Here is a 221,993-nt window from a genome sequence, read left to right on the forward strand (position 1 = left end):
GCTGGACTTCATGGCCATCTCCTCGTACGGCCAGGGCACCACCTCCTCGGGCGTGGTCCGGATCCTCAAGGACCTGGACCGGGACATCGCCGGCCGGCACGTGGTGGTGGTCGAGGACATCGTCGACAGCGGCCTGACCCTCTCCTGGCTGCTGCGCTACCTGGAGTCCCGCTCTGCGGCCAGCGTCGAGGTGGTCGCCCTGTTCCGCAAGCCGGACGCGGTCAAGGTGCCCGTTCCGGTCAAGTACGTCGGCTTCGACATCCCGACCGAGTTCGTCGTCGGCTACGGCCTGGACTTCGGCGAGCGGTACCGGGAGCTGCCCTACGTCGGCGTCCTGAAGCCCGAGGTGTACGCCCGGGCCTGAGCCCCCCGCCGGCCGGACCCGGCCGGGGAGACTCTGGTTACGTCAAGCGGACGTTCAGCGGGCTTTCAGCCTTCCGGTCTACGGTAGATGCCGGTGACGTGGAGGCACCCTCCATGCCCGACCCCTCGAACCGCGTGACCGGGCGGTCGGGCGGGCCGGGTGGGGAGCTCCCCGCCACGCCGGCTCAAACCCGGGTTCGCCGTACGCGTAAGTGCCGGGCTCGCGAGCTCACATCTGGCACGAACGGTGTACCGTCGAATGACCGCGGCGCGGCAGTAGGCGCGCCTCGGGGTCGGGGCCGGCCCGCACGGCGGCTGCGGCCGCCGCCCGAGGCGGCGACACCATTCAGACGGTCAGGACGTCGATCAGGAGGATGCGGGCGTCTCGATGCCCGACGACAGTATGGAACGTACGCGTTTCTTCCGCCGACCGGTGGTCTGGATCATCCTGGTCATCCTCGGCGCCGTTGTACTCAGTCAGCTGTTCACCGCTGGCCCCAGCTACCACCGGGTGGACACGTCGGTCGCGCTCGAGCAGCTCAACAAGGGCGGCATCGAGAAGGTCGTCTTCCAGGACAAGGAGCAGACGCTCCAGCTCGACCTGAAGGACAAGGCCAAGTTCGACGACACCACCACCGACAAGATCCAGGCTCAGTTCCCGTACGAGGTGGGCAACCAGGTCTGGAACGAGGTCCTCAAGGCCAAGTCCGAAAACAAGATCACCGGTCCGGCCGACACCAAGGTGTCGTCGGACAGCATCTGGGTGAGCCTGCTGGTCAACCTGCTACCGATCGCCCTGCTGGTGCTCCTGCTGCTGTTCTTCATGTCGCAGATGCAGGGCGGCGGCTCGCGGGTGCTCAACTTCGGCAAGTCCAAGGCCAAGATGATCACCAAGGACACGCCGAAGACCACCTTCGCGGACGTGGCCGGGGCGGACGAGGCCGTCGAGGAACTGCACGAGATCAAGGACTTCCTGCAGAACCCGGCGAAGTACCAGGCCCTGGGCGCCAAGATCCCCAAGGGCGTGCTGCTCTTCGGCCCGCCCGGTACCGGTAAGACCCTGCTCGCCCGGGCGGTGGCCGGTGAGGCCGGGGTGCCCTTCTACTCCATCTCCGGCTCGGACTTCGTGGAGATGTTCGTCGGTGTCGGCGCCAGCCGGGTCCGCGACCTCTTCGAGCAGGCCAAGTCGAACGCGCCGGCGATCGTCTTCGTCGACGAGATCGACGCCGTCGGCCGGCACCGTGGCGCCGGCATGGGCGGTGGCCACGACGAGCGGGAGCAGACCCTCAACCAGCTCCTGGTCGAGATGGACGGCTTCGACACCAAGGGCGGCGTCATCCTGATCGCCGCCACCAACCGGCCGGACATCCTCGACCCGGCGCTGCTGCGCCCGGGCCGCTTCGACCGGCAGATTCCGGTCGACGCCCCCGACATGGAGGGCCGCAAGGCCATCCTGCGGGTGCACGCCAAGGGCAAGCCGTTCACGCCCGACGTCGACCTCGACTCGGTCGCCCGGCGTACCCCCGGCTTCAGCGGTGCCGACCTGGCCAACGTGATCAATGAGGCCGCCCTGCTCACCGCCCGCAAGAACCAGCGGGCGATCACCAACGACTCCCTGGAGGAGTCGATCGACCGGGTGATCGCCGGTCCGCAGCGCCGGACCCGGGTGATGAGCGACCAGGAGAAGAAGATCACCGCGTACCACGAGGGTGGGCACGCGCTGGTCGCCTGGGCGCTGCCGCACGCCGCGCCGGTGCACAAGGTGACGATCCTGTCCCGGGGTCGGTCGCTGGGCCACACCCTGGTCCTGCCGACCGAGGACAAGTACACCCAGACCCGGGCCGAGATGGTCGACACCCTGGCGTACGCGTTGGGCGGGCGGGCCGCCGAGGAGCTGGTCTTCCACGAGCCGACCACCGGTGCCGGCAACGACATCGAGAAGGCCACCCAACTGGCCCGCGCGATGATCACCCAGTACGGCATGAGCTCCAAGCTCGGTGCGATCAAGTACGGCACCAGCGGCGACGAGCCGTTCCTCGGCCGCAGCATGGGCCACGAGCGGGACTACTCGGACGCGGTGGCCGCGGAGATCGACGGCGAGATGCGGGCGCTGATCGAGCTGGCCCACGACGAGGCCTGGGAGATCCTGGTGGAATACCGGGACGTCCTGGACAACATCGTGCTCGAGCTGATGGAGAAGGAGACCCTCTCCACGGCCGACATGGCCCGGATCTGTGCCCGGGTGGCGAAGCGCCCGCCGATGGCCCCGTACCACGGCTTCGGCAAGCGCCAGCCCTCCACCGAGCCGCCCGTGCTCACCCCCGCCGAGAAGGAGGCCCTGAAGGCGCAGGCCCAGGCCGACGGCGCCTCGGTCGGCGGGTCCGCGAACAACTCGGACGGTACCCACTGAGCACCGACCCGACGGCCAGCTCCCCTAACCGGGAGCTGGCCGTCTCCGCGACCGAGCCCGATGGCGAGGACGGCCTCGACTACGTCGCCGCGCGCCTGATCAGCGGCAAGCTGACCGGGCGTCCGGTGGAGGAGACCATCGATCTCGCGCGGATCGAGAAGGCGGTCCGGGAGATCCTCATCGCTGTCGGTGAGGACCCGGACCGGGACGGCCTCCAGCAGACGCCCGCCCGGGTCGCCCGCGCGTACGCCGAGCTCTTCGCCGGCCTGCGGGTCGATCCGGCGCAGGTGCTCAGCACCACCTTCGAGGCCAACCACGAAGAGCTGGTGCTCGTCCGGGACATCGACGTGATGAGCCTCTGCGAGCACCACCTGCTCCCGTTCCGGGGCAGCGCGCACATCGGCTACATCCCCGGGCCGGACGGCCGGATCACCGGCCTGTCCAAGCTGGCCCGGCTGGTCGAGGTCTTCGCCCGCCGACCGCAGGTGCAGGAGCGGCTCACCTCGCAGATCGCCGACCTGCTGATGAGCCGGTTGGCCCCGCGCGGCGTCGTGGTGGTGCTCGAGTGCGAGCACATGTGCATGGCGATGCGCGGCATCCAGAAATCCGGCGCCAAAACGATCACCTCGGCGGTGCGGGGCACCCTCCAGCACGACGCCAAGTCCCGGGCCGAGGCGATGTCCCTGATCATCCCCCGCTGACCGCTCGACATCCCGACGGCCGCGTGCTCCCGCCCCGGAGCGCGCGGCCGCCGTCGTAGGGCGACTGCGCGGAGCATGCGCCGCCCTCCTGCGGCCGCCGGCGGAGCGCCCGTCGTCGTCCGGCAGCCGGCCGCGCTCAGGCGGCCAGCATGGCCAGGACGATCCCGGCGCTGGCCAGCACCGCCGGGACCAGGCACACCAGCGCGCCGAACCGGGGGGTGCGGTCCACCCGGTCCGTCGGGCGGGGCCGGAACAGCCGCCCGACCGTCAGCCAGCCCACCATGAACGCGACCGCCGGCATCGGCAGCCCGACCACCAGCGCCAGCACGCTCGCCGGGCTGGTGCCGGTGGCGAGGAAGAGCACCACCTGGATCAGCGGGACGATCAGCGCCAACGGCCCGTACACCAGCAGGTTGCGTGGGCGCGCCGGCCAGCGCGCCAGCCGGGGCAGGCCGCGCGCGGCAAGCGTGTCGTCGGCGGCGTCCGCCCACCCACGGGCGGTCCGCAGACCGGCCAGCACCGCCGCCGGACCGGCCGCCATCGACCGGGCCGCCTCGGTCACCTCCGGCGGCGTCGGCACCAGCGAGATCGCCGGTACGCCCAGCTCCCGCAGCCGCGACTGCTGCGGGGCCAGCCGCTCCCGGACGGCAGTCAGCTCCTCCCGGGCCGCCGCCACCGACCGGGCCTGCTCGCTGGCGGCGGTCGCCGCCGCCCGGCGTACCCCGTCGAGCTGCCGGGCGGCGGCGACGTAGTCCGCCCAGGCCGCCTCGGCCGGGTCGACGTCGGCCGTCGGCCCGCCGGACCGGGGCGTGGGCACGGGCGTGCCGGTCTCGCTCACGCCGTCGCCTCGCTTCGCTCCCCGGCGGCGCGCGGCGCCACGCTGCCGAGCCGGACGTCCGCGCTCACGGCAGCGGCCCCTCCCCGAACGGCACCAGCACCGTCCCCTGCTCGCCCGGGCCGTCCCAGAGCATCGCCCGCCCTGGCCGGGGCCGCCACAGCACAGGCCGGTCGAAGAGCTGCTCCAGCCGGCTGCCGGGCACGTCGGTCACCACCACGGCGGTGAGCTTGTCCACCTCGCCCTCCGGGCCGAGCACCCCGACCAGTGGCCCCACCGAGCGCCACCAGCCGAGCAGGTGCCGCCCGGCCGGCGGCCCCTCCAGCAGCAGCGACCGCAGCCGATCGGGCGGCAGCTCGGCCGCGTCCGGCACGTCCAACCCGAACACCACGAGGTAGCCGGGCTCGTCCGCCTCGATCGCCGCCCGCAGGCCGGCCACGTCGACAGTCTCGACCGCGTGTCGCTCCGCCAGCTCGGCGGCGAGCGCCGCAGCCGGCTCGACCGACCCGTGCGCCAGTGGTGCCAACACGAACCGGGCCGCGCCGTGGTGTGCCGCCACGCTCCTCGCGGCGGTCAGCAGCAGCCGTTCCGCCTCCTCGTCCCGACCCAGCACGGCGAGGTTCCTGCCGGCCGCCGGCCCGAGCGGTACGGCCACCGTCGAGCGGCGCACATCCACCGCCCGGCCCGGCAACGCGGCCGGTGTGTGCGCCCGACCGGCCAGCGCGGCCCGGTAGCGCGGGTCGTTGGCGAGCAGCGGGCGCGCGTACCCGGCGAAGACCACCGGCGGGGTGGCGTTCTCGGGTCGGGCCGACCAGAGGCGGTGCCGCAGCTCGGCGAGAACCTCAAGGTCCGCGTGCGGGTCCGGGAACCGGATCATCCGCTCGTGGCCCCGGGTCGCCCCGCGCGGCCCGCCCAGCCCGCCGGCCGTGTTCACCACCGCGCTGCCCACCGGCAGGCCGGCGGCCGCGTCGTTCGTCGGCTCCAGCACCGCCGAGCCGCCGGCCAGCGCCACCCGGACCGGGAACTGGCCGAGCAGCGGGTCGCGCGGGCCGCCGATGCCGAGGTCGCCCTCGCCGGCCAGGACCAGATGGATCCCGTACGCCCGGGCGGCGCGGGCCAGCGCGTCCAGCCGGGCCAGGGTGTCGATGGCCAACCGGTCCCGCTCGTGCAGCAGCAACGGGAAGTTGTCGATCACGCAGACGATCCGGGGCAGCTCCTGGTGCTGGCGCAGCTCCGGGTAGCGCTGCCCGCCGGCTCGCCGGCCGGCCTCCTCCCGGCGGCGCAGCTCCGCCGTCAGTTCGCCGAGCAGGTCCGCCACGTACTCCCGGTCGGCGGCCATCCCGGCGGCCCGGACCTGCGGCACCCAGGAGCGGTCCCGCTCGGTCTGGAGGAACTCCACGAAGGACTCGCCGTCGCCCAGGTCGGCCAGGTAGAGGGCCAGTTCGTCGGGGCCGTAGCGGGCGGACAAGCCGAACAGCACGTTGGTGAGGAACGCCGACCGCCCCGCCCCGGAACGGCCGCTGACCAGCCAGTGCGGGGTCAGCTCGGTGAAGCCGAGGCTGACCGGTCGCCCCGCGGCGTCACCGACCATGGTGGACAGCCCGTCGACCGCGCGGTCGGCCCACAGTTCGCCCGCTGGGAGCAGGTCGGTCAGGGCGAGCCGGCTGCCGTCCTCGATCTGCCGGGCCAGCCGTAGGCAGACCCCGACGACCAGTTCCTCCGGCGGGTCCTCCGCCACGAAGACCGGGCAGTTGAGCCCGCCGGGCGGCTCGGCGCCCGGGCTGCTGAAGCCCACGCCCGGCGGATCGCCGAGCAACGCGTACGCGGTGCGCACCGCCAGCGGGGTGGCCTGCGGCAGTGGGTTCCCCGCCGGCCAGCCGGCCACCACCAGGTGCAGCCCGGCCCGGTGCCCCTGGGCGGCCAGCCCCCCGATCCGGGCGAGGTCGGATGGGGCCGTGCCGTCGGGCAGCCCGGCCACCGCCAGCAGCAACGTACGGTCGTGCCCACGCTGCCGGGCCGTGCCCGCGGCCACCCACTGCTCGGCCTCGGTGAGGACCGCCCGGAGTCCCGCCACGTCGGTCGCCGGCGGGGGCAGCAGCCCGGCATCGGCGAGCGCCGCGAACCCGGCGAAGGTCGCCCCGGCACCGGTGCCGTCGACCGCGCGGGCCAGCAGGGCCCCGGCCGGCGTCGCGGCGAACAGCCGGAGCAGGAGGGCCCGGAGCAGGCCGGCCACCCGCGGATCGTCGGCGCCGGCGTCAATGCTCAGATGTCCACTGCCGAACAGCGGCACCAGCGCGGGGAACCGGGCGTCGTCCAGTGGCGCGGCGGTGCCGACCCGGACGACGGGCGGCGGGCCGTCCCCGGGCGGGGTGGCCACGGCCAGGGTCTCCAGCGGATCGCCGGCCCAGCCGGGTGCGGCGAGGGCCGCGGCCGCCCGGAGCCGCTCCGCCAACTCGTACTGCCGGTGGTGGTCCGCGGGCGCCGGACGGATCTCGTCGAGGATGCCGGCGGCGGCGGTCGCGGCGGCCTCGGCCCGCCGGTGCAGCGCGGCGGCCCGACCGGCTCGCGCCTTCGGACTCGCCACCGCGTCCACCTCTCTTCCCGAGGCCGACATCTCCTCCCCGAGGTGTGACGGTATCCCAGCCGAGGGCCGTGCTCCGGGATGTCGGTCGGCGCTGCGCCGGTCTTTGCCGTGGTGGTGAGCCGGCTCACCCGATCCCGCCGGCCGGGCCGCCGGGGGCGCCCACGCCGGCGGCGGCCGGCCCGGCGGTTCGCCACGATCGGGGGATCTGGGGCATTGGGTACGCGGCGCGCAGCCGATAGCCTCAGGAGGTGGAATCAGTGCAGCCCCCCGCCGGTTCCCAGGTCTCCCGCGTACCGGCGCAGCGGACCCCGCCCGAGCAGTTGGCGCCGCCCGCGCCGGCCCCGGCGCCGGAACGTCCGCGCCGGCCGCTGCGTGCTGTCCTCACGGTCGTCGCCGGGGTGCTGGCGCTGCTCTGTGCCGGCGGCGCCGTCGTCGGTTTCGTGCTGTACGACCGCGTCACCGCGCCCGACCGCAGCAGCCCCGACGTGGTGGTGGTCAACTATCTCCAAGCCATGCTGCTGGCGCGTGACGACAACAAGGCGAGGCTGTTCACCTGCGACGATGTCATCCCTTCCATTGACGGATTCCGAGACCAGATCGCAAGCCGGGAGCAGGAGTTGGGGGTCACATTCTCGATCAACATCGAAAATGTCGCGGTATCGAAGACCGACTCCTCCAACGCAACTGTCGTCGCCGTGATCAGACGAAGTGCGGTGGTGGACGGAGTGCAGCAGAGCATTACGGACACTTGGCGCTTCGGGCTCAGACATCAGAACGGTTGGCTTGTCTGCTCTGCCCAGCCGATCTAAGGGCTCATTCAAGCCATAGCAGGTGGACCGGGACCTCCAACGTGATCGGTGCCTGGCCGCGCCACGCCCACCGGTACCACTCCAGCTCCGGCGCCACTCGGACGCAGATGTCCCCGTCCGTGCCGGCGTAGGTCTCGGTCACCGCGCGGAGGTCGCGCTGCTCGGTCGCTCCCGTCACGTGCACCACGCGTCGGCCAGCCACCGAGTCCGCCTCGACGACCGGGGTGGGCGGGCGACGGGTGGGCGCGTCGAGGGAGACCAGCCGGAGACCCGACCCGGCCGGTCGGGCCGCCGACCCCCGTCCGCCCACCGTCTCCACCCAGACCCGTTCCACCGGCACCAGCGGCGCGAAGACCTCCACCTGCTCCGCCTCGGCGCGGTACCACTCGTGCTCCGGGATGACCGGCACGTACGTCCGGCTGCCCTGCACCACCTGCTCGTCGGCGCGCAGATCGCCGCGCCAGCCGAGGCCGGGCAGGCCGACCAGCACCCGCCGGCCCCGCAGGTCGACGCGGCCGGCGGCGGGGACGATCTCGACCGGTCGGGGCGGCCGCGGCGCCCAGTCGGGCTGGTCCGCGAAGGGGTCGGGCAGGGGATTGCTCATGTGCCAGCGAACCTCATGCGGTGCCGACCAGCGGTGCGCCGCGCTCCCGCATGAACGGCACAGGATTGATGGCGCCCCGGCTGGACCGGTCGCCGTCGGTGTGCACCTCGAAGTGCAGATGCGGGCCGGAGGAGTTTCCGCTGCTGCCGGAGTAGCCGATCACCTGGCCCGCCGCCACGGCCTGCCCGGGCGTCACCGTAGGCCGCTGGATCAGGTGGCAGTAGCGGGTGACGTAACCGCCGGCGTGCAGGATGTCCACGAACCAGCCGCAGCCGCCCTTGCCGGGCCAGCCGTCCCGGTCGCAGTCCCGCCGTCCCGAGTGGTCGGGGTCGCAGCGGGCCACCAGTACCCGGCCGGTGGCCGCGGCGTGGATCGGCGTCTTCTTGTCCGCATCCAGGTCGACCCCGTTGTGGCTGGGGCGTTCGGCGGTGCGGAAGCCGGAGACGATGCCGCCCGGGAGTGGAGCGGTCCAGCCGGAGGCGGCGATCCGGGCGCCGGCGGCGGCGTCGCAGACCGCCTTTCCGGCGATCTCCACCGTGCGGGCCGCGCCCCCGGCGAGCGCGTCGACGATCCGGCCGGCCAGGTCCTCGTGCTTGGCGTACGCGTCCGGGAAGGCGCTGACCTGCACCCGCTGCGCCACCACGGTCAATGGGCGCCGTTGCCAGTTCGGCACCTTCAGCAGCTTCTCATAGAACTTGCCGGCGGCGTAGGACGGCGTCATCCGCTGCTGCACGCTGCCCCAACCGGGCCGCTGCTGGAACAGGCCCAGCGAGTCGTGGTCGGAGCCGACGCCCTCGTGCGGCAGCGTGAGCGACGCCGGCACGGTGGTGTTGGCGAGGTTGCGCAGGGCGGACTCCTGCATAGCGGTGGCCAGCGCGATGACCCAGCCCCGGGCGGGCACCTTCATGTCCTGGCCGACCTTGATGATGACGGCGGCGTTGCGCAGCTGCCCCTCGCCGTACTCGGTGAAGCGTGGCATGTCCCCGGTGATGTCGACCTGGTAGGCGGCGTCGCAGCCCAGGCCGGCGGTCAGGCCGTCCTTCTCGTCGCCGCCAAGCTCGGTGAGGAAGAACGCGCCGGCGCCGCCGACGCAGCAGAGCAGGGCGAGCACCGTGGTCAGCGCGGTGACCAGCACGCCGAGCCGCAACCGCCGGCGGCGCGGGACCGTCTCGTCCGCCGCGGCGCTCATTGCCGCTCCCAGTCGACCACGTCCACCAGCCACCGCCCGTCCGAGACCACCAGTTCCAGCCGGAGCCGGCCGCTGTCGAGCGGGACCAGCGCTTCCACGAACGACTCCGTCCGGGGCCGGAGGGTCACCTGGCCGGCCACCTGCCGGGCCGGCACGCTCTCCGGGTCCGCGCCGGTCAGCTTTTCGGTCAGCGCGCTCGTGGACAGCGGCCGCAGGCGGCTCTGCCAGTCCTCCCCGCTGCTGCCTGGGCCGGTCAGCCATGCGGAGGTGAAGCGGCCGGCGGTCTGCTCGGGGGTCAACTCGCCCGGCCGGGTCTTCGGCGAGGGCGGCGGCGCCGAACTCGCCAGCACGCCGTCGTCACCGGCCTCCGGGTCGACGGTGCTGATCGGCTCACGTGGCCGGTTGCTCAGGCCGGCGGTCGGGTCGACCGGACCGGAGAACAGCCGGGCCGCGCCGATCACGCCGAAGACCAGGGCGGCGATCACGAGCGCGACGCCGAGCCGGGACCGCAGGACCCGGGTGACCAGGAATTCCAGCGCCCGACGCATCGGCCTCACCGCGCCTCGGAGCGCACCCGGGGGGCCGGGTCGGCCGGCGCGCGGTCGGTCGAGCCCGGCCGGTAGACGGCGAAGGAGGGAGCCTCCTCGGGCACGTCGGGCTCAGTCCAACTCGCCGGCTGCCGGCGGGGGCGTGGCGCGCTGCTGCGGCGTCCGCCCTGCGGCTCGGGCGCCGGCGTCTCCTCGGCTCGTTCCCGCCCGTCCGGCCGCTGGCGTTCGGCGGCCCCGGCGTGCGACGGGTCCTCGTGCCGGGCCTCCGGCCGGAGGCTGCTCTGCTCGAGCGCGACTCCGCGCCGCCGGCCGAACGCCGGCTCGGCGGTGCCCCCGGGCTCGGCCACGTCCAGCCGCGCCGCCACACGCATATCGCGGAAGAACCGGCGGTGCCAGGAGCCGGCCGAGCTGATCGCCTCGCTGCTGTCCTTGCCGCCGAGCTGGGTGATCCGCCGGTACGGGCGGAGCAGCAGCCAACCCACCACGCCGCAGAGCCAGACCAGGACCACCTGAAGCCAGCCGGGCAGTGCGGGCGTGTTCATGATGAGGTCGACCGCGAACAGGTAGATCGCTGCGCCGGTGCCGAAGATGGCGATGTTGAAGACCGCCGCGACCACCGCGTTCGCCAGCCGGCGGAGGCCCGCGCTCGCCGGACGCAGCAGACCGACCGTGCCGAGGATCGGCGCGGCGATCACCGCCCAGCGGAAGATCAGGAAGCCGAGCAGCACCAGCAGCGAGGCGGTCAGGTCAAACATTGCGAAGAGGAGCGCTGCCAGCACTGCGATGAAGCCAGCGCCGATCCGGTCCATGTCGCGTTTGCCCTGGAGATACTCGTAAGCCTCCGGGTCCTCCGTCTTGATCTGCTCGGCGACCGTCATCCACTGCTGCTGCTTGGCCTTAATGACAGCGTCACGCGTTGCCGGGTTGGCTCGGATCGACCGTGCCTCACCCCAGGTCAGCGACTTGGCATCATAGAGCGCTGGGCCGTACTTCTTGGCCGTCTCGCTGTCGGCCGAGCCGAGCACACCCCGCAACCAGTTCCGGTACAACATGGTTTCGGTGGCGGTATCGCTAGCCCGAACAGCAGGCGGACGCAGGTCCTTGCAGCGGTCGGGGTTGTCAGAGATGCAGCGGCCAGGGCCCGGATCCTGCTTCTGCGGCCCGACGGCGTCGTGCACCACGCCGAGCGTAGTGATCAGAGTGTTGTCGGCGAGATTCGCCGACTTCACCGGCCAGGCGGCCAGGGCGGTCACCGCCACCATCACCAGCAACGCCCAGCCGGCCGTGGTCATGGCGTTGCTCATGTCCGCCTGGCGTGACCGCCAGAGCAGGTAGAGGCCGACCACGCAGAGCGTGATGATGCCGAAGACGCTGAACACCTTCTGGTAGACGGCCTTCGTGGCCTGCTCCACCAGCGGGTCCGCCCAGGCCCACATCGAGCGCGGGTCCCAAGCCCGTTCGCGCAGGGCGTTCGAGGCCCCGATAATCGCTGTGGCGAACATGAATTCGCCGTTGGCAACCGTCGTGGTGAACTTGTAGTCAGGGTGAAGAACCGTTGACGCGCAGCCACCATCTACGTCGTAGGTGGTGTAGTTGTAGCCGGCGTATCCGTAAAGGCTGTATCGGCCGGTCGCTCCGCTGGCGGACTCCGGCGGAGCGCTGGCAAACCAGCCGGCCAGGCCCGAATCAGGGGCGCCGGGGGTAGGAGGTTCAAGACAGTCCGCCCGGTCCGACGCCACCTTCTCGAGCCGGGCGACGCAGGCGCGGAAGTCGGCCTGCCACTCCTTGGTGCTGCACAGCTCGGCCCGGGCCGCGGCTACCGGTGTGGCGGTGGCGTACGCGGGTGTCGCCCCGACCACCGGCCACGCGATGGTGGCCACGGCGAGTACGCCGACCGCGAGGAGGAGCGCCGCGATCCGTGCCCGGGCCCTCGCCATGTCACGCCTCCAGATCAGCCAGGACGGTCGGCAGCTGCCCGGCTGCCTGGGCGGCGGCGGGGGTCGTGTCCAGGTGGTCCAGCAGCCCGTCCACGTACGACACGTCGACCCGGACCTTCTGCACCCGCCCGTCGACGTCGCGCATCACGAATTCGCGGAAGCCGAGCCGGGCGGCCGATCCGGAGTCCGCCTGGGAGAGCGAGGCCAGGGTGGCTTCGTAGCCGTCGTTGACCGGCACCCGCAGCAGCCGCAGCGCCTCGGAGGCGATCTCGGTGTCCTCGGCGATCCGGCCGACGAAGACGGTGGAGACCAGGTTCTGCACGTCGAGGCCGAGGATGTCCTTCGGGTTCTGCGAGGCGACCAGGGCGGCGAGGTTCCACTTGCGGGAGTCGCGGGCGAGGCGGACCAGGAACGACCGCCCGGAACGCCACCCCTCCATGAAGTGCGCCTCGTCCAGGCCGACCAGCTTCCGGGAGGACATCGAGCCGCCGTAGCAGCGGCGGACGGCCAGCCGGTGCGCGGTGTGCAGCATGGGCAGGGCGAGGGCCTCCTCGGCCGACCAGTACTCCCGCTCGATCTTCAGGTCGGGCAGCCGCAGCCCGGCCATGGTGATCACGGTGAGCGCGGCGTCGGCGCCGAGCAGCCCCTCCGGCGGCCGGCCGAAGAAGAGCATGGCCAGCGGCATCTCGGCGGTGTCCAGCAGCAGGTTGGCCAGCTCCCGGCCGGCGTCGTCGTCGAGCCCCTGGAGGCAGGCGACCACGTCGTCCAGCGTGGCGGTCTCCTCGGCCGGCACCTGGCGTACGGCGTGCCGGAACAGGGTGGCGGTGGACGCCTCCCGGGCTACCTGCGGGGGCACCAGCATCATGCAGATGTCCTGCACCAGCATCCGGCGCTCGGCGCGGGCGTTGGAGACCGCGATCTCGAACTCCCGGTCACCCGCCGAGCCGGCAGCGAACTCGCTGCGCAGCGGCGTCGGGATCAGCGCGTACGGGGCGAGGGTCCCCTGGTCGGAGCCGGTCAGGTTGAGCACCCGCGCGTACGGCGCCAGCTCCGGCATCGCGCAGAGCCGGGCCAGCGGGCCGGACGGGTCGAGCAGGGTCACCTGGACGCCGCGTCGGGCGGCCAGATAGCCGAGCGCGCCGAGCAGGGTGGACTTGCCGCCGCCGGGTTCGGCGACGAAGACGGCGAGCCCGGACCGTTCCCGTACCTCCATGGGGAAGTGCAGATCGAGGAAGACCGGGCGGCGGCAGGTGCCGGCGGTGCGGCCGATCAGGTCGCCGCGCCGGTCGCCGACCGTGGACGCGGCCTGTGGCAGCGCCGCGGCGAGCAGGTTGACCGGCATCCGCCGGACGTAGCCGGTGTTGGCGATCGGCTCGCCGGGGATGAACTCGCGGGCCAGCCAGTCCTGGTTCTTCGGATGCTGGAGCGAGATCCGCAGCTCGCGCGAGTAGAGCTGGATGAGCCGCCGGGCCCGCTCCAGGCACTCCTCGCGGGTCCGACCGCCGACCGCGATCCGGTGCCAGCCGTGCGCGCGGGCCGAGTCGACCGGCAGGCCGGTGGTCATCTCGTCGCCGATCACCAGCGCCCGCTTGGCGAGCCGTTCCAGCTCCGGCGGGGCGTCGATGCCGTGCTCGGCGTAGTCGAGCTGCTGCGAGCGGATCATCCGGAGCCGGTGCTCGAGGTTCCGGAAGGAGTCGCCGGGGCCGAGAATGTCCACCCGGGTGGAGAGTTCCATCGGCCACGGCAGGCGCTCGTGGAAGTGCAGCCAGGGCTCGTGCCGCTCGGGGATCTCCAGCGGCTCCATCCGGCCGACCGCGAGCACGGCCACGTGCCGCTCCTCGCCGGTCATCCGGTTGACCAGCTTCACCGTCGAGCCGTACGGAGTGCGGTAGCGCTCGACCTGCTCGGTGAGGGCGAGCAGATCGCCGCGTTCCCACCGGCCGTTGGTCACCGGGGAGAGCGCGCCGGGTGGCGCCATGCAGAGCGCGACGGAGCGGTAGAGCAGCCACTCCAGCTCCTGCGCGGTGACCCGGCGGCCCCGCATGCCGAACGCCCCGAGCACCTCGTCGAACTGCTCGACCGTACGGCCCAGCCGGCGGCGTTCGCCGTCGGCGGTGCCCCGGCCGAAGGTGCGCAGCAGCCGCTCGGTGAGGGAGTCCCCCAGTGACCGGCGAGCGAAGGTGACCCCGAGGTAGGTCTGCCCCTCGGCGTGGTTGACCGCCATCAGGTGCCGCTGTGCGGCGACCAGGTGGTCGGCCCAGCCGGGCGTACCGGGCACGTCGGGCAGCGGCGCGGCGGTGTGCGCGTCGATGGTGCGGGCCCACTCGTCGGCCGGGAACGGCCGGGTGGTGCGGCGCAGGTGCAGCCGGAAGCCGGCCAGGCCGGCGTACTGCTCGGAGATCGCCGAGAGCAGCGCCTCGCGTTCGGCGTCGGGGCGGAACGCCCAGCGGACCTCGGGCAGCCAGTACCAGGCGGTGACCGTGTTCGGGGTGAAGGTGAGGTGACCGGCGATCTCGGTAACGGCCAGTTCCACCGACGGGTCCCGGTCGCCGAACTTGATCTTCGGGGGGCGGACCCGAACCGGCTTGACGGGCTTCCCGCTCAGCTCGGCGGACCGCTGCCGCGGCGGGGTCACCTCCCGGCCGGGCGCGGTGGCCACCTCGCGACCGTTCGACCGGGTGGCCGGTTCCACGCGCCGGTCGGTGCGGCGGGCCGGGCGGTCGACCGGGGGCGCCGGGTCGGCCAGGTCCGGCTCGGTGGTCGGCCGGAGCACGGGGAGCCGATCGCCGGCCTGGTGCGGTACCCGGGTACGGGCGGGTGCCGGGTCGAGGGCGGCCGGCCGTTCCACCGGCGAGGCGCCGTGCGACGGCGCGGCCTCGGCGGCCTCCCGGGGTCGGCCCACCGGCCGTACGCCGGGGGCGCTCTCCCGGCGCCGGGCGCTGGGCGGCTCGTCCTCCGGTGCGCCACCGTGCTCGCCCTGCGACGCCGGGAGTGGCTCGGTCGGGGCGGCGGGCTGGTGCGGGATGGGCAGCGCCTCCCGCCCGACGCCCCGGCGGGGCGGCGCCACGACCGGTGTCGGCTCCGTCGCGGGAGGTGGACCGGCCGGAGGGCTTTCGGGTCGGACCGGGCGCCGTGCGCCGGGCTGCGCGCCGCCGAACAGGTCGAGGAACGGCGAGTCGATGTCGCCCCTGTCGCCGGCCGCCGGCATCCGCTGCTCCGGACCGGGCGGGCGGGGCGACACCGGGCGGGGCGGTTGGAAGACCCCGACCCGACCGTGCCCGGGGCTGGTGACCAGGGCCGGGTCGAGCGCGACCTCGTCGAGCTCCTCGTCCTGCGGGTAATCGAACGATCGCGCTCGGTTACCGTGCGGCCCGGCCGGACGTCCGGCCGGGGAGCCCGGCGTGGAAGAGCGACTCATGCGACCGCCTCACCCGCGTCGTTCGTCCGCGCCGGTGGCGTACGCCCGGTCATGCCAGTTCCTCCCGGATCCTGATCCGGCTCGCCACCAGCCGCGGGTCGCGCAGCTCGGCGGCCGGCTCCCGGGTGCGTCGCCAGTCCGTCAGCGCGGTCCGGATGACCATGCGCGCCGGTCGGTCCGGGTCGACGTGCCGGAAGATGAACGAGGTGGTCACGATGGCCAGCGAGATCTCCCAGGCGGGGAAGAGCTCCACCTGCAACGTGAACAGCCAGTGGATGAACATGTAGAGGGGTACGAGCAGCATGAACAGGCCGTACTGGGCGTACGGCAGGTGGACGGGCAGGGTGTACCCGGGCGGCCCGAGGTAGACGAGACGAGCCCGGTAGATGTCGTCGTCGGTGCGCAGCCGCATGGTCGCCCGCGCCTATTCGAAGATCAGGTTGATCAGGTAGTCGCCGACGAAGAAGAGTGTGGCGGCGCCGGCGATGAAGGCCAGGCCGACGATGGCGATCGCGGAGCTGGTCAGCACCTTGGAGATCTCGCCCCGGCTGGCCCGCCCGATGAAGATGACGCCGAGCACCGCGAGCAGGATCGGCGCGATCTTGCTGGCGAAGAAGCTGACGATGTTCTCGGTGGCGATGCCCTTGGGTGCCGGCTCGGCGAGTGGAGTCGACGCCAGGGTGTGGAGCGCGTGGTCGACGGCTGCCGTCGCCGCCCCCATGAGCTCGGTGGCGATCACTGGAAACCTCCCCATGTCGCGGCCGGCGGCGCCGCGGCGGTGCAGTAGGCAAGCCTGGCGGGATGGTGCTCATTGGGCACAGCGTGCGCGACGCTGTGTTCGTCACCCACCACGGAGAGTGGCGAGCTTTGGGGGGATTCTTCCCGCTTCGGCCCTCCCTCCAGGCTTCGCCATCTCGATGCTGGGCAATTCCAAAGCGTACGGGCCGGCCCCCTTTGCGACAACCCGCGAAGAGTCGACCCGGAGCGACCCGGACGACCGATCGTACACCTGTTCCAATTCGCATGTCAGGGCCGTCGTGGCCGGTTGCCGCCCGGGCCGCCGGAAGCCCTGCTGGCGACCGGTACTGTCGGGTCGTGACCGAGCTGGTACGGGCGCAGGCCCCGGTGGTGATGGGCGTCCTCAACGTCACGCCCGACTCCTTCTCCGACGGCGGCAGGTACGCCGATCTCGACGCGGCCGTCGGACACGGAGTGCGACTGCGCGCGGCCGGCGCGGACCTGGTCGACGTGGGTGGCGAGTCCACCCGGCCGGGCGCCGACCGGGTCGACGCGGAGACCGAGACGGCCCGGGTGCTGCCGGTCATCCGCGAGTTGAGCGCCGCCGGCATCCCGGTCAGCATCGACACCAGCCGGGCCCGGGTGGCCGAGGCGGCCCTCGCCGCCGGCGCGGACGTGGTCAACGACGTCTCCGGCGGCCTCGCCGACCCGGACATGGCCCGGGTGGTCCGGGACGCCGGCTGCCCCTGGGTGCTCATGCACTGGCGGGGGCACTCACGCGAGATGCGCGACCTGGCCAGCTACGGCGACGTGGTGGCCGACGTCCGGACCGAGCTGAGCCAGCGGGTCGACGAGGCGCTCACCGCCGGGATCGCCGCCGAGAAGATCATCGTCGATCCCGGACTGGGCTTCGCGAAGACCGCCGCGCACAACTGGGAACTCAGCGCCCGCCTGCCCGAGCTGGTGGACCTCGGCTTCCCGCTGCTGTTCGGGTCGAGCCGGAAGTCGTACCTGGGCCGGCTGCTCGCCGACGCCGACGGCACCCCCCGGCCCACCTCCGGCCGCGAGGCGGCCACCATCGCCACCAGCGTGCTCGCCGTGGCGGCCGGGGCCTGGGGGGTACGGGTGCACGACGTCCGCGGCACCGCCGACGCGCTCGCCGTCTGGCGGGCCACCGGCCGCCCGTGCCTGGCGACCACCGTGCGGGAGGGGGACCGGTGAGCGCGAGGAGTGAGCCGGTTTTGCGAGCCCCGCAGTCGCGAACGAAGGGGGCACGGTGACCGACCGGATCGAGCTGACCGGCCTGCGGGCCCACGGCCGGCACGGGGTGTACGACTTCGAGCGTGCCCAGGGGCAGGAGTTCGTGGTCGACGCGGTGCTCGAACTCGACCTCGCCCCGGCCGCGCGCTCCGACGAGGTGACCGACACCGTGCACTACGGCGAGCTGGCCGAGCGGCTGGTCGCCGTGATCACCGGCGAGCCGGTCAACCTGATCGAGACACTCGCCGACCGGCTGCTCGCGGTCTGCCTGGCCGAACCGCTGGTCGTCGCCGCCACGGTCACCGTCCACAAGCCCGAGGCCCCGATCCCGCACACCTTCCGGGACGTGGCCGTGACGATGCGGCGTACCCGGTGACCCGGGCCGTGCTGTCGATCGGCAGCAACCTGGGTGACCGGCTGGCCCACCTCCGCGCGGCGGTGGCCGCGTTCGGCGACGCGGTGCTGGTCGTCTCCGGCGTCTACGAGACTCCACCGTGGGGGGACGCCGACCAGCCCGCGTACCTGAACGCGGCGGTGCTGGTCGGAGACCCGGCGGCGACCCCTGGCGACTGGCTGGCCCGGGCCCGGGCCGCGGAGCGGGCGGCCGGGCGGACCCGGGACCCGGAGCGCCGGTACGCGCCGCGCACCCTCGACGTCGACGTCATCGCGGTCTGGGACGACGCCGGTGCGCCCGTGCTGAGCGACGACCCGGAGCTGACCCTGCCGCACCCCCGCGCCCACCTGCGGGCCTTCGTGCTGCGGCCGTGGATCGACATCGAACCGCACGGCCGGCTGCCCGGGCACGGCTGGCTGACCGACCTGCTCAACGCCGAGCCGCTGGCCGGGGACGCCCTGGAACTCAGCCCTCGACCGGATCTGGCGTTACAGTCGGACCCATGACCCAGTGGAGCCGGGCGGCATGAGCGAGCGCCGCGAGCGAATCATCCGGCACTGTGCCGCGGAGCCTCAGGCGGGTGCCGAGCGGAGCGAGGCGACCGCATGAGTCAGGCGCAGTTCCCGCGCGACCCTGAACGATGGCGGATGGGTCCCACCCGGATCTCCACACTGGTGGTGGCCGGGCTGGCCGCCGCCGCGTTGGCCTGGCTGCTGATCAGCAGCTTCTACTACCCCAGCGCGCCGAACCTGCCCTGGCTGCCGGTGGTCACGCTGGCCGGCCTCGCCGTGCTCGAGGGGTACGCGGCGGTCAACACCCGCGGCCGGATCGAACGCCGACCCGGGCGGGACCCGGTGAATCCGCTGCTGGTCGCCCGGTTCGTGGTGCTGGCCAAGGCGTCATCGCTGGCCGGGGCGATCTTCGCCGGCTTCTACGCCGGGCTGACCGGGTGGCTCTTCGTCGAGCGGACCAACGCCGCCGTCGGCGACCGGCCGGCCGCCGTGGCCGGGCTGGTCGCCTCACTCGCCCTGGTCGCGGCGGCGCTCTGGCTGGAGCGGTCCTGCCGGGTGCCGGAGCAGGAGGACGACGAGGACCGCGATCCCGGCGACCGGGAGACTCCGCGCGGCCGCCTCTGATCAGGGGTTCCCACCATCCGCGCCCGCAGGTACCGTGCCTGGCGACCGGAGAGCAACGGCCGCCGCCGGTCCGCCCGAGCGTCGGACGGCACGGCCGGGCGACGTGGGAGGCGCGGGTCATGGGGTACGACGAAACGGGCCGGGCCGAGTCGTCCGGGGTGCCCGCCGCCGTGCTGGAGAACGTCTTCGACGACCCCGCGCACGGCGAACCCGGCCGCGACCGGATCGCCGTACACGTGGTCTGGGAGTTCCTGCTGCTGGCCGGGCTGGCTGGGCTGACCTGGCTGCTCTGGCGCGCGGACGCGGACGCGCTGCGTGGCAGCGGCCTGAAGACCCTCCTGGTCGCCGTGGCCGGGCTCGGGCTGCTCGCCCTCGCCGCCGGGCTGAGCCTGCGCGCCGCCGTGGTGAATCTGGCGGTCGGCCCGGTCGCGGTGGCCGCCGCCCTGCACTACGCCGAGCAGGGCGACCGGGGCGTCCGGGAGGCGTTGCTCCCCGCGCTGGCGGTGGCGGTGCTCGGCGGGCTGGCGCTGGCCCTGGCGGTGGTGGTGCTGCACGTGCCGGCCTGGGCGGCGAGCCTGGCCGGTGCGGCCGGTGTGATCGTCTACATCGAGCGGCGTACCGGCCCGGTCGTGGTCCAGGGCGGGTACGACCCCCGGCCCACCGCCCTGTACCTCGTCATCGGCTTCGCCGCAGTGGCCGTGCTCGGCGGGCTCTTCGGCGCGATACGGCCGATCCGGCGGCTGGTCGGGCGGTTCCGGCCGGTCGTCGACCCGGCCCGGCGCCGGGGCGCGGTCGCCGCCACGGTGGCGGCGTTCGCCATGATCGGCTCCACCGTGCTGGCGATGCTCGGCGGCATGCTGATCGCGGCGAACGGCAGTGGCCCGGTCGCGCCGGCCACCGGGCTGGACTGGTCGGTGCTGGCGGTCGGCACCGCGATGCTCGGCGGCACCAGCGCGTACGGCCGGCGCGGCGGGATCTTCGGCACGCTGTTCGCGGTGAGCCTGGTGGAGGTCTTCCTGGTCTGGGCGGCGGCGCAGGGCTGGACGATCAGCCGGTGGGCCGTCGGCGGGGCGACGCTCGGCGTCGGGCTGCTGGCCACCCGGCTGGTCGAGAAGTTCGGCCGGCCGCGGCCGGCCCTCGTCCCGGCGGAGTTGGGGCCGCCCGGCGATCCCACGATCAGCTCCGGCTGGGCGTTGGCCCGGCCGCCGGAGCCGGCCGACGACTGGCCCTCGGTGCTGCCGGTACGCACCGACCCGACCGTCGACAGGTGGGACGCCCCGCGCTGGGAGAGCGAGCCGCGCCGCTGGGACGCCGACGACCGCTGACGACACCGGACGGCGTCGATCGCGGCCGCCGCCGGCGATGACGGGCCGAACCTGATCTCGCCGGTTAGGCTCGGCGGCATGAGCGAGCGCCAGCGAGCGAATCATCAGCCCAGCCCGGTCGTGTCTCATGCCGTCGCCGAGCGAAGCGAGGCGGTGGCATGAGCGAGACTCCTGCCACCGGCGCCGGCGGCCGTACCTTCGACGAGCTCGACAGGCTCTCCACCGAGGAGCTGCGCGAGCAGGCGTTCGCCCTGGCCCGGGAGCGCCGCGACGTCGGGTTCTTCTGGTCGGTGCTGCGGCACCTGCCCAACTCGGACGAGGCCGCCGCCCTGGACGGCGCCCCCAACTCGGTCGGGCCGACCATCGACGAGGCCAACGCGCTGTGGCGGGAGCTGACCGGCCACGGCTACGAGGAGTCCGCCCCGTTGCTGCGGGCCGCGTTCATCGACTACCTGCTGAAGCACTGACGGATGGCCGTCCGCCGACCCAGGGCGGTGGCGCGCAGGTTTGCCCGGCGGGGTGCGTCGGGCACTGACCGTCCCATGGCGCTGCGCAACCGCCCCCGGACCGTCAGCAGGTACGGCACGGCCGCCGGCACCGGCGCCCTCGCCGCGCTCCTCCTCGTCGGCGTGTGCGGCAGCCCGATGTACGTGGGCTGGGTGCAGGATCACACCGACCCGAACGGAGCCGGCGGCTGGTTTCTGCGGCTGCTCGCCTGGCCGGCCTGGCGGCTGCACGCCGACGACCCGTCCCAGGGGGTGCTCGCCGCCGACCTGCGGGCGATCCTGCTGGTGATCCTGGCCGCCGCCCTCCTCTACCTGCTGCCCGCCGCACAGGTGGCCCGGGTGCAGGGCTCGGCCAGCCAGTTCCTCTCCGGCTGGGCGGCGTACGCCCTGGCCGGCGGGTTCACCGGGCTGCTGGCCAGCCTCCTCGGGCCGGGCGGATCGCTCCTCGCCGCCTTCCAGGCCGCCAGCGCCGGGGTCGGCTACGGCTTCTTCGCGGGCTGGATCATCGGTCTGGCCAGCCTCGGCGGCCGCGCCTGAGGCGACTCACGGCGTTCCGCCCCCGCCGCCGCTCAGTCCGCCACGGCGCCCAGTTCCAGCAGCCGGGACCGGCTGAGCAGCCCGACCGGCCGCCCCTCCTTGGTGACCACGGCGTGCTCGGCGGCCGAGCTGAGCAGCGCGGCCAGTGCGTCGTACGCCGAGCCGCCCAGCGGCACCGCCGGCAGGTCCGATCCGTCACCGGCCGGGAGCGGCTCCAGCACCTCGTGGGTGACCGGGGTGACCGCCAGCCGGCGGATGCCCCGGTCGGCGCCGACGAACTCGCGCACGAACGGCGAGGCGGGCGACCCGAGCAGGGCGGCCGGGGTGTCGTACTGCTCCAGCCGGCCGCCCTCGGAGAGCACGGCGATCCGGTCGCCCAGTCGCACCGCCTCGTCGAGGTCGTGGGTCACCAGCACGATGGTCTTGCGGACCTCGGCCTGGAGCCGCAGGAACTCCTCCTGCAGCCGGGTCCGGACGATCGGGTCGACCGCCGAGAAGGGCTCGTCCATCAGCAGCACCACCGGGTCGGCGGCGAGCGCGCGGGCCACCCCCACCCGCTGCCGCTGGCCGCCGGAGAGCTCGTGCGGGTAGCGGCGGCCGAACTGTGCCGGGTCGAGGCCGACCAGCTCCAGCAGCTCGTTCACCCGGTCCCGGGTCCGCCCGCGCGGCCAGCCGAGCAGCCCGGGCACGGTCGCCACGTTGGCGGCGACCGTCTGGTGCGGGAAGAGGCCGACGTTCTGGATGACATACCCGATGCGGCGGCGCAGCGCCACCGGGTCGACCCGGGTGACGTCGTCGTCGCCGAGCAGGATCCGGCCGTCGGTCGGCTCGATCAGCCGGTTGATCATGCGGAGCACGGTGGACTTGCCGCAGCCGGACGGGCCGATCAGCACCACCAGCTCGCCGGCCTTCACCTCCAGGCTCAGCTCCCGCACCGCCTCCGTGCCGTCGGGGTAGCGCTTGCGGATGCGCTCGAGAGTGATCGATGCCGCGCTGTGTCCGCCGGCGGATCCCGGGGTAACGTCCACGTGTGTCCCTCCACCTCAGCTACCGGGCCGCGCCGGGTAACCCGTGGTTCTCCTGGCAGTACGTGCGGGACAACTCTGACACGATCCTCGCGGCGCTGCGCGAGCACGCCTGGCTGACCGGCCGGGCGGTGCTGATCGCCGCGCTGGTGGCGCTGCCGCTGGCGGTGGCCGCGTACTGGTTCCGGTCGCTGTCCGGGCCGATCCTGGCGCTCGCCGGGGCGCTGTACACGATCCCGTCGCTGGCCCTGTTCGCCTTCCTCGCGCCGTACCTGGGCATCGGCGCGGTCACCGTGCTCAGCGTGGTGGCGCTGTACGCGCTGCTGGTCATCGTGCGCAACGCGTTGGCCGGGCTCAATCAGGTGCCGCCCGAGGTCCGGGAGGCCGCCGAGGGGATGGGGTACGGCCGCTGGGGCCGCCTGTTCCGGATCGAGTTGCCGCTGGCCCTGCCCGGCATCCTGACCGGCCTGCGGCTGGCCACCGTCTCCACGGTGGCGCTGGTCACGGTCGGGGTGGTGGTCGGCCGGGGCGGCCTCGGGCAGCTCATCTTCGCCGGCTTCCAGAACAACTTCTACAAGGCGGAGATCATGACCGGCACGGTGCTCTGCGTCCTGCTGGCGCTGGTGCTGGACCTGGTCCTCGCCGGCGTCGGCCGGCTGCTCACCCCCTGGCTCCGCCGGCGGGCCGCATGAACCCCGTCGAGCAGGCCGTGGTCTGGCTGAACGACCCGCTGAACTGGACGAACCCGGGCGGCGTCCTGGACCGGCTCGGCGAGCACCTGAGCATCTCCGCGCTGGCCGTCCTGCTGGGCTGCCTGGTGGCCTGGCCGGTCGGGCTCTGGCTCGGACACACCGGCCGGGGCGGTGGTGCCGTGCTGCTGGTGTCCAACGTCACGTTGGCCATACCCACCCTGGCGCTGCTGACCATCCTGCCGCTGACGTTTCTCGGCTTCGGCCGCCCGGCCGTGGTGGTCGCGCTCGCGGTGTTCGCGGTGCCGCCGCTGCTGGCCAACGCGTACACCGGGGTGCGGCAGGCCGACCCGGAGGCCCGGGACGCGGCGCGCGGCATGGGGCTGTCCGGCGGGCAGTTGCTGCGCCGGGTGGAGCTGCCGCTCGCGGTGCCGTACCTGGCCGCCGGGTTCCGTACCGCCGCGGTGCAGGTGGTCGCCACCGCGGCGCTGGCCTCCTTCGTCAACGGCGGCGGGCTGGGGCAGATCATCCGGGCCGGCTTCGGGCTGGACATCGCGGCCGGCGGTGGCCAGATCATCGCCGGCGGGGTGCTGGTCGCCGGGCTGGCGCTGCTGGTCGAGGGGGTGCTGGCGCTGGTGGAGCGGGCCGCGACGCCGCGCCCGCTGCGGCGGGCCCGAGGCGCGGCGAACCGGCGCGTGACCGACGCCACTGCGGGTGCCTGAACCGGGCCAAACCGCGTGCCGGGTGACGATCCGGTGACGAAATCGGCTCGGAGTTTGTCGGTCCGGCCCGGAGGATATTGGCTGGAATCGCGGGCGGCCGACCGGATCGCCCGTCGGACACGCGGCCGGCCCGAGACGGGTCGCGCCGGGACACGGAAGGCGGGCAATCGATGCGCGCACGTACACGCCTGGCCGTCGGGGCACTCGGCGCCCTCACCGCGGCGGGCCTGCTCACCGGCTGCGGTGACGCCGGTTCCTCGGGCACCGACGCCCCCCAGCAGGGCGCCTCCGGGGCCGGCTGCGCCCCGGTCGCGGGCGACCAGCTGGTCGTCCTCACCGACGACAAGAAGCTGCAGAACACCGACAACGTCCTCCCCGCGATCAACAAGAAGGCCGCCACCCCGCAGCTGGTCGCCGCGCTGGACAAGGTCTCCGCGAAGCTCGACACCACCAAGCTGATCGAGCTGAACCGGGCGGTCGACGTCGACCGGAAGACCCCGCAGGTCGCGGCGAAGGCGTTCGCCGACGCCAACGGCGTCACCCAGGGCGTGGAGCAGGGCCCGGGTGGCCAGGTCACGGTCGGCGCGGGCAACTTCAGCGAGAGCCAGACCATCGCCGAGCTTTACAAGATCGCGCTCACCGCGGCCGGCTACCAGGTCAAGGTGCAGACGATCGGCAACCGGGAGCTCTACGAGCCGGCCCTGGAAAAGGGCGAGATCCAGGTCGTCCCCGAGTACGCGGCCACCATGGCCGAGTTCCTCAACACCAAGGCCAACGGCAAGGACGCCGAGCCGATCTCCTCCCCGGAGCTGGACAAAACGGTCAGCGCGTTGACGGCGGCGGGCGACAAGGTCGGCATCACCTTCGGCCAGCCGTCCCAGGCCCAGGACCAGAACGCCTTCGCGGTCACCAAGGCCTTCGCCGACAAGTACCAGCTCGCCACGCTCTCCGACCTGGCGAGCAAGTGCTCCGGCCAGGCCACCGTGCTGGCCGGCCCGCCGGAGTGCCCGCAGCGGCCGAAGTGCCAGGCCGGCCTGGTCCAGGTCTACGACTTCAAGGCCGGCTCGTTCAGCTCGCTGGACGCGGGTGGCCCGCAGACCAAGAACGCGCTGAAGACCGGGGCGGCCAGCGTCGGCCTGGTCTTCTCCTCCGACGCCGCGCTCGCCGCGAGCTGACCTCCCGCGACCGGCTCGGCGCGTCTGACGCCGTGCCGCCGATCTGGAAAAGTCGCCGGTCGCCGACGGACCGAACCCGGTCCGTCGGCGACCGGATCCGGCCGGGACGCCCAGCAGCGAATGCCTGGTCGCCACCGTTACATCGGTGCTTTCGGCCCGTTCCCTACCGGGGCAACTCTCGGTAGTCTGCTCAGCCATGCCCGCCCCGGTCGCCCCCGCCGAAAAGCGCACGCCATCGCTACTGAACGTTCTGTTCTGGATCGGGGTGGCGCTCGCGCCCCTGGCGGCGCTTCTCCTGCTGGTCGCCGACGGCGACGGTCCGCTGCGGTTCGGTGCCGTGCTGGCGATCCTCGCCGTGGTGCTGATCGGTCTCTCCATCGCGCTGCGCGCCGAGGGCAGCGGCGGCGCGGCCGGCGTCGAGGAGGTGCGCGAGGAGATCGAGCAGCTTCGCCACGAGCTGCGCAGCGAGATCGTGGCGGCCGCGCAGCGTGGCAACCAGGCGCTCGACCAGGCGCACCGGACCCAGGAGACGGTCACCGCGTTGCGCCGCCGGCTGGACGCCGCGGCGGCCGCCGCCGCCGGCATCGGCACCCCCGCCGCTGCGGAACCCGCCGGTGGCCGTGCCCGGGTGCCGTCCACCGGGACGTACGACGACGGCCGGGCCAGCTACGCCGCCCCCGAGCAGCCCGGCTGGGGGCAGCCCGCCGGCCGGGACGAGGACGAGCCGGCCCGCCGCCCGGAGTCCGGCACCCGTTACGGCACGGAGCGGCCCGCCCCGCCCGCCGACCGTTCGCAGCCCGGCGTCTACGGCGCCCCGCGTACGCCGGAGCCGGACGGGCGGCCGGAACCCCGGCAGGTCGGGGTGGTGCATCGCACCGAGACCGTGCACGTCACCACCCGGCACACCATCGTGGACGGTGCCGCGGATCCGGCCACGGGTGGCCACTACGGCGGCTACGCCGGCCGCTGGTCCCCGGCGCCGGAGGAACGGCCGTGGAGCGGCGCGGAGCCGGAGGAACGCCCCTGGTCCGGGTACCGGGAGGCGGAGGACGACCACGCCTGGCCGTCCGGCGACCGCCGGACCGGCCACGGCGGCGGCACCTGGTCCGGCCAGAGTGAAACGCGGGACGGCGGTACCTGGTCCGGGCAGGGCGGGGCGCGGGACGGCGGCGCCTGGTCCGGCCAGGGCGGTGAGCGGGACCGGTCCACGGAACCGGCCGGACCGGCGGACCAGCGGTCCTGGTCGGCGGACCGCGACGGCGACCAGCAGTGGTCGACGAGCCGGGCCGGAGCCCGTGCCGAGCAGTCCTGGTCGGCGACGCAGGACGAGCGCTCCTGGGCCGGCCCGCGGGCGGGCTGGACGTCGCCGGACGGCGCCGAGGTTTCGCCCGCGCCGCCCGGCCGGGCCGTCTCCGACGATCCGGACGGCGAGTACTGGTCCGAGTTGCGCGCGGGGAACCGCTGGGCGTCGGTCCGCGACGACGAGCATGGCCGGCAGGTCCGGGTCGGGGAGCGGCACGCCGCGGTGCACGCCGACGGCGCCGGCACCGAGTACCGGGTGGAGGATCGCTGGGCGTCCGTCCGCGAGCCCCACCGGGGCCACGCGGCGCCCGCCGACGCGGGATCCGGCTGGGCGGGGGAGAACCGGCCGGCCCTGCCGGTCGGTGGGGTGCCGGTACCGGACGAGTGGCGTCCCCCGGCGCAGCGCAGCGGGCAGGCCGAGTGGCGCCAGGTGGAGCCCGAGTGGCACCAGGCCGAGCCGGAACCGGCGCGGTACGGCGACGACCGGCACGGCTACCCGCCGCGCGGCGAGGCGGCCCGGGCCGCCAGCCCCCGCTCCGCCGACCGCTGGCGCTGACCCCGCCGGAGCCGAGGGCTACTTGTCGATGTCGCCGACCACGAAGAACATCGAGCCGAGGATGGCGATCAGGTCCGGCACCAGGCAGCCGGGGAGCAGGGTCGCCAACGCCTGCACGTTCGCGTACGAGGCGGTGCGCAGCTTGAGCCGCCACGGCGTCTTCTCGCCTCGGGACACCAGGTAGTAGCCGTTGATGCCGAGCGGGTTCTCGGTCCACGCGTAGGTGTGCCCCTCGGGGGCCTTGACCACCTTGGGCAGCCGGGTGTTCACCGGTCCGGTGAGCCGGTCCACCCGGTCCAGGCACTGCTCGGCGAGGTCGAGCGAGGCGTACACCTGGTCGAGCAGCACCTCGAAGCGGGCGTGACAGTCCCCGGCGGTCTTCGTCACCACCGGCACGTCGAGCTGGTCGTACGCCAGGTAGGGGTCGTCCCGGCGGAGGTCCAGGTCCAGGCCGGAGGCCCGGGCGACCGGCCCGGACGCGCCGAACGCGGCGGCGTCCGCCGCCGACAGCACGCCCACCCCGACCGTCCGGGCCAGGAAGATCTCGTTCCGTCGGATCAGCTGGTCCAGGTCCGGCATCCGCCGGCGGACCTCGGCGATGGCCGCCCGGGCCCGGCCCGTCCAGCCGGCGGGCACCTCCTCTTTCAGGCCGCCGACCCGGTTGAACATGTAGTGGATCCGGCCACCGGAGACCTCCTCCATCACCGCCTGCAGGGTCTCCCGCTCGCGGAACGCGTAGAACATCGGGGTGATCGCGCCGATCTCCAGCGGGTACGAGCCGAGGAACATCAGGTGGTTGAGCACCCGGTTCAACTCGGCCAGCGCCATCCGCAGCCAGGTCGCGCGTTCGGGCACCTCCATGCCCATCAGCCGCTCCACGGCCAGCACCACGCCCAGTTCGTTCGCGAAGGCCGAGAGCCAGTCGTGCCGGTTGGCCAGCACGATGATCTGCCGGTAGTCGCGTACCTCGAAGAGCTTCTCGGCGCCCCGGTGCATGTAGCCGACGATCGGCTCGGCGGACACCACCCGCTCGCCGTCGAGCACCAGCCGCAGCCGCAGCACGCCGTGGGTGGAGGGGTGCTGCGGGCCGATGTTGAGCACCATGTCGGTGCCGAGCTGCTCCCCGCCGGCACCCGTGCCGACGGTCAGTTCGCGGAGGTCGCCGGCGTCCGTGGTCATGCCCGTCATCGTGCCACGAGCGCGGATCAAGCCGGCAGCCCAACCATGACGGTCATCCCGGGCAGGCGCAGGGATCCCAGCCGGGCATGACCTGGGCGACCGGGACGCCGACCGGTTGCAGCAGCCACCAGTGCCCGCCCAGGCCGGCCGGGTCGGTCAGCTCGGCCACCGCCGACGCGGCGGCGAGCGCCCGAACGTACCCGGCGGGATCCTGGGCGGCCAGGCTCCGCGGCGGTCGCCCGCCGTCGGCCCCGAGCGCCCGCAGCCCTTCCCACTGCGTGATCAAGGTGTACGCACACCCGGCGACCCGCTCACCGGCAGCGGCGACCGAGTCCATGGCGACGTGCGCGGTAACGTCGCACGACCCGTCCGGCACCGGCGGCACCTGCCGCCCACCCCGATACCCGGTCAACGTTCCCTCCACCGGCCGGCCGTCCCTCAGGTGCCCGTAGTCCACGGCCAGCGCGCAGCCCTTCTCGATTCGCTGGACGGCTTCGGCCCAGGCTTTGTCCCGGGTCCTGCCGATCTCGGCCCTTGATGCCGTGGGGGGTTCCGGGCAGCCCGACCGGCTCCGGGCGGTCAGGCTTGATCCCTCCGCCGGCCGGGCCGCCCGGAACCCCGAGCCGGTCAAGCTGATCCCGTCGCTTCCGGTCAACGGCCACCACCGGTCCAGCCAGTCGGCATCCGCCGCGTCGACCAGATCACCCACCGACTCTTCACTCGTCGGGTCCACCAGCAGATATCGCCAGCCCTCGGGAGTGTCCACGGCCAGGTCCAGCGGGACGTTGTCCAGCCACTCGGTGGCCAGCAATAGTCCGGTGATCCGGTCCGGGATCTCGTCGGCCCAGTGGATCTCCGCCGGGAGGTCGTCGGGGCGGGGTGCCTTCTCGACGGCGGTGAGGCGTACCCGGTCGGCGAGCGGGAGCGGCGCGGCGGGCGACGGCCCGGCGGAGAGCGACCCGAGCCCGGAGGGCAACGGGCGGGCGGCGGCCGGGGCGGTCCCCGCGAGCAGCGCCCGAAGCAGCTCACCCCGCCCAGCCCCCACGTCCACCACGTCAAGACGAGGGGGGTGACCCAGCGCACGATCAAGGGAGTTGAGGAGGCGCAGCAGGCAGGAGGAAAGCACCGGGGAGGCGTGCACGCTGGTGCGGAAGTGGGCGGCCGGCCCGGCACCGGAGACGAAGAATCCGCCCGGACCGTAGAGCGCCCGCTCCATCGCCGCTCGCCACGGCAGCGGCTGCTCGGGGAAGGTCACCCGCTGACGGTACGACCGGGCTGTGGCCGGTGCCGGCGGCGGCTCACCCGGTGCCCAGAATTCCGCGTTCCACACGCTCGGTGAAGGTTTTCACACATGCTTGTTCAGGGTCCGTGACCCCGGCGCATACTTGCGATCGACCGGTACCCCCATCGAGGACTGGATCGATTGTCATGAGCGCACCGCTGCGCCCGCGTCCGGCCGCCCCGCGCGGGCTCGCCGTACCGCCGGGTGGCGCCCCCTCCGGCGCCCCGCTCGTCTTTCCGCGCGCCCTCACCGTCGGCGTGCTCGGCGCCGGCCGGGTCGGCGCCGTGCTCGGCGCGGCCCTCGCCGCCGCCGGCCACCGGGTGGCCGCCGCCTCCGGCGCCTCCGGTGCCGCGCAGGCCCGGCTGGCGCTGCTGCTGCCGCGGACCCCGAACCGGTCCGTGACCGCGGTCGCCCGCGCCGCCACGGACCTGCTGATCGTGGCGGTCCCCGACGACGCCCTGGCCGGCGTGATCGCCGGCCTGGCCGAGGCCGGCGCGCTGCGCCCCGGCCAGGTGGTCGCGCACACGTCCGGCGCGCACGGGCTGGCCGTCCTCGCCCCGGCCGCCGCGGTCGGTGCCCGGCCGCTCGCGCTGCACCCGGCGATGACCTTCACCGGTACGCCGGACGACCTGACCCGCCTGCCCGGCATCTCGTACGGGGTGACCGCCCCGCCGGAGCTGCGTCCGCTCGCCGCCCGGCTGGTCGCCGACCTGGGTGGGGTGCCGGAGTGGGTGGCGGAGGCCGACCGCCCGCTCTACCACGCGGCGCTGGCGCACGGCGCCAACCACCTGGTGACCCTGGTCAACGAGGCGGCCGACCGGCTGCGCGACGCCGGGGTGGACCGGCCGGAGAAGGTGCTCGCCCCGCTGCTGCGGGCCGCCCTGGAGAACGCCCTGCGGCTCGGTGACGACGCGCTCACCGGCCCGGTCTCCCGGGGCGATGCCGGCACCGTACGCCGGCACCTGGAGCGGCTGGCGACGACCGCGCCGGAATCCGTGGCCCCCTACCTGGCGTTGGCCCGACGGACGGCAGACCGCGCCATCGCGGCCGGCCGACTGCGCCCGGCGGACGCGGAGTCGCTGCTGGACGTGCTGACCGGGATCTACGGGGAGGTGGCTGCGTGAGCGCGAGGAGTGAGCCGATCTTGCGAGCCCCGCAGTCGCGAACCGAGGTGACGCTATGACCGAGCTGGTGCACACGCGCAAGGAACTGACGGCGGCGCGGGACGGGCTGACCGGCACGGTCGGCGTGGTGATGACCATGGGCGCGCTGCACTCCGGGCACGAGACACTGCTCCGGGCCGCCCGGGAGCAGGCCGACCACGTGCTCGTCACGATCTTCGTGAACCCGCTCCAGTTCGGCCCGAACGAGGACTTCGACCGTTACCCGCGCACCCTCGAAGCCGACCTGGAGATCTGCCGGCGGGCCGGCGCGGACGTGGTCTTCGCCCCGGCGGTGGCCGACATGTACCCGAACGGCCAGCCGACGGTCCGGTTGAACCCGGGCCCGCTCGGCGAGGACCTGGAGGGGCTGAGCCGCCCCGGCTTCTTTCACGGCGTACTCACCGTGGTGCTGAAGCTGCTCCAGCTCACCCGCCCCGACCTGGCCTTCTTCGGCGAGAAGGACTACCAGCAGCTCACCCTGGTCCGGCGGATGGTCCGCGACCTGGACGTGCCGACCGAGATCGTCGGCGTGCCGACCGTACGGGAGCCGGACGGCCTGGCCCTGTCCAGCCGCAACCGCTACCTCTCGCCGCAGGAGCGGGCTTCGGCACTGAACCTGTCGGCCGCGCTGCGGGCCGGCGTCGAGGCCGCCGAGCAGGGCGCGGACGCGGGCGGGGTGCTGGCCGCCGCCCACCGCGCCTTCGACTCCGGTACACCCGGCGCCCGCCTCGACTATCTGGTGCTCACCGACGCCGACCTGGAGCCGGGGCCGGTGGCCGGTCCGGCGCGGCTGCTGATCGCCGCCTGGGTGGGCACCACCCGTCTGATCGACAACACGGCGATCCGGCTCGCGCCGCGCTCCTGAACGCACCACCACACCCCGGAAAGGGACCCGATGCTCCGGACCATGCTCAAGTCGAAGATCCACCGGGCCACCGTGACCCAGGCCGACCTGCACTACGTCGGCTCGGTGACTGTGGACGAGGAGCTGCTCGACGCCGCCGACCTGCTCCCCGGCGAGCAGGTGGCGATCGTCGACATCACCAACGGGGCCCGGCTGGAGACATATGTGATCCCGGGGCGGCGGGGCAGCGGCGTGATCGGCATCAACGGCGCCGCGGCGCACCTGGTGCACCCCGGTGACCTGGTGATCCTCATCTCGTACGGGCAGATGGACGACGCCGAGGCGCGGACGTACCAGCCGCGGGTGGTGCACGTCGACGCCGACAACAAGGTGGTCGACCTGACCGCCGATCCGACCACCGCCGCCGCCGGCACCGCCGGTGACCCGGTGCCCAACCCGCTCGCCGCCGCCCTGAACTGACCCGGACAGCACGGTCTGTCACCGGAAGGTCATTTCCGGCTACCCTGGGCGGACCGTCGGGTTGACGGTCGTCGCTGGGGGAGGCCGCGATGCGCCGTGCGATGACGATCCTGGTCGCCGCCCTGGTCGCGGGGGCCGCCCTGGCCGGCTGCGCCGGGGCCGGCGGGCTGGACGGGGACCTCACCGACGACTGGGCCGCGCTGCCGGCGGCCGGGGCGTTCACCCCGGCGGCCGGGGTCTGCCAGGTCGCCGACTTCACCGCCACGGTCGGCCTGGCCGGCTACGACCCGGTGGGCTGCGACCTGCCGCACCGGGTGGAGACGGTGCACGTGGGCGCCTTCCCGGCCGACCGCACCGCCCCACCGGCCCCCGCCTCGCCCGAGCTGCGCACGGCGTTCGCCGACTGCGACGCCCGGGCCAGCGGGTTTGTTGGCGACAACTGGCGGGCCGGGCGGCTGCGGCTGGCGGTGGCCCTGCCCACCGGGCCCGGCTGGACGGCCGGCTCCCGGTGGTACCGCTGCGACCTGACCGAGCTGACCACGGTCGAGGCGGCGGCGCAGGTGGTGACCCGGACGGGCAGCCTGCGGGACGCGCTGAAGGGGCCGTCCGCGCTGCGGCTGGGCTGCCAGCGCACCGGCAGCGATGCCCGGCGGGTGCAGACGCTGTCCCCGGTGGACTGCGGCACCGCGCACGACGCCGAGTTCGTCGGGGTGTGGCCGGCGCCGGACCGCCCCTACCCGACGAGGGACGCCGACTGGGTTCCGCTCTACGCCGGCTGCAACAGTGTCCTCGCCCGGTACGTCGGCGTGCCCGACGACGCGACCCTGCGCTTCCGCAGCGGTGTGGTGGTACGCCCGCCCGGCGCCGGCCGGTGGGCCGTCGGTGACCGTGGTGTCCGCTGCTACCTGTGGCTCAGCGACCGGACGGTCACCGCCTCCCTGAAGGGTGCCGGGCCGGCCGGCCTGCCGGTGCGGACGAGGTAGCCGAAACCACTCGTCCCGCCCCCGCCGCCCGGGGCGAGGGACGTTCGGGTTGACTGTGCTCATGGACGTTCCGACCGTCGACCTGCCGGCCCTGCCCAGGCTGCTGGCCGCGCCCGCACCCGGCTGGGTGGAGACCACGGACGTGATCGTGGTGGGCTCCGGGGTCGCCGGGCTGACCGCCGCGCTGCACCTGCGCGAGGCGGGGCTGCACGTCACGGTGGTCACCAAGGTCAACATGGACGAGGGCTCGACCCGCTGGGCGCAGGGCGGCATCGCCGCCGTGCTCGACCCGACCGACACCCCGGCCGCGCACGCGTACGACACCGAGGTGGCCGGGGTCGGCCTCTGCGACCCGGCGGCGGTCCGCGTGCTGGTGGAGGAGGGCCCGACCCGGCTGCGCGAGCTGATGCGGATCGGGGCCGAGTTCGACCGTAACCCGGACGGCTCGCTGATGCTCACCCGCGAGGGCGGCCACCGGGCGGACCGGATCGTGCACGCCGGCGGCGACGCCACCGGGGCCGAGGTGCAGCGGGCGCTGCACGCGGCGGTCCACCGCGACCCGTGGATCCGGCTGGTCGAGCACGCCCTCGTGCTGGACCTGCTGCGCGCCCCCGGGGACGGCCCGGACGGGCTCGGCCCGGCGTGTGGGATCACCCTGCACGTGCTGGGCGAGGGCAGTGAGGACGGCGTCGGGGCGCTCCTGGCCCGGGCGGTGGTGCTGGCCACCGGCGGCATGGGCCAGATCTTCGCGGCCACCACCAACCCGGCGGTCTCCACCGGCGACGGCGTGGCGCTCGCCATGCGGGCCGGCGCGGCGGTCACCGACGTGGAGTTCGTCCAGTTCCACCCGACCGCGCTGATCGTGCCGGCCGGCGCGCCCGGCGCCGCCCGGGCCCAGCAGCCGCTGGTCTCCGAGGCGCTGCGCGGCGAGGGCGCCCATCTGGTCGACGGTGACGGCAAGCGGTTCATGGTCGGCCAGCACGAGCTGGCCGAGCTGGCTCCGCGGGACGTGGTCGCCAAGGGCATCCACCGGGTGCTGCTGGCCACCGGCGCGGACCACGTCTTCCTGGACGCCCGGCACCTCGGCGGGGACTTCCTGGCCCGGCGTTTCCCGACCATCGTGGCGTCCTGCCTGGCGATCGGGGTGGACCCGGCGACCGACCTGATCCCGGTCGCGCCGGCCGCCCACTACGCCTCCGGCGGCGTCCGTACCGACCTGCACGGTCGCACCTCGATCCCCGGCCTGTACGCCTGCGGCGAGGTGGCCTGCACGGGGGTGCACGGTGCCAACCGGCTGGCCAGCAACTCGCTGCTGGAGGGGCTGGTCTTCTCCCGCCGGATCGCCGAGGACGTCGCCGCCGGGCTGCCCGAGCAGGCGAAGCCGGCCGAGACCGGCGCCTGGGTGGGTGGCCAGGGCTGGGTGGTGCCGGCCGCGACCACCGCCACCCTGCAGCGGGCGATGACCCGGGGGGCGGGGGTGCTCCGCTCGGCGCAGAGCCTGGCCGCGACGGCCGGCACGCTCACTGAGCTGGGTCAGGGCCGGGGGGTTCCGCGTACCGCCGACTGGGAGGCGACGAACCTGATCACCGTGGCGTCGGCGCTGGTCGTCGCCGCGTACACCCGTCGGGAGACCCGGGGCTGCCACTGGCGGGAGGACTTCCCGACGGCCGACGACCGGTGGCTGGGCCATCTCGTCGCCGGGGTCGGGACCGAGGGACGGTTGACCGAGCGCTGGGAGGAACGAGCCCCGCAGTCGCGAACAGAGGAGGCACGGTGAGCGCGAGGAGTGAGCCGGTTTTGCGAGCCCCGCAGTCGCGAACAGAGGAGGCACGGTGAGGGAGTCGACGGAGCGGGCCCTGCGGGCCGGCGGCTTGGACCCGGAGCGGGTACGGCGGGTGATCGTCGACGCGCTCGCCGAGGACCTGGGTCCCGACTTCCTCGACGTCACCAGCGTCGCCACCATCCCGGCCGCCCAGCACGACACTGGTGACCTGGTCGCCCGGGCCGACGGCGTGGTGGCCGGGCTGGCCGTGGCCGCGGCCGTGTTCGAGCTGGTGGGCGAGGTGACCGGCGCCGGCCGTACGGTGGAGGTGTCGCTGGTGGCCCAGGACGGGCAGCGGGTGGCCCGCGGCGACGTGCTGGCCACGGTGGCCGGCCCGACCCGGCTGCTGCTCACCGCCGAGCGGACGGCGCTCAACCTGCTGTGCCGGATGTCCGGGGTGGCCACCCACACCCGGGCCTGGGCCGACGCCCTGGCCGGCAGCAAGGCGATGGTGCTCGACACCCGCAAGACCACCCCCGGCCTGCGCGCCCTGGAGAAGTACGCGGTCCGCGCCGGCGGCGGCACCAACAAGCGGATGGGTCTGCACGACGTCGCCATGATCAAGGACAACCACAAGGTCGCCGCGGGCGGGATCGCCGCCGCCTACCGCCGGGTCCGGGAGGCGTTCCCGGACGTGCCGGTGCAGGTGGAGGTGGACACCCTGGCCGAGGCGGTGGAGGCGGTCGAGGCGGGCGCCGACTTCCTGCTGCTGGACAACATGACCCCGGCGCAGCTGCGCGAGGTGGTCGCGGCGGTGGGCGACCGGGCCGAGCTGGAGGCGACCGGTGGGCTGACCCTGCCGGTGGCGGCCGAGTACGGCGCGACCGGGGTGGACTTCCTCTCGGTGGGCGCGCTGACCCACTCCTCGCCGATCCTGGACATCGCCCTGGATCTGCGCACGGAATGAGCTGTGCTGGTCTTCGTTCGCGACTGCGGGGCTCGCAAACCCGGCTCACTCCTCGCGCTCACCCGCGGCGCGAGCGCCGTCTAGGCTGCCAGCGTGCTGCTCTGCATCGACATCGGAAACACCAACACCGTGCTGGCGACCTTCGACGGCGACAAGCTGGTGCACTCCTGGCGGATCAAGACCGACGCCCGCTCCACCGCCGACGAGCTGGGTCTGATGTTCCGGGGACTGCTCGCCGGTGACGCCGTGGAGATCACCGGGGTGGCCGCCTGCTCCACGGTGCCGGCCGCGCTGCGCTCACTGCGCACCATGCTGGCCCGCTACTACGCGGACCTGCCGAGTGTGATCGTCGAGCCCGGGGTACGCACCGGGGTGCAGCTCGCCATCGACAACCCCAAGGAGGTCGGCGCGGACCGGGTGGTCAACACCCTGGCCGCGTACACCCTCTACGGCGGGCCGTCGATCGTGGTGGACTTCGGCACGACCACCAACTTTGACGTGATCAGCGGCCGGGGCGAGTTCCTCGGCGGCGCCTTCGCGCCGGGCATCGAGATCTCCTTCGACGCGCTGGCCGCCCGCGCCGCCCAGCTGCGCAAGGTGGAGGCCACCATGCCCCGGTCGGTGATCGGCAAGAACACCGTCGAGTGCCTCCAGGCCGGCCTCTACTTCGGCTTCGCCGGCCAGGTGGACCGGATCGTCGAGCGGATGACCGAGGAGCTGGGCGAGGTGAAGGCGGTGATCGCCACCGGTGGCCTGGCTGCCCTGGTGCTCAACGAGTGCCGCACGATTACCCACCACGAGCCGATGATCACGCTCATCGGCCTGCGGATGGTTTATGAGCGGAACCTCTGACCCGGTGGGTTTCCGGGCAGCCCAACCGGCTCCGGGCGGTCAGGCTTGATCCCTCCGCCGGTCGGGCTGCCCGGAAACCCTTCGGTGGTTCAGCGCCGTCGGGAGCGGAAGACGAACGTGCGGTAGGGGAGTTCGACGGTCTCCCGCCCGGCCAGGTCCGGGTGGGTCGCGAAGAGCTCCCGGAGTTCCCGGTCGATCTTTTCCTGCTCCTCCGCCGGGGCGGTGAGCCAGTACGAGCGGGTGTGCAGCATGCCCACCACCTCGTCGGGCGTGAGTGTGGTGGTGTGGGCGAACTCGCCCAGCTCGACCGGCTCGAAGGCGGGGCCGAAGTCGCCGTACTTCTCGGTCACGTCGCCGGCGGTGTCGCCGAGGTGGGCGATCCGGGTCAGTTCCGCCACCCAGGTAACCCGCTCGTCGCGGACGTTCCAGATCGGGGCGAAGGTGCCGCCGGACCGCAGCACCCGGGCGATCTCGGCGTGCGCAGGCTCCTTGTCGAACCAGTGGTAGGCCTGGCCGACCAGGACGGCGTCCGCCGACCCGTCCGGCAGCGGCATCGCCTCGGCGCTGCCGGCCAGCGCCGTCGTGCCCGGGGTGGCGACTGCCAGTTGCGCCCGCATTCCCGGATCCGGTTCCACCGGTACGACGTCGTGGCCGAGCGCGAGCACGCCCCGGCTGAGGATGCCGGTCCCCGCGCCCAGGTCCACCACCTTGGCCGGCACGACGAGCCCGTCGAGCGCCCAGCGCAGCGCTGCCTCGGGATACCGGGGGCGGAACCGGTCGTACTCGGCGGCGGCGACGCCGAAGGAGAGCGCCTGAGTGGGGTCCGTCATGAGCGGCAGGTTATCCCGTAACGGCCAGCAGGCCGCTTGAGTACGCTCATGGGCTGACCCGCCGATTTTTCCCAAGGCTTGAGGAAGCGTGCCGTGACCGAGCAGAACGCCGTGCCAGTCGACCCCGCCGACGACCTTCCGGAGCAGATGAAGGTCCGCCGGGAGAAGCGGGACCGGATGCTCGCCGAGGGCGTCGAGCCGTACCCGGTCGGATACCCCCGGACCAGCACGCTGGCCCGGATCCGGGCGCAGTACGCCGACCTGCCCACCGACACCGCCACCGGCGACCGGGTCTCGGTCACCGGCCGGGTGATCTTCGTACGCAACACCGGCAAGCTCTGCTTCGCCACGCTGCGGGACGGTGACGGCACCGAACTGCAGGCGATGCTCTCGCTGGACCGGGTCGGCCCGGAGCGGCTGGAGGACTGGAAGCGCCTGGTCGACCTCGGCGACCACGTCGGGGTCACCGGTGAGGTGATCACCAGCCGGCGCGGCGAGCTGTCGGTGCTGGTCGAGGAGTGGGCGGTCACCGCCAAGGCGCTCCGCCCCCTGCCGGTGGCGCACAAGCCGCTGAGCGAGGAGGCCCGGGTCCGCCAGCGCTACGTGGACCTGGTCGTTCGGCCGCAGGCGCGGCAGATGGTACGCACCCGCGCCGCCGCCGTGCGCAGCCTCCGCGACACCCTGCACGCGCAGGGCTTTGTCGAGGTGGAGACCCCGATGCTCCAGTTGCTGCACGGTGGCGCGGCGGCCCGCCCATTCGTGACCCACAGCAATGCGCTCAGCACCGATCTGTATCTGCGAATCGCGCCGGAACTGTTTCTCAAGCGTGCCGTGGTCGGCGGTGTGGACCAGGTCTTCGAGATCAACCGCAACTTCCGTAATGAGGGCATCGACTCCTCGCACTCGCCCGAGTTCGCGATGCTCGAGGCCTACCAGGCGTACGGCGACTACAACACGATGGCCGAGCTGACCCGTAATCTCGTGCAGCAGGCCGCGATCGCGGTGGGTGGCTCGACGGTGGTCACCCACGCCGACGGCCGCGAGTTCGATCTCGGCGGCGAGTGGCGGTCGGTGACGCTGTTCGGTGTTCTTTCCGAAGCGCTCGGTGAGGAGGTCACCGTGCGCACGGAAAGATCCCGCCTGGTCGAGTACGCGGACAAGGTCGGGCTCGGTGTCGACCCCAAGTGGGGTCCGGGCAAGCTGGCCGAGGAGCTGTTCGAGGAACTGGTCGTCCCGTCGCTGCAGGCGCCCACCTTCGTGCGCGACTATCCGGAGGAGACCAGCCCGCTGACCCGGGCGCACCGCACGGAGCCGGGCCTGGCCGAGAAGTGGGACCTCTACGTGCTCGGCTTCGAGCTGGGCACCGCGTATTCCGAGCTGGTCGACCCGGTGGTGCAGCGGGAGCGGCTGGTGGCCCAGGCGCAGCTCGCCGCCCGCGGCGACGACGAGGCCATGCGACTGGACGAGGACTTTCTCCGGGCGATGGAGTACGGAATGCCGCCGGCCGGCGGTATGGGAATGGGAATCGACCGGCTCTTGATGGCGCTGACCGGCCTGGGAATTCGGGAAACCATCCTGTTCCCGTTGGTCCGCCCCGAGTAGCCGCGAAGCACTACCGGGTCGTTACCGGGTCCTATTGACGCGGCAAGTGTCGGGCGGGTTATCGTGCTCCTGTAATAACGGGAGCACCACCCTGCTCGAAAGGAATGTGGGGCTGTGGCCAAGCAGATCATTCACAAGCTGGTCGATGACCTGGACGGCGGGGACGCTGACGAGACCGTCAAGTTCGCGCTCGACGGCGTGCAGTACGAGATCGACCTGTCGGCTCCCAATGCCGAGAAATTGCGCGACGTATTCGCTCAGTACATCGCCCACGGCACCAAGGTCGGGCGCGGCGGGGTGGTCGTCGGTGGCCGGGCCGCGCGTGGCCGGGGCGGCGCGACCGCCGACCGCGAGCAGAACAAGGCCATCCGGGCCTGGGCCAAGAAGGCCGGCAAGGACATCTCGGACCGAGGCCGCATCCCGCAGGAGATCGTCGACGAGTACCACGCGAAGGCGGGCCACTGAGCCGACGCGCCCTACCAGGCGACTACGACGCCGGACCGGAGTGCCACTCCGGGCCGGCGTCGCCGTTTCAGCCCTCTCGCGCCGTCTGTCCGGTACGTCCCGCGGCCGTCGGGAGCGGCGGTCGAGTGCCGGGAAACCTGGGCCGGGACCGGGAAGAAAACCGCCGTGGGGGAAGTTGTCCACAGGCAGTGGAGAACTTGTCCACAGGTTGTGGATGACCGGCGGCCGGCACTGACGCCGCCCGCCCCGGCCCGGAGACGTCCGGGGAGCCCCCGACCGGGCTTTTCCACCCACGGTCGAATTTCGCTCTGCGCGTACAGGCAGGGGTACCGGAACACCTCCTGAGCGTGGACGGTTGTCAGAAACGACGCGTGAACGGCCATTCGCGGGGTCGCACGACCTCAGCGGAGTCGGTCCGCGGCGATAGAGTAAGGAGGCACGGACGCCCGTCCCGGACGTCCGCGCACCGGCCCCGCCAAGATCTAGACCATCAAGGCGCACGGCACGTGAGGAGCACGAGGGCATGTTCGAGCGGTTCACCGACCGAGCGCGACGGGTTGTCGTCCTGGCCCAGGAAGAGGCCCGGATGCTCAACCACAACTACATCGGTACGGAGCACATCCTGCTGGGCCTGATCCACGAGGGTGAGGGTGTCGCGGCAAAGGCCCTGGAGAGCCTCGGCATCTCCCTCGAGGGCGTCCGCCAGCAGGTCGAGGAGATCATCGGCCAGGGCCAGCAGGCGCCGAGCGGGCACATCCCGTTCACGCCGCGGGCCAAGAAGGTGCTGGAGCTGTCGCTGCGTGAGGCGCTGCAGCTCGGCCACAACTACATCGGCACGGAGCACATCCTGCTCGGCCTGATCCGCGAGGGTGAGGGCGTCGCCGCCCAGGTGCTGGTCAAGCTCGGCGCGGACCTCAACCGAGTCCGCCAGCAGGTGATCCAGCTGCTCTCCGGCTACCAGGGCAAGGAGCCGGCCGCGGCAGGTGCCGCGCCGGGTGAGGCCGCGCCGTCGACCAGCCTCGTGCTGGACCAGTTCGGCCGCAACCTGACCCAGGCCGCCCGCGAGGGCAAGCTCGACCCGGTCATCGGGCGCGAGAAGGAAATCGAGCGGGTCATGCAGGTGCTCTCCCGCCGTACCAAGAACAACCCGGTCCTGATCGGTGAGCCCGGCGTCGGCAAGACCGCCGTGGTGGAGGGGCTGTCCCAGAAGATCATCAAGGGCGAGGTGCCCGAGACGCTGAAGGACAAGCAGCTCTACACGCTGGACCTCGGTGCCCTGGTGGCCGGCTCGCGCTACCGCGGCGACTTCGAGGAGCGCCTGAAGAAGGTGCTCAAGGAGATTCGCACCCGCGGCGACATCATCCTGTTCATCGACGAGATCCACACCCTGGTGGGTGCGGGTGCCGCCGAGGGCGCGATCGACGCCGCCAGCATCCTCAAGCCGATGCTGGCCCGTGGCGAGCTGCAGACCATCGGCGCCACCACCCTCGACGAATACCGCAAGCACCTGGAGAAGGACGCCGCTCTCGAGCGCCGCTTCCAGCCGATCCAGGTGGGTGAGCCCTCGCTGGCGCACACCATCGAGATCCTCAAGGGCCTGCGGGACCGCTACGAGGCGCACCACCGGGTGAGCATCACCGACGCCGCCCTGGTGGCCGCCGCCACCCTGGCCGACCGGTACATCTCCGACCGCTTCCTGCCGGACAAGGCGATCGACCTGATCGACGAGGCCGGTGCCCGGATGCGCATCCGCCGGATGACCGCGCCGCCAGACCTGCGTGACTTCGACGAGCGCATCGCCCAGGTGCGCCGCGACAAGGAGTCCGCGATCGACGCGCAGGACTTCGAGCGGGCCGCTCAGCTCCGCGACAAGGAGAAGCAGCTGCTCGGCCAGAAGGCCCAGCGGGAGAAGGAGTGGAAGGCCGGTGACCTGGACGTCGTCAGCGAGGTCGACGACGAGCAGATCGCCGAGGTGCTCGGCAACTGGACCGGCATCCCGGTCTACAAGCTGACCGAGGAGGAGACCTCGCGCCTGCTGCGCATGGAGGACGAGCTGCACAAGCGCGTCATCGGCCAGGAGGACGCGGTCAAGGCGGTCTCGAAGGCGATCCGGCGTACCCGGGCCGGCCTGAAGGACCCGAAGCGCCCGTCCGGCTCGTTCATCTTCGCCGGCCCGTCCGGTGTGGGTAAGACCGAGCTGTCCAAGGCGCTCGCCGAATTCCTGTTCGGCAGCGAGGACGCCCTCATCCAGCTGGACATGTCCGAGTTCCACGACCGGTACACGGTGTCCCGGCTGGTGGGTGCCCCTCCCGGCTACGTCGGCTACGACGAGGGCGGGCAGCTGACCGAGAAGGTGCGCCGTCGGCCGTTCTCGGTGGTCCTGTTCGACGAGATCGAGAAGGCCCACCCGGACGTGTTCAACACGCTCCTCCAGATCCTGGAGGACGGGCGGCTCACGGACGGCCAGGGTCGGATCGTGGACTTCAAGAACACGGTCATCATCCTGACCACCAACCTCGGTACGCGGGACGTCGCCAAGGCGGTCTCGCTGGGCTTCCAGGCCTCTGAGGACTCCGAGTCGAACTACGACCGGATGAAGCAGAAGGTCAACGACGAGCTCAAGCAGCACTTCCGGCCCGAGTTCCTGAACCGGATCGACGACACCATCGTCTTCCACCAGCTGCGGGAGAACGAGATCCTGTCGATCGTGGACATCATGATCCAGCGGATCGAGACCCAGCTGAAGAACAAGGACATGGGCCTGGAGCTGACCGACAACGCCAAGAAGTACCTGGCGAAGAAGGGCTTCGACCCGGTGCTGGGCGCGCGGCCGCTGCGTCGCACGATCCAGCGCGACATCGAGGACAACCTCTCCGAGCGGATCCTCTTCAACGAGCTGACCCCGGGTCAGATCGTGGTGGTGGACTGCGAGGGCGACCCGAGCAACATCGACAAGTCCAAGCTCGTCTTCCGGGGCGCCGACCGGCCGGTGGCCGTGCCGGACGCCGTCCCGGCGGACCTCGGTGGCGCCGCCACCGCAGGTGCGGACGAGTAAGGCACATCAAACAGGGCGACGGCCCCGGTCGGCGAAAGCCACCGGGGCCGTCGCCTTTTCCTGCTCCTGCCCTGCTCCTGCCCCGCCCTGCCCCACACCGTCTCGCCGGACCGCCTTGCCGGCTCGGCGCAAATCCGGCCGCGTCGCCGTCGCGCTTGATCGACGCGAGGTCGGCGATGTGGTGGTGTCCGCGTCGGCGTAATGCCGCCAGTTCGGCGATTCGGCGTCCTCGCGGGGGCGAGATACCGCCAGGTCCGCCGGCGGCCCGGGGTGGGATCAGGGGCGGGGGAGCGGGATCGGGGGGCCGTCGCCGAGCAGGCGGAAGGACTCCTCGCCGACGGGTTCGACCAGTCCGTCGGTGACCAGCCCGGCCAGGGCCCGGGCCCGCTGCACGTCGTCGTGCCACACCTGGTCCAGCCGTTGGTGCGGCACCGGGTCGGTCGCCTCGCGGAGCACCGCGAGCAGCAGGCCGCGTACCTGGCGGTCGGTGCCGGCGTAGCGCTGGGGGCGGCGGGTCGGGCCGGCCGGGGCCTCCTGCCCGGACGCCCGCCAGGCGCAGACGGACTCGACCGGGCAGATCGTGCAGCGCGGTGCGCGGGCGGTGCAGATCATGGCGCCGAGTTCCATGAACGCGGCGCTGGCCAGGGCCGCCGCGGCGGGCTCCGCCGGCAGCAGTTCCTCGGTGGCCACCAGGTCGGCGGGGCAGGTGGCCGGTCCGGCGTCCGGCTCCCCGGCGACCGCCCGGCAGACCACCCGGCGCACGTTGGTGTCGACCACCGGGTGCCGCTGCCCGTACGCGAACGCCGCCACCGCCCGGGCCGTGTACGTCCCGACGCCTGGCAGGGCCAGCAACTGGTCCAGCCGGTCCGGCACCGTACCGCCGTGCCGCTCCACGATCGCCACCGCGCAGTCCCGCAGCCGGACGGCCCGGCGGGGGTAGCCGAGCCGGCCCCACATCCGGATCGCCTCGGCTGGAGTGTCCTCGGCGAGCGCGGCCGGGACGGGCCAGCGGGCCAGCCACGCCTCCCAGGCGGGCAGCACCCGGACCACCGGCGTCTGCTGGAGCATGACCTCGCTGACCAGGATGGCCCAGGCGCCGGCGCCCGGCTCGCGCCACGGCAGGTCGCGGGCGTTCCGCTCGTACCACCGGCTGACCAGGGTGGCGAAGGTGGGCTCAGACATCGCGCTGCCGATCATGTCACGGACGGCTTTCTCGCAGGATGGGCGGGCGGGCCGGGCCCCCGCGGCCGACCAGGGCCGACGGGGCAGAATGTCCGGATGAACGAGCTCGCGATCACCGTCATCGGCCGGGACCGGCCGGGCATCGTGGCCGACGTCGCCGAGGCCCTCGCGCGGCTCGGCGCGAACCTCACCGACTCCACGATGACCCGGCTGCGGGGACACTTCGCGATGACCCTGATCTGCGTGGGCCCGGCCGCCGCCGAGGTCGAGGCCGCGCTGGCCCCGCTCGCCGCGGACGGCCAACTGCTGGCCACCGTACGCGCGGTCACCCCCGACGGGCGGACCGCGCCGGCCGGCGAGCCGTACGTGATGGCGGTGCACGGCGCGGACCGGATGGGCATCGTCGCGGCGATGACCCGGGTGCTGGCCGACGCGGGCGGCAATGTCACCGATCTGAGCACCCGGCTGACCGGGTCCCTCTACGTGGTGGTCGCCGAGGTGGAACTGCCGGCGGGCAGCTCCGACGAGGTGGCCGGCCGGCTGGCCCGTACCGCTGCCGAGCTGGGCGTGGGCGTCAGCCTCCGGCCGGCGGACCCGGACCTGCTGTGACCGCCGAGTACGTCGGCCTGGGTGGCTGGACCCCCGAGGCGCTCGGCGTGCCGGGCGAGGTGCGTCCGGTGGTCGCCGCGCCCGACCCGGTGCTCAGCCGGCCCGGGCCGGAGGTCGACCCGACCTCAACCGAGGTGATCCGTCTCGCCGCCGACCTGGTCGCCACCATGCGGGTCTCGCCGGGCTGTGTCGGCCTCGCCGCGCCGCAGGTCGGGGTGGGCGCGCAGGTGTTCGCGGTGGACGTCACCGGCCACCCGAAGGCGGTCACGGTGCACGGCACCTTCGTGCTCTGCAACGCCAAGGTGGTGGAGGCGAGCCGCTGGAAGGCCGGCCGGGAGGGCTGCATGTCGGTGCCCGACCTGACCGGCGATGTGAAGCGGGCCGGCCGCCTCGTGGTCGAGGGGGTGCTGCCGGGCAGCGGCGCGCCGGTGCGGCTGGTGACGGACGGGTTCGAGGCGAGGGCGCTCCAGCACGAGATCGACCACTGCGCCGGACTGCTCTTTCTCGACCGGGTCGCCGGGGCGCACGCCGTCTACCAGCGCAAGGTCTATCTCTGAGCCGTCTTGGTCATGGCGCTGCGCGCCCGTCCGGAGCCGCTCGGTGACGACCTGCCGTCGAGTGTGGAGGGCCGGCTCGGCCGGGTTCGTCCGTACCGGCGCGTCGTGCCCCGCGTCGTGCGGTACGCCGCTACGGTGAACGCATCATGCGTCTGACGGTCGGCCCCCTGCCACCCGCCGTGTACTGGCGGCGTCGCGCCGTCGTGCTCGGAGCGGGGCTTCTCTTCCTGATTGTCCTGCTCTATTCCTGCACCGGCACGGAGCGCAACAACACCGGCGCGACGGGTGCCGATCCCTCGGCGAAGGCGTCCGGGCCGGCGCCGCAGCCGACCGGGTCGGTGCTGACACCGACCTCCGGCAGCCCGTCCCCGACGCCCGGCGACGCCGGCGGCGACTCGGGCGGCTCGGACAGCGGGCAGAGCGGCGGCGGGTCCAACGACGTGCCGGCCGCCCCGGTGGTCGACGACGGCACCTGCGCCGACTCCGAGATCCGGGTGACCCCGGTGGCCCTGCCGGCCACCGCCCGGCAGGGCACGGTGGTCACCCTCCGGCTCAAGGTCAAGAACGTGTCGAACCGTACCTGCAGCCGGGATGTGGGCGCCGACCTCCAGGAACTGTTCGTCAAGGTCGGCGCGGAGAAGGTCTGGTCCTCGGACACCTGCGGCACCGGCAAGGGCTCGGACGTGCAGTCGTTCACGCCGAACTTCGAGCGCTCCTACGAGCTGGGCTGGAACGGCCGGTACAGCACGAAGTGCGCGAACGGTCTGGCCGACGGCCCGTACGCGCAGCCCGGCGCGTACCAGGTCTTCGCCCGGGTGGGCACCAAGCTCAGCGAGCCGGTGAAGCTGACCATCACCGGCTGATCGGAGGCCGGCTGACCGGCGGCCGGGGCGGACGCGGGCTCAGACGTAACGCTCCAGGATGGACGCCTCGGCGAGCCGGGACAGGCCCTCGCGGACCCCCCGGGCGCGGGCGTCGCCCACTCCCTCGACCGTCTGCAGGTCCTCCACGGTGGCGCCGAGCAGCCGTTGGAGGCTGCCGAAGTGCACCACCAGCCGGTCGACCACGGCCGTGGGGAGCCGGGGCACCTTGGCCAGCAGGCGGAAGCCGCGCGGGCTCACCGCCGCGTCGAGGGCGTCGGAGGCGGACGGGTAGCCGATGGCCTTGGCCACCGCCACCAGGTCGATCAGCTCGGTGGCGCTGAGCAGGTCCAGCTCGACCAGCGCCTCGTCGAGGGTGCGGGACTTGCGGCCGACCGGGAGGTAGTCCCGGATGACCAGGGTGCGGTCGGCGTCCACGCCGGCCATCAGCTCGTCGAGCTGGAGGGCGAGCAGCCGGCCGTCGGTGCCCAACTCCACCACGTACCCGGCAATCTCGTCGGCGATCCGGCGGACCATCTCCAGCCGCTGCACCACGGCCACCGCGTCGCGTACGGTCACCAGATCCTCGATCTCCAGGGCGGAGAGGGTGCCGGAGACCTCGTCCAGGCGGAGCTTGTAGCGCTCCAGGGTGGCCAGGGCCTGGTTGGCGCGGGACAGGATGGCCGCCGAGTCGTCCAGCACGTGCCGCTGGCCGTTGACGTAGAGGCTGATGATCCGCATGGACTGGCTCACCGAGATGACCGGGTAGCCGGTCTGCCGGGCCACCCGCTCGGCCGTGCGGTGCCGGGTGCCGGACTCCTCGGTGGGGATGGACGGGTCGGGCATCAGGTGCACCGCGGCCCGGACGATCCGCGTGCCGTCGCTGGAGAGCACCACGGCGCCGTCCATCTTGCACAGCTCGCGGACCCGGGTGGCGGAGAACTCCACGTCCAGCGGGAAGCCGCCGGTGCAGAGCTGCTCGACCACCTTGTCGTAGCCGAGCACGATGAGCGCGCCGGTGCGGCCGCGCAGGATGCGCTCGAGCCCGTCGCGCAGCGCGGTGCCCGGCGCCATCAGGGCGAGGTTGGCGCGCAGCGGATCTCCGCCGGCGCCGACGCCTCCGGTGACGGTCACGTTGATCGGACGGGCGGGGGAGCCCACCGCGCCGGTGCGGGCGTGCGGCGTCGCCGCGGCGGGCTTGGTGGCATCGCGGTCGATCGGCACGGGCACAGTCTACGGACTGCCGTGCGGTGGGTGCTCTCGTGGTTACTGTGATGTGTCACGATGTCCTACTTCGGTGATCAACAACCGGGTGCGCCCGGTGCCCGAAATGGCCCAGCCGGTCCGCCCCTGCCGCCCCACGCGTCACTCCGCGGACGCGCGGGCGGCCGCCTGAAGTGCCGCACGGACGTCGGTGACCTCGATCACCCGCATGTTGTCCTGCGTCACCCCGCTGCTGGTCGGACCACAGCCCGGCGGCACCAGGGCCAACCGGAAACCGAGCCGGGCCGCCTCGGCCAGCCGGCGGGGGACCGCACCGACCCGGCGCACCTCGCCGGTGAGCCCGACCTCGCCGATCGCCACCAGATGCGGGGCGATGGCCAGGTTGAGGCCGCCGGACGCGACCGCGAGCGCCACGGCCAGGTCGGCCGCCGGCTCCACCACCCGGATGCCGCCCACGGTGGCGGCGAACACCTCGCGGTCGTGCAGGGTCAGCCGCTCGGTCCGCCGCTGGAGCACCGCCAGGACCATCGCCAGCCGGGCCCCGTCCAGCCCCGAGACCGTACGCCGCGGCGAGCCGGCCACGGTGGCCCCGATCAGCGCCTGCACCTCGGTCACCAGGGCCCGCCGGCCCTCCATCGCCACCGTGACGCAGGTGCCCGGCACCGGCTCGGCGTAGCGGGTCAGGAAGAGCCCGGACGGGTCGGCCAGGCTGCTGATGCCACCCTCGTGCATCTCGAAGCAGCCCACCTCGTCCGCCGCGCCGAACCGGTTCTTCACCCCCCGGACCATCCGCAGCGACGAGTGCTTGTCGCCCTCGAAGTGCAGCACCACGTCGACCAGGTGCTCCAGCACCCGGGGGCCGGCGACCTGACCGTCCTTCGTCACGTGGCCGACCAGCACGGTGGCGATGCCCCGCTCCTTCGCGACCGTCACCAGGGCCGCGGTGACCGCCCGGACCTGGGTCACCCCGCCCGGCACGCCCTCCGTACCGGTGGTCGAGATCGTCTGCACCGAGTCGAGCACCAGCAGTCCCGGCTTGACCGCGTCGAGGTGGCCGAGCACCGCCGACAGGTCGCTCTCGGCGGCCAGATAGAGCTGCTCGTGCAGGGTGCCCATCCGCTCGGCGCGCAGCCGCACCTGGCTGACCGACTCCTCGCCGCTCACCACCAGGGACGGGCTGCCGGCGTTGGCCGCCCACTGCTGGGCGACGTCGAGCAGCAGCGTCGACTTGCCGACCCCCGGCTCGCCGGCGAGCAGCACCACCGCACCGGGCACGAGGCCACCGCCGAGCACCCGGTCGAGCTCGCTGACCCCGGTCGGCCGGGCCCGGGCCGGCGCGGCGCTGATGGTGGCGATCGGACGGGCCGGCTCGGCGGGCATCCGGGAGCTGACCACCCGGCCGGAGACCAGCGGCCCGGTGACGGTGCACTCGACCACCGAGCCCCACTCGCCGCACTCCGGGCAGCGCCCGACCCACTTGGGTGGCTGGTGGCCGCAGGCGTCGCACTCGTACGCCGGGCGCGGCTCGCGGGCGGCGCCCCGGCTCCGGCCGGTGGCGGCGGTGGTGCGGGGGGACGTCGATCGGGAGGTGCTCACCCCAGGACGCTAACCGGGCGGTACGACGAAAGCCCACCCGGAAACGTCGACACCGCCGGCGTGGCGCTGGCCACACCGGCGGTGTCGTCGACGAACGGGTCGGTCAGCTGTGGCCGCCACCCTCCACCAGGCCACCGGGGTGGCCGGCGCCACCCTCCTCCTCGCGGGGCTGCACGACCGGCGAAGGGCGCGCGGCCGGGGTCAGCGGGACGCCGACCGGGGCCGCGGTCTTGATGGTCTTGCCGTTGCCGAAGTCGAAGATCAGGTCGACCTGCTGGCCGGAGAGCAGCTTGTCGTTCAGGCCGACGAGCTGGAGGAACCGGCCGCTGTTGGCGTTGAGCTGGGCGTAGCCGAGCGCCGGGATCTCGATCCGGGCCGGCTGGGTCGGCGCCGACTCGCTCGGCGAGGCCGACGGGCTGGCCGAGGCGCTGGCGGACTCGGCGGCGCTGGCGGAGGCCGACGGCTCGGTCGGGCTGGGCGACGCGGACGCCGGCTCGGTGGCCGACTCGCTCGGGCTCGCCTGGGCGCCGCTCGGCGTGGCACCGGCCAGCACCACGTCCCGGGCGCTGTCGGTGGTGACCGTCACGGTGACCGGGGACGCGCTGTCGTTGTAGATCACCATGTTGAGCGGGGCGTCGGCGCCCGCCTGGTAGCCCTCGACGCCGGGGAACTGCACGTACAGGCCGCGCACCGCGTAGACGTTGTCGGGGGTCTGGACGTTGACGCCCTGCACCGACGGGATCTTCTTGGCGGTCTCGGCCACCTGGCCGGCGCCACACCCGGACAGCAGCAGGCTTGTCGCCGCCGCCGTACCGGCCAGCAACAGGGCCGCCCGCCGGGAACCCCTGATCGAGCGCGTCACGTCGGTCCTCCTCGTCACGATCCCCACCCGGCCGTACGCCGGGCACGGGGTGGTCATACCCGCGCAGACCGCGCTCCAGGGTAGTTGGGGCTGATCGAGGCCCGCACGCCGACCCGGTTATGCCACCTTCCGGGGATCCGTCACACCACCCGTCCGTTCGCCACCAGCAGGACCACATCGATGAGCGCCACCAGCATCACCGCCCGGAAGGCGGCCACCGGCCGGCCACCGGTCCGGGCAGCGGCCCGGCCGGCGTACCAGCCGAGGGCCGGTACCAGGACGGCGGCGGCGACCGCCGACAGGCCCGCCCACGACGGCGGCCCGGGCGGCCCGACGACCAGGATGACGGTGGCCGCGAGGAGCAGCGCGGCGGCGGCCACCCGGCTGCCCGCCGCGCCGAGCCGGTGCGGCAGCCCGCGCACCCCGGTCCGGGCGTCGTCGGCCAGGTCGGGCAGGACGTTGGCGAAGTGGGCCCCGGCGCCCAGGCAGGCGCCGGCGGCTACCAGCCAGACCGGGGGTGCGGGCGCGCCGGGCAGGGCCAGCACCACGAACGCGGGCAGCGTGCCGAAGGAGACCGCGTACGGCAGCACGGACACCGGGGTCGACTTCAGCGGCCAGTTGTAGAGCAGCGCCGACACCAGCCCGAGTGTCACGCAGAGCGCCGCCGCGCCGCCCGTGAGCAGCGCCACCAGCGGGGTGGCGACGGCGGCCGCGACCGCGGCTCGGGCGAGGGGACGCCGTCCGATCAGCCCGCTGGCCACCGGCTTGTCGGTACGTCCCACCGCGGCGTCCCGGTCGGCGTCGATGAGGTCGTTGCTCCACCCGACGGCGAGTTGGCTGGCCAGCACGGTGAGCACCACGACGGCGATCCCGACGGGTCGGTGCCCGACACCCCAGGCCAGCAGCCCGGCCACCACGGTGACCGCGGCGGCCGGCTCCGGATGGCTCGCCCTGACCAGCCCTAACACCGACGACGACATAAGAGAAGTCTGGTCGTTAACGGGGAGTCGTGTCACGCTCTGTCCATGCGCGACGCGGCCCCCGTGTCCACCCCGCTCCGGGTGCTGCCACCCAACGACCCCCGCCAGTACGACGACCTGGCCGGCGAGTGGTGGCGGCCCGACGGGGCGTTCGCGATGCTGCACTGGCTGGCCCGGGCCCGGGCCGACCTGGTGCCCCCGGCGTCCAGGTCGGACGCCGTCCTGGTCGACCTCGGCTGCGGCGCCGGGCTGCTCGCCCCGCACCTGGCCGGCAAGGGCTACCGGCATATCGGGGTGGACCTCACCCGTTCCGCCCTCGTCCAGGCCGCCGCGCACGGGGTGGCCGCGCTCCGCGCCGACGCCACCGCCGTCCCGCTCGCGGCCGGCTGCGCCGACGTGGTCTCGGCCGGCGAACTGCTGGAACACGTGCCGGACTGGCGTCGCGCGGTGGCCGAGGCGTGTCGCCTGCTGCGTCCGGGCGGCCTGCTGGTGCTGGACACCCTCAACGACACCGTGCTGGCCCGGCTGATCGCGGTGGAGATCGGCGAACGGCTGCCCACGGTGCCACGCGGCATCCACGATCCACGGTTGTTCGTGGACGCCCGCGCGCTGGTCGCCGAGTGCGCCCGACACGGCGTGGCGCTGCGCTTGCGGGGGATCCGTCCCGAGCTGGGTGGGACGCTGGCCTGGCTGCTGCGCCGGATGCGGAGCGGCGCCACCGACCGTCCGCCCGGGCGGACGCCCCGGATCGTGCCGACCTGGTCCAGAGCCGTGCTCTACCAGGGCCAGGGGGTCCGGCACGGATAGCCGGGGCCGGCCGGGGTAGAGGGACGCCGAGAAGGGGGCGACATGACTGTGCACGCGCTGGAGGCGGCCCGCCGGTTGGCACCGCGACTGGCTGCCCGCGCGGCGGGGCACGACCGGGACGGCTCCTTTCCGGTCGACGACTTCGCCGACCTGCGGGAGGCCGGGCTCTTCGGGCTGATGGTGCCCCGGGAGCTGGGCGGCGCGGGCGCCAGCTTCGCCGGGTACGCCGCCGTCGCCACCGAGCTGGCCCGGGGCAACGGCGCCACCGCGCTGGTGTTCAACATGCACGCCTCGGTCACCGGGGCGCTCGGCGCGGTCACCGAGGAACTGGCCGAGGCGCTCGGCGTACCGGACGAGGCGCTGGCCGCCCGGGACCGGCTGCTCCGCGCCGCGGCCGACGGCGCCTGGTACGCGGTGGCGATGAGCGAGCGCGGCGCCGGCGCCCGGCTGTCGCAGCTCAGCACGGTGTACGAGCCGGTCGACGGGGGCTGGCACATCAAGGGCAGCAAGACCTTCTGCTCGGGTGCCGGGCATCCGGACGGCTATCTGGTCGCCGCCCGCAGCGCCGCCGACCAGTCGGTGGTCTCCCAGTTCCTCGTGCCGGCCGGCGAGGGCATCACCGTCGAGGCCACCTGGGACTCACTGGGCATGCGTGCCACCTCCTCGCACGACCTGCATCTGGACGTCACCGTGCCCGCCGACCGGCTGCTCGGCGGGGTGGAGGGACTGGCCCTGGTGGTCGCCCAGCTCATGCCGCACTGGTTGGTGGCCAGCTACGCCGCGGTCTACGTCGGGGTGGCCCGGGCGGCGATCGAGGCCGCGGCCGAGCACCTGAACGCCCGTAACCTCGCCGGCCTGCCCGCGGTCCGGCCCCGGCTGGGCCGGGCGGACGCGGCGGTCGCGGCGGCCGAGCTGGTGGTGGCCGAGGCGGCCCGCCGGGTCGACGAGGCGCCCGGCGACCCGGAGACCAACCGCTGGGTGTGGCGGGCCAAGCTGCTGGCCGGCACCACCGCCGCCGACGTTGCGGCGTCCATGCTGGAGGCCGCCGGCACCTCGGCCACCCGCCGGGGCCACCCGCTGGAGCGGCTCTACCGGGACGCCCGGTGCGGCTCGCTGCACCCGGCGACCTCCGACGTCTGCGCCGACTGGCTCGGCATCGCCGCGCTCGGCGGCGACCCGGACCGCGACGGCGCGACGCCCCGCTGGTGAGCGCGGCGGGCCAGCACCGGCGACGGGCGCCGGCCGTTGGTGAGCGCGGCGGGCGAACCCCGCGGTCGCGACCGGGAGATGGTCGTTGGTGACCGCGAGGAGTGAGCCGGGTTTGCGAACCCCGCAGTCGCGAACGGGAGATGGTCGTTGGTGAAGCGTGGGATCGGAAACGAGAGGTGGGCGACATGGCCGTGCCGGTGATCGCGGGTGTGGGTACGGCCTTGCCGCCGGCCACGACGCAGGACGAGCTCTGGGACGGCTTCTTCGCGAAGCATTTCTCCGGGACCACGCACGCCCTGGCCGAGCGCATCTTCGCCAACTCCGGGGTGTCCCGGCGACAGGCGGCGGTGAACCCGTTGCTGGAGGACGTCTCCGAGTGGCCGACCGAGCGCCGGATGCGGCGCTACCAGGTCGAGGCGTTGCCGCTCGGCAAGGAGGCGGTGGGCCGGGCGCTCACCGCCGCCGGACTGGACGCCGGTGACGTCGGGCTGTTCGTGGTCTGTTCCTGCACCGGGTACGCCACCCCGGGGCTGGACATCCTGCTCGCCCGGGACCTGGGCATGGCCCCGGACACCCAGCGCATGTTCGTCGGCCACATGGGCTGCTACGCGGCCCTGCCCGGGCTCGGCGCGGCCAGCGACTTCGTCAGCGCCCGCGGCCGCCCGGCGCTGCTGCTCTGCGCCGAGCTGACCAGCCTGCACATCCAGCCCGCCGGCGTCCGGGTGGACACCCAGCAGATCGTCTCGCACGCGCTCTTCTCGGACGCCGCGGTCGCCGCCGTGCTCGTCCCCGGCGGCCGGGGGTACGCGCTGCGCGAGGTCACCTCGGTCACCGACACCTCGACCGCCGACCACATGACCTGGGACGTCACCGACACCGGTTTCCGGATGGGGCTGTCGCCGAAGGTCCCGCAGGTGCTCTCGCGCCACGTCCGGGGGCTGGTCGACGAGCTGCTGGCCCGGCACGGGCGGACGGTCTCCGAGGTGGACGGCTGGGCGGTGCACCCGGGCGGCCCGCGCATCCTCAACGTGGTGGACGGGGAACTGGCCCTGCCGCCGGACGCGCTCGCGGCGTCCCGGGCCACGCTGGACGAGCACGGCAACTGTTCGTCTCCGACGGTGTTGCTGATCCTGGATCGGTTGCGCCGGGCCCAGACGCCGCCGGAGCGGATCGTGATGCTCGCGTTCGGACCGGGCCTGACCCTGTACGCCGCCCTGCTCGACCGCATTGGGTGACCGGCCGGTGGCACGGGACGGTGCCGTCCGCGCCGCGCGGCTACCCTGACCGCATGGGCGCCGACGACCGGGTACGGGGTGCGCTGCTGGCCGGGCTGACAGTGGCCGGGCTGGCCGCCGGTGGCTGGTGGTGGCGACAGGCCGCACCGGCGCTCGGTCCGGCGGGTGCCTCACCCAGCCCGTCGGCGGATGCCTTCCTCGAGCCCGGGGTGCGGCTGGGCGACCCGGACACCAGGCGGGTGTTCGTCGACCCGGACACCGGGCAGGTGATCCCGGGACCGGAGGCCGACCCGGACGAGGGCCTGGTCGTCCATCAGGAGCCGGGCGCCGCCGCGGAAGCTTTCAGCACGCGCGCCCTCTGGTCGGAGCGGTCCCACCTCGGCGCGGGTGACGCTCCGTTGGTCCGGCAGACCAATCCGTCGGCCGGCGAGCGCCACCTGCTCGCGGTGTCCTGCACCGGCCCGGGGACGCTGACGGTGGCCTACTCCGGCTCGGACCAGGACAGCACGCCACTGACCACGACCTGTGCGGGGACGCCGCTCGTCCGCCCGCTCACCGCCGGCGGTGGCGGCCCGCTGCTGGTGCGGTTCACCGTGGCCGACGGCGAGGTCGACCTGGATGCCCGGCTCCTGACCGCGCCCTGACCGGTCGGTCAGCCGGCGATACGAGCCAGGTCGTCGCGATACTCCTCGACCTGGCCCAGCTCGGGTACGACCCGCACTAGGGTGCCCTCCCGGTCCACGAGCAGCGCGGGGGCCGTACCGGGGCGGGCCGCGAGGTGGGAGTAGGCGCGCAGCCCGCCGGCCGGGTCGGCGAGGGTGCGTACGCCGGGGGCGGCGGCGGGCTCGGCCTGGCGGCCCTCGGTGACGGTGACCACGGTGACGCCCGGTGGTGCGGCGGCCGCCGCCTGGGTGACCTGTTCGGCGCAGGCGCAGGCGTCCACCAGGACGATCATCGCCGGCAGCAGGCTGCGCAGCGGCACCGGGGACTCGTCGGCGCCGACCAGGTCCAGCGCGGGGAGCGGCCCGACCGCCACCCAGTTGCTCGGGTAGGGGACGACCGTGGGACTGCCGCCGGAGCGCGAGGAGCGGGGCCAGGTGACCGCGGCCAGCCCGGCGAGGGTGATCAACACGGACACCAGCAGGACCAGCAGCGGCAGCCCCAGCGGCGGGCGGCCGCCCGGTCGGGCGGTGCGGCCGGTCCGGCGTAGCTCGCGACGGACCTGCCGGGCCTCCTCGGCGAGGGCCGAGGCGTCGTCGGGGACGACCACCCGACCCCACTCCGGGGGCAGGTCGGGCAGCCCGTCCGGCGGCCCTTGGCCTTCAGCGTCAGGCATGCCCATCGGACCCCCAGGAACCGTCTCGGTGAGCGGACGTCGCGTCCACCTCCCAGGGTCCCGCACCGGTCGGCGTACCGCCACACCTGGGCGCACTCGGGATTCCGGAGCTACCATGGGAGGAGCGCATCGCCCTAGACATCCACGCTCCGTCACCCGCATCGGGTTGTCATCCGTTGGTCACGGAGCGTGTGGAAACCGTCGGTTTGACCGCCTGTCAAGCTGAAGAAATACCTCTCACAGGGCCCCTGAGCTGCGCCAACGGTCAGGACAGCGGTGAGACATCGGTGCCTGAGCGTGTTACCCTAGACACAGCGAAAGGGGTTTCGAACCTATGGTTTTCAGTGTCGGCGAGACCGTTGTTTACCCCCACCACGGGGCCGCACTCATCGAGGCAATCGAGACTCGGGTCATCAAGGGCGAGCCCAAGCAGTACCTCGTCCTGAGGGTCGCGCAGGGTGACCTGACGGTCCGGGTGCCCGCTGAGAACGCCGAGATCGTGGGTGTGCGTGAGGTGGTCGGCGAAGAGGGCCTCGGCAAGGTCTTCGACGTGCTCCGCGCACCGCACACCGAGGAGCCGACCAACTGGTCGCGGCGTTACAAGGCGAATCTGGAGAAGCTGGCCTCCGGCAACCCGCTGAAGGTCGCCGAGGTCGTCCGCGACCTGTGGCGCCGGGAGCGGGAGCGGGGTCTGTCCGCGGGTGAGAAGCGCATGCTCGCCAAGGCCCGCGACATTCTCGTCGGCGAGGTCGCGCTGGCCGAGAAGAGCACCAAGGACGAGGCGGAGACGCTGCTCGACAAGGTGCTGACCGAGGCCTGAGTTCCACAGCATCGTCGTACCCACCCCGTAGCAAAGAAATCCGAGGACCGCGACGTGACCGCGCAGCTCAATCCGCGCGGTGACGTCGCGGTCCTTGTTCCTGCGGCCGGTGCCGGCGTACGCCTCGGTCCCGGCGCCCCCAAGGCGCTCCGGCCGCTCGCCGGCGAGCCGCTGCTGGTGCACGCGGTACGCCGGATCGCGGCGGCGCCCTCCGTGCACACCGTCGTGGTGGCCGCCCCGGCCGCCGACGTCGATTCGGTCCAGGCGATGCTCGCGCCGGTCGCCCCGGTGATCGTGGTGCCCGGCGGCGCGGAGCGCCAGGCGTCGGTGGCCGCCGCGCTGGCCGCCGTCCCCGCCGGCCCGGAGATCGTCCTGGTGCACGACGCGGCCCGCGCGCTGACTCCGCCGGAGCTGATCGAGTCGGTGGCCGCGGCCGTCCGCTCCGGGCACGATGCGGTGATCCCGGTGCTCCCCGTCGTCGACACGATCAAGGAGGTCGGCACGGGCGAGCTGGTCCTCGGCACGGTGGACCGGTCCGCCCTGCGGGCCGTGCAGACCCCGCAGGGCTTCCGCCGGGCGGTGCTGACCGCCGCCCACGCGACGGCCGGCGACCCGCTGACCGACGACGCCGGCCTGGTGGAGAAGCAGGGTGTGCCGGTGGTCTGCGTGCCGGGCTCGGAGTACGCCCTCAAGGTCACCCGGCCGTTCGACCTGGCGCTGGCCGAGCACCTGCTCTCAGCCGGCCAGGCGGGTTAGCGCCAGCTTCGCGATGTCCACGGCGAGACCCTTCAGGTCACCGCCGCGTAGTTTGACGCTGGACACCCCGAGCATCACCTCCAGCGCGTCGCCGTCCCCGACGGCCACGTGCAGGCCGGCCTGGCCGTCGAACCACTCCGCCGGGGTGCCGAGCCCGGACACCTTCTCGGTGCCCTTGAAGAGCGGATTGTTGATCATTGCCGCGCCGCCCCGGTGGTACTGGAGCAGGATGGCCGGCCCGTCCGTCGAGTGGAAGTGGTAGGCGCAGACCGCCACCTCCTGGCTGGACTCGTCGGTGTCGGTGGCGACGATCTCCACCCCGGCCAGTCGCGACATCTCAGTCTTGGTCAGCAGGCACGGGTCCGGTGGCCCGGGGGCCTCCGCTCGGGAAGCGGCCGGGGCGGTCGTCGCCGGGTCGCCGGCGTCGGTGTCCGCACCAGCCGCCGGGCCCGCAGTGCGGGTGTCCGTACCAGCCGCCGGGCCCGCAGTGCGGGTGTCCGTACCAGCCGCCGGGTCCGCAGGGCCGGTGTCCGTGCTGGCCGCGGTGGCCGCCGCATCGTTGGTGACCGGGCTCGGCTGATCGCCGCAGCCGGCGAGGAGGACGACGGCGGCGAGGGCCGCGGCCAGGTGTCGGGTACGCATGCTGGGTCCTTTCTGGTACGGGCGGGTCAGGCGGCCGGGCAGGTGACGGAAGCGACGACGTGTGCCGTTTTCCCGACGTACGCGTCGACGCCGGGCAGGTCCAGGTCGAGCCGGAGCGTGGAGCCGTCGACCGCCCCGGCGGGCAGCGGTGCGACGAACGCGGTGTCGAGGTTCACCTCGACGATCACCTGCGGGTCGCCCTGGAGTTCGCCCGCCTCGGCCTGTCGGGGCGTCCAGACCTTCAGCGCCACCGCGGGGTTTTCACCGCTGGCGACCTTCGACTTGACGACGTCCGCGCCCCGCCCACCGACGAACGGCGGGGTACGCCCCAGCCGGCAATGCTCCCCGTAGGTGTCGGTAATCGACCCGCGCAGCTCGGTGCGGGGCAGGTCGCCCGTGATCACCAGGTCGATCGTGCCCGCCCCGGCGAGCCGTACGTCCGGCTCGACGCCGGCCGACGCGGCCGCGTCCACCGCTTCCCGGGTGCCCGGGTCGACGTCCTCCGGTCCGCACGCGGTCAGCAGTACGGCGACCGCGACGACCACCACGCCGGCCCGCACTGCCCTGCCTCGTCTCATCCTTCTCCTTTGTCGATCTGTCGGGTCGGACCAATGGTGGGGTTGGTGGACCCGACGATCCAGGTCAGTAGCTGCAGCTTCAGCAAGCTGCAGGGTCGAGAATCCGACGTGGACGGCCGGCGGTAGCGTGCCGCCGTGGACCTCGACGAGGAACTGCGCGGGCTCTACGCCCTGACCCTGCGGATGCCCGGTGCCGGTCGGGACGAGTTGGCGTTCGCGCTCGGCGGAGATCAGGCGCAGGTGGCCGACGGCCTGCGCCGGCTGGCCGCGCTGGGCCTGGTCGGTGAGGTGGACGGGCGGGTCGAGGCCGTGCCGCCCGGCGCGGGCCTGGGCCGGTTGCTCCGCGATGGACTGGACGGGGTGTCCCGCCGGCTCGCCGACGTCGAGCGGCTGGTCGCCGAGTTGGAGCCGCTCAGCCGGGAATACGCCGCCGGTCAGCGGGTCGTCGCGGACGCGTCGGTCAGCCTGGTCTCCGGGGTCGGCGAGGCCCGGGACGTGCCGCTCGCGGTCGCGCTGACCAACCCGCCGGTCCGGTCGTACTGCTGCCAGAAGGACCCGCGCTCGTTCGACGGGGCGGTGGTGCCGTGGATGGAGGACCTGCTGCACGCCGCCCGGGAGCGGTTACTGGTCATGTCGTTGCTGGTCGAGGCCGAGGTGCTGGAATCCCCGGCGGCGTCGGGGACGCTGACCCGGTTCGCCGCGGCCGGCATCGAGGTACGCGTCCGTGGCCGGCTGCCCAGCGGCTACTACGTGATGGGCGAGCACGCCGCTCTGCCGCTGAAGTGGGGCGACGACCTGGCCGGCTCGGCGTACCAGTTCCACCTGGTCCGCTCGGCCGTGCTGGTGGCGGCGCTGACCAGCCTTTTCGAGGAGCTGTGGCGGACCGCGGTGCCGCTGGGTGCGGCGAACGATCCGCACCGGCGGGTGGTGGCGCTGCTGGCCCAGGGACTCACCGACGACGCCATCGCCCGCCGGCTCGGTCTCTCCGTACGGACCGTCCGGGCCCGGGTCGCGCGGGTGATGGCTGAGCTGGGCGTGCGTACCCGGTTCCAGGCCGGTGTCGTGGCGGCCCGTTCCGGCTGGCTGGACTGATCCGGGCGTACCCTCGGGTCATGATCGTTCCTCGGGTGGCCATCGGCACCGACGTGCACGCCTTCGCACCCGGGCGGCCGTGCTGGGTGGCCGGCCTGCACTGGCCGGACCAGGACGGCCTGGCCGGTCACTCGGACGCCGACGTGGCGGCGCACGCCGCCTGCAACGCGCTGCTCTCCGCCGCCGGCCTGGGCGACCTGGGCGCGAACTTCGGCGTCGACCAGCCGGAGTGGGCGGGTGCCTCCGGGGTGGCCCTGCTCACCGAGAGCGCCCGGCGGGTCCGGGCGGCGGGGTTCCGGATCGGCAACGTGTCGGTCCAGGTGATCGGTAACCGGCCGAAGATCGGGCCACGTCGGGACGAGGCGCAGCGGGTGCTCTCCGCGGCGGTGGGTGCTCCGGTCACCGTCTCCGCCGCCACCACCGACGGCCTCGGCTTCACCGGCCGTGGCGAAGGGCTGACCGGCATCGCGGTCGCCCTGGTGTACGAGGCCCCGACGGAGTAGGTCGGCAGGGCGGGGCGCGGGCGGCTACGCTCGCCGGGATGCCGAGTGACGCCGCCCCCGACCAGTCCGCCGCCGACGGCTACCTCCAGCGCGCACAGCTCCTCGCCGAGCTGGGCCGGTACGACGAGGCCGCCGGGGAGCTCAGCTCGGCGCTCGCGACCGACCCCGGCAACGCCGACGCGTTGACCATGCTGGCCCAGGTGCACCTCGCCGCCGACCGGGCGGCCGAGGCGCTGGACGCCGCCGAGGCGGCCGTGGCCGCGGCACCGGGGGCCGTACCGCCGCTGGTGGCGCGCGGGATGGCCCTGGTCGACCTGGCACGGTGGAAGGCCGCCGCGAGCACCGCGGACGAGATCCTGGCGCTCGGCCCGATCGACCCGTACGCCCAGCGCAGCGCCGCCGCCATCCTGGCCGGCTCGCGGAACGGGCAGCAGGCGCTCGACGCCGCCTGGCGGGGGGTGGAGCTGGCGCCCGAGGCACCGCAGGCGCACCTCGTGCTCGGCCTGGTCTCGGCCCGGCTGGAGCTGTACGACCTGGCCGAGCGGGCCTACCGGGAGGCGCTGCGGCTCGACCCGCAGCTCGCCGAGGCGCGGCACGACATGGGCGTGATCCGGCTGGAGCAGCGCCGCTACGCGGAGGCGCTGGAGCACCTGACGCAGGCGGCGGCGATGGACCCGGCGCGACTCGACGCCGGCCGGACGATCTCCGCGGGCCTGCGCCGGCTGGTGCTCTACGGCGCCGGCTGGTCGCTGGTCGCCACCGTGGTGGTGGCCTTCCTGGCCCCGGGCGCACCGGGTCTCTCCCGGGTCCTCGCCGTGCTGGCCGCGCTCGGCGGGGCGCTGGTGGTGTGGCGGTACGCGGCCCGGATGCCGGCCCTGCTGAACACGATCCTGCCCGGGCTGCTGCGGGCCGATCGCAGCCTGGCCCTGGCGGTGTACGCGGTCGCCGCCGCACCCCTGCTGCTGGTCCTCTACGCGCTGGTCGGCGGCCCCTGGCCGCTGGTGGCCACCATCACGGTGACCTTGATCGCCGAATTCGCCGTCCTCACCCGCCCGATCAGCTGACCCGCCGCGCCCAGGTCCAGGCGTACCCGTCGTCCTCGCAGGCCGACGCGGCGTCGCAGAGGTCCAGCGGGCGGAAGGTGTCCACCATGACCGCTAGCTCGTCGAAGAAGTCCACCCCGATGGAGCGCTCGGCCGCGCCCGGCTGCGGGCCGTGGGTGAAGCCGGACGGGTGCAGCGAGATCGAGCCCTGTTCGATGCCGGAGCCGCGCCGGGCCTCGTAGTTGCCGCCGGTGTAGAAGAGCATCTCGTCGGAGTCGACGTTGTGGTGGTTGTACGGCACCGGGATGGCGTCCGGGTGGTAGTCCACCTTGCGCGGCACGAACGAGCAGATCACGAAGTTCGGGCCCTGGAAGGTCTGGTGCACGGGCGGCGGCTGGTGCACCCGGCCGGTGATCGGCTCGAAATCGTGGATGGAGAACGCCCACGGGTAGAGGTGCCCGTCCCAGCCGACCACGTCGAACGGGTGGTGGGCATAAACATGACGAGTCCAAACTGTGCCGCTGCCGTCCGGGCGTGCCGCCCGGGACCGGTGCCGGACCAGCACCTCGACGTCCTCGTCGTCCACCAGCAGCGGCGCGTCCGGCCCCCGGACGTCCCGCTCGCAGTAGGGCGAGTGCTCCAGGAACTGCCCGCGTACGGAGAGGTAGCGCTTGGGCGGGCCGATGTGCCCGGCCGCCTCGATGGCGAGCAGCCGGGCCGGTTCGTCGCCGGTGGGCACGAGCCGGTGGATGGTCGAGGTGGGGATGATGACGTAGTCGCCGGCCACCGCATCCAGCACGCCGAACGGCGACTCCACCCGCAGCGAGCCCGCTTCGAGATAGAGGCAGTGGTCACCGGTGGCGTCCCGGAACAGCGGGGACGGCCGGTCGGCCAGCACGTACGCGATCCGCACGTCGTCGTTGGCGAGCAGGTACTGCCGGCCGAGCACCGGGTCGGCACCGGCCCCGTCGAGCTTGTGGGTACGCAGGTGGCGCGGCTTGAGCGGGAGGTTCGGCGCCCGGGTGACGGCGGGCGGGGTGAACTCCTCGGCGGCGACGATCGCGGTCGGTGCGTGCCGGTGGTAGAGCAGGGACGAGTCGGAGGAGAAGCCCTCCTGGCCGACCAGTTCCTCCGCGTAGAGGGTGCCGTCGGGCTGACGGAACTGGGTGTGGCGCTTGCGGGGCACCTCGCCGACCCTGCGGTAGTACGGCATCTCGCCTCCCGATATGTCCCGTTCTCCGGCCAGGAGCGTCCGATAATCGGACGCGGTTGTCCGTTCCTCGTAGCGTCCCGTACATTGTTGTCTCGTGTCAACGCAGGTGCCCCGCCTCTTCGCCGGCCTGGTAGACGACGCCGCGGTCTTCCCGCCCGGCAGCGCCGCGCTGCCGGAGGCGGTGGTCGCCCACCGAGGGCATCGCACCGCCTGGTACGCCGACCTCGTCGGCCCGCTCCTGCTGCCCGCCTCCGCCGTCGCCGCCGGTGAGCTCAGCGGGCTGGTCGATCCGGCGGAGGGATTCGTCACCGGCCTGATCGGCGACACCGGCGTCGCGGGCGTGCCCTTCGCGCTGTCGTTCCTCGCGCCGGACGGGGTCACGGCCCGGCAGATCGAGGTGCCGGTCGCCAAGCGCGGTGAGGACCCGCAGCCCGGCCTGGCCGACCTGCTGAAACTCGCCGAGCGGCTCGACGGCACCCGGGTCTACGCGGAGATCCCGCTGACCTTCGGCCTGTTGGGTGCCCTGGACACGCTCGCCGAGGCGCGGGCCGGCGGGCTGCCGGTCGCGGCCAAGTTCCGCACCGGCGGGCTGGCCGCCGAACTCTTCCCCACCCCGGTCGAGCTGGCCGCGGTGATCTGCGCCTGCCGGGACCGGCAGCTGCCGTTCAAGCTGACCGCCGGGCTGCACCACGCGATTCGCCACCGGGACCCGGAGACCGGCTTCACCCACCACGGCTTCGTCAACGTGCTCGCCGCGGCCCTCGCCGCCACCGATGGCGGTGAGGTGGACGCGGTCGCCGAGCTGCTCGCCGCCACCGACCCGGTACGCGTGGTGGAGCTGGTCCGGGCGCACCGGGACACCGAGCGCCCGCTCTGGGTCGGGTACGGCTCGTGCAGCATCGAGGAACCACTGACCGATCTGATCCGGCTGGGGCTGGTGAACGGGGGCTTTCAGGAATGAGCTGGGTGACGGGTGCCGAGGGTTCGCCGTACGGGGTGACGAACCTGCCGTACGGGGTGTTCCGGCACGGCGACCGCGAGCCGCGGATCGGCGTACGCATCGGCGACTTCGTGCTGGACCTGGCCGGCGCGGAGGCCGCCGGCCTGGTGCTGGCGGCCGGGGCGCTGGGCCGGCCCACGCTGAACGAGTTCATGGCGCTCGGCCGTCCGCAGTGGACCGCCGTCCGGCAGCGGGTCACCGAGCTGCTCACCGAGGCCGCGCACCGCCCGGCGGTGGAGCCGCTGCTGGTGCCACTGCGCGAGGTGGAGCTGCTGCTTCCGTTCGAGGTGGCCGACTACGTCGACTTCTACTCGTGCGAGCACCACGCGGCCAACGTCGGGCAGATCTTCCGGCCGGGCCAGCCGCCGCTGCTGCCGAACTGGAAGCACGTGCCGATCGGCTACCACGGCCGGGCCGGCACCGTGGTGGTCTCCGGCACCCCGGTGGTCCGGCCCACCGGGCAGCGGGCCACCCCGCAGGGCCCGACCACCGGCGCCTCCGTACGCCTGGACATCGAGGCCGAGGTCGGCTTCGTGGTCGGCCTGCCGAGCCGGCTCGGCGACCGGGTGTCCGTCGCGGACTTCGCCGACCACGTCTTCGGCGTGGTGCTGGTCAACGACTGGTCCGCCCGCGACATCCAGGCCTGGGAGTACCAGCCGCTCGGCCCGTTCCTGGGCAAGTCCTTCGCCACCTCGGTCTCGGCGTGGGTGACCCCGCTGGACGCGCTGGCCGACGCCTTCGTCCCCGCCCCCGACCAGGACCCGCCGGTGCAGGGCTATCTGCAGGACATCCCGCACCTCGGGCTGGACCTGGCCATGTCGGTGGAGTGGAACGGTGAGCGGGTCAGCGAGCCGCCCTTCGCCACCATGTACTGGACGCCGGCCCAGCAGCTCGCCCACCTCACGGTCAACGGGGCGTCGCTGCGTACCGGGGATCTCTACGCCTCCGGCACGGTGTCCGGCCCGGAGCGCGGCCAGGTCGGTTCGTTCCTGGAGCTGACCTGGGGCGGGACCGAGCCGGTCAAGTTCGCCGATGGCACCACCCGCACTTTCCTGGAGGACGGCGACACCGTCACCGTCACCGCCACCGCCCCCGGCCCGGACGGCACCACCATCGCCCTCGGCGAGGTCACCGGCACCATCCTTCCGCCCCGCTGAGCAGCGTCTTCACCCTCCGGCCCCGGTCGCACCGGCTGTGCGACCGGGGCCGTTGCGTCCCGCGTTGATCGTCCGGGATCCGGTACGCCCCGGCAGTGCGGGCCGGGGCGCACCCGAGCGGAACAGGAGGGAACGAGGATGACCGAGCTGACCGGCGCCGTCTGGCGCACCAGCAGCCGCTCCAACGACCAGGGTCTCTGTGTCGAGGTGGCGACCAACGTGGTCGCCGCGTACGGCGTGGTGGGGGTGCGCGACTCGAAGGATCGGTGCGGGCCGACGCTGGCGGTCCGCCCGCTGGGCTGGACGGCGTTCGTCACCGCGATCCGGGCCGACGCGTTCCGTCGCTGACCTCCGCCCGCCGCACGCCTGGTGTCCCGCCCCGGGGGCACCGGTGGTGGAAATGTCACCCCAGGCTCCCCGTTTCCCGTTCACGCGCCGTACCGTGGACGACACGGGAGGTGCCATGTCGACGGTCACGGTTTCCGCATTCATCGAAGCGCAGGATGTCGAGGTCTGGCGGCTCCTCACCGATCTGCCCGCGCGCGCCCGTTGGCTCTCCGCCGTCGGCGCGGTCGACGTCCTCACCCCCGGCGACTTCCGGCCCGGCACCGCCTGGCGGGAGACCCGGGTCCGGCCGGACGGCGCCGAGGCGCCGGAGGAGTTCGTGGTGGTCGAGGCGGTCGCCCCGGGACGGCTGGTGCTCAGCTCGCGGGGTGCCGGCGCGGACTACCGGATCACCTGGACCCTGCGGACGGTCGAGCGCCGGCGGCGTGGCTGCACCGAGGTCACCGTCGAGCAGGAGGCCGTGCCGACCGCCCGATACGGCCGGATGCTGGCCCTGATCCTCGGCGGCCTGGCCGCCCGCGCCGTGGAGGGGGCGCTCCGGCGGGACCTCGCCGACCTGGCGCAGGCCGTCGGGCCCACCCGCTCGGCAGAGGCCGCCTGACCCGCCCCACCTCGCTGGGACCTGGCGCCGTCGGTCGGTAGGGTGCCGGGCGGAGGTGCGGCATGAGGTGGCCCGAGCGGCGGCGGTGGATCATGGTGGCGCTCGCGGCGGTGCTGGCCGTCGGCGCGGCGGCCGCCGTGGCCTACCGGGTGCTCGCGCCCGCCGAGGTCGACACGGTCGCCCGGAGCGCGTACCCGCCGGCGCCGAGCCCGCAGACCGGGGTGATCGGCCGCCTGCCGGTGGCGCCGCTGGTCGTGGACGGCCGGCTCCGTGTCTACGCCGGCAACCGCCAGGTGTACGCCGACCAGCCGGTCGACGGGCAGCACCGGGTGACCCCCTTCTGGTCGTACCGCCGCTGGCCGGCGCAGCTCGTCGGGGTGCTCGCCGACGACACCACCGTGGTCAGCCGCTGGTCGGACGGGCTCCTCGTGGCGCTCGACGCGCGTACCGGACGGGTCGCCTGGCGGGCCGACGGGCCGGTGCCGGGAGGGGTGTCGAAGCCCCGCCGGACCTACGCCTCGACCGTCTGGGACCCGACCGGCCTGTACGCCACCCGTACCGCCGACGGCCGGCGGGTGCTGGTCGCGGCCGGCCCGGGCCGGGTCGGCGGGTACGACCTGGCCGACGGCCGGCGGCTCTGGCGGGCCGACGTCGGCGGCGACTGCCGTACCGAGGTGGGGACCACGGTGGCCGGCGAGCTGCTCGCGGTGGACGCCTGCGACGGCCCGGCGCGGGTCGAGTTCCGGGACGCCGCCACCGGCGCGGTACGTACCCGCTGGCAGCCGCTCGGCGGCCCGGAGGACCTGATGGTGGTCCCCGTGGGCTGCCGGGACGGGCACTCGAACTGTCGGGGGCTGCGGGTCTCCGGCCCTGGCGACGACACCGGCCGGGGCTGGCTGGTCGGCCCGGGCGACCCGGTCGCCGTGCCCGCCCTCGACGGCACGGACACCGAACTCGACGGCGAGTGGGCTGTCGGCACGTCGGCGGGGCTGATCACGGGCCGCTCCGCGCGCACCGGCAAGGAGCTGTGGCGGCGGGCGGACCTGGGGCCGGTACGGATCATCGCGGTCGAGCCGGGCCGGGTGCACCTGCTGACCGAGCGGAACGAGCTGGTCACCCTCGATCCGGCGACCGGTGTGGAACGGTCCCGCTTCGTCCTGGACCTCGGCCACGACGGGGTCGGCTGGATGCCCGGCCGGGCGTACGCGGCGGACGGCTACGTCGCCGTGGAGCGGGTCCGGCAGCGGGCGACCCCGGACGACGACGACCGGGCGTACTACCTGATGCCGGAGGCGGTGCTGCTGGCGGCGACGGGAACGTCCCCCTGACCGCCGGCTCCGCCGACCGCTGCGGGGGCGGCCGAGCCGGCGGTGCGGTCCGCGGGGGCCCCGCAAGGCCGGGGCCCTCCTTCCGTCAGGTCAGCGCCGCCTCGGCGGCGGCCAGGAAGGCGTCGTTCTCGGCCGGGGTGCCGATGGTGACCCGGACCCCGTCGCCCGGGAACGGCCGGACGATCACGCCCCGCGCCTCGCACGCCCGGCCGAACTCGACGGCCCGCTCGCCGAGCGGCAGCCAGACGAAGTTGGCCTGGCTGGTCGGCACGTCCGGGACGAGCTTGCGCACCGCCTCGGTGACCCGGTCCCGCTCCGCGACGACCAGTGCGCAGCGGCGCTCGACCTCGTCGGCTTGGGCCAGCGCGGCGAGCGCGCCGGCCTGGGCGGCCAGGCTGGTGGAGAACGGCGTGACGACCTTGCGGACGGCGGCGGCCACGCTCGGTTCGGCGACCAGCCAGCCGATTCGCAGGCCGGCCAGCCCCCACGCCTTGGAGAGGGTGCGCAGCACGGCCACGTTCGGGCGGTCCAGGTAGCTCAGGCCGTCCGGCACCTCCGGGTCCGTCACGAACTCCCGGTACGCCTCGTCGATCACCACGAGCACGTCGTCCGGCACCGTGTCGAGGAACCGGTCCAGCTCGGCCTTGCGGACCGCCGTGCCGGTCGGGTTGTTCGGGTTGCAGACCAGGATCATCCGGGTCCGGTCGGTCACCGCCGCCGCCATCGAGGCCAGGTCGTGGCCGTGGCCGGCGTCGTTCGGCACCCGCACGCTGGTCGCGCCGCTGGTCGCCGCGATGATCGGGTACGCCTCGAACGACCGCCACGAGTAGAGCAACTCGTCACCGGGGAGGCAGGTGGCCCGGACCAGGTGCTCGGCCAGCGCCACCGAGCCGCAGCCGGTGGCGATCCGGTCGGGGTCCACGCCGTACCGTTCGGCGAGAGCCTGGCGCAGCGCCACCACGCCCATGTCCGGGTAGCGGTGCGAGCCGGCCATCGCCTCGGCGACCGCCTCCACCACGCCCGGCAGCGGGCCGTATGGAACCTCGTTGCTGGCCAGCTTGATCGCCTCGGGCAGGCCCAGCTCGCGGGCCAGGTCGGCCGGGCTGCGCCCGGGCACGTAGCTGGGCAGCGCGTCCAGGTCGGCGCGGGTCAGCCGCAGCGGAGGCTGGTGACGTCCGGTGTCGGTCATGGGGTGTCTCCCGGGGGATTGGCGCTGTCGCGCGAGGTGCTACGGGTTTCGGGCCTGATGCGGGGGAGTTGGACCACCACGGTCTGCGCCCGCTTGTCGTGCAGCGCCTGGCGCAGCGGCTGGTCGAAGAGCGGGGAGACCGCGTCGACGAACTGGAGCAGCAGGCCGAAGCCGCAGCAGTACCAGAGCAGCGTCGGCAGGCCGAGGGTGCTCCACCGCCGGGTGGCCCGGCCGAAGCCGAGCGGCTGGTCGGCCTCGATCGGCAGCGCCCGGACGCCCATCACCCGCTTGCCGAAGGTCTGTCCTCGGGCGGCCATCGAGGGCACCTCATACGCGTACCAGAGCGCGGTAGCGATCAGCAGGATGACGATCTGCAGCGCGGCGGCCTGTTCGCCCGGCTGGGGCAGCCCGTCGGTGGAGGTCTCCCCGGCCAGTGACCGGCGCACCGACTCGCGCAGGTACGGCGAGATCTCCTCGATGTAGCGCCAGACGAACCAGCCGTTCACCACGACGTTGAGCAGGAACACCACGCCGAGGTCGATCAGCCGGGCGACGAGCCGCGCGCCGTACGACGCGAGCGGCAGCCCGTGCGGCTGCGGCGCGGGCGGGCGTACCGGCCAGGTCGGGTACGGCCAGCCCGGCGGCGGCCCCGCCGGCTGGCCCGGTCCGCTCGGCTGCCCCGGCCACTGGGCCGGCCCGCTGACCGGCTGCCCGGGGTACGGTCCGACGGTCGGCTGCCCGGGGTACGGCCCGCTGACCGGCTGCCCTGGATGCGGCGCGGTGGAGGGCTGGCCCGGGTACGGGGCCGGGGTGGTGGGGGCCGGCGCGGCAGCGGGGGACGGCTCGGGCGGCGGCGGGCCCTCGGGCGGGGTGGTGTCGACGGGGATCGGCGCGCCGATCCAGCCCTCGCCGTCCCAGTACCGTCGGGTCTCGGGGTCGGCGGGGTCTACGTGCCAGCCGGGTTCCACGCTCACGGTCGTGCCTCGTTGCGCTCGCTCACGGTGCCATCTCAGTTCGCGACTGCGGGGCTCGCAAACCCGGCTCACTCCTCACGCTCACGGTGCCGTCTCAGTTCGCGACTGCGGGGCTCGCAAACCCGGCTCACTCCTCACGCTCACGGTGCAACCTTAACGACGACGGTTCCGGCGAACTTGTCGTGCAGGCACTGCTGCCAGGGCTTGTCCCAGAGCTGCCAGAAACCGTCGAGGTAGCTGGCGAAGGGCACCAGCGAGCCGGCGACGAACTCCACCAGGTACCGCTTGCCCAGCGCGCCCCGGGTCAGGGTGGCGCCCAGCTCGACCGGGACGATGCGGATCTTCATCACCTTCTTGCCGAGCGTCTGGCCGGTCCGGTGGGCGTACTCCACGTGGTAGAGCCAGTAGAAGACGAGCAGGAGCGCGAAGATCCCCAGCTCGGCGAGGAGCACCGGCAGGAAGACGTCGGTGATGAGCACCGACGGGTCGGGCTCGACCACCGTCCCGTCCGGGCCGGGCGGCGGCATCTGGTCCACCATCCGGACCACCAGCCAGACGAAGACCGGCAGGAAGAGCACCATGGCGAGGATGCTCGCCACCGCGGTGTCGATCAGCCACGCGAGCAGCCGGTCGGTGAAGCTGGCGAGCGGTTGACCGTTCGGCGCCAGCGCCGGCGGCACGAATCCCGGGTACGGCGGATGCGCGGGCGGGGGATAGCCCGGCAGCCCGGCGTACGCCGGCGGGGCGTACTGCGCGGGGGGCGCGTACGGCGGTCCGGAAGGCGGCGCGAAGCCGCCGCCCGCGGGCGGGGGCCCGGCGGGCGGCGGAGACGCGTTCGAGGGAGGCTGGGTCACGCGGACAGTGTTACAGGTTGCCGCGCTTCTCCTGCTCCCGCTCGATCGCCTCGAACAGTGCTTTGAAGTTGCCCTTGCCGAAGCCGAGCGAGCCGTGCCGCTCGATCAGCTCGAAGAAGACCGTCGGACGGTCCTGCACCGGCTTGGTGAAGATCTGGAGCAGGTAGCCGTCCTCGTCCCGGTCGACCAGGATCTTGCGGGACTGCAGTTCCTCGATCGGCACCCGCACCTGGCCGATCCGGGCGCGCAGCTCCGGGTCCTCGTAGTAGGAGTCCGGGGTGTCGAGGAACTCGACGCCGGCGGCCCGCATGGCGTCGACGCTGGCCAGGATGTCGTTGGTGGCCACGGCGATGTGCTGGGCACCCGGCCCCTGGTAGAACTCCAGGTATTCGTCGATCTGCGACTTCTTGCGGGCGACGGCCGGCTCGTTGAGCGGGAACTTCACCTTGCGGGTGCCGCTCGCGACCACCTTGCTCATCAACGCCGAGTAGTCGGTGGCGATGTCGTCGCCGATGAACTCGGCCATGTTGCTGAAGCCCATGACGCGCTTGTAGAACTCGACCCACTCGTCCATCCGGCCCAGCTCCACGTTGCCGACCACATGGTCGACGGCCTGGAAGAAACGCTTCGGCTGGATGCCGGCGTCGATCATCGGCTGCCGGTCCACGATCGGCCTGCGGGCCACGAAGCCGGGCAGGAACGGGCCGGTGTAGCGGGACCGGTCGACCAGGGTGTGCCGGGTGTCGCCGTACGCGGCGATGGCCGCCAGCCGGACGGTGCCGTGCTCGTCGGTGACGTCGTGCGGCTCGACCAGGCCGGTCGCGCCCTGCGCGGTGGCGTGCGCGTACGCGGCGTCCACGTCCGGCACCTCCAGCGCGATGTCGGAGACGCCGTCGCTGTGCTTCGCCACGTGCTCGGCGCCCTCGGCGTCCGGGCGGACCGCGCCGGTCAGCACGAATCGGGCCGAGCCGCTGACCAGCACGTACTGGGCGTGGTCCCGGTAGCCCTGCTCCGGGCCCCGGTACGCCACGCAGGTCATGCCGAACGCGGTGGAGTAGTAGTGGGCGGCCTGCTTGGCGTTGCCCACCAGGAAGTGCACGTGGTCGAGACCCTTGACCGGGAACGGGTCCCGGCTGATGTCGTGGTCGACGGCGCCGACGAGGGCGTCGACGTCGACCTCCTCGGTCGACTGGGGTCGGTCGATCGCCTGGGTCATGGTGGCCTCCCTTGCGTACCGGCCGGCCTGGTGGGCCGCCGTTGACTGCTGTTGTGGCGAGGATTGCTTTCCCGCCGCCGGTTGGGCAATAGTTGCCAGAATTGCTGGTCAGCTTGTGCATTCCGTAAAGTGAAACCCCATGAACGCTGGTCAGGATGTACAGCTCGACGAGTTGGATGCGCGGTTGATCGAACTGCTCGCCGAGGAGCCGCGGATCGGGGTGCTGGAGTGCTCCCGCCGACTCGGCGTGGCCCGGGGCACCGTCCAGGCCCGGCTCGACAAGCTGGCCGACCGGGGGGTGATCGCCGGCTTCGGCCCGGACATCGCCCCGGCCGCGATCGGCTTCGGGGTGACCAGCTTCGTGACCCTGGAGATCAGCCAGCGGCACGGCCACGATCCGGTCACCGCGCACCTGGCCGCCATCCCCGAGGTGCTGGAGGCGCACACCATCACCGGCTCCAGCGACCTGCTCTGCCGGATCGTGGCCCGGTCGAACACCGACCTGCAGCGGGTGATCGACCAGATCGTCTCGTCGGAGGGGATCCGGCGCGCCTCCACGATCATCGCGCTCGCCGAGCAGATCCCCTACCGCACGCTTCCCCTGGTCCGCTCCGCCGCCCGCCGGGCCCCGGCCTGACGCCTTACGCGGTCCGGCGCCCCTCTTAACACGCTGGCCGGCTTAGAAACCGGCGCGACACGCAGCCGCGCGGGCTCGGCGGCGCGGTGATCGTCGCTACCGTGTGCGGTGTGAAGGGCCTTGGCGTACGCGGCTGGTTGCTGCTGGGGCTCATCACCGTGATCGTGCTCGCCGCCACCGGCGTGTGGAACCCGTTCCCGACCATGTGGGACTGGGTCGACCGGAGCGAGCCGATCGCCGAGCCGGACGTGGTCTGGCAGCAGCGGGTCGGCGGCACCCCGAAGAGCGTCACCATCGCCGGCGACACCGTCGTCGTCGAGCAACGCACCCGGGTCGAGGCGCGCAGCCTGGCCACCGGCACCCAGCTCTGGGAGCGCAAGGCGGACTGGGCGGCGGTCGCCGGCGGCGACCGGGACCCGGTCGTCGCCGTGGGCAAGCTCCTCGTGAAGGGGTACGAGCTGCTCGACCCGACCAGCGGCGCGGTGCGCCGGAGCGACGACCGGGCGGTGGCGGTCTGGACCTACCGGAACCTGTTGCTCGACGCGCGCTGCGCGGACGCCACCGACTGCACGCTGAGCGCCTGGGAACCGCGCGGCACCAAGCCGCTGTGGACCGCGTTCCTGCCCGGCGTGCACAGCGGGCTGCTCGCCGACAACCCGGACCTGCTCGGCACCCGGCGGCTGAGCGCCCCTCGGATCGACGGCGGCGTGGCCGGGCCGGAGGACGTCCCGCCGTTGCTCGGCTTCCCCGTCGACGGGCGGGTGCACGTGGTGGACACGGCCACCGGCCGGGTGCTGCAGAACGTCCAGCCCGGCCGGGAGGAGCGGCTGGCCGTGATCGGCGGCCGGCTGCTCCGGATCAACGCCACCTCCCGCGACGGCAGCTGCTACTTCGCCGTCTCCGCCGTCGACCCGGCGACCGGCCAGCAGGTGTGGCAGCGGAGCGGGGTGAACCTGCGGACCGCGGACTACGCCGGCTGCGTGCAGCGGGAGGACCCGCAGGGCGCCCGGAACGTGCTGATCGGGGTCGCCCCGGACGGCCGCGAGGCGGTGCTCGACGGGTACGACGGCCGGCTGCTCCACGTCGGCGCGGACGGTGAGAAGCTGCTCGCCGTCGACGACCGGTACGCGCTGGTGCGCACCGCGGACAAGCGCTCGATCCTCGGCCGGGAGCTGTCGGTCGACCGGAACCGGTGGACCCGGGCCGCCGGATCGAAGAGCGGGGCGGCCCTCACCCCGTACGCGGCGGTGATCGGCGAGGAGAAGCCGTCCCGGTTGATCGCGGTCGACCCGCGTACCGGACGGGAGCTCGCGGTGCTGCGTACCTCGGCGAACGCCCTGGCGGTCGGCCCGAACGGCATGATCATCGGGGAGGGTCGGGAGATCGGGTACGTCCGCTGGGGCGCCGGGACGTCGGCGGGGCCCCCGCCCGTCGACGGGGGCAGCGTCCCCGGCCCGAACCCGGGCGGCAGCACCTCCGACCCCCCGTCGGATCAGGGGAACTGCGGACCGAAGCGGGAGCTGTGCGACTCGCCGGGCGACGGCGGGTGAGAGCGGCATCCCAGGACGCCCCCGGCGGGTGCCACCGATCGACGCCGCTGCCCTAGGCTTTTCCGTCATGAGCAGTGCCGCCGCGTTCTCGTACGCCCCCTTGCTGCCGACCGGTCCCGACCACACCGAATACCGCCTGGTCACCGACGAGGGCGTCGACGTCGTCAACGGCCCGGGTGGCCGTCGCTTCCTCACCGTGGAGCCCTCCGCGCTGACCGCGCTGACCGCCGAGGCGATGCACGACATCGCCCACTTCCTGCGCCCGGCGCACCTGGCCCAGCTCCGGTCGATCATCGACGACCCGATGGCCTCGCCGAACGACCGGTTCGTCGCGCTGGACCTGCTGCGCAACGCCAACATCGCCGCCGGCGGCGTGCTGCCGATGTGCCAGGACACCGGCACCGCGATCGTGATGGGCAAGCGCGGCCGGCACGTGCTCACCGACGGCACCGACGCCGAGGCCATCTCACGCGGCGTCTACCAGGCGTACACCCGGCTGAACCTGCGCTACTCGCAGCTCGCCCCGCTGACCATGTGGGAGGAGCGGAACACCGGCAGCAACCTGCCCGCCCAGGTGGAGCTCTACGCCGAGGACCCGGACGGGCACCCGGACGCGTACAAGTTCCTGTTCATGGCCAAGGGCGGCGGGTCGGCCAACAAGTCGTACCTCTACCAGGAGACCAAGGCGCTGTTGAACCCGACGCGGATGATGCAGTTCCTGGAGGAGAAGCTGCGGCTGATCGGCACCGCGGCCTGCCCGCCCTACCACCTGGCCATCGTCATCGGCGGCACCTCCGCCGAGTACGCGCTGAAGACCGCCAAGTACGCCTCCGCCAAGTACCTGGACGCCCTGCCCACCTCCGGCTCGATGAGCGCGCACGGCTTCCGTGACCTGGAGTTGGAGGCCGAGGTGCTGGAGCTGACCCGCAACTTCGGCATCGGCGCGCAGTTCGGCGGCCGCTACTTCTGCCATGACGTGCGGGTGGTCCGGCTGCCCCGGCACGGGGCCTCCTGCCCGGTGGCGATCGCCGTCTCCTGCTCCGCCGACCGGCAGGCCGTCGCCAAGATCACTCCGTCCGGGGTTTGGCTGGAGCGGCTGGAGACCGACCCGGCGCGCTACCTGCCCGACGTGACCGATGCGCAGCTCGACGCGTCCGAGGTGGTCCGGGTCGACCTCAACCGGCCGATGGACGAGATCCGCGCCGAGCTGTCGAAGTACCCGGTGAAGACCCGGCTGTCGCTGACCGGCCCGCTGGTGGTGGCCCGGGACATCGCGCACGCCAAGATCGCCGAGCGGCTGGACGCCGGTGAGCCGATGCCGCAGTACCTCCGCGACCGCGCCGTCTACTACGCCGGTCCGGCCAAGACTCCCGAGGGCTACGCCTCCGGCTCGTTCGGCCCGACCACGGCCGGCCGGATGGACGCGTACGTGGAGAAGTTCCAGGCGGCCGGCGGGTCGATGGTGATGCTGGCCAAGGGGAACCGCTCCGCCCAGGTCACCCGCTCCTGCCAGCAGCACGGCGGCTTCTACCTCGGCTCGATCGGCGGCCCGGCCGCCCGGCTCGCTCAGGACTGCATCAAGCACGTCGAGGTGCTCGAATACCCCGAGCTCGGCATGGAGGCGATCTGGAAGATCGAGGTGGAGGACTTCCCCGCCTTCATCGTGGTCGACGACAAGGGCAACGACTTCTTCGCCGAGGTCACCAAGCCGGTGCTCACCGTCGGCCGGCGCTGACGCGGACGTAGGCGAAAAAGGGGCGCCGGGCGGGCCTGCCGGCGCCCCTTTTGTCGTCACCCCGCTTCCGGCACCCAGAAGAAGGTCCAGGCCTCGGCCGAGGGCAATCCGTCCGCGGTCCGGCTGCGGACGTACAGGAAGTACACGTCGGAGACTTCCGGCGTGATGGTCACCCGTGCGATGCCGTCCGCGTCGGCGCGGACGGTGATCTCCTCGCCCTCGTTGAGCCGGTAGGTGTACTCGACGACGTTCCCCATGCCCGGCGCGAAGGTGATCCGACGTGGCGTACCGGCCGGTGCCTCCGGGTCCTCGTCGGTGATCGTCGGCGCGGTGAAGCGGACCCGGAACTCGTAGACCGTGTCCTCGGAGGAGTTCCCGGCCTTGTCGACGCTCTGCACGACGAGCCGCCTCGGTCCGTGCAGCATCGGTGCGTAGCTCACCGTCGCCGACCGGCCCGACGGGTCCACTGGGACGAAGTGCGAACTCAAACCGGGTTCGCCGTAGCTGAAGCCCGCCAGGTCGTCGGCGTCGGCGGTGAAGGTGAAGCTGCCCGGGATGCCGGGCCCGCCGGCCTCCGAATCGCCTCCGGCCGGGTAGTCGGTGGAGGTGACGGTCGGCGCAGCCGGCGCCTCCGTGTCGACGGTGAACCGGCACTCCGGCGACCAGTCCGAGCTGTCGTGCTGGTCAGACGCCCGCACCGAGAAGGCGTAGGTGTTCCCGTGGATGAGCCTGCCCGCCGGGAGTTGGTAAACGTACCGGGACGGGCTGGACTGACCGTCGAGGGTCGCCTCCGTCCGCTCGGCCGGCCGGTCGACCGGCCACCAGGCGAAGGTCGCCGCCACCTGGTCGTGGCCGCCGGTCTCGTTGACGTCCGGGTCGGAGACACTGGCCCGGAGTGTCGGCCTGGTGTTACGGATCATTAGCGGGCTATCGCACGCCGTGCCGTCGACCATGAGCTGGTCGGGAACGTTCGGCGGGGTGTTGTGGTCTAGGGAGATGCCGACGTTCTTGATCCGGCGGCCGTAGTGCTTGCTCTCCTCGTGGTCGTCGCCGATCCGCGCCATCAGCGTGAGCTGGTCCTGCCCGTCCGCCACCGCCTGGCGCACCGCCTCGGTGATCATCACCCCGATGAAGCTGCTTCCGCAGGGCAGGTCGGGGTAGGCGATGTCCGCCACCTTCTCCCGTACGTTCGGCGCGGTGTTCCAGGTCGGGGCGGTGGTGGGCGGGTCGGTCCGCCACAGCTCGATCTCGCGCGGCTTGTCGCAGTCGTTGACCTTCGACTCCCCGGTGATGGCGCGGGCCGAGACGACCCGCTGCCCTCGGTAGGGCGTCAGGTCGAAGGTGAAGTAGGCCCGGGCGGTGTGCTTGGCCCCGTCGGCCTCCCAGGTGCCGACCGGAACGGTGTCGCCGGAAGGGGAGAAGGACCTGGTCGGCTGGCGGGCGTCGGTCCACGCGACGCTGGCCGGGGTGACGTAGTCGACCATCGCCGCCGCTGGTTGCCCGGTCACGGCCAACAGGCCGCCGGTGGCCAGTAGGAGAGCGCCGGCCGTCGTGGCCGCCCGCCGCGCCGATCCCCCGTGTCGAATCGACATGAAGCCTCCGAGTGAGATGCGCAATGATGTGATGATCTTAAGTTCGTCGAGCAACGGGGCCTCGGGTCCGGCGCTCACCCGTCGTCAGGTGCATGGCGACATCGGTGCGCCCGCCCGGAAAGCGCGCCCGGACGGGCGCACCGCCCCCGTCGGATGTCGTCACCGACAACCGTGACGAGTCTGCGGGCTGGCGCTGTCGATCCGCTATCACATCGCTATCGTCCGGGCGCGGCAATCTGTGACCGTCGGGCTACCCTGCTGGAAGTTGCACAGGAAGGCGTACGGGGAGCAGATGCGGTTCGGGATCCTGGGGCCCCTGCGGGTGGGTGGTGGCGAGGCCACCGTCACCGCGGGACGGGACCGGACCGTGCTCGCCATGCTGCTGCTGCGTGCCGGCCGGGTGGTGTCCGTCGAGGAGCTGGTCGACGCGGTCTGGGAGGAGAGCCCCCCGGCCACCGCCCGCGCCCAGCTCCAGATCTGCGTGTCGCGACTGCGGCAGCGGCTCGCCCTGCTCGGGCTGCCCGCGGAGACCATCGTCACCGACCCGGTCGGCTACGGCATCCGGATCGATCCGGCCGATCTGGACGCGGAGGTCTTCGCCCGTGCGGTCGAGGCCGGTCGGGCCGCGGTGGCCGGCGGACAGCCGACCGAGGCGCGCCGGCACTACCGGACCGCGCTCGCGCTCTGGCGCGGCCCGGCCTTGAGCGGCATCGCCAGCCGGCGCGTACGGCGCCGGGCACTGGCCCTCGACGAGCAGCGCATCGCCACCCTGGAGGAGTGCGTCGACGTCGAACTGCGTCTGCACCGGGCAGCCGACCTGATCGACGAGCTGACCGAGAGCGTGGACCGGCATCCGCTGCGGGAGCGGCTGCGCGGCCAGCTCATGCTCGCCCTGTCCGCGGTCGGCCGGCAGGCGGACGCCCTCGCCGTCTATCGTGAGGGCCGCCGCATCTACGCCGAGGAGCTGGGCATCGAGCCCGGTGCCGCGTTGCAGGAGCTGCACCAGCGGGTGCTCGCGGGCGACCTGGCGTTCGGTGGCCAGGAGAGTCGCCTCACCCTGCCGGTCCGCTCGCTGCCCCGGGCGATCGGCGACTTCACCGGGCGGCAGGAGACGGTGGCCCGGCTGGTACGGGAGATCGAGGAGGACGGGGCCCGGATCCAGCTGATCGACGGGATGGCCGGCAGTGGCAAGACCACCCTGGCCGTGCACGTCGCGGCCGTGCTCGGCGACCGTTATCCCGACGCGCAGCTCTTCCTCGACCTGCACGGGCACAGCGAGCGCAGCCCGCTGACCCCGGCGGCGGCGGTGGCGATGCTGCTCCGCCAGCTCGGCGTGCCGCCCGAGCGAGTGCCGCTCGAACTGGACGACCGGCTGGCGATGTGGCGCAGCGAGCTGGCCAACCGGCGAGCCGTGGTGGTGCTCGACAACGCGGCCGACACCGCGCAGGTGGCGCCGCTGCTGCCCAACGGGCCGGACAATCTGGTCCTGATCACCAGCCGACGTCGGCTGATCGGGCTCGACGACGGGCGGCCCTCGTCGCTGCCGGTGCTGGCGCCCGGCGAGGCGGTCGAGCTGCTCGCCCGGATCGCCGGCCCGGAGCGGGTCGCCGCCGAACCGGACGCCGCCGCCGAGGTGGCCCGCCGCTGCGGTCACCTGCCGCTGGCCATCCGGCTGGCCGGCGCCCGCCTGGCCCACCGTCCCGCCTGGCGGATCGCGGACCTGGCCGAGCGCCTGGCCGGTGGGCGGAACCCGCTGGCCGAGTTCGCGGCTGGGGACCGGTCGGTGGGGCAGGCTTTCGCCCTGTCGTACGCCCAGGTGCCGCCCGGCGCGCAACGGATGTTCCGGCTGCTCGGGCTGCACCCCGGCGTACGGTTCGACAACCGGGTGGCCGCCGCCCTCGCGGATCTGTCCGTCTACGAGGTTCAGGATGTGCTGGACGAACTGGTCGACGCCCACCTCACCGAGGAAGCGGAGCCGGGCCGGTATCGGCTGCACGACCTCATCCGGGAGTACGCCCGGCTCCTGCTCGCCGAGCCGGACCGGGCCGAGGAACGGCGGGACGCCCTGCGCCGGCTCCTGGACCACCACCTGTATGTGGCCGCCGAGTTGGCTCGTCAGATCGAGTGGGCGACCAGCCGGCTGGCCCTGCGGCTGCCTGAACCGTCCCGTCCCGACCTGGTCGCCGCCTCGGTCGCCCAGGGGCGGAGCTGGTTCGACGAGAACCGGGCGCTGCTGCCGGCGCTGGCCCGGCTGGCCGCGGCCGAGGGGTTCCTCCGGCACTGCTGGCAGCTCGCCCGGGCGAGCTGGCGGGCCCAGTTCGACGGTGGTCACCTCGACGAGCTGATCGAGATGCACGACGTCGGCCGGCGGGCTGCCGAAAGCCTGGGCGACGACGAGGCGCTCGCGACGATGCTGAACTACCTCGCCTCGGCGTACTTCCGGCGGGCCCGGTTCGCGGAGGCCATCGACCTGATGGAGACGGCCGTCGACCTCTGGCGCCGACTGGGGCTCCCGCACGAGGTACGCAACACGCTTGGCAACCTCAGCGTCTCCCACACGATCAACGGTGACGCCCGCCGCGGCGCGGAGTGCTTCGCGGCCGCGCGGGCCATGTTCCAGGGACCGGACGATCTTGCTGCCATGGCCGTCCTGCTGAACAACCTGTCCTTCGCCCACTTCATGGCCGGCCGGTACGACGAGGCGCTGCGGATCAGCCGGCGGCATCTCCTGCTCGCCCGGCAGGTCGACGACGCCCGGCAGTTGGCCCACGCGATCGCCCACCTGGGGATGATCCGGAATCGCCTGGGCCACGGGAAGCCGGCCCGCCGGCTGCTCCGCATGGGGCTCCGCCTCAAGCGGAAGTCGGGCAACCAGGTGGGCGTGGGCGAGGTGCTCAACGAGTTCGGCCTGATCGAGCGCCACGCCGGGCGGCCCGAGGCGGCCGCCTCGCTGCACCGGGACGCGCTGGTGAAGATGATGGAGGTGGGGGACCGGATCGGGCAGTGCGCCTCGCGGAACCTGCTGGCACAGGCCATCCTCGACCAGGGGGACGTGGCGAGCGCGCTCGACCTGCACCGCCGGGTGCTGGCGGACGCCACCAGGCTGAAAGTCCGTTACGAGCAGGCCAAGGCGCTGGACGGCATCGCCCGCTGTCTGCGCGACACCGACCCGCAGCAGGCCCGCACGCACGCGAGCCGGGCGCTGGCCCTGTTCCGTCAGATCGAGTCGCCGGACCAGCGGCGTACCGAGCAGTTGCTGGCCGAGCTGGGCTGAGCCCCGGGGCCGGCGCGGGCGGAGCTTTCGCTGCGAGTCGGCGACCCGCGCGGCAGGATGGTACGCGTGACGACTCCAGAGGCGACCGGCTACCGGATCGAACGCGACTCGATGGGCGAGGTGGAGGTCCCAGCCGAGGCGTTGTGGCGGGCGCAGACCCAGCGTGCGGTGCAGAACTTTCCGATCTCGGGGCGGGGCCTGGAACCGGCCCAGATCAAGGCGCTGGCGCAGATCAAGGGGGCCGCCGCCCAGGTCAACGGCGAGCTGGGGGTGATCGGGGCGGACGTGGCCGAGGCGATCACCACCGCCGCCGCGCACGTGGCCGACGGCGGCTACGACGACCAGTTCCCGGTCGACGTCTTCCAGACCGGCTCCGGCACGTCGTCCAACATGAACGCCAACGAGGTGATCGCCACGCTGGCCAGCCGGGAGCTGGGCCGGAACGTGCACCCGAACGACGACGTCAACGCCTCGCAGTCCAGCAACGACGTGTTCCCGACGTCGATCCACCTGGCCGCCACCCAGTTCGTGGTGGAGGATCTGATCCCTTCGTTGAAGCACCTGGCCGGGGCGCTGGAGGAGAAGGCAGCCGAGTTCGAGACCGTGGTCAAGGCGGGGCGTACCCACCTGATGGACGCCACCCCGGTCACCCTGGGCCAGGAGTTCGGCGGGTACGCCGCCCAGGTCCGCTACGGCATCGAGCGGCTGGAGTCCGCGCTGCCGCGGCTGGCCGAACTCCCGCTCGGCGGCACCGCCGTCGGCACCGGCATCAACACCCCGCTCGGCTTCGCGGGCCGGGTGATCGAGAAGCTGCGCGAGTCGACCGGGCTGCCGCTGACCGAGGCGCGCAACCACTTCGAGGCGCAGGGTGCGCGGGACGCGCTGGTGGAGACCTCCGGCCAGCTCCGCACCATCGCGGTCGGCCTGTACAAGATCGCCAACGACATCCGCTGGATGGGCTCCGGCCCCCGGGCCGGCCTGCGGGAGCTGCGCATCCCCGATCTCCAGCCCGGCTCGTCGATCATGCCGGGCAAGGTGAACCCGGTGGTCGCCGAGGCGATGCGGCAGGTCTGTGCACAGGTCATCGGCAACGACGCCACCGTCGCGTTCGCCGGTTCGCAGGGCGACTTCGAGCTGAACGTGATGCTCCCGGTGATGGGCCGCAACCTACTGGAGTCGATCAAGCTGCTGGCCGCGTCGAGCCGCCTCTTCGCCGACCGCCTGGTGGTCGGCCTGGTCGCGGACGCCGAGGTCTGTCTGGCGTACGCCGAGGGCTCACCGTCGATCGTCACCCCGCTCAACCGCCACCTCGGCTACGACGAGGCCGCCTCGATCGCCAAGGAGGCGCTGGCCAGGCAGGTGTCGATCCGGGAGGTGGTGCTCTCCCGGGGACACGTCGCCTCGGGCAAGCTCAGTGAGGCCCAGCTCGACGAGGCCCTGGACCTGCTCCGGATGACCCACCCCTGACCGGGGCTCCGGATCGTGCCGGCCGGTCAGGAGTGGGCCGCCGCCTTGCGGGCTCGGTAGGCGCTCACCGCCGCACGGTTGCCGCAGCCGGTGTCGCAGAACCGGCGGGACCGGTTCTTCGAGAGGTCGACCAGTACCTTGTCGCAGTCCGGGTGGTCGCACAGGCGTAGCCGGCTGAGCTCACCCGTGCGGACCAGGTCGGCCATCGCCATGGCGGCCTCGACGGCGATCCGGGTCGCCAGCGGCGCGTCGCGCGGCACGGCGTGCAGGTGGTACGGCTCGCCGTCGTGCCGGATGAGCTGGGGCAGCGCGTGCGACTCGCGGAGCAGCCCGTTGACGATGGCCACCACCTCGTCGGTGTCGGCGTACCAGATCCGGCGGAGCCGGGGGCGCAGCGCGCGGACCTCGCGCAGCTCCGCGTCGGTGTGCTCGTGCCGGCCGGTCCAGCCGTGCGCGGCGATGAACTCGTCGAGGGCGGGCACGTCGGGCAGGCCCTCCCGGTCCGGCCCGGCGGTGTTCACCAGTCCTGCGGCGGCGACCAGGCCACACTCGGTGTCATGGGCGAATAGCAACTTGACTCCTGTCAGGATGCCGGCCTAGCGTCATCAGCATAACCATGTTTCACCAATGACCGGTCGTTCGATCAAGGAGCTGTCGATGCGTGAACGGTCCGGCGTCGGCCTCGGCCTGGCCCTGCTCTCCGCGCTCACGTTCGCCACCTCGGGCACCTTCGCCCGTTCCCTGATCGCCGGCGACTGGTCCGCCGAGGCGGTGGTGCTGGCCCGGGTCGGCATCGCGGCGCTGGTGCTGGCCGTGCCGGCGCTGCTGGCGCTGCGCGGGCGGTGGCCGGTGCTGCGGCGCAACGCCGGCACGATCGTCGTGTTCGGACTGCTCGGGGTGGCGGTGGCCCAGGCGTGCTTCTTCAACGCGGTCCGCTACCTGCCGGTCGGTGTCGCGCTCCTGCTGGAGTATCTGGGCATCGTGCTGGTGGTCGGCTGGATGTGGCTGGTCCACGGCCAGCGGCCCCGACTGCTCACCGTGATCGGGTCGCTGACCGCGCTCGGCGGGCTCGTGTTCGTGCTGGACCTGACCGGCGCCGGACGGCTCGACCCGATCGGGGTGCTCTGGGGGCTTGGCGCCGGGGTCGGGCTGGCCGGCTACTACGTCATCGCCGGTCGGGTCGACGCCGCGCTGCCGTCCGTGGTGATGGCGAGCGGCGGGATGGCCATCGGCGCGCTGGCACTCGCCCTGCTCGGCATGGCCCGGCTGCTGCCGCTGCGGGCCGACACCGCCGACGTCACCTTCGCCGGACACCAGGTGAGCTGGCTGGTGCCGATCGCCGGGCTGTCGTTGATCGCCGCGGTGGTCGCGTATCTGGCCGGGGTCGCGGGAGCCCGGCTGCTCGGCGCGCGCCTGTCCTCCTTCGTCGGGCTGACCGAGGTGATGTTCGCGGTGCTGATCGCCTGGCTGGTGCTGGCCGAACTGCCGACGGCTGTCCAGTTGCTCGGCGGGGCCTTGATCGTGGTCGGGGTCGCCCTGGTCCGGCTGGACGAGCTGCGCACGCCGGAGGCGGTCCCGCCGGCCCCGACCGAGCCGGCGCTGGCCGGCGAGCGGTGAGCGAACCGCGTACCGCGGTCGTCTTCGACGCCGACGAGACCCTGATCGACCTGCGCCCGGCGGTCACCGGCGCGCTGGTGGCCGTACTCGAGGAGATGCGGCGGTGGGCCCCGGCGGCCGCGGGGGTCTCCCTGGCGGACCTGGAGTCGGACTGGGGTGCGGTGTTCGGCGCGCTGAGCGCCGCGCCGGTGCAGGAGATCCGCCGGGCTGCGCTGGCCCGGTCGCTGGCCCGGGCCGGCCTCGACGAGCACCTGGACGAGTTCGCCGCGCTCTTCTTCGCCCGCCGCTTCGCGCTGAGCCGGCCGTTCCCGGACGCGGTGCCCGCGCTGGCCGCGCTGCGCCCGCGGCACCTGCTCGGCCTGGCCACCAACGGCAACAGCCGCGCCGAACGCTGCGGGCTCGCCGGCCAGTGCACCTTCGAGCTGTACGCGCACGAGAACGGCCTGCCGAAGAAGCCCGCGCCGGAGTTCTACGCCGCCGTGGTGACGGCGGCCGGACTGCCGCCCGAGCGGATCGTGTACGTCGGGGACTCGCCAGAGCACGACGTGGTGGCGGCGCAGCGCGTCGGACTGCGCGCCGTCTGGCTGAACCGGGCCGGCCTGCCCCGCCCCCCCGGGTTGACCCCGGACGCCGAGGTGCCCACGCTCGCCGACCTCCCCGACCTCCTCCTCGACCTCCTCGCCCGCCCCTGACTCGTCCCCCGGCCCTCAGCCGCACCCTCCCGCCGCGGGGCCCGCGCCGGGTCCGCGACCGTGGACCGTGTCGGCGATGTGGCGGTATCCAGGTGCCCGGGATACCGCCACATCGACGTTTCGGCGCATCTCACGCTCGCCCCCCTAGGCGACGAGCGCGGCCCGGACCTCGCGGACCACGGCGGGGAAATCCCGGTGCAGGCGGTGGCTGGTCACGTGCAGCACCAGCCAGCCGCCACCGACGAACTGGTTGAGCCGTTGCCGGTCGCGGTGCAGCTGGTCGGCGTCGGCGTGCCACGTGCCGTCGTATTCGACGGCGACCCGGAACTGCGGCCAGGCCAGATCAGGATGCAGGACCAGCCCGGAGTCGAACCGGACCGGGTGCTGCGCGACCGGTCGCGGCAACCCGGCCAGCACCAGGCGGACCCGTAGGTGCGACTCCGGCGGTGACTGCGCCGCCGGATCCGCCAACCCGAACACCCAACTCGCGCGTCGGCCACCGGGTCGTCCAGCGTTGCGGTCCGCTGTGTCGGCGAGTGTGCTCCGGCTGACCATGCCTTGAGCCAGCAGCGCGTCGAGGATGCCGACCGCCCGCACCGGGTCGGCCCACACCGCAGTCTCCCAGGCACACGCCGCCGGGCCGCTGCGCGGCACCCAGGACGAACGGCCAGGGCGAATCGGGTCTGCTCCGACCTGACCGGCCCGACGGGCGACGGGCGGGGCAGCCCGCCTGACCGGTCGAACGGAGGTGGCGCGCGCCGACGTCGGAATGGACCGGTTGGCGTTGTCGATCCGACCGGCGGCGATGCTCGCGGTGCTCGTCCGACCGGCGGCGATGCTCGTCTGGTCGGTGGTGCGGCCAGAGGTGCTCGTCTGGTCCGCGGTGCGGCTTCGGGCGCTCGTCTGCCCAGTGGTCGTGGCGGCGATCTGTGTCCGGTCGGCGCTGCTGCTGGCGGTGCCCGGCACCCCGGCGGTGGCGCTGCCGGCGATGACGAGGCCTGCGCAGGTGGGGGACACGTCCGGACGGATGCGATGGACCCGGATGCCAGGCTGGGAGTCGGCACGGGCCATCGGCGGCAGCAGAACGTGCACGTCGTCCGCGAAACCAGCGGCGTGCGTCACGCCGTGCAGGTACGCGGCCGAGGGCCCGGCGATCAGCGTGCCCGGCGGCAGCCGGATCAGGGCGGCCCGGCAGGCCAGCGCGTGGTCACGGTCGAACCGGGCGTCGGCGTAGACGTCGTGCCGGATGCGGAGCCAGGATGCGCCCCGGAGCTGATGCCGGGTCAGCAGCCCACGCTGGACCACGTCCGAGCCACGGAAGACCTGCCAGGCCAACTCGGCCGGCCGGTGCGGATGAGGAGGCATGGGAACAAGCCTGGCGGCGCAGCGCGGGCGAGGGACATCCCTGTGGACAACCGTGGCCGGTCTCGCTGCCCCGCCCTGTAGACAACCGCCACACCGCCCGCACTTTGTGCTAGGGGCCCCTGGGTGGCCACCGCCTTCATTCCGGGGGCTCCCGGCTCTGTCGCCGGTTCGGCGGTGTCCGGCCCCCGGGTCGCTGACCTTGCGGTATCCGACCCGGGGGATACCGCCGCTTCGCCGATCAGGCGGGGCCAGGCAGCGTCAGGCGAGGGCGGTGGCGATCGCCTGGGCGGCGACGGTGACCTGCTCGCCGACCACCGCCACGTCGAGCGGGGCCAGCGACACCACGCCGACGCTCGCCTCCAACCCGGGCACGCCGAGCACCGGCGCGGCCACTCCGTACGCCCCGGACTGCAGTTCGCCGCTGGTGCTCACCGGGCCGGCGGCGCCCGACCGGCCGGCGAGGATGGCCCGCCCCGCGGCGCCCCGCTCCAGCGGATGCCGGGACCCGGTCCGGTACGCCACGTGGAACGACGTCCAGCTCGGCTCCACCACCGCGAGGGCGACCCCCTCACCTCCCTCGACCACGGTCAGGTGGGCCGTCGCCCCGCTCTGCTCGGCCAGCCGCCGCAGCGCCGGCAGGGCGCCCTCGGCGAGCAGTGGTTGGGCGCGGCGGGCCAGGTGCAGCACGCCCGCACCGAGCCGGAGCTTGCCCGCACCGTCGCGCCGCAGCATGCCGTGCCCGGTCAGCGCGCCGACCAGCCGGTAGACCGCCGCCCGGCCGATGCCCAGCCGGTTCGCCGCCTCGGTGACCGTCAGTCCGCCGGGCGCGTCCGCGACCAGGTGCAGCAGGCGCAGCCCCCGGTCCAGGGTCTGGGCCGTCTCTCCCGCCCGTGCCGCCGTGTCCACAGCACGCAGCGTACGACCGGCTCCGCACAACCTCGAAATGTCGCGGACGGCTACCCTTGTACGGTGACGCTACGCCTGTATGACACCGCCGCCCGATCGGTGCGGGACTTCGTCCCGCGGGAAACCGGCAAGGTGGGGGTCTACCTGTGTGGTCTCACCCTCCAGGCCCCGCCGCACATCGGCCACCTTCGCTCCGGCGTCAACTACGACGTGCTGCGGCGCTGGCTGCTCGCCTCCGGCTTCGAGGTGACCTTCATCCGCAATCTGACCGACATCGACGACAAGATCCTGGTCAAGGCGGTGGAGCAGGAGCGGCCGTTCTGGTCGATCGCGTACGCCAACGAGCAGATCCTGGGCGAGTCGTACCGGGCGTTGAACGTGCTGCCGCCGACTTACGAGCCGCGGGCCACCGGGCACATCCCGGAGATGCACGAGCTGATCGCCCGGCTGATCGAGACCGGGCACGCCTACCCGGCCACCGACGGCTCCGGCGACGTCTACTTCGACGTGGCCTCCTGGCCGGCGTACGGGTCGCTGTCCGGGCAGTCGCCGGAGGACATGCAGCCTGCCGGGGACACACCCGAGCGGGGCAAGCGCGACCCGCGCGACTTCGCCCTGTGGAAGGGCGTCAAGCCGGACGAGCCGGCGGACGCGTACTGGCCGTCGCCGTGGGGCCGGGGCCGGCCCGGCTGGCACATCGAGTGCTCGGCGATGTGCTGGCGCTACCTGGGCGCGGAGTTCGACATCCACGGCGGCGGGCTCGACCTGACCTTCCCGCACCACGAGAACGAGATCGCCCAGTCGCAGGCGGCCGACCTGGCGTTCGCCCGCTACTGGGTGCACCACGGGCTGCTCAGCATCGGCGGCGCCAAGATGGGCAAGTCGCTGGGCAACACCCTCGACCTGGACTACGTGGCGTCCCTCGGGGTGCGCCCGGTGGAGTTGCGCTACTACTACGTCGCCGCGCACTACCGGTCCCGCATCGACTACTCCGAGGACTCGCTGCGCGACGCCGCCGTCGCGTACCGGCGGATCGAGGGTTTCGTGCAGCGCGCGGCCGAGCGGGTCGGCGGCGGGCAGCGCGGCGAAATGCCGGCCGGCTTCGCCGCCGCGATGGACGACGATCTCAACACCTCGGCCGCCCTGGCCGTGCTGCACGAGGTGGTCAAGGACGGCAACAGCGCGCTGGCCGCCGGCGACGATGTGACCGTCCGCACGACCCTGGCCGCCGCCCGGGCGATGCTGGATATCCTCGGCGTCGACCCCTTGGACCCGGCCTGGACCGGCGGTGGCCGCGCGAGCGACCTGCGCGGCGTGGTGGACTCCCTGATCGCGCTGGCCCTGGAGCAGCGCGCCCAGGCCCGCAGCCGCAAGGACTGGGCCGCCGCCGACGCCGTACGCGACCAGCTCAAGCAGGCCGGCGTGGTGGTCGAGGACACCCCCCAGGGCCCCCGTTGGACTATTGGAGAGCAGGACTGATGGCCGGCAACTCGCAGCGCCGTGGCCGACGGCTGACGCCGAAGGCTGGTGCGCCGAAGGGCTCCGGCGGCAAGGGGCGGGACGCCCTCGCGGGCCGTGGCCGCACCCTGCCCGCCGACGAGCGACCCTGGCACAAGGCATACTCGGGCACCGAGAAGCTGCCCCAGCGCACCGCCTGGAAGCAGGAGAAGGAGCGCCGCTCGGCGGCCGAGGAGGGGCGCGCCCCCAAGATCGGCCAGCCGGGCAGCAAGGACACCACCTGGGGCAAGGGCAGCCGCGCCGGCGTCCCGGTGAAGGGTGGCAAGGGCAAGCCGGCCGCCCGGGGCGGTCCCCGGGTCGCCCCGGGCCGCCGGTCCAACCCGGCGAAGGACAGCCCGGAGCTGCTGGTCGGACGGAACCCGGTGCTCGAGGTGCTGCGCGCCCAGGTGCCGGCCACCGCCCTCTACCTGGCGCAGGGCATCGACATCGACGACCGGGTCAACGAGATCATCCGGACGGCCGCCGACCGGGGCATCGCGCTCCTGGAGGTCAGCCGGGCCGAGCTGGACCGGATGACCGGCGGGGTGCTGCACCAGGGCGTCGGCCTCCAGGTCCCGCCGTTCGCGTACGAGCCGTTCGAGGACCTGATGGCGGCGGCGCTGGAGCAGGCGTGCCCGCTGCTGGTCGCGCTGGACGGGGTCACCGACCCGCGCAACCTCGGCGCGGTGATCCGGTCCGCCGCGGCGTTCGGCGCGCAGGGCGTCTTCGTACCCGAGCGGCGGGCGGCCGGGATCACCGCGACCGCCTGGCGGACCAGCGCCGGCGCGGCCGCGCGGGTGCCGGTCGCCCAGGTCACCAACCTGACCCGGTCGCTGAAGGCGTGCAAGGACGCCGGCTTCGTGGTGGTCGGCCTGGACGCCGACGGCGAGACCGACCTGTACGACCTGGAGGCCGCGGTCGGCCCGCTGGTCGTGGTGGTCGGCTCGGAGGGCCGCGGGCTGTCCCGGCTGGTCGGCGAGACGTGCGACCTGACCGTGCGCATCCCGATGGTCTCCGACGTCGAGTCGCTCAACGCCAGCGTCGCCGCCGCGGTCACCCTCGCCGAGGTCGCCCGGCGCCGCGCCGTCGAGGTCTGACGCCCTTCCCGGAAGACGCGAAAAGGGGCGGTCCGCCGTGGCGGACCGCCCCTTTTACGTACGTCAGATCCGGCTGCCGGTGGCGGCGTGGAAGACGTGGCTGCGGCCCTGGCGCGGCTTGACGAACACGGTGTCACCCATGTTCGGCATGGTGCGGCGGTCGGTCCGCACCACGAACCGCTCGGAGCTGCCGCCGAGCGCGGCGTGGCCGTAGACGTTGGCGTCGGAGCCCAGGTCCTCGACCAGCTCGACCACGACCGGCATGCCGCCCTCGGTCGGGCTGACCAGGTCGCAGTCCTCCGGCCGGAAACCGACGGTGACCTTGCCGTCGCCGCCCTCGGCCTTGGCCGCCTCGACCTGCTCGCGGGTCAGCGCCACGTGCATCTCGGCGAACTCGGCGCCCTGCTCGGTCAGCGGCACCGTCTTGATGTTCATGGCCGGGGAGCCCATGAAGCCGGCGACGAAGACGTTGGCCGGGGTGTCGTAGAGCGCCCGCGGGGTGTCCACCTGCTGGAGGACGCCGTCGAGCATGACCGCGACCCGGTGACCCATGGTCATGGCCTCGACCTGGTCGTGGGTCACGTACACGGTGGTGACGCCCAGCTTGGCCTGGAGCGACGCGATCTGCGTACGGGTCTGCACCCGGAGCTTGGCGTCGAGGTTCGACAGCGGCTCGTCCATGAGGAAGACCTGCGGCTCCCGGACGATCGCGCGGCCCATGGCGACCCGCTGGCGCTGACCACCGGAGAGCGCCTTCGGCTTGCGGTTGAGGAAGTCCTCGAGCTGGAGCAGCGCCGCCGCCTCCTTGACCCGCCGGTCGATCTCCGACTTCGAGGTCTTGCGCAGCTTGAGCGCGAACGCCATGTTCTCGTACACCGTCATGTGCGGGTAGAGCGCGTAGTTCTGGAAGACCATCGCGATGTCGCGGGCCTTCGGCGGCAGGTGGGTGACGTCCCGGTCGTCGATGTAGATGGCGCCGTCGTCGACGTCCTCGAGGCCGGCGAGCATCCGCAGGCTGGTGGACTTGCCGCAACCTGACGGGCCGACCAGGACGAGGAACTCCCCGTCGCCGATCTCCAGGTCGAGCTTATTGACGGCGGGGCGCTCGGTGCCCGGGTAGATCCGGGACGCCTTCGCGTAGGTGACCGTAGCCATGGTGGAGCGCTTCCTTTCACCGGCAGGAACGTGCCGGACGATCCGAGTGGAAGGAGCGACCGGCACCCACGGTGCCGGCCAACGGGCGGTCACCCCAGGCAGCCGAGGCGGACCGGAGGTGTCGTCCGTGTCACTGCACGGTAAACGGGTTTTCCGATCGTGCCAAGACGGGGTGCGTGGGATGGGACGGACCGCATACACATTCCGGTCAGTCGGGCACGCCGAGGCATCAATCCCCACGGCTGTCGGGCGGCCCGGTGTCGATACGTCGGCGTCGAGGTCACGAAATTGACGTTTTCCGTGCTCGGGAGCCCTGCGGAACGGGATTTCCGGGCCTCAGTCGCTATGCTGACCACGGCACCACGCGCCCCTGTAGCTCAGCTGGCCAGAGCACTCGCCTTGTAAGCGAGATGTCGCCGGTTCGATCCCGGCCGGGGGCTCCAATTCCACCAGGCATTTCGTGGCGGTGGCCGCCACGAGACGGCCGGATGACAGCAACGCTGACAGCAACGCGGGTCATGACAGCCGCCCGTCAAGCTTGCCGAGCGCCTGACGCATCGCGTCAAGGTTGGCGTGAGCGTAGACCTTGAGCGTGATCTTCACGTCCGCGTGCCGGGCGATGGCCTGGACGACGTGCGGCGGGACGCCCAGCTCCATCAACAGGGACACGACCGTGTGCCGCAGGTCGTGCAGGCGGACACCGGGCAGGCCGGCGGCCTCCCGGAGCCGAGCGAACGAGCGGCTGAGGTTGGTCGGCTCCAACGGGGTGCCCCGCTCGGAGGGGAAGACCAAGCCGTGGTCTTTCCAGACCTCGGCGAGCGCGGCTCGCTCGGCTTGCTGCCGCTCCTGGTGCTCCAGCAGAGCGAGCCAGGTGACCTCAGGCAGCGGCAACACCGCCTCGGAGTCCTCGGTTTTGGCGTCCAGGACGTGGAGCTGTCCCGCCACCCGCTGGACGGTCTGCTGAACCCGCAGGGTGCCTTCGTCCAGGTCGACGTCCGACCAGCGGAGCCCGACAAGTTCACCGCGCCGCAAGCCCATCGTGGCGGCCACGACGTAGAGGGCGTGGAGTCGATGTCCAGCGGAGGCGGCGAGGATCTTGCGCACCTGGTCGACCGACAGCCCCTTGCCGACCTTGTAGCGGGGCGAGGGAATCCGGACGAGCTTGGCGACGTTGCGGGACACCAGCTCCTCGCGCATGGCGTGTTGGAGCGCGTTGCGCAGCACCGCATGCACGAACTGAATCTGTCGCGCACTGGGGTAGCTCTGGCAGCAGCGGCCAACCGAGCAGCACCGCCGGTCAGCAGGGCGGATCTTGTCGAGGCCGTTGGTGCAGCAAAGGCACTTACGCCGGAAGTCGTCCATGAACGCCTTGACGTGCTGGACCTGCAAGCCGTCGAGGCGTTTGGTGCCGAGTGCCGGGATCAGGTGCAGCCGGACGGCGCTCTCGTAGCCACGGGCGGTGGTGGGCTTGAGGTCGGTGACATAGGCCGCCAGCCAGTAGGGCAGATAGTCGGCGAGCTTCCAGGCCCGGTCGGGCACGGGGATGCCGCGCTGTGATCGTGATTTCAGCTCGACGAGCTTGGCGTGTGCTTCCTCCCAGGTGGCCCCGTAGACGAACTTGCGTTTGCGGGTGCCGTCGGTGGCGAGGACGTATGCCTGTCCGACCCAGCGACCGTCGCTGGAGCGCTGATAGATGGAGCCTTCGCCGTTGGGGTTGCGGCGGGCGTTGGTCTGGCGGGGCTTGGGCTGCTTGGGCATCAGGCGGCTTCTTCCGTGAGCATGTTGATCGTCTCGTCGATAGCGGCGGCGGGGATGAGGCGGCGGCTACCGACCTTGAAGGAGCGCAGCCGGCCGGAGCGGATCAGGTCGTAGGTGAGCGAGCGGCCGATGCCGAGCGCTCGGGCGGCTTCCTCGACGCGCAGCACGCGAGGAGTGATCGGAGAGGGGTTGTCCAACAGTTGGCCTTCCTCGTGTGGCGGGACAGGGATCAAGCGGCAGCCGGCGCAGCGTCGGCCGGGTTGGTGCCGAGTTCGTGCACGAGTTCTTCGCGGCCGGTGGTTCGTCGCTCTCGGGCGAGGGCGGCGGCGGTGTTGGCGAGGAGTGCGTCTCCGGTGGTGTGCCAGCCGACGCCGGCGAAGGTGAGGGTGCCGACGATGAGCGTGGTGTCCTCGCCGAGTTGGTCGGCGGGTGGGCCGCCGGCGGTGGGGTGCTCGTGGGCCTGGTCCTCGTGCCGCCGGTACGCGATGCGGGTGTCGCGTAGGAGTTGGAAGGTGACCGAGTAGCGGCGGCCTTTGGTGAGGAAGTGGCCGCCGTAGCCGAGCATGTGCGCCCACCGCCGTAGCCGGGCGTACGGGTTGGCCGTCGCTGGTTTCGTCGGTTCAGCGTCAAGGGCGGCTTGACGGGTGGCGACGCAGACCGGGCAGGCGGCGTAGCGGGTGTGGGTGCCGCAGTCGGGGCACTCCCAGCGCTGGACGAAGCCGGGCCGGGGCCGAGGCTCGCGGGGCCGCTGCGAGAGCGGCATGGGCGTGCCGGTGGGTCGGCCGATGCGCCAGCAGGCGTCGATGAGGCGGGCGGTGTGGTCGCCGTCGGGGTCGGCGTAGTCGCCGATGGTTTCCGCAGTCAGGCGGGTGGAGGTGTGCCCGGTGGCCTCGGTGCTCTTTGTGGCGTACTTGGCAAGGTAGCCGGCGACCATGCCATCGGTGACCTCACCGTTCCCGCTGGTGCTGATGGGCCGGATGTCGAGGCCCTTGGACGGGTCTCCCCAGGCGATCGGCCAGCCCTCGGGCCGGTCGGGGTGGCTTGGGGTGTGGAAGGCGATCTGTTCGGCGGCGTGGCGGAGCGCGTCGACGAGGTCGGCGACGGTGAACTCAGCCGGCGGGGGGACGACCGCGTCAAGGTCGAGCGCGTTGACGCCGTCGAGGCGGGCGATGGCGTGGAAGTGGACCGCTCCCCGGGCTTGAAGTTCGGCGACCTTCCCGGGCGAGAGCCGGACTGGGGCGACCTTGCGGGTGTTGCCGGAGGCGGTGACGATCTCGACGCGGGGGATGCCGCGTCGGCGGGCGAGTTTGGTTAGGTAGCGTTCCGCGGCTTGCTTGGTGCGGTGCCACAGTTCGCCGGAGAATAGGTTCCAGACGGCCTGGTGGTCGTGGTCGTAGCAGTCGAGGCACAGCGGCTGGCCGAGGACGGCGTCGCCGGGCTCGTGGCGTGCCCAGCAGACGGCGGGCCGGCCGTGGGGGCAGAGGCCGGCGGCGGGGTCGGTGGCGCGGCGGGCGTGGCACGGCTCGGCGCGGCAGTCGCAGCGCTTGCGGTTGCCGCAGGTGTGCTTGCGCACGACGCGGGCGTGGACCGGCCCGAACGACGGTGCGGTGAACGTGGCGAAGACCGCTGGATGCTCGGCGACCGACTCCGGAACGCCCTTGCCGCCGACCAGGCCGGCGCGCAGGAGCTGGAACGCGTCGCGCTGGTAGGTGTGGGCGCAGGAGGGGCAGACGGTGGCGCGGCGGTTTCCGCAGGCGGTGTAGATGACCGAGTCGGGCATCCCGTCGGTGTGCCGCTGGCCAAGCACGCGGCCGGTGGCGGGGTCGACGGTGAGGAGCTGGCCGGCGAGCCGGATGGGTCGGGTGCAGCCGGCGGCGGGGCGGACGTGTTCGAGCCAGCCGAAGTAGTCGGGTTGGGTGGCGCGTTCGAAGGCGGAGCCGGCGGCGGTGTAGCCGTAGACGATGGTGTCGGCGTTCGAGCCCACCCCCCGGGCCGAAGCGCGGGGGGTGAGGTCCAGCGTCGAGGCCATCAAGCCGCCACCCCAGACGGGTGGTGGTTGGTGATGGTGCGTTCGGTGACGATGACCCGGCAGGCGCCGCATTGGCGCTTGGCCGGCTCGTGCCGATGGCAGGGAACCGTGACGGTCTGTCCGCCGCAGCGGATGGTGACCGGTGCCCGGCAAGGGCCGCCGGGGGTGACGTCGACGAGCACGCGGCGGGTGTCGTACGGGTGCGGCTCGGGTTCGACGGGGCAGGTGTGCAGGGTGTGCACGATGTCGACGAGGTAGATGGTCATCGAGCACCACCAGCGATGGTGGTGAGGAGTTGCCCGGCGACGGCCGGGGCGACGTCGAGCCGGTCGGCCAGCTCGGCTGGCGTGATCGGGGTTCCGGTGGACTGTTCGTGCTGCACGGCCGCGAACCGGGCCATGGGCAGCAGGTGGGTAGGGACGTCGACCGGCTCCGGGGCCGGCACGGTGACAGGCTCCGGCTCGACCACAGCCGGTGTGGTGGCTGGCTCAGCGGCCGGGATGGGTGCCGGTTCGGGTGCCGGGGTGATGGCGGCCGGCGGTTCGGTGGTGACCTCCTCGGCCACCTGGACGCGGATCGGTGCGGCCGGTTCAGCCGGCGGCCTGGTGTCCTCCCGCACAGGGGCAGGAGCGAGGACGAGCTTCACCAGGGCCATAAAGGCCAGGGCCGGAACGGCCGAGAGCAGCCATCCGGACGGGCCGGCCTTGGCGACCGCCAACTGTGCGGCCAGGGACAGGCCGGCGGCGGCGATGAGCAGGAACAGCGGGTAGCCGATTGGAGCGCCGGCCCGGCGGCGACGGCGGATGGTCAACAGGGAGGCGATGGGAACGAGTTCGGAGATGACGGCGTTGGCCCAGCCGAACCACTCCCCGGTCCCAGCCGGGGAGTTGGCGAGGGTCCAGTCCTTGACGTGGGTGAACGAGGCGGCACCGGCGAAGCCGGCGACGGTGAGCAGGATGAGGACCAGGACGACACCCTCGACGCGGGTGCCGGTGGTGCGGTCAGTGCCCGGCATCGGTGGTCACCTCCCCGGAGGTGACGGCACGTTGTTCGGCGGCCAAGCCGGCGAGGCCGACGCGAATACCGGCGCAGGTGTTGCAGCCTTGGCCGTCGGGGACGGCACAGTCGGCGAGGTGGGCTTCCTGGACGATGCGCAGGCTCTCGGCGTAGTAGCCGGACAGGAACCGCTCGAAGGACAGGGGGCCGCGCCTGGCGAAGTCGCCGGCGAGGGCATTCACGACGTAGTCGTCGGGGGTCATCCGCTCCTGAGCGGCGAGGTTCACGGTGGCGGTGGTCATCGGGCACCTCCCGGGGTGCAGTCGAGGCAGGAGCCGGTACGGCGGGGCATGTAGTAGGGCTTCACCTGCTGGCAGTGGCGGCAGGTCCGCCGGGCGCGCAGGGCTTTGGCGATGGCGTCCCGCTGGGCGGGGGTGGCGGTGCGTTTGGGTGCGGCGAGGTCGAGGCGGTAGAGGTAGGCGACGCGCTTGCCGCGCCGCCAGAGGATCTGCGCGACCGGGTCATGCCCTCCGGGTCGGAGGCCGGCGGCACGCAGTTGCCGGCGAGTGGCCAGGCCGTCCGGGGCCAGCCGGTACGGGTAGGTCGGGAAGCCGGTGCGAGTGCCGGCCGGGTCGTAGGTGGTGGTCATGGCTGGCCTCCCCAGCGCTGCTGGGCGGCCTGCCGGGAGATGCCCAGCCGCTGGCCGATCTCGGCCCACGAGTAGCCGAAGGCGCGGAGGCCGATGACGGCTTCGCCGATGGCGTCGTCGAGGTTGGCCGAGAGGGCGACCAGGTCGCGGAGGGCTTCGACGTCGCCGGTGGCGACGCGGCGGCCGTGGGCGCGGATGATGCGGCGAGCGAAGGCCGCGAACTCGTCGTTCTCGACGACATCCCGCCGCTTGCGACGGGGGACGCAGGGTGTCAAGGTCGGCTTGACGGTGCTCATCGGTTCTCGCCTCCCTGGGTGTGGAGGCGGTCCCACTCGTCAGCGGCCTTCTCAAGGGCGGTGATGACCTGCTCGGCGGTACGCGCCGGGTCGTCGTTCCACGAGAAGGGCGAGGTGTGCTCGTCGACGAGGAAGCCGTCCTCGTCGATGACGCAGATGGGCTCGCAGTCGTCGAGGTAGGTGGTGAGGACGCCGACCGTCTGGCGGAAGGTGACCTGGGTGTCCAGGTCGAGGCCGTAGAAGTGCTCGACGCGGTGTCCGGCGCAGGCGATGCCGATAGCCCCGACGGCGCAGGCCGGCGGGGTCGGGAAGTCGGCGGGGAAGAGGTTGTTGTAGTAGGTGCCCTGGTGCCAGCCGTGCCGGCGCAGGTAGAGGGCAGCGCACCGGAGCAGGTCAGCGGGTGTGACCTGGACTTCGGTGGTCGGGTTTTGGGTAGCCTTCATGGCAGCCACGTCCTTTCGGTAGGGCTGTTGGTTGGTGGTCGGCAGGACCAGCTCTGCTGCCAGGCGATGACCTGGTCCTGTCGGCCGATTACTGAGTGCGGAGCCGCAGGTAGCGGCGGTGGCGGGTGTCGTCGCCCCCCATGGACTGCGGCGGGCCGACGTAGACGAGTCGGCCGCTGGCGGAGGCGACCTGGACCATGGCGGCGATCTCCGCCGGTTGGGCGATGATCCAGATTTCGGCGTACTGCGCGGCCCGCTGCTGGTTGGCGCGGGCGTAGGCCCGTTCCCGGGTGGTCATGCCGGCCGCCGCAATGGGTAGGGCGGTGCGGGCGGCAGCGGGTCGGCGTCGGGCCAGATGACCAGTCCCCGGCTTCCGCAGACGAAGCAGAGCAGGTAGTAGCGGTCCCCGATCGTCGGCAGGTATGCCTGCCACTCGATGAGCAGGTGGTCCCGGCAGGTGTGGGTGCCGTCTGCCCTCTCCCGAGCGGCGATGACGTCGGCGAAGATGTCGACGACAGGGAGCGCCGGCCACTCGCGGGGGTGGTGGTTGTCGTAGACGATGCTGTCGGCCAGTTCGGTGAAGCCGGAGCAGAGGATTTGCTTCCAGAGGTCGCCGCAGAAGGTGCACCGCCACCACTGGATTTCTTCCAGCCGGTCAGTGCGGTCGCCGTACTCGGCGTCTTCCAGCTCGGCGTATTCGTGGCACTCGTGATCCGATACCGGCGCAGGGATACTCATGCTGCTGCTCCCAGGTCGAGTCGAGTGAGGTCGGGGATGAGATCCGGTAACCGGCGGGGCCGTCGGATCCAGGCCGCGTAGTCCGCGATCCCCGCGATCTGCGCGTCGGTGAGGTAGGCGACCTTGATCCGCTGCGGGGTGCCGCCTTCGGCGATGAGGTAGGCCGCGCCCTGGTTGGTGGGCTGGATGTCGGTGGCCGTGTAGCCCTGCTCGGCCCACCCGTGGCCGAGGACGATGTTTGAGCTGTTGGGTGTGGTGCAGCGGAACGCGGCCCGGTAGCCGAACAGGTCCCGCAGGCTGGTGGGGATGATGTCGAAGGACGGCCGCTGGGTGGCGGCCACGACCGGGATGCCGGCGGCGCGGCCCCGTGCCACGAGGTCGCGCAGGAGGGCGACGAACTCTTCCTGTTCCTGCTTGGTGCCGACGGTGGCGGAGTAGAAGGCGATTTCGTCGACCAGGACGGTGATGACGGACAGGCCGTCGGCGGCGGTGACTTTGCGGCGCCCGTGGGCGCGTAGCCAGGCGTATCGGTTGTTCATGACGACCTGGAGCCGCTTGAGGACGTCGAGGGCGGCGGTGATGTCGGGGCCGATGAACGCGTCCGCGCAGTCCTCCCACTGCCCGAGTTCGACGAGCTTGCCGTCGAGCAGCACGAGCCGGGAGTCCACGCTGAGGGCGGCGTGGGCGGCGATGGTGTTGAGCAGTCCGGATTTGCCTCCGCCGGGTTCGCCGCCGGCGAGGAGGTTGCGGTAGGCGAGGGTGATGTTCACGTGCTGACCGAACTCGTCGATGCCGACGAAGATGGGGTCGAACATCGACAGGCCAGGCCCCACCGGTATGCCGGCGGTCGGGGCGGGTGTCGTGGTGGTCATAGGTGTGCCCTCCTTGGGCTTGGTGGGCGCGGAGAGCCACACGAACGAGCCCGCAGGGCTCTCCGCGTCCGGTTGGTGTTGGGGTTAGATCCAGTCGGAGACGTCGTCCTCGGGAGCCGAGGGCGAAGCCGCGGGCTTGCTGCCGTTGGCGGTGGTGGCCGGCTTCTTGGCGGCCGGCTTGCCCTGCGTCGGCAGGGAGACGGTGGGGACGTCGACGTCGGGCAGGTCCAGGGCGGTCGGCACGGTGCCGGTGATCCGCTCGGCTGCCGGAGTGCTGTCAGGGTTGATGACGTCGACCAGCGGGGAGCCCACGTTGGCGGTGAGCACCTCGCGGCGTTTGATGTCGAACCGCAGGTAGGCGGCGTTACCGTCCGAGGCCCGCTCGACCAGGGCGGTGGAGGCGTGGCAGGCGACCGCGATCCGGTCGAGACGCCCTTCCAGGTCGGCTAGGGACAGGCCGGGGCGCAGGTAGACCCAGACCCGCTCGCCGACGGGGGTGGGCTTGGCCCACAGGATCAGCGGCAGGCTGCCGGAGCGGTTGGCGATGATGAACTGCGCGAAGCACACGCGCAGCCGGTGCCGCACGAACAGGCACATGGCCCACCCGAACACCGTGCGGCGGATGACCGGCACAGCAGCCGGGACGCCGACGACCAGGGCGACGACCGCCGCAGTGACGGGCATGGTGGTGTGGTTGGCCAGCTGGATCCAGCCAGCGCCGAGGAAGGCGGTGATCCCGATTTCGGGGGTCCACCACCACAGCAGCCGCAGCACCGGCCAAATCCGAACGAGGACCCAGACGATCCCGCCGAGGGGGACGCCGATGAGGGCACCGAGGAACAGGGCGAGGATGGGGTGGATGTAGGAAGCGGCCACCACGGCCGAGAGAAGGCCGACGATGACCGCCGTGAGGATGAACGCCAGCCGGGCGTTCCGCGCGGAGGAGCGGTGAACCTGGGCCTCGATGACCGTCACCGTTCCGCTGCTTCTGCCGCCGAAGGGGCGGCGAGGGCTAGACTTGGACACGACGAGTCCTCCCTTGCGAGGGTGGATGAGTTGGAGGGCACGGGGTCGGCAGATGTAGGAGTCGGACCGACCCCGCGCCAGCTCTTGCGGGGATGCCACCACCACAGGTGGTGACCGGGCCGGGAGCGTAGGAGTCGGAACCACTCCCGGACCGTTCTTCAGTTGATCAGCGGACCTCAGGCCGCTTCAGGCGAGACACCACGAGGCTTCACACAGCACGCTGTGGAAGGACTACTTGGCCGCCGAACCAGCCTTCGGCTTCAGCGAGATCGCACGGAACGCGACGCCGTTGCGCCCGTTGGTCGCCCACGGAATGGCCTCCAACTGCTCGACCTCGATGAGCTGCCCCACCATCACGCCCGGCTTCTCACCCGCCGTGGTGATGGTGATGACCTCACCGCCCGTCTCGTCGAGAACGAAGACCTGGGTGGACCACATGGGCCGGCCAGTGTTCTTCTCCGACCGCTGGTTGCCGTTCTGGTCGTTCTTCGGCTCCGGGTCCTTCGACACCGTCACCTGCTTCGCCTTGGTGTCCACGTACAGCTTCACGAGATACCTCCGAGGGTCATCGAGCGCGTCCCGTTTGGACGACTGCTCCTTGGCTGAACCCAGCATCGCTCGCGAGAGTGTTTCATCGATACGGCACCGATATCGCATCCAAGACTTCTGATTATCATGATGTCTCATCTCTGTCTCATCTGTGCTAGCCTCCATACATGACAGTCACTGGCGTTGAGGCTGCGGGAACCCGGTTGAAGGTGCTGCTTCAGCAGCGGCATTGGCAGACCTACAGGACGTTTTGCCAGGAGTACGACCGGGCTGCCGGCACGATCGACCGCGCACTCATCGGACGGTGGCCGAGTAGAGCTCAGCTGCACCGCTGGCTATCCGGCAGCGTCAAGAGAATGCCGTACCCGGACCATTGCCGGGTCCTAGAAGCAATGTTTCCGGAGTGGACTGCCGAGCAGCTTTTCGAGCCATGCAAGTCAGAGCCGAGTGTGCCCACCATCACCGCGCATCCAGCCAGCGCCACGGGCGATACAAGCCTGAGCAGCCAAGGACTCAGAATCCATCTGGACCTGACTGAGGAAGACAACCGAGCTGTTGCCCAACGGATCAGAACGGCCCGCAGCATCTTCTTCGCAGCGCACACCGGCTACAACGCAATGGTTTCGCAGTACCAGCCTGCAGTGCGTGACGCGATCACCCAGGGCGCGACGCTGCGGGTTGTTGTGTCGGACCCGCACGGGCCGCTGATGAAGGAGCCCGAGTTGACCCGGCGCCTGTGCCCGAGCATCAGGCAAGCTGGTGAAATCGACGACGTCCTCTACGCCTGCGCCAGGCATCGGCTACGCGCCACTCAGGAGGGATTCCCGGTCGAACACGTGCAGGCCAGGACCTATCCCGGACCACCCAGCCTGAACATCCTGCTGGTCGACGGGTGGCTACGCCTGATCCCGTACCTGCCGCTAGTCGATGCTGCCGACTCGCCCGTCTACGAGTACGAGTTCGACCCGGACGAACCGACGCCCCTGATCGGCAAGTACCTCGCAGCAGTTGAGCAGCTATGGGAAGGCTCCGATCACGTCGACCTTGACCATCTGTCCAAGGAACTTCTGGCCTGACATAGAGCAACCTTGCTTGGCCAGTGAACCTGGGCCGAGGAATTACGATGACGCCGTGGAGAAGATGCAGCTGCGACGGCTCCCGGTAACGATGCCTCCGATCCCACCCGGGGGCGGGCGGATCCAGTCGCCGGCGGGCGAGCTGGCCCAGGTGGTCAACGGAGACAGCTACAAGTTCCTTGCCTACGTGGAGTTCCGGCCGGACGCTAGCAAGCCACGCGGCAACCACTTCCATGCTCACAAGACGGAGTTGCTGTATTTGATCAGCGGGCGTGTCCGGGCGGTGTATCAAGACCTGGACTCCGGCGAACGAGCGGAGTTGACGCTTGAGCCGGGAGACCTGGTCACCGTGCAGCCGCGGTGCGCGCATGTCTACTACGCGTTGGAGTACTCGCAGGCGGTGGAGCTAGCCGACCATCCGTACGACCCAGCCGACACACATCCATACGAGGTGGGAGACGCAGCCTAGGCGGCCGGCTGCCGGCTGGTTGTTCAAAGTTTCTGTACGTGTTCAAGGCGGCCCTTGACGGGCCGCACGCGCCGCCGCCTGGGCGCGCGCCGGCCGCTGCCGCTGTCGCTCCGCGGCCGTCGCGCCTGACGCCCGGCGGCTGGCGCGGAGAGCGGAGAGCCCGGAGGGCCGCCGCAGCACGACAGGCCGTTGACCGATGAGGGGTTGGGCCGGGCAGCCGGCCGGGCCGCGCGGCCACGAGCCCGCGCGGCGTAGGGGAGCGCACGCCGGCCGCGTCGGCGAGCTGGCGGCGGTCGCGGGGTTGCGGTTAGTGCGCCTCCGGCGGGGGCGCTCCGGCTCCAGGATGGCCGGGGCTCCGTCGGCGGGTCCCGGTCCGTGGGTGGTTGCGGTGGGCCATCCCGCCTGCCGTCGACCCGGGCGAGCCGAGCAGACCACCGCCCGACCCGCCAGCGTCCGAACGAGCCGTCAAGGTCCGCTTGACGTGGCGGGCCGGGCGGCGGCCCGCTCCCCGTAGGGCGGGTCGATGGCAGACGGGATGGCAGTGGCGAGGGCGAAGTCTGTCGCACAATTCTCTGTCGTTACTGCACGACGGGGATCGACGAAGCTCGGCAAGCCAGCGATGATGTCCGCTGTGAGCCTTCTGGGACGTGCAGTGATCGCGCTGACGGGCGTGCTGGTGGTGGTCGGCTTGGTTGTCGCTGCGATTGCGGCAGGCCGGCGGGGGGTGGAGCTAGTTAGCTGGCTGGCAGGCGTCGGGAGCTTTGTGGTGGCAGTAGTGACGTTGTTCGTGACCATTCCTAAAGACAGTTCCGCTGGCCGCCTGTTGCGCTTCTCAGCCCGGGCGCGCGATAACTCACAGGTGTTCCAAGCCGGCGGCAACATCACCGGATCCGGCAATAGTCGGCGAATCCCATGAACGCCCGACAGGTAAAAGGAGCTGGATGGTGGGCGCGGTTCCTTGGTCGGGCAAGCGACAATGCTCAGATCTTGCAGGCTGGCAGGGACATTGTTTATCAACCACAGCCGGCCGGATTGCCCGTACCGCTCACGCCTCCGAGCAAGGTGTGGAATCTGCCCGGTTTAGTGGCAACGTTCGCCGCGCGTGATCTCGAGCTAGAGGCCATAACGGCGCATTTCTCGTCACCGGGAGCCGGGCTCCTTGTACTCTATGGCATTCCGGGAGTCGGCAAGAGCCAGCTGGCGCTGGCATGGGCCCATCGCCATGGCGCAGAGTTGGAGATCGTTTGGCACGTCCGTGCAAGCGACCGACTGGCGGCCGTAGCGGATCTCGCGCAACTGGCCGACCGACTCAAAATCGCATCCGGTGCCGATCAGGAGGAGGCGGCAACGACGGTTGTGAACATGCTTAATGGGCGCTCGGGCTGGCTCCTCCTGTTCGACGACGCCAGGCCAGACTCGGTGCAAGGGCTGTTGCCCTATCGGGGAGGGCATGTGTTGCTGACCTCGCGCAGCCCGAATTGGGGTCCGGTGGCCAGCGGGCAAGAGGTAGGACTATTCGCCCCCCAGGCTGCGGCCACCTTCCTTGATCCCCTGCATGATCCTCCTAGCGATGCAGCGGCTCGGCTGGCCAACCAACTGGGATACCTCCCGCTAGCTTTGGAGCAGGCTAGGGCTTACTGTGCTGCCACCGGCCGCACTCTTGAGGGCTATATAGCCGACTATCGAGAGCAGAGGTTACTGCGGCACGGCATCGACGAGAAACTGCACGCCTCAGTGCACGTGACTGTCGCACTAGCACTGGCGGAGGCCCACCATAGAGAGCCGGCCTCTGCGCAACTTGGATTGCTTTTTGCGCAACTGGCACCCACGTCGATACCACGCGATTTGCCCACAGCCGCATTGCATGTGCTGCCCTTGCCATTACGAAGGGCGATCGAAGAAGGGGCCTCCAGCTTGGACCTCCTCATGGCAACGTTGCTTGATTTGGCGTTGATCACCGTGGAGCGGCCAGGCCAGGTACGTATGCACCAGCTCGTCGCTGAACTCCTCCGCGACCAGGCGCCATCGCAGCCCACGAGGCTGCGTTGGCGACGTCGAGTGGCTAGCGTGCCGGATCACTGGCCTGACACGGCAATTGGGGTGCTAGATGGTGCAATGCAACGCGCCAACCTCGATCCTGCTACCTGGGACCGTTTAGCTCTGCTTCCCCATGCAATTGCGCTCCTAGCGCGGCCGGGCCATGAAAGTCTTGCCGCCGCCTCACTAGCAAACCACTGCGGAGCGTACCTTCACGATTGTGGTGAGTATTCAGCGGCTCGAATGCTGTTTGAAACCGCCGTAGACATTAGAGTGCGAATACTTGGCGGCGAGCACCTAGATACGTTGACTTCCTCGGACTCGCTCGGTCGGGTACTGCGCGAGCTGGGGGACTTTGCCGCTGCGAGGAATCTTCATGAACGGATCCTGGCAGCGTGTCGGCGCACGCTGGGTGATGAGAACCGCTACACGTTGGCGGCAATGGAGGGCTTAGCGTCAGTGTTGCGCAGCCAAGGAGACTTGGCAGCGGCGCGCGAACTGTACGAGCAGATTGTGCCGTTGTCCGAGCGTTTGATGACGGCCGCTGCCATGACCGATGCCCCCAGCTCCCTAGATTTCGCTGTATGGATGAACAACTTCGCTGCAGTAATGGCAGATCAAGGGGAGGTGGAGACTGCCCGGGGAATGCAGGAGCGCGCCCTGACGCTATTCCGGAAGTTGGCAGGCGATGACGCGCCAGGCACGCTTGGAATGATGAACAACCTAGCGAACCTGCTGCGCCGGCAAGAGAACTTGACGGCCGCCCGCGAACTGCTCGAGACAGTCGTGAAAGGAAGCCGGCGGGTACTGGGAGATGAACATCCAAAGACACTAATAGCCCAAGAGAACCTAGCGAAAACGCTGCACGAACAAGGAGACCCCGAATCTGCACGAACGCTCCACGAACAGGTGCTAGCGGCGCGTCGACGGGTATTGGGAGACGAGCATCCGGACACCATTTTGTCCATTCAAGCGGTAGCAGGAATGATTGATGAGCCGTTAGGTGAAGGAAATGATCCAGACTCGCCAAACAAGTCCTGACGTCGTTCGGTGCTAGGTCGTGGGGTGCCACCTGGCCGGGCCGTCGCTGAACCGTCTGGGCCGGCTAAGCCGTCGAGGTGGAGGGATCATACGAGGCAGGGCGAGGCCAGCCTGGACGACGAGCGATGGACCGGCGAGATTATCGGGCACAAGCCGGGCACAACTGACGCCGACAAGGGCTGTCAACCGGTGTAAGGCAACGAGAGACCTCGCCCAGGTCAGGACGCCGATCCGCCCGATCCGAGATGATCCACAGGCCGCCGGAGGGATTCAGGGTTCAAGTCCGGCTTCACCGCCTGGCGTTCGGGCATGGCGACCAACGGGGTGAAGCCTGTCGGACTAGGAGGGATTATCAGAAATCTCGGCCGAAGCCCCTGTTGACTAGGTAGACGCTGGAGCAGAGAGCCGTTACGAAATCGAATAAATATTCTGCGTCCTGCTGCTGATACGACTGCGTTTCAAGATGCTCGATCTCGGCCCTGCGTCGAGCAGCCGCCGTTCCCCATCTGACCAAGCGCTCGTCGATGAGATCCCTGCGGGCCATAGACTCGAGGCCCGGTTCGATGTCGATGCGATCTTCAAAGCGAGCATTCTCCCGAACAACCGCTTCAATGAGCCAGAACGAAAGAGCGCCCACTACGGTGTACAGACCACCGCTGAAAGAGATCCCGATCGACTCGTACACTTCCCGGAAGTAAGGCGGGAGCGATTCCTCGAGCGGGCGCCGGGCAGGCGGTAGAGGTTGGGCACGGGGATTGGTCGCCGTGACACCGTAATACACGTCGCCGTGATAGATGTGCTGGGTGGTTTCGCCGCGCCTATCTACGACTTGGGCTCCTAGTGGGAGCACCTTCAACTCCTGGGCGATTCTCTCGGCTCTGTCTCCCAGCCCGAGTTGCCCGGCGCGTGCGAGTTCGTGCAGCTTAAGGAAGCGCTCGGTATCCCCGCCCAACGCTTGCACGAGTTCCTTAACGACTGCCGGCGACGGGAGTCGATCCTCCCTGAGGGCCGCATGAACCGTGGAAGCGCTAAAGCCGGTCTTCTCGGCCAGGCTTCGCATCGAGGGCTCGCCGCGGTCGAGGTAGAGCTGCCGAAGTTCCATGATCAACTGGGACTCCCCCAGCTGCTCAAGATCAACCTCTGACTTATAGGGACTCATCGGTGATCATCCGTTCGAGCGTGTCCGGAGTTGCAGCCGAACGTTCGGAGACGTAGCCTTGCGGCATCGAACGCGGCCGGACGGGGCCGCCGTCACGACCCGCCCTGGAGGCGAACTATGGTCGATATCCGCTGGCTCGCGCTGGTCGCGGCCTTCGTCGCTGTCACTATGTTGGTCAGGAAGCGGAGCGAGTGGGCGAACGAGCTGCTGACCGCCGCCGCCATAGCCACCCTGCTCATCACCGTCCTCTTCTTCATCCCGGCACCGCCGTTCGGCTGACCTCCAGAGCTGTCCGAACGGTGCCGAACACCAGGGTACACCGGGCGTGAAGGGGATCCGAGAACCCGGGCGAGACGGGTCTCGGATCCCCGGGGCTGCTGACCTCCGTCGGCCCGCGCTCCTCGCGCCGAGGCGAAGCAGCAATGAAGCACCGAACGAGCCGAGCGGTGGCGGCCAGCGACGACATCAGGCGGGGTGAAAGGCGTTTCAGCACGTCAGAAGCGGTGCGGGGGATCGCGTGGGAGGTCGGGAGGCCGGGGTTCTTACTTCCAGCGGAACTGCACGAACCGGCACCCCAACGGGTCATGGACTTGGAACGACAGCTTGGATTGGGTGGAGTTGCCGACAGCAACGGCGACAGCAACCGGCGTGGACGAGGGCGCCCGTCGGCGGAAGCGGGCGGACAGTCGCCCGAGGTCGCGAACGCGGACGGACGACGCCGGACGATCCGCACAGATCTTGTAAGCGAGATGTCGCCGGTTCGATCCCGGCCGGGGGCTCCACGCCTTCACTGGTCAAGACCCGTCCGGCGAGCCCATCAAGGGTCGGCCGAGCGGGCGTCCGACATCGGCGCCGCGCTGCCGCCTGTCGCCTCGATGGGGTGCCCGATGGCAGCGGGCCCGCCCACCGCGACGGTGGACGGGCCCGGGGTCGCCGGCGTTACGCGGCCGGCACGGTGATCGCGACGCCGCTGACGGCACCGCCCGCCGTGGTGTGGATCAGGTCGGGGTACGCCACCCGGCCGTCGCCCACGCTGTAGAGGAGTCTCACGTCCTGCGGGTTGAAACCCTTCATCGTGAAGGTGCCGTCGGCGCGGGGGGACGTCTCCACGCCCGCCCAGTCACCGGTGGTCGGGTCGACCGCGGTGATGGACACGCACCGCAGGCAGGTGCCTTCGGGCACGGTGACCGTGCCGCTGACCGTGCCCGTGGCCGGCAGCGCCACGTCCAGCGCGGTGGTCTCGCCGGCCGTCACCTGCACCGGCGTCGCGGACGACCGGGTCGCCGCGTTGCCGGACCACGCCCACGCATGCCTCCCGTCGAACGCCGGGAAGGCCAGCTTCCACTGGTACGGGCCGAGGTTGCGGATCTGGTACTGACCGCCGGCGTACGTGCAGGAGGAGTTCGGCCCGGCGTTGGCGTCGAAGGCCGGCCAGGTCGGGCTGGGGCAGACATCGGCCACGCCGGCTCCGGTCGCGGCGTCCCGGACGACCCCGGTCACGGTGCCGGCGCCGTCCAGCTTGACGGTCACCCGGATGCGCTCGCCCGGCGTCGGCGCGAAGATCCTGGCCAGGGCCGGGTCGCCGGTTCCGCCACCGGTCGTCGAGACCCACTGCGCTGTGCTCCCCGTCGTACGGCGCGACGAAGAGCCGGAAGTGCTCGGCGGCGAAGAGATTCTTGTAGTCCACCTCGGAACCGCACTGGCCGTACTGCGAGACATCGGTGTGCACCGGGTCGGCCAGGGTGACACGCCCCGCTGACCGGTTCGCAGGTAGCCGCGTCGACGAAGTCGACGTGCAGGCTGACCGACTTCTCTGAGTACACAGGTCATCCAGTCGTCAGCCGGAGACATCACCCTCCATGGATGGTGTCAGGACGGTATCAGTCGGTGGCGACGCCGCCGGTCCCTGCGGCAAACGCCGGCCCACCTTCTCCAGTGGGCCGGCGTTGCAGCCTGCGGCGGAGGTGCCGTCAGCAGTAGGTGTAGCTGCCGCGGCTGCCCCAGGAGCAGCTGTCGATCGCCGTGCCGGCGGAGTTGCGCAGGTAGGCGGCGTCGCCGGTGTTGTTCCACACGTACGAGGACAAGCCCCAGTAGCGGTTGCTGCTGGTGTTGGTGCCCTTGCCGGTGTGGATCACCACGCTGTAGCCGGCCTTGAGGTTGAAGTCGCTGCTGAATTTGTAGACGTGGTTGGACTTGTCGCGCAGGGTCCAGTTCTTGAGGTTGATGGTGGAGCTGCGCTTGTTGGTCAGCCGCACGTACTCCGCGTTCAGGCTGGTGTTCGACCTGTTGTCGGTGCCCGGCGAGTTGTAGTAGACCTTCGTGATCATCACGGCCGGGGTGGCCGCCTGCGCCGGGGCGGCGACGGCCAGCGACCCGCCGACGGCGATGGCGAGGGCCGAGACGAACCCAATCAGCGTCTTCTTCAAGTGGTCCCCCTTTGTTGGGCATGGACGCCGGCGTGAACCCGTCGCCGGCCGGATGCCTCGGCGGCATCACATGCGCGCAGAGCGTAACGGCGGCGAACGGTGGTTTCCCTCCGGAAAGCAGCTGCCAGGGAAACGATGTCTACTTAGGCGTCTGGGAAAAGCCATCCGGCCCGATCTGCGACAAGTTGTCGGAGCCACCGGTGTACAAGAGGCTGGACCAGTTCATCCACCTGCCCGCCGTCCTCAGTTGGAACGGCGGGCGTCGCGTTCGGCGCGCTTGCGCTCGCGCTCCTCCCGGCTCCACTGCTTACGCCGCTCGAGGTCCTGCTTCCACAGGTCGCGGGCCTGCTGGGAGCCGCCCTGGATGGCGTTCTCCACGGTCGGCGGGCCGGCCAGGTTCTTGAACACCCACGACAGGATGCGGCCGCCCTCGCCGGGTGCCTTCTTCTCCTCGGCAGCCATCGTCCACGCTCCGTCCCGCGTCCGCTCGTTGGTGGGCAAATGGTTGGTGCACCAACTATTGGTACGGTAACAGGGTGGCGAGAAGCAGTGCAGGATCGGGTGACCTGAGCGGGATCGACGACCCGCTGGCGCTGGAGCAGCAGGTCTGCTTCGCTCTGTCCGTCGCGGCCCGCGGGGTGGTGGCGGTGTACCGCCCACTGCTCGAACCGATGGGCCTGACCCACCCGCAGTACCTCGTGATGCTCGCGCTGTGGCAGCACGGGCCACTCTCCGTACGCGACCTGAGCCGGCTGCTGCAGCTCGACCCGGGCACCCTGTCGCCGCTGCTCAAACGCCTGGAGGCGAGCGGCTACCTCCAGCGGGAGCGGAACCCGGCCGACGAGCGCAGCCTCGCCGTGACGCTCACCGTCAAGGGCCGGGCCCTGCGCAGTCAGGCCGAGCGGATCCCGCCGGCCATCGTCGAGCGGCTCGGCATGCCGCTCGACGACCTCCGGAAGCTGCACGCCACCCTCACCGAGGTGATCGAGGCCGCCCAGCAGGCCTCGAAGGCGGCCCCGCCACCGGACGACCGCCGGTCATGACCCGGCCCCGCGGGCGGTCGCCGTCGAACCACGACCGCCCGCGGGGGTACGCCGGCGGTCAGCCCCAGTTCTGCGGCGCGGGCTGGCGGGTCGTCGCGTTGATCCGGTTGAAGAAGTTGGTGGTGGCGATCCAGAGCACCAGCGCCGCCAGTTCCTTCTCCCCGAAGTGGCGGGCCGCCTCGTCCCAGATGACGTCCGGCACCGGGTCGCTCCGGTCGGGCAGCCGGGTCGCCGCCTCGGCCAGGGCGAGCGCCGACCGCTCCGCGTCGGTGAAGTACGGCGTCTCGCGCCAGGCGGCCAGCGCGAACAGCCGCTCCTCGGTCTCCCCGTTCTTCCGGGCGTTGCGCGCCCCGGAGTCGACGCAGGCGCTGCATCCGTTGATCTGGCTGGCCCGCAGGTGGACCAGCTCCAGGGTGCTGGCCGGTACGCCCGCCGAGTGCGCCGCCTTGTAGAGCAGGTTGACCCCCTTCGCCGCGTCCGGGAGCAGCGCCGCGGAATTCTGAATACGTGCTTCGAGAGCCATGTCCGTTGGTCCTGTCTTGTTAGGCTGGCCGGCGTTCATCGCCGCCGCGTTGTCGTCCGTCGCCTGGATGTCGAGCGCGGGGCGGATGGCGTGACAGATGTGACAGCGGTCACCCAAGGGCCGCGTCCGGTCGGGATGGCGAGGCGTGAGCGACACCGATCTGCTGGCCCAGCGTTTCGAGGAGCAGCGTCCGCGGCTGCGCGCCGTGGCCCACCGGATGCTCGGCTCGTCGGCCGAGGCGGACGACGCCGTGCAGGACACCTGGCTGCGGCTCAGCCGCGCCGACGTGGACACCATCGACAACCTGCCGGGCTGGCTGACCACCACGGTCGGGCGGGTCTGCCTGGACCGGCTGCGGTCCGGCAGCGTCCGGCACGAACAGGCGGCGGACGTGGCGGGGGACGAGCCGGCCACCGAGGCGCCCGGGGGGCGGGACCCGGAGCAGGAGGCGCTGCTCTCCGAGTCGGTCGGTCAGGCGCTCGAGGTGGTGCTGACCACCCTCGGCCCGACCGAGCGGTTGGTGTTCGTGCTGCACGACATGTTCGCCGTCTCCTTCGACGAGATCGCGCCGGTGGTCGACCGCAGCTCCATCGCCGTCCGGCAGATCGCCAGTCGCGCCCGGCGCCGGGTGCAGACCCGCTCGGCCGACCCGCAGGCCGATCCGGTCCGGAAGCGCCGGGTCGTCGAGGCCTTCCTCGCCGCATCGCGGGAGGGCCGCTTCGACGACCTGGTGAGCCTCCTCGACCCGTACGTGGTGCTGCGTGGCGACGCCGCCGCCGTGCGGATGGGCGGGACCAGCGAGCTCCGCGGCTCGTCCCCGGTGGCCGACTTCTTCAACGGCCGCGCCCAGGGCGCGGTGCCCGCGTTCGTCGACGGGATGCCGGGGGCCGTGGTGGTCGTGGACGGCCGGATCCGGCTGGCGCTCAGCTTCACCGTCACCGACCGGATCATCGGGATCGAGGTGGTGGCCGAACCCGACCAGCTCGGGGCCCTCGACCTGGCGGTCGACGACAGGGTGGCGGGAGCGGGCCGGTGAGTCGGGCGGCCGAGGAGTCCAACCGGGCGATGCTGCGCGCCCGGGACGCCATGGACCGGGCGTACGCCGAGCCGCTGAACATTCCCGCGCTGGCCCGGATCGCGCACGTCTCCGAGGCGCACTTCATCCGCACCTTCCGCGCCACCTTCGGCGAGACCCCGCACCGCTACCTGCAACGCCGGCGCGTCGAGCGGGCCATGTACCTGCTGGTGCGGACCGACCAGCCGGTCACCGAGATCTGCCACGCGGTCGGCTTCGGCAGCCTGGGCACCTTCAGCCGTACCTTCCGGGACATCGTCGGCGAGCCGCCCTCGGCGTACCGGACGCGGAAGACGGTGCCCGCGGCGGTGCCGAACTGCTTCATCAAGGCGTGGATGCGCCCGAGCATCCCCACCTGACCAGCCAATCCATCAGTTTTGGATAAGCAGGGGACCGGCGGTCTGGCCTAGCGTCTTCGGCATGACGATGAACTCGATTTCCCGCTCCCAGATCTACGTTCTCGACCAGGACGAGGCCCTCGACTTCTACGTCGGCAAGCTCGGCATGGAGGTCAACACCGACGCGGACCTCGGCTTCATGCGCTGGCTCACGGTCAACCTGCCGGGCGAGCCGGACCGCGAGATCCTGCTGGAGAAGCCCGGGCCGCCGGCCCTGGACCCGGCCACCGCCGAGCAGGTCCGCGAGCTGCTCACCAAGGGGGCGCTCGGCGGTCACCTCTTCATGACCACGGACGACGCCCGCAAGACGTACGAGGACCTGGTGGCGAAGGGCGTGGACGTCTACGACGAGCCGACCGAGCAGCCGTACGGCATCGACTTCGGCATCCGGGACCCGTTCGGCAACAAGATCCGCATCGGCCAGATGTTCCCGCGGGCCTGAGGGGAGCGGGCCGGTGACCGACACGATCGAACGGTCCGCCGACCGGGTGACCGGGGAGCGGGCCCTGCTTGCGGGCGGCGTCCTGGCCGGTCCGCTCTGGGTGGCGGTTGCGCTGGTCCAGGCGCTGACCCGGGAGGGCTTCGACCCACGCCGACACCCGGTGAGCGTGCTCAGCACCGGCGACCTGGGCTGGGTGCAGATCAGCAACTTCGTGGTGGCCGGCCTGCTCTGCGTCGGGGCGGCCCTGGCCCTGCGGCGGATCCCGCACCCCGGCCTCGGTCCGGTCAGCGGACCCTGGTTGGTCGGCCAGTACAGCGTCGGGCTGGTGCTGGCCGGGATCTTCGTGGCTGATCCGCTGGACGGCTTCCCGGCCGGTACGCCGCGCGGTCCGGGCGAGGTGAGCTGGCACGGTGCGGCCCACTTCGGCGCCGGGGCGGTCGCCTTCACGGCGCTCATCGTGGCCTGCCTGGTCGCCACGCGCCGTTTCGCCCGGCGCGGTGAGCGCGGCTGGGCGGTGTACAGCGGCGTGACCGGAGGCTTCTTCACGGCGGCCTGGCTGGCGCTGATGGCCGGCGGGCACCCGGTGGCGATGGTGGTCTTCGCGGTGGCGGTGGTGGCCGGCTGGGGCTGGGTGTCGGCCACGCTGCGGCGGGCGCTGCGGGAGGCGGCCAGCTGAGCTAGGACGCGCCTGATTCACGGAAAGAGTGGTCATCCGAGCCGGGATGACCACTCTTTCGTACGTGTGGGCGATCCCCGGCGGGCCGCGGGGGCATGGCGTCAGTCGAGGAGGCCGGTGAGCAGCTCGACCACGGCGGCGGTGGCGGCGGGCGGGGTGACCTCCGGCGGGCAGTCCACGTAGCCGGTGGTCACCGGGCCCACGGTGAGCCGGTAGGTGAAGGCGTCCGCGCACATGGTCGTCCTGGTGGCGGTGGCCTCGGCGACCAGGCGCGGGTCGGCGGTGAGCTGCCGCAGCCGGTCGAGTTCCGCGGGGCTGAGCTGGCCGGTGCGGGCGGCCCCGGCCCGGTCGACCCTGGTCCAGTGGCCATCGGGCGTCACGGTCAGCGTGTCCTCCAGCCCGACGATCCCGCCGGTCCTGGTCAGCACCACGTCGACGCCCGGGCGGCCCGGCGAGCCGGCGTCGGTGGCCGTCGCGGGCGGGGTGGCCGGAGCGGCGGTGGCGTCGGGCTGCGGGGCGGTCGGCCCGCCGGTCCGGGTGGCGGTGGTCCCGCCGGTCTCCGTGGCGGTGGTCCCACCGGCCTGCGCGCAGCCGGTGAGGGCGAGAAGCACGGCGAGGATGACCGCCGCGACGGGGGCTGTTCTCATGCCGCTCGGACGCACGGCGGAGCCCTCCGGTTCCGCCAACTTGGGCCACCTCATCCGAACGGCCAATGTTGCCGGCAGGAAAACGCTCGCCCTCTTCCATCTTCTTCGATATATCACTATATCTACATCAGTGACTACCCCCGTCACAACTTTCTCCTGTCAGGAGGGCCCGTGAAAAGACCCCTTGCCGCCGTCAGCGCCGCGCTGCTTGCCAGCGGCGTGCTGACCTGCGTCACCACCTCGGCGTACGCGGCAACTCCCAGTGCCCCCGCCCCCGAGTCCGCTGCCGCAGCTCGTGCGGAGAGCCTGCTCCGCGCCAACCCCGGTGCCGTCCAGGGCGCCAGCGGGGAGGCCTACCAGGCCGTCCGGACGAAGATGGACCCGAACGGTGCGTCGCACACCAAGTACACCCGGACCTACCACGGCCTGCGGGTCTACGGCGGTGACTTCGTCATCCACACCGCCCCGAACGGCGCCATGACCGGTGCCTCGGTCGGCCTGGACGCGCCGCTCACCCTGAGCACCACGGCCAAGGTCAGCTCGGCCGCGGCCGCGGCGAGCGCGCGCAAGACCTTCTCCGGCACGCTCACCTCGGTGGGCGCCCCGGAGCTCTTCGTCGACGCCAGCTCCGGCAAGGGCCGCCTGGCCTGGGAGACCGTCGCCGCCGGCTGGAAGGCGGACAAGCAGACGCCGTCCAAGCTGCACGTCATCACCGACGCCACGACGGGCAAGGTGATCGGCTCGTACGACGAGATCGAGACGGTCAACGGCACCGGCAACAGCATCTACTCCGGCACGGTCACCATCGACACGACGCTCTCCGGCAGCACCTACCAGATGGTCGACCCGTCGCACGGCAACGGCCGCACCTGCGACATGAACAACGGCACGTCGACCTGCACGACATTCACCAACTCGACCAACACCTGGGGCAACGGCGCCAACTCCAACCGGCAGTCGGCGGCCGTCGACGCCCACTTCGGCGCGGCGAAGACGTTCGACTACTTCAAGAACGTGCACGGCCGCAACGGCATCTTCGGCAACGGCGCCGGCGTGCCGAGCCGGGTGCACTACGGCAGCAACTACGTCAACGCCTTCTGGGACGGCTCCCAGATGACCTACGGCGACGGGTCGAGCAACGCCCGTCCGCTGGTCTCGCTCGACGTGGCCGGGCACGAGATGAGCCACGGCGTCACCGAGGCGGTCGCCGGCCTGGTCTACTCCGGTGAGTCCGGCGGCCTCAACGAGGCCACCAGCGACATCTTCGGCACGATGGTCGAGTTCTACGCCAACGCGCCGAGCGACCCGGGCGACTACGACATCGGCGAGAAGATCAACATCAACGGCAACGGCACGCCGCTGCGCTACATGTACAACCCCGGCCTCGACGGCGCGTCGCACACCTGCTGGTCGACCAGCACCAAGAACGTCGACGTGCACTACTCGTCCGGCCCGGGCAACCACTTCTACTTCAACCTGGCCGAGGGCACCGGCTCCACCGCGTACGGCACCTCGCCGCTCTGCGGCTCCGCCCCGGCGATGACCGGCATCGGCCGGGCCAAGGCGGAGAAGATCTGGTACCGCGCGCTCGACGTGTACTTCACCTCCAACACGACGTACGTCAACACCAGCAACCCGGCGAACACCGCCCGGGCGTACACGCTGCGGGCGGCGACCGACCTGTACGGCAACTGCTCCACGGAGTACAAGGCCGTCCAGGCGGCGTGGACCGCGGTGAACGTGGCCGGCAACGACGCGCCCTGCGGATCGACGGGCAACGACTTCTCCGTCACGCTCTCGCCGACCTCCGGCTCGGTGACCGCGGGCAACGCGATCTCCACCACCGTGTCCACCGCGACCACCAGCGGCACCGCGCAGACCGTGACGTTCTCCGCGTCCGGCCTGCCGACCGGCGCCACCGCGTCGTTCAACCCGTCCTCGGTGACCTCGGGCGGCTCGTCCACCCTCACCATCAGCACCTCGGCGAGCACCCCGCCCGGCAGCTACTCGGTCACCGTCACCGGCACCGGCACCTCGGTGAACCACTCGGCGACCTACCTGCTGACCGTGAACGGCACCGGTGGTGGCTGCACGGGTGCCGGGCAGAAGCTGGGTAACCCGGGCTTCGAGACCGGGACCAGCCCGTGGACGGGCAACACCACCGCGATCGGTTCGTTCGCCGGCCAGACCGCGCACGGTGGCACCCGGTTCGCCTGGCTGAACGGTTACGGCTACAGCAGCAGTGAGAACGTCGCGCAGGCGGTCGCCCTGCCGACCGGCTGCACGACGTACAACTTCAGCTTCTGGCTGCACATCGACTCGGCCGAGACGACCACCAGCATCGCGTACGACACGCTCAAGGTGCAGGTGCTCAACTCGTCGGGGACAGTGCTGGCGACTCTGGCCACCTATTCGAACCTGAACAAGGCCACCGGGTACAGCCAGAAGTCGTTCTCCCTGGCCGCGTACGCCGGCCAGACCGTCACCCTGAAGTTCCTCGGCACCGAGGACGTCTCGCTGCAGACGTCCTTCGTGATCGACGACACCGCGGTCAACGTCTCCTGACCTGACCGTACCGTCGGCGGGCCCGGCGGCCACCCCACGCGGGTGGTCGCCGGGCCCGCGCCGTTATGGTCAGCCGGACCGGCGGCGGAGGGGGAGACATGTCGGACGCGGAGCTCACCGTCACGGTGACCGGGCCGGTGGCGACCGTGGTGATCCGGAACCCGGCCCGCCGCAACGCGATGACCCCGGGGATGTGGCGGCAGCTCCCCGTGCTGCTCGACGGCCTGGAGGCGGATCCGGCGGTGCGCGCGCTGGTGCTGACCGGCGCCGACGGTACCTTCTGCGCCGGTGCGGACCTCGGCGACCTGGACGAACTGCTGGAGGCCGGGGACGGCAGCATCGCGGTGGCCGCCGAGGAACGGCTGGCCGCCTTCGGCAAGCCCACCGTGGCCGCCGTCGAAGGGGCCTGCGTCGGTGGCGGCTGCCAACTGGCCGTCGCCTGCGACCTGCGGCTCGCCGCGGCGGACGCCCGGTTCGGCGTACCCCCGGCGCGGCTGGGGCTGGTCTATCCCGCGCCGACCACCCGGCGGCTGGCCCGGCTGGTCGGCCCGTCCGCCGCCAAGCACCTGCTCTTCACCAGCGAGCTGGTCGACGCGGAGCGGGCGCTGCGCATCGGCCTGGTCGACGAGGTGCTGCCGGCCGACGCGCTGGCCGCCCGGGTGGCGGCGGTCACCGGGGCCATCGCCGAGCGGTCCCGGCTCACCGTCGCGGCGGCCAAGGAGATCGTCGACGGGCGCGCCGACGACGCGCGGGTCGCCTGGTGGCACGGCCAGGTCCGGGCCAGCGGCGAGGCCCGCGAGGGGGTGGCGGCGGTCAACGACCGACGGCCGCCGCGCTTCGGCTGGGCGCCGCCTGCCGGCCGCTGACCGCCACCGGGCAGCACCGGGCGGGAGTACGGGACCGGGCCGGCGGAGGTGCCGCCGGGCGCCGGTGGGACGGCCGGGCCGCCCCACCGGCGCCGGTCAGGCCGGATCCGGCATGACGATGGTGATCTTGGTGGTCTTGCCGTTGCTCAGCCGGACGCTCTGAGCCGAGTCCCGGTCGGTGCCGCCGTACCAGCCGGCCGACCAGGGGCTGTTCGGCACGTAGCGGATCTTCACCGACTGGTCGCCGAGGCCCTCCACGTGACACTCAAGACCCGCGACGCACGGGGGCGCGGGCGCACGTCGCTGCGGGGGGCCGTCGCCGCACTGGTGCTGGGGGCCGTCGTGCTCCCGCCCGTGTCGGCCGCCGCCGCCGAGCCGCACTTCGTGCTCACGCCCTCTCTGCTGGCGTACACCGACTCCACCACTCCGGACACGGCCGTCTTCTATCCGAGCGGCGGCGACATCCCGGTCGGTTCGTGGCGGGACGACGAGTCCGCCCGCCACACCTCCCGCGTCTATGTCACCTTCGACGTCGGCGGCATCTACGTCGGCCGGCTGAGCACGGCGACGCTGGTGGCGCGGGAGTCCCGGGCGAACGACTGCGCGAAGCCGCGGACCGTCACCGCCCAGCCCACCGCGCCCTTCGGCGGCGACAACAGTTGGTCCAGCCCGCCGAGGACCGTCGGCAAGGAGGTCACCGCCACCGCCGAGGGCAGCGACTGCACCTCCTGGCGGACGACCTGGAACCTGACCACCGCCCTCGCCGATGCGCTGACCCGGGGCGAGCAGAAGTTCACCGCCGAGCTGCGGGTCCCCAAGAAGTACGAGGGTGACGTCGCGTACGGCCGGTGGCTGGAGACCAACGAGTTCCGGTTCGAGGTGGAGCTGAAGAACACCGCTCCGCTCAAGCCGACGAAGCTCTACAACGGCAACACCGACCGGCCCTGCGGCCCGGCGTACTTCACCGGGTACCAGTTCAGCGCGTACGCCGACATGACGGACCGGGACCGGGACCCGGGCGACCGGCTGACCCCCGAGTTCGAATTCTGGCCGCTCGCCGACCCGTCGGCGACCACCGCCATGCGGACCAGCATCTCGAGTGGGGGCGACGGGCTCAGCGGCGTGGGCGATGTGCCGGTCGGCAGCCTGCCCGACGGCGAGTACGCCTGGCACGCCCGGACGTACGACGAGCGGGCCTGGTCGCCGTGGAGCGACCCATGCCCGTTCACCGTCGACCGCACCGCCCCGGCGGTGCCGACCGTCGCCTCTCCGGAGTACCCGGAGAACCCCGCCAACCCGACCGGTGGCCGCGACGTGACCGGCACCTTCCTCTTCACCGCGAACGGCGCGCCGGACGTGGTCAGCTTCCGCTACGGCGACAGCCAGTGGAACATGTACAACCAGGTGCCCGCGGACCAGCTCGGCGGCGCGGCGACCATCCAGTGGCGGCCCCGCAGCGCGGGTGAGCAGACCCTCTACGTGGCGAGCATGGACCGGGCCGGCAACAGCTCGCCGGTGCGTGCGTACACCTTCAAGGTGCGCGACCTCACGGTCACCGCCTGGTCGGCGAAGCAGGAGCCGGACCCGTCCGGCACCGGGATCCTGGTGACGATGCGGTTCGGCACCCAGCCGGGCAACGGCATCACCACCATCACCTACCGGGTGGACGGGAGCGACGAGAAGTCGGTCGCGGTGGACGCGCAGGGCGTGGCGCAGCCGGTCCTCGGCCCGCTCAAGGGCGGTTCGCACACCATCGCGTACGCCGGCCGCAGCGCCTCCGGCGAGGTGCTGTACCAGACGGAGACCACCCAGTACGTCGACGACGCTCCGGTGATCACGTCGGACGGGGTCTACCCGATCGACGGCTCGGGCGGCGGGGTCGGCGTGCCCGGCCTGTTCACCATGACGCCGCAGGTCAGCAAGGACGCGACCGGGGTCACCTGGTTCACCACCCAGAACAGCGCCCACCAGACGGTCGCGCTGGACGCCGACGGGAAGGGCCGGGTCACCTTCACCCCGACCGCGTCGGGCTGGACCTACTTCTGGTTCTCGGTGACGTACGCCGACGGCACCTCGTCCGGCTGGCGTTCGTTCTCGGTCACCGTCAACTGACCGCGCGGGGGTGCGGGGCGATCGCCCTGCACCCCCGCGCGCCCCCGGGACCGGCGGGCGCCGCGCCGGAGGCGTACCCCCGACGCGACCCCCTGTGCCCGCCGGCCGGCCCGTCACCGCCCCGCGAGCGCCGCCCAGGTCGGCGTCACCGGCTCGCGCCGCAGCGGCATGCCCGCCTCGGCCGGCGTCCGGTCGCCCTTGCGCTGGTTGCACTCGTAGCAGGCGGCGGTGGTGTTCTTCCAGGTGTTCCGGCCCCCGCGCGAGCGGGGCAGGATGTGGTCGATCGTGCTGGCCGGGGCGTCGCAGTACGCGCAGCGCCGGCCGTCGCGGCGCAGCACCCCGCCCCGCGACCAGGCCGGACCGGCGCTGAACCGCCAGCGGGTGACCACGTACCGGACCAGGCGGACCACCCGGGGGACCGGGAAGATCCCGATCACCTGGTCCGGCTCGGCCTCGTGGATCTCGGCGACCCGACGGCAGAGCATCCGGATCGCGTGCTGGACGGTGACCCGGTGCAGCGGGCCGAGGTCGGCGTTGACAACGAGGACGGCGTCCACCGGGCTCTCCCTTCACGATCGGTGGCGGGCAGCAAAAAGCCGCCCGGTCCTGGCGACGGGGCGGCTGTGGCGCGTACGGGCGCACGCGTCAGTCGGGCCACCCCGGGCGGGGACCTTCGGCTCGGCAACCCACGTTGAGCAGCCACGACGGCACGGTGGTGCGGTGTGGCAGCGACATCGACGGCTCCCGGAGCGATGGTTGACCTTGCGCGATCACGGTAGATCGGGGCCGGAAAGGCGGGCAACGCATTTCGATCCCTGGCGGGCCAGCGGCCCGGTCCTCCCTCAGCTCAGACAGCGGCGCTCACGATCCGACGGGGGCCAGACGTACTCAAGGTCGGGCGGGACGTCGGCGAACTGGGGGCCGTAGTGCGCCGGGTCCTTGCGCAGCAGCGACGACCGGTGGCTGCGGTGCAGGTCCTCCCGGCCCAGCCAGGGCGGCAGTTCCCCGGCCTCGGCCAGCTCCAGCTGGGTACGGACGGTGGTGACGCCGCAGGCGGTGGCGAGGTCCGTGGTCAGCGTGGCCGCGCAGGTGTCCGCCCGCCCCGGCTCGCCCCACACGGCGCACACGTCCAGCCCGTACCGGGTCAGCGCCTCCTCGTACCCGGCCCACATCTTCACGGCGGGGTGGTTGCGCCAACCGTAGGTCGGCCAGGTCAGCCCGCGCAGCACCTGGATGGCCTCCACCCGCTGCTTGCCCAGGCGCTTCTGGTCCAGCGTCCGGGCGCTCGCCAGAAAATCCGGGTACGGGAGGAACGTCTGCATGGCGCTCCATCTACCCGTACCCCGGGACGCCATGCGTTCACGATCATGGGGCTGCGCGCACCGCGAGCGGGTGACTACGATCCGGGCATGGCCGACCCCCTGCGCGACCGCGCACGCCGCGCCGGCTGGCGGCTCCGGATGAACGGCGAGGTCCGTCCGCACTACGTGGTCTGCGGTTCCGACCCGCTGGCTTACTGGGTGGTCCGGTCGTTGCTCGCCACCGACTCGCCCACCGGGCAGATCCGGGTCACGCTGATCGTGCCCGAGCGCCGCCGCTCCGAGGGGCCCGACGGCCGGGACATCGAGGGCGTCCAGGTGGTCCTGGCCGACCGGCTCGACGAGGCCGCCTTCCGCCGGGCCGGGCTGGCCGGCGCGGACGGGCTGGCCCTGCTGCACCAGGACGACGTGGGCAACATGCACGCCGCGCTCTGCGCCCGGGAGGTCGAGCCCCGGCTCCGCCTGGTGGTACGCATGTTCAACACCAGCCTCGCCAACGGCCTGCGGCAGCTCTTCCCCGACTCGGCGCTGCTCTCCGACGCCTCGATGGCCGCCCCGGCGTTCGTCGCGGCCGCGCTCGGCGAGCTGGCCCCCACCCATTTCCGGCACGCCGGACGCACCCTCTACGTGGCCCGCCGCGCCGACGTACGCCCGCAGGACGTGCTCACCGGGCTGGCCGTCACCACCGACCCCGAGCTGATCCGGGTGCTGCCCGCCGACGAGGCGGCGGCCGACGTGGTGCTGGCCGAGGCGACCGGGCAGCCGGCCGGTGCCGAGCTGGCCGCCCGCCGGCTGGTCCGGGCCCGGCGGCGCCGGCAGCCCGCCGTGGTGCTGCTCCGCGCGGTCCGCAGCTTCGCCACCCGAAAGATCGGCGTGGCGGTGCTGGTGCTGCTCGCGATGATCGCCGTCCTCGGCTGGCTGAACTCCGGCGCCGCGCACGTGAACTGGTCCGACGCCCTCTACCTCACCCTGGTCACCTCGTTGAGCGGGCAGGACCCGGACCTCGGCAAGAGCGTCGCCGCCCAGATCATGCAGGTGGTGCTCACCCTGGCCGGGCTGGCGCTGATCCCGCTCATCACGGCCGCCGTGGTCGACGGCATCGTCAACGCCCGGCTCGCCCTGCACAACGGCCGGATCCAACCCGACCGTACGGGCCATGTGGTGGTGGTCGGGCTGGGCAACATCGGCACCCGGGTGATGGCCCAACTGCACGACTTCGGGGTCGAGGTGGTCGCCATCGACCGCAACCCGGACGCCCGGGGCGCGGCGCTCGCGCACCGGCTCGGGGTGCCGCTGATCGTCGGGGACGCCGGCGAGGAGGAAACGCTGCGGGCCGCCTCGGTGGCGACCTGCCAGGCGCTGGTGGTGGTCTCCACCGACGACGGCGCCAACCTGCGCGCCGCGCTGAATGCCCGCAGCCTCGACCCCGATCTGCGGGTGGTGCTGCGACTCTTCGACGGCGACTTCGCCGAGCGGATCCAGCAGGCGTTCGGCATCGGCATCTCCCGCAGCGTGTCGTACCTGGCCGCGCCCGCGTTCGCGGCGGCGCTGCTGGACCGCGCGGTGATCGCCACCATCCCGGTCGACCGGCACGCGCTGCTGGTCACCGACGTGCCGGTCATGGCGGGTTCGTCGCTGGACGGCCGCCCCCTCGCCGCGGTGGCCCGCCCCGGCGAGGTGCGGCTGCTCGCGTACACCCGCGCCGGGCAGCGCACCGAGTGGTCCGCCGACCCGCGGATGGTGATCAACGCGGGGGACCGGTTGACCGTGGTGGCCCGGCGCGCCGGGCTGAGCGCCCTGCTCCGGGAGACCACTCCGCTCCCGCCCGAGCCGCAGGGCACCCCGGTGCCGCGTCAGCCGGAGGAGTGACCGGCTACGAGGCCGAAATGACCGGACGGTCCCACCTCCGCAGCGCCCGGGGTAACGGCAGGCTGTCCCAGGGCGCCCGGTGCAGCAGCCGGTCCAGCAGCAGGCCGAGCAGCAGCCCGGCGACCGAGTCGGTCAGCCAGTGCCAGCCGAGGTACGTGGTCGTGCAGAGCACGATGAGCGGCGGCAGCACCCGGACCACGGTGACCAGCCGGGGCGGGACGGTTCGGCCGAAGGTGCGCAGCAGCGGCGCCAGGAGCAGGGCGAGCACGCCGTACCAGACGATCGCGTTGGCCACGTGCCCCGACGGGTACGACTGGGCGAAGCGCACCGGCAGGTCGTGCTGGAACAGCGGCAATGTCTGGTCCGGCGGCAGGAACGGCTCCTTGACGCTGGCGCTCGGCGCCGGCCGCGCGGTCCACACCTTCAACGGCCCGATGGTCAGGTAGGTCAGCACGAACCCGGCGACCGGTGGCAGCACCGGGCGGACCGAGCGGAGCCGGATCGCCACCAGCACCCCCAGCCCGGCCGCGAGCAGCGTCAGCGGGGTGCCCTGACCCAGCAGGTTGAGGAGCATGGCGGTCCATCGGGCGGCGGTGGGGCGGTGGTCCGCAGCCCAGTCGGCGACCGCCCGGTCCACCCCGAGGAGGTGGCCGGTGGCGAGTGTCACGGTCAGCGCCACCAGGGCGGCGAGCAGCAGTCCGTCCCACCCCCAGCCAGCCGGCCGGACGGGCCGGAGCCGCAGCTTCTCGCGTACTCCCGTGGTCTCCCGCACGCGACCACGCTACCGGCCGCTGCCCACGTCGCCCGGGCGCGGGCGGGCGGCGCGGCTGTGGGCCGGCCCACGATGGGAAGCGCCGCACCGGGGGAAGCGTCACACTTGTCGCCGTGCGCATCACCTCGGCCCTCGTCGACCCGGCGCTGCTCGACCTCCCCTGGTCGACCCCGCTGGAGGAGTGGCCTGCCCAGCACCTGGTCGCGCTGCCGCAGGGCATCTCGCGGCACATCGTCCGCTTCGTCCGGCTCGGCGACTACGTCTACGCGGTGAAGGAGACCGGCGAGCGGGTCGCCGAGCGGGAGTACGACCTGCTCCGGGCCCTGGAGCGGATCGACTTCCCGTCGGTCGAGGCGGTCGCGATCGTGGCGGACCGGCAGGGCGACGACGGCCAGCCGCTGGACCCGGTGCTGATCACCCGGCACCTCCAGTTCTCCCTGCCGTACCGGGCGCTCTTCTCCCGAACGCTGCGGCCGGAGACCATGAACCGGCTGCTCGACGCGCTGGCGGTGCTGCTGGTCCGGATGCACCTGACCGGCTTCTTCTGGGGCGACTGCTCGCTGTCCAACACCCTGTTCCGGCGGGACGCCGGGGCGTTCGCCGCGTACCTGGTGGACGCCGAGACCGGGGCGTTGCACCGCTCGCTCTCCAACGGGCAGCGCGGCGAGGACCTGGAGATCGCCCGGGTCAACATCTTCGGCGAGGCGCTGGACCTGCAGGCCGCCGGGCTGCTGCACGAGTCGATCGACCCGGAGATGGTCTGCGAGGAGGTCGTGCAGCGGTACGAGCGGCTGTGGCACGAGATTACCTACGAGCAGCAGATCGAGCGGGACGCCCGGCACGACATCGAGGGGCGGATCCGCCGCCTCAACGAGCTGGGCTTCGACGTCGCCGAGGTGGCCATGTCCACCGCCGACGACGGACGGTACCTGGTCCGGCCGAAGGTGGTCGACGTCGGCTACCACACCCGGCGGCTGCTCCGCCTCACCGGCCTGGACGCCGAGGAGAACCAGGCCCGCAAGCTCCTCAACGACCTGGACGCCTACCGGGTGGAGAGTGACCTGACCGACGAGCAGCAGGCGGCCCACCGCTGGCTGACCGAGGTGTTCGAGCCGGTGGTTCGGGCGGTGCCGGCGCACCTGCGCAGCAAGCTGGAGCCGCAGGAGCTGTTCACCCAGATCATCGAGCACAAGTGGCTGCTGTCCGAGCGGGCCGGCCGGGACGTCGGCATGCGCCACGCGGTGCAGTCGTACCTGTCGGACGTGCTGGTGCACCGCCCGGACGAGCAGGCCGTGCTCGGCGTCGAGGTCCCCACCGCCGGCTGACGCCGCTACGCCCCGCGCCGCGGCCCGCGGCGTCACTCCACCCAGGCGCCGCCGCGCATCACCCGGACCACGTTGAAGTCGTCGTCGAGCACGACGAGGTCGGCCCGGAGCCCGGGCTGGAGCGCACCGATCTGGTCACCCAGGCCGATCGCCCGGGCCGGGGTGGTGGCGACCATCCGGCAGGCGTCCGGCACGGCGATGCCCGCCGCGATGGCGTGCCGCAGGGCGGCGTCCATGGTCAGGGTGCTGCCGGCGATCGCGCCGTCCCGGCTCAGCCGGGCCACCCCGCCGGACACGGTGACCGCCTGCCCGCCCAGCTCGTAGTCGCCGTCGGGCATGCCGGCGGCGGCCATCGCGTCGGTGATCAGGGCAGCCCGCTCCGCGCCGGCCACCGAGGTGGCGAAGGCGAGCATGCCGTCGTGCAGGTGCACCCCGTCGGCGACCAGCTCGCAGACCACGTTCGGCGCCTCGAGCAGGGCGATCACCGGTCCGGGTTCCCGGTGGTGCACCGGGCGCATCCCGTTGAACAGGTGAGTGCCGACGCTCGCGCCGGCGGCCACGGCGGCCCGGGTCTGCTCCCAGGTGGCGTCCGTGTGCCCGATCGCGGCCACCACGCCGCGCGAGGCGAGCAGCTTGATCGCCTCCAGCGCACCGTCCCGCTCCGGGGCCAGGGTGACCATGCGGACCGCGCCGCCGCCCAGCTCGATCAGTTCCGCCAGCTCGTCCGTGGACGGGTCGCGGAGGAACTCCGGGTTCTGCGCGCCGCAGCGGTCCGCCGACAGGTACGGCCCCTCGAAGTGGACGCCGGCCAGCACGCCGGACTCGACCAGCGGCCGGAACGCGGTGGTCGCCTCCCGCATCAACGAGAACGGGGAGCTGACCAGGCTGGCCAGCAGGGTGGTGGTGCCGTGCCGCAGGTGGAACGCGGCGGCCTCGCGGGCCGACTCGACGTCGCCGGTGGTGAAGGTGTGCCCGCCCCCGCCGTGGGTGTGCATGTCCACGAAGCCCGGCACGATCCAGTGCCCGTCGCGCACCGACGGGTACTCGGCGACGGCCCGGATCCGGTCACCCACGATCTCGACGCAGCCCTGCCGGGTCACGCCGGTCGGGGTCACCACCTTGCCGGTCACGCGCAGGGTCATCGGCTCTCCTTCTCCACGGTCAGGGTCGGGCGTCCAGGGCTAGCAGGGCGGCGCCGAGGCAGCCGGCCTCGTCGCCGAGGGCGGCCGCGACCAGGCGCGGCTCCCGGTGGAAGGTCAGCCGTTCGCGTAGCGCCCCGCGCAGCGGGTCGAGCAGTCGGGGCCCGGCCTGGGCCAGCCCGCCGCCGATCACGATCGTCTCGACGTCGAAGAGCGCCTGGGCGGTGGCGAGCCCGTCGGCGAGCGCCTCGACCGCCTCCCGCCAGACCCGGCCGGCCAGCGGTTCACCGGCCGCCGCCCGGTCCGCCACCTCGGCCGCCGTGGTCGGGGCACCGGACAGCTCGGCGTACCGGCGGCCGATGGCCGAGGCCGACGCCACCGCCTCCAGGCAGCCCGGGCGGCCGCAGCCGCAGCGCGGGCCGTCGGGGCGTACCAGGATGTGGCCGATCTCCCCGGCGGCGCCGTGCGCGCCGACGGCGGCCGACCCGTCGACCACGTGGGCGGCGGCGATGCCGGTGCCGATCGCGACGAAGAGCACGTGGCCGCCGTCGCGGCCGGCGCCCAGGCGGGCCTCCGCCAGGCCGCCCGCCCGCACGTCGTGGCCGAGCGCCGTCGGCAGGCCGAGCCGGGCCTGCGCCAGCTCCCGCAGCGGTACGTCCCGGAAGCCCACGTTTGCCGACCAGACCGCGACCCCGCGGGCCTCGTCGACCACCCCGGGTACGGCGATTCCGCAGGCCACCGGGGTCAGTCCCGCGGCGGAGGCCTTGCCGGCCAGTCCCTCGGCGACGTCGAGGATCGTCCCGATCACCGCCTCGGGGCCGCGCGCCGCCGCGGTGGCGTGCCGTTCGGCGTGCACGGTCCGGCCGTCGGGGCGGACCAGGGCGCACTTCATCCCGGTGCCGCCCACGTCCAGCGCGACGACGACCTCGTCGCCTGAGCTCACGCCGTCGTCTCGCTTCGCTCGCCGACGCCGTGAGCCACCAACGCACTGAGTTGATGATTCGCTCGCTGGCGCTCGCTCATGCGAGCACCACGGAGCGGGTCAGGTGGCGGGGGGCGTCCGGGTCGAGGCCGCGGCTGGTGGCCAGCGCGACGGCGAAGCGCTGGGCGAGGATCAGGTCGGCCATCGGGTCGACCGGGGTACGTCCGGCCGCCCAGCTGGTCAGCACCGTGTGGCAGCCGTGGGTACGGCTGTGCACGAAGGTGGCGCCGGTGGCCGCGACGTCTTCGGGCAGCCCGTCGGGGATCCCGCCGAACGCCCAGACCAGCCGGCCCGGGGCGGCGATCGAGATGGGGCCGTGCCGGTAGTCCATCGCCGGGTACGCCTCGGCCCAGAAGGTGGCCGCCTCGCGGCACTTCAGCGCGGCCTCCTGGGCCAGCCCGACCGTCCAGCCGCGCCCGAGGAAGGTGACCTGCTCGACCTGGGCCGGGTCGAGCGGCAGCGGGGCCCGGACGGCCACCTCGGCGTCGGCGGCCAGTCGGCCCAGGTCTTCGCCGAGGTGGGCGCGGAGCAGCGCGAGCGCGGTGGTGGCGAACCGGGTCTGCACGACCGAGCGCTCGTCGGCGAAGGGCATGGTCACCGCGGCGTCGGCCAGCTCGACCGCCGGGGAGGCCGGGTCGCCGACCAGGACCGTGGTGGGAAGCTGGCCGCGCAGCGCGGCGAGCAGGTTCAGCACCTCGGTCGTGGTGCCGGAGCGGGTGATGGCGATGAGCCGGTCGTAGCGGCGGCCGGCGGGGAACTCGCTGGCCTGGAAGGCGTCGGTCTCGCCCTGGCCGGCGCGCTCGCGCAGCCCGGCGTACGCCGTCCCCATGAACCACGACGTGCCGCAACCGACGACGGCGACCCGCTCGCCGGGGCGCGGCAGGCGCTCGGCGACCGCTGGGACGAGCCGCGCTGCCTCCCGCCAGCAGTCGGGCTGGCTCGCGATCTCCGCGTGCACGTACGCCATGACAACTCCTCGCCAAGGGAGACCTTGCGCAATACGGCGCGTTATGGCCGCCTTTCGCGCGTCATTCTGCGCGAACCGGGGTGGCTGTGGCAACCGCCTCCCAGATTGCGCAGGTCAGGGTTTTGCGCCTTGGTAGTTTCGCGCACTACTGTGCACGCAATCAATCACCGTTCGTGCAGAGTCAGGGGAGGCCCCCGAGGTGGACCGGTACGCCCGATGGAACGCCCTGCTCGAGATGCTGACCGACAGCGGCCGGGTCAGCGTCGAGGAGGCGGCCGAGCGCCTGGACGTCTCCCAGGCCACCATCCGGCGTGACTTCGACCAGCTCGCCCAGCAGCAGATGATCACGCGTACCCGGGGCGGGGCGGTCGCCAACGGGGTGTCGTACGACCTGCCGCTGCGCTACAAGACCGCCAAGCACTCGGCCGAGAAGCAGCGGATCGGGGCGGCCGCCGCCGCGCTGGTGTCCCCGGGCACCGTGGTCGGCCTGAACGGCGGCACGACCAGCACCGAGGTGGCCCGGGCCCTCGCCGTCCGGCCGGACCTCAACACCAGCGCCGAGGGCGCCCAGCTCACCGTGGTCACCAACGCCCTGAACATCGCCAACGAGCTGCTGGTCCGCTCCCGGATGAAGGTGGTGGTGGCCGGCGGCGTGGTCCGGCCGAAGTCGTTCGAGCTGGTCGGCCCGCTGGGCGGGGCGCTGCTGCGCGAGGTGACCCTGGACGTCGCGCTGCTCGGCGTGGACGCGATCGACCCGCAGCTCGGCGCCGCCGCCCATCACGAGGGTGAGGCGGCGATGAACAGCCTCATGGTGGCCCGGGCCAAGCGGGTGGTGGTGATCGCCGACTCGTCCAAGCTGGGCGGTCACGCCTTCGCCCGGATCTGCCCGGTGGACCGGGTGGAGACGCTGGTCACCGACTCCGGCGCGGCGCCCGCCGTGGTGCAGGCGTTCCGGGACGCCGGGGTGCAGGTCATCTGCGCCTGACCGGCCGGGAAAGCCCCTCTCGACAACTCGGTTGAGCGAGTCGTGCATACCCGGTATTGCAGCCGGCTGCATACCAAGTATGGTGTGCGCTGTCACCTATACATCGGGGGAGGTCAGCTTGTCGGCTGTCCTGGAGATCGAGGGTCTCCGCAAGACGTACCGGAGCCGCAAACGCGGAGTGCGACACGCGCTCGACGGCTTCGACATGCGGGTCGAGGCCGGGCAGGTGCACGGCTTCCTGGGCCCGAACGGTTCGGGCAAGACCACCACCCTGCGTACGCTGCTCGGCCTCATCCGGCCCAACGACGGCCGGATGGCCATCCTCGGCCACGAGCTGCCGCAGGCGCTGCCAGCCGTAGCCGGTCAGGTCGGGGCCATCGTGGAGAGTCCGCAGTTCTTCCCGCACTTCTCGGCCCGGGACACCCTCGGCCTGCTCGCCCAAGTGGGCGAGCTGCCGCGGCAACGGGTCGACGAGGTGCTGGAGCTGGTCGGGCTCCGGGACCGGGCCGGCGAGCGGGTCAAGACCTACTCACTGGGCATGAAGCAGCGGCTGGCGGTCGCCTCGGCGCTGCTCAAGAACCCGAAGCTGCTGATCCTGGACGAGCCCGCCAACGGCCTCGACCCGGGCGGCATCCGGGAGATGCGCAGCCTGATGCGGGACCTGGCCGCCGCGGGGATGACCGTGGTGCTCTCCAGCCACATCCTCGGCGAGATCCAGCTCATCTGCGACTCGGTCACCATCATCTCGCTGGGCCGGCGGGTCGCGTTCGGGCCGGTCGAGCAGGTGCTCGCCGCCCACTCGCAGGGCACCGTACGGGTGCGGCTGGAGGCGGTCACCGACCTGCCGCAGGCCGCCGACGCGCTAACCCGGGCCGGCATCCGGGTGAGCGCCGCGGAACCGGACCACCTGCTGCTCACCGGCGTCGACAAGCCGGCCACGGTCAGCCGCCTCCTCGCCGAGCAGGGCCTGTACGTCAGCGAGCTGACGCCGGTCGCGGTCGACCTGGAGAGCGTCTTCCTCGAACTGACCGCCACCGCGCCGGTTCCCGGCCAGCACCGGCAGGTCGACCAGTCCACGAAGGTCGGTGAGCCGGGCTCCGCCGGCGCCGGAGGAGGTTGGGGCGCATGAGCCTGTACGTCACGGAACTGCGCCGGCTTTCCAAGCGCCGGCTCACCCGGCTGCTGCTGGTCCTGCTGCTGCTCGGGCTGGCCGGGGTGGCCACCGCCTTCAGCTTCTCCAGCCACAAGCTTTCCCCGGCCGTCGTTGCCGAAGCGCAGGCGAAGGCGGACGCCGACTACCGGCAGGCGGTCAAGGACTGGGAGCGGTCCGTCACCGAGTGCGACGCCGCTGCCGCGCGTGGTGAGAAGACCGAGGATCGCTACGGACCGGACTGCGGCCGTCAGTGGCAGCCGCAGCCGGAGATGTTCGACCCGAAGTGGAACCTGCCCTACCAGTTCGACTTCCGGGCCGAGTTCCCCATGTTCATCGCCGTGTTCGCCGGCGCGGTGGCGCTCTTCGCATTCATTGTCGGCGCCTCCTTCGTCGGGGCCGAGTGGAGCACCGGCGGGATGATGAACCTGCTGCTCTGGCGGCCGAAACGGCTCGCCGTGCTGGGCACCAAGCTGGCCGCGCTGCTGACCACGGTGCTCGGGGTGAGCGTCGTGCTCGGCGCGTTCTGGACGCTGGCCTTCTGGCTGATCGGCACCTACAAGGGGACCACCGCCAAGGTGACCGCCGGGGTCTGGCGCTCGATCGGACTCGACGGCCTGCGGGCGGTCGGGCTCGTCCTGGCGGTCGGCGCGGTCGCCTTCGCGCTGGCCTCGCTCGGCCGGCACACCGCGATGGCGCTCGGCGCCGCCGTGGCGGTCTTCGCGATCAGCGAGGTCGCCATCCGCATCGCGGTCGGCGTCCTCGGGGTTGCGTTCGGCGACCGGTTCGTCCTCTCCACGTACGCGCAGGCGTGGTTCATGAAACAGGTGCAGCTGTTCGACTACGACGCGTGCGAGTTCACCAAGGGTGAGTGCAAACCCGCCGAACTGCTGATCACCTGGCAGGACTCGGCCCTGGTGTTCGGCCTGGGCTTCGCGGTGGTGCTGGTCGGCGCGTTCTGGATGATGCGCCGGCGGGACATCTCCTGACCGCCGGCCGGTGTCCGCGGCGCCGGCCGGCGCGGACCCCGCGTCCGATGCGGCCGGGGCGGGCCCTGGTTACGCTGGGGTCCCCCCGGCCGGCGGTCGCCGTGCCGGCCGCCCGCCTCCCGAGGAGCGCCATGCCCGCCGACGCCTCCGCGGCCGCCACCGACCGGCCCGAGCCGTCCGGGCCCGCCGACGTCGCCCGCCGGGAGGCCGGCGTCACCGTCCCCCCACCCCGCTCCGCCCCGGCCGTCGAGGCCGATCCGGCCCCGCCCGCCGTCCCGCCGTCGGCCGCCACCGACGCCCCGCCGGACGAGGCCGCCGACGGCCAGCCGGCCGACGTCGCGGCCGGCCTGACCGAGCGGGAGCGGCGGATCCTCACCTTCGAGCAGCAGTGGTGGAAGCACGCCGGTGCCAAGGAGCAGGCCATCCGGGACACCTTCGGGCTCTCCGCCACCCGGTACTACCAGTTGCTCAACGCGCTGCTCGACCACCCGGCCGCGCTGGCCGCCGAGCCGGTGCTGATCGGCCGGCTGCGCCGGTTGCGCTCTTCCCGGACCCGCAACCGGCGGCGTTGACCGGCCCGCTTCTCCTTGCGGGCCGCCGCTTGCCGGCTGGCAGCGGCCCGTGGTGGGGTGCCTGGGCATATCGGGTGCGTTGCGGGATGCCGTCCCGGTCTGCGCCCGCATGGCGTCCGCCGCTCCGGGTAGGCCGGGGAGGCGACGGCGACGTCAGCGGCGCGGAGCTGGGGCGTACGGAGGGAGCTGACGGATGGGGGCACCAGATCACCGGTACCTGACGGGGAGCCGGCCGGCGCGACCGGTCGGGACGGCGCCGATGATGCGGGTCCGGTCCGCCTCCGATCCGGCACCGGGCCGGGCGGAGAACGAGGACGTCGTCTTCCAGTTCGGGCCGCTGGTCGGGGTCCTCGACGGGGCCACCGTGCCGGAGGGCTTCGACACCGGCTGCGTGCACGGTCCGGCCTGGTACGTCCGCCACCTGGCCGCCCGGATCGGCCTGGCCATCGCGGCCCGGCCGGCGGCCACGCTGATGAGCAGCCTCGCGGCGGCGATCCTGGCCGTCCGGGCGGACCACGGCGGGGAGTGCGACCTCGACCACCCGGGCACCCCGTCGTCCACGGTCTGTCTGCTCCGGGAGGGCGGCGACCAGGTGGATTACCTGGTGCTCTGCGACAGCCCGCTGGTGCTGGACGCCGGCGGCGAGGTCAGCGTGGTCTCCGACGAGCGGCTGGACGCGGCGCTGGCGGACCTGCGCGGCACGGCCGCCGCGCTGCCCGACGGGGACGCCGACCCGGTGACCCGGTTCCGCCGGTCGGTGACCGTGCAGCGGGCTCGGATGAATCGGACCCACGGCTACTGGGCCGCGGCCGCCAATCCGGACGCGGCGTACCACGCGGTGACCGGGACGCTGCCGCTGCGCGGGCCGGGGGCGGTGCGGCGCGCGGCCCTGCTCAGCGACGGCGCATCCTGCGCGGTCGAGCAGTTCGGCCTCTTCGACTGGGCCGGCCTGCTCGAGGTGACCGCCGCGGAGGGGCCGGAGGGGTTGATCGGCCGGGTACGGGCGGCCGAGCGGGACCATCCGGACCGGCTGCGCCGGCACAAGCGGACCGATGACGCCTCGGTGGTGTTCTGCGAGTTCGGCGCGGCGGACTGAAGCCGGCGGACTGAAGAAGGTCCGGTCGGCCGACAACGGAGCGTGATGCGGAACACCGAGGGGGTACGACCGGCCGGTACCCTCCGCCGGACCGCCAGTCCGGGGTCAAAGGGGTGGACTTGGGCCGGTACGACCGGCAGACTGCGGCTCGTGACGCGTGCCGTACGACTGGAGCCGGTGAACGAGGGAAACCTGGAGCCGTTGCTCTCCGTAGCAGCCGCCGAGGCGGAACCGGAGGACGTCATGCCCCCGGTGGAGGCCCCGGCCGGCTGGTCGCTGGCCCGTCGGGACGCGTTCCGGGAGTTCCACCGGGCCAGCTTCGGCGGCCTGGACGGCCCCACCCGCACCCTGATGTTCGCCATCGTGGCCGGCGGCGAGGTGGTCGGCATGGTGCGGATGGCCCGCCGTGACGACCCCGGCACGGTGGAGACCGGGATGTGGCTGGGGCGCTCGGCCCGGGGTCAGGGTCTGGGTGCGGCAGCCCTGCGGGAATTGCTGAACGCCGCCGCGGCGGCCGGCATGCGTACCGTGGTCGCGGAGACGACCCCGGACAATCACGGTGCCGTATCCGTGCTGAAGAAATGTGGCGCGGAATTGCGCGAGAAAGACGGTAAGTTGTACGCGGAAATGTGCCTCGATTCCGCACTTCCCGCCAGCTGAGCCTTTCCTCTCCGTTCTGCGCGATATCACCTTCTCCCTGTTCACAGCGGCCTGTCTGTCCGGTTTGCCCGGCCAGTGCCGGGCTCTGCCCGGCTGTCCGGTCGACCGGTGACGCACGTCTCGCGAATTGCGTGGAGACGTTTTGCGGATGGGGTCCCGGGTACTGCCCGCCGGGTCCGCTGATACGGGACACCCGGTCGCAGGCCCAATTCCGCTGGTCCCCGGTAGCTGTTTTCCGGCCTGCTCCACACAAACGGTGTCCGCGTCCGCCGGGGAGCGAAGGAGAACGTATGAAGAGCGGAGCACGGGTAGCGCTGGCGGTGGGTTTCGGCTACCTCCTCGGCCGCCGCCGGAAGCTGCGTACCGCCCTCACCCTGGCCGCCGCGGTGGCCGTCGGGCGGGCCAGCAAGGACCCCGGTGGCCTGCTGAGGTACGGCAGCGACCTGGTGAACTCCTCGCCCCAGTTGAGCAACCTCAGCAAGCTGGGCGGACCGCTCGCCACGGCCGGCCGGGCCGCGGCGACCGCCGCCGCCGGCAGCGGCATCGACGCGTTGAGCGGCAAGCTGCGCGGCAGCGCCGACGCGTTGCGCCGCCGGTCCGGCGGCGACCGGCAGGACGAGGAGGCGGCGACCGGCGAGCGCTCGGCCCCGGACGAGGAGCAGGAACTCGACGAGCAGCCCGAGACGTGGGACGACGAGGACCGCGCCGAGACCGGCGCCCGGCGGCGGAGGCGGTGAGCATGGCGACCAGCAACGTTGCCGACAAGGCACGGGACCAGCTCGGTGAAGACCTGCGCGACCTCGCCGCGGCGATCGGCGAGCGGGCCGTGCAGGTGGTCACCGAGCGGATCACCGCCGCCACCGGCCGGCTCAGCGACTACGCCCGGCAGGGCGGCGGCCCCGGCCTGATCGCCGCCGCCACCGGGGTGCAGAAGCTCGCCGAGGGCCACTCGCCGCTGAAGGCCATGTTCCACGCCGGCCTGGCCGGCGGTAAGGAGAAGTTGATGTCGGCGGTCGGCGGTGGCGGCGGCAAGGGCGGCAAGAAGGTCAAGGTCACCAACATCGTGGAGACGATCGAGGTCGGCGTGCCGGTCCGGGTGGCGTACAACCAGTGGACGACCTTCGGCGACTTCCCGAGCTTCATGAAGAAGGTGGCGCGGGCCGACTGCGAGTCGGACGAGAAGATGACCTGGAAGGCGCAGGTCTTCTGGTCGCACCGGACCTGGGAGTCGACCATCCTCCGGCAGATCCCCGACCGGCTCATCCACTGGCGGTCCAAGGGCGAGAAGGGCTACGTCGACGGGACGGTCAGCTTCCACGAGGTCGGCCCCGAACTCACCCGGATCCTGGTCGTCCTGGAGTACCACCCGCAGGGCCTCTTCGAGCGCACCGGCAACCTCTGGCGCGCTCAGGGCCGCCGGGTGCGGCTGGAGCTGAAGCACTTCGTCCGGCACGTGATGACCCGGACCGTGCTCGACCCCGACGCGGTCGAGGGCTGGCGCGGTGAGATCGAGGACTCCCGGGTCGTCAAGGACCACGAGACCGCCCTCCGCGAGGAGCAGCAGGCCCGGGTGGGCCGCGAGGAGGAACACGCGGAACAGCGGCCCGCCGAGCGCGGCCGCGGTCGTACCCCGCAGCGTCGGGTTCCCCCCGAGCAGGAGGAGGAGTACGACGCCTACGACGAGGGCGACGACTACGACGAGGACGAGTACGCCGAGGAGCCGGCGGAGCAGTCGCGGCGCCGGCAGCCTGAGCGGGCCCGCCGCCCGCAGCCCCGCGGGGAGCGGGAGCCGCGCCCCGAGCCGCAGCGGTCCCGACCGGCCCGGCGTACCCCCGAATCCCCCCGACGGCCGGTGGTACGCCGCCGGCGAGAGGAGCGTGAGGAATGACGGTGGCGACGGCAACCGGAAGTCAGCCAGGTACCGCCCTGGAGCGCAGCAGCGGTGCCGGCGGAGGCACCCTCGCCGACGTCGTGGAGACAGTGCTGGACAAGGGTGTGGTGATCGACGCCCAGGTGTCGGTCGCCATCGTCGGCATCCAGCTGGTGGAGATCAACGCCCGGATCGTGATCGCCAGCGTGGAGACGTACCTGCGCTTCGCCGAGGCGGTGGACCGGCTGAGCATCACCCCCAAGGGCGCGAAGGGCCTGCCCGACATGGTGGGGGACGCGGCCGGGGCGGCGACCAAGGGCAAGGCGGTGTCCGGCCTGAGCAAGGCGGCAAAGGAGATCAGCGGTGCGGTGGTGGACTCGCTGGGTGACGGCGACTCCGACCGCGAGCGACCGCGCCGGCGCCGGGACGAGGAGCGTTGACATGACCGACGAGCGGAAGACCGGCGGGACCGGACTGTTCCTCTACGGCATCGTGCCGTCCGACGTGGAGCCGACCCCTGATGCGGAGGGGGTCGGTGACCCACCGGCCGAGGTGACCGCGATTCGGCAGGGTGACCTCGCCCTGCTGGTCAGCGAGGTCCGGCTGGAGGAGCCGATCGGCCGGCCGGCCGACCTGACCGCGTACCAGCGGCTGCTGGACTCGACCGCGGCGATCGCGCCGGTGCTGCCGGTCCGGTTCGGCACGGTGGTCACCGGCGAGGACGCGGTCGACGACCTGCTGGACGCGCACCACGACCGGTTCGCCGGCGCGCTGGCGGAGCTGGCGGACCACGTCCAGTACACCGTGCAGGGGCGCTTCGACGAGGAGGAGTTCATCCGCGGACTGCTGGCGCAGAACCCGCCCGCCGCCGCGCTCGCCGACCAGGTGCGCGGCCGGTCCGAGGTGGAGTGCCGGGATGAGCGGATCCGGCTCGGCGAGCTGATCGCCCAAGCCGTCGAGCTGCGGCGGGAGGCGGAGAACCGCGACCTGATCGACGCGGTGGACCGGTACGCGACGGCGAACGCCGCCCGCCCGCCCAGCCACGAGCTGGACGCGGTGAACGTCGCCTTCCTGGTCGCGGTGGACGACGAGGACGCGTTCATCGGGGCGGTGGAGGACTTCGCCGACCGGCGGCGGGAGCTGATCCGGATGCGGCTGCTCGGCCCCCTCGCGCCGTACGACTTCGTCAGCGCGCACCAGTTGGTGGAGTGAGCCGTGGACATCCTCTGGGGGCTGCTCACCCTGCCGTACGCCCCGGTGCGCGGGGTCACCGCGGTGGTCAAGGTGATCGCCCGGGAGGCGGAGTCGCAGCAGTACAACCCGGTCAACATCCGGCGGGAGCTGGAGGAGCTGGACCGGGCCGCGGCGGCCGGCGAGATCACCCCGCAGGCGCGGGACCTGGCCCAGCAGCGGGTGCTGGAGCGGCTGACCACGCCAACCGGCGACCCGGGTCGTACCCCGCCCCGGAGGGCCGCCACCGCCGGCCGACGCCGGTCGCCCGTCCGGCGGCGGACCGGCGGCCGGCGGGGCGAGCACGGCGGGCGAGGGAGCTGACATGACAGCAGGACGGATCCGCGGCGACGGCGACCGCGAACGCCGGCGCGAACCGGACGACCGCGACGCCGGCCGGTACGCGGACGAGGAGGAGTACGAGGAGATCTCGGCCGCCGAGGCGGCCCGGGAAGGGCTGCGCCAGATCGTCGGACTGACCGGCCGGGACCCGCTCGGGATCACCTCGATCGAGCCCACCGACGACGGCTGGCTGATCGGGGTGGAGGTGGTCGAGGACCACCGCATCCCGGCCTCGACCGACCTGCTCGGCCTCTACCAGGTCGAGCTGGACCTGGCCGGCAGCCTGCTCGCCTACCGGCGGACGCGCCGCTATCAGCGGGGCAAGGGGGACTGAGATGACGGTTGGGCGGACTCCCGCGGTGGTGCAGAACTCCGGTCAGGTGCTGCCGGCCGGGCACGAACCGGCGAACCTCGGGGACATCCTCGAACGGGTCCTCGACCGGGGCATCGTCATCGCCGGTGACATCCGGGTCAGCCTGCTCGACATCGAGCTGCTGACGCTCAAGCTGCGGCTGGTCATCGCCTCCGTGGACACGGCCCGGCAGATCGGCATCGACTGGTGGGAGCACGACCCGTGGCTCAGCTCCCGGGCCCGTCCGCCGGTCGAGCCGGGCCCGCGGGACCCGGAGGAGGTCGAGGCGGCCCGGCGGCCGCGGGTCGCCGGCCGGTCCGAGCGGGCCGCGAGGGAGGAGTGGGATGAGTACGACGGCTGACCCGGCTGCCGCCGCGCGGCACACCGGAGTCTGGCTGCACGGCGTGGTGGCCGAGGCCGACCCGGCCACGCTGGCGGGGCTCACCGGGATCGCCGGCACGCCGGTGCGGACCCTGGCCGCGGCCGGTCTGCTCGCCGTGGTGAGCGACGCCCCGCTGGCCGAATACGGCGAGGAGGCGCTGCGCCGCAACCTGGAGGACCTGGCCTGGCTGGAACGGGCCGCCCGCAGCCATCACGCAGTGGTCGACGCGCTGTCCCGGGCCGGTGCGGTGGTGCCGGCCCGGCTGGCCACCGTTTACCACGACGACCAGCGGGCGGCCCGGGCGCTGGTCGAGCGGCGCGACGAGCTGACCAGCACGCTGGCCCGGCTCACCGGCCGCGAGGAGTGGGGCGTCAAGGGGTACGTGGTGCCCGGGGCGACGCCGCGCGCCGAGGAACCGGTGGGCGGGGGCGGGGCCGGGGCGGCGTACCTGCGGCGGCGCAAGGCCCAGCTCAGCGCCCGCGAGGAGGGGCGGCGGGTGGCCGCCGAGGCGGCAGCCACCGTGCACACCGCACTCGCCGGGTACGCGGTGGCCGCCCGCCGGCACGCCCCGCAGGACCGGCGGCTCTCCGGCGCGGCCACGGCCATGGTGCTCAACGGCGCGTACCTGATCGACCGGGACGGGCTGGCCGCCTTCTCCGCGCTGATCGGCGCACTGGCGGACCGGCACCCGGAGATCCGGCTGGAGCTGACCGGCCCCTGGCCGCCGTACTCCTTCGTGGCGGAATCGGGGACGGAGCCGCAACCGGTCGGGGGGGCGGCATGGGCGTGACCTCACTCGTTCCCAGCAGCGCCGACGACCCGCTGACCTACCGGCCGGTGGCCCTGGTCGACCTGCTCGACCGGGTGCTCGCCACCGGCGTGGTGATCACCGGGGACATTACGCTCGCCATCGCCGACGTCGACCTGGTCCGGATCTCGCTGCGCGCGCTGATCGCCTCGGTCGGCGCGCTCGCCCCGCCCGAGGTCGGGGGCGCGCTCGCTCCGCCCGAGTTAGGGCACGCGCTCGCCCCGCCCGAGCTCGGGGAGGTCGAGCGGTGACCGGCCGGGACGACGCGACCGACGGCGGTGCGGCGGTGACCGGCCGGGACGAGGCGGCCGAGCTGGCGGCGGCGCTGGGGGAGCCGCAGTGGCAGGCGCCCAGGGTCCGGCCGCTGGACCGCCGGCTCGCCGTCGACCAGGACTCCGTCGAGCGCGGGCTGGCCAGCCTGGTGCTCACCATCATCGAGCTCCTGCGGCAGCTCATGGAACGGCAGGCGCTGCGCCGGGTCGACCTGGGCGACCTCACCGAGGAGCAGGTCGAACGCATCGGCACCACGCTGATGGCCCTGGAGGAGCAGATGATCCACCTCCGCGAGCACTTCGGCCTCTCCCCCGAAGACCTCAACCTGGACCTCGGCCCCCTAGGCCCTCTCCTCCCCACCGACTGACCGCACCCCCCTCCACTCCGTCGATCATGAGGTTGGCGACGTTGTGGATCTCCGTGACTGCCGCCAACCTCATGATCGACGCGTCACTGGTGGGTGGCGGCGTAGGCGGTCAGGGCGGCTAGTTGGGTGGGGTCGAGGGAGGGGCGGATGCGGGTGCGGGCCGTTGCGACGTGGGCCCGCGTGACGGTGGCGGCGGACAGGGACTCGCGCATCGCGGCGAGCGCCGCCTCGCGGACCAGCGCCGCGCAGTCGGCCGCCGAGAAGCCGTCCAGCTCGGCGCCGAGCGCGGCCAGGTCGACGTCCGGGGCGAGCGGCACGTTCCGGGAAGCCGCGCGGAGGATCTCCGCCCGGGCCGGGCCGTCCGGCGGCGGCACGTACACCAGGCGTTCCAGCCGGCCGGGGCGCAGCAGCGCGGGGTCGACCCGGTCCGGCCGGTTGGTCGCGCCGACCACCACCACGTTGCGCAGCGCCTCCACCCCGTCCAGTTCGGTGAGCAGGGCGGCCACCACCCGGTCGGTGGTGCCGCCGTCGGTGGCCTGGCCCCGGACCGGGGCGAGTGCGTCCACCTCGTCCAGGAAGACCAGCGTGGGTGCGGCCTCGCGGGCCCGGCGGAACAGTTCCCGGACCGCGCGTTCGCTCTCGCCCACCCACTTGGAGAGCAGCTCCGCGCCCTTCACCGACAGCACGTTGGCCCGCCCCGAGCCGGCCAGCGCGGTGACCAGGTAGGTCTTGCCGCAGCCGGGCGGCCCGTAGAGCAGCACCCCGCGTGGCGGCGTCACGCCCAGCCGGGCGAAGGTGTCCGGGTAGGTCAGCGGCCAGAGCACCGACTCGGTCAGCGTCTCCTTGACCTCGTGCAGGCCCCCGACGTCGTCCAGGGTCACCGAGGCCAGTTCCAGGGTGGACGCGGCCATCGTGGTGGGGCGGACCACCTCCAGCGCGGCGGTGAAGTCGGCCATCGCCACGGTCGGCGTCTCGGCCGCCTTCTGTCGCAGGGCGGCCCGTACGCCGGCCTCGCGGACCAGTGCGGCCAGGTCGGCGGCGACGAACCCGGGCGTACGGGCGGCTACCTCGTCGAGCCGGACGTCCTCGGCGAGCGGCACCTGCCGGGTGAGCACGGTCAACTGTTCCCGGCGCAGCGGCTGGTCCGGCAGGGGCACGGTGATCCGTAACGAGAGCAGGTCCGGGGCGCGCAGGGCGGGGTCCACCGCCTCCGGCCGGCTCGTGGTGCAGACCACCGCCGCCCCGGATCCGACCGCCTCGGCGACGACCTGCCGGAACACCGTGGCCACCGGGCCGGGCTCGTCCGCCGGGGCGATCGCCTCCACGTCGGTGACCAGCAGCACAGCCGCTTTGTCGGCGCGTACCGCCGCGGCGGCCTCGCGCAGCCGGCGGGCGGCCGCGTCGTTGCTCAGCGCGGCCAGCTCCGGCGCCCAGAGCGGGCAGACCCGGGCGCGTACCCGGGCGGCGACCGCGCGGACCAGCGCCGACTTGCCCGAGCCGGCCGGTCCGCTGACCAGCACGCCCAGCGAGACGGTGGTGCCCAGCCGCCGCAGCACCTCGCGGTGGTGGAAGCCCAGGTCGAGCAGCTCGGTCAGCTCCTCGGCCTGGGCCCGCAGCCCGGGCAGCTCGTCGACGTCCGGCGCCTCGGCCGGCTCAGCGAGCTCGGGCTCGGGGGCCGGTGCGGCCCATTCGCTCCCGGCGCCGGCTGGTCGGTTGACCGGGGGTCGGCCGCCGGCCGGCCGGCCGTTCGGGTACGGGCCGGCCGCGCCGGGGCCGTGGGTGGCCGCGCCGTGCTCCCAGCCGATCACCGTGTCCATGGTGACCAGTGCGCCGGCCCCCGGTTCCGCCGTGACCACGGTGAGCAGGGTGCTGGTCCAGGCGTACCCGACGGTGTTGGCGAGGCTGCGCCGGGCGGCCTCGACCAGGCCGCGGACCGCGGCGTCGGGCAGCACGTCCTGGGGCAGCAGCGAGACGTCGTCCCCGGCGGTGACGACCTTGCCGAGCAGGGCGAGGCGGAGCATCTCCGGGGAGACCGCGGCCACGACCGCGACCGGCCCGGACAGGGTCACCCGGCGGGCGGGGACCACCGGCAGCGGGCCCACCGTCACCTGCCCGCCGTCCCGCAGGCCGAGGTTGCCGAGCAGCAGGTCGTCGGCGTAGAGCAGGGCGGTGCTTGCGGTCGGTTCGGCCGCGGCCGCGATGCCGGCGGTCGCCCGCCGGCCGGTCAGGCGTACCGGGTCGCCGGGGCGTAACGCCAGCGCGGTCAGCACCTCGGGGTGCAGGCGGACGACGCCGCGCCGGGCGTCCAGCGCCGCCGGGCGCAGGCTCGCGGTCAGGGTCAGCTCGGGTTCCGCCACCCGCCCGACAGTAGCCGCCGGCACCACCTGGTGCCCGCGGCGCGTCCCGCCCGGTCAGCGCTGGCCCGGATCCTCCAGCAGCGAGGGATCGCGCCGGACCATCTCGGCCAGCCGGGCCGCCGGGTCCGGACCCTCCCGGTCGTGGCCGGGGGCCGGCACGGGGGTCGGCGGCATCGGCCAGGCCGGCGGGGGCGGGGGCGGCGCGGGCACGGGGCCGACCGTCACCTCCCGGCCCGTCCAGGCGACCCGCAGCGGGTACGCCCGCCCGCCGTGCTCCACCCGCAGGGTGACCGCCAGCCCGGGGTGCTCCGCCACCACCTGGCGTACCGCCTCGGCCACCTCCTCGATCGGGTCCACCTGTTCGGGCCGGGCCCCGCCGCGCAGCCGGTACGCGCCGTGCCCGTCCCGCCGCGCCACCGCCGGCGACACCTCGTCCCGGTCGGCCTCGTCGCCGGTTCCCCGGCGGCGCAACGCCTCCTCACGGCGCGCCAGCCGGGCCAGTGTCTCGTCCAGATCACCCCTCATCGAGTCCACCCCTTTCGTCGAGAACGGGTCGGGCAGGCAGCCGCGGATCCGGGTAGCCGGTTCCGCGCCGGCCACCTCCAGCATCACTGATGTACCAAGTTCTTCAACTCGGCGATCAATCGCGGGCTGAGCGTCCCGCCGGCCCGGTCGGTGAACAGCCGCATCTCGTACGCCACGGTGCCCAGGTTGGCCGAGCGGTCGGCGACCACGCCGAGCAGGGCACCACTGCTGATCGGGCCGATCAGCAGATAGCCCTCGGCCAGGTCCACGACCACCCGGTTGAGGCCGCCCAGGGCGTACCAGTTCGCGGCGCGCCCGGCGAGGCCGGTCAGGCCGGAGAGCACGGCGGCGAGCCGCTCCGCGGTGGACCGGTCCTTGCTGGCGGACGCCGCCAGCAGCACGCCGTCGGCGGAGACCGCGACGGCCTCCAGTACCCCGGTGGTGCTGGAGGTGAACGAGTCGAGCAACCAGTTGAAGGTGCAGACCTCGGGCCGGCGGCCCCCGGCGGGGTTCGGTCGGTCGACGTTGCCGTGCGCAGCGGGGCTGGTCACCGTGATGAGTCCTCTTCGTAGCGGCGGTCCGGACTGACTTCGCGCAGAACACGGGCGATTTCGGACCGGAACGTAGCCCAGGCCGGCCCGGTGTGATCGCCGTCGCGGAGTCGGCTTGGTGTCACTTCCGAGTGGGTGACGGGTCGTCGACCGGTCGGGCACGCTGCGTCCCCGGGTAGTCGCCAGGATGGCGGGATCGGCGGCGGTTTGCGAGCGTAGATGTGATTTCCCGCGATCCGAATTCGTCCCGCTCAGCCGGCCTGGCCGGACCACGGTCGACGGATCTCGCGCACCGAACGGCGCAGCCGGACGAACGTACGGCGGATCTCAGGGAACGCTCAGCGTCCGGGCCGTACCGTGTGCCGCATGAGATCACCGCTCACCGCCGCGCGGATCCGGCGTGCCCTGGCCACCCGCCGTCGCCGGGTCGTCGCCGCGGTGGTGGTGGTCGGCCTGGTCGCCGTCGCGGTGACCTGGGCGGCCCGGCCGCAGCGGCCCGGCTTCCGGACCGAGTCGGCGCTGGTGACCGTCCGCTCCGGACCGGCCGGCGACCAGCCGGTCGACCTGGACACCACGCTCTACCTGCCCGGGGATGCGTCGGCCGGGCACCGGGTGCCGGCCGTGCTGCTGGCGCACGGCTTCGGCGGCACCAAGGAGTCGGTCCGCTCCGACGCGGAGGACCTGGCCGACCGGGGGTACGCGGTGCTCACCTGGACCGCGCGGGGCTTCGGCCGCAGCGGCGGCGAGATCCACCTGGACAGCCCGGACTACGAGGTGCGGGACGCCCAGCGGCTGCTCGACCGGCTCGCCGCCCGCCCGGACATCCGGCTCGACGCCGCCGGGGACCCGCGGGTCGGCGTGGTCGGCGGCTCGTACGGCGGCGGCCTGGCGCTGCTGCTGGCCGCGCAGGACCGCCGGGTCGACGCGATCGTTCCCATGATCACCTGGAACGACCTGTCCCGGGCCTTCCTGCCCGAGAGCACCGGCAAGGCACCCACCGAGGGCGTGTTCAAGAAGGGCTGGGCCGGCCTGTTCTTCGGTGGCGGCGGCAACGCCGGCTCCGGCCCGGCCGGCCTCTCCGGCACCACCGCCGGCCAGCCCGAGGGCGCCCCGGCGTCGGCCGGCGCGCCCAGCCCGCAGCCCGGCGCCGGCCCCGGTACCGGCTCCGGGCGCGCCCCCGGCGGCGCCGCCGACCCGTCCTGTGGCCGGTTCGCCGCCGACGTCTGCGCCGCGTACCTGCGGATCGCCACCACCGGGCGGGCCGACGCCCAGGCGGTCGACCTGCTGCGCCGCTCCTCCCCGGCCGGGGTGCTCGACCGGATCAAGGCGCCGACCCTGCTCGTGCAGGGGGAGGCGGACACCCTCTTCCCGCTCACCGAGGCGGACGCCAACGCGCGCGGCATCGCCGCCGCCGGCACCCCGGTCCGGGTCGCCTGGTTCACCGGCGGCCACGACGGCGGCACGGGCCCGACCTCCGACTCGGACCGGGTGAAGTTCCTGACCGCGCAGTGGCTCGACCACTACGTCAAGGGCGAGGGCGCGGCACCGGGGGAGTCCTTCACCTTCTCCCGGATCGCCGGCTTCGACGCGCTCGACCGGGGCCTGGTGGCCACCGGCTACCGCACCACCGACTACCCCGGCGTGGCCGGGCAGACCCGGCAGGACATCACGCTCGCCGGCCCCGCCCAGTCGGTCGCCAACCCGCCCAACGGCAACCCGGCGGCGATCTCCTCGGTGCCGTTCGCCGGGGCGATCGGCTCGCTGCTGGACGGGGTGGCCGGCGACATCCCCGGCCAGCACGTCCGGTTCGAGTCCGCCCCGCTGACCGACGCGGTCGACGTGGTCGGCGCGCCCACCGTGCAGATCAGGGCCGCCTCGCCCACCGGCGAGGCGGTGCTCTTCGTCAAGCTCTACGACGTCGACCCGCAGGGCGCCGCCACCCTCCCCGACGGCCTGGTCGCCCCGGTCCGGCTGACCGGCCTGCCGAGGGCGCTCGACGCCGCGCAGCCGGTGACCGTCACCCTGCCGGCGATCGTCCGCCGGATCGAGGCCGGGCACCGGCTGCGGGTCGTCGTGGCCACCTCCGACCAGGCGTACGCCACCCCGGCCGAGCCGGTGGTGCACACCGTCGCCCTCGGCGGCGGCCCGCTGGTGCTGCCCACGGTCGACGCCCAGCCGATCCCCACCACGGCCACGATCTGGCGCTGGGTGCTGGTCGGCCTGCTCGCCGCGATCGCGGTCGGGCTCGCCGTGGTCGTCCTGGTGGCCCGGCGCCGGCACCGCCGCCAGGACAGCTCGATCCACCCGGCGTACGCGGGCGTCCCGCTCGCCGTCCGCCAGCTCCGCAAGGAGTACGCGGACGGCTTCGTCGCCGTCTCCAACGTGGACTTCGATGTGCACCCCGGTCAGGTGGTCGGCCTGCTCGGCCCGAACGGTGCCGGCAAGACCACCACCCTGCGGGTGCTGATGGGGCTGACCCAGCCCACCGCAGGCGAGATCTACGTCTTCGGTCACCGGCTGGTGCCCGGCTCGCCGGTGCTCTCCCGGATCGGGGCGCTGGTCGAGGGGCCGGGCTTCCTGCCGCACCTGTCCGGCCTGGAGAACCTGAAGGCGTACTGGCGGGCGACCGGGCGGCCCTGGGCGGACGCGCACTTCGACGAGGCGCTGGAGATCGCCGGGTTGGGCGATTCGGTGCACCGCAAGACCCGGAAGTACAGCCACGGCATGCGGCAGCGGTTGGCCATCGCCCAGGCCATGCTGGGCCTGCCCGAGCTGCTGGTGCTCGACGAGCCGACGGACGGCCTCGACCCGCCGCAGATCGCCGAGATGCGCCGGGTGCTCCAGCGCTACGCCAGCGACGGCCGGGCCGTGCTGGTCTCCAGCCACCTGCTGGCCGAGGTGGAGCAGACCTGCACCCACGCGGTGGTGGTGAACAAGGGGCGGATCGTCGCCTCCGGGCCGGTCGAGGAGATCGTCGGCGAGTCGCCGAGCGTGCTGTTCGAGGTCAGCGACCCGGACGCGGCACGCGGCGTGCTGAGGCGGCTGCACGGCGTACGGGTGCTGCCCGACGGCGACGGTGGGCTGGTGGTGGACACGAACGGCACGGCCCGCAGCGAGGTGGTGGCCGAGCTGGTCCGGGCCGGCATCGGGGTGGACCGGGTGGTGCCCCGACGTCGCCTGGAGGACGCGTTCCTCGCCCTGGTCGGCGAGAACTCTCGGGGAAGCGGGGACCGGTGATGGGACAGTCGTCATCCGTGGCCACGGTGGAGCGCCGCGGGGCCGCGCCGGGCTACCGGCCGTCGGCGACCCTGCCGTTCCTGGCCGAGTTCCGCCGGCAGGCGTCCCGGCGGCGTACCCAGCTCGCGCTGGGGTTCATGGTGCTGCTGCCGTTGATCATCCTGGTCGCGTTCCAGTTCAACTCGGGTGAGGACGACCGTGGCGGCCGGGGGGAGTTCTCCAGCCTGGCCGACCTGGCCACCTCCGGCGGGCTGAACTTCACCCTGTTCACGATCCTGGTCTCGGCGTCGTTCCTCCTGGTCGTGGTGGTGGCCCTGTTCTGCGGGGACACGGTGGCCAGCGAGGCGAGCTGGGGCAGCCTGCGCTACCTGCTGGCCGTCCCGGTGCCCCGCGCCCGGCTGCTCACGGTGAAGCTGCTGGTCGCGCTCGCGTACTCGGGGCTGGCCCTGCTGCTGCTCGCCACCACCGCGCTGCTCGCCGGCACCCTGCGGTACGGCTGGTCCCCGCTGCGCAGCCAGGTCGCCGCCGAGCTGGCCCCGGCGGACGGGCTGGTCCGCCTGCTCGCGATCCTCGGCTACCTGGCGGTCGTCCTGCTGGTGGTGGCCGGGCTGGCGTTCCTGCTCTCGGTGAGCACGGACGCCGCGCTCGGCGCGGTCGGCGGGGCGGTGCTGCTCTGGATCCTCTCCAGCATCCTGGACCAGATCACCGCGTTGGGCGGCCTGCGTGCCCTGCTGCCGACCCACTACAGCAGCGCCTGGCTGGGCCTGCTCTCCACGCCGGTGCAGACCGACGACGTGGTACGCGGTGCCATCTCGGCGATCGTCTACGCCACGATCTTCTGGAGCCTGGCCTTCTGGCGGTTCACCCGCAAGGACGTCACAAGCTGACTCCACTTCGGCGACGTGGCGGTATCCGGTCGTCCGGACACCGCCACGTCGGCGGCCTGGCGCTGGTTCACCCAGACCCAGACCCAGACCCAGAGCGGGCCGGGGCGGTGAGGACCGCGTCGAGCAGGCCCGGGTAGAGGCGGTCCAGTTCCTCCCGCCGCAGCCGGACGTAGCGGCTGGTGCCGGCGACCCGGGTCCGGGTCAGGCCGGCCTCGCGCAGCACCTTGAGGTGGTGGCTGCGGGTCGCCTTGGAGACGCCGAACTCGAAGGTGCCGCAGGCGTACTCGCCGCCCTCGGCGAGGGCGCGCACGATCTGCAGCCGGACGTCGTCGGCCAGGGCCGCCAGCACGGCGGTGACCGGCACCTCGCGCAGTTCGGGTTCGTGCAGCTCCATGTGACCAGGGTAACCCATGTTCGACTTTCATCGAACAAGCTCCTAGAGTCGGCGATGCTGGTTCGACGATACTCGAACATTGGAGCTGTCATGCGCTCTCGTCACGCCGCGTTCCCGCTCTTCGCCGTGCTCAGCTGGGGCGTCATGTTCCCCGTCCTGGCCAGCGCGCTCACCCGGGTGGACGCACTCAACCTGACCGCCGCCCGGTACGTCCTCGCCGCCGCCGTGCTCGTCGCCCTGCTGCTGATCCGGGAGGGGTGGACCGCGCTGCGTGCGGGCCGGCGCGGGGCCGAGGTGCTGCTGCTCGGCGTGGTCGGCTTCGCCGGCTTCAACGTGCTCACCAACCTCGCCCTCGGGCACGCCGCCCCGCAGCAGATCGCCCTGTTCGCCGCCACCACGCCCCTGGTCACCCAGCTCGTCCGCTGGGCCCGGGACGGCGTACGCCCCCGGCCGGCGCTGCTCGGCCTCTCGCTGGTCGCCCTGGTCGGCGTCGGTCTGGTGATCACCCGCGGCCGGCTCGACGGGCTCGGCCAGTTCGGCGTCGGCGGGTTGCTCATGATCGGTGCGGTGCTCGCCTGGGCGATCTACACCCACGGCGCCGGCCGGTTCCCCGAGTACTCCGCGCTGCGCTACACCACCCTGACCGCCGTCGCCGGCACGCTCGCCATGCTGGCCGCCAGCGCCGCCGCCGACCTCACCGGGCTCCAGCACGCACCGGCCGCCGCCGACCTCGTCGCGGTCGCCCCGCAGCTCGCGTACGCCGTGGTGGTCGCCGCCGTCCTCGCGGTGCTCGCCTGGAACACCGGGGTGCGCCGGCTCGGCGCCGCCGACGCCGCGCTGTTCATGAACCTGGTCCCGGTGACCACGTTCGCGGTGCAGACCCTCCGCGGCTACCGGCTCGGCGCCGTGGAGCTGGCCGGCGCGGGCCTGACCATCGCCGCCCTGATCGCCGCCAACCTCGCCACCCGTACCCGCGCCGCGACTCCCGCCCCGGCCACGCCGGTCTCCGCCGTGACCGACCGCCAGGCCGTCGTCGACCCCGCCGCCGTCCTCGCCCGCTGATCCAGCGCGCCGGTAGCTCACAAAATGGGAACCCCCGTTGGTGCGGGCGGTGGACCTGCATAGACTCGGTGCCACAACTGCATACCTCATCCAGAGGGGCTGAGGGATACGGCCCGATGACGCCCCGGCAACCACCCGCGCGCTCGACGACGAGCGTCGCCGGCAGGTGCCAATTCCGTCCCCGCCGCACAAGGCGATGCGGGGGAAGATGAGAGGACACCTCGCCATGACGTCGACGCTTCCCGCCAGCTCCGGCATCGACACCACCCTCAGCCCGGCCCGCGCCCTGGTCTGTCGCGGCTGTTCCGCGCGCTACCCGCTCGCCGCCCAGCACGCCTGCTACGAGTGCTTCGGGCCGCTGGAGGTCGACTACGACACCGCCGCCCTCGCCACGGTCACCCGCGAACAGATCGAGGCCGGCCCGAAGAACCTCTGGCGGTACGCGGGCCTGCTCCCCGCCGGCCAGGACCCGGCCACCCGGGTGACCCTGAACCCAGGGCTGACCCCGCTGGTCGCGGCCCCGCACCTCGCCGCCGAGCTGGGCCTCACCGCCCCGCTCTGGATCAAGGACGACAGCGCCAACCCGACGCACTCGTTCAAGGACCGGGTGGTCTCGGTGGCGCTGACCGCCGCCCGGGCGCTCGGCTTCACCCGGTACGCCTGCGCCTCCACCGGCAACCTGGCCAACTCGGTGGCCGCCCACGCGGCCCGGGCGGGGGCGCCCTCGGTGGTCTTCATCCCCGGCGACCTGGAACAGGGCAAGGTGGTGACCACCGCCGTCTACGGCGGCGAGCTGGTCGCCATCGACGGCTCGTACGACGACGTGAACCGGCTCTGCGGCGAGCTGGTGGAGACCGACGAGTTCGAGGACACCGCGTTCGTCAACGTCAACGTGCGGCCGTACTACGCCGAGGGCTCCAAGACTCTCGGGTACGAGGTGGCCGAGCAGCTCGGCTGGCGGATCCCCGCCCAGGTGGTCATCCCGATGGCCAGCGGCGAGCTGCTCACGAAGATCGACAAGGCGTTCTCCGAGCTGGTCGAGGTCGGGCTGGTCGAGGCGCCGGCCGGGGGCTGGAAGGTGTTCGGCGCCCAGTCCGCTGGCTGCAACCCGATCGCCACGGCGCTGCACGCCGGCAGCGACACCATCGTCCCGGTCAAGCCGACCGGCATCGCCAAGTCGCTGAACATCGGCGACCCCGCCGCCGGGCTCTACGCGCTGGAGGCGGTCCGCCGCACCGGCGGCTGGATGGAGTACGCCGACGACGACGAGATCCGCGCGGCCATCCGGCTGCTGGCGCGTACCACCGGGGTTTTCGCGGAGACCGCCGGCGGCGTCACCGTGGCGGTGTTGCGCAAGCTGGTCGAGTCCGGGCGCCTCGACCCGGCGGCCGAGACCGTCGTCTTCAACACCGGCGAGGGCCTCAAGACCCTCGACGCGGTGGCCGACCAGGTCGGCCCCACTCACCGGATCAAGCCCTCCCTCCGCGCCGCCCGCGACGCCGGCCTCCTCAGCTGACCGCGCCGCCGCTCTTGTCGATCAAGAGGTTTGGGTCCAGAACGACGCGCGCTGGGACGCAAACCCCTTGATCAACTCGACGATGCGGGGGAGGGCGGATCGCCCGGACGGGGGATCGGGTCGATCCGCCGGGTAACTGGCTTTTCGCTGTGAGTGTGGAAAACCCGCCGACAAGGACTTGACGGCAGGAATTGGACGGCGCAAGATGCTCGGTGCGGGAGGGCATCCGCCGGAGACTTTTCAAGTTCTTGCGACCCAACGCCGGAGGCGTTGTGCGGACGTCCCTCCCGACCAGCATCCGAAGGGGCCAGCGGAAAACCGCTGGCCCCTTCGCTGTGCGGTGGGCCACGCTCGGGGGCATGGGCATCTCCGTCTCTCCCCTCGATCCCGCCGACCAGGCGACCCTCGACGCGGTGTACCGGACGGCGGCCGCGGCCCAGGCCGTGGACGAGCCGGACCTCCCGCCGCTGTGCCGGCGGCGGTTCGAGGCGCCGCTGCGGCACCCGATGCCGGGCATCGACACCCGCTGGTGGGTCGCCCGCCTCGACGGGGTGCCCGCCGGCTGGCTCCGGCTGTACCTGCACACCCTCGACAACACCGACAACGCCAGCGTCGAGCTGGTGGTGGACCCGGCCTACCGGCGGCGCGGGGTGGGGCGGGCGCTGCACGAGCACGGGCTGCGGCTGCTGCGGGAACGCGGTGGCAAGCGGCTGGTCGGTTCGACCGTCACCGCCCTGCCCGGCGAGGAGGCCCGGGAGCTGCCCGGGGCTGCCTTCGCCGCCACCGTCGGCGCGAAGCCGGCGCTCGCCGACGTCCGCCGCCGGCTGGACGTCACCGCCCTCGACCGGCCGCGCCTGGCCGGCCTGCTCGCCGGGGCCCGCACGTCCGCCGCCGGCTACCGCACCGTCCGCTGGTCGAACCACACCCCGGAGGAGTACGTCGCCGACGTCGCCTACCTGGAGGGGCGGCTCCTGGTGGACGCGCCCCTCGGTGACCTCGAATGGGAGCAGGAGAAGGTCGACGCCGAGCGGATCCGCGGCACGGAGCGGGCGCTCGACGCGCGCGGGGTCCGCCGGTACAACGTCGGAGCGGTGCACGAGGCGTCCGGCCGGCTGGTCGCCTGGAGCATGGTCAGCCTGGCCGCCAACACCACCTGGCACGCCTGGCAGCAGATCACCATCGTCGACCCGGACCACCGGGGCCACCGGCTCGGGCTGCTCACAAAGATCGAGAACCTCGACCACGCGCTGGCGCACGAACCGGAGCTGCGCGTGATCGACACCTTCAACGCGGCGACGAACACCCACATGATCGCGATCAACGAGCAACTCGGCTACCGGCCCGCGGCCGGCTCGACCGACTGGCAGCTGACGATCTGACTTGTGACACGCCCCTACTGATCTGGTGGCTCGCTGTTGCATGATGGCGGGCATGACGGAGACCCCGCACCCCCTGTACGACAGGCACGCCGACACCCTCAACCGAGCGCTGACCGCCATCACGGAGCGCGGGTACTGGTCCGCCTACCCCGAGTCGCCCAGCCCCCGGGTGTACGGCGAGACCGCCGCCGCGGACGGCAAGGCGGCCTTCGAGGCGTACCTCAAGGCCGACTTCCCCCTCGACCAGGCGGGTGACGGGCAGAGCGTCGCCACCGAGGTCAGCCCGTTCGGCCTGGAGCTGGACGTGCGCTACCCGCACACCACCGCCGACCAGCTCGTGGCCGCCGCCTCCGCCGCCCTGCCGGCCTGGCGCGACGCCGGCCCGCAGGCCCGGGCGGGCGTCTGCCTGGAGATCCTCGACCGGCTGCACCGGAACGTCTTCGAGCTGGCCAACGCGGTGCAGTTCACCAGCGGCCAGGCGTTCGTGATGGCCTTCCAGGCCGGCGGCGCGCACGCGCTGGACCGGGCGCTGGAGGCGATCGCCTACGCGTACTCCGAGATGACCCGCCACCCGGCCACGGCCGGCTGGGAGAAGGCCGCCGGCAAGGGCGACCCGCTGCGGATGACCAAGACCTTCCACGTGGTGCCGCGCGGCGTGGCGCTGGTGATCGGCTGCAACACCTTCCCGACCTGGAACTCGTACCCGGGGCTCTTCGCCTCGCTGGCCACCGGCAACCCGGTGATCATCAAGCCGCACCCGCGCGCGGTGCTGCCCCTCGCGATCACCGTGAAGTACGCCCGCCAGGTGCTCGCCGAGGCCGGGTTCGACCCCAATCTGGTGCAGCTCGCGCCGGAGGCGCCGGGCGAGAAGCTCGCCTCCACCCTGGCCCTGCACCCGGCCGTGAAGATCGTCGACTTCACCGGTTCCACCGAGTACGGCGACTGGCTGGAGGTCAACGCCCGGCAGGCGGCCGTCTACACCGAGAAGGCCGGCCTGAACACGGTGGTCATCGACTCCACCGACGACTTCGCCGGGTTGTGCCGCAACCTGGGCTTCACGCTGACCCTCTACAGCGGCCAGATGTGCACCACCTCCCAGAACCTGCTGATCCCCCGGGACGGCATCGAGACCGACCAGGGGCACAAGAGCTTCGACGAGGTGGCCGCCGGGATCGCCGGGGCGGTCGGCAAGCTCACCGCCGACCCGGCCCGGGGCGTCGAGCTGACCGGCGCGATCGTCAACGACGGCGTGCTGGAGCGGCTGGAGGAGGTCACCAAGGTCGGCGAGCCGGTGCTGGAGTCGCGGACCGTCGAGCACCCGTCCTTCCCCGGCGCGGTGGTGCGTACGCCGACCATCGTCAAGCTGGACGCGGCGGACACGGCGACCTACTCGCGGGAGTGGTTCGGGCCGATCTCGTTCGCCATCGCGACCGACTCGACGGCGCACAGCCTGGCGATCCTGCGGACCACGGTGGGGGAGAAGGGTGCGCTCACCGCCGGTGTCTACTCCACCGACGAGGCGGTGCTGGACGCGGCCGAGGCGGCGGCGATCGACGCGGGCGTGCACCTGTCCTGCAACCTGACCGGCGGGGTCTTCGTCAACCAGTCGGCGGCGTTCTCCGACTTCCACGGGTCGGGGGCGAACCCGGCTGCCAACTCTGCTCTTACTGATGGCGCCTACGTGTCGAACCGGTTCCGCATCGTGCAGTCGCGTCGGCACGTCTAATCGTCTGTTGCTGTTGGGGTTTCCGGGGCAGGCCACCTCGCTCCGGGCGGTCAGGCTTGATCCCTCCGCGAGGCGGCCTGCCCCGGAAACCCGTCCGGGTCGCCCTGCTCCCGCGGCTTCGGCCCGGAGGTGGGTGATCTTCGGGTGCTGCCCCTGGGTGGGGTCCTTGGTTCGGGGGCGTTCTCCGGCGCTGCCTCGGGTGTTGTCGCCGGGTGGCGGGGTCAGGCGGGGCGGCGCATCTGGAGTTCGTTGAGGGCCGGGATCTTGGGGTGCGGGACGCGTACGCCGGTGTCGACGAAGCCGAGCTTCCGGTATGCCCGGTAGGCGCGGTCGTTGCCCACCACCACCTCCAGCATCAGCTCGGGCCGGCCGCAGGCGCGGGACCAGGCGGCCACCTCGTCCACCAGCGCGCCCAGCAGCCCGTTGCCGCGCCATGTCGGCGTGACGTAGACGGCGTAGATCACGGTCAGCTGGGGCTCTCCCGGGACGACCGTGCCCCCGGCGTGGCCGACCAGCCGACCGCCCGGATCGGCCACGAACTGGGCGGTCACCGTGCCGTCGGCGACCGAGGCGATCCGCGCCGCGTAGTCGGCGTGCGGGCGGGCGGCGGCCTCGGCAACGGTCTCCAGGAACGCCAGCGGCGAATCGGCGAGCATCTCCAGCCGGAGCGCCCGCATTCGCGCGGCGTCCTCGGGCCGGACCCGGCGGACGGTCCCGGGGCGGGTCACGGTAGTGGTCGGCGCGCTGATCATCAGAACTCCTTCGAGGAGACCTTGCAGTTTAGGGCGGGGCGGAATCGGACTCCTGAGGACCAGGGCCCGCCACCCGCACCCCGGTATGCCGGCTCTGCCCGTCCGGGTCGGCTGCTGGCCCGAATATGCCCGATTTGTGGTCGTGCGCGGTCGTCACGCCTCGTGTAGCGTGCGATTTCGGTCACCGATTCAGCGGTCGTCGCCGATCGCCGAACCGGTGGTCCGCCGGTGCCGGTCCGCCGGTTTCCGGGTTGTGGAACGCCGCGCAGAGTGAGGAAGTGCACCGTGGCACAGGGCACCGTCAAGTGGTTCAACGCCGAAAAGGGCTACGGCTTCATCGCCGTCGACGGCGGGCAGGACGTCTTCGTCCACTTCTCCGCGATCGAGATGGACGGCTACAAGGCGCTGGACGACGGCCAGCGGGTCGAGTTCGAGATCGCGCAGGGCCAGAAGGGTCCGCAGGCGGAGCGGGTTCGCCTCATCGCCTGACCCGTCGCCGCCCGACCGGCGGCTTTCCACCCGATCAGGGGCTGCGGTGCCGGCGCGCACCGTGAAAGATCATGAGCCATTCCAGCCGTCACGCTGAGGAGGGTTCATGTCCGACCAGCCCCCGTCGGGTTCCACCGAGCCAGTGCCCCCGGCGTCGTCCGGTCCCCCGGCCGACCCGACCCGGTCGACGTCGCCAGCCTTCGAGCCGGGCTCGGCGGCGGGGCATACGGGCGAACCGGCCACACCCGGACAGTCCACCCCGACAGTTCCGGGTGTGCCCGCCCAGCCCAGCGCCGGTGACCCCGCAGCGCCGGCGCAACCCGGCCAGCCTGGATATCCGGCGGCACCCGGCCAGCCGGTCTTGCCCGGCCAGCCCGTCCTGCCGGGCCACCCGGTCCCGCCCGGGCAGCCTGTCGTGCCGGGCCAGTTTCCGCCGCCCGGACCGCCGATCGGGCCCGGCCAGCCGGGGTACGAGGTGCCCGGCGGGCAGCCCTGGGAGGCGTACCCGACGGATCCGGCCGCGCAGCCGCAGGGCTGGGTGTGGCCGGCCGCGGGCGGTCCCGTGCCGGCCGGCGCCTGGCCGGGTGCCCCGATGCCCGGCCAGCCGTACGGCTGGTATCCGGGCGCGGACCCGGGTGACCCCCTGGTCACGCCGCCGTACGCCGGCATCGGTGGCTGGTTCGCCCGGTGCACCGGGGCGGTGCAGCGCGGCTGGCGCCAGTTGCTGCCGATCATGCTGCTCACCCAGACGGTCCCGGCGGCGGTGATGTCGATCCTCACGCTCGTCCTCCTCCCGACGGCGCAGCCCACCACCGCGCCGGACGGCGCCCCGGTCCTGCCGGACGGTTACTTCCAGGACGTGTTCGCCCTCTACGGTCTGGTGCTCCTCGCCGCCCTGATCTTCGGCCCGCTGCAGAGCGCGGGTTGGGCCGCGGGCACCTGGGTGGTGGCCCGCCAGGCGGCCGGCGAGCCGGCCGGTGTCGGGGCCGCCCTCCGGTACGGATGGCGTCGGGCCCTCGGCGTCTGGGGCTGGACCATCGTCGCCACCCTGCTGATCTCGGTCGGTTTCTGCCTCTGCGTGCTGCCCGGGATCTACGCGGCCTTCGCGGTCGCCCTGTTCGGTCCGATCTACCTGTTCGAGCGGCAGGAGCCGATCGGCCGCGCCTTCCGGTTGTTCCACCAGCGGTTCGGGATGGTGCTGGGCCGGGTCGCGCTGGTCGCCGCGGCGGTCGTCGTCGGGTCGCTGGCCGGCGCCGTGATCGAGGGTGTGGGCCAGCTCCCGTTCGGGGCGGAGCCGATGGCCACCCCGGGCACGGCGGCCGGAGCCGTCGCGGTGTCGCTGGTCGCCGCCGTGCTGGTCACCCCGGTGTACCTGGCGCAGCTGGTCGGACTGGTCGTCACGTACGCCGAGCAGCGGGCCCAGGAAGGGCCGGTGAACGCCGCCCGGCTGGCCGCGGAACTCGGCTGAGCGGGGGCATCGTGCTTGCACTCGGCTAGGGAGAGTGCTAAACAGGTCATTGGCACTCGCATACGTTGAGTGCCAATGGTCGGGGCGGTAGGGCCACGGCCACGCCGGCGTCTCGATGGCGCCGGAGTGGCACGAGGCCGGTCGTCGCGGGCTATCCGGCCCGGCCTGCGGACGTCGCCGTCGCCAGGTGGCGACGTCCCAAGGTGCGTACACCAGGCGGCCCATCCGGGGGGCACACACTCGGGTGGCCCGTGAGTGTCCAGGAGGACAACGCCGTATGGCCAAGATGATCGCGTTCGACGAAGAGGCGCGCCGCGGCCTCGAGCGGGGCATGAACCAGCTCGCCGACGCCGTGAAGGTGACCCTCGGCCCCAAGGGCCGCAACGTCGTGCTCGAGAAGAAGTGGGGTGCCCCCACCATCACCAACGATGGTGTGAGCATTGCCAAGGAGATCGAGCTCGAGGACCCGTACGAGAAGATCGGCGCCGAGCTGGTCAAGGAGGTCGCGAAGAAGACCGACGACGTCGCCGGTGACGGCACGACGACGGCGACCGTCCTGGCCCAGGCCCTGGTTCGCGAGGGCCTGCGCAATGTGGCCGCCGGCGCCAACCCGATGGCCCTGAAGCGGGGCATCGAGGCGGCCGTGGCCAGCGTCTCGGAGGAGCTGCTCAAGCTCGCCAAGGACGTGGAGACCAAGGAGCAGATCGCCTCCACCGCCTCCATCTCCGCCGGTGACACCAGCGTCGGCGAGATCATCGCCGAGGCGATGGACAAGGTGGGCAAGGAAGGCGTCATCACCGTCGAGGAGAGCAACACCTTCGGCCTGGAGCTGGAGCTCACCGAGGGTATGCGCTTCGACAAGGGCTACATCTCCGCGTACTTCATGACCGACCCGGAGCGTATGGAGGCCGTCTTCGACGACCCGTACCTCCTGATCGTCAACAGCAAGATCTCGTCGGTGAAGGACCTGCTCCCGATCCTGGAGAAGGTCATGCAGTCGGGCAAGCCGCTGCTGATCATCGCCGAGGACATCGAGGGCGAGGCCCTGGCCACCCTGGTGGTCAACAAGGTCCGGGGCACCTTCAAGTCGGTCGCCGTCAAGGCGCCGGGCTTCGGTGACCGCCGCAAGGCCATGCTCGCCGACATCGCCATCCTCACCGGTGGTCAGGTCATCAGCGAGGAGGTCGGCCTCAAGCTCGACGCCGTCGGCCTCGACATGCTGGGCCGCGCCCGCAAGGTCGTGGTGACCAAGGACGAGACCACCATCGTCGACGGCGCCGGCGACGCCGAGCAGATCCAGGGCCGGGTCAACCAGATCCGGGCCGAGATCGAGAAGAGCGACTCCGACTACGACCGGGAGAAGCTGCAGGAGCGCCTGGCCAAGCTGGCCGGCGGTGTTGCGGTGATCAAGGTCGGCGCGGCCACCGAGGTCGAGCTGAAGGAGCGCAAGCACCGCATCGAGGACGCCGTCCGCAACGCGAAGGCCGCCGTCGAGGAGGGCATCGTCCCGGGTGGTGGTGTCGCGCTGGTGCAGGCCGGCAAGACCGCCTTCGACAAGCTGGACCTGGCCGGCGACGAGGCGACCGGTGCCCAGATCGTCAAGATCGCGCTGGACGCCCCGCTGCGGCAGATCGCCGTCAACGCCGGCCTGGAGGGTGGCGTCGTCGTCGAGCACGTCCGCAACCTCAACCCGGGCCACGGCCTCAACGCCGCGACCGGTGAGTACGTCGACCTGCTCGCGTCGGGCATCATCGACCCGGCCAAGGTGACCCGTTCCGCGCTGCAGAACGCGTCGTCGATCGCCGCGCTGTTCCTCACCACCGAGGCCGTCGTGGCGGACAAGCCGGAGAAGACCCCGGCCGCCCCGGCTGGCCCGGGTGGCGGGGAGATGGACTTCTGAGTCCAGCTCCACCAGCACGCCGAACGGGGGCGGGCCGCGTCAGCGGTCCGCCCCCGTTCCGTGTCTCACGTCGGCAGCCGCCGCTGGTTTCGCCGCTTGTGCACCCGCTCGTACGGCGGCGGGATGCGGATCGGCTCGTCCACCAGTTGCAGCGGTTCGTCGCTGGCCGGCTCGTCGATGCCGGCCATCTCCACCAGTTGCTCGGCGTCGCCGTAGTCGAGCCGGTCGAACGGCAGTTGGCCGGAGACCTCGCCGACCGGGTGCCAGCTCGTCGGCTGGTCGTCGGTCCGTTCGTCGTCCGTGGTCATGGCTGCCTCCTTATGACTCGACCGTAGGGGGCGGTCAATGGCCACGGGCCGGAATGGCATTATTAGCGTCTATGCACTTTTCGCCCCATTAGTCATTCCTGTCCACCCAGCGCCTTCCGGTACAGAAAGAAAACCCGCTCGATCCTGGCCCCCGCCGCGCCCGCGTAGAACGGCACCGGACCCACCCAGCCGATCTGCGCCGTGCCGATTCCCGCTACCGCCTGGTCGCGCAGGCAACGCCGGAGCAGCACCCCACCGATGCCCGAGCCCTCGGCCGCCGGGGCCGTACCCATCGGCCCGAACCAGCTCGGCCGGGATGAGCCGTACGCCGCGAACCCGAGAACCTCGCCGTCCCGTTCCGCCAGGTGCGCGCCAGCGCCCGACCGCCCGAGCGAACCGGCCAGCTCGCCGTCCCACGTCCCGCCGAACGTGGACCGGGCGAACGCGGCCAGCGCGGGCAGGTCCGCCGGCTCGGCCCGGCGTACCGTGACGCCCTGGTCGGCCAGCCGGCGCTCGGCGGGCTCGGTCGTACGCACCGCCGGTGCGCCCTCGGCCAGGTCCACGGTCATGTTCCAGGCCGTCCGGTCCTGCCGGTAGCCGAGCCGTAGCGCGAGGCAGACCGCCGGGGTGTACCGCACGTCGATCCCCGGCCAGGCGTAGTACGGCGGGTTCCCGGCGAGCAGCAGTTCGGTCGCGCCCAGCCCGGCGAGCCGCCGTTCCGCCTCGGCCAGCAGGGCCCGCCCGACGCCCCGGCGCCGTTGCGCCGGCGCCACCGCCAGCAGGTCCACGTGGCCGAGCTCGGGGTCCCGTTGGGACCGCGACCCGACCAGCACGCCGATCAGCTCGGTGCCGCGTACCGCGCCGAGCCGCAGCACCGGCCGGTCGGCCGCCGCGCGGGCGGCGAGGGTGTCCACGATGGCCGGCGCCTCGGCCGCGTCCTCGGGCAGGTCGAGGGCCCGCCGGCAGAGGTCGACGATCGCGGGCAGGCGGTTCGGGCCGAGTTCGATGATCTCCGCGTCCATGGTCGCCGACCCTAGGTCATCCGTCCGCCGTCCGGCACCGCCCGACCGGTCCGGGTGCCAACGGCGACCCGGGTGTCAGGAGGGTGATCCGGCGCGCTGCGCGGCGCGGACCGCCGCGTACGCGTCGACCACGCCGGCGCCGACCTCGTCGGCGGGGCCGCCGCAGCGCGCCGCGTCCGGCGGCACCCTGGCCGGCGCGGCGGTGTCGAGCAGGATCCGCCGGGTCCGGGCCAGATCGCCGACGAGTGCCGGGTTCGCCGACCACATCAGCGCCACCACCCCAGCCACCTGCGGCGTCGCCATCGAGGTGCCGTCCAGGGTGGTGTAGCCGCCGCCGGGGTACGCCGACAGCACCCCCGCGCCGGGCGCGACCAGATCCGGCTTGGCGATGCCCGCTCCGGCCGGTCCCCGGCTGGAGAAGCGGGTGAGCTGCCGGGCCCGGTCCACCGCGCCGACCGTCAGCACGTCCGGGTACGGCGCCGGCGGGTCGGACACCGAGCCGCAGTACGGGCCGGAGTTGCCGGCCGCGGCCACCACCAGGATGCCGGCCGCGGCCAGCGCGGCGGTCGCCGGCCGCAGCGCCCCCGGGTCACAACCCTCGATCGGTGGGCAGCCCCACGAGTTGGTCAGCACGTCGGGTGCGCGTTGCGGCCGACCGTCGGTGAACGGGTCCCCGCCCGGCGGGAACGGCGCCAGCATGAACTGGAGGCAGTCGAGATAATGCGCCGGGCTGCCCAGGTTGCGGTCCAGGTTGACGCAGCCGACCCAGTCCGCCCCGGGGGCCACGCCGATCCCGTTCCGGCCCACCGCGCTGCCGATCGTGTGGGTGCCGTGGCCACCTCGGTCGCCGGGCGTGCGGCGGTGCTCCCACGGGTCGTACCAGGAGTCGTCGCCGCCCCGGAAGCCGGCGGCCAGGGCGGGGTGCCGACCGTCCACCCCGGAGTCGGAACTGCCGACCACCACGCCCGTCCCGGTCACCTTCAGCTCCGACCAGACCCGGTCGGCGCCGATCAGGGACACGTTCCAGACCGGACCGGCGGGCGCCGGCTGGTTGCCCCGGGCCGGGGGCGCCGCCGCCGGTAACGGGCGCAGCCGCTGGCTGATCAGCACGCGGCCCACCTCGGGGCGCCCGGACAGCCAGGCCCGTACCGCCGGCCCGCCGTCCGTCTCGATGGCGTTGATCAGGTAGTACGGCGTGGGGTGCAGGCGCAGCCGGGTCAGTTCGCGGCGCAGGTCACCCTGGGTCCGGTCGGCGGTGGCCACCAGCCGCCGGTACACCTCGGCCGCCCGCGCGTCCCGGCCGGCCCGCCCGGGCGCCCCGGCCGGGACGCCGGTCAGGTCGGCCTGTTCGCGCAGCACCACGAGCAGCCGCTCGCCGTACAGGCCGGGTTGGCCGGGGACGACGTAGACCACGGCCACGGCGGCGAGCAGGGCCGCGGCGGCCAGCCCGGCCGCGTTGCGGCGCGGGGCGCGGGCGCGGGGCCGGGCCAGCAGCACCCCGTACCCGATGGCGAGCAGGACCGCGACGACGAACGCGGCGCCGGTCGCGACCGCCACCCAGAACGGGACGTCGCGGCTGGTGGCCAGCAGGACGGTGATCTCCTCCGGGTCGGTGAACGCCAGCGGCCCGAGCAGCGCGAGGCCGACCAGCCAGCGGACCGGGCGGCGGCCGGCCGGCGCGCCGGCCCGCCGGGCCGCGACCTCCAACGCGCCCAGCACGACGCCGAGCGGCGGCAGCACGACCAGCGCCGGCAGTTGCGCCCCGGACTGCCCGGCCCCGGCGGCCAGCAGCACCAGGGTGACCCCGGCGACCAGCCCGCCGACCAGCACCAGCCGGGCCGGCCGGGGCGGTGCGCCGACGGCGAACCGGGCCCAGAAGGCTGCGTCGAGCAGGGCTGCGGCGAGTGCGCCGAGCGCGGCGGCGGCGAGGCCGGCGAGCACCGTTTCCAGCACCCCGCCGAGCGCGCCCACCCACGCCCAGGGCAGCAGCGTGACCAGCCCGGCGGCGACCGCCAGCAGGGTCACCGGGTCCGCCCGCCGGCCGCCCGCCGGCCCACCGCCACGAGGTGGCGCGGGAGCCGAGCCCGGCGGCACGCCGGCCGGGCCAGCCGGGGGGTGCTCCGGGCCGGTCACCACGTCGGGGGGCGTGGCGTCCGCGCGGCGGCGCGCCAGCCGGCCGAGCACCAGCGCGAGCAGGGCCCCGGTGGCGGCCAGCGCGGCCAGGTACGCCTCCTCGTGCACCGGCGGCACCGTCCGCAGCAGGGTCAGCGCGCCGAGCGCCAGCGTCCCGGCGAGCCAGGCGCGGCCGGTGGCCCGGACCGCCGGGGAGCGGGGCAGCAGCGCGAGCGCGAGGGTGGGCGCGCCCACCAGCAGCACGGTGACCAGCACGACCACCGGCCAGGTCAGCACCGCCCGGTGGAGACCCGAGGTGAGCACCACCTGGTCGACCACCCAGCCGGCGACCTGGCCCGGCACGGTCACGAAGACGGCCCAGGCGCCGGTGAGCACGGCGGCGACCACCGGCCAGGGCCCGGACCGACGGGGAGCGGGAACCGGTGGCGGGACCGGGGCTGCGGGGGGACCGAAGACCATGACCATCACCGTACGGCCCGGGCGGCGCGTGCCGCCGTGGCGTGCGGACGGTTACCGTGGACGGGTGCGCGACCCGAACGTGTCCCGATCCGCGGCCGGTCAACTCTCCGCCGAGCGCCGCGCCGACGACCTGCGCCGCCTCCGGGCCGAGCGCTTCGACGTGCTGGTCATCGGCGGTGGGGTGACCGGGTCGGGGGCCGCCCTCGACGCGGCGTCCCGCGGGCTCAAGGTGGCCCTGGTGGAGGCGCGGGACTTCGCCGCCGGCACCTCCAGCCGGTCCAGCAAGCTCATCCACGGCGGCCTGCGCTACCTGGAGCAGTTGGAGTTCCACCTGGTCCACGAGGCGCTGACCGAGCGCGGGCTGCTCGCCACCCGGCTCGCCCCGCACCTGGTACGCCCGGTGCCGATCCTGGTCCCGCTTCCTGCCGAGGGCCGGCTGAGTGACCTGCCCGGGCGCTTCTTCCGCCGGTCGTACTACGGCGCCGGGGTGGCTGCCTACGACGCCTTCGCCGGGCTCTTCGGCGGCGGGCGCGGCATGCCGCTGCACCGGCACCTGACCCGCGAGGGCACCCGTCGGGTCTTCCCGAGCCTGCGCGCCGACAAGCTGGCCGGGGCGATCCGCTACTACGACGGGCAGGTCGACGACGCCCGCCTGGTGGTGACGCTGGCGCGCACGGCGGCCAGCCTCGGGGCGACCGTGGTGACCAGCGCCCAAGCCGTCGGGCTGCTCCGGCAGGCCCGCGAGGTCACCGGGGTCCGGGTCCGCGACCTGGAGGCGCCCGCCGGCTCGCCCGACGCCGAGTTCGAGGTACGCGCCCGCACGGTGATCGCCGCGACCGGGGTGTGGAGCGACGACATGTCGCGGATGCTCGACGACGTCGGGCTGCGCCCCGGCCTGCGGGTCCGGGCCTCGAAGGGCGTGCACCTGGTGGTGCCCCGCTCGGCGATCACCGGCGAGGCCGGGCTGATCCTGCGGACCGCCACCAGCGTGCTCTTCGTCATCCCGTGGGGCGGCCACTGGATCATCGGCACCACGGACACCGACTGGCGGCTGGACCGGTCCCACCCGGCGGCCACCGCCCGGGACATCGACTACCTGCTGGAGCAGGTCAACACCGTGCTGGACCGCCCGCTCACCACCGACGACATCGAGGGCGTGTACGCCGGGCTGCGCCCGCTGCTGGCCGGCGAGGCGGACTCCACCTCGAAGCTCTCGCGCGAGCACGCGGTGGTCGAGCCGATGCTCGGGCTGCTGCTGGTGGCCGGCGGCAAGTACACGACGTACCGGGTGATGGCGTCGGACGTGGTCGACCGGGCGGTGCACCGGCTGGGCGGGACGCGCCCGTCGCGTACGGCCGACCTGCCGCTGCTCGGCGCCGACGGGTACGCGGCGATGTGGCGGGACCGGGCCGACCTGGCCCGCCGGCACGGGGTGCCGGTCGGTGTGGTCGAGCACCTGCTGGAGCGGTACGGCACGCTCACCCTCGACGTGCTGGCCCTGGTCGGTGCCGACCCGCTGCTCGGCTCGCCGCTCGCCGGTGCCCCCGAGTACCTGGCCGCCGAGGTGACCTACGCGGCCCGCGCCGAGGGGGCGCTGCACCTGGAGGACGTGCTGACCCGGCGTACCCGGATCTCCATCGAGACCAGCCACCGCGGCCTGGAGTCGGCGGAGCACGCCGCGGAGCTGATGGGTGCGGTCCTCGGCTGGGACGCGGCGACCCGGGCTCGCGAGGTAGCGGTATACCGGGCCCGGGTGGAGGCCGAGCGGCGGTCGCAGCTGATGCCGGACGACGTGGCCGCCGACGCGGCGCGGCTGGGCGCTCCGGACGTCCGCGGCTTCGCGGCGGACCGGGGCGGCGAGGGCGACGCCGCCGAGTTGCCGTCGTCCTCGCGGTGACCAGCGGGTAACGTCGTTCGGAGGGTATCGGGCGCTACCTACGGAAGTGTAGGTTCCCTCCGTGCTCCGCCCGTCATGGTCGCGCGTTCCGCTCATGTCCGCCGGCGTCCTGCTGGCGACCGCCCTGACCGGTTGCTCGCTGTTCGGCCAGGCCGAGGGCGGCACCAACCCGGGGGCGGGCAACGCGACGGCCGTCGCCGGCGAGTCCCGGCGGGTCTCGCTGATCCAGAAGCTCGGCACCGACGGCCCGGTCCGCACGCTCGAGGTGGACCCGAGCGGGCGGTGGCAGTGCCGGGACTGCGCCGGCGACGGGGTCGACTCCACCGGGTCGCTCAACCCGGAGCAGACGCAGCGGTTGCAGCGGATGCTCGCCGACCCGGCCCTGGCGCAGGAGACCGACCAGGCCCGCCACTACAAGCAGACCTGCATCGACGCGTTGACCTCCACCCTGCTGATCTCGCCGGAGCTGACCATCACCTCGCAGGACTGCCCGGGCGAGGAGAAGCCGCCGGTGGCCAACGAGATCCTGCTGCTGCTCACCCAGACCACCCCGGCCGAGGACAAGGGCTGAGCGTCAGCACACCTTGCCCGGGTTGAACAGGCCGGCCGGGTCCAGCGCCTGCTTGATCGCCTGGTGCACCCGGATGCCGACCGGGCCGATCTCCCGGGCCAGCCAGTCCCGCTTGAGCAGCCCCACGCCGTGCTCGCCCGTGCAGGTGCCGCCGAGGTCCAACCCGAGTCGCATGATCTCGTCGAAGGCCCGCCGGCCGCGCGCCACGCTGGCCGGGTCGGCCCGGTCGACCACGATGTTCGGGTGCATGTTGCCGTCGCCGGCGTGCCCCACCACGCCGATCGGCACGCCGCACTCCCCGGCGATCCGCGCCACCCCGTCGAGCAGGGCCGCGAGCGCGCCGCGCGGCACCGCCACGTCGTCGATGACCAGGCCGCCGTTGCCGCCCGGGAAGGTGTCGGCGGCGAACTTCTCCATCGCCGGATGGGCCAGCCGCCGGGCCTGGAGCAGCGCCGCCGCCTCCGCCGCGTCGGTGGCCGCGTAGACCTCGTCGGCGCCGGCCGCCGTGCACACCTCGGCGAGCCGGGCCAGGTCGTCCGCCGCCCGCCCGCCGGTGTCCACCGCCGCCAGCAGCAGCGCCTGCGCGTCGGTCCGCAACCCCATCGGCCGGTACGCCTCGATGGCCCGCAGATGGGTCTGGTCGAGCAGCTCCAGCAGGCTCGGAGTGAGCCCGCGCTCGGCGATGCCGGCGACCGCCGTGCCGGCCGCCGCCGTGGTGGGGAAGACCGCGACCAGGGTGAGCGACTCCTCGGGTGCCGGCCGCAGCGAGACGGTCACCTCGGTGATCACGCCGAGGGTGCCCTCCGAGCCGACGAAGAGCCGGGTGAGGTCGTACCCGGCGACGCCCTTGGCGGTCCGTCGGCCGGTGCGCAGCACCTCGCCGGAGGCGAGCACCACCTCCAGGCCGAGCACGTACTCCGTCGTCACGCCGTACTTGACGCAGCACATGCCGCCCGCGTTGGTGGCCACGTTGCCGCCGATGGTGGACGACTCCCACGAGCCCGGGTCCGGCGGATACCACAATCCCTGCTTCGCCACCGCGCCGGCCAGCGCCGCGTTGACCACGCCCGGCTGCACCACGGCGATCCGGCTCACCGGGTCGATCTCCAGGATCCGGTCCATCGCCACCGTGCTCAGCAGCAGCGCGCCGTCGACCGCGTTCGCCGCGCCGGCCAGCCCGGTCCGCGCCCCCTGCGGCACCACCGGTACGCCGTGCCGGGCCGCCGCCCGGACCACCGCCACCACCTCCTCGGTGGTGCGCGGACGGACCACCACCAGCGGCGTACCCGCCGCGCAGAGGTCGGCCTCGTCCCGCTCGTGGCTGCGGAGCAGATCCGGGTCGGTCAGCACCGCGGTGTCGCCGAGCGCGGCCCGCAGATCGTCGAGGAGGGGGGTACCGGCCATGCCGGGAAGGCTAAGTCGTGCCGGTCGTGATCATCAACCGGGCGTACCGTTGGTCGCCATGCTGTACCTGGACCGGCCGGTGGTGCCCTCGCAGGGACGGCTCTGGTCGCACCTGATCAGCGACGTCTCGTACGCCGAGCTGCACGCCTTCGCCGAGGCGTTGGGCGCACCCCGCCGCGGCTTCGACCGGGACCACTACGACCTGCCGGCGGAGCGGTTCCCGATGGCCGTCTGGCTCGGCGCCCGGGTGGTCCCTTCCCGGGAACTCGTGCGGCTGCTGCGGGACGCCGGGCTGCGCCGCCCCAAGCACCTCACCCGCCTTCCAGGGCAGCGAGTTCCCGGGTGAGGTTGGCCCGGGCCGGTTCCTCCCAGCGGGCATGCGGCTCGGGGAGGCGGTAGAGGGCGGGCAGGGCCAGCAGGCCGGCCAGCACCGTCGCCCGGCCGGCGCGGAAGGCCGGTTCGGGGACGTGGGCGTACTCGCGCCGGACGGCCGCCGCGTAGCGGTCGTAGCGGTCGGCCGGGGCGGCCAGGATCGCCAGGTCGGCGTCGCACAGCAGTTCCCCGTCGGGGTCGTCCGCCCGCACCACGTGCCCGGCGGTGAGCAGCACCAGCCGGCGTACCTCGGCCACCGCGTCCGCCGGCAGCCCGAGGTCGGCGAGCAGTTCGCCGGCCAGCTCCGCGCTGGCCCGTTCGTTGGCGTCCCCGCCGGCCCGCGGGTCGTAGACGGCGTCGTGGCACCAGGCCGCCAGCCGGACCAGCTCCGGCCGCCGGGCCTGCCCGGCGTACGCGTCGACCACGTCGAGCACCGCCCGCAGGTGCGCCACCGTGTGGTAGTGCCGGTGCGGCTCCCGCCACCCGGCCAGCAGCCGCACCCCGGCTCCCGCCACGGCGGCCGGGTCGACCGCGCCTGCCGCGCGGGCCGCGTCCCGCCACCGCTGCATCAGTTCGTCCACCCGGTGCAGTCTGCCCCACCGCTCGGGACGAGGATTCACCCCGTGAAGGACGGGTAGTCCCGGCCATGGCCGTGGCCCGGGACCGACGACTGCCGTTCCTGCGGCGTAAACGGCTGCGCGAGGGACTGGTCGACGTCGACGGGGCCCGGATCGCCGAGGCGATGGACGAGCTCCGCCACCGGGGCCGGGCCACCTGGCACGACCGGCTGCACCGGGTGCGTACCTCCGCCGGCCTCGCCGTCCAGGCGGGCCTCGCCGCTGCCCTGGCCTACCTGGTCTCCCACCGGCTGCTCAAGAATCCGCAGCCGGTGTTCGCCCCGATCTCCGCGGTGGGCACCCTGGCCGCCTCCGTCGGCCAGCGGTTCCGCCGGACCGTGGAGCTGATCGTCGGGGTGGCGATCGGGGTGTTGCTCGGCGACGGCCTGATCTACGTCCTCGGGACCGGTGCCTGGCAGCTCGGTCTGGTGGTGACCGCGGCGATCCTGCTGAGCATCTTCGCCGGGGCGAGCGTGGCGGTGGTGATCCAGGCGGCGGCCACCGCCGTGCTGATCGTGACGCTCAGCCCGTCCACCAAGAATCTGGAGGTGCCCCGCTTCATCGACGCGGCGGTGGGTGGCGGCATCGCGCTGCTGGTCACCGCGGTCCTGCTGCCGCTGAACCCGTTACGCGTGATCAACCGGGCCGCCCGGCCGGCGTTGAACCTCCTCTCCGACCAGCTCCAGGCCTGCGCGGAGGCGCTGCGCAATCGGGACCGGCACGCGGCGCAGCAGGCGTTGCTCCGGCTTCGGGAGAACAAGGAGGAACTGGCCGCGCTCTCCGAGGCGATCGAGGGCGCCAAGGAGACCGCCACCATCTCGCCGGCCCGCTGGCACCGGCGCAGCGAGCTGACCCACTACGCCGAGGCGGCCGACCCGATCGACCGGGCGATGCGCAACAGCGGCACCCTGATCCGTCGCTCGGTCACCCTGATCGAGGACGAGGAGCCGATCCCCGGGCCGATGCCCGACGCGATCAGCCACCTCGCCGAGTCGGTCCGCCTGCTCCGCCAGGAGTTCGCCGCGGGGGAGGAGCCGCAGAAGGCCCGGGAACGGTCCCTGCGCGCGGTCAGCGAGGCCAGCCGGGCGTACGCCGAGGGGGTGGGTTTCTCTGGCAGCGTGGTGATCGCCCAGATCCGCACCGCGGCGAGCGACCTCATGGTGGCCTCCGGCATCGACCAGGAGGAGGCGAACCGGCTGATCCGGCAGGCCTTCGGCGAGCGGGAGCAGCGGACCGGCGGTCCACCCGACCAGGGCGAATCCCCCAAGCCCCCCACCGCACCCCCCGTCGGCTGACCCCCGCCCCGCGTGTCCCGTTTGACTGCAGCTTCACCGAAAGAGTGGCCATCCGGTAGCGAATAGCCCCGCTTCCCCGTGGCCGATCCGGTGGCGGGCGGCGGTCAGGGGAGGGTGGCGAGCGCGGTGAGGAGGGCGTCGACGTCGGCGGGGGCGGTGCCGAGGCCGAGGCTGGCCCGCAGCGCGGTCGGCGGCAGATCCCGCCGGCCGCTGCGCGCCGCCGCCTCGGCGAGCAGCCGCCGGGCCAGCGGGTGAGCGCAGAAGAGCCCGTCCCGCACCCCGATCCGGTGCGCGTCGGCCAGGTGGGCGGCCACCTCGGCCGAGTCCCGTCCGGCGACCACGAAGGAGACGATGCCCACCCGGGGCGCGTCCGGCCCGAAGGTACGCAGCTCCACCACGTGCGGCAGGGCTGCGATCCCGCTCCGCAGCCGGGTCAGCAGCGCCTGCTCCCGGGCGTGCAGCTCGTCCCGGTCCGCCTCGGTCAGCGCGGCGCAGACCGCTGCGAGGGCCACCGCGCCCAGCAGGTTCGGGGTGCCCGCCTCGTGCCGCGCCGGCCCGTCGGCCCAGCGCACCTCGTGGGTGGCCGCGCCGACGTGGCTGGTGGCCCCACCGCCGACGAGGTACGGCGGGGCCGCGTCCAGCCAGTCAGCGCGCCCGACGAGCACGCCCGCGCCGAACGGGGCGTACAGCTTGTGGCCGGAGAGGGCCAGGTAGTCGACGTCCAGCGCGGCCAGGTCCACCGGGACGTGCGGGGCGAGTTGGGCCGCGTCCACCAGGATCCGGGCGTCGTGCCGGTGGGCCACCCGGGCCAGCTCGGCCACCGGCCAGCATTCCCCGGTCACGTTGCTCGCGCCGGTCACCGCGACCAGCACCGGCAGGCCCGGCCGGGTTCCGGCGCCGACCCGGGCCTGCCCGGCCTGCACACCCGTTCCCGCGCTGCCCCGCCGCAGCTCGGTGAGGGCGGCGTCGAGGGCGCGTACCGCCTCGGCGGGGCTGGCCGGCACCGGCAGCCGGACCGAGCCGCGCGGCCAGGGGAGCAGATTGGCGTGGTGCTCACCGGCGAAGGTGACCACGGTGGTGCCGGCCGGCAGCGCCCGGGCCAGCAGGTTGACCGCGTCGGTGGTGTTCCGGGTGAAGATCACGTGGTCGTCCGGGCGGGCACCGAGGAAGTCCGCGACCGTCTGCCGGGCTCGCTCGTAGGCCAGGGTGCAGCGCCGCGACAGTGCGCCGGCGCCGCGGTGCACGCTCGCGTACCAGGGCAGCAGCTCGGCCACCGCGTCGGCCGCGGCCCGCGCGCACGGCGCGCCGGCGGCATAGTCCAGGTTGATCTCCCCGGGTACGCCGAGCACACCCAGCGGATCCGGCCGGCTCGACGCCGGCAGTGTGGGCAGCGTGGGCAGTGTGGGTACGACGGTGACGGTCATGCCGGAACCTCCCGGGTCCAGGGGACCCCGGGGTGGGCTACCGGGACGGGGTCCGCGCTTGCCCAGCACGCGGTTCGGGCTGGGCCCGGTCATCACCCGGGGCACCCCACCGCGAACTCGACGAGGGTTGCCGGCCAGCAAGCCGGGGCTTGACGCTGGCGCTCGTGACCTGCCCGGCAGCATACCGGGCCCGATGCGGCCGGACCAGAGGGCCACGGGTGACTACGCTGACCGCATGGCCGACACCCCGCCCGGCGGCGCCCTGCCGCCGCCGCCGTCCGCGCCCGCCCTCCCGCCGCCGGGGTCGTCGACCCCCCGGATGCCGCTGCGCCGGCTCGGCTGGCGGCGGATCCTGGCGCTCGCCGCGGTGGTGCTGCTGATCGCCGCCGGCGCGGTGTTCATGGTCTTCACCCTCGGCGAGAGCCTGGGCGCCGAGGCCCTGCTGGTCGGCGTCGTCGCGGCGATCCTGCCGGTGCCGGTGCTGGTCTCCTGCTTCCTCTGGCTGGACCGGTACGAGCCGGAGCCGCTGAAGTATCTGATCTTCTGCTTCGCCTGGGGCGCGTTCGTCTCCACCGCCATCTCGCTGCTGGTCAACGAGACCGGCGCCCGGCTGTTCAAGGACTGGGGACTGCCCGAGGCGCTGACCGCGGTGCTGGTCGCCCCGTTCATCGAGGAGTTGACCAAGGCGGCCGGGCCGATCCTGCTGCTGATCTTCCGCCGCCGGGAGTTCTCCGGGATCACCGACGCGCTGGTCTACTGCGGGCTCTCCGCGATCGGCTTCGCCATGGTGGAGAACATCCTCTACCTGGGCGGATACGGCTACCGTACCGGCGTCGAGGAGTACGGACCGGCCACCGGCGCGCAGCAGGTCATCGCCATCTTCATCGTGCGGATCCTGCTCTTCGGCTTCGCCCACCCGCTGTTCACCTCGATGACCGGGGTGGGGCTGGGCGTCGCCGCCCGCACCGCCGACCGGCGGATCCGCGTCCTCGCCCCGATCGCCGGCCTGCTGCTGGCGATGATGCTGCACGGCACCTGGAACCTGCTGCCGTCGCTGGCCGTCGCCACCGGGCAGCCGATCATCGTGCTGTACGGCTACATCGGCGTGATGGTGCCGATCTTCTTCGGCATGGTCGGGTTGGCGGTCTGGCTGCGCGCCTGGGAGGGGCGGCTCACCGAGCGGACCCTGCCGGACTACGTCCGGGCCGGCTGGCTCACCCCGCCCGAGGTGGCGGCGCTGGGCAGCCTCGGGCGGCGGCACGCCGCGCGTACCTGGGCCCGGCGGGTGGCCGGCGACGGCGGGTTGAAGGCGATGCGGGGCTACCAGTTCGCCGCCACCCGGCTGGCGCTGCTGCGTGACGGGATGCGCCGCGGGCTGGACCGGAAGCCGGCCGAACGGGAGCGGACCCTACGGGAGGAACGGGAGCTGCTGGACGCGATCACCGCGTACCGGTCGTTCTTCGTGGGGCGGGATCCGCAGGCCCCGGTCGGCGTCTGGGACGGGCAGCACTACCACCTGCGGTTCCCGGACGGCTCGCAGCGGCCGGTGGCGGCTCCGGACGAGCCGGTGGTGCCGATCCCGGTGGTGCTGGCCCCGCCCCCGGCCCAGCCGTCCCCCTACGGCCCGCCCGGCTGGTACGGCCACCGACCGGCCGCGCCCTGGCCCCCCGGAGCCTGACGGCCCGCCCGGCTGGTCCGGCACCCGGTCTCCGGTGCCGGCCGCGCCCTGACCCCCGAGGGCCTGACGGTGGCGGGACAGCGGCGAGGTCAGGCCATCAGGCCGCTGAGGAAGTCGCCGAGGCCCTGGGCGATGGCCATCAGGAGGGCGCCGATCGACTTGAACAGCTGCGCCGCGCCGTCCGGCCGGAACGCCATGAAGAAGATCAGGAAGCCGACCGCTCCCACGATCAGCAGCTTCTTCACGAATACCGGCATGGTCCCTCCCCAGGGCGCTGGTGCTTGCCTGGCTTCCCAGGGGGAAGCGGCGCAAACGGCACCCCGGGGCGGGCGGCTACAGGTAGAGGCCGGTCGAACCGGTCGACTCGTTCTCCACCCGCTCGGCGGCGACGGCGTGCACGTCCCGCTCGCGCAGCAGCACGTACGCCCGCCCGTGCAACTCGACCTCGGAGCGGTCGTCGGGGTCGAAGAGCACCCGGTCGCCGGCGACGATGGAGCGCACGTTCGGGCCCACCCCCACGGCGACAGCCCAGGCCAGCCGCTTGCCCACGGCCGCGGTGGCCGGGATCACGATGCCGGCGGTGGACCGGCGTTCACCCTCGCCGCCCTCGGTACGCACCAGCACGCGGTCGTGCAGCAGACGGATCGGCAGGCCGGAGTCGAGGTTCTGGTCGACGGTCACGCGAAGACGCTACCGCGTGCCCCGTGGTCGACCGTCGGCGTGGTTGATTGGCGCGGGACAGGGGCAATGTGTGGCGAACTCGCCCTAGGGTGGGGCGGACGGACGTATCCTGTCCGCCCTGTGTCGTGGGCGGACCAGAATTGCGGGAGGTGCGCTTGAGCCGCTTCGAGCGGATGCGCAGACGGCTCCGCCGTGCGTACGAGTCCGGCCGCCAGTCGGCGCGGGCCGACCGGATCGACCCTGACGACGCGCCGGGGGAGTCGGCGGCGCCCTCGCCGTCCACGCCGGGCCCGGCCGCCCCCGCCAGCGCCCCGACGGCCGGGGTGGCCCCTCCGGCGGCCCTGCACAACTCGACCACCAGCCGGGACGACGCGGACGTGCCGCACGCCCTGCGGATCGCCGCGGCCTGGTCCTGGCGGTTGATCGTGATCGGCCTCGTGGCCTGGGCGCTGCTCAAGATCGTCGGCACGATCCGCATCGTGATCATTCCGCTGGCGATCGCGCTGCTGCTCTCCGCGCTGCTCGCCCCGGCGGTCGGCTGGCTGCTCAAGGCCCGCTTCCCGCGGTCGCTGGCGACCGGGGTGGTGCTCGTCGGCGGCCTGGCCGCGGTGGTCGGCACGCTGACCCTGGTGGTGAACGAGTTCATCGCCGGCGTGCCGGAGCTGAGCGACAAGTCGTCGCAGGGCGTGCGGCAGATCCAGAGCTGGCTCAAGACCGGCCCGCTGCACGTGTCCGACAGCCAGATCAACCACTACATCGACGAGGCGCAGAAGTGGATCAGCGGCAACTCCAAGACGTTCACCACTAGCGCCCTCTCCACCGCCGCCACCCTGGCCGAGGTGCTCACGGGCACCATCCTGGTGCTCTTCGCGACCTTCTTCTTCCTCCGCGACGGCAACAAGATCTGGCGGTTCCTGGTCCGGCTGCTGCCGGTGGCCGCCCGGTGGAAGGTCGACGACGCCGGCCGGGCCTCCTGGGCGACGCTGGGCGCGTATGTCCGGGCCACCGTGCTGGTCGCCTTCATCGACGCGGTCGGCATCGGGATCTTCCTGGTGATCTTCAACATCCCGTTCGCGTTCCCGCTGGCCGCGCTGGTCTTCCTGGGGGCGTTCATCCCGATAGTCGGAGCCGCGCTCTCCGGCGGGGTGGCCGTGCTGGTGGCGCTGGTCGACAGCGGCCCGGTCACCGCGCTGATCATCCTGGGCGCGGTCATCGGCGTGCAGCAACTGGAGGGGCACGTGCTCCAGCCGCTGATCATGGGTCGGGCGGTGGCCATCCACCCGCTCGCGGTGATCATCGGGATCGCCGCCGGGGTGGTTCTCGCCGGCATCGCCGGCGCGCTCGTCGCGGTGCCGCTGATCGCGGTGCTCAACACCGCGATCCGTCGGCTCGCCGCCCGGACGGTCCCGGACACCCCACCGGACGCCGTGGTGGTCGCCTCCCAGGCCCCCTGACGCGCGTCCCCCGGCTCGATCCACTCCGGGTGCGGCCGGCGCGCGGACCGTCGGAACCGCGCCGGCCGCACCCGGAGTGGCGTCAACGCCGGGCGGGGGTCAGGACTTGCCGAGGCGCTCCAGCGCGCCCCGGGCCACGTCCGGGCGGGTGGTGTACCAGAACGGCGGCAGCGAGCGCCGCAGGAACGGGCCGTAGCCGCGGGCCGTCTCCAGCCGGGAGTCGAGCACCGCCACCACCCCGCGGTCGCCGGTCGCCCGGATCAGCCGGCCGACGCCCTGGGCCAGCCGGACCGCCGCGATCGGCACGCTGACCGCCGCGAAGCCGGAGCCGCCGCCGGCGTCCACCGCCGCCGCGCGGGCGGCGGCGAGCGGCTCGTCCGGCCGGGGGAAGGGCAGCCGGTCGATCACCACCAGTTGGCAGGCGTCACCCGGCACGTCCACCCCCTGCCAGAGCGACATCACCCCGAACAGGCAGCTCTCCCGCTCCTCCCGGAACCGGCGGACCAGCAGCGGCAACGCCTCCTCGCCCTGGAGCAGCACGGGCAGGTCGGTCCGCGCGCGGAGCAACTCCGCCGCCTGCTGCGCGGCCCGCCGCGAGGAGAAGAGCCCGAGGGTACGCCCACCGAGCGCGCCGACCAGCGCCAGTAGTTCCTCGCCGGCCGCCTCGGGCAGCCCGGAGACGCTGGGCCGGGGCAGGTGCGCGGCGACGTACAGGATGCCCTGTCGGGCGTAGTCGAACGGCGAGCCGACGTCGAGCGAGCGCCAGCCGGGCCCCTCGGTGGCCGGCACCGTCCCGACCGCGGCCCGGCTCCCCGGAGTGCTCGCCACCGGCCCGGTGGCGGCGCCGGTGCGGCCGGCAGCGGCCGCGCTGGCCAGCGCGGCGGCGGCCGGGGAGGGCGGGGCGGGCGGCGGCGCCTCCAGCCCCAGCGCCCGGGCCACCGTGTCGAACCGGCCGCCCAGCGCCAGCGTCGCCGAGGTGGCGACCACGGTGCGCTCGTCGTACAGGTGGGTGGCGAGCGTGCCGGCGACCGAGAGCGGCGCGACCACCAGTGCCCGCCGGCTGCCGTTTTCCGGCTTCTCCACCCAGGCGACGTCGTGGTCGGCCTCCTCCAGCAGCCGCTGCGCGGTGGTGGAGAGCTCGTCCAGCACCGCCTTGGCCTGCTGCTTGCGGACCGGGTCCGGGTCGTCGGCCTTGATCTCGCCGATCGCCTCCAGCGCAGCCCGGGTCGCCGCGTCGAGCAGCGTGCACGCCTCCCGGAGGGGCGGCGGCAGGCCAGCGGTGAGCCGCCCGGCCGGCGCCTCGGCCAGCCCCACCGCGAGGGCGTCGCCCGCCTCGGTGAGCCGCTCGGCGACCTCCGGGCGGAGCAGTGGCCGGGCCCGGCGGGCGGACCGGTCGATCAGTTCCGGGACCAGCTCCGCCTGGGCGGCGGACGACACCCGGTCGGCCAGCTCGTGTGCCTCGTCGACGACCAGCAGCTTGTGCGGCGGCACGATGTGCCGGCCGGCCAGCATGTCGACGGCGAGCAGGCTGTGGTTGGTCACCACGATGTCCGCCTCGCGGGCCCGGACCCGCGAGGCCTCGGCGAAGCACTCCTGGCCGAACGGGCAGCGGGTGGCGCCCACGCACTCCCGGGCCGGCATCGAGACCGACCGCCACACCTGGTCGTCGACGCCCGGGTCGAGCTCGTCCCGGTCGCCGGTGGCGGTCTCCTCCGCCCAGTCGCGCAACCGCTGCATCTGCTTGCCGAGCCGGCCCGCCTCGCCGAGCCACTTGGTGCCCCCGCCAGGCCGGGGCGTGTCGAAGAGGGTGTCTTCCGGCTCCTCCTCGACCGAGTTGTCCAGCCGAGCCAGGCAGAGATAGTGGTGCCGACCCTTCAACACCGCGAAGGTGGGGCGGCGGCCGAGCAGCGGCTCCACCGCGTCGGCCAGCCGGGGCAGGTCATGGTCGACCAGCTGGGACTGCAACGCCAGGGTGGCGGTGGAGACCACCACCGGGCCGTCCACGGCCAGCGCCGGGGCCAGGTACGCCAGCGACTTGCCGGTGCCCGTGCCGGCCTGCACCAGCAGGTGCTCGCCGGAGGCGATGCTCCGCTCGATCGCCTCGGCCATCTGCTGCTGACCAGGCCGGGTCGCGCCCCCGGGGACCGCGCCGACCGCGGCGGCCAGCAGCTCGCCGCCGCCGGGCCGGGTGCCCCGACGTTGCTTTCTGACGGCGGGACCGGTGGCGGCAGGGGGCGGGGTCACCGTGCGACCGTACCCGCCGCCGCCGACAGCGGTCCCGCCCATCCGCCGCGTGGCGCGATCCGGCCGGGTCGCGTCCGGTTACCTGCCGATCGCGTCGCGTGGCCGGAATCGGTTAGGGTGCCAGTCATGCCGAGCGACGTGGTCCGCGTGATCTACCGCAAGTACGACGGCAGCGCCCACCGCGACTACCCCGCCCGCCGGCTCGCCGAGGACGACCTCGGCGTCTGGCTCGGCGTACCGGCCGGCACCGGATCGGTCTACCACGGCCGGCCCTCGGTCGAGCAGATCCCGTTCGTCCTGCTGGTGCCCCGGCACGCCTGGTGGACCGGGATGTTCAACCCGCCGCCGCGGACCAGCGAGGTCTACTGCGACATCGCCACCCCGGCCCGCTGGGAGGGCGACGAGACGGTCAACCTGATCGATCTCGACCTGGATGTGGTGCGCCGCCGCGAGACCGGCGTGGTCGAGCTGCGCGACGAGGACGAGTTCGCCGAGCACCGGGAGCGGTTCGGCTATCCGGACGACCTGGTCGTCGAGGCCGAGGCGGCCGCCCGCTGGCTGTTCGGCGCGCTCGGGGACGGCACCGAGCCGTTCGCCACGTCGTACCGGAAGTGGCTGGCCCTGGTGGTCTGAGCCGGCTCACGAGTGCGGCGGCCAGCCGGTCTGCGCCCCCACCGCCGGCAGCTGGGCCACCTTCTCCGGATTGAGCTGGTTGAACACACCCGTGATCCGGCCGTCGTGCACCGCGAACGAGGTGACCACGCGGATCGGCCGCCCGTCCCGGAACACCGTCTCCGCCTGCCAGCCGAGCGCGCCGTCGACCAACACGGGTCGGGCGAGGACGCGGTCGCCGTAGCGGCTCGCCTGGCCGAAGAGCCCGAGGACGAACCGAGCCACCGCCTCGGCGCCGACCACCGGCCGGCGGGCCGCCGGGAAGTGCCCGCCGCTGTCGCCGATCAACACCACGTCCGGGGCGAGCACCTGGACCAGCCGCTCCAGCTCGCCGGACTCCGCTGCGGCGATGAACGCGGCGAGCACCCGCTGCTGCTCGGCGAGGTCGGCGGTGTGCCGGGGGACATCCGGCGCGGTCACCGCCCGGCGGGCCCGGGAGGCGAGCTGCCGAGCCGCGACGGTCGTGGTGCCGAGCACGTCCGCGACCGTGGCGAACGGCACGGCGAAGACGTCGTGCAGCACGAACGCCACCCGCTGCTCCGGGCTCAGCCGCTCCAGCACCACCAGCAGGGCGGTGCCGAGCTGGTCGGCGCGGACCGCCCGCTCGGCCGGGTCGGGAGCGAAACCGTCCGCCGCGGGCACGTCGGTCACCACCGGCTCCGGCAGCCACTGACCGGGGTACGCCTCCCGGCGTACCCGGGCGGAACGGAGCACGTCCAGGCAGATCCGCGAGCAGGTGGTGGTCAGCCAGCCGCGCAGCTCGCGGATCTGGGCGCGGGCGGCCGGATCGGCGAACGCGCCCGCGTACCGCAGCCAGGTCTCCTGGACGGCGTCCTCGGCCTCGCTCCGGCTGCCCAGCATCCGGTGGGCGACCGCCATGAGATGGCCGCGCTCCGCCTCGAACTCCGCCGCGAACTCCGCCGCCAGGTCCGTCACGGCCGCTCCCTCCCGTCGGAGACCACATTCTCCCCATACCTCTGGACGACCCACCGCCCCGAAACGTGACACGTTCGCTGTCCCGCCGCGCCCCGCCCTGCCCACGGCCAAGATCCGCGCACTTCACGTGCCCTCCGCAGCGTTGGGTGCCAGGCCGGTCAGCCACCCAGCAAGATCCGCACTAGGTCACGGAAGATGCTGCCTCCGGCGCGCCGGAAGCACCTCTTTCCCTGAAACTGTGTAGATCTTGGCGCGGGGCGCGGGGCGCGGGGCGCTCGGGAGGCGGGGATGGGTGAGGTGGGTGAAGATCGGGGGATGAGCGGAGTCGATGAGGTGGTGCGGCCCGTGGGCGGCCCGATGCGGGAGCTGCTGCGGGTGGCGCCGGGTGGCCCGGCCGTGGACCTCGCGGGCATCGATCCCCGGTCGACGCCGGGGCTGCCCCCGGTGGCGGGGAGCGGGCGCGGGCCCAAGGAGTGGGCCCGTAGGCAGGTCGAGTTGCTCGGTGTGGCGCTCGGCCGCCAGCAGGAGATGCTGTACGCCGAGGCGAAGGGCGCCGCCGGTCCGGAGGCGCCGACCAGCGCCCCGGCCCAGGCCGGCGCCCACCTGGCTGGGGGCCGCCCGCGCCGGGTGCTGCTGGTGCTCCAAGCCATGGACTGCGGCGGCAAGGACGGCACGATCAAGCGGGTGGCCGGCGCGATGAACCCGCTCGGCCTGCACATCCGCTCGTTCGGCCCGCCCACCGAGGAGGAGTCGCGGCACGACTTCCTGTGGCGGATCCGGCGGGCCCTGCCGCCGCCCGGCTACGTCGGGATCTTCAACCGTTCCCACTACGAGGACGTGCTGATCGCCCGGGTCGAGTCGCTGGTCGACGAGGCAACCTGGCGGGGGCGCTACGACGCGATCAACGCCTTCGAGCGGGAGTTGACCGACGACTCGGTCACCCTGGTGAAGGTGATGCTGCACATCTCGTATGCCGAGCAGGGCGAGCGGCTGATGGAGCGGCTCACCGACCCGACGAAGTACTGGAAGTACAACCCGAGCGATCTTGACACCCGGGCCCGCTGGGACGACTACCAGGCCGCGTACGCCGAGGCGCTGCAGCGGTGCGGCACGGACGCCGCGCCCTGGTTCGTGGTGCCGGCGGACCGGAAGTGGTACCGCGACTGGGCGGTGGCCCACCTGCTCCGGGAGACGTTCGACGCGTTGGATCTGGGGTATCCGCCCGCCGACTTCGACGTCCAGCGGGAGCGCGACCGGTTGCGGGGTGAGGGCCCGAGAAGGTCAAGGTGAACGGAAGGTGAACGAGCGGTAAATCACCCCTGACCAGGGGTGGGCCGAAGGATGCCCCGTTACTCCGGGTACCTAGCATGCGCAGAGCGGACGCCCTTTCGGGGCGACGGCCACCCTTCCACCGACACGACGAGGTCCGTGCTGTGAAGTTTTCCTTCCGTCCCACCGAGGGCGCCTTCTACGAGCTCTTCACCAGGGCCGCGCAGAACCTGGTGCGGGGTACCGAGCTCCTGAACGAGTTGGCGCTGCCCGGAGTTGACGTGCAGTCGGTCAGCGAGCGGCTGACCGAGGTCGAGCACGACAGCGACCAGATCACCCACGAGCTGTTCAAGAAGATCAACTCCACCTTCATCACCCCGTTCGACCGGGAGGACATCTACCGTCTGGGCTCGCTGCTCGACGACGTGATGGACCACCTGGAGGCGGTCGGCAACCTGCTCTACCTGTACGGCCTGACCAAGCTCCCCGCCCTTCCGCGCGAGCTGCACGAGCTGGTGAACGTGCTGGACCAGCAGGCCAAGCTGACCGCCGACGCCATGCCGCAGCTGCGGTCGATGAAGAACCTCGAGGACTACTGGATCGAGTGCAACCGCCTGGAGAACGACGGTGACCAGGCGTACCGGATGCTGCTCGTCCGCCTCTTCTCCGGCGAGTACGACGCGCTGACGGTGCTGAAGATGAAGGAGGTGGCCGACGAGCTGGAGGCCGCCTGCGACGCCTTCGAGCACGTGGCCAACACCGTCGAGACCATCGCGGTCAAGGAGTCCTGATCCCGTGACTCCCGAACTCATCGCCGTGCTGGCGGTGATCGTGGTCGCCATGGCGTTCGACTACACGAACGGCTTCCACGACGCGGCCAACGCGATCGCCACCAGCGTCTCCACCCGGGCGCTGACCCCCCGGGTCGCCCTCGCCCTGGCCGCCGTCGGCAACTTCGTCGGCGCGCACTTCGGCGCCGGGGTGGCCAAGACGGTCGGCGACGGCCTGGTCACCCTGCCCACCGGGGTGACCAGCCTCGGGGTGGTCTTCGCCGGCGTGCTCGGCGCGATCGCCTGGAACCTGATCACCTGGTACTTCGGCCTGCCGTCGTCCTCCTCGCACGCCCTCTTCGGCGGCCTGGTCGGCGCCACCCTGTTCGCCGCCGACGGCGTCGTGCAGTGGGGCAACATCATCGACAAGGTCATCATCCCGATGGTGCTCTCGCCGGTGGTCGGCCTGATCCTCGGCTTCCTGGTGATGCTGGCGATCCTCTGGCTCTTCCGGAAGGGCCAGCCGGCCAAGCTGAACCGGGGCTTCCGCTGGGCGCAGACCGCCTCGGCCGCCGCCATGTCGGTCGGGCACGGCATGCAGGACGCCGCCAAGACCATGGGCATCATCGTGCTGGCCCTCTACACGGGCGGCTACCAGTCCGACAAGACCCACATCCCGCAGTGGGTGTTCTGGACCTCGGCAGCCATGCTGGCGGCCGGCACCTACGCGGGTGGCTGGCGGATCATCCGTACCCTCGGCCGCAAGATCATCGACCTGGGTCCGCCGGAGGGCTTCGCCGCCGAGACGGTGGCCAGCGCCGTGCTCTACTTCAACGCCCTGGTGCTGAAGGCCCCGATCTCCACCACCCACACGATCACCTCGGCGATCATGGGTGTGGGCGCGACCAAGCGGCTCTCCGCGGTCCGCTGGAACGTGGCCGGCAACATCGTGATCGCCTGGATCATCACGTTCCCGGCTTCGGCGGCCATCGCCTGCCTGGCGTATCTGCTGGTCCGCCCGCTGTTCTGAGGCTGACGTGGGGAGGGCTCCCGGCCACCGGGCCGGGGGCCCTCACGCGTAGGCGACGCCGATCCGGGCCCGGATGTCGTCCAGCAGGGCCATCACCTCCAGAGTGGCGGCGTGCGGCACCAGCGGGCTCTCGATCAGCCCGGCGGCCAGGCAGCGCTGCACCTCGACGGCCTCGTGCTGGTAGCCGCCGCCGGTCAGGTCCGCCGGGACGGTCTCCGGCTCGGCGCCGGGCCGGTGCAGCACCGCCGCGCCCGGCCGGTAGAACGGCTCGGGCAGGTCGATCCGGCCGGTGGTGCCGGTGATCGACGCGGTGATCGCGGTGGCGCCGATCATTCCGCAGCTCAGCGTCGCCACGGCGCCGCTGTCCCAGCCGAGCACCAGGCCGGTGTTCTCGTCCACTCCCTCGGGGCTCAGCTTCGCCCAGGCGTGCACGTGCTGCGGCACGCCGAGCAGCAGGTGGGCCAGGCTCACCGGATAGACCCCCAGGTCGAGCAGGGCGCCACCGCCCAGCGTCCGGGCCCGCATCCGGTGCTCCGGCGGGAACGGCCCGGCCAGGCCGAAGTCCGCCCGTACGTGGGTCACCTCGCCGATCGCCCCATCGGCGATCAGCTCAACCACCCGCAGGATCATCGGATTACATCGCATCCACATGGCCTCCATGAGGAAGCGGCCGTGGGCGCGGGCCGTCTCGACCAGCTCGGTGCTGGTCGCCAGGTCGAGGGTGCACGGCTTCTCCACCAGCACGGCCTTGTCGCCGGCCAGGCAGGTCATGGCCGCCTCGTGGTGGGCGGCGTGCGGGGTGGCCACGTAGATGGCGTCCAGGTCCGGGTCCGCGGCCAGCTCCGCCCAGGAGGCGTACGCCCGGGGCACGCCGTGCCGGGCCGCGAAGAGTTCGGCGCTCTCCCGGGTACGCGAGCCGACCGCCACCAGCTCCGCCCCCGGCACCAGCCGCAGGTCCTCGGCGAAGCGGCCGGCGATCTGTCCGGTGGCCAGGATTCCCCAACGCGTCATGGCGGCACGCTATCCTGCTCTCCCGCGCCGCCGGAGAATCGATCCATTGGTCGGGAACTAGGCTCGCAGGATGACCAGCCACGGTTTCGCCGCACCTCCCGCCCTGGTGGAGCACGCCCGCCGGTTCCGCGCCGAGGGCGGCGTGCCGGCCGTGCCCCGGGTCGCGGCCACCGTGCTGCTGCTCCGCCCGGCCGGCCCCGACTTCGAGGTGTACGTCATCCGCCGGGTCGCCGCGATGGCCTTCGGCGGGGTGTACGCGTTCCCCGGTGGCGGGGTGGACCGCTCCGACTCGCAGGCGCACCTGGACTGGGCCGGCCCTGAGCCGGCCGAGTGGGGTGGCCGGCTCGGCCTTGCCGCGGACGCCGCCCAGGCGGTCGTCTGCGCCGCCGCCCGGGAGGTCTTCGAGGAGGCCGGCGTGCTGCTGGCCGGGCCGGACGCGGCGACTGTGGTGGGCGACGTGAGCGGGGACGACTGGGAGGCCGCCCGGCAGGACCTGGTGTCCCGCCGGACCGGCTTCGCCGACCTGCTGGCCGGCCGCCGGCTCACCCTCCGGTCCGACCTGCTGCTGCCGTGGAGCCGCTGGATCACGCCGGAGTTCGAGCCGCGCCGCTTCGACACGTACTTCTTTCTGGCCCTGCTGCCGGCGGGGCAGCGGACCCGGGACGTCTCCGGTGAGGCCGACCACACCCTGTGGATCCGCCCGGCGGAGGCCGTGGCCCGGGCGGAGGCCGGCGAGCTGACCATGCTCCCGCCCACCCTGGTCACCCTGGCCGAGGTCGCCGCCGCCGGAGACCTGGCCGGCGTGGCCCGGGCCGCCGCGACCCGCGACGCAGCCACGCCGGTGACCCCCCGCCTCGACCTCCCCGAGGCCGGCGAGCCCCGCTTCCTCCTCGACTGACCCGGGTACGCCGAGGGGTGCCGGTCGAGGTCGACCGACTCCCCTCGCGGGCCGGGATCAGCGGCTCAGCCGAAGCGGCCGGTGATGTAGTCCTCGGTCTTCTTCACGCTCGGGTTGCTGAAGATCTTCTGGGTGTTGTCGTACTCGATCAGCCGGCCCGGGTCGCCGGTCTTCTCGATGGAGAAGAAGGCGGTCCGGTCCGACACCCGGGCGGCCTGCTGCATGTTGTGCGTGACGATGATGATGGTGAACTTGTCCTTGAGCTGGAACATCAGGTCCTCGATGGCCAGCGTGGAGATCGGGTCGAGCGCCGAGCAGGGCTCGTCCATCAGCACCACCTGCGGCTCGACGGCGATCGTGCGGGCGATGCAGAGCCGCTGCTGCTGACCGCCGGAGAGGCCGGCGCCCGGCTTGCCGAGCCGGTCCTTCACCTCGTCCCAGAGGTTCGCCGACCGGAGCGCCTTCTCGGCCGCCTCCTCCAGGATCGACTTCCGCTTCACCCCGTTGAGCCGCAGCCCGGCCACCACGTTCTCGAAGATGCTCATGGTGGGGAACGGGTTGGGCCGCTGGAAGACCATGCCGATCATCCGGCGGACTGCGGTGACGTCGACGTCCGGGTCGTAGATGTCCTGGTTGTCGATGGTCAGGCTGCCCTCGACCCGGGCACCCGGCAGCACCTCGTGCATCCGGTTGATCGACCGGAGGAAGGTGGACTTGCCGCAGCCGGAGGGGCCGATCAGGGCCGTCACCGTCTTCGGTTCGACGGTCAGGTTGATGTTCTCGATCGCCTTGAAGGCGCCGTAGTAGGCGGTGACGTTGGTGGCTTCGATGCGCTTGGCCATGGTGGTGGTACCTCCGGGATTCATCGGCCGAGCCGGTTGCGGCGGGCCAGCAACTTCGCCGCGACGGTCAGGATGAGGACGAGGGCGACCAGGGTCAGCGCTGCGGTCCACGCCCGCGCCGGCGAGTACTTCGAGGCCTCGCCGGCCTGCTGGTAGACGAAGAGAGCCAGCGACGACTGGTTGTTCTCGAACGGGTTGAAGTTGATCGCCGCGCCGCCACCGGCGACGAGCAGCACCGGGGCGGTCTCACCGGCGGCCCGCGCGATGGCGAGCATCACACCGGTGACGATGCCCGGCAGTGCCGTCGGCAAAACAACCCGCAGGATGGTCTTCCACTTCGGCACGCCGAGCGCGTACGCGCCCTCGCGCAGCGGAGCCGGGACGAGGCGGAGCATCTCCTCGCTGGAGCGGACCACGGTCGGCAGCATGAGCACGCTCAGCGCCAGCGCGGCGGCGAAGCCGGAGAAGCCCGGCCGCCCGTCGTTGAAGAACGGCGAGACGATCAGCACCCAGAAGGCCAGCACGAACAGGCCGGTGACGATCGACGGGATGCCGGTCATCACGTCCACGAAGAAGCGGATGGTGAAGGCGAACCGGCCCCGGCCGTACTCGACCACGTAGATCGCGCAGAGCACGCCGAGCGGGACGGTGATCAAGGTGGCGATGCCGACCTGCTCCAGCGTCCCGACGATGGCGTGGTAGGCGCCGCCGTTCGCGTCCCGGGCCCCGATGTTGTTCATCGAGGTGAGGAAGAAGTTGCCGTCCAGCCGCTCGGCGCCCTTGCTGACCAGGGTCCAGACCACCGAGGCCAGCGGCAGCACCGCCAGCACGAAGGCGGAGTGGATCAGCGCGCTCCAGGTCCGGTTGCGGGCGGACCGGCGGCCCTCGACCGCGTTCGTGGCGAGGTAGAGGCCGGCCAGGTAGAGCAGCGCGCCGACGACCACCACCAGGACCGGGCCGCCGATGCCGGCGCCGTACACGATCCCGGCGGCGACCAGCAGGGCCACGACGGCGATGGCGGGCGCGGCGTACCGCGGAAGCCGCTTTGCCCGCAGCGTGACCGGCTGGGCCGGGGGCTGCGGGCGGTGGGAGGTGACGGTGGTGGTCATGCGGCCGACTCCGTGAACTCGCGGCGGCGGTAGATGATCGCGCGGGCGGTGATGTTGACGATCAGCGTGATCGCGAAGAGCACCAGGCCGGAGGCGATCAGCGCGCCCCGACCGGTGTCGTTCGCCTCGGCGAACCGGTTCGCGATGTTCGCGGCGATGGAGTTGCCGCCGCTCTGCAGGATGTTGAACGAGATGGCGTACGTCGAGCCGAGGGTCAGCGCCAGGGCGATGGTCTCGCCGAGCGCGCGGCCCAGGCCGAGCATCACCGCGGCGATCACGCCCGGCCGACCGTACGGGAGGACGGCGGTCCGGACCATCTCCCAGCGGGTGGCGCCCAGGGCGAGGGCGGCCTCCTCGTTGGCCGTCGGGGTCTGCCGGAAGACCTCGCGGGAGAGCGAGGTGATGATCGGCAGCACCATGATCGCCAGCACCACCGAGCCGAGCAGGACCGAGCTGCCGTACGGGCCGTCGCCGAAGATCGGGATCCAGCCGAAGTAGCGGTTGAGCCAGGCCGACAGGTCGGCGACCGGCTGGGCGAAGTAGTCCCGGCCCCAGAGCCCGAAGACCACGCTGGGCACGGCGGCCAGCAGGTCGATCAGGAAACCGAGGCTGTTGCCGAGCCGGCGGGGGGCGTAGTGCGAGAGGTAGAGGGCGATGCCCAGCGCGACCGGCACCGCCATGAGCAGCGCGAGCAGCGCGGTGAGCACGGTGCCGAAGGCGAGCGCGCCGATGCCGAACTTCGGCGGGTTGTCGTTCGGGAACCAGCCCTCGAAGGTCCAGAAGGACTCGGTGTTCGCCCGCAGCGCCGGTACGGCCTTGGCGATCAGGAAGATCGCGATCGCCGCGATGACGACCAGGACGGCGGTGCCGGCGGCCAGGGTCAGGCCACGGAACGCCCGTTCCGCGCCGAAGGCCCGCGCCCGGGGCAGCGCCCCGCCGCCGCCCAGGCCGGGTTCGCTGTTACCGGGGATGCCGGAGGTCTCGGCCACACGCGCCGAGGCACCGGCAGGTCCCTCGTGGCTCGTGGCCACGCGGGTCCCGCCGGTGCCGGCGTGCGCCGAGCGGTGAGGGGTATCACCCATCTGCTCGCTCGCTTCGTATCGAGAAGGTGGTGTCGGTCAGCGCGTCAGGCGAGGCTCTTGACCGCGGTCTCGACCTTGGCCCGGACCGAGTCCGGCAGCGGGGCGTAGCCCAGCTCGACCAGGTCCTGCTGGCCCTCGGCGCTGGCCGCGTGGGTCAGCAGGCCCTTGACCAGCGGCAGCTTGTCGGCCGCAAGGCCCTTGCTGCAGACGATCTCGTAGGTCACCAGGACGATCGGGTACGCCCCGGCCTCCTTGGTGTTGTAGTCGATCGACATCTTGAGGTCGTTGCCCTGGCCCTCGATCTTGGCCCCGGCGATGGCCTTGCCGGCCGAGTCGGCGGTGAGCTCGGCCCACTCGCCGGCACCGTTCTGGACCTTGGCCTTCTTCAGGCCGGAGTTCTCGGCGTACGACCACTCGACGTAGCTGATGGTGCCCTCGGTGCTCTTGACCTTGCTGGCCACACCGTCGGACTTGGCCGCGCCGACGCCGCCCGGGGCCTTCCAGGCCTTGGCGTTGCCGAAGGTCCAGTCCGCCTCAGCGGTCTTGGAGAGGTACTTGGTGAAGTTGTCGGTGGTGCCCGACTCGTCGGAGCGGTGTACCGCCTGGATCGCGGTCGACGGCAGCTTGGCGTCCGGGTTGTCGGCCTTGATCGCCGGGTCGTCCCACTTGGTCACCTTGCCGGCGAAGATCTGCGCCAGGGTGGCCGGCTTGAGCTGGAGGTTGTCCACGCCGCCGACGTTGTAGACGATGGCCACCGGGCCGATCACCATCGGCAGGTTGAGGGCCTGGCCGCCGACGCACTTGGCGTCCGCCTGCGGCTGCTCCTCCGGCTTGAGGGCGGAGTCGGACCCGGCGAAGTCGGCGGTGCCGGCGATGAAGGCCTGGATGCCGGCGCCCGAACCGCTGGGCTCGTAGTTGATCGTGGTGCCCGCGCACTTCTGCTGGTACGCCTTGATCCACTCGGCCATCGCGTTCTTCTGCGCGGAGGAACCCTGCGCGTTCAGCGTGCCCGTGGCGCAGTCGGCGGCAGCGGCGGAGCCGGAGGCGGAGGTGCCACTCGGCGCGTTGTTGTCCGAGCCGCAGGCGCTGAGGCCGAGCACCGCGGTAAGTGCGAGGCAGGCGATGGCGCCGTGGCGCTGGAGCTTCACCTGAGGGGTTTCCCTTCACGTCTTTGTCAGGTCGCCCGGTCCGGGAGGCCGGGTGCCGGCGCTGACCGGCTGAAGATGAAGCTAGAAGTGCCAGGTAGACGGTTCGCCGGTCAGAAGTGAACGGAAGATGAACAGGCTCGCTCCGTGGAACGACGGCCAGCTGAGTGTGTGTTGTCCATTACATGAACTGGCGGGGAGGTGTCCCCTTTATCGCCATACGTCGGGCGGGGCGTGATCGCGCCGGAACCTCCCCGTGACGGTCCCGTGATACGTCTCGTCCGATCTTGGAAGCCGGCCGGCGAGGGGCATGTGCCGGCCGCCGGCGTGGGCCGCGACGCGGTCAGCCGAGCTGGTAGTTGACGTGCGCGGACCAGCGGGCGAAGCCGAGCCGCTCGTAGAGGGCGACCGCGCTGGTGTTCGATTCGTCCACATAGAGCATGACCCGGTCCAGCCCGCGCCGGTCCCGCAGGTAGGCCAGGCCGGCGGTGGTGAGCGCCCGGCCGAGCCCGCCCCGGTGCGCGGCCGGGGACACCCCGAGCACGTAGACCTCGCCGATCGGGGCCGAGCCGGGCCGCTCGTGCACCTTGGTCCAGTGGAAGCCGAGCAGCCGGCCGGTGGACGACTCCACGGCGAGCAGGAAACCGGCCGGGTCGAACCACGGCTCGGCGAGGCGTACGCGCAGGTCCGCCGCGGTCCACCGACCCTGCTCGGGGTGTTCGGCGAAGGCGGCGTTGTTGAGCGCCAGCCACGCCTCGTCGTCCTCGCCGGGGCGGAAGGCGCGCAGCTCGACCCCGTCCGGCAGCACCGGCTCGGGCAGCGCGGCGGCCAGCGGGCGGCGCAGCTGCCAGAGCACCCGGGCGCGGGTGAAGCCCAGGTCGACCGCGAGCGCCGCGGCCGACGGGTGGTCGCCGTGGGCCCAGGCACGCAGCGGCCCGGAGGCCGCGGCCAGCACGCCCCGGGCCAGCGCCCGCCCGGTGCCGCGCCGCCGGTACGTCGGATGCACCACCATCTCCACCCCGATGCCGTTGGCCGGGTCGGTCGTGTCGAGGTGGGCGTACCCGGTCAGGGTGTTGTCGGTGGCCCGGGCGGTGAGGTGCACGGCGGGCGCCGCTGGCTCCCGCAGCCGGAGCAGCACGTGCTCGTCGAGCGGGTCGGCGCCGTCGGCGTCCCCGGCGACGCGGGCCAGTGCCAGCACCTCGGCCACCTCGACCGGCGCCAGCCGGTCGGCGCGGACGACACGATCAGCGGTCGGCTCGGTGCTGCTCATGCCGACGCCTCGCTGCGCTCGGCGTCGGCATGAGGCACTTTTGCGCTGAGCTGACGATTCGCTCGCTGACGCTCGCTCATGCCGACGCCTCGCTGCGCTCGGTGTCGGCATGAGGCACCACGGAGCTGTGCTGATGATTCGCTCGCCGGCGCTCGCTCATCCCGTCACGGTAGCGGGCCTCGGGCCGCCGATCATCCCCGACGCGGGCACCGGCCCATGGTGATCCTCACGTGGTCCCGGTGGGCAGGGCCTCCAGTTGGAACCGGCGCAGCAGCTCGGGCAGCAGGTACTGCAGGGCCTCGACGGTGCCTGACCGGTTGCCGCCGGCGTCGTGCATCAGCACGATCGAGCCGGGCTCGGTCTGAGTCAGCACCGTCTCGGTGATCTGCGCCGCGCCGGGCATCTGCCAGTCCACCGGGTCCACCGCCCAGTGCAGCGGGACCATGCCCAGGTCCTCGGCGACCGACACCACCCCGGACGTCCAGGCGCCCCCGGGCTGCCGGTAGTAGTCGACCCTCGCTTTCGGCGCGGCCGCCCGGATCGCCGCGTCGGTCCGCAGCAGGTCGTCCCGGATCGTCTCCGGCGACCGGTCGCCCAGACTCACGTCGTGGTTCCAGGAGTGGTTGCAGAGGGTGTGCCCCTCCGACACGATCGCCTGGACCAGGTCCGGGTGGCTGTCCACGTTTTCCCCCACCACGCAGAAGGTGGCCTTCACCCGGTACTCCCTGAGCAGGGCGAGCACCTGCGGGGTGTACTGCGGGTCGGGTCCGTCGTCGAAGGTCAGCGCGACCCGCGACGACCCGGTGGTGGTCATGGCGCCGTACGGCCCGTCGCCGGCACCCGGCTGGCGGTCCCGCCGGGACGGGCTCGGGCTGGCGGACGGCGAGGGGGAGGGTCGGGTGGTGACGGGTGGCTGATCGGCGTAGTGCGTGGCGTTGACGTTGGCGGTCGCCCCGGTGGGTGGGGGTTCCAGTTGGGCCATCAGACTGTGGCCGATCGCGAACGCCGAGCCGAGCAGCGCGGCCAGCACCACGGCCACGGTCGTGACCCGGCGGGTTGCTTTGGGCGACATCAGCGGCACCGCCCGTCGGGCTCGCTGTGTCGGCCTGTCGTCTTGTCCCTGATCCCCGTACGCACTGTGCCCCCTTTGCCCGAATTTGGCTCAGAATAAATCCGGCCAAGGGCACAAAAGGGTCAGAAGGGAGGAAGTCTCACGGAAGGGGGAAAGTGGAGACGTTTCCGATCAGACGGGCAGCGGAGCGGGCTCCGACTCCGGCAGCGAGCGCGACGGCGGCACGACGAACTTGTAGCCCACCTGGCGTACGGTGCCGATCATCGACTCGTACTCCGAGCCCAGCTTGGCGCGCAGCCGTCGGACGTGCACGTCGACCGTCCGGGTGCCGCCGAAGTAGTCGTACCCCCAGACTTCACGGAGCAGTTGGTCGCGGGTGAACACCCGGCCCGGGTGCTGGGCGAGGAACTTCAGCAGCTCGAACTCCTTGTAGGTGAGGTCGAGCGGGCGACCCTTGAGCTTGGCCGCGTAGGTGTCCGGGTCGATGGTGAGCTCGCCGGCCCGGATCGAGCCGCCGGCGCCGGCCGTCGCGTTGCTGAGCCGGCCGACCGCGAGCCGCAGCCGGGCCTCCACCTCGGCCGGGCCCGCCCCGGCCAGGATGACGTCGTCCACGCCCCAGTCGGCGTTGAGCGCGATCAGCCCGGCCTCAGTGACCACGGCGACCAGCGGCACCCCCAGCCCGGTGGCGTGCAGCATCCGGCAGGTCGCGCGGGCCTCGCTCAACTCGGAACGGGCGTCCACCAGGACGGCGTCCGGGGTCGGACCGGACACCAGCGTGCGGACGTCGCGGGGCGCCGTCCGGACCGAGTGCGGCAGCAGGTCGAGTGCCGGCAGCACCGCCGATGGTTCCCCTGCACGCGCGGTCACCAGCAGCAGGATCTCCACACGATCACCTCCGTCCCGGCGGCCTCGGCCGCGCGCGACCAGCGACACTCCCGGTAGCGGGTGGCGCTGCGAACTTGCGTGGGTCCCGGCGTCGCTGACGGGCGACTAACGGCTTGAGCGTAACGGATCGACCGGTCCACACCTCCGTAAGATTTCCCGTTTGCCCGATCTGCCCTCGATCGCGCCTCAGGTTTTAACGTTGCCGAAACCGTGACCTCCGCCGGAGCCGCCGGGTCTGGCACGATCGGGGCGTGTTTCCCTCGACCTCGCCGGACACGGGCCGTGACCCGTGGGCCGCCGACACGCGTCCGGGGCCGGCCGGCCCCTCCCGTGGCTACCCGCCGGGTCCGCGCACCGGTCCGGCCGACGGCGGGGAGCGGGGCGAGCGGACGGGCCCGCGCCGGCTCCGCAAGGGCGGCCCGGGGCGGCGCCCGGACCCCGAGTCCGCCGACGAGGTCGCGGAGGAGGTGCCCCCGGTCCCGGTACGCCGGCCGCTGGCGCTGACCGTCGCGGGCTTCGCCGCGCTGCTCGGCGTCGGCCTGGTGCTCGGCGCGCAGACCGCCGGCCCGGGGCACCGAATGCCCTTCGCATTCATCATCTTCGGCGTCCAACTGCTCTTCGTGCTCGCCTGGACAATGGCCATGCGCCCGCCCGCGCTGCTGGTGGTCGCGCTGGTCAGCGCCGGGGTGGCCGCGGTCGCCGACGCCGCGGCGGTGCAGACGGAGATCGCCGGCCTGGCCCCGCTCGGGTACGCCGCCGCCGGCGGCTTCGTGCTCGGCGTGCTCGGCCAGCTCGTCCGCCGGGTGGACCGGGTCCGGGTGACCGACTCGCTCGGCAGCACCCTGCTGATCGTGGTGGGCGTGGTCGCGTTCGCCAGCCTGATCGTGCTCAGTCGGATCCCGAAGGGCACCCAGGCGATGACGGTCTGCCTCACCGCCACCGGCGTCGCGCTCCTGGTGGCCCGGCTGACCGACGCGGTGGCGCCCTGGCCCCGGCTCGCCCCACAGGTGCCCCGGGGGGCCGCCGGCGTGGTCGTGGGCGCCATGCTCGGCACCCTGACCAGCGCGGTGTTCGGCAGCTACCTGGTCGGCTTCACCCCGACCAGCGCCGCCCTGGTTGGGCTGGTCACGGCGGCCACCGCCGTGCTGGCCGACCTCGCCGTCGGATACGCCGAGGCGGGCCGGCTGATGGCCGGCGAGCCGCCCACCATGTGGATCGCCCGCCACATGCAGGGGCCGCTGGGCGGCTTCGCGCTCGCCGCGCCGGCCGCGTACGCCATGTGCGTGCTCTTCCTCTGAGCGTGCGATTGGGGATTCCACGCCTCGGGTAAGTACCGTTGCGCCGCGAGACGGCGCGCGGCCGCGAGGGTCCCGCGCCGCCAGGCGGCGAACCGGCGAGGACAGGAGGCGGCGTGGCAGTGGCGTACCCGGCGTACGAGGACCGGCCCCGGCGACGGGGCCGCAAGGTGCTGATCGGTTTCGTCGTCCTGCTGCTGGTCCTGGCCGGGCTGCTGGTGGTCGCCGACCGGGTGGCCGCCGGGGTGGCCGAGCGCGCCATCGCCGACCAGGTGCGACAGGAGGTCGCCAAGCAGGACGTGCGGTCCGCGCCGCCGAAGGTCGACGTGGGCGGTTTCCCGTTCCTCACCCAGGTGGCCGCCGGCAGGTACCAGCACATCTCGATCGTGCTGACCGACGTGCAGGGCTCCGTGCAGGGCGACGCGGTCAGCGTGCCGCGGCTCGACGTGGATGCCCGCAACGTGACGGCGTCGCTGGACACCCTCCGCTCCGGGCGGGGCGACGTGATCGCCGAGAGCGTCGACGGTCGCGCCACCGTCGCGTACGACAGCCTGGCGAAGATGCTCGACCGGCCGGGGCTCACGCTCGGCGAGCGGGACGGCAAGCTCACGGTCACCGCTCCGGCGGACATCCTCGGTGTGAAGCTCACCGTCCACGGCACCGCCGACCTGACGGTCGCCGACGGCAACGTGGCGCTGCGGTTCAACGAACTGACCGCCGAGGGCCTGCCGAACCTGCCGCTGGCGAAGACGTTGCTGGCCAACTACGCCAGGAGCATCTCGGTCAAGGTGCCCCTGCCGGCGCTGCCGTTCCAGCTCAGCGTCCGCAAGGTGGAACCGAGGCCGGAGGGCCTGGTGGTCACCGCCAACGCGCAGCACGTGCCGATCAACTCCGCCGGCTGACCGGCTGGGCAGCGCCTCAGTCAACCGACGAATCCCTGCTCACGGCCCGACCACCGGTCGGGCCGTCGGCGTTCTCCGGGCCCGTGCCGCGTCCCGGATGCTGGTCGGACCGGTGGCGCAGGCCGGAGCGGCTGGTAGTCTCCCTCCTCATGGGGACGCTCCTCACCAAACGGCGCGCGGTCGACCTGTGCCGCGTGGCCACCTGCCTGTGTCGCCCCGTCATCTGACGGCGGGGCTGTCCTCGGCCGCCTAGCGGCCACCGGCACGCAGGGTCCGCGTACCCTCCGGTGTTCCCTTGATCGCCCGGCAGCGGCGCCGTCGCACGTACCCGTGATCCGTTCCTAGCTCTGGGTCCCGCGCGTGGTGCGACAACTACCGACTTCGATCTCCGCGCGCAGGCTCACCATCCGTCCTCACCAGGGAGTGATCTGATGAGTCGCGACACCGCACTCGTCTCGGCCGAGTGGGCCGAGAAGAACATCGACGCCCCGGGCGTCGTCTTCGTCGAGGTCGACGAGGACACGTCGGCCTACGACACCGGCCACATCGCCGGGGCGATCAAGCTCGACTGGAGGACCGACCTCCAGGACCCGGTGCGCCGGGACTTCGTCAACAAGGCTCAGTTCGAGGCGCTGCTCTCCGAGCGGGGCATCGCCAACGACGACGCCGTCATCCTCTACGGCGGCAACAACAACTGGTTCGCCGCGTACGCGTACTGGTACTTCAAGCTCTACGGCCACCGCGACGTCAAGCTGCTCGACGGCGGCCGCAAGAAGTGGGAGTTGGACGCCCGCCCGCTGGTCACCGACCGGGTGGAGCGCCCCAAGACGCAGTACGTCGCGAGCGAGCCGGACACCTCGATCCGTGCCTTCCGGGACGAGGTGGTCGACGCGATCGGCACCAAGAACCTGGTCGACGTGCGCAGCCCGGACGAGTACGCCGGTCGGCTGCTCGCCCCCGCCCACCTGCCGCAGGAGCAGGCCCAGCGGGCCGGCCACGTGCCGACCGCGATCAGCGTCCCGTGGTCCAAGGCGGCCAACGAGGACGGCACCTTCAAGTCCGACGACGAGCTGCGCAGGATCTACGCGGACGCCGGGCTGGACGACAGCCGGGAGACCATCGCGTACTGCCGGATCGGCGAGCGCTCCTCGCACACCTGGTTCGTCCTGCAGGAGCTGCTCGGCCACCGGAGCGTGAAGAACTACGACGGTTCGTGGACCGAGTACGGCTCGCTGGTCGGCGTGCCGGTCGCGCTTGGCGACGAGCCTGGGGAGGCGTGATCGAGATGACTGTTCCCACTGCAGCAACGGCTCCCACTGCCGCCGGTTGCGCCGCTCCGGACCAGGCCGCGCCGCTGCCGGCCAGCCTGGACCTGGAGAAGGAGACCGTCATCACCGGTCTGGTGAAGGCCGAGTCCGGCGAGGTCGTGCCGGGCGCGTACGTCCGGCTGCTCGACTCGACCGGCGAGTTCACGGCCGAGGTGGTGACTTCCCCGGCCGGCCAGTTCCGGTTCTTCGCCGCGCCGGGCACCTGGACCCTGCGGGCGCTCTCCCGACACGGCAACGGCGACACCGCCGTCGCCGCCGCCCGCGGGATCAACGAGGTGACCGTCACGGTCGCCGCCTGACCCACGCTCTGACCGGCCCGTGGCCCGTCGCCCTACCCCCCAAGGGCGGCGGGCCACGGGTCGTTCCGGGGCGCTCCCGCCCGGCCTGGCCGGGTCGGGACTGATCGACCGCGGGTCGGCGCTGTGGTGGGGTCGGCGGCCGTGGGACACCACCAGATCGGCGACCTGGCCCCGCCAGCCCGGCCGTGCTGGGCACGTGGGAGAGCGCACGCGGGTGGCGGTGCGGTCGCCGCCGCATGACACGATGGCCCGGTGAGTGGTGCTGTCCAGGCGGGCTACGCCCCGCCGACCCGTCCCGACCAGCCGGCCCCCGGCCGGCGTCGGCTGCGTTGGCTGCTGGCCGCGGCGGTGGCGTGGGCGGTGCTGCTCGCGGGGCTGACCTGGTGGTCGGTGCGCCATGACCCGCCGACCGTGAAGGAGCAGCGCAGCCTGGGCCAGGCGATTCCGGTGGTGGCTGGCGCGGTGGGGCGCCTGGTGGCCGCCGTGGACGGCGAGGCCTGGGAGTTGACCCCGGCCCAGGTGCGCCGGGGTTGCCGGGTCACCCCGTTGGCCGACGGGACGGCACTGATCCGGGGCCTGGACGTGCTGGTCGCCGCCGGCGGCGAGCGGGCCCTGCTGGAGCGGGTGGCGCAGCGGCTGCCAGCCGACTGGCGGGCCGGGGTCCACGTCGAATCGGGCCGCCCCCGGTTGCGCGCCGACGCGGGGGAGTTCGTGGCGGTCGACGGGCGGGTGGTGGCCGACGGGCGGGTCCGGCTCTCCGCCGCGACCGGCTGCCGGCCAGCCGACACCGAGTACGCCGAACTGCTGCCTGGACAGGCCGTCGGGCCGGAGCTGGCGGCGGCGCTGCGGGCGCTGGGGCGGGCCGCGCCGCCGGTCCCCGAGGTGGTCCTGGTGCCCTGCCCCGCGGGCAAGGCCGCCCAGACGATCAGCGTGGTGGCCGGGGCCACGCCGGCGTCGCTGGCGCCGCTGCGCCCGCTCGGCGCCGCCGTGGTCGACCGTCCCGACGGGTACGCGTACCGGACCGGGCGAGTCGTCGTGCTGGCCGACACCACCGGTGACCAGCTCCGGCTGGCCGCCTCGACCGGCTGCGCCGGCTGACCCGTCCTGTCGCGGGCCGCCCCGACCGGAGCGGGCCGCCCTGGCCGCGTGGCCGTCAGTGGCCGCGGCTCTCGTCGTGCGGGCTGCGGCTGCGGCCCAGGGCGTCCACCCGGCCCCACCGGCCGGGGATGTCGAGCACCTCCACCCGGCCCATCCCCTCGGGGAGGGCGGGGTCGATGATCAGGTGCTCACCCTGCGGCTCCAGGCCGAGCATCACCCGGAGCAGCAGCAGCGGAGTGCCGGACGACCAGGCCTGCGGGCTGCACGCGGTGGGGTACTGCACCGGGTAGTCGGTGAGGTCCCGCTCGTAGCCGGCGAACGCCTCGGGGAGCCGCCCCTCGAAGTAGCGGGACGCGCTGAGCATCGCGTCGCAGATCCGGCCGGCCTCCTCCCGGAAGCCGTACCTCATCAGGCCCCACGCGATGAACGAGTTGTCGAACGGCCAGACCGTGCCGACGTGGTACCCGATCGGGTTGTACCGGCCCTGGTCGTCCGCGAGGGTACGCACCCCCCACCCGGAGAAGAGGCGCGGCCCGAGCAGGTGCCGGGCCACGGCGGCCGCCCGTGACTCGTCCACGATGCCGCTCCACAGCAGGTGGCCGATGTTGGAGGAGAGGGCGTCGACGTGCCGCCCCTCCGGATCCAGGGCAAGCGCGTAGTACTCCTTCTCGGGGATCCAGAAGTCCCGGTTGAACCGCTCCTTGAGCGCCGCCGCCTCGCGTTCCAGCTGGTCGGCGTACGCGGGGTCGTTCCAGAACGTCCGGGCCAGCCGGGCGCCGCGCAGCTTGGCGTCGTACGCGTACCCCTGGAGTTCGCAGGTGGCCCGGGGAAACGCGGGCAGCCGGCCGTCGGCGTAGGAGACGGAGTTCCAGGAGTCCTTCCAGCACTGGTTCTGCAGGCCGGTCTCCGGGTTGCGGGTCATGTACCAGACGTATCCGGTGCCGAGCAGGTCGCCGTACGTGTCGATCCAGCTCAGCGCCGCCCGGGTCTCGTGCTCCAGTTGCCGGATCAGCGTGGTGTCCCCGGTCCACCGCTCGTACTCGTCGAGCAGGATCACGAAGAGCGCGGTGGAGTCGGCCGAGCCGTAGTACGGAGAGTGCGGCTGCTCGAGGAAGCCGGCAGTCTCCCCGTACCGCAGCTCGTGCAGGATCTTGCCGGGCTCCTCGTCCCGGAAGTCGTCCACCCGGCTGCCCTGCAGGCCGGCCAACATGAGGATGGTCGGTGGGACCAGCTCGGGCAGGAAGGGCAGCACCTGCAGCGAGGTGAAGATGCTGTCCCGGCCGAACAGGGTCATGAACCAGGGCAGGCCGGCGGCGAGCAGCCGTACCCCCAGCGCGATCGACTCGTACCGGAGGGCGGCCAGGTCGTTGAGGCTGCGCCGGTACGCCCCGGCCAGCGGCTGGCAGTCGCAGCCGAGTTTCGGGGCCCGCTCGATCAGCTCGTTCTGCTCGGCTTGGATCGCCGCGGCGGTGCGGTGCCCGCCCAGCGGCAGGGTGGTCCGGATGTCCTCCCCCCGGGCGCCGTAGATGATCGTGGTGACCTGCAGCCGGGTGGTCCACTCGCCGTGCGGACCGACGCGGATCCGGAAGGTCATGCCGCCCTCGTCGATGTCGCCCGGCGCGCTCGTGCTGATCACGGTCTCCCGGTGGAGATTCTCCCGCCGGTAGACGAGCCGGAGCTCGTTCGTCCCGGTGCCCGGGGTGGTGCGGCCCTTCTTCTGCCGCTGGTGCTTGATCTCGAAAACGTCCGCGAAGTCGGCGCCGATGTCGAGCCGGAGGTTGAACTCCTGCTCCTGACCGGCGTGGTTGAGCACGGTCAGCTCCTCCCCGAAGCTGCCGCCGATCGACCGGCTGCGGAGCACCGAGACCTTGGCGTCGAGGTAGTGCGTCGGCTCGCCGGGGACCAGGAAGAACCGGGTCCCGTACGACTGGGAGTCGTCGATGGAGAGCGGATGCAGCCGTTGGCCGTCGAGGGTGAGTATCCAGGTCGAGACGAACCGGGTGTCGAAGGAGAACAGCCCGGTGGGGAAGTCGAAGGACGGCTCGATGTCGCCGCGCTCGTCGCTGACCAGGAAGGTGTTGCCGTCCAGGATGCTGACCCGCGTCATTCCGACCGTCCGGCCTGTTCGCGGACGACCTCGCGGGCCACCTCGCGGGGGTCCCGGGTGCCGGGCGGGTCGGGGAAGAACCGGCGGAAGAGGAGGAACAGCAGTACGTTGCCGCTGAGCGTGGCCTCGTTGCGGAACACCGCCGCGAGGGCCGACTCGCGTCCGTCGGCCAGTTCCTCGAACAGGTCGGCGCCGACCGTGAAGGTGGCCTCGGCCGGCCGCTGCTCCCGGCTCACCTGGGCCGATCCGGGCGCCAGCTCCACGTACCAGTGCTCGGTGCGGTTGCCGGTGGTCAGGTCGATCTGGAGAGTGCCGGCGGTGGGGCCGCGCAGCACCGCCGGGGCACGCCTCGGCAGCGCCGCGAAGAACTGCTCGGTCGCCTGGCCCACATCCGAATCGTAGGCAGCAGCCGGACATGTCGGGCCAGTATCGGCTCTCCACCCAAGACGGACATTCTCCCAGTTCGGCTGGGAGGCCGTCAGTAGACCAGCGCCTGCGCGCCCTCGGCCATCGTCTCCTCGACGAAGACGGCTGCGCCGGCGATGCGTACGCCGGGGATGACGTCGCCCTGGCCGATGTCCCGCCGGGCGGCGCACTGCGTGCAGGCGGTGACCTTACCGGTGGCCAGGATCACGTGCAGCAGCTCGGCCAGCGGGGCGGAGTGCGGCAGCTCGAACTCCTGCGCCCGCCCGGGCAGCGCGAACCAGGTCGACTCCCCGGTGAGCCAGAGCGACACGTCGACCCCGGCGGCCGCCGCCGTGGCGGCAACGGTGAAGGCCTGGGCGCAGCGCTCGGGGGCGTCCGCCCCGGCGGTGGCCTTGACGACGAGAGTACGGGCCATGGCGCCCAGCATAGGATGGCCCGGATGGTTACCGAGATCGGGTTCGTCAGCCTGCTGGTCGCCGGCCTCGGCGCGCTCGCCGGGGGCCTGGTCTATCTGGCCGTGAAGATTTCGAGAGGAAAATGGTGAGCGCGAGGAGTGAGCCGGGTTTGCGAGCCCCGCAGTCGCGAACGAAGGTGGCCCCGTGAGCGCGAACACGTCGGACGACAACCCGCTTGCGCCGCCGCCGTGGCTGAACGCGCCGCCGGTCGACTCGTACCCTTACGAGGAGAGCCACGACCTGCGCGTCGGCCCGAAGCTGCACCGGAGCCTGGACGGCCTGCTGCCGTACATCGGGGTGTGGCGGGGGCGCGGCCGGGGCGGGTTCCCGACCATCGAGGACTTCGACTTCGCGCAGGAGATCCGGATCAGCCACGACGGCCGGCCGTTCCTGTTCTACGAGTCCCGCGCCTGGATCCTGGACGAGCAGAGCCGCCCGGTCCGCCCGGCCGGCCGTGAGGTCGGCTGGTGGCGCCCGGTGATGGACGGCGACCGGGTCACCGACGAGCTGGAAGCCCTGATGACCACGCCCAACGGCGTGATGGAGCTGCACATCGGCAAGCGCAAGGGCACCCAGATCGAGTTCGTCACCGACGCGGTGGTCCGGACGGCCACCGCCAAGGAGGTCACCGCCGGCGCCCGCCTCTTCGGCATCGTCGAAGGTGCCCTGCTGTACGCCCAGGAAATGGCCGCCATGGGCCAGCCCCTGAGCCCCCACCTCTCCGCCCGCCTCCTCCGCGTAGCCGGCTGACCCCACCGCTCCGTCCTGTTTCTCCCGTCGATCATGAGGTTGGCGGCGGTCTCCGATCCTGCCGCCAACCTCATGATCAACGCTGTGGATCGGCGGGGGGACGGGGGAAGCCTAGGAGGGTGAGCAGGGTGGGGGTTATGGCGGCGTGGGGGAGGGGGGTTCTGTCGAGGGACCTGACCGCCGTGAGGCCGCGGAGGGACGAGGTTAGCCAGACGCCGTCGGCGGTCGCCAGCTCGGCCGGGGTGACCAGGCGTTCCTCGGCGGTCAGGCCCAGCTCGGGGGCGTGGTCGAGGAGCCAGCGGGCGGTCACGCCGGGCAGCACCCCGGTGGCCGCCGCCGCCACCGTGCACAGCGTCGTACCGGCCAGCCAGACCACGTTCGCGCTCGGCCCCTCCAGCACGTATCCGTCGGTGGAGACCCAGAGCACGTCGTCCACGCCGGCCCGGGCCGCCCAACGGCGCGCCGCGGTGCTCACGGCGTACGAGGTGGACTTCACACCGACCGGCAGCCAGCCCAGCTCGGGGCGGGACCGGGCGGCCACCCCGAGCGGCAGGGTGGCTACCGTCACCCCGTCCCGCCGGGCTCGCCGGGCCTCGGCCGGCACCTCGCCCAGCGTGGCGTACACGGTCGGCGGGCCATCGCCCTCCGGTCCTCGGGTGCAGACCAGCCGCAGCGCCCCCTCCACCTCGGCCGGCCAGCCGGCCCGGATCTCGTCGAGCAACGCGACCAGCACGTCGGCGGGCGGGAGCGCCAGGGCGATCGCCGCCGCGCCGGCCCGCAGCCGGGCCAGGTGGGCGTCGCGCAGCCAGGGCTCCCCGCCGCGCAGGTGCATGGTCTCGAAGAGGCCGTCCCCGTGCAGCACGCCCCGGTCGTCGCCGCGCAGCACCGCCTCCCCGGCCGGTATGACGCCCCGACCCAGCACGGCCACCCGCGATGCCCCCACGAGCGCCGAGGGTAGCCGGGTACCACCGCGGCGACCGGACCGGCGCGGCGGCCGAACTATGATCGGACGGTGTCCGAATCCTCCCTCGCGGAACTGCTCCGCTCCCGTGGGCTGCGGCTGACGGCGCAGCGGCAGCTCGTCCTGCAAGCGGTCATGGACCTGGGGCACGCCACGCCGGAGCAGGTCCACACGGCGGTCCGGGAGGTGGCCGCCGGGGTCAACATCACCACCATCTACCGGACGCTCGAGCTGCTGGAGCGGCTCGGGCTGGTGACACACACCCACCTGTCCCACGGCTCGCCGACCTACCACGCGGCGGGCGAGCACCAGCACGTCCACCTGGTCTGCCGGGAGTGCGGCGCGATCGACGAGATCGAGCCCGAGCTGCTCCGCCCGCTCGCCGACCAGTTGGCCGCGCAGCGGGGGTTCCAGGTGGACATCGGGCACGTGGCGCTCTTCGGCGTCTGCGGCCAGTGCGAGGACGGGGGACGCAAATGATCGACATCGCGGGAGCGGTGGCCGCCGAGGCGATCGACGAGGAGACCCGGGAGCAGCCGGAGCCGGTGCACCGGGCGGCCGGGGTCGGCCCGGTGGCCGCTCACTACGGCGACCCGCTGCGCGAGCAGCGCACCCTGGCCACCGGCGTCGGCCTGGTCGACCGGTCGCACCGGGGCGTCGTGGCGGTGCCGGGCGAGGAGCGGATCGGCTGGCTGCACACCCTGACCAGCCAGCACCTCGCCGGGCTGGGCGCCTGGCAGGGCACCGAACTGCTCGTCCTCTCCCCGCACGGGCACATCGAGCAGCACGCCATGGTCGCCGAGGACGGCGAGACCACCTGGCTGGACACCGAACCGGGGATGACCAGCGGGCTGCTGTCGTACCTGGAGAAGATGCGGTTCTTCAGCAAGGTCGAGCCGCGCGACGCCACCGCCGACCACGCGCTGCTGTCGCTGGTCGGGCCGGAGGCCACCGGCGCGCTCGAGGCCCTCGGCGTCAGCGGGCTGGCCGCGCCGGACGTGGTAGCGGTGCCGGGTCCGAAGTTCCGCTCCGGTGATCTGCCGGCGCGGCCCTCCGTGGTGTACGACGTCCGGCCGCTGCCGATCGGCGGGTGGGCCCGGCGGGTGCCGCTCGGCGTGGACCTGCTGGTGCCCCGCGACGCGATGACCCAGGTGGTGGACGAGCTGCGGGGCGCCGGCGTGCCGGTGGCCGGGTTGTGGGCGTACGAGGCGATCCGGGTGGCCGCCCGGCAGCCCCGGGCCGGGGTGGACAGCGACCATCGCACCATCCCGGCCGAGGTCGACCTGATCGCGCCGGCCGTACACCTCGACAAGGGCTGCTACCGGGGGCAGGAGACGGTGGCCCGGGTGCACAACCTGGGTAGGCCGCCGCGCCGGCTCGTCCTGCTGCACCTGGACGGGGTGACCACGGACCAGTTGCCGGCCGCCGGGGCTCCGGTGACCCTGGACGGCCGGACGGTCGGTTTCGTCGGCACCGCGGTGCAGCATTACGAGCTGGGCCAGATCGCCCTCGCCGTGGTGAAGCGCAACGTCGCCGACGACGCCCGACTGCTGGTCGGCGAGACCGCCGCCGCCATCGACGCGTCGTAAGCCTGCCTTACTGGAGGTCGCAAGCCGGAAATCTTTCGGCTCTATGGGTCAACGGGCACGATTCTTCCGCCTGGCCGCCTGCCGGCCATCGACCGGAGGCGGGTGGGCCGTCTAGGATCGCCAGCATGACCACTGGGACGTTGATCACGGTTGCCCCCACCGGTGCGGAGTCGGCCAAGGCGGACGTGCCGGCGCTGCCGGTGACGCTCGACGAGCTGCTGCTGACCGCCAAGGAGTGCGAGGCCCTCGGCGCCGCCGTGATCCATGTCCACATCCGCGACGACGAGGCGAAGCCCACCCTCGACCAGGGGCGGCTGCGCGAGACCGTCGCGGCGCTGCGCGAGACCACCGACCTGATCGTGCAGCTCTCCTCCGGCGGTGCGGTGACCGACCCGGAGGCCGACCGGCTGGCCGTGCTGGACGCCGGCCCGGACATGGCCTCCTGCACCATGGGCACGGTCAACTTCGGTGATGACGTCTTCCTCAACCGCTGGGAGTTCATCGTCGCCCTGCACACCCGGATGCAGGAGAAGGGCATCGTCCCCGAGTACGAGATCTTCGACCTCGGCCACCTCACCGCCCTCCAGCGCCTGCTCGGCAAGTACGGCCTGCCGCACGGCGGGCACGTGCACGTCGACTTCGTGATGGGCGTGCCGGGCGGCATGCCGGGCACCACGGCGACCCTGGTCGCGGCCGAGCAGATGCTGCGCGACCTGCCGGCGGGCACCACCTTCTCGGCCACCGGGATCGGCCGCAGCACCATCCCGGTGCTGCTCGCCTCCCTCTCGGCCGGCGGTCACCTGCGGGTCGGCATGGAGGACACGGTCACCTACGCCAAGGGCCGGCCGGTCGAGTCCAACATGCAACTGGTCGCCCGGGCGGTCGGCTTCGCCCAGCTCGCCCAGCGCCCGCCGCTGACGACCACCGAGGCCCGGCAGCTCCTCGGCATGTAAGCCGCGGCAAGCCCTACACCCCTGTACGCCCGCGGTCGACGCCGCTGGTCACCCCGGTGACGGGCCCGCCGGACCCGTCGGTACCGTCCACCTCGTGGGAAAGACGTACGAGGGCGGCGTGCCGCTCGCCGAGGTGGTCCGGTCCGGATTCGTGGAGGGCGTCCACCGTGGTTCCGTGGCGGTGCTTGACGCCGCCGGCGCGCCGGTGGCCGGGGCGGGGGACCCGACCTCGCCGATCTTCCCCCGCTCGTCCAACAAGCCGATGCAGGCGATCGGGATGCTCCGGGCCGGCCTGCCGCTGACCGAACCGGCCGACGTGGCGCTGGTCTCGGCCAGCCACGCCGGCGAGGAGTTCCATGTGGAGCGGGTCACCGCGCTGCTGCGCGGCGCCGGCCTGACCGAAGAGGCGCTGCACTGCCCGCCGGACCTGCCGGTCGGCGAGGCCGCCCGGGAGGCGGTGCTGCGGGCCGGGGGCGGGCCGACGCGGACCCGGATGAACTGCTCCGGCAAGCACGCCGGGATGCTGCTGACCTGCCTCGCCGCCGGCTGGCCACTGGACGGCTACTGGCGGCCCGAGCACCCGCTCCAGCAGCGGCTGACGGCCGCCGTCGAGGAGTGCACCGGGGAGAGGGTGGCGGCCGTCGGGGTGGACGGCTGCGGCGCGCCGGTGCTCGCCGTGTCGCTGACCGGGCTGGCCCGGGCGTACCTGCGGCTGGTCTCCGCCGAGCCCGGCACCGTGGAGCGGACCGTGGCCGACGCCATGCGGTCGTACCCGGAGCTGGTGGGCGGCACCCAGGCGGACGACACCCGGCTGATGCGCGGCGTGCCCGGGCTGCTGGCGAAGGTCGGCGCGGAGGGTGTCATCGCGGCGGCGGTCCCGGGGGTCGGCGCGGTGGCTCTCAAGATCGATGATGGCGCCGGGCGGGCCCGAATGCCGGTGTTGGTGAGCGCGCTGCGCCGGCTCGGCGTCGAGGCCCCGGTGCTGGCCGAGTACGCCGAGCTGCCGCTGCTCGGCGGCGGCCTGCCGGTCGGTGGGGTCCGCGCCGTCTGGTGACGCACGCGGCGGCGGCTCAGGGCAGGAAGTCGAGCAGGGCGGCGTTGACCGGTTCGGGGCGTTCGAGCGGCAGCAGGTGGGCGGCGTCCGGGACGTCCGGTAGGCGCACCCCGTGCGGGGCCTCGGCGGCGATCCGGTCGGCGAGCCGGCGGAGGTCCGCGACGTCGTCCGCGCCGGTGCCGACCAGCACCGGCATGGCCAGCTCACCCAGCCGGTCGATCGCCGGCGGGTCGAGTTCGCTCACCTCGACGGCGCTGAGGGCCAGTTCGGCGGCGAGTGCCCGACGGTCCATCTCGTCGGCGAACCGGATCAGCTCCGGATCGACGTCCTCCGGGCGGCGGGTCGGGCCGACCACCCAGAACCGCACCTCGCCGGCCGCGGTCGCGGCGAAGTCCTCCGGGTCCGCCTCGCCGACCAGCTCGTCCCAGAGCTGTTCGGTCTCCTCGGACCACTCATTGCCGGACACCGGGGCGCCGAACAGGGCCAGCGCGGAGACCCGGTCCGGGTAGGCCAGTGCGGTGTCCACCGCCACCTTGCCGCCGAACGAGGAGCCCACCAGGGCGGCACGCGTGACGCCCAGGGCGTCCAGCAGCCCGATCACGTCGTCGTGGTGCGCGAACGGGGCCGGGGGCAGTTCGGAGTCGCCGTAGCCGCGCAGGTCGGGGACGATCACCCGGTGCCGGGCGGCGAGCGCGGGCAGTTGGCCCCGCCACATCCGCCGGTCGGCGATGCCGGCGTGGAGCAGCACCACCGGGCTGCCGCTGCCAGCCTCGTCGTACGCGAGCACCGCACCATTCACGTCGATCTTGAGCACGGGGGAACCGTACGGACCCGACAGCCGGGACGCAACCGGCTATCTGAGACCCTGCTAACTCTGGCTAGCATTCTGCTTGCAGTAGCTAGCACCCCGCGCTAGCGTGGAGTCATGGCCACCGGTAAGGAGCTACCCGACGTCGGCGGGTTCATTCGGGATCTGCGCCGCAACGCGAAGATCTCCCTGCGGCAGCTCGCCGAGCAGGCCGGCGTCAGCAATCCGTACCTCAGCCAGATCGAGCGCGGACTGCGCAAGCCGAGCGCCGAGGTGCTCCAGCAGCTCGCCAGCGCGCTGCGCGTCTCGACCCCGGCGATGTATTTGCGCGCCGGGCTGCTGGACGCCAATCAGGGGCAGGGCGTGCTCGCGGCGATCGCCGTCGACCCCGAGCTGACCATGGCCCAGAAACAGTCCCTCACCCAGATCTACGAGACGTTCCGCCGGGAGAACGCCCGGCTCGCCGAGGCGACCGCCGCGGCGCAGGGCGCCGCCGAGCCGGCCCCGGCCACCGAGCCGACCCCGTCGGCCGGCGTGCCGGGCGAGGCGCCACCGACCGCGGCCACCATCACGCCGGCCACCGCTGGCCCCGCGACGCCGGACGGCACGCCGACCGAGGGCGTCCTCGAGTCGGTCGCCGTCACCGAGGCGGGTCCCGCGCCCGCCCCGACCGCCGCCGATCCCGAGAAGAAGACCGCCCACCGGGTGGTCCGGAAGGCCGCCGGTGCGGCCGAGGAGGAGAAGTCATGACCCAGCCGAAGACCAACCGCATTCCGGCCCCGCTCTACGCCGCCGCCGGCGCCGGCGAGCTGGCCCTCGAGCAGCTCCGCAAGCTGCCCACCGTGGTCAGCGACCTCGGCACCCGGGTCGTCGCCGAATTCGGCGGCAAGGCTGTCGTGACCGGCGTCGAGCTGCGCCAGAAGGCCACCGAGACGCTGAAGAGCGCCAACGAGACGCTGAAGACCGCAACCGCGACCGGGCTGCGGGAGAAGGCCGTCCCGACCGACCTCGACCTGGACAAGTTCCGTGAGGCCGCCGGCCGCAACGCCGCCGCCGTCCTGGCCGGCGCCCAGGAGCGGGCCCAGGCCGCGTCGGCCCGGGCCGTGGCCGCGTACGCCGAGCTGGTCGCCCGCGGTGAGCGGGTCGTCGGCGCAGGCGTGCTGGAGGCCGCGGACACGGTGAACGCCGACATCGAGGCGACCGGGGCCGTCACCACGCCGGCCGCCAAGCCGGCCGAGGTGCCGACCCCGACCGAGGTGGCCGAGGCCGTCGAGGCCAAGCCGGCCGCCGTGAAGCGCACCCGGGCCACCAAGGCCACCGCCACCAGGGCCACCGCGGCGAAGCCGGCGACCCCGTCGGCGAAGCTGCCGAAGACCACGAAGCGGACCCGCCCCGCGGCCGAGTGAGTCGAACCTGGACCGAGACCCCGGACAGCGTCCTGTAGGACGTTTTCCGGGGTCTCGGCATAAGCTTGCCGGCATGGCCTATGCCGCGCCGATCTTCGCGTTCGAAGTCCGCTACGTGATCGAGCTGATCCTGCTCGTCTTCGCCCTGGTCATCGAGGCTGTCGCCCTGGTCCATGCGATCACCCAGCGCTCCGACGCGTTCGCCGCGATCGGCACCCTGCCCAAGGGCGGCTGGATCGCCATCCTGGCGGTCTGCCTGGTGCTCACCCTGCTCGGGGTCGGGGGCGGGGTGCTGAGCATCTTTACCCTGATCGGCATCGCGGCGGGTCTGATCTATCTGCTGGACGTCCGGGTCGGCTTGCGTGACCTGCACGACGGCCGAGGTTCCTGGTGAGGAGTTTCCGCTGGCCCCCGCCGCCGGACGGCGGTCCCCGCACCTGGGGGCCGGGGCCCGGCGCGCCCCGCACCGGCCGGCCGGCGCTGCCCGAACCGGAGACCGAGCTGGTCGCCACCCCGCATGGCGTACGGCTGGAGCGGCTGGTCACCGGCACCGGTGACCCGGTGACGGTGTTCGCCCACGGGCTCGGCAACGGGATCGCCACCACCCGCCCGTTCGGCAGCGGGGTCACCGGCCGCAAGATCTTCTTCCAGTTCCGCGGGCACGGCCGCTCCGACTCGCCGCCCGGGCCGTGGAACTACCTCGACCTGGCCCGCGACCTGCGGGCGATCGCCGACCTCGGCGGCGCCGCCCGGGCCTTCGGGGCGAGCCTGGGCGCCGGCGCGCTGTGCCGGCTGCTCGCCGAGAGCCCGGAACGCTTCGAGAAGCTGGTCTTCTTCCTCCCCGCCGTGCTGGACAGCCCGCGCGGTGAGGTGGCCCGGGCCCGGCTGACCGACCTGCTCGACGCGGTGGCGGAGGGGGACGCCTCGGCCCTGGCCGACGTGGTGTCGCTGGAACTGCCGCCGGCCGTCCGCAACAGCCCGGCCGGCTGGGCCTACCTGCGGCAACGGCTGGACCAGCTGCTCCGCGACGGGCTCGCGCCGGGGCTGGCCAGCCTGCCGGACCAGGCCCCGCTGCGGACCGCCGACGCGCTCGCCGGGGTCACCGCTCCGGCGCTGGTGATCGGCTGCGCCGGCGACGACCTGCACCCGGTGCCGGTCGCCGAGCAGTTGGCCGCCGCGCTCCCGCAGGCCACCCTGCACGTGTACGACCGCCCGGGCGTCCTCTGGTCGGAACGCGCCGACCTGCGGGACCGGATCTCGACGTTCCTCAACGGGTAACCTGCCCGGCATGGGCGTCACACACCACGGCCGTACGCATCGCCTCGACCTTGCCGACCCCACCCTGCGGGAGTGGACGTGCACGGTGCTGGCGGCCGATCCCGGGCAGGGCATCGTGCTGGACCGGTCGGCCTTCTATCCGGGCGGCGGCGGGCAGCCGCCGGACCACGGGGTGCTGCTCTGGCAGGGGGTGCAGACCCGGATCGTGGGCACCCGCAAGGGCGACGACCTCTGGCTCATCCCGGCCGAGGGTGATCCGCTGCCGCCGGTCGGCACCGCCGTCACCGGCGCGGTCGAGGACGTCCGGCGGACCATGCTGATGCGTACCCACTCCGGCCTGCACGTGCTCTGCGGGGTGGTCTTCCGGGACTTCGGCGCGCTGGTCACCGGCGGCAACATGGAACCCGGCGAGGCCCGGATGGACTTCAACCTCCCCGCGGTGCCGTCCGACTTCAAGTCGCGGATCGAGGAGCTGGTCAACGCCGAGGTGGCCGCCGACCGGTCGGTCGCCGTGCGGGTGCTGCCCCGGGCGGAGGCGCTGGCCCTGCCGGACATCATCCGTACCCAGTCCAATCTGATCCCGGCGGACGAGCAGGAGGTCCGGATCGTCGACATCGTCGGGCTGGACGTGCAGGCCGACGGGGGCACCCACGTCGCCTCCACCGCCCAGATCGGCAAGGTCCAGGTGGTCAAGGTGGAGAGCAAGGGCCGGGCCAACCGCCGGGTCCGCGTCCGCCTGGTGGACTGACGCGACTCCCGGCGCGTGCCGCGCGCCGGGAGCCGTGGATCAGACGTTGGGCTGGTTGCCGCACCGTGCCGTCAGCGTGCGAGCAGGTCGGGCGGCAGGTGGGCGGCCCGGACGTCGAGCAGCCAGCGCTCCACGGTCTCCTCGTCGGGCCGCTCCGGGAGCGGCGTACGGATCTGGTCGAAGTCCCGCTCGGCCGCCGTGACCAGCGCCTCCGCCTCGTCCAGCGCGCCGCCCGCGACCCGCTCGCCGAACGCCCGGAACCACTCCGGGTCGGCCAGCCGGATCTCCAGCACCCCGGTCGCGTAGAGCACCCGGCCCTGGTGCAGCAGCCGGGCCAGGTGCCGGGCGTGCTTCGCCGACCGCCGCCGGCCACCCGTTGACGAGTCTCGCCCGGCCAGCTTCCGGAACTGTTGGGTGGCGTAACCGAGGTAGGCGTCCCGGACCCGGGGGGCGCTGAGGAAGGCCGAGCGGATGGCGATCAGTCGCTCGCCGAACTCCGTCCGCGTCTCGTAGCAGTCGTCCGGCAGCCACATCAGCTCGGTGGCGGTCGGGTTGCCGCTCAAGGCGAGACGACAGTATTTCGCCGCCTCGTGTTGCGTGACGTCGGGCTCGGTGGTGACCACCGATTCCCGGGGCGGGTGCAGACCGTGGAAGGCGACGGTCGGAGCGGCGAACACGCCGATCCGGTCCACGTCCGATCCTGGTCCGGCCAGCACGTACGCGACCGAGCCGACGATCCCGGAGAGCAGCAGGTGCATGCCGGTCATGATGGCGGATCCGATGCACACCGAAAACCGGACTTCCGCTGTCAGGTATCGCTGGCATCGTCGTCCGCATGAGCCAACCGCTGACAGGGAAGATCGCACTCGTCGCCGGGGCGACCCGGGGCGCCGGCCGGCAGATCGCCGTCCAGCTCGGTGCCGCCGGGGCGACCGTCTACGCCACCGGCCGCAGCACCCGGGAGCGCCGCTCCGAGCTGGACCGGCCGGAGACCATCGAGGAGACGGCCGAGCTGGTCACGGCCGCCGGGGGCGCCGGCATCGCGGTCCCCGTCGACCACCTCGACCCCGACCAGGTACGCCGCCTGGTCGACCGGATCGACGCCGAGCAGGGCCGGCTGGACGTGCTGGTCAACGACATCTGGGGCGCCGAGCCGTTCATCACCTGGGAGACGCCGCTCTGGGAGCAGCCGCTCGATGACGGTCTGCGCGCGCTCCGGCTCGCCATCGACACGCACATCATCACCAGTCACTTCGCGCTGAAGCTGCTGGTGCGCAACCCCGGCGGCCTGGTCGTGGAGGTCGGCGACGGCACCACCGAATACAACGCGTCGAACTACCGGGTCTCGTTCTTCTACGACCTGGCGAAGACCGCGGTGAACCGGCTGGCGTTCGCTCAGGCCCATGAGCTGCGCCAGCACGGCGCGACCGCGGTCGCGCTCACCCCCGGCTGGCTGCGTTCCGAGAACATGCTGGAGCTGTTCGGCGTCACCGAGGAGAACTGGCAGGACGCCCTGGAGAAGCAACCGCACTTCGCCATCTCGGAGACGCCCGCGTTCGTCGGACGCGCGGTTGCGGCCCTCGCCGCCGACCCGGACCGGGCCCGGTGGAACGGAAGGTCCGTCTCCAGCGGCGAGCTGGCCCAGGTGTACGGCTTCACCGACCTCGACGGCAGCCGTCCCGATGCCTGGCGCTATCTGGTCGAGGTGCAGGACCCGGGGAAGCCGGCCGACGTCACCGGTTACCGCTGACCGCCGGCGCGGCGGTGCCGAGCCCTGCCGACGTCGCCGGGTCCGGCTCCAGGTAGAGCGCGGCCGCGCGACGGGCCGCCTCGGCGAACCGCTCGCGCAGCTCCGGCGGGTCGAGCACCTCCACCTCGGGGCCGAGCGAGAGCAGTTGGGCGTACGCCACCGCGACGGACTCGACGGGCAGCCGGAGCACCATCCGACCCTGCCCGTCGGGCCCCTCGGCGGCGCCGACCGCCTCGTCGTACACGAAGGGTGCGTCGGCGAGGTGCCGGAGCGCGCGCAGGCCGGCGGGGCTGAGCCGGACGCTGACCTCGGCCCGGAGCATGTCCCGCAGGAACGCCTCGGCCTGCTCCCGCCAGTACGCCCCCAGGTCGAAGCCCTCGTCCCGGTCGAAGGTCGCCCCGCCCACCTCGACGCCGACCACCCGGTCCACCCGGTACGTCCGGTACCCGTCGCCGACCCGGCCGACCAGATACCAGACCCCGCTCTTCAGCACCAGCCCGTACGGCTGGACGGTGCGGGTCACCTCCCGCTCGCCCCGGCGGTAGCGCAGCTCGACGACCCGGTCCCGCCAGACCGCCCGGGCCAGCTCGGTCAGCCATGCGGGCGGCTCGCTCTGCCGGAACCAGCCCGGCACGTCGAGGTGGAACCGCTGCCCGGTCCGGGCCGGCGCGTCGCGGAGGCTCGGCGGGAGCGCGGCGAGCACCTTCAGCTCGGCGCCGGCGACCGCGTCGGCCAGCCCCATGTCGCCGGCCGGTCCGGGCAGCCCGGCCAGGAAGAGCACCTCCGCCTCGTCCCTGGTCAGCCCGGTCAGCCGGGTCCGGTAGCCGCCGAGCAGGCGGTACCCGCCGGCCCGGCCCCGGTCCGCGTAGACCGGCACCCCGGCGGCGGAGAGCGCCAGCACGTCCCGGTAGACGGTGCGCTCGGAGACCTCCAGCTCGCGGGCCAGCTCGGCCGCGGTCATCGTCTCCCGCGACTGCAGCAGCAGCACGAGGGAGATCAGCCGGGAGGCACGCATCCGACCATCCTGCCCGAGTTCGCGCGACCAGGGTTGCCGCAGGCGACGACTACGCTGTCGGGTCGTGGACGTACCCCGCCTCGCCGCGCCGGTGACCGGCGCCGCCACCCGCTTCCTCGCCGGCGCCGGTCTGCTGCTGCGCGGCATCGGCCTCTACGTCCGCAGCCCCGGGCTCATGCTGCTCGGCGTCGTCCCGGCGCTCATCTCCGGCGTGCTCTTCGTCGCCGCGTTCGCCACCCTGCTCTATTTCGTGGACGACCTCGCCGCGCTGGTCACCCCGTTCGCAGACGACTGGTCGGGGGCCTGGCGGGGTCTGGTCCGGGTGATCGCCGGGCTGGCGATCGTGGGCCTGGCCGGCCTGCTCGGGGTGCTCACCTTCACCGCGGTCACCCTGGCCCTCGGCGACCCGTTCTACGAGAAGATCTCCGAGCGGGTCGAGGACCGGCTCGGCGGCACCCCGGGCGCGGTCGAGGTGCCCTTCTGGGCCTCGGTGCGCCGCAGCATCGTCGACTCGCTGCGGCTGCTGGCGGTCTCCGTGCTGGTCGGCGTACCTCTCTTCGCGGCCGGCTTCATCCCGGTGGTCGGGCAGACGGTCGTCCCGGTGCTCGGCGCGGCGGTGGGTGGCTGGTTCCTCGCCCTGGAGTTGGTCGGCGCGGCCTTCTACCGCCGGGGGATGGGGCTGCCGGAGCGCCGGTCACTGCTCAAGGCCGACCGACCGACCACCCTGGGCTTCGGCGTGGCCGTCTTCGTGTGCTTCCTGATCCCGCTCGGCGCGGTGCTGGTCATGCCGGCCGCCGTCGCCGGCGCCACCCTGCTCGCCCGCCGGTCGCTCGGCCAGTCCGTCGAGTAGTCTCCCCGGGCCGTGCCAGGCGGCCGTCGGGTCGCTGGCGGCCTCAGGTGAGTTCGCGTAGGCAGGACCACTGGGTGGCCACCGGCCGGTAGCCGAGCCGGGCGTTGACCGCCAGCATCGGCGCGTTCGCCCCGTCGTTCGAGGTGTACGCGACGCGGACGCCCCCGAGCGCGGCCCGGTGCAGCGCGGCCCGCTTGACCAGCCTGGCCAGGCCGCGGCCCCGGTGTCCGGGCACCGTGCCGGTGAATGCCGACCACATCCGGTCGCCGTCCCGCTTGACCAGGCTGACCGCGGCCAGCGTGCCGTCCACCTCGGCCACCGTGCTGGCGGCCCGGTCCAGCCCCGGGTTGTCCCAGACCTCGTGGTGCCAGATGTCGTAGCCCATGGCGTCCGTCGGGACGTCGCCCGGTTCGTCCAGCGACGACTCGGCGTCCACCTGGTGGATCCGGCGCGGGTCCAGCTCGGCGGCCGGGAGCAGCCGTACGCCTGGCGGCGGCTCGGGCATCGGCGGGGCCGGCTGCAGGTCGAGCGCGGAGTAGCGCAGCTCCCGGCTGGGCGTGAAGCCGTGCCGGCGGGCGAACGGCAGGGACTCGGGCTGGGACCAGGTGAGCACCCGCCGCGCGCCGATGACGCGCTGGTGACCGAGCGCGGCCGCCAGGAGCGCGGTGCCGGCACCCTGACCTCGGTACGCCGGATGCACGTGCAGGGTGGAAACCTCCCCGACGTCCGGCTCCGAGGTCTGGCTGTTCCGGTACGCCGACGTCCAGCCGACCACCTGCCCGTCCGCCTCGGCCACCCAGGCGGTCCAGTCCTCCTCGGGCGGCGGCTGGGCGATCATGCGTCGGGTCGACTCGACGCCGCGTACCAGGTACGGGTGCACGACCGCGCGGAGGGCCACGACGCCCGGCGCGTCGTCGGGGCGGGCGGGACGGATCACAGGCACGGGCTGACGGTAGCCGCAGCTTCCGGAACGCGCGACGGGTTAATGGCGCCCACTTTCGCCTGTAGATGGAAAAAGTCGTGCACGGTCCAGCAAAACTTTCGTCTCTTGCATCTGTCCTTTGTGTTTCACGGCCGTTAAGGTCCCGCGTAGAAGCTGGTCGATCGGGTGAGGAGGCGCCGTGTCCCGCAAGCCGTTACGCCGTCTGTTGTCGGCAGCGCTCGGTGCGCTGCTGGCGCTGCCGATAGCCGGGAGCCTCTCGACGCCGGCCTCGGCGGCCGAACCGGGCTTCCGGGCCCTGGTCTTCTCGAAGACCGCGGGATTCCGGCATGACTCGATCCCCGCCGGGATCGCGGCGATCCAGAAGCTCGGGCAGGAGAACAACTTCGCCGTCGACGCGACCGAGGACGCCGGGGCGTTCACCGACGCGAACCTGGCCCAGTACGACGTGGTGGTCTGGCTCTCGACCACCGGCGACGTGCTCAACGCCGACCAGCAGGCGGCCTTCGAGCGGTACATCCGCCAGGGCGGCGGGTACGCCGGCGTGCACGCCGCCTCGGACACCGAGTACGAGTGGCCGTGGTACGGCAAGCTCGTCGGCGCGTACTTCAACAGCCACCCGGCCATCCAACAGGCCACGGTCAAGGTGGACGACCACGTGCACCCGTCCACCGAGTCGCTGCCGGACCGGTGGGTCCGCACCGACGAGTGGTACAACTACCGCGCCGACCCGCGTGGCGAGGTGCACGTGCTCGCGGCCCTCGACGAGCGGACGTACGCCGCCGGGGCGGGCGCGATGGGCACGAGCCACCCGATCGCTTGGTGCCAGCAGTACGACGGCGGGCGGTCCTGGTACACGGGCGGCGGCCACACCGACGCCTCGTACCGCGAGCCGGAGTTCCTGCGGCACCTGCTCGGCGGGATCAAAACGGCCGCCGGGGCCGTGCCGGCGGACTGCGGGGCGACCGTCGACGCCAACTTCGCGCAGGTGACCCTCGCCAAGGGCGCGGACACCACGGGCGAACCGATGAACCTCGCCGTGCTGCCGGACCGGCGGGTGCTGCACACCTCCCGCGACGGCCGCGTCTTCCTCACCACGCCGCAGGGCGTGACCAGCCTCGCCGGCCGGCTCCCGGTCTACAACCACGACGAGGACGGGTTGCAGGGCATCGGGGTGGACCCCGGCTTCGCCAGCAACGGCTGGATCTACCTCTACTTCGCGCCCCCGCTGGACACCCCGGAGGGGGACGCGCCGAACGACGGCACCAGCGCGGACTTCGCCCGCTTCGACGGGGTGAACCGGCTGTCCCGGTTCAAACTCACCGGCGGCACCCTCGACCTGGCCAGTGAGCAGAAGATCCTCGAGGTGCCGGCCAACCGGGGCATCTGCTGCCACGCCGGGGGCGACATCGCCTTCGACGCGGCGGGCAACCTCTACCTCTCCACCGGCGACGACTCCAACCCGTTCGCCTCCAACGGCTACACCCCGATCGACGAGCGGGCCAGCCGTAACCCGGCGTACGACGCGCAGCGCTCGTCGGCCAACCCGAACGACCTGCGCGGCAAGGTGCTGCGCATCAAGGTGGCCGCCGACGGCAGCTACCAGTCGCCGGCGGGCAACCTCTTCCCGGCCGGCACCGCCGGCACCCGGCCCGAGATCTACGCGATGGGCTTCCGCAACCCGTTCCGGTTCACCGTCGACCCGGAGACCGGCTGGCTCTACCTCGGTGAGTACGGCCCGGACGCCGGCGCCGCCGACCCGAACCGCGGTCCGGGCGGGATGGTGGAGTTCAACCAGATCCGCGGCCCCGGCAACTTCGGGTGGCCGTACTGCGTCGGCCCGAACGTCGCGTACAACGACTACGACTTCGCCACCGGGACCTCCGGGCCGAAGTTCGACTGCGCCGCCCCCCGCAACACCTCGCCCCGCAACACCGGCAAGCAGGACCTGCCCGCCGCGCAGCCGGCGTGGATCACGTACGACGGTGCCTCGGTGCCGGAGTTCGGCGACGGCAGCGAGTCGCCGATGGGCGGCCCGGTCTACCGGTACGACCCCGATCTGAGGTCGGACACCAAGTTCCCCGAGTACTTCGACGGCACGTTCTTCGCGGCCGACTGGGGACGCGGCTGGATCAAGAACGTCGTCCTGGACGACGCCGGCCAGCCGCTCAGCATCAACCCGTTCCCCGAGCAGGTCGTGCGGCCGATGGACATCGAGTTCGGCCCGGACGGCTCCCTCTACGTCCTCGACTACGGCAGCGGCTACTTCGGTGGCGCGCCGGACTCGGCCGTCTACCGGATCGACTACGTCAAGGGCAAGCGTGCCCCGATCCCGGCGGTGAGCGCCAACCCGACCTCCGGGCCGGCCCCGCTCACCGTGGCCTTCTCCTCCGCCGGGTCCCGGGATCCCGATCCGGGCGACTCGTTCACCTACGCCTGGGACTTCACCGATGACGGCACGGTCGACTCGACCGAGCCGGACCCCACCTTCACCTACACCACGAACGGGCAGTTCACCGCCCGGCTCACCCTGACCGACCAGGCCGGTACGACCGGAACGGCGACCATGCAGATCACGGTCGGCAACACCGCGCCGCGGGTCGAGTTCGCCACCCCGCCCGCCGGTGGCGTGTTCCAGTTCGGTGACCGGGTGCCGTTCACCGCGCGGGTCACCGACCCGGAGGACGGCGAGATCGACTGCGGGACCGTGCAGATCGACTACGCCCTGGGCCACGACACACACAGCCACGGGCTGGTCCAGACGCACGCCTGCGAGGGGGTGCTCGACACCGTCGCCGAGGACGGCCACAGCGCCGACGCCAACCTCTACGGCGTGCTCGCCGCGACCTACACCGACCAGGGCGCAGCGGGCGTGCCGCCGCTCACCGGGCAGACCCGGCTGGTCCTCCAGCCGCGGGTCCGGCAGAGTGAGCACTTCACCGAGGCCAACGGGATCCAGGTCGTTGACGCGGGTGGCGCGCACGGCGGGAAGCGCGTCGGCTACATCGACAACGGCGACTGGATCGCGTTCGACACGTACAACCTGACCGGCATCACCGGCGTCCAGGCCCGGCTCTCCTCGGGCGGCGGGGGCGGCACCCTCGAGTTCCGGACGGACCGGCCGGACGGGCCCCTCGTCGCCAGCATGGCCGTGGCGAACACCGGCGGCTGGGACAACTACGTCGACAGCCCGGTCCTCCCGGTCACCGACCCCGGTGGCACCCACCGGCTCTACCTGGTGTTCAAGGGTTCCGGCGGCGGGCTCTTCGACGTCGACGAGTTCACCTTCCACGGCAAGGGCGTGGCGTCGAGCACCCGCCCGGAGGTGACCGCGTCGGCCGACGTCGCCCAGGCGCAGATCCCGGCGACCGTCAGGTTCACCGCCGCCGGCACCGACCGCGACGGGGACCCGCTCAGCTACGCCTGGGAGTTCGGTGACGGAGCGACGTCGACGGAGCAGAACCCGACGCACACCTACACCAAGGCCGGCATCCACACGGCCAAGGTCACCGCGCGTGATCCGTCCGGGCTGGCCGCGTCGGCCACCGTCACGGTGAACACTTATCGGGTGGCACCGCCGTGCGCAGACCCGTCCGCCGAGGTGAACCCGGACGACGAGTTCACCGGCGAGGTCATCGACCGGTGCCGGTGGTCGGTGCTGCGCGAAGACCCCGCGCGCTACCGGCTCGTCGGCGGGTCGCTGCAGATCGACGCCCTCCCGGGTGACATGTACGGCGGCGCCACCGACGCGAAGAACATCCTGCTCCAGGACGCCCCGGCCGGGGCGTGGCAGGCCGTGACGAAGGTGACCATCGACCATACGGACGCGTGGGAGCAGGCGGGCCTCGTCGTCCACGGCGACGACCCGAACTTCGTCAAGTTCTCGTTCATCAGGACCGACAGCGGGGTGCGCAACTTCGAGTTCATCCAGCAGCAGGGCGGGTCGCCGATCGACGGTGGCGCCGTCGACCGTTCACCCAACCTGGCCGTGGACTTCCCGCACACGGTATGGATGAAGATCACCAGCGACGGGCGGGCGCTGACGGCGGCGTACTCGACCGACGGTGAGCAGTGGACGACCGTCGGCAGGCCGCGGGACCTGTCCGCCGTGCCGAACCCGAAGGTGGGCGTCGCCGCCTTCAACGGCACCGGCAACCCGGCGTCGTTCGACTTCTTCCGGCTCGACGACGCGCCGCAGAACGCCTGCACGCCGACCGCTCCGGAGGCCGGCTACACCAGCCTGTTCGACGGCACCTCGGCGAGCCTGGCCAAGTGGAAGCAGGCCGGGCCGGGTGGGTTCCTGCACGCCGCCGACTGCACCCTGCTGTCGTACGGCGGGCTGGGCCTGCACTGGTATGACCAGAGCTTCCGCGACTACAGCCTGAAGCTGGACTGGAAGATGGCCGGGGACGACAACTCCGGGATCTTCGTCGGGTTCCCGAACCCGGGCAACGACCCGTGGCTGGCGGTCAACCAGGGGCACGAGATCCAGATCGACGCCACGGACGTGCCGGAGAAGACGACCGGGGCGATCTACAACTTCCAGTCGGCCGACCTGGCCGCCCGGGACGCCGCGCTCAAGCCGCCGGGGCAGTGGAACTCGTACGAGATCGTCGTCCGGGGCCAGAGCATCGTGGTCCACCTGAACGGCGTGAAGATCAACGAGTACGTCAACACCGACCCGGCCCGGATGCGGCAGCCCAGCTACGTCGGTATCCAGAACCACGGCAACGGTGACGACGTCTACTTCCGCAACGTCCGGCTCAAGCAACTGCCGTCGGACACCGTCGCGCCCACCACCCGGGCGACCACCTCGCCGGCCGAGCCGGACGGTGCCGCCGGCTGGTTCCGCTCCGACGTCACGGTGACCCTGCAGGCCACCGACGACGACAGCGGCGTGGCGCGGACCGAGTACCGGACCGACGGCGGGTGGACCCGCTACAGCGGGCCGATCCCGGTGACCGGCGACGGCGAGCACACCGTCGAGTACCGCTCGGTGGACCTCGCGGGCAACGCCGAGGCGCCGCGGAAACTGGCGCTCAAGCTCGACGGGACCGCGCCCGTCTCCGCCGCGACGTTCGCCCCGCCGGGCGACTCGGGGTGGCACAACGGTGCGGTGCCGGTCACCATCACGGCCACCGACCAGACGTCCGGGGTGGCGAGGATCGAGTACTCGCTCGACGGCGGCGCCTGGACGCCGTACGCCGACTCGGTCGAGGTGCGCGGCGACGGCGACCACACCCTCCGGTACCGCGCCACGGACCGGGCGGGGAACGTGGAGGACGTGAAGTCCGCCGTACTGAAGATCGACGGCACTGCCCCGGCGGTTCTGCTCTCCGGGGTGGCGGCCGGCGCGACGTACGGCGACAGCCAGGACGTGCGGATCACCTACTCGGCGACCGACGGCACGTCGGGGGTCACCTCGCTGGTCGGCACGCTCGACGGGAAGCCGATCCTCGACGACACCCTGCTGCCGCTCTACGGGCTGTCGCTCGGCGAGCACACGCTGGCCGTGGTGGCGACCGACGCGGCGGGCAACCGGTCGACCCGGTCGATCACGTTCACCGTGACGACCTCGATCGAGGACATGGGCAACCTGGTGGACCGGTTCCGGGCCACCGGCTGGCTCTCTGCCGAGAGCGCCAGTCAGCTGCACAAACCGTTGGACCAGGCCGGCAAGTTCGCGGCCAAGGGGCTCAACAAGCAGGCGGTGCGGGAGCTCCGGCCGTTCCGGGACCTGGCGGGTGATCCGAAGGTGGTGCCGAACGCCGAGGTGCGCGCCGTCCTGGTCCGCGACGCGGACGTGATGATCGAGCGGTTGTCCGGGAAGTAGGTCGACGAGCCGGGGCCGGGGGTGTCACACCCCCGGCCCCGGTCCGGTGCGTCCCGGCTACGCCGACTCGCGCACCACCAGTTCGGTGGGGAGCAGCAGCGCCTGCTCCACGCTCTCGCCGGCCGCGATGCGCAGCAGTTGCCGGGTCATCGCCCGGCCCAGCTCCACTATCGGCTGCCGGATCGTGGTGAGCGGCGGCTCCGTGTACGCCGCCGTCTCGATGTCGTCGAACCCGACCACCGCCACGTCGTCCGGCACCCGCCGCCCCGCCTCCCGCAGGGTCCGCAGGGCGGCGTGCGCCATCAGGTCCGACGCGGCGAACAGCGCGTCCAGGTCCGGTTGTGCGGCGAGCAGTTGTCGCGTCGCCGCGGCGCCGGACTCCCGGGTGAAGTCGCCGTACGCGACCAGCTCCGGCAGGCCGGCGGCGGCGACGGTCTCCCGGTAGCCGACCAGCCGCTCGATGCCGGCGACCATGTCCTGCGGGCCGGCGATGGTGGCGATCCGCCGCCGGCCGCCCTCGATCAGGTGCCGCACCGCCCGGGCGACCCCGCCGACGTGGTCGACGTCGACGTAGGGCACCTCGGCGCCGTCCAGCGGCCGGCCGCTGCACACCACCGGGATGCCGAGCCGGGCCAGCTTGCCGGGCAGCGGATCCTCGCCGTGTAGCGAGGCGAAGAGCACGCCGTCCACGTGCCGGCCGGTGGTGTAGCGCTCGACCCGTTCGTGGCCGGCGGGCGAGCCGGCCAGCATGAGCACGAGCTGCTTGTCCGCCGCCTCCAGCTCCTGCGCGGCGCCGCGGATGATCCCCGGGAAGACCTGGTCGTCGGAGAAGACCCGGGTGGCCGCCTCGGGCAGCACCAGCGCGATCGAGTCGGTGCGCTGGGTGACCAGGCTGCGGGCGGCGAGGTTCGGGACGTACCCGAGCTCCTCGACCGCCTGGCGGACCGCCCGCTGGATCGACTCGGCGACCGTGGTGGAGCCGTTGACCACCCGGGAGACCGTGGCCCGGGACACGCCGGCCCGTCGGGCCACCGCCTCCAGGGTCGGACGCTGGGCCGTCGTCATCCCCGTCACCCCCACCTCGTCACCGCCAGAGCGACCATACGAGATGGCCGCGCAGGTCGACCCCGCGGGCGATGCTCCGGTGCGGGCACCTTGCGCGACCCGGCGCCGCCCGGGCGGGGGGTCAGCCCACCCGCAGCCCGTCGAGCAGCCGGCGGTCGCCGGCCACTCCGAGGGCGTCGAGGCTGATCCGGCCCATCAGGGCCAGCAGCAGGTCGCTCGCCGTCCCGGTGACCTGCGCCCGGGCGTGGTGCTCGTCGTGGTCGAGGATGGTGGTGGTGTCCAGCAGGGCCACCCCCTCGCCGCGTAGCCGCAGGTACCACTCCTGGGCGGCGTCGGTCGCGGTCAGCTGCACCACGCCGTGCCACTGGCCGGGCTGGATCCGCCGGCCCGCCGGCAGCCAGGTGTCCAGCACCTCGCTCACCCCGTCGGCCGCGAGCTTCGCCTCGATCGGCTCACCGGCGGCGACGGCGACCTGGGCGTCCCAGCGGTGCACCGCCGTCTCGTGCGCCATCCGGCGCGGCCAGAAGCCCGCCTTCTTCGGCTGCGGCGCGAAGTTCCACGCCGGCGCCTCCGGGTCCAGCCCCTCAAGCAGCCGCATGAGCTGGTCGTACTCCTGTCGGTACCACTGCGCCGGGGTGAGGTCCGCCGGCGGGGTCACCGGTTCGCGTACCGGCCTGGTGGTGGTCCCGGCGGTCACCACCGTGCGGGCCCAGCGGTAGACCCCGCAGAGGTGCTGGGCGAGGTCGGAGATCGTCCAGCCGGGGCAGGAGAGCACCGGAGTCTCCAGCGGCGCCTCCGCGACGGCAGCGGCGAAGGCGGGACCCTCCGTCCGCAACGCGCCGATCCAGAAGTCCTTCGTGCCGTGCAGTCTGCCCATCGCAATCCTCCCGGGGGTGACCCGGCCACCAGTGGGTGCCGCGGCTACCCCTCAGCCTAGGGTGAAAGGCGTGTCAGACGTCTACGCCGAACCGACGACCGGAGCCGACCCGATCGACCCGGCCACCCTGGCGAGGTACACCACGCTTCGCCTCGGCGGCGCGGCCAGGCGGCTGGAGACCGCCGGCAGCGCCGAAGAAATCGTACAAAAGGTGCAGGACGCGGAGGCGCGGGACGAGCCGGTCCTCATCCTGGCTGGCGGCAGCAACGTGGTGATCGGCGACCAGGGCTTCCCCGGCACGGTGGTGCTGGTCCGGGCCCGGGGGTTCCGGGTGGTCGCCGAGGACGCCGACACGGTCACCGTACAGGTCGAGGCCGGTGAGCCCTGGGACGATCTGGTTGCCGCCACCGTGGCGCAGGGCTGGTCGGGGCTGGAGTGCCTCTCCGGCATCCCCGGCTCGGCCGGCGCCACCCCGATCCAGAACGTCGGCGCGTACGGCCAGGAGGTGGCCGAGACCATCACCGGCGTCCAGGCGTACGACCGCACCCACCACGAGGTGGTGCGGATCGAGGCGGGCGACTGCGGGTTCGTGTACCGGGGCAGCATCTTCAAGTACAGCGACCGCTGGGTGGTGCTGTCGGTCGACTTCCGGCTGGCCCGCTCCCCGCTCTCTGGCCCGGTGCGCTACGCCGAGCTGGCCCGGGCACTCGGCGTCGAGGTGGGCGACCGAGTGCCGCTGGCCGACGCCCGGGCCGCCGTGCTGCGGCTGCGCGCCGGCAAGGGCATGGTGCTGGACGCGGACGATCCGGACACCTGGTCGGTGGGCTCGTTCTTCACCAACCCGGTCCTCGAGCGCGAGGCGTACGAGCTGTTCCGGGAGCGCGCCGCGGAGCTCGGCGAGCCGCCGTCCTGGCCGGGCGCGGGGGACGTGGTCAAGGTCAGCGCCGCCTGGCTGATCGACAAGGCCGGCTTCGGCAAGGGGTACCTCGGCCCGGAGGGGGTGGCCATCTCCAGCAAGCACACCCTCGCGCTCACCAACCGCAGCGGCACGGCCAGCACCTCGGCCCTGGTGGCCCTGGCCCGGGAGATCCGCGACGGCGTCCACGACCGCTTCGGCGTAACCCTCCACCCCGAACCCGTCCTAATCAACTGCACCATCTGACCCACCCAACCCACCCCCGCCGGCCCTCGGTGATCATGAGGGTGGCGGCGACAAATCGGACACCAGGCGCCGCTAACCTCATGATCAACGCGGTCGGAGGGAGGTCGGAGGGCGGTCAGAGGACGGACGCGGGGTCAGGTGGGGGAGATGGTGAGCCAGGGGAGGGTGAGTTCGCCGTGGCGCCAGCGGCGGGGGCGGTCGAGGACCGGCCAGCCCGCCTGTCTGACCGTGGTGACTGTCCTTAGCCACCGCTGGCGCGGGCCGAAGGGGGCGTAGCCGGCGGCAGCGTGCCAGGCATCGTCCAGGGCCCGGATCAGATCGTGAATCCGCTCGCCGGGGACGTTGCGGTGGATCAGCGCCTTCGGCAGCCGTTCGGCGAGCTGGGCCGGGCTGTCCAGGGTGGTCAGCTTCGCGGCCAGGGTCAGGGTGCGGGGGCCGGTCGCGTCGAGCAGCACCCAGCTGCCCAGCCGGCCCAGCTCGTCGCAGGTCCCCTCGACCAGGAGCCCGCCCGGGGCCAGCCGCTCGGTGACCGTACGCCAGGCGTCGGCCACCTCGCTCTCGTCGTACTGGCGCAGCACGTTGAACGCCCGGACGAGGGCGGGCCGGAGCCCGGCCAGCTCGAATCCGCCCCGGGCGAAGGCCAGCCCGGGCGGGTCGGCGGCGGGCTGGGCGGCGGCCACGCGTACCGGATCGATCTCGAGGCCGACCACCCGGACGTCGGCGCGTACCCCGGTCGCGAGCCGGGCCCGCAACTCGACGGCGGTGACCGGGGTGGCGCCGTAGCCCAGGTCGACCACCAGCGGGTCGGCGGCGGCGCGCAGCGCGTCGCCGCAAGTCTCCACGATCCAGTTGTCGACCCGCCGGAGCCGGTTCGGGTTGGTCGTCCCCCGGGTCACCACGCCGAGCGGGCGCTGCCGCATCGGCGCACCCTCCGTTCGCGACTGCGGGACTCGCAACCCGGCTCACTCCTCGCGCGTCACCGCGACCCGGTGCACCTTGTGCTGGGCGGCCTGGGCCAGCGGGCGGACCACCAGTTGGTCGATGTTCACGTGCTGCGGGCGGGTGGCGCACCAGGCGACGCAGTCGGCCACGTCCTCGGCGACCAGCGGCTCCGCCACCCCGGCGTAGACAGCGGCGGCCCGCTCGGCGTCGCCACCGAATCGGACCAGGCCGAACTCCTCGGTCTGCACCATGCCCGGGTCGATCTCGATCACCCGCACCGGCCGGCCGCACAGCTCCAGCCGGAGCGTACCGGCGATCGCCGTCTGTGCGTGCTTGGCGGCGGTGTAACCGCCGCCGCCCTCGTAGACGACGTGTCCCGCGGTGGAGCTGACGACCACGATGGTGCCGGCGCCGGACGCCTCCAGCGCGGGCAGCAGCGCCTGGGTGACCCGGAGCGTGCCCAGCACGTTTACGTCGTACATCCACTGCCAGTCGTCGATCGAGCTGGACTCCACCGGGTCCAGGCCGCGCGCCCCGCCGGCGTTGTTGACCAGCAGGGTCACCGGGCCGGGCGCGGCGGCGGCCGCCGCGGCCAGGGCGGCCACCGACGCGTCCGAGGTGACGTCGCACGCCACCGCGGTGGCCGCGCCGCCGGCCGCCTCGATCTCGGCGACCAGGCCGGCCAGCCGGTCGGTACGCCGCGCGGCGGCGAGCACGTGGAAGCCCTCGGCGGCCAGCCGGCGGGCGGTGGCCGCGCCGATCCCGCTGGACGCCCCGGTGACGATGGCGACAGAGGTCATCCGATCATTCTCTCCCGGCCCCTGCTGTCATGGCGCGATGAGGTCCGTCACGCCGGGGACCACCGGCAGGCATTTCCGATGCCCGATGGGGAAGATGACATCCGGCGCGGAGGTTGACCGAAGAAGCGCCGGTCGTGCGGGACGGCATCAACCGTGACAGAGGGAGCGGACGTGGCGGATTTGCACACCGGTGTCGGTCGTCAGCGAGGTGCCCTGCCGTGGCCGCGGCCGCGCCGCATCGCCACCGTCTCCGTACACACCTCGCCGCTGCACCAGCCGGGCACGGGCGACGCGGGCGGCATGAACGTCTACATCCTGGAGGTCGCCCGACGGCTGGCCGAGGCCGACGTCGAGGTGGAGATCTTCACCCGGGCCACCTCCGGTGACCTGCCACCGATGGTGGAGATGGCGCCCGGCGTGCACGTCCGGCACGTCACTGCCGGCCCGCTCGAAGGGCTGACCAAGGAGGAGCTGCCCGGGCAGCTCTGCGCCTTCACCGCCGGCGTGCTCCGCGCCGAGGCGGCCCGCCCGCCGGGCCACTACGACCTGATCCACTCGCACTACTGGCTCTCCGGGCAGGTCGGCTGGCTGGCCAAGGAGCGCTGGGGCGTGCCGCTGGTGCACACCGCGCACACCCTGGCCAAGGTCAAGAACGCGCAGCTCGCCGCCGGCGACCGGCCGGAGCCGAAGGCACGGGTCATCGGCGAGGAGCAGGTGGTCGCCGAGGCCGACCGGCTGGTCGCGAACACCCGGGTGGAGGCGCGCGACCTGATCGCCCGGTACGACGCCGAGCCGGACCGGGTGGCCGTGGTGGAGCCCGGCGTCGACCTCGACCGGTTCCGCCCCGTCGCCGGGGATCGGGACGCCGCCGTGCACGCCGCCCGCCGCTGTCTCGGCCTGCCCACCACCGGGTACGTGGTGGCCTTCGTCGGCCGGATCCAGCCGCTCAAGGCCCCGGACGTGCTGATCCGGGCGGTCGCCGCGCTGCGCGAGCGGGAGCCCGCGCTGGTCGACGAGCTGACCGTGGTGATCTGCGGCGGCCCCAGCGGCAGCGGTCTCGACCGGCCCACCGCGCTGATCGAGTTGGCCGGCGCGCTCGGCGTGGCCGACCGGGTGCGTTTCCTGCCGCCGCAGACCGGTGACGACCTGCCCGCCCTCTACCGGGCCGCCGACCTGGTCGCGGTGCCGTCGTACAACGAGTCGTTCGGGCTGGTGGCGCTGGAGGCCCAGGCGTGCGGCACACCCGTCCTGGCCGCCGCCGTGGGCGGCCTGGTCACCGCCGTCCGCGACGGGGTCAGCGGGGTCCTCATCGACGGTCACCACCCGGTCGACTGGGCCCGTACGCTGGCCCGGCTGCTGCCGGACCGGCTGCGGCGGGCCACCCTGGGCCGGGGTGCACAGCAGCACGCCCGCAACTTCTCCTGGCATCGCACGGTCTCCGGCCTGCTCGCCGTGTACGGCGAGGCGATCACCGAGCATCGTGCGCGGCTCGCCGGTCAGCTCTCCGGCGACCCCGCCCTCTCCTGTTCCTGGTGACCGGCCCCGTCCGGCCGCCGCCCGGCGGGGTCCGGGGCGCGGCCGTACAGTGGGACCGGTGAGCCGCCGGAGTGACGTCGCCGCGCTGATCGAGTCCGTCTGCGCCGAGCGCGAGCTGGAGTGGGAGTCCACCGGCGAGGCGTCGTACGCGGTCACCCTGCCGGGGACGCACAAGCTCAAGACGATCTGCAACCTGATCGTCGGCGAGCACGCGCTGCGGATCGAGGCGTTCGTGATGCGCCAGCCGGACGAGCGCCGCGAGGAGCTCTGGTCCTGGCTGCTCCAGCGCAACGCCCGGATGTACGGGGTGGCCTTCTCCATCGACACGGTCGGCGACGTCTACCTGACCGGCCGGGTCAACCTGGCCGGGTTGGACGACGACGAGTTGGACCGGCTGCTCGGGGCCGTCCTGACGTACGCCGACGAATCCTTCGACAGCATGCTGGAGATCGGCTTCGGCACCGCGATCCGCCGGGAGTGGGAGTGGCGGGTCAAACGGGGCGAGTCGACGGCCAATCTGGCCGCGTTCGCCCACCTTTTCGCGCCGTCGACCAGTACCGGCTCGGCCGCCGGAGGTTCGGACCCGTCCTGACGGGTATGCGGCACCGCGCGGTGCGGCACTTGGGACCCACCGCGGGCCGAGGACGGAACTGTCGAGGAGCGTGTCCCATGGCTCAGCGCATCAGCTCAGGTCGCGGCACGACTGCGACCAGGACCAACCGGCAACCCGGTAACCAGACTCCGAACACGCCACGGATCTCCGAATCCGAGATCTCCCGGATGCGGGTCGACGACCTGCGTAACCAACTCCGCCGGCGCGGAGTCTCCGGGATCTCCACGCTGCGCAAGCCGGAACTGGTGAAGACACTGGCCAAGACCCTGCGGGCGGAGAGCCGGGGCGGTGGCGCGGCACGTCGGCCGACCGGGCCGGCCGGGCGCGCCGCCGCCACGAAGAAGGCGGCCGCCAAGAAGGCACCGGCGAAGCGGACCGCCGCGGCCAAGGCGGCGCCTGCCGCGAAGGTCACCGGTGCGCGGGCGAAGAAGGCCGCCCCCACCAAGCGGGCCGCGGCGAAGAAGGTACCCGCCGCCAAGCGGGCGGCTCCCGCGAAGAAGGCGGCGGCGAAGAAGGTGCCTGCTGCGAAGCGGGCGGCTCCCGCGAAGAAGGCGGCGTCCCGGGCGCGCGGCGCGACGACGGCCGCCGGTGCGGGTCGGCCCACGGCGGTCGCCACCGGTGGTACGGCGGCGACGCCGGTCCGGACCGGCCGGTCGTCGGCCCGTTCGGTGCGGTCGTCCCAGCAGATCACCTCACTGCAGGATCGTCCGGAGCGTCCCGGCCGGAGCCTGGTTACCGCCAACCACGAGGTGATCCAGCGCTGGGCGCGAGACCGTGGCGCCAAGCCGGCCACCATCGCCGGCACCGAGCGGGAGGGCCGGCCGGGTGTGCTGACGTTCAACATCCCGGGGTACCGGGAGAGCAGCCGGATCCGGGAGATCACCTGGGACGACTGGTTCCGGACCTTCGACCTGCGCGGCCTGAACCTGATCTACCAGGAGCAGATGCGGGACGGCCGGCAGAGCAACTTCTTCCGCACCGAGAATCCCAACCGGGAGGACGCCTGAGGTTTGCGGGAATGGCTGGCGGGAAACCGCTGTTGGCCAACACATGGCCCGGAGCAAGGACAGCCGGATTTCCGACACGGGTGCTGTGACGGGCAAGACAGCGATCTGAGTTGAATCCGGAATCCGGGCGAACTAACTTTATTGCACCGCGCCACGCTTGTAATCGTTCGGGGGAGCGGCGGATCGAACAGATCCGCGCAGGCGAGGCGCGAGGGATCGGGTGGAGCACACCGTTGGGGGACGGTGCCACCCGTGGAACCGGCGGCGCGAGCGGGCGACGCTTACGGGGGTGAGTGTCGCCCGCCGCCGCCGGGCGTACGGTGCGAGCGCCCACCACGACGGGGGTCGTGGTGGGCGCTCGACGCCGTCTGGAGCCGGACCGCCTCAGCGGCCGCCGGCCAGCGCTTCGGCCCG

General features: G+C 72.9%; 218 protein-coding genes, 2 tRNA genes, 3 pseudogenes and 2 riboswitches (2 of these 225 only partly in view). Of the genes and pseudogenes, 129 read left to right on the top strand and 94 right to left on the bottom strand.

Annotated features, from left to right (window positions below):
• The 3 genes from hpt to folE all read left to right on the top strand — a co-directional run.
• Window positions 1–364, top strand: partial view of a hypoxanthine phosphoribosyltransferase gene (gene hpt / locus ACGF4F_RS16625; protein WP_073837711.1) — the 3' portion only. Its footprint begins 212 nt before the window's first position; 364 of the gene's 576 nt are visible here — the last part of the coding sequence; its start codon lies off the left edge, out of view; it ends in the stop codon at window positions 362–364.
• 402 nt (window positions 365–766) lie between these two features.
• Window positions 767–2,773 (top strand): ATP-dependent zinc metalloprotease FtsH, encoded by a 2,007-nt coding sequence (gene ftsH / locus ACGF4F_RS16630; RefSeq protein ID WP_073837712.1) that lies wholly within the window; start codon window positions 767–769, stop codon window positions 2,771–2,773.
• A gap of 35 nt (window positions 2,774–2,808) precedes the next feature.
• The gene (gene folE, locus ACGF4F_RS16635) at window positions 2,809–3,474 is read left to right on the top strand and encodes a GTP cyclohydrolase I FolE (RefSeq protein ID WP_073837713.1); all 666 of its coding nucleotides are present in this window, start codon (window positions 2,809–2,811) and stop codon (window positions 3,472–3,474) included.
• 136 nt (window positions 3,475–3,610) lie between these two features.
• On the opposite strand, the gene ACGF4F_RS16640 is transcribed toward folE, so the two are convergent.
• Both ACGF4F_RS16640 and ACGF4F_RS16645 read right to left on the bottom strand, forming a co-directional pair.
• Window positions 3,611–4,312 (bottom strand): hypothetical protein, encoded by a 702-nt coding sequence (locus ACGF4F_RS16640; RefSeq protein WP_393078100.1) that lies wholly within the window; start codon window positions 4,310–4,312, stop codon window positions 3,611–3,613.
• A 64-nt stretch (window positions 4,313–4,376) separates the two neighbouring features.
• Window positions 4,377–6,902 carry an FtsK/SpoIIIE domain-containing protein gene (locus tag ACGF4F_RS16645; protein ID WP_393078103.1) on the bottom strand — a complete coding sequence of 842 codons (2,526 nt, stop codon included), beginning with the start codon at window positions 6,900–6,902 and terminating at the stop codon, window positions 4,377–4,379.
• 239 nt (window positions 6,903–7,141) lie between these two features.
• Between ACGF4F_RS16645 and ACGF4F_RS16650 the strand changes: the two genes are divergently transcribed.
• Window positions 7,142–7,702, top strand: a complete 561-nt coding sequence (locus ACGF4F_RS16650; RefSeq protein WP_393078106.1) for a hypothetical protein — start codon at window positions 7,142–7,144, stop codon at window positions 7,700–7,702.
• A 4-nt stretch (window positions 7,703–7,706) separates the two neighbouring features.
• Here the strand turns inward: ACGF4F_RS16650 and ACGF4F_RS16655 are convergent, their stop codons facing one another.
• From ACGF4F_RS16655 to ACGF4F_RS16685, 7 genes are read right to left on the bottom strand one after another with little or no spacing between them, the layout of a single operon-like run.
• The gene (locus ACGF4F_RS16655; RefSeq protein ID WP_393078109.1) at window positions 7,707–8,306 is read right to left on the bottom strand and encodes a hypothetical protein; all 600 of its coding nucleotides are present in this window, start codon (window positions 8,304–8,306) and stop codon (window positions 7,707–7,709) included.
• Between the two features lie 13 nt (window positions 8,307–8,319).
• Complete coding sequence (locus ACGF4F_RS16660) at window positions 8,320–9,495, bottom strand: M23 family metallopeptidase (protein ID WP_393078111.1); 1,176 nt, start codon at window positions 9,493–9,495, stop codon at window positions 8,320–8,322.
• Complete coding sequence (locus ACGF4F_RS16665) at window positions 9,492–10,043, bottom strand: hypothetical protein (RefSeq protein WP_393078114.1); 552 nt, start codon at window positions 10,041–10,043, stop codon at window positions 9,492–9,494. The genes ACGF4F_RS16660 and ACGF4F_RS16665 overlap by 4 nt, the downstream gene beginning before the upstream one ends.
• 5 nt (window positions 10,044–10,048) lie before the next feature.
• Window positions 10,049–11,980, bottom strand: coding sequence for an MFS transporter (locus tag ACGF4F_RS16670; protein WP_393078116.1), 1,932 nt, complete (start codon window positions 11,978–11,980; stop codon window positions 10,049–10,051).
• Between the two features lies 1 nt (window position 11,981).
• Window positions 11,982–15,398: an ATP-binding protein gene (locus tag ACGF4F_RS16675; RefSeq protein WP_393078119.1), complete on the bottom strand. Its 3,417-nt coding sequence runs from the start codon at window positions 15,396–15,398 to the stop codon at window positions 11,982–11,984.
• Between the two features lie 49 nt (window positions 15,399–15,447).
• Complete coding sequence (locus ACGF4F_RS16680; RefSeq protein WP_073837722.1) at window positions 15,448–15,810, bottom strand: hypothetical protein; 363 nt, start codon at window positions 15,808–15,810, stop codon at window positions 15,448–15,450.
• Window positions 15,811–15,822: 12 nt separating this feature from the next.
• Window positions 15,823–16,137: a hypothetical protein gene (locus ACGF4F_RS16685; RefSeq protein WP_357439525.1), complete on the bottom strand. Its 315-nt coding sequence runs from the start codon at window positions 16,135–16,137 to the stop codon at window positions 15,823–15,825.
• Window positions 16,138–16,493: 356 nt separating this feature from the next.
• Between ACGF4F_RS16685 and folP the strand changes: the two genes are divergently transcribed.
• The 7 genes from folP to ACGF4F_RS16720 all read left to right on the top strand — a co-directional run bounded on the left by folP (window position 16,494) and on the right by ACGF4F_RS16720 (window position 21,294).
• Entirely contained in the window at window positions 16,494–17,357 is an 864-nt protein-coding gene (gene folP / locus ACGF4F_RS16690; RefSeq protein WP_357439527.1) for a dihydropteroate synthase, read from the top strand.
• Window positions 17,358–17,412: 55 nt separating this feature from the next.
• Entirely contained in the window at window positions 17,413–17,772 is a 360-nt protein-coding gene (gene folB / locus ACGF4F_RS16695; protein ID WP_393078124.1) for a dihydroneopterin aldolase, read from the top strand.
• Window positions 17,769–18,296 carry a 2-amino-4-hydroxy-6-hydroxymethyldihydropteridine diphosphokinase gene (gene folK, locus ACGF4F_RS16700; protein WP_393078126.1) on the top strand — a complete coding sequence of 176 codons (528 nt, stop codon included), beginning with the start codon at window positions 17,769–17,771 and terminating at the stop codon, window positions 18,294–18,296. The genes folB and folK overlap by 4 nt, the downstream gene beginning before the upstream one ends.
• A gap of 141 nt (window positions 18,297–18,437) precedes the next feature.
• Window positions 18,438–18,926 (top strand): DUF3180 domain-containing protein, encoded by a 489-nt coding sequence (locus ACGF4F_RS16705; RefSeq protein ID WP_198940496.1) that lies wholly within the window; start codon window positions 18,438–18,440, stop codon window positions 18,924–18,926.
• A 119-nt stretch (window positions 18,927–19,045) separates the two neighbouring features.
• Entirely contained in the window at window positions 19,046–20,251 is a 1,206-nt protein-coding gene (locus ACGF4F_RS16710; RefSeq protein ID WP_357439534.1) for an ABC transporter permease, read from the top strand.
• A gap of 158 nt (window positions 20,252–20,409) precedes the next feature.
• Complete coding sequence (locus tag ACGF4F_RS16715; RefSeq protein ID WP_357439535.1) at window positions 20,410–20,718, top strand: hypothetical protein; 309 nt, start codon at window positions 20,410–20,412, stop codon at window positions 20,716–20,718.
• Window positions 20,719–20,793: 75 nt separating this feature from the next.
• Complete coding sequence (locus ACGF4F_RS16720; protein WP_357439538.1) at window positions 20,794–21,294, top strand: hypothetical protein; 501 nt, start codon at window positions 20,794–20,796, stop codon at window positions 21,292–21,294.
• A gap of 32 nt (window positions 21,295–21,326) precedes the next feature.
• Here ACGF4F_RS16720 and ACGF4F_RS16725 read toward each other — a convergent pair whose 3' ends face one another.
• Complete coding sequence (locus ACGF4F_RS16725) at window positions 21,327–22,322, bottom strand: ATP-binding cassette domain-containing protein (RefSeq protein WP_357439540.1); 996 nt, start codon at window positions 22,320–22,322, stop codon at window positions 21,327–21,329.
• Window positions 22,323–22,324: 2 nt separating this feature from the next.
• Here ACGF4F_RS16725 and ACGF4F_RS16730 point away from each other — a divergent pair, with 2 nt between their 5' ends.
• From ACGF4F_RS16730 to ACGF4F_RS16745, 4 genes are all read left to right on the top strand, one after another.
• Window positions 22,325–23,011: an ABC transporter permease gene (locus tag ACGF4F_RS16730; protein WP_073837732.1), complete on the top strand. Its 687-nt coding sequence runs from the start codon at window positions 22,325–22,327 to the stop codon at window positions 23,009–23,011.
• The gene (locus ACGF4F_RS16735) at window positions 23,008–23,730 is read left to right on the top strand and encodes an ABC transporter permease (RefSeq protein ID WP_393078131.1); all 723 of its coding nucleotides are present in this window, start codon (window positions 23,008–23,010) and stop codon (window positions 23,728–23,730) included. Before ACGF4F_RS16730 ends, ACGF4F_RS16735 begins: the two co-directional genes overlap by 4 nt.
• Window positions 23,731–23,900: 170 nt before the next feature.
• Window positions 23,901–24,905: a glycine betaine ABC transporter substrate-binding protein gene (locus ACGF4F_RS16740; protein WP_357439546.1), complete on the top strand. Its 1,005-nt coding sequence runs from the start codon at window positions 23,901–23,903 to the stop codon at window positions 24,903–24,905.
• Between the two features lie 196 nt (window positions 24,906–25,101).
• Window positions 25,102–26,763, top strand: coding sequence for a hypothetical protein (locus ACGF4F_RS16745; protein WP_393078134.1), 1,662 nt, complete (start codon window positions 25,102–25,104; stop codon window positions 26,761–26,763).
• An 18-nt stretch (window positions 26,764–26,781) separates the two neighbouring features.
• Here the strand turns inward: ACGF4F_RS16745 and ACGF4F_RS16750 are convergent, their stop codons facing one another.
• Both ACGF4F_RS16750 and ACGF4F_RS16755 read right to left on the bottom strand, forming a co-directional pair.
• Window positions 26,782–27,951, bottom strand: a complete 1,170-nt coding sequence (locus ACGF4F_RS16750) for an NADH-quinone oxidoreductase subunit D (RefSeq protein WP_393078137.1) — start codon at window positions 27,949–27,951, stop codon at window positions 26,782–26,784.
• Window positions 27,952–27,994: 43 nt separating this feature from the next.
• Window positions 27,995–29,158, bottom strand: coding sequence for an SAM-dependent methyltransferase (locus tag ACGF4F_RS16755; RefSeq protein ID WP_393078435.1), 1,164 nt, complete (start codon window positions 29,156–29,158; stop codon window positions 27,995–27,997).
• 212 nt (window positions 29,159–29,370) lie between these two features.
• On the opposite strand from ACGF4F_RS16755, the gene ACGF4F_RS16760 reads away from it, so the two are divergent.
• The 7 genes from ACGF4F_RS16760 to ACGF4F_RS16790 all read left to right on the top strand — a co-directional run bounded on the left by ACGF4F_RS16760 (window position 29,371) and on the right by ACGF4F_RS16790 (window position 36,275).
• Window positions 29,371–30,348 (top strand): Rossmann-like and DUF2520 domain-containing protein, encoded by a 978-nt coding sequence (locus ACGF4F_RS16760; protein WP_393078140.1) that lies wholly within the window; start codon window positions 29,371–29,373, stop codon window positions 30,346–30,348.
• 55 nt (window positions 30,349–30,403) lie between these two features.
• Window positions 30,404–31,252 (top strand): pantoate--beta-alanine ligase, encoded by an 849-nt coding sequence (gene panC / locus ACGF4F_RS16765; RefSeq protein WP_393078143.1) that lies wholly within the window; start codon window positions 30,404–30,406, stop codon window positions 31,250–31,252.
• Between the two features lie 30 nt (window positions 31,253–31,282).
• Window positions 31,283–31,711, top strand: a complete 429-nt coding sequence (gene panD / locus ACGF4F_RS16770) for an aspartate 1-decarboxylase (RefSeq protein ID WP_357439558.1) — start codon at window positions 31,283–31,285, stop codon at window positions 31,709–31,711.
• 89 nt (window positions 31,712–31,800) lie between these two features.
• A complete protein-coding gene (locus ACGF4F_RS16775; RefSeq protein ID WP_393078147.1) occupies window positions 31,801–32,694 on the top strand; it encodes a septum formation family protein in 894 nt (297 codons plus the stop codon).
• A gap of 61 nt (window positions 32,695–32,755) precedes the next feature.
• The gene (locus ACGF4F_RS16780) at window positions 32,756–34,471 is read left to right on the top strand and encodes an L-aspartate oxidase (RefSeq protein WP_393078149.1); all 1,716 of its coding nucleotides are present in this window, start codon (window positions 32,756–32,758) and stop codon (window positions 34,469–34,471) included.
• Window positions 34,472–34,526: 55 nt separating this feature from the next.
• Window positions 34,527–35,423, top strand: a complete 897-nt coding sequence (gene nadC / locus ACGF4F_RS16785; protein ID WP_393078152.1) for a carboxylating nicotinate-nucleotide diphosphorylase — start codon at window positions 34,527–34,529, stop codon at window positions 35,421–35,423.
• A 93-nt stretch (window positions 35,424–35,516) separates the two neighbouring features.
• Window positions 35,517–36,275, top strand: a complete 759-nt coding sequence (locus tag ACGF4F_RS16790; protein ID WP_357439568.1) for a type III pantothenate kinase — start codon at window positions 35,517–35,519, stop codon at window positions 36,273–36,275.
• Between the two features lie 89 nt (window positions 36,276–36,364).
• Here the strand turns inward: ACGF4F_RS16790 and ACGF4F_RS16795 are convergent, their stop codons facing one another.
• On the bottom strand, window positions 36,365–37,105 hold the full coding sequence (locus ACGF4F_RS16795; RefSeq protein WP_357439570.1) for a class I SAM-dependent methyltransferase: 741 nt from the start codon (window positions 37,103–37,105) through the stop codon (window positions 36,365–36,367).
• 93 nt (window positions 37,106–37,198) lie between these two features.
• Between ACGF4F_RS16795 and lysS the strand changes: the two genes are divergently transcribed.
• The 3 genes from lysS to ACGF4F_RS16810 all read left to right on the top strand — a co-directional run bounded on the left by lysS (window position 37,199) and on the right by ACGF4F_RS16810 (window position 42,227).
• Window positions 37,199–38,707: a lysine--tRNA ligase gene (lysS, locus tag ACGF4F_RS16800; RefSeq protein ID WP_357439573.1), complete on the top strand. Its 1,509-nt coding sequence runs from the start codon at window positions 37,199–37,201 to the stop codon at window positions 38,705–38,707.
• A gap of 114 nt (window positions 38,708–38,821) precedes the next feature.
• The gene (locus tag ACGF4F_RS16805; protein WP_148793152.1) at window positions 38,822–39,172 is read left to right on the top strand and encodes an Lsr2 family protein; all 351 of its coding nucleotides are present in this window, start codon (window positions 38,822–38,824) and stop codon (window positions 39,170–39,172) included.
• A gap of 523 nt (window positions 39,173–39,695) precedes the next feature.
• Window positions 39,696–42,227, top strand: coding sequence for an ATP-dependent Clp protease ATP-binding subunit (locus ACGF4F_RS16810; protein ID WP_073837748.1), 2,532 nt, complete (start codon window positions 39,696–39,698; stop codon window positions 42,225–42,227).
• Window positions 42,228–42,503: 276 nt separating this feature from the next.
• On the opposite strand, the gene ACGF4F_RS16815 is transcribed toward ACGF4F_RS16810, so the two are convergent.
• Window positions 42,504–43,409, bottom strand: coding sequence for an A/G-specific adenine glycosylase (locus tag ACGF4F_RS16815; protein WP_393078158.1), 906 nt, complete (start codon window positions 43,407–43,409; stop codon window positions 42,504–42,506).
• A 96-nt stretch (window positions 43,410–43,505) separates the two neighbouring features.
• On the opposite strand from ACGF4F_RS16815, the gene ACGF4F_RS16820 reads away from it, so the two are divergent.
• From ACGF4F_RS16820 to ACGF4F_RS16830, 3 genes are all read left to right on the top strand, one after another.
• Entirely contained in the window at window positions 43,506–44,018 is a 513-nt protein-coding gene (locus ACGF4F_RS16820) for a glycine cleavage system protein R (RefSeq protein WP_393078161.1), read from the top strand.
• Window positions 44,015–44,575 carry a peptide deformylase gene (locus ACGF4F_RS16825; protein WP_357439581.1) on the top strand — a complete coding sequence of 187 codons (561 nt, stop codon included), beginning with the start codon at window positions 44,015–44,017 and terminating at the stop codon, window positions 44,573–44,575. The genes ACGF4F_RS16820 and ACGF4F_RS16825 overlap by 4 nt, the downstream gene beginning before the upstream one ends.
• 146 nt (window positions 44,576–44,721) lie before the next feature.
• Window positions 44,722–45,438 (top strand): hypothetical protein, encoded by a 717-nt coding sequence (locus tag ACGF4F_RS16830; protein WP_393078164.1) that lies wholly within the window; start codon window positions 44,722–44,724, stop codon window positions 45,436–45,438.
• 39 nt (window positions 45,439–45,477) lie between these two features.
• Here ACGF4F_RS16830 and disA read toward each other — a convergent pair whose 3' ends face one another.
• From disA to ACGF4F_RS16850, 4 genes are all read right to left on the bottom strand, one after another.
• Window positions 45,478–46,659 (bottom strand): DNA integrity scanning diadenylate cyclase DisA, encoded by a 1,182-nt coding sequence (disA, locus tag ACGF4F_RS16835; protein WP_357439587.1) that lies wholly within the window; start codon window positions 46,657–46,659, stop codon window positions 45,478–45,480.
• A 141-nt stretch (window positions 46,660–46,800) separates the two neighbouring features.
• Window positions 46,801–48,255 carry a DNA repair protein RadA gene (gene radA, locus ACGF4F_RS16840; protein WP_357439590.1) on the bottom strand — a complete coding sequence of 485 codons (1,455 nt, stop codon included), beginning with the start codon at window positions 48,253–48,255 and terminating at the stop codon, window positions 46,801–46,803.
• A 103-nt stretch (window positions 48,256–48,358) separates the two neighbouring features.
• Window positions 48,359–49,117 carry a hypothetical protein gene (locus tag ACGF4F_RS16845; protein ID WP_357439591.1) on the bottom strand — a complete coding sequence of 253 codons (759 nt, stop codon included), beginning with the start codon at window positions 49,115–49,117 and terminating at the stop codon, window positions 48,359–48,361.
• A 140-nt stretch (window positions 49,118–49,257) separates the two neighbouring features.
• Window positions 49,258–50,097 (bottom strand): UbiA family prenyltransferase, encoded by an 840-nt coding sequence (locus ACGF4F_RS16850; protein WP_357439594.1) that lies wholly within the window; start codon window positions 50,095–50,097, stop codon window positions 49,258–49,260.
• A gap of 45 nt (window positions 50,098–50,142) precedes the next feature.
• Between ACGF4F_RS16850 and ACGF4F_RS16855 the strand changes: the two genes are divergently transcribed.
• The 4 genes from ACGF4F_RS16855 to ACGF4F_RS16870 all read left to right on the top strand — a co-directional run bounded on the left by ACGF4F_RS16855 (window position 50,143) and on the right by ACGF4F_RS16870 (window position 53,992).
• Complete coding sequence (locus ACGF4F_RS16855) at window positions 50,143–50,904, top strand: methyltransferase domain-containing protein (RefSeq protein ID WP_357439596.1); 762 nt, start codon at window positions 50,143–50,145, stop codon at window positions 50,902–50,904.
• Between the two features lie 42 nt (window positions 50,905–50,946).
• Window positions 50,947–52,113 (top strand): acyl-CoA dehydrogenase family protein, encoded by a 1,167-nt coding sequence (locus ACGF4F_RS16860; RefSeq protein ID WP_393078169.1) that lies wholly within the window; start codon window positions 50,947–50,949, stop codon window positions 52,111–52,113.
• 185 nt (window positions 52,114–52,298) lie between these two features.
• Window positions 52,299–53,348: a type III polyketide synthase gene (locus ACGF4F_RS16865; protein WP_393078172.1), complete on the top strand. Its 1,050-nt coding sequence runs from the start codon at window positions 52,299–52,301 to the stop codon at window positions 53,346–53,348.
• A gap of 53 nt (window positions 53,349–53,401) precedes the next feature.
• Complete coding sequence (locus tag ACGF4F_RS16870) at window positions 53,402–53,992, top strand: hypothetical protein (RefSeq protein WP_393078175.1); 591 nt, start codon at window positions 53,402–53,404, stop codon at window positions 53,990–53,992.
• An 8-nt stretch (window positions 53,993–54,000) separates the two neighbouring features.
• On the opposite strand, the gene ACGF4F_RS16875 is transcribed toward ACGF4F_RS16870, so the two are convergent.
• The gene (locus ACGF4F_RS16875; protein WP_357439606.1) at window positions 54,001–54,690 is read right to left on the bottom strand and encodes a hypothetical protein; all 690 of its coding nucleotides are present in this window, start codon (window positions 54,688–54,690) and stop codon (window positions 54,001–54,003) included.
• A 328-nt stretch (window positions 54,691–55,018) separates the two neighbouring features.
• On the opposite strand from ACGF4F_RS16875, the gene ACGF4F_RS16880 reads away from it, so the two are divergent.
• A complete protein-coding gene (locus tag ACGF4F_RS16880) occupies window positions 55,019–55,504 on the top strand; it encodes a CarD family transcriptional regulator (RefSeq protein WP_007073334.1) in 486 nt (161 codons plus the stop codon).
• Between the two features lie 54 nt (window positions 55,505–55,558).
• Window positions 55,559–56,260, top strand: coding sequence for a 2-C-methyl-D-erythritol 4-phosphate cytidylyltransferase (ispD, locus tag ACGF4F_RS16885; protein WP_357439608.1), 702 nt, complete (start codon window positions 55,559–55,561; stop codon window positions 56,258–56,260).
• Here the strand turns inward: ispD and ACGF4F_RS16890 are convergent.
• The gene (locus tag ACGF4F_RS16890) at window positions 56,240–56,902 is read right to left on the bottom strand and encodes a hypothetical protein (protein ID WP_393078179.1); all 663 of its coding nucleotides are present in this window, start codon (window positions 56,900–56,902) and stop codon (window positions 56,240–56,242) included. The two genes, ispD and ACGF4F_RS16890, sit on opposite strands and share 21 nt — an antisense overlap.
• A gap of 26 nt (window positions 56,903–56,928) precedes the next feature.
• Entirely contained in the window at window positions 56,929–57,480 is a 552-nt protein-coding gene (locus ACGF4F_RS16895) for a hypothetical protein (protein ID WP_357439611.1), read from the bottom strand.
• Window positions 57,481–57,615: 135 nt separating this feature from the next.
• Between ACGF4F_RS16895 and ACGF4F_RS16900 the strand changes: the two genes are divergently transcribed.
• The 3 genes from ACGF4F_RS16900 to ACGF4F_RS16910 are packed head-to-tail and all read left to right on the top strand — an operon-like array spanning window position 57,616 to window position 60,139.
• Complete coding sequence (locus tag ACGF4F_RS16900; protein ID WP_357439614.1) at window positions 57,616–58,572, top strand: helix-turn-helix transcriptional regulator; 957 nt, start codon at window positions 57,616–57,618, stop codon at window positions 58,570–58,572.
• Between the two features lie 20 nt (window positions 58,573–58,592).
• Window positions 58,593–59,075: a 2-C-methyl-D-erythritol 2,4-cyclodiphosphate synthase gene (gene ispF / locus ACGF4F_RS16905; RefSeq protein WP_357439617.1), complete on the top strand. Its 483-nt coding sequence runs from the start codon at window positions 58,593–58,595 to the stop codon at window positions 59,073–59,075.
• A 38-nt stretch (window positions 59,076–59,113) separates the two neighbouring features.
• Window positions 59,114–60,139: a tetratricopeptide repeat protein gene (locus ACGF4F_RS16910; protein WP_393078184.1), complete on the top strand. Its 1,026-nt coding sequence runs from the start codon at window positions 59,114–59,116 to the stop codon at window positions 60,137–60,139.
• Here ACGF4F_RS16910 and ACGF4F_RS16915 read toward each other — a convergent pair.
• Window positions 60,132–61,331 carry a homogentisate 1,2-dioxygenase gene (locus tag ACGF4F_RS16915; RefSeq protein WP_393078187.1) on the bottom strand — a complete coding sequence of 400 codons (1,200 nt, stop codon included), beginning with the start codon at window positions 61,329–61,331 and terminating at the stop codon, window positions 60,132–60,134. The two genes, ACGF4F_RS16910 and ACGF4F_RS16915, sit on opposite strands and share 8 nt — an antisense overlap.
• Window positions 61,332–61,425: 94 nt before the next feature.
• Between ACGF4F_RS16915 and ACGF4F_RS16920 the strand changes: the two genes are divergently transcribed.
• The 5 genes from ACGF4F_RS16920 to ACGF4F_RS16940 all read left to right on the top strand — a co-directional run bounded on the left by ACGF4F_RS16920 (window position 61,426) and on the right by ACGF4F_RS16940 (window position 65,762).
• Window positions 61,426–62,292: a hypothetical protein gene (locus ACGF4F_RS16920; protein ID WP_393078190.1), complete on the top strand. Its 867-nt coding sequence runs from the start codon at window positions 61,426–61,428 to the stop codon at window positions 62,290–62,292.
• Window positions 62,289–63,488, top strand: a complete 1,200-nt coding sequence (gene fahA / locus ACGF4F_RS16925; protein ID WP_393078193.1) for a fumarylacetoacetase — start codon at window positions 62,289–62,291, stop codon at window positions 63,486–63,488. Before ACGF4F_RS16920 ends, fahA begins: the two co-directional genes overlap by 4 nt.
• A 138-nt stretch (window positions 63,489–63,626) precedes the next feature.
• Window positions 63,627–63,836: a DUF397 domain-containing protein gene (locus tag ACGF4F_RS16930; RefSeq protein ID WP_393078196.1), complete on the top strand. Its 210-nt coding sequence runs from the start codon at window positions 63,627–63,629 to the stop codon at window positions 63,834–63,836.
• A 115-nt stretch (window positions 63,837–63,951) separates the two neighbouring features.
• Window positions 63,952–64,434: an SRPBCC family protein gene (locus ACGF4F_RS16935; protein ID WP_357439632.1), complete on the top strand. Its 483-nt coding sequence runs from the start codon at window positions 63,952–63,954 to the stop codon at window positions 64,432–64,434.
• 62 nt (window positions 64,435–64,496) lie between these two features.
• Window positions 64,497–65,762, top strand: a complete 1,266-nt coding sequence (locus tag ACGF4F_RS16940) for a PQQ-binding-like beta-propeller repeat protein (RefSeq protein ID WP_393078200.1) — start codon at window positions 64,497–64,499, stop codon at window positions 65,760–65,762.
• An 85-nt stretch (window positions 65,763–65,847) separates the two neighbouring features.
• On the opposite strand, the gene hisC is transcribed toward ACGF4F_RS16940, so the two are convergent.
• The 4 genes from hisC to hppD form a co-directional block, all read right to left on the bottom strand.
• Complete coding sequence (gene hisC, locus ACGF4F_RS16945; RefSeq protein ID WP_393078203.1) at window positions 65,848–66,951, bottom strand: histidinol-phosphate transaminase; 1,104 nt, start codon at window positions 66,949–66,951, stop codon at window positions 65,848–65,850.
• Entirely contained in the window at window positions 66,948–67,925 is a 978-nt protein-coding gene (locus ACGF4F_RS16950) for an RDD family protein (protein WP_393078206.1), read from the bottom strand. Before ACGF4F_RS16950 ends, hisC begins: the two co-directional genes overlap by 4 nt.
• A gap of 140 nt (window positions 67,926–68,065) precedes the next feature.
• Window positions 68,066–68,779 (bottom strand): RDD family protein, encoded by a 714-nt coding sequence (locus ACGF4F_RS16955; protein WP_393078209.1) that lies wholly within the window; start codon window positions 68,777–68,779, stop codon window positions 68,066–68,068.
• A gap of 10 nt (window positions 68,780–68,789) precedes the next feature.
• Complete coding sequence (gene hppD, locus ACGF4F_RS16960; RefSeq protein ID WP_393078212.1) at window positions 68,790–69,995, bottom strand: 4-hydroxyphenylpyruvate dioxygenase; 1,206 nt, start codon at window positions 69,993–69,995, stop codon at window positions 68,790–68,792.
• Between the two features lie 139 nt (window positions 69,996–70,134).
• On the opposite strand from hppD, the gene ACGF4F_RS16965 reads away from it, so the two are divergent.
• The 3 genes from ACGF4F_RS16965 (at window position 70,135) to ACGF4F_RS16975 (ending at window position 73,917) form a co-directional block, all read left to right on the top strand.
• Entirely contained in the window at window positions 70,135–70,632 is a 498-nt protein-coding gene (locus tag ACGF4F_RS16965) for an Lrp/AsnC family transcriptional regulator (protein WP_357439647.1), read from the top strand.
• A 152-nt stretch (window positions 70,633–70,784) separates the two neighbouring features.
• Window positions 70,785–72,182 carry a PQQ-binding-like beta-propeller repeat protein gene (locus ACGF4F_RS16970; RefSeq protein WP_393078438.1) on the top strand — a complete coding sequence of 466 codons (1,398 nt, stop codon included), beginning with the start codon at window positions 70,785–70,787 and terminating at the stop codon, window positions 72,180–72,182.
• Window positions 72,183–72,249: 67 nt separating this feature from the next.
• Window positions 72,250–73,917, top strand: a complete 1,668-nt coding sequence (locus ACGF4F_RS16975) for a fumarate hydratase (protein WP_357439652.1) — start codon at window positions 72,250–72,252, stop codon at window positions 73,915–73,917.
• A 56-nt stretch (window positions 73,918–73,973) separates the two neighbouring features.
• Here ACGF4F_RS16975 and ACGF4F_RS16980 read toward each other — a convergent pair whose 3' ends face one another.
• The gene (locus ACGF4F_RS16980; RefSeq protein WP_393078215.1) at window positions 73,974–75,509 is read right to left on the bottom strand and encodes a hypothetical protein; all 1,536 of its coding nucleotides are present in this window, start codon (window positions 75,507–75,509) and stop codon (window positions 73,974–73,976) included.
• A gap of 292 nt (window positions 75,510–75,801) precedes the next feature.
• Between ACGF4F_RS16980 and ACGF4F_RS16985 the strand changes: the two genes are divergently transcribed.
• Window positions 75,802–78,783, top strand: a complete 2,982-nt coding sequence (locus ACGF4F_RS16985) for a BTAD domain-containing putative transcriptional regulator (RefSeq protein WP_357439741.1) — start codon at window positions 75,802–75,804, stop codon at window positions 78,781–78,783.
• Window positions 78,784–78,840: 57 nt separating this feature from the next.
• The gene (locus ACGF4F_RS16990; RefSeq protein WP_357439657.1) at window positions 78,841–80,250 is read left to right on the top strand and encodes a class II fumarate hydratase; all 1,410 of its coding nucleotides are present in this window, start codon (window positions 78,841–78,843) and stop codon (window positions 80,248–80,250) included.
• Between the two features lie 26 nt (window positions 80,251–80,276).
• Here ACGF4F_RS16990 and ACGF4F_RS16995 read toward each other — a convergent pair whose 3' ends face one another.
• Window positions 80,277–80,822 (bottom strand): CGNR zinc finger domain-containing protein, encoded by a 546-nt coding sequence (locus tag ACGF4F_RS16995; protein WP_357439660.1) that lies wholly within the window; start codon window positions 80,820–80,822, stop codon window positions 80,277–80,279.
• 85 nt (window positions 80,823–80,907) lie between these two features.
• Between ACGF4F_RS16995 and ACGF4F_RS17000 the strand changes: the two genes are divergently transcribed.
• Entirely contained in the window at window positions 80,908–81,867 is a 960-nt protein-coding gene (locus tag ACGF4F_RS17000) for an EamA family transporter (RefSeq protein WP_357439663.1), read from the top strand.
• Window positions 81,864–82,559 (top strand): HAD family hydrolase, encoded by a 696-nt coding sequence (locus tag ACGF4F_RS17005; RefSeq protein ID WP_393078220.1) that lies wholly within the window; start codon window positions 81,864–81,866, stop codon window positions 82,557–82,559. The genes ACGF4F_RS17000 and ACGF4F_RS17005 overlap by 4 nt, the downstream gene beginning before the upstream one ends.
• Window positions 82,560–82,703: 144 nt before the next feature.
• On the opposite strand, the gene ACGF4F_RS17010 is transcribed toward ACGF4F_RS17005, so the two are convergent.
• Complete coding sequence (locus tag ACGF4F_RS17010; RefSeq protein ID WP_393078223.1) at window positions 82,704–83,924, bottom strand: hypothetical protein; 1,221 nt, start codon at window positions 83,922–83,924, stop codon at window positions 82,704–82,706.
• 258 nt (window positions 83,925–84,182) lie between these two features.
• Window positions 84,183–84,830: a helix-turn-helix domain-containing protein gene (locus tag ACGF4F_RS17015; RefSeq protein WP_357439672.1), complete on the bottom strand. Its 648-nt coding sequence runs from the start codon at window positions 84,828–84,830 to the stop codon at window positions 84,183–84,185.
• Window positions 84,831–84,893: 63 nt separating this feature from the next.
• Between ACGF4F_RS17015 and cysS the strand changes: the two genes are divergently transcribed.
• On the top strand, window positions 84,894–86,309 hold the full coding sequence (cysS, locus tag ACGF4F_RS17020; protein WP_357439675.1) for a cysteine--tRNA ligase: 1,416 nt from the start codon (window positions 84,894–84,896) through the stop codon (window positions 86,307–86,309).
• Entirely contained in the window at window positions 86,309–87,424 is a 1,116-nt protein-coding gene (rlmB, locus tag ACGF4F_RS17025) for a 23S rRNA (guanosine(2251)-2'-O)-methyltransferase RlmB (RefSeq protein WP_393078227.1), read from the top strand. Before cysS ends, rlmB begins: the two co-directional genes overlap by 1 nt.
• Before the next feature lie 63 nt (window positions 87,425–87,487).
• On the opposite strand, the gene ACGF4F_RS17030 is transcribed toward rlmB, so the two are convergent.
• Window positions 87,488–88,579, bottom strand: a complete 1,092-nt coding sequence (locus ACGF4F_RS17030; protein ID WP_357439680.1) for a sn-glycerol-3-phosphate ABC transporter ATP-binding protein UgpC — start codon at window positions 88,577–88,579, stop codon at window positions 87,488–87,490.
• A gap of 366 nt (window positions 88,580–88,945) precedes the next feature.
• On the opposite strand from ACGF4F_RS17030, the gene ACGF4F_RS17035 reads away from it, so the two are divergent.
• Window positions 88,946–89,022, top strand: a tRNA-Thr gene (locus ACGF4F_RS17035).
• Window positions 89,023–89,095: 73 nt separating this feature from the next.
• Here the strand turns inward: ACGF4F_RS17035 and ACGF4F_RS17040 are convergent.
• From ACGF4F_RS17040 to ACGF4F_RS17105, 14 genes are all read right to left on the bottom strand, one after another.
• Window positions 89,096–90,337: a tyrosine-type recombinase/integrase gene (locus ACGF4F_RS17040; RefSeq protein WP_393078230.1), complete on the bottom strand. Its 1,242-nt coding sequence runs from the start codon at window positions 90,335–90,337 to the stop codon at window positions 89,096–89,098.
• Entirely contained in the window at window positions 90,337–90,504 is a 168-nt protein-coding gene (locus tag ACGF4F_RS17045) for an excisionase family DNA-binding protein (protein ID WP_393078233.1), read from the bottom strand. The genes ACGF4F_RS17040 and ACGF4F_RS17045 overlap by 1 nt, the downstream gene beginning before the upstream one ends.
• Before the next feature lie 62 nt (window positions 90,505–90,566).
• Window positions 90,567–92,366, bottom strand: a complete 1,800-nt coding sequence (locus tag ACGF4F_RS17050) for a replication initiator (RefSeq protein ID WP_393078236.1) — start codon at window positions 92,364–92,366, stop codon at window positions 90,567–90,569.
• On the bottom strand, window positions 92,366–92,632 hold the full coding sequence (locus ACGF4F_RS17055; protein ID WP_393078239.1) for a hypothetical protein: 267 nt from the start codon (window positions 92,630–92,632) through the stop codon (window positions 92,366–92,368). The genes ACGF4F_RS17050 and ACGF4F_RS17055 overlap by 1 nt, the downstream gene beginning before the upstream one ends.
• Window positions 92,629–93,381 carry a hypothetical protein gene (locus ACGF4F_RS17060; protein ID WP_393078242.1) on the bottom strand — a complete coding sequence of 251 codons (753 nt, stop codon included), beginning with the start codon at window positions 93,379–93,381 and terminating at the stop codon, window positions 92,629–92,631. Before ACGF4F_RS17060 ends, ACGF4F_RS17055 begins: the two co-directional genes overlap by 4 nt.
• Window positions 93,368–93,664 carry a hypothetical protein gene (locus tag ACGF4F_RS17065; RefSeq protein ID WP_393078245.1) on the bottom strand — a complete coding sequence of 99 codons (297 nt, stop codon included), beginning with the start codon at window positions 93,662–93,664 and terminating at the stop codon, window positions 93,368–93,370. The genes ACGF4F_RS17060 and ACGF4F_RS17065 overlap by 14 nt, the downstream gene beginning before the upstream one ends.
• Window positions 93,661–94,011 (bottom strand): RRQRL motif-containing zinc-binding protein, encoded by a 351-nt coding sequence (locus tag ACGF4F_RS17070; RefSeq protein WP_393078248.1) that lies wholly within the window; start codon window positions 94,009–94,011, stop codon window positions 93,661–93,663. Before ACGF4F_RS17070 ends, ACGF4F_RS17065 begins: the two co-directional genes overlap by 4 nt.
• A complete protein-coding gene (locus tag ACGF4F_RS17075; RefSeq protein WP_393078251.1) occupies window positions 94,008–94,307 on the bottom strand; it encodes a hypothetical protein in 300 nt (99 codons plus the stop codon). The genes ACGF4F_RS17070 and ACGF4F_RS17075 overlap by 4 nt, the downstream gene beginning before the upstream one ends.
• Window positions 94,304–94,750, bottom strand: a complete 447-nt coding sequence (locus tag ACGF4F_RS17080) for a hypothetical protein (RefSeq protein WP_393078253.1) — start codon at window positions 94,748–94,750, stop codon at window positions 94,304–94,306. Before ACGF4F_RS17080 ends, ACGF4F_RS17075 begins: the two co-directional genes overlap by 4 nt.
• Window positions 94,751–94,838: 88 nt before the next feature.
• Window positions 94,839–95,048 (bottom strand): hypothetical protein, encoded by a 210-nt coding sequence (locus ACGF4F_RS17085; protein WP_393078256.1) that lies wholly within the window; start codon window positions 95,046–95,048, stop codon window positions 94,839–94,841.
• Window positions 95,045–95,488 carry a hypothetical protein gene (locus ACGF4F_RS17090; RefSeq protein ID WP_393078259.1) on the bottom strand — a complete coding sequence of 148 codons (444 nt, stop codon included), beginning with the start codon at window positions 95,486–95,488 and terminating at the stop codon, window positions 95,045–95,047. Before ACGF4F_RS17090 ends, ACGF4F_RS17085 begins: the two co-directional genes overlap by 4 nt.
• Window positions 95,485–96,360, bottom strand: a complete 876-nt coding sequence (locus ACGF4F_RS17095; protein ID WP_393078262.1) for an FtsK/SpoIIIE domain-containing protein — start codon at window positions 96,358–96,360, stop codon at window positions 95,485–95,487. Before ACGF4F_RS17095 ends, ACGF4F_RS17090 begins: the two co-directional genes overlap by 4 nt.
• A gap of 84 nt (window positions 96,361–96,444) precedes the next feature.
• Entirely contained in the window at window positions 96,445–97,335 is an 891-nt protein-coding gene (locus ACGF4F_RS17100; protein WP_393078265.1) for a hypothetical protein, read from the bottom strand.
• Window positions 97,336–97,617: 282 nt separating this feature from the next.
• Window positions 97,618–97,935, bottom strand: a complete 318-nt coding sequence (locus ACGF4F_RS17105; RefSeq protein ID WP_124811937.1) for a hypothetical protein — start codon at window positions 97,933–97,935, stop codon at window positions 97,618–97,620.
• A 167-nt stretch (window positions 97,936–98,102) separates the two neighbouring features.
• Between ACGF4F_RS17105 and ACGF4F_RS17110 the strand changes: the two genes are divergently transcribed.
• The 4 genes from ACGF4F_RS17110 to ACGF4F_RS17125 all read left to right on the top strand — a co-directional run bounded on the left by ACGF4F_RS17110 (window position 98,103) and on the right by ACGF4F_RS17125 (window position 102,558).
• Window positions 98,103–99,011, top strand: coding sequence for a hypothetical protein (locus ACGF4F_RS17110; RefSeq protein WP_393078268.1), 909 nt, complete (start codon window positions 98,103–98,105; stop codon window positions 99,009–99,011).
• Between the two features lie 55 nt (window positions 99,012–99,066).
• Window positions 99,067–99,480, top strand: a complete 414-nt coding sequence (locus ACGF4F_RS17115) for a cupin domain-containing protein (protein ID WP_393078271.1) — start codon at window positions 99,067–99,069, stop codon at window positions 99,478–99,480.
• A 652-nt stretch (window positions 99,481–100,132) separates the two neighbouring features.
• Window positions 100,133–100,396 carry a hypothetical protein gene (locus ACGF4F_RS17120; RefSeq protein WP_393078274.1) on the top strand — a complete coding sequence of 88 codons (264 nt, stop codon included), beginning with the start codon at window positions 100,133–100,135 and terminating at the stop codon, window positions 100,394–100,396.
• Window positions 100,393–102,558: a tetratricopeptide repeat protein gene (locus ACGF4F_RS17125; RefSeq protein ID WP_393078276.1), complete on the top strand. Its 2,166-nt coding sequence runs from the start codon at window positions 100,393–100,395 to the stop codon at window positions 102,556–102,558. Before ACGF4F_RS17120 ends, ACGF4F_RS17125 begins: the two co-directional genes overlap by 4 nt.
• Window positions 102,559–102,910: 352 nt before the next feature.
• Here the strand turns inward: ACGF4F_RS17125 and ACGF4F_RS17130 are convergent, their stop codons facing one another.
• Window positions 102,911–103,717: a helix-turn-helix domain-containing protein gene (locus tag ACGF4F_RS17130; protein WP_393078279.1), complete on the bottom strand. Its 807-nt coding sequence runs from the start codon at window positions 103,715–103,717 to the stop codon at window positions 102,911–102,913.
• A 117-nt stretch (window positions 103,718–103,834) separates the two neighbouring features.
• On the opposite strand from ACGF4F_RS17130, the gene ACGF4F_RS17135 reads away from it, so the two are divergent.
• Entirely contained in the window at window positions 103,835–103,996 is a 162-nt protein-coding gene (locus tag ACGF4F_RS17135) for a hypothetical protein (RefSeq protein ID WP_363896703.1), read from the top strand.
• 379 nt (window positions 103,997–104,375) lie between these two features.
• Window positions 104,376–104,499, top strand: a tRNA-OTHER gene (locus ACGF4F_RS17140).
• Between the two features lie 157 nt (window positions 104,500–104,656).
• On the opposite strand, the gene ACGF4F_RS17145 is transcribed toward ACGF4F_RS17140, so the two are convergent.
• Window positions 104,657–105,247 (bottom strand): hypothetical protein, encoded by a 591-nt coding sequence (locus tag ACGF4F_RS17145; protein ID WP_393078283.1) that lies wholly within the window; start codon window positions 105,245–105,247, stop codon window positions 104,657–104,659.
• Between the two features lie 4 nt (window positions 105,248–105,251).
• On the opposite strand from ACGF4F_RS17145, the gene ACGF4F_RS17150 reads away from it, so the two are divergent.
• Window positions 105,252–105,476: a hypothetical protein gene (locus tag ACGF4F_RS17150; protein WP_357439684.1), complete on the top strand. Its 225-nt coding sequence runs from the start codon at window positions 105,252–105,254 to the stop codon at window positions 105,474–105,476.
• Between the two features lie 211 nt (window positions 105,477–105,687).
• On the opposite strand, the gene ACGF4F_RS17155 is transcribed toward ACGF4F_RS17150, so the two are convergent.
• Entirely contained in the window at window positions 105,688–106,143 is a 456-nt protein-coding gene (locus tag ACGF4F_RS17155) for a lamin tail domain-containing protein (protein ID WP_357439687.1), read from the bottom strand.
• Window positions 106,144–106,386: 243 nt separating this feature from the next.
• Window positions 106,387–106,605: a hypothetical protein gene (locus ACGF4F_RS17160; RefSeq protein WP_357439689.1), complete on the bottom strand. Its 219-nt coding sequence runs from the start codon at window positions 106,603–106,605 to the stop codon at window positions 106,387–106,389.
• A gap of 113 nt (window positions 106,606–106,718) precedes the next feature.
• On the opposite strand from ACGF4F_RS17160, the gene ACGF4F_RS17165 reads away from it, so the two are divergent.
• Entirely contained in the window at window positions 106,719–107,186 is a 468-nt protein-coding gene (locus ACGF4F_RS17165; RefSeq protein ID WP_393078441.1) for a MarR family winged helix-turn-helix transcriptional regulator, read from the top strand.
• 58 nt (window positions 107,187–107,244) lie between these two features.
• Here the strand turns inward: ACGF4F_RS17165 and ACGF4F_RS17170 are convergent, their stop codons facing one another.
• A complete protein-coding gene (locus ACGF4F_RS17170) occupies window positions 107,245–107,709 on the bottom strand; it encodes a carboxymuconolactone decarboxylase family protein (protein WP_357439692.1) in 465 nt (154 codons plus the stop codon).
• A 145-nt stretch (window positions 107,710–107,854) separates the two neighbouring features.
• On the opposite strand from ACGF4F_RS17170, the gene ACGF4F_RS17175 reads away from it, so the two are divergent.
• From ACGF4F_RS17175 to ACGF4F_RS17190, 4 genes are all read left to right on the top strand, one after another.
• Window positions 107,855–108,745: a sigma-70 family RNA polymerase sigma factor gene (locus ACGF4F_RS17175; RefSeq protein ID WP_393078288.1), complete on the top strand. Its 891-nt coding sequence runs from the start codon at window positions 107,855–107,857 to the stop codon at window positions 108,743–108,745.
• A complete protein-coding gene (locus tag ACGF4F_RS17180; protein WP_357439698.1) occupies window positions 108,742–109,143 on the top strand; it encodes an AraC family transcriptional regulator in 402 nt (133 codons plus the stop codon). The genes ACGF4F_RS17175 and ACGF4F_RS17180 overlap by 4 nt, the downstream gene beginning before the upstream one ends.
• Window positions 109,144–109,204: 61 nt before the next feature.
• Window positions 109,205–109,624 (top strand): VOC family protein, encoded by a 420-nt coding sequence (locus tag ACGF4F_RS17185; protein WP_357439701.1) that lies wholly within the window; start codon window positions 109,205–109,207, stop codon window positions 109,622–109,624.
• A 13-nt stretch (window positions 109,625–109,637) separates the two neighbouring features.
• Entirely contained in the window at window positions 109,638–110,300 is a 663-nt protein-coding gene (locus tag ACGF4F_RS17190) for a DUF998 domain-containing protein (RefSeq protein ID WP_393078292.1), read from the top strand.
• A gap of 101 nt (window positions 110,301–110,401) precedes the next feature.
• Here the strand turns inward: ACGF4F_RS17190 and ACGF4F_RS17195 are convergent, their stop codons facing one another.
• Window positions 110,402–110,947, bottom strand: a complete 546-nt coding sequence (locus tag ACGF4F_RS17195; RefSeq protein WP_357439706.1) for a hypothetical protein — start codon at window positions 110,945–110,947, stop codon at window positions 110,402–110,404.
• Between the two features lie 171 nt (window positions 110,948–111,118).
• Here ACGF4F_RS17195 and ACGF4F_RS17200 point away from each other — a divergent pair, with 171 nt between their 5' ends.
• Together ACGF4F_RS17200 and ACGF4F_RS17205 are read left to right on the top strand one after the other, a co-directional pair.
• A complete protein-coding gene (locus ACGF4F_RS17200) occupies window positions 111,119–113,512 on the top strand; it encodes a M4 family metallopeptidase (protein ID WP_393078295.1) in 2,394 nt (797 codons plus the stop codon).
• Between the two features lie 98 nt (window positions 113,513–113,610).
• Window positions 113,611–114,378: an enoyl-CoA hydratase/isomerase family protein gene (locus tag ACGF4F_RS17205; protein WP_393078298.1), complete on the top strand. Its 768-nt coding sequence runs from the start codon at window positions 113,611–113,613 to the stop codon at window positions 114,376–114,378.
• Window positions 114,379–114,474: 96 nt separating this feature from the next.
• Here the strand turns inward: ACGF4F_RS17205 and ACGF4F_RS17210 are convergent, their stop codons facing one another.
• Window positions 114,475–114,636 (bottom strand): hypothetical protein, encoded by a 162-nt coding sequence (locus ACGF4F_RS17210; protein WP_393078301.1) that lies wholly within the window; start codon window positions 114,634–114,636, stop codon window positions 114,475–114,477.
• Here ACGF4F_RS17210 and ACGF4F_RS17215 point away from each other — a divergent pair, their 5' ends adjacent.
• On the top strand, window positions 114,637–116,490 hold the full coding sequence (locus ACGF4F_RS17215) for a hypothetical protein (protein ID WP_393078304.1): 1,854 nt from the start codon (window positions 114,637–114,639) through the stop codon (window positions 116,488–116,490).
• Between the two features lie 113 nt (window positions 116,491–116,603).
• Here ACGF4F_RS17215 and ACGF4F_RS17220 read toward each other — a convergent pair whose 3' ends face one another.
• Together ACGF4F_RS17220 and ACGF4F_RS17225 are read right to left on the bottom strand one after the other, a co-directional pair.
• Window positions 116,604–117,047, bottom strand: a complete 444-nt coding sequence (locus tag ACGF4F_RS17220; RefSeq protein WP_387275377.1) for an HNH endonuclease — start codon at window positions 117,045–117,047, stop codon at window positions 116,604–116,606.
• Between the two features lie 285 nt (window positions 117,048–117,332).
• The gene (locus ACGF4F_RS17225; protein WP_357443340.1) at window positions 117,333–117,812 is read right to left on the bottom strand and encodes an MSMEG_6728 family protein; all 480 of its coding nucleotides are present in this window, start codon (window positions 117,810–117,812) and stop codon (window positions 117,333–117,335) included.
• An 87-nt stretch (window positions 117,813–117,899) separates the two neighbouring features.
• Here ACGF4F_RS17225 and ACGF4F_RS17230 point away from each other — a divergent pair, with 87 nt between their 5' ends.
• Window positions 117,900–119,678, top strand: a complete 1,779-nt coding sequence (locus ACGF4F_RS17230; protein WP_393078309.1) for an NAD-binding protein — start codon at window positions 117,900–117,902, stop codon at window positions 119,676–119,678.
• Between the two features lie 4 nt (window positions 119,679–119,682).
• Here ACGF4F_RS17230 and ACGF4F_RS17235 read toward each other — a convergent pair whose 3' ends face one another.
• On the bottom strand, window positions 119,683–120,420 hold the full coding sequence (locus tag ACGF4F_RS17235) for a phosphatase PAP2 family protein (RefSeq protein ID WP_393078444.1): 738 nt from the start codon (window positions 120,418–120,420) through the stop codon (window positions 119,683–119,685).
• A 143-nt stretch (window positions 120,421–120,563) separates the two neighbouring features.
• On the opposite strand from ACGF4F_RS17235, the gene ACGF4F_RS17240 reads away from it, so the two are divergent.
• The gene (locus ACGF4F_RS17240) at window positions 120,564–121,775 is read left to right on the top strand and encodes a DUF4032 domain-containing protein (RefSeq protein ID WP_357443344.1); all 1,212 of its coding nucleotides are present in this window, start codon (window positions 120,564–120,566) and stop codon (window positions 121,773–121,775) included.
• A 32-nt stretch (window positions 121,776–121,807) separates the two neighbouring features.
• Here ACGF4F_RS17240 and nagA read toward each other — a convergent pair whose 3' ends face one another.
• The 3 genes from nagA to ACGF4F_RS17255 all read right to left on the bottom strand — a co-directional run bounded on the left by nagA (window position 121,808) and on the right by ACGF4F_RS17255 (window position 124,863).
• Window positions 121,808–122,917, bottom strand: coding sequence for an N-acetylglucosamine-6-phosphate deacetylase (nagA, locus tag ACGF4F_RS17245; protein WP_393078312.1), 1,110 nt, complete (start codon window positions 122,915–122,917; stop codon window positions 121,808–121,810).
• Between the two features lie 19 nt (window positions 122,918–122,936).
• Complete coding sequence (locus ACGF4F_RS17250) at window positions 122,937–123,857, bottom strand: ROK family protein (protein WP_393078315.1); 921 nt, start codon at window positions 123,855–123,857, stop codon at window positions 122,937–122,939.
• Window positions 123,858–123,933: 76 nt separating this feature from the next.
• Entirely contained in the window at window positions 123,934–124,863 is a 930-nt protein-coding gene (locus tag ACGF4F_RS17255; RefSeq protein WP_393078318.1) for an SIS domain-containing protein, read from the bottom strand.
• A gap of 199 nt (window positions 124,864–125,062) precedes the next feature.
• Between ACGF4F_RS17255 and ACGF4F_RS17260 the strand changes: the two genes are divergently transcribed.
• From ACGF4F_RS17260 to ACGF4F_RS17335, 16 genes and pseudogenes are all read left to right on the top strand, one after another.
• On the top strand, window positions 125,063–125,848 hold the full coding sequence (locus ACGF4F_RS17260; protein WP_073837845.1) for a DeoR/GlpR family DNA-binding transcription regulator: 786 nt from the start codon (window positions 125,063–125,065) through the stop codon (window positions 125,846–125,848).
• A gap of 118 nt (window positions 125,849–125,966) precedes the next feature.
• Window positions 125,967–126,977, top strand: coding sequence for an ATP-binding cassette domain-containing protein (locus ACGF4F_RS17265; RefSeq protein WP_393078320.1), 1,011 nt, complete (start codon window positions 125,967–125,969; stop codon window positions 126,975–126,977).
• Window positions 126,974–127,987 carry an ABC transporter permease subunit gene (locus ACGF4F_RS17270; protein WP_393078323.1) on the top strand — a complete coding sequence of 338 codons (1,014 nt, stop codon included), beginning with the start codon at window positions 126,974–126,976 and terminating at the stop codon, window positions 127,985–127,987. Before ACGF4F_RS17265 ends, ACGF4F_RS17270 begins: the two co-directional genes overlap by 4 nt.
• A 131-nt stretch (window positions 127,988–128,118) precedes the next feature.
• Window positions 128,119–128,559: a DUF3263 domain-containing protein gene (locus ACGF4F_RS17275; protein WP_393078326.1), complete on the top strand. Its 441-nt coding sequence runs from the start codon at window positions 128,119–128,121 to the stop codon at window positions 128,557–128,559.
• Window positions 128,560–128,752: 193 nt separating this feature from the next.
• Complete coding sequence (locus tag ACGF4F_RS17280; protein WP_393078328.1) at window positions 128,753–129,655, top strand: hypothetical protein; 903 nt, start codon at window positions 128,753–128,755, stop codon at window positions 129,653–129,655.
• 150 nt (window positions 129,656–129,805) lie between these two features.
• Window positions 129,806–130,315: a GNAT family N-acetyltransferase gene (locus ACGF4F_RS17285; protein WP_357443361.1), complete on the top strand. Its 510-nt coding sequence runs from the start codon at window positions 129,806–129,808 to the stop codon at window positions 130,313–130,315.
• A gap of 290 nt (window positions 130,316–130,605) precedes the next feature.
• A complete protein-coding gene (locus ACGF4F_RS17290; protein ID WP_073837851.1) occupies window positions 130,606–131,052 on the top strand; it encodes a hypothetical protein in 447 nt (148 codons plus the stop codon).
• Window positions 131,053–131,054: 2 nt separating this feature from the next.
• Entirely contained in the window at window positions 131,055–132,203 is a 1,149-nt protein-coding gene (locus ACGF4F_RS17295) for an SRPBCC family protein (protein ID WP_357443364.1), read from the top strand.
• Between the two features lie 38 nt (window positions 132,204–132,241).
• Window positions 132,242–132,424 (top strand): annotated as a pseudogene (gene gvpJ, locus ACGF4F_RS17300) (gas vesicle protein GvpJ); the annotation flags it as partial.
• A gap of 202 nt (window positions 132,425–132,626) precedes the next feature.
• Window positions 132,627–133,397 (top strand): GvpL/GvpF family gas vesicle protein, encoded by a 771-nt coding sequence (locus tag ACGF4F_RS17305; RefSeq protein WP_357443366.1) that lies wholly within the window; start codon window positions 132,627–132,629, stop codon window positions 133,395–133,397.
• A gap of 3 nt (window positions 133,398–133,400) precedes the next feature.
• On the top strand, window positions 133,401–133,739 hold the full coding sequence (locus ACGF4F_RS17310; RefSeq protein WP_357443368.1) for a gas vesicle protein GvpG: 339 nt from the start codon (window positions 133,401–133,403) through the stop codon (window positions 133,737–133,739).
• A 1-nt stretch (window position 133,740) separates the two neighbouring features.
• Window positions 133,741–134,091, top strand: a complete 351-nt coding sequence (locus tag ACGF4F_RS17315; RefSeq protein WP_357443370.1) for a gas vesicle protein — start codon at window positions 133,741–133,743, stop codon at window positions 134,089–134,091.
• Between the two features lies 1 nt (window position 134,092).
• Window positions 134,093–134,293: pseudogene (gene gvpJ, locus ACGF4F_RS17320) on the top strand (gas vesicle protein GvpJ); the annotation flags it as partial.
• Between the two features lie 160 nt (window positions 134,294–134,453).
• Complete coding sequence (locus ACGF4F_RS17325) at window positions 134,454–135,281, top strand: GvpL/GvpF family gas vesicle protein (protein WP_357443374.1); 828 nt, start codon at window positions 134,454–134,456, stop codon at window positions 135,279–135,281.
• Window positions 135,272–135,550, top strand: coding sequence for a gas vesicle protein (locus ACGF4F_RS17330; protein WP_393078334.1), 279 nt, complete (start codon window positions 135,272–135,274; stop codon window positions 135,548–135,550). The genes ACGF4F_RS17325 and ACGF4F_RS17330 overlap by 10 nt, the downstream gene beginning before the upstream one ends.
• Complete coding sequence (locus ACGF4F_RS17335) at window positions 135,547–135,939, top strand: gas vesicle protein K (RefSeq protein WP_357443378.1); 393 nt, start codon at window positions 135,547–135,549, stop codon at window positions 135,937–135,939. The genes ACGF4F_RS17330 and ACGF4F_RS17335 overlap by 4 nt, the downstream gene beginning before the upstream one ends.
• An 83-nt stretch (window positions 135,940–136,022) precedes the next feature.
• Here ACGF4F_RS17335 and ACGF4F_RS17340 read toward each other — a convergent pair whose 3' ends face one another.
• From ACGF4F_RS17340 to ACGF4F_RS17350, 3 genes are all read right to left on the bottom strand, one after another.
• A complete protein-coding gene (locus ACGF4F_RS17340) occupies window positions 136,023–138,296 on the bottom strand; it encodes an AAA family ATPase (RefSeq protein WP_393078337.1) in 2,274 nt (757 codons plus the stop codon).
• A 54-nt stretch (window positions 138,297–138,350) separates the two neighbouring features.
• Window positions 138,351–138,821, bottom strand: a complete 471-nt coding sequence (locus tag ACGF4F_RS17345; RefSeq protein ID WP_357443382.1) for a hypothetical protein — start codon at window positions 138,819–138,821, stop codon at window positions 138,351–138,353.
• Window positions 138,822–138,904: 83 nt separating this feature from the next.
• Window positions 138,905–139,372 (bottom strand): roadblock/LC7 domain-containing protein, encoded by a 468-nt coding sequence (locus tag ACGF4F_RS17350; protein WP_393078340.1) that lies wholly within the window; start codon window positions 139,370–139,372, stop codon window positions 138,905–138,907.
• Between the two features lie 366 nt (window positions 139,373–139,738).
• On the opposite strand from ACGF4F_RS17350, the gene ACGF4F_RS17355 reads away from it, so the two are divergent.
• Window positions 139,739–142,609, top strand: coding sequence for an alpha/beta fold hydrolase (locus ACGF4F_RS17355; protein ID WP_357443386.1), 2,871 nt, complete (start codon window positions 139,739–139,741; stop codon window positions 142,607–142,609).
• 13 nt (window positions 142,610–142,622) lie between these two features.
• Window positions 142,623–143,496 (top strand): annotated as a pseudogene (locus ACGF4F_RS17360) (ABC transporter permease).
• 67 nt (window positions 143,497–143,563) lie between these two features.
• Here ACGF4F_RS17360 and ACGF4F_RS17365 read toward each other — a convergent pair.
• Complete coding sequence (locus tag ACGF4F_RS17365; RefSeq protein WP_357443388.1) at window positions 143,564–143,890, bottom strand: metalloregulator ArsR/SmtB family transcription factor; 327 nt, start codon at window positions 143,888–143,890, stop codon at window positions 143,564–143,566.
• Between the two features lie 90 nt (window positions 143,891–143,980).
• Between ACGF4F_RS17365 and ACGF4F_RS17370 the strand changes: the two genes are divergently transcribed.
• The 4 genes from ACGF4F_RS17370 to paaN all read left to right on the top strand — a co-directional run bounded on the left by ACGF4F_RS17370 (window position 143,981) and on the right by paaN (window position 149,573).
• Window positions 143,981–144,952 carry a DMT family transporter gene (locus tag ACGF4F_RS17370; protein ID WP_357443390.1) on the top strand — a complete coding sequence of 324 codons (972 nt, stop codon included), beginning with the start codon at window positions 143,981–143,983 and terminating at the stop codon, window positions 144,950–144,952.
• Window positions 144,953–145,035: 83 nt separating this feature from the next.
• Window positions 145,036–145,167, top strand: a riboswitch (SAM riboswitch).
• An 11-nt stretch (window positions 145,168–145,178) separates the two neighbouring features.
• Window positions 145,179–146,468, top strand: coding sequence for a threonine synthase (gene thrC, locus ACGF4F_RS17375; protein ID WP_357443392.1), 1,290 nt, complete (start codon window positions 145,179–145,181; stop codon window positions 146,466–146,468).
• A 359-nt stretch (window positions 146,469–146,827) separates the two neighbouring features.
• The gene (locus ACGF4F_RS17380) at window positions 146,828–147,847 is read left to right on the top strand and encodes a GNAT family N-acetyltransferase (RefSeq protein ID WP_357443394.1); all 1,020 of its coding nucleotides are present in this window, start codon (window positions 146,828–146,830) and stop codon (window positions 147,845–147,847) included.
• A 52-nt stretch (window positions 147,848–147,899) separates the two neighbouring features.
• On the top strand, window positions 147,900–149,573 hold the full coding sequence (gene paaN / locus ACGF4F_RS17385) for a phenylacetic acid degradation protein PaaN (protein WP_357443396.1): 1,674 nt from the start codon (window positions 147,900–147,902) through the stop codon (window positions 149,571–149,573).
• Between the two features lie 221 nt (window positions 149,574–149,794).
• On the opposite strand, the gene ACGF4F_RS17390 is transcribed toward paaN, so the two are convergent.
• Window positions 149,795–150,325, bottom strand: coding sequence for a GNAT family N-acetyltransferase (locus ACGF4F_RS17390; RefSeq protein WP_357443398.1), 531 nt, complete (start codon window positions 150,323–150,325; stop codon window positions 149,795–149,797).
• A 285-nt stretch (window positions 150,326–150,610) separates the two neighbouring features.
• On the opposite strand from ACGF4F_RS17390, the gene ACGF4F_RS17395 reads away from it, so the two are divergent.
• From ACGF4F_RS17395 to groL, 3 genes are all read left to right on the top strand, one after another.
• A complete protein-coding gene (locus ACGF4F_RS17395) occupies window positions 150,611–150,814 on the top strand; it encodes a cold-shock protein (protein WP_018787966.1) in 204 nt (67 codons plus the stop codon).
• A 415-nt stretch (window positions 150,815–151,229) separates the two neighbouring features.
• Entirely contained in the window at window positions 151,230–152,282 is a 1,053-nt protein-coding gene (locus ACGF4F_RS17400) for a hypothetical protein (RefSeq protein ID WP_357443401.1), read from the top strand.
• A gap of 277 nt (window positions 152,283–152,559) precedes the next feature.
• A complete protein-coding gene (groL, locus tag ACGF4F_RS17405; RefSeq protein ID WP_357443403.1) occupies window positions 152,560–154,182 on the top strand; it encodes a chaperonin GroEL in 1,623 nt (540 codons plus the stop codon).
• Between the two features lie 65 nt (window positions 154,183–154,247).
• On the opposite strand, the gene ACGF4F_RS17410 is transcribed toward groL, so the two are convergent.
• The 3 genes from ACGF4F_RS17410 to ACGF4F_RS17420 form a co-directional block, all read right to left on the bottom strand.
• A complete protein-coding gene (locus ACGF4F_RS17410) occupies window positions 154,248–154,490 on the bottom strand; it encodes a hypothetical protein (RefSeq protein ID WP_357443405.1) in 243 nt (80 codons plus the stop codon).
• 92 nt (window positions 154,491–154,582) lie between these two features.
• A complete protein-coding gene (locus tag ACGF4F_RS17415; protein WP_357443407.1) occupies window positions 154,583–155,512 on the bottom strand; it encodes a GNAT family N-acetyltransferase in 930 nt (309 codons plus the stop codon).
• Between the two features lie 75 nt (window positions 155,513–155,587).
• Entirely contained in the window at window positions 155,588–158,110 is a 2,523-nt protein-coding gene (locus ACGF4F_RS17420) for a S8 family serine peptidase (protein ID WP_357443409.1), read from the bottom strand.
• A gap of 73 nt (window positions 158,111–158,183) precedes the next feature.
• On the opposite strand from ACGF4F_RS17420, the gene ACGF4F_RS17425 reads away from it, so the two are divergent.
• Together ACGF4F_RS17425 and ACGF4F_RS17430 are read left to right on the top strand one after the other, a co-directional pair.
• The gene (locus tag ACGF4F_RS17425) at window positions 158,184–160,001 is read left to right on the top strand and encodes a glycerol-3-phosphate dehydrogenase/oxidase (protein WP_357443523.1); all 1,818 of its coding nucleotides are present in this window, start codon (window positions 158,184–158,186) and stop codon (window positions 159,999–160,001) included.
• A gap of 94 nt (window positions 160,002–160,095) precedes the next feature.
• Window positions 160,096–160,572, top strand: coding sequence for a hypothetical protein (locus tag ACGF4F_RS17430; RefSeq protein ID WP_357443411.1), 477 nt, complete (start codon window positions 160,096–160,098; stop codon window positions 160,570–160,572).
• Between the two features lie 3 nt (window positions 160,573–160,575).
• On the opposite strand, the gene ACGF4F_RS17435 is transcribed toward ACGF4F_RS17430, so the two are convergent.
• The gene (locus ACGF4F_RS17435) at window positions 160,576–161,976 is read right to left on the bottom strand and encodes an FAD-linked oxidase C-terminal domain-containing protein (RefSeq protein WP_357443413.1); all 1,401 of its coding nucleotides are present in this window, start codon (window positions 161,974–161,976) and stop codon (window positions 160,576–160,578) included.
• A gap of 58 nt (window positions 161,977–162,034) precedes the next feature.
• Between ACGF4F_RS17435 and ACGF4F_RS17440 the strand changes: the two genes are divergently transcribed.
• Window positions 162,035–162,322 carry a DUF4031 domain-containing protein gene (locus tag ACGF4F_RS17440; RefSeq protein WP_357443415.1) on the top strand — a complete coding sequence of 96 codons (288 nt, stop codon included), beginning with the start codon at window positions 162,035–162,037 and terminating at the stop codon, window positions 162,320–162,322.
• On the opposite strand, the gene ACGF4F_RS17445 is transcribed toward ACGF4F_RS17440, so the two are convergent.
• On the bottom strand, window positions 162,288–162,929 hold the full coding sequence (locus ACGF4F_RS17445; RefSeq protein ID WP_357443417.1) for a metal-dependent phosphohydrolase: 642 nt from the start codon (window positions 162,927–162,929) through the stop codon (window positions 162,288–162,290). The two genes, ACGF4F_RS17440 and ACGF4F_RS17445, sit on opposite strands and share 35 nt — an antisense overlap.
• 71 nt (window positions 162,930–163,000) lie before the next feature.
• Here ACGF4F_RS17445 and ACGF4F_RS17450 point away from each other — a divergent pair, with 71 nt between their 5' ends.
• The gene (locus ACGF4F_RS17450; RefSeq protein WP_357443525.1) at window positions 163,001–164,260 is read left to right on the top strand and encodes an FUSC family protein; all 1,260 of its coding nucleotides are present in this window, start codon (window positions 163,001–163,003) and stop codon (window positions 164,258–164,260) included.
• Between the two features lie 104 nt (window positions 164,261–164,364).
• Here ACGF4F_RS17450 and ACGF4F_RS17455 read toward each other — a convergent pair whose 3' ends face one another.
• Window positions 164,365–165,684, bottom strand: coding sequence for an aminotransferase class V-fold PLP-dependent enzyme (locus ACGF4F_RS17455; RefSeq protein ID WP_393078351.1), 1,320 nt, complete (start codon window positions 165,682–165,684; stop codon window positions 164,365–164,367).
• Between the two features lie 49 nt (window positions 165,685–165,733).
• Window positions 165,734–165,854, bottom strand: a riboswitch (SAM riboswitch).
• A 23-nt stretch (window positions 165,855–165,877) separates the two neighbouring features.
• Here ACGF4F_RS17455 and ACGF4F_RS17460 point away from each other — a divergent pair.
• On the top strand, window positions 165,878–167,362 hold the full coding sequence (locus ACGF4F_RS17460) for a PrsW family intramembrane metalloprotease (RefSeq protein WP_357443421.1): 1,485 nt from the start codon (window positions 165,878–165,880) through the stop codon (window positions 167,360–167,362).
• 89 nt (window positions 167,363–167,451) lie between these two features.
• Here the strand turns inward: ACGF4F_RS17460 and ACGF4F_RS17465 are convergent, their stop codons facing one another.
• Both ACGF4F_RS17465 and ACGF4F_RS17470 read right to left on the bottom strand, forming a co-directional pair.
• Entirely contained in the window at window positions 167,452–167,619 is a 168-nt protein-coding gene (locus tag ACGF4F_RS17465; RefSeq protein ID WP_357443423.1) for a hypothetical protein, read from the bottom strand.
• Between the two features lie 76 nt (window positions 167,620–167,695).
• The gene (locus tag ACGF4F_RS17470) at window positions 167,696–168,043 is read right to left on the bottom strand and encodes a co-chaperone GroES (protein WP_357443425.1); all 348 of its coding nucleotides are present in this window, start codon (window positions 168,041–168,043) and stop codon (window positions 167,696–167,698) included.
• A gap of 155 nt (window positions 168,044–168,198) precedes the next feature.
• Between ACGF4F_RS17470 and ACGF4F_RS17475 the strand changes: the two genes are divergently transcribed.
• Window positions 168,199–169,497 carry an AI-2E family transporter gene (locus tag ACGF4F_RS17475; protein ID WP_393078355.1) on the top strand — a complete coding sequence of 433 codons (1,299 nt, stop codon included), beginning with the start codon at window positions 168,199–168,201 and terminating at the stop codon, window positions 169,495–169,497.
• A 99-nt stretch (window positions 169,498–169,596) separates the two neighbouring features.
• On the opposite strand, the gene ACGF4F_RS17480 is transcribed toward ACGF4F_RS17475, so the two are convergent.
• On the bottom strand, window positions 169,597–171,783 hold the full coding sequence (locus tag ACGF4F_RS17480) for an ATP-dependent DNA helicase (protein ID WP_357443427.1): 2,187 nt from the start codon (window positions 171,781–171,783) through the stop codon (window positions 169,597–169,599).
• An 84-nt stretch (window positions 171,784–171,867) separates the two neighbouring features.
• Between ACGF4F_RS17480 and ACGF4F_RS17485 the strand changes: the two genes are divergently transcribed.
• Window positions 171,868–172,374: a DUF402 domain-containing protein gene (locus tag ACGF4F_RS17485; RefSeq protein ID WP_357443429.1), complete on the top strand. Its 507-nt coding sequence runs from the start codon at window positions 171,868–171,870 to the stop codon at window positions 172,372–172,374.
• 6 nt (window positions 172,375–172,380) lie between these two features.
• Here the strand turns inward: ACGF4F_RS17485 and sigJ are convergent, their stop codons facing one another.
• Complete coding sequence (gene sigJ / locus ACGF4F_RS17490) at window positions 172,381–173,340, bottom strand: RNA polymerase sigma factor SigJ (protein WP_357443529.1); 960 nt, start codon at window positions 173,338–173,340, stop codon at window positions 172,381–172,383.
• A 324-nt stretch (window positions 173,341–173,664) separates the two neighbouring features.
• Between sigJ and ACGF4F_RS17495 the strand changes: the two genes are divergently transcribed.
• From ACGF4F_RS17495 to ACGF4F_RS17505, 3 genes are all read left to right on the top strand, one after another.
• Window positions 173,665–174,639 (top strand): PPK2 family polyphosphate kinase, encoded by a 975-nt coding sequence (locus ACGF4F_RS17495; protein ID WP_357443431.1) that lies wholly within the window; start codon window positions 173,665–173,667, stop codon window positions 174,637–174,639.
• A gap of 143 nt (window positions 174,640–174,782) precedes the next feature.
• Window positions 174,783–175,409, top strand: a complete 627-nt coding sequence (locus ACGF4F_RS17500; RefSeq protein WP_073837884.1) for a DUF47 domain-containing protein — start codon at window positions 174,783–174,785, stop codon at window positions 175,407–175,409.
• Between the two features lie 4 nt (window positions 175,410–175,413).
• Window positions 175,414–176,418, top strand: coding sequence for an inorganic phosphate transporter (locus tag ACGF4F_RS17505; protein WP_357443433.1), 1,005 nt, complete (start codon window positions 175,414–175,416; stop codon window positions 176,416–176,418).
• Window positions 176,419–176,460: 42 nt separating this feature from the next.
• Here the strand turns inward: ACGF4F_RS17505 and ACGF4F_RS17510 are convergent, their stop codons facing one another.
• Window positions 176,461–177,429 carry a Gfo/Idh/MocA family protein gene (locus ACGF4F_RS17510; RefSeq protein WP_393078360.1) on the bottom strand — a complete coding sequence of 323 codons (969 nt, stop codon included), beginning with the start codon at window positions 177,427–177,429 and terminating at the stop codon, window positions 176,461–176,463.
• 70 nt (window positions 177,430–177,499) lie between these two features.
• Here ACGF4F_RS17510 and ACGF4F_RS17515 point away from each other — a divergent pair, with 70 nt between their 5' ends.
• Window positions 177,500–178,327 carry an NUDIX hydrolase gene (locus ACGF4F_RS17515; protein ID WP_393078363.1) on the top strand — a complete coding sequence of 276 codons (828 nt, stop codon included), beginning with the start codon at window positions 177,500–177,502 and terminating at the stop codon, window positions 178,325–178,327.
• Between the two features lie 65 nt (window positions 178,328–178,392).
• Here the strand turns inward: ACGF4F_RS17515 and pstB are convergent, their stop codons facing one another.
• From pstB to ACGF4F_RS17550, 7 genes are all read right to left on the bottom strand, one after another.
• On the bottom strand, window positions 178,393–179,169 hold the full coding sequence (gene pstB / locus ACGF4F_RS17520) for a phosphate ABC transporter ATP-binding protein PstB (protein ID WP_357443439.1): 777 nt from the start codon (window positions 179,167–179,169) through the stop codon (window positions 178,393–178,395).
• 20 nt (window positions 179,170–179,189) lie between these two features.
• Window positions 179,190–180,278, bottom strand: coding sequence for a phosphate ABC transporter permease PstA (pstA, locus tag ACGF4F_RS17525; RefSeq protein ID WP_357443441.1), 1,089 nt, complete (start codon window positions 180,276–180,278; stop codon window positions 179,190–179,192).
• Window positions 180,275–181,360 (bottom strand): phosphate ABC transporter permease subunit PstC, encoded by a 1,086-nt coding sequence (pstC, locus tag ACGF4F_RS17530; RefSeq protein ID WP_393078367.1) that lies wholly within the window; start codon window positions 181,358–181,360, stop codon window positions 180,275–180,277. The genes pstA and pstC overlap by 4 nt, the downstream gene beginning before the upstream one ends.
• Window positions 181,361–181,404: 44 nt before the next feature.
• Complete coding sequence (gene pstS / locus ACGF4F_RS17535) at window positions 181,405–182,508, bottom strand: phosphate ABC transporter substrate-binding protein PstS (protein ID WP_073837890.1); 1,104 nt, start codon at window positions 182,506–182,508, stop codon at window positions 181,405–181,407.
• A gap of 340 nt (window positions 182,509–182,848) precedes the next feature.
• Window positions 182,849–183,775 (bottom strand): mycothiol synthase, encoded by a 927-nt coding sequence (gene mshD / locus ACGF4F_RS17540; protein WP_393078370.1) that lies wholly within the window; start codon window positions 183,773–183,775, stop codon window positions 182,849–182,851.
• Between the two features lie 226 nt (window positions 183,776–184,001).
• Window positions 184,002–184,847, bottom strand: a complete 846-nt coding sequence (locus ACGF4F_RS17545) for a polysaccharide deacetylase family protein (protein WP_393078373.1) — start codon at window positions 184,845–184,847, stop codon at window positions 184,002–184,004.
• A gap of 171 nt (window positions 184,848–185,018) precedes the next feature.
• Complete coding sequence (locus ACGF4F_RS17550) at window positions 185,019–185,732, bottom strand: response regulator transcription factor (protein ID WP_357443449.1); 714 nt, start codon at window positions 185,730–185,732, stop codon at window positions 185,019–185,021.
• 251 nt (window positions 185,733–185,983) lie between these two features.
• On the opposite strand from ACGF4F_RS17550, the gene ACGF4F_RS17555 reads away from it, so the two are divergent.
• The 6 genes from ACGF4F_RS17555 to ACGF4F_RS17580 all read left to right on the top strand — a co-directional run bounded on the left by ACGF4F_RS17555 (window position 185,984) and on the right by ACGF4F_RS17580 (window position 190,654).
• Window positions 185,984–187,030 (top strand): hypothetical protein, encoded by a 1,047-nt coding sequence (locus ACGF4F_RS17555; RefSeq protein ID WP_357443451.1) that lies wholly within the window; start codon window positions 185,984–185,986, stop codon window positions 187,028–187,030.
• A gap of 113 nt (window positions 187,031–187,143) precedes the next feature.
• Window positions 187,144–187,929 (top strand): DUF2993 domain-containing protein, encoded by a 786-nt coding sequence (locus tag ACGF4F_RS17560; protein WP_393078378.1) that lies wholly within the window; start codon window positions 187,144–187,146, stop codon window positions 187,927–187,929.
• Window positions 187,930–188,078: 149 nt separating this feature from the next.
• The gene (locus ACGF4F_RS17565) at window positions 188,079–188,156 is read left to right on the top strand and encodes an Ms5788A family Cys-rich leader peptide (RefSeq protein WP_311202345.1); all 78 of its coding nucleotides are present in this window, start codon (window positions 188,079–188,081) and stop codon (window positions 188,154–188,156) included.
• Between the two features lie 204 nt (window positions 188,157–188,360).
• Window positions 188,361–189,209 (top strand): sulfurtransferase, encoded by an 849-nt coding sequence (locus ACGF4F_RS17570; protein ID WP_073834489.1) that lies wholly within the window; start codon window positions 188,361–188,363, stop codon window positions 189,207–189,209.
• Window positions 189,210–189,214: 5 nt separating this feature from the next.
• On the top strand, window positions 189,215–189,556 hold the full coding sequence (locus tag ACGF4F_RS17575; protein WP_357443455.1) for a DUF1416 domain-containing protein: 342 nt from the start codon (window positions 189,215–189,217) through the stop codon (window positions 189,554–189,556).
• A gap of 252 nt (window positions 189,557–189,808) precedes the next feature.
• Window positions 189,809–190,654: a hypothetical protein gene (locus tag ACGF4F_RS17580; protein WP_393078381.1), complete on the top strand. Its 846-nt coding sequence runs from the start codon at window positions 189,809–189,811 to the stop codon at window positions 190,652–190,654.
• A gap of 55 nt (window positions 190,655–190,709) precedes the next feature.
• Here the strand turns inward: ACGF4F_RS17580 and ACGF4F_RS17585 are convergent, their stop codons facing one another.
• The 3 genes from ACGF4F_RS17585 to ACGF4F_RS17595 form a co-directional block, all read right to left on the bottom strand.
• Window positions 190,710–192,761: a glycogen debranching N-terminal domain-containing protein gene (locus tag ACGF4F_RS17585; protein WP_393078384.1), complete on the bottom strand. Its 2,052-nt coding sequence runs from the start codon at window positions 192,759–192,761 to the stop codon at window positions 190,710–190,712.
• Window positions 192,758–193,150, bottom strand: a complete 393-nt coding sequence (locus ACGF4F_RS17590; RefSeq protein ID WP_357443461.1) for an SCP2 sterol-binding domain-containing protein — start codon at window positions 193,148–193,150, stop codon at window positions 192,758–192,760. Before ACGF4F_RS17590 ends, ACGF4F_RS17585 begins: the two co-directional genes overlap by 4 nt.
• Before the next feature lie 89 nt (window positions 193,151–193,239).
• A complete protein-coding gene (locus ACGF4F_RS17595) occupies window positions 193,240–193,614 on the bottom strand; it encodes a DsrE family protein (protein WP_073834485.1) in 375 nt (124 codons plus the stop codon).
• A gap of 12 nt (window positions 193,615–193,626) precedes the next feature.
• Here ACGF4F_RS17595 and mtfM point away from each other — a divergent pair, with 12 nt between their 5' ends.
• Window positions 193,627–193,731 (top strand): small membrane protein MtfM, encoded by a 105-nt coding sequence (gene mtfM, locus ACGF4F_RS17600; RefSeq protein ID WP_274534545.1) that lies wholly within the window; start codon window positions 193,627–193,629, stop codon window positions 193,729–193,731.
• A gap of 55 nt (window positions 193,732–193,786) precedes the next feature.
• Entirely contained in the window at window positions 193,787–194,392 is a 606-nt protein-coding gene (locus ACGF4F_RS17605; RefSeq protein WP_393078388.1) for an FABP family protein, read from the top strand.
• Window positions 194,393–194,468: 76 nt separating this feature from the next.
• Here the strand turns inward: ACGF4F_RS17605 and ACGF4F_RS17610 are convergent, their stop codons facing one another.
• A complete protein-coding gene (locus ACGF4F_RS17610; protein ID WP_393078391.1) occupies window positions 194,469–195,335 on the bottom strand; it encodes an aminotransferase class IV in 867 nt (288 codons plus the stop codon).
• A gap of 69 nt (window positions 195,336–195,404) precedes the next feature.
• On the opposite strand from ACGF4F_RS17610, the gene ACGF4F_RS17615 reads away from it, so the two are divergent.
• The 4 genes from ACGF4F_RS17615 (at window position 195,405) to ACGF4F_RS17630 (ending at window position 198,949) form a co-directional block, all read left to right on the top strand.
• Complete coding sequence (locus ACGF4F_RS17615) at window positions 195,405–195,833, top strand: Fur family transcriptional regulator (RefSeq protein WP_073834482.1); 429 nt, start codon at window positions 195,405–195,407, stop codon at window positions 195,831–195,833.
• Window positions 195,830–196,942 (top strand): YgfZ/GcvT domain-containing protein, encoded by a 1,113-nt coding sequence (locus ACGF4F_RS17620; RefSeq protein ID WP_393078394.1) that lies wholly within the window; start codon window positions 195,830–195,832, stop codon window positions 196,940–196,942. The genes ACGF4F_RS17615 and ACGF4F_RS17620 overlap by 4 nt, the downstream gene beginning before the upstream one ends.
• 125 nt (window positions 196,943–197,067) lie before the next feature.
• Complete coding sequence (locus tag ACGF4F_RS17625) at window positions 197,068–197,895, top strand: 3-keto-5-aminohexanoate cleavage protein (RefSeq protein ID WP_357443470.1); 828 nt, start codon at window positions 197,068–197,070, stop codon at window positions 197,893–197,895.
• Between the two features lie 94 nt (window positions 197,896–197,989).
• Window positions 197,990–198,949, top strand: coding sequence for an asparaginase (locus ACGF4F_RS17630; RefSeq protein ID WP_357443472.1), 960 nt, complete (start codon window positions 197,990–197,992; stop codon window positions 198,947–198,949).
• Between the two features lie 16 nt (window positions 198,950–198,965).
• Here ACGF4F_RS17630 and ACGF4F_RS17635 read toward each other — a convergent pair whose 3' ends face one another.
• Window positions 198,966–199,763, bottom strand: coding sequence for an alpha/beta fold hydrolase (locus ACGF4F_RS17635; RefSeq protein ID WP_393078398.1), 798 nt, complete (start codon window positions 199,761–199,763; stop codon window positions 198,966–198,968).
• A 111-nt stretch (window positions 199,764–199,874) separates the two neighbouring features.
• Between ACGF4F_RS17635 and ACGF4F_RS17640 the strand changes: the two genes are divergently transcribed.
• The 5 genes from ACGF4F_RS17640 (at window position 199,875) to ACGF4F_RS17660 (ending at window position 203,189) form a co-directional block, all read left to right on the top strand.
• Window positions 199,875–200,507: a helix-turn-helix domain-containing protein gene (locus ACGF4F_RS17640; protein WP_393078401.1), complete on the top strand. Its 633-nt coding sequence runs from the start codon at window positions 199,875–199,877 to the stop codon at window positions 200,505–200,507.
• Window positions 200,504–201,163, top strand: a complete 660-nt coding sequence (locus ACGF4F_RS17645; protein ID WP_393078403.1) for a hypothetical protein — start codon at window positions 200,504–200,506, stop codon at window positions 201,161–201,163. Before ACGF4F_RS17640 ends, ACGF4F_RS17645 begins: the two co-directional genes overlap by 4 nt.
• A 73-nt stretch (window positions 201,164–201,236) precedes the next feature.
• The gene (locus tag ACGF4F_RS17650) at window positions 201,237–201,557 is read left to right on the top strand and encodes a DUF2516 family protein (protein WP_073834475.1); all 321 of its coding nucleotides are present in this window, start codon (window positions 201,237–201,239) and stop codon (window positions 201,555–201,557) included.
• Window positions 201,554–202,441, top strand: coding sequence for an alpha/beta hydrolase (locus ACGF4F_RS17655; RefSeq protein WP_357443480.1), 888 nt, complete (start codon window positions 201,554–201,556; stop codon window positions 202,439–202,441). Before ACGF4F_RS17650 ends, ACGF4F_RS17655 begins: the two co-directional genes overlap by 4 nt.
• A gap of 10 nt (window positions 202,442–202,451) precedes the next feature.
• Window positions 202,452–203,189 (top strand): alanyl-tRNA editing protein, encoded by a 738-nt coding sequence (locus ACGF4F_RS17660; RefSeq protein WP_357443482.1) that lies wholly within the window; start codon window positions 202,452–202,454, stop codon window positions 203,187–203,189.
• 71 nt (window positions 203,190–203,260) lie between these two features.
• On the opposite strand, the gene ACGF4F_RS17665 is transcribed toward ACGF4F_RS17660, so the two are convergent.
• Window positions 203,261–203,947 carry a DNA polymerase beta superfamily protein gene (locus ACGF4F_RS17665; protein WP_393078448.1) on the bottom strand — a complete coding sequence of 229 codons (687 nt, stop codon included), beginning with the start codon at window positions 203,945–203,947 and terminating at the stop codon, window positions 203,261–203,263.
• Window positions 203,948–204,024: 77 nt separating this feature from the next.
• Here ACGF4F_RS17665 and ACGF4F_RS17670 point away from each other — a divergent pair, with 77 nt between their 5' ends.
• Window positions 204,025–204,939, top strand: coding sequence for an SDR family oxidoreductase (locus ACGF4F_RS17670; RefSeq protein ID WP_357443484.1), 915 nt, complete (start codon window positions 204,025–204,027; stop codon window positions 204,937–204,939).
• On the opposite strand, the gene ACGF4F_RS17675 is transcribed toward ACGF4F_RS17670, so the two are convergent.
• The gene (locus ACGF4F_RS17675) at window positions 204,923–205,954 is read right to left on the bottom strand and encodes a helix-turn-helix transcriptional regulator (RefSeq protein WP_393078408.1); all 1,032 of its coding nucleotides are present in this window, start codon (window positions 205,952–205,954) and stop codon (window positions 204,923–204,925) included. The two genes, ACGF4F_RS17670 and ACGF4F_RS17675, sit on opposite strands and share 17 nt — an antisense overlap.
• 64 nt (window positions 205,955–206,018) lie before the next feature.
• On the opposite strand from ACGF4F_RS17675, the gene ACGF4F_RS17680 reads away from it, so the two are divergent.
• Window positions 206,019–206,804: an EI24 domain-containing protein gene (locus ACGF4F_RS17680; protein ID WP_357443488.1), complete on the top strand. Its 786-nt coding sequence runs from the start codon at window positions 206,019–206,021 to the stop codon at window positions 206,802–206,804.
• Window positions 206,805–206,847: 43 nt separating this feature from the next.
• Here the strand turns inward: ACGF4F_RS17680 and ACGF4F_RS17685 are convergent, their stop codons facing one another.
• Window positions 206,848–207,747 carry a GNAT family N-acetyltransferase gene (locus tag ACGF4F_RS17685; protein WP_393078411.1) on the bottom strand — a complete coding sequence of 300 codons (900 nt, stop codon included), beginning with the start codon at window positions 207,745–207,747 and terminating at the stop codon, window positions 206,848–206,850.
• A 178-nt stretch (window positions 207,748–207,925) separates the two neighbouring features.
• Here ACGF4F_RS17685 and ACGF4F_RS17690 point away from each other — a divergent pair, with 178 nt between their 5' ends.
• On the top strand, window positions 207,926–213,577 hold the full coding sequence (locus tag ACGF4F_RS17690) for a ThuA domain-containing protein (protein ID WP_393078414.1): 5,652 nt from the start codon (window positions 207,926–207,928) through the stop codon (window positions 213,575–213,577).
• Window positions 213,578–213,634: 57 nt separating this feature from the next.
• On the opposite strand, the gene ACGF4F_RS17695 is transcribed toward ACGF4F_RS17690, so the two are convergent.
• Entirely contained in the window at window positions 213,635–214,642 is a 1,008-nt protein-coding gene (locus ACGF4F_RS17695; protein ID WP_357443494.1) for a LacI family DNA-binding transcriptional regulator, read from the bottom strand.
• A 121-nt stretch (window positions 214,643–214,763) separates the two neighbouring features.
• A complete protein-coding gene (locus ACGF4F_RS17700) occupies window positions 214,764–215,519 on the bottom strand; it encodes a maleylpyruvate isomerase family mycothiol-dependent enzyme (RefSeq protein WP_357443496.1) in 756 nt (251 codons plus the stop codon).
• A 70-nt stretch (window positions 215,520–215,589) separates the two neighbouring features.
• On the opposite strand from ACGF4F_RS17700, the gene ACGF4F_RS17705 reads away from it, so the two are divergent.
• On the top strand, window positions 215,590–216,681 hold the full coding sequence (locus ACGF4F_RS17705; protein WP_393078417.1) for a UDP-N-acetylmuramate dehydrogenase: 1,092 nt from the start codon (window positions 215,590–215,592) through the stop codon (window positions 216,679–216,681).
• Window positions 216,682–216,815: 134 nt separating this feature from the next.
• On the opposite strand, the gene ACGF4F_RS17710 is transcribed toward ACGF4F_RS17705, so the two are convergent.
• Together ACGF4F_RS17710 and ACGF4F_RS17715 are read right to left on the bottom strand one after the other, a co-directional pair.
• Complete coding sequence (locus ACGF4F_RS17710; protein WP_357443500.1) at window positions 216,816–217,601, bottom strand: class I SAM-dependent methyltransferase; 786 nt, start codon at window positions 217,599–217,601, stop codon at window positions 216,816–216,818.
• A gap of 42 nt (window positions 217,602–217,643) precedes the next feature.
• The gene (locus ACGF4F_RS17715) at window positions 217,644–218,423 is read right to left on the bottom strand and encodes an SDR family oxidoreductase (protein ID WP_357443502.1); all 780 of its coding nucleotides are present in this window, start codon (window positions 218,421–218,423) and stop codon (window positions 217,644–217,646) included.
• A 171-nt stretch (window positions 218,424–218,594) separates the two neighbouring features.
• On the opposite strand from ACGF4F_RS17715, the gene mshA reads away from it, so the two are divergent.
• From mshA to ACGF4F_RS17730, 3 genes are all read left to right on the top strand, one after another.
• Complete coding sequence (mshA, locus tag ACGF4F_RS17720) at window positions 218,595–219,959, top strand: D-inositol-3-phosphate glycosyltransferase (RefSeq protein WP_357443504.1); 1,365 nt, start codon at window positions 218,595–218,597, stop codon at window positions 219,957–219,959.
• A gap of 58 nt (window positions 219,960–220,017) precedes the next feature.
• Window positions 220,018–220,551 carry a YbjN domain-containing protein gene (locus tag ACGF4F_RS17725; RefSeq protein ID WP_357443506.1) on the top strand — a complete coding sequence of 178 codons (534 nt, stop codon included), beginning with the start codon at window positions 220,018–220,020 and terminating at the stop codon, window positions 220,549–220,551.
• Window positions 220,552–220,628: 77 nt separating this feature from the next.
• Window positions 220,629–221,579 carry a hypothetical protein gene (locus ACGF4F_RS17730; RefSeq protein ID WP_357443508.1) on the top strand — a complete coding sequence of 317 codons (951 nt, stop codon included), beginning with the start codon at window positions 220,629–220,631 and terminating at the stop codon, window positions 221,577–221,579.
• Window positions 221,580–221,963: 384 nt separating this feature from the next.
• Here ACGF4F_RS17730 and ACGF4F_RS17735 read toward each other — a convergent pair whose 3' ends face one another.
• Window positions 221,964–221,993 carry the 3' end of an MFS transporter gene (locus ACGF4F_RS17735; protein WP_357443510.1) on the bottom strand. Its footprint extends 1,233 nt past the window's final position, so only the last 30 of its 1,263 coding nucleotides appear in the window; its start codon lies off the right edge, out of view; its stop codon occupies window positions 221,964–221,966.

The sequence above is a fragment of the Micromonospora sp. NPDC047740 genome (assembly GCF_043204735.1).
Lineage (GTDB): Bacteria > Actinomycetota > Actinomycetes > Mycobacteriales > Micromonosporaceae > Micromonospora.

Excerpts from the sequence above, each read along its gene's own strand:
- ftsH (WP_073837712.1), top strand. The coding sequence starts at position 767 with ATGGAACGTACGCGTTTCTTCCGCCGACCGGTGGTCTGGATCATCCTG.
- ACGF4F_RS16655 (WP_393078109.1), bottom strand. The coding sequence starts at position 8,306 with ATGAGCAATCCCCTGCCCGACCCCTTCGCGGACCAGCCCGACTGGGCG.
- ACGF4F_RS16660 (WP_393078111.1), bottom strand. The coding sequence starts at position 9,495 with ATGAGCGCCGCGGCGGACGAGACGGTCCCGCGCCGCCGGCGGTTGCGG.
- ACGF4F_RS16665 (WP_393078114.1), bottom strand. The coding sequence starts at position 10,043 with ATGCGTCGGGCGCTGGAATTCCTGGTCACCCGGGTCCTGCGGTCCCGG.
- ACGF4F_RS16670 (WP_393078116.1), bottom strand. The coding sequence starts at position 11,980 with ATGGCGAGGGCCCGGGCACGGATCGCGGCGCTCCTCCTCGCGGTCGGC.
- ACGF4F_RS16675 (WP_393078119.1), bottom strand. The coding sequence starts at position 15,398 with ATGAGTCGCTCTTCCACGCCGGGCTCCCCGGCCGGACGTCCGGCCGGG.
- ACGF4F_RS16680 (WP_073837722.1), bottom strand. The coding sequence starts at position 15,810 with ATGCGGCTGCGCACCGACGACGACATCTACCGGGCTCGTCTCGTCTAC.
- ACGF4F_RS16705 (WP_198940496.1), top strand. The coding sequence starts at position 18,438 with ATGGGTCCCACCCGGATCTCCACACTGGTGGTGGCCGGGCTGGCCGCC.
- ACGF4F_RS16710 (WP_357439534.1), top strand. The coding sequence starts at position 19,046 with ATGGGGTACGACGAAACGGGCCGGGCCGAGTCGTCCGGGGTGCCCGCC.
- ACGF4F_RS16715 (WP_357439535.1), top strand. The coding sequence starts at position 20,410 with ATGAGCGAGACTCCTGCCACCGGCGCCGGCGGCCGTACCTTCGACGAG.
- ACGF4F_RS16720 (WP_357439538.1), top strand. The coding sequence starts at position 20,794 with ATGGCGCTGCGCAACCGCCCCCGGACCGTCAGCAGGTACGGCACGGCC.
- ACGF4F_RS16735 (WP_393078131.1), top strand. The coding sequence starts at position 23,008 with ATGAACCCCGTCGAGCAGGCCGTGGTCTGGCTGAACGACCCGCTGAAC.
- ACGF4F_RS16740 (WP_357439546.1), top strand. The coding sequence starts at position 23,901 with ATGCGCGCACGTACACGCCTGGCCGTCGGGGCACTCGGCGCCCTCACC.
- ACGF4F_RS16745 (WP_393078134.1), top strand. The coding sequence starts at position 25,102 with ATGCCCGCCCCGGTCGCCCCCGCCGAAAAGCGCACGCCATCGCTACTG.
- ACGF4F_RS16750 (WP_393078137.1), bottom strand. The coding sequence starts at position 27,951 with ATGACGGGCATGACCACGGACGCCGGCGACCTCCGCGAACTGACCGTC.
- ACGF4F_RS16755 (WP_393078435.1), bottom strand. The coding sequence starts at position 29,158 with ATGGAGCGGGCGCTCTACGGTCCGGGCGGATTCTTCGTCTCCGGTGCC.
- ACGF4F_RS16760 (WP_393078140.1), top strand. The coding sequence starts at position 29,371 with ATGAGCGCACCGCTGCGCCCGCGTCCGGCCGCCCCGCGCGGGCTCGCC.
- panC (WP_393078143.1), top strand. The coding sequence starts at position 30,404 with ATGACCGAGCTGGTGCACACGCGCAAGGAACTGACGGCGGCGCGGGAC.
- panD (WP_357439558.1), top strand. The coding sequence starts at position 31,283 with ATGCTCCGGACCATGCTCAAGTCGAAGATCCACCGGGCCACCGTGACC.
- ACGF4F_RS16775 (WP_393078147.1), top strand. The coding sequence starts at position 31,801 with ATGCGCCGTGCGATGACGATCCTGGTCGCCGCCCTGGTCGCGGGGGCC.
- ACGF4F_RS16780 (WP_393078149.1), top strand. The coding sequence starts at position 32,756 with ATGGACGTTCCGACCGTCGACCTGCCGGCCCTGCCCAGGCTGCTGGCC.
- ACGF4F_RS16795 (WP_357439570.1), bottom strand. The coding sequence starts at position 37,105 with ATGACGGACCCCACTCAGGCGCTCTCCTTCGGCGTCGCCGCCGCCGAG.
- ACGF4F_RS16810 (WP_073837748.1), top strand. The coding sequence starts at position 39,696 with ATGTTCGAGCGGTTCACCGACCGAGCGCGACGGGTTGTCGTCCTGGCC.
- ACGF4F_RS16815 (WP_393078158.1), bottom strand. The coding sequence starts at position 43,409 with ATGTCTGAGCCCACCTTCGCCACCCTGGTCAGCCGGTGGTACGAGCGG.
- ACGF4F_RS16820 (WP_393078161.1), top strand. The coding sequence starts at position 43,506 with ATGAACGAGCTCGCGATCACCGTCATCGGCCGGGACCGGCCGGGCATC.
- ACGF4F_RS16830 (WP_393078164.1), top strand. The coding sequence starts at position 44,722 with ATGCGTCTGACGGTCGGCCCCCTGCCACCCGCCGTGTACTGGCGGCGT.
- ACGF4F_RS16850 (WP_357439594.1), bottom strand. The coding sequence starts at position 50,097 with ATGTCGTCGTCGGTGTTAGGGCTGGTCAGGGCGAGCCATCCGGAGCCG.
- ACGF4F_RS16855 (WP_357439596.1), top strand. The coding sequence starts at position 50,143 with ATGCGCGACGCGGCCCCCGTGTCCACCCCGCTCCGGGTGCTGCCACCC.
- ACGF4F_RS16860 (WP_393078169.1), top strand. The coding sequence starts at position 50,947 with ATGACTGTGCACGCGCTGGAGGCGGCCCGCCGGTTGGCACCGCGACTG.
- ACGF4F_RS16865 (WP_393078172.1), top strand. The coding sequence starts at position 52,299 with ATGGCCGTGCCGGTGATCGCGGGTGTGGGTACGGCCTTGCCGCCGGCC.
- ACGF4F_RS16870 (WP_393078175.1), top strand. The coding sequence starts at position 53,402 with ATGGGCGCCGACGACCGGGTACGGGGTGCGCTGCTGGCCGGGCTGACA.
- ACGF4F_RS16875 (WP_357439606.1), bottom strand. The coding sequence starts at position 54,690 with ATGGGCATGCCTGACGCTGAAGGCCAAGGGCCGCCGGACGGGCTGCCC.
- ACGF4F_RS16880 (WP_007073334.1), top strand. The coding sequence starts at position 55,019 with ATGGTTTTCAGTGTCGGCGAGACCGTTGTTTACCCCCACCACGGGGCC.
- ACGF4F_RS16890 (WP_393078179.1), bottom strand. The coding sequence starts at position 56,902 with ATGCGTACCCGACACCTGGCCGCGGCCCTCGCCGCCGTCGTCCTCCTC.
- ACGF4F_RS16895 (WP_357439611.1), bottom strand. The coding sequence starts at position 57,480 with ATGAGACGAGGCAGGGCAGTGCGGGCCGGCGTGGTGGTCGTCGCGGTC.
- ispF (WP_357439617.1), top strand. The coding sequence starts at position 58,593 with ATGATCGTTCCTCGGGTGGCCATCGGCACCGACGTGCACGCCTTCGCA.
- ACGF4F_RS16910 (WP_393078184.1), top strand. The coding sequence starts at position 59,114 with ATGCCGAGTGACGCCGCCCCCGACCAGTCCGCCGCCGACGGCTACCTC.
- ACGF4F_RS16915 (WP_393078187.1), bottom strand. The coding sequence starts at position 61,331 with ATGCCGTACTACCGCAGGGTCGGCGAGGTGCCCCGCAAGCGCCACACC.
- fahA (WP_393078193.1), top strand. The coding sequence starts at position 62,289 with ATGAGCTGGGTGACGGGTGCCGAGGGTTCGCCGTACGGGGTGACGAAC.
- ACGF4F_RS16930 (WP_393078196.1), top strand. The coding sequence starts at position 63,627 with ATGACCGAGCTGACCGGCGCCGTCTGGCGCACCAGCAGCCGCTCCAAC.
- ACGF4F_RS16935 (WP_357439632.1), top strand. The coding sequence starts at position 63,952 with ATGTCGACGGTCACGGTTTCCGCATTCATCGAAGCGCAGGATGTCGAG.
- ACGF4F_RS16940 (WP_393078200.1), top strand. The coding sequence starts at position 64,497 with ATGAGGTGGCCCGAGCGGCGGCGGTGGATCATGGTGGCGCTCGCGGCG.
- hisC (WP_393078203.1), bottom strand. The coding sequence starts at position 66,951 with ATGACCGACACCGGACGTCACCAGCCTCCGCTGCGGCTGACCCGCGCC.
- hppD (WP_393078212.1), bottom strand. The coding sequence starts at position 69,995 with ATGACCCAGGCGATCGACCGACCCCAGTCGACCGAGGAGGTCGACGTC.
- ACGF4F_RS16965 (WP_357439647.1), top strand. The coding sequence starts at position 70,135 with ATGAACGCTGGTCAGGATGTACAGCTCGACGAGTTGGATGCGCGGTTG.
- ACGF4F_RS16975 (WP_357439652.1), top strand. The coding sequence starts at position 72,250 with ATGAGCAGTGCCGCCGCGTTCTCGTACGCCCCCTTGCTGCCGACCGGT.
- ACGF4F_RS16980 (WP_393078215.1), bottom strand. The coding sequence starts at position 75,509 with ATGTCGATTCGACACGGGGGATCGGCGCGGCGGGCGGCCACGACGGCC.
- ACGF4F_RS16985 (WP_357439741.1), top strand. The coding sequence starts at position 75,802 with ATGCGGTTCGGGATCCTGGGGCCCCTGCGGGTGGGTGGTGGCGAGGCC.
- ACGF4F_RS16990 (WP_357439657.1), top strand. The coding sequence starts at position 78,841 with ATGGTACGCGTGACGACTCCAGAGGCGACCGGCTACCGGATCGAACGC.
- ACGF4F_RS17000 (WP_357439663.1), top strand. The coding sequence starts at position 80,908 with ATGCGTGAACGGTCCGGCGTCGGCCTCGGCCTGGCCCTGCTCTCCGCG.
- ACGF4F_RS17010 (WP_393078223.1), bottom strand. The coding sequence starts at position 83,924 with ATGCCTCCTCATCCGCACCGGCCGGCCGAGTTGGCCTGGCAGGTCTTC.
- rlmB (WP_393078227.1), top strand. The coding sequence starts at position 86,309 with ATGGCCGGCAACTCGCAGCGCCGTGGCCGACGGCTGACGCCGAAGGCT.
- ACGF4F_RS17030 (WP_357439680.1), bottom strand. The coding sequence starts at position 88,579 with ATGGCTACGGTCACCTACGCGAAGGCGTCCCGGATCTACCCGGGCACC.
- ACGF4F_RS17040 (WP_393078230.1), bottom strand. The coding sequence starts at position 90,337 with ATGCCCAAGCAGCCCAAGCCCCGCCAGACCAACGCCCGCCGCAACCCC.
- ACGF4F_RS17050 (WP_393078236.1), bottom strand. The coding sequence starts at position 92,366 with ATGGCCTCGACGCTGGACCTCACCCCCCGCGCTTCGGCCCGGGGGGTG.
- ACGF4F_RS17055 (WP_393078239.1), bottom strand. The coding sequence starts at position 92,632 with ATGACCATCTACCTCGTCGACATCGTGCACACCCTGCACACCTGCCCC.
- ACGF4F_RS17060 (WP_393078242.1), bottom strand. The coding sequence starts at position 93,381 with ATGCCGGGCACTGACCGCACCACCGGCACCCGCGTCGAGGGTGTCGTC.
- ACGF4F_RS17065 (WP_393078245.1), bottom strand. The coding sequence starts at position 93,664 with ATGACCACCGCCACCGTGAACCTCGCCGCTCAGGAGCGGATGACCCCC.
- ACGF4F_RS17070 (WP_393078248.1), bottom strand. The coding sequence starts at position 94,011 with ATGACCACCACCTACGACCCGGCCGGCACTCGCACCGGCTTCCCGACC.
- ACGF4F_RS17075 (WP_393078251.1), bottom strand. The coding sequence starts at position 94,307 with ATGAGCACCGTCAAGCCGACCTTGACACCCTGCGTCCCCCGTCGCAAG.
- ACGF4F_RS17080 (WP_393078253.1), bottom strand. The coding sequence starts at position 94,750 with ATGAAGGCTACCCAAAACCCGACCACCGAAGTCCAGGTCACACCCGCT.
- ACGF4F_RS17085 (WP_393078256.1), bottom strand. The coding sequence starts at position 95,048 with ATGACCACCCGGGAACGGGCCTACGCCCGCGCCAACCAGCAGCGGGCC.
- ACGF4F_RS17090 (WP_393078259.1), bottom strand. The coding sequence starts at position 95,488 with ATGAGTATCCCTGCGCCGGTATCGGATCACGAGTGCCACGAATACGCC.
- ACGF4F_RS17095 (WP_393078262.1), bottom strand. The coding sequence starts at position 96,360 with ATGACCACCACGACACCCGCCCCGACCGCCGGCATACCGGTGGGGCCT.
- ACGF4F_RS17110 (WP_393078268.1), top strand. The coding sequence starts at position 98,103 with ATGACAGTCACTGGCGTTGAGGCTGCGGGAACCCGGTTGAAGGTGCTG.
- ACGF4F_RS17125 (WP_393078276.1), top strand. The coding sequence starts at position 100,393 with ATGAACGCCCGACAGGTAAAAGGAGCTGGATGGTGGGCGCGGTTCCTT.
- ACGF4F_RS17130 (WP_393078279.1), bottom strand. The coding sequence starts at position 103,717 with ATGAGTCCCTATAAGTCAGAGGTTGATCTTGAGCAGCTGGGGGAGTCC.
- ACGF4F_RS17135 (WP_363896703.1), top strand. The coding sequence starts at position 103,835 with ATGGTCGATATCCGCTGGCTCGCGCTGGTCGCGGCCTTCGTCGCTGTC.
- ACGF4F_RS17150 (WP_357439684.1), top strand. The coding sequence starts at position 105,252 with ATGCGCTCGCCCGGCGTCGGCGCGAAGATCCTGGCCAGGGCCGGGTCG.
- ACGF4F_RS17160 (WP_357439689.1), bottom strand. The coding sequence starts at position 106,605 with ATGGCTGCCGAGGAGAAGAAGGCACCCGGCGAGGGCGGCCGCATCCTG.
- ACGF4F_RS17170 (WP_357439692.1), bottom strand. The coding sequence starts at position 107,709 with ATGGCTCTCGAAGCACGTATTCAGAATTCCGCGGCGCTGCTCCCGGAC.
- ACGF4F_RS17185 (WP_357439701.1), top strand. The coding sequence starts at position 109,205 with ATGACGATGAACTCGATTTCCCGCTCCCAGATCTACGTTCTCGACCAG.
- ACGF4F_RS17195 (WP_357439706.1), bottom strand. The coding sequence starts at position 110,947 with ATGAGAACAGCCCCCGTCGCGGCGGTCATCCTCGCCGTGCTTCTCGCC.
- ACGF4F_RS17205 (WP_393078298.1), top strand. The coding sequence starts at position 113,611 with ATGTCGGACGCGGAGCTCACCGTCACGGTGACCGGGCCGGTGGCGACC.
- ACGF4F_RS17225 (WP_357443340.1), bottom strand. The coding sequence starts at position 117,812 with ATGCAGACGTTCCTCCCGTACCCGGATTTTCTGGCGAGCGCCCGGACG.
- ACGF4F_RS17230 (WP_393078309.1), top strand. The coding sequence starts at position 117,900 with ATGGCCGACCCCCTGCGCGACCGCGCACGCCGCGCCGGCTGGCGGCTC.
- nagA (WP_393078312.1), bottom strand. The coding sequence starts at position 122,917 with ATGACCCTGCGCGTGACCGGCAAGGTGGTGACCCCGACCGGCGTGACC.
- ACGF4F_RS17255 (WP_393078318.1), bottom strand. The coding sequence starts at position 124,863 with ATGGCGTACGTGCACGCGGAGATCGCGAGCCAGCCCGACTGCTGGCGG.
- ACGF4F_RS17270 (WP_393078323.1), top strand. The coding sequence starts at position 126,974 with ATGAGCCTGTACGTCACGGAACTGCGCCGGCTTTCCAAGCGCCGGCTC.
- ACGF4F_RS17275 (WP_393078326.1), top strand. The coding sequence starts at position 128,119 with ATGCCCGCCGACGCCTCCGCGGCCGCCACCGACCGGCCCGAGCCGTCC.
- ACGF4F_RS17280 (WP_393078328.1), top strand. The coding sequence starts at position 128,753 with ATGGGGGCACCAGATCACCGGTACCTGACGGGGAGCCGGCCGGCGCGA.
- ACGF4F_RS17290 (WP_073837851.1), top strand. The coding sequence starts at position 130,606 with ATGAAGAGCGGAGCACGGGTAGCGCTGGCGGTGGGTTTCGGCTACCTC.
- ACGF4F_RS17295 (WP_357443364.1), top strand. The coding sequence starts at position 131,055 with ATGGCGACCAGCAACGTTGCCGACAAGGCACGGGACCAGCTCGGTGAA.
- ACGF4F_RS17305 (WP_357443366.1), top strand. The coding sequence starts at position 132,627 with ATGACCGACGAGCGGAAGACCGGCGGGACCGGACTGTTCCTCTACGGC.
- ACGF4F_RS17315 (WP_357443370.1), top strand. The coding sequence starts at position 133,741 with ATGACAGCAGGACGGATCCGCGGCGACGGCGACCGCGAACGCCGGCGC.
- ACGF4F_RS17325 (WP_357443374.1), top strand. The coding sequence starts at position 134,454 with ATGAGTACGACGGCTGACCCGGCTGCCGCCGCGCGGCACACCGGAGTC.
- ACGF4F_RS17330 (WP_393078334.1), top strand. The coding sequence starts at position 135,272 with ATGGGCGTGACCTCACTCGTTCCCAGCAGCGCCGACGACCCGCTGACC.
- ACGF4F_RS17345 (WP_357443382.1), bottom strand. The coding sequence starts at position 138,821 with ATGAGGGGTGATCTGGACGAGACACTGGCCCGGCTGGCGCGCCGTGAG.
- ACGF4F_RS17355 (WP_357443386.1), top strand. The coding sequence starts at position 139,739 with ATGAGATCACCGCTCACCGCCGCGCGGATCCGGCGTGCCCTGGCCACC.
- ACGF4F_RS17365 (WP_357443388.1), bottom strand. The coding sequence starts at position 143,890 with ATGGAGCTGCACGAACCCGAACTGCGCGAGGTGCCGGTCACCGCCGTG.
- ACGF4F_RS17370 (WP_357443390.1), top strand. The coding sequence starts at position 143,981 with ATGCGCTCTCGTCACGCCGCGTTCCCGCTCTTCGCCGTGCTCAGCTGG.
- thrC (WP_357443392.1), top strand. The coding sequence starts at position 145,179 with ATGACGTCGACGCTTCCCGCCAGCTCCGGCATCGACACCACCCTCAGC.
- ACGF4F_RS17380 (WP_357443394.1), top strand. The coding sequence starts at position 146,828 with ATGGGCATCTCCGTCTCTCCCCTCGATCCCGCCGACCAGGCGACCCTC.
- paaN (WP_357443396.1), top strand. The coding sequence starts at position 147,900 with ATGACGGAGACCCCGCACCCCCTGTACGACAGGCACGCCGACACCCTC.
- ACGF4F_RS17390 (WP_357443398.1), bottom strand. The coding sequence starts at position 150,325 with ATGATCAGCGCGCCGACCACTACCGTGACCCGCCCCGGGACCGTCCGC.
- groL (WP_357443403.1), top strand. The coding sequence starts at position 152,560 with ATGGCCAAGATGATCGCGTTCGACGAAGAGGCGCGCCGCGGCCTCGAG.
- ACGF4F_RS17410 (WP_357443405.1), bottom strand. The coding sequence starts at position 154,490 with ATGACCACGGACGACGAACGGACCGACGACCAGCCGACGAGCTGGCAC.
- ACGF4F_RS17415 (WP_357443407.1), bottom strand. The coding sequence starts at position 155,512 with ATGGACGCGGAGATCATCGAACTCGGCCCGAACCGCCTGCCCGCGATC.
- ACGF4F_RS17420 (WP_357443409.1), bottom strand. The coding sequence starts at position 158,110 with ATGGTCATGGTCTTCGGTCCCCCCGCAGCCCCGGTCCCGCCACCGGTT.
- ACGF4F_RS17430 (WP_357443411.1), top strand. The coding sequence starts at position 160,096 with ATGTCCGCCGGCGTCCTGCTGGCGACCGCCCTGACCGGTTGCTCGCTG.
- ACGF4F_RS17435 (WP_357443413.1), bottom strand. The coding sequence starts at position 161,976 with ATGGCCGGTACCCCCCTCCTCGACGATCTGCGGGCCGCGCTCGGCGAC.
- ACGF4F_RS17440 (WP_357443415.1), top strand. The coding sequence starts at position 162,035 with ATGCTGTACCTGGACCGGCCGGTGGTGCCCTCGCAGGGACGGCTCTGG.
- ACGF4F_RS17455 (WP_393078351.1), bottom strand. The coding sequence starts at position 165,684 with ATGACCGTCACCGTCGTACCCACACTGCCCACGCTGCCCACACTGCCG.
- ACGF4F_RS17460 (WP_357443421.1), top strand. The coding sequence starts at position 165,878 with ATGCGGCCGGACCAGAGGGCCACGGGTGACTACGCTGACCGCATGGCC.
- ACGF4F_RS17465 (WP_357443423.1), bottom strand. The coding sequence starts at position 167,619 with ATGCCGGTATTCGTGAAGAAGCTGCTGATCGTGGGAGCGGTCGGCTTC.
- ACGF4F_RS17480 (WP_357443427.1), bottom strand. The coding sequence starts at position 171,783 with ATGGGCGGGACCGCTGTCGGCGGCGGCGGGTACGGTCGCACGGTGACC.
- ACGF4F_RS17485 (WP_357443429.1), top strand. The coding sequence starts at position 171,868 with ATGCCGAGCGACGTGGTCCGCGTGATCTACCGCAAGTACGACGGCAGC.
- ACGF4F_RS17495 (WP_357443431.1), top strand. The coding sequence starts at position 173,665 with ATGAGCGGAGTCGATGAGGTGGTGCGGCCCGTGGGCGGCCCGATGCGG.
- ACGF4F_RS17510 (WP_393078360.1), bottom strand. The coding sequence starts at position 177,429 with ATGACGCGTTGGGGAATCCTGGCCACCGGACAGATCGCCGGCCGCTTC.
- ACGF4F_RS17515 (WP_393078363.1), top strand. The coding sequence starts at position 177,500 with ATGACCAGCCACGGTTTCGCCGCACCTCCCGCCCTGGTGGAGCACGCC.
- pstB (WP_357443439.1), bottom strand. The coding sequence starts at position 179,169 with ATGGCCAAGCGCATCGAAGCCACCAACGTCACCGCCTACTACGGCGCC.
- pstA (WP_357443441.1), bottom strand. The coding sequence starts at position 180,278 with ATGACCACCACCGTCACCTCCCACCGCCCGCAGCCCCCGGCCCAGCCG.
- pstC (WP_393078367.1), bottom strand. The coding sequence starts at position 181,360 with ATGGGTGATACCCCTCACCGCTCGGCGCACGCCGGCACCGGCGGGACC.
- mshD (WP_393078370.1), bottom strand. The coding sequence starts at position 183,775 with ATGAGCAGCACCGAGCCGACCGCTGATCGTGTCGTCCGCGCCGACCGG.
- ACGF4F_RS17545 (WP_393078373.1), bottom strand. The coding sequence starts at position 184,847 with ATGTCGCCCAAAGCAACCCGCCGGGTCACGACCGTGGCCGTGGTGCTG.
- ACGF4F_RS17565 (WP_311202345.1), top strand. The coding sequence starts at position 188,079 with ATGGGGACGCTCCTCACCAAACGGCGCGCGGTCGACCTGTGCCGCGTG.
- ACGF4F_RS17570 (WP_073834489.1), top strand. The coding sequence starts at position 188,361 with ATGAGTCGCGACACCGCACTCGTCTCGGCCGAGTGGGCCGAGAAGAAC.
- ACGF4F_RS17575 (WP_357443455.1), top strand. The coding sequence starts at position 189,215 with ATGACTGTTCCCACTGCAGCAACGGCTCCCACTGCCGCCGGTTGCGCC.
- ACGF4F_RS17585 (WP_393078384.1), bottom strand. The coding sequence starts at position 192,761 with ATGACGCGGGTCAGCATCCTGGACGGCAACACCTTCCTGGTCAGCGAC.
- ACGF4F_RS17595 (WP_073834485.1), bottom strand. The coding sequence starts at position 193,614 with ATGCTGGGCGCCATGGCCCGTACTCTCGTCGTCAAGGCCACCGCCGGG.
- mtfM (WP_274534545.1), top strand. The coding sequence starts at position 193,627 with ATGGTTACCGAGATCGGGTTCGTCAGCCTGCTGGTCGCCGGCCTCGGC.
- ACGF4F_RS17620 (WP_393078394.1), top strand. The coding sequence starts at position 195,830 with ATGATCGACATCGCGGGAGCGGTGGCCGCCGAGGCGATCGACGAGGAG.
- ACGF4F_RS17625 (WP_357443470.1), top strand. The coding sequence starts at position 197,068 with ATGACCACTGGGACGTTGATCACGGTTGCCCCCACCGGTGCGGAGTCG.
- ACGF4F_RS17640 (WP_393078401.1), top strand. The coding sequence starts at position 199,875 with ATGGCCACCGGTAAGGAGCTACCCGACGTCGGCGGGTTCATTCGGGAT.
- ACGF4F_RS17645 (WP_393078403.1), top strand. The coding sequence starts at position 200,504 with ATGACCCAGCCGAAGACCAACCGCATTCCGGCCCCGCTCTACGCCGCC.
- ACGF4F_RS17650 (WP_073834475.1), top strand. The coding sequence starts at position 201,237 with ATGGCCTATGCCGCGCCGATCTTCGCGTTCGAAGTCCGCTACGTGATC.
- ACGF4F_RS17660 (WP_357443482.1), top strand. The coding sequence starts at position 202,452 with ATGGGCGTCACACACCACGGCCGTACGCATCGCCTCGACCTTGCCGAC.
- ACGF4F_RS17665 (WP_393078448.1), bottom strand. The coding sequence starts at position 203,947 with ATGCACCTGCTGCTCTCCGGGATCGTCGGCTCGGTCGCGTACGTGCTG.
- ACGF4F_RS17670 (WP_357443484.1), top strand. The coding sequence starts at position 204,025 with ATGAGCCAACCGCTGACAGGGAAGATCGCACTCGTCGCCGGGGCGACC.
- ACGF4F_RS17675 (WP_393078408.1), bottom strand. The coding sequence starts at position 205,954 with ATGCGTGCCTCCCGGCTGATCTCCCTCGTGCTGCTGCTGCAGTCGCGG.
- ACGF4F_RS17695 (WP_357443494.1), bottom strand. The coding sequence starts at position 214,642 with ATGACGACGGCCCAGCGTCCGACCCTGGAGGCGGTGGCCCGACGGGCC.
- ACGF4F_RS17700 (WP_357443496.1), bottom strand. The coding sequence starts at position 215,519 with ATGGGCAGACTGCACGGCACGAAGGACTTCTGGATCGGCGCGTTGCGG.
- ACGF4F_RS17710 (WP_357443500.1), bottom strand. The coding sequence starts at position 217,601 with ATGCGGCAGCGCCCGCTCGGCGTGGTGACCCGGGGGACGACCAACCCG.
- ACGF4F_RS17715 (WP_357443502.1), bottom strand. The coding sequence starts at position 218,423 with ATGACCTCTGTCGCCATCGTCACCGGGGCGTCCAGCGGGATCGGCGCG.
- ACGF4F_RS17730 (WP_357443508.1), top strand. The coding sequence starts at position 220,629 with ATGGCTCAGCGCATCAGCTCAGGTCGCGGCACGACTGCGACCAGGACC.